The organism is Cupriavidus malaysiensis (genome assembly GCF_001854325.1).
Classification (GTDB): domain Bacteria; phylum Pseudomonadota; class Gammaproteobacteria; order Burkholderiales; family Burkholderiaceae; genus Cupriavidus; species Cupriavidus malaysiensis.
This window is the reverse complement of sequence record NZ_CP017754.1, coordinates 2,552,838-2,779,128: the sequence shown is the minus strand read 5'-3', so window position 1 is coordinate 2,779,128 and position 226,291 is coordinate 2,552,838. Positions and strand designations below refer to the sequence as shown.

The following is a 226,291-nucleotide window of genomic DNA, read 5'->3' as shown; positions in this document are numbered from 1 at the left end:
TGTCCTGAACCTTTCGGCGAATGCCGCCTGCGCTCAAATCAATCAGTGCGCTATCCTGCCGACACCGTATATTGTCCAGCAGGACCGTGTCCGCTCGCATGCCACGCGCATCCAGCACGGTGCCTGGCTCGCTGTATAGCTCGACATTGCCGTTCAACATGATGTTCAACATCGTGAAGCTTCCCGCATCGATCCCATTGGCGGCGATCCCGTTGGCGGTGACGTTCTCGAATCGAACGGCACCGGTCGCTTGAAGCTGGGCCATGTCGAGCAGCGCAAAGGCACTGTTGCGGACGGTGAGCGAGGATACGCGCCGGCCTAGCCGCAGCCTCCCATCGCTTTTGACATTGTTGAGCAGCATCCTGCCCGGGTACGTGGTGCCGGTCTTGTGGTCATAGTCTCCGCCGCTCAAATCAATGCTACCGAATCGACAGTCCTTGTATGAGACCGCATCTCTACCAAATACGCTCGTGAACTTGCCGGTGCAGTTTTCGAATGAAATATCACCCGCCCACGTGCCCACCGCACCCCAGTGATTGGGATCCTCATTGGTTCCGCCGAAATCGCATTCGACGAAGCGGACTGTCTTGCTCTCGTCTCCCCCCATAAGGTTGACCTCGCCGAGCGTATCGCACCGCACGAACAGCACGTTATCCCAGCCGTAGCCCTGGAAGTTCGATCCCGGGAACTGGCATCGCTCGAAGACACAATTCTTGAGCAGGCTCAGCCGGGTCATCCCGTAGAAGATGCAGTCGTAGAAGTGCACATTTTCCCAGGTGGCTTCATAGAACGCTTCGAGTGTGGCGAAGTCAGCCCCGCTGATCTTGAGCGCTTGGTCGCCCAGCGTCTTTCTACGAAGCTCGGGGTCGGTCAGCATCGCAAATTCATGCGGCATCCGGTCGATGTTCTTGGCGGTCATGCGTTTGCATCCAGTGAGAGTCAGTCCAGCGGCGGCGAGCGATCGAAGAAAATGGCGGCGCGAGATCATTCTCGATTCACCTTTGTTGTTTTCCCCTTCGCCGGGTAGCGACTTGGATTGAGAGTCAGACTCAGCCAATCCCAATCCGGCACCTCTCCCTGTTCCCCCAGCCGCCGGGCAATCAGCCCATGCTGATAGTCAACGGGAAACACCCAGGAACTCGCCACATCGAACATGCCCTTGAGCTTCTCCGCGCCCTTGGGCCAGGTCGGCTCCTTCAGTAAGACCTCGCAGAACATGCGGCACGTCGAGGGGTTGAAGCGCACCAGCAGCGGTTGAAGAGGGGCGGCCATGACATAGCTACCCGGACGGGGCTGTGCTCGCCAGTCCGTTGCTGGCTTGAGCAGGGCATCAACTTTGCTCCAGTCGCCTCCTTCACCGGTTGGGCTGGCTGTGAAGACCCAGAATCTCACCTTGTCGATACATTGCAGCGCATCGGTCAGCGGGCCAACCTGCATGGTCCAGGAGGTGGGCGGCAGCGGGCCGTTGGCGGGTGGCACCCACACCAGCGGCGTCTCCACCTTGTCGACGTGCAGATAATCGAGCGCCACCGCCAGGCGCGGCTTGCCGTTGCCCGCCTCGGTCCTGACCTGGCGGATGGGCGTGGCGTCGGCTTCGTTGAGCAGCGTGCCGGACGGTGCCGTCAGCAACCATTGCTTCAGTTCGCCGTTCAGGTTCTGCGTGCCAAGCGGGCCACCCGACGAACTCACGATCAGCTTGGTGGGGCCGCCGTGCTTGTTGGTACTCTGCGTGGCGGACAGTCCGGGGTCGAAGGCGCTGCGCACCTGAACCAGCTTTCCACCATGTTGCAGTCCCACCGTGTACACCCCGGCGCGATGGGAGTGCCCGCTCAGGTGATAGTCCACCTTGTCATGGTTGGGCTGGTCATGACCCGCCACGCAGGTGTGGAAATACCAGTCGACATTGCGCTCGCAGGTTCCCATATTATTCAGGTTCCAGCCCCCGGCGTTGTCCTCGAAGCGCATCGTCTTCAGAGCATTGGGGCTCTGCTGGGGTTCGATCTGGCGGCCTTGCTTTGAGAGTTCAATCGCGCCGTCATAGTTGACGATGGTGAAGTGCGAGAACACGGTCAGGCTGGCGCCGATGTCGCGCTTGCGGCGGCGCCCGCCTTGCAGCAGGAATTTCTGTTCTTCTGAGAGGGATTGCGTTGCCCGGGGGAGGATACCGAGCCCCTGTTTGTCGGCTCGACTGGGCAGATGTTCAGCTACCCAGCGGATCTTGTCGTCAACCTCGGGGAGCTTGTCGATGCCTCCCAGGGGATTGAGATAGTTTTCGCCACTGCCCCAGTCCAGGCCGAGCAGCGTCTGTCTTGGCCCGTAATCCAGGCGCCAGTCCGAGAGGGGCGTGATGAGGGTGAAGAACCAATCGAAGTTCGCGGGCGTAAAGTTCTTTGCCGTGAGGACCTGCGCATAGGTGGGGCCATACGCCAGGCAGATTTCGTAGAGGGTGAGGTTGTGGTCCGCCGCGATCCCGGCGTTCGCCTTGGCCTCGGCCCAATCGCTGGCGCGATCGAAGTCCTGGTAGATTTCGGCGGCTTTGTCCGCCGCCTTGCTGCTGCCGTGCTTGCCCAACTCACGGCCGGCGAGACCACCGAGAGGTCCGCCGAGGATCCCGCCGAGGATCCCGGCCCCGGCGCTGGCCACTTTGCCGAGATCCTCGATCTTGGCGGGGTCGATCGCTCGCGGCCCGTGCGTGCCCTTGAGCGCCCCGACTTGCTCCAGCGCGCCGGCCGTCGCGACCCACGGGTTGGTGCGTGGCGATACTCCGTACGGCACCGCGTAGGCCTCATGGTTGCCGGTCGTCAGGAACACCGGCAGCTTCAGGTCCCGATAGGCATGGCGCAGCAGCGAATAGAGCAGCATGTCATCCGCGCCGCGCTGGTAGAGTTTCCCATTGCGGATCTGGTTGAGGACGTTGAAGGCGTTCCACTGCTCGGCAATGGTACTGCCAGTTTCCGCCGGCACAATGTTGCGGTTGAAGTCGATCAGATCGCCGGTGATCACCAGGGCGTCGGCGCGGCCTGCCTTGCCGAACTGTTCGATCAGATCACGCAGCGCCAGGAAACTATTGCACAGATGGGAAGCGCGTGGAGTCGGAGGCGTCCCCGGCACTGGCGTGCCATCGGTAGTTTCGATCAGGCACGCCGGAGACTTCTGCAGGGCCAGGTGGCGAACGTTGACGTGGACATCCGACAGGTGTCCGAGCTTCAAGGTAGCGATCGGCTTCTGGATGACCGGATGCCACGCCGTCAGGCGGTGTACGGTATCGGCCTTCAGCGGCGGCAAAGCGAATGCCGTGGCCTTGTCCACATCGTATTCGTAGAAGCGCGGCACGTGGTTCTGACCATTCTGTTGCTCGGATTTCGCCTGCGCGTCGAGGAAATCCAGAATCACCTGATCCTGGTACTCCCAGGCCTGTACGCCCTTGACCTCCGGACGTTGCGCATACCTGGACGGCACCGGGACCATCCACGCGAAGGTATGCATGAGGGTGAGGTCGGGCTTGTCGGGCAACGTCGCGAGATCGATGTCAATCTCGTAGACATGCGTCATGTCCTTGTACAGCCTGACTGTCTCCGGGCGGATGATGGCCACCGGCTCGCCACGGTGATCGACCATCAGCCCGCCATGAAACCGTCCGACCTGCCAGACGTTGACCACCTCCATGGCGCGAGAGGCGGCCTTGCCGTCCCGAAACAGCATGGTGTCCTTGGGCTCGGCCGCAGTCCCTTTGCCCTGGATCGGGTACAGGCGCAGATGGCGGTCCACGAAGACGGGGCCGTACTTGGCCTTGATGATCTTGCGGCCGTAGTACTCAACGGGCTGCACGGGCTTGCCCACGCCGAAGTACTGCTCTGCCATGGCCTCAGCCGCGATAAAGAGGCTGCACCGGGTCTGCTTGGGCGGCAGGACCAAGGGCGTACCCAGACTGGGACTGAGGATGATGGCACGGATAGGCGCTTTTTCCTCGCAGTCCACACACCCTTCGAGCTTCCGCTCATGCGTGACACTGGTGCGGGCGATGCGCACCCTCTCGGCGGCGGTGAATTCCGGAGGACTCATATTGGGCAATGGTCGTTAGCCGGGTATCGGCGATGCACGGGCGCATCGTCATGACGTACCAGCCAGCGATGCGGAGTAGCCCGAAAAGGCTACTCCGCAAGCAACCCGATTCCTATCGGACGATTCCTGAATTTGTCTGCCTTTGGCAGAAATTCCTCCTCTCCACCGCGATCCAAGGCGTTGGGTCCAGCTTGCGCGAAGTCCGCCCCCCATAAACCTCTAGGATCCTGCCTGTGAATAACTTGTGAATGGAGCGGCTCCTTGAATCCCCGGACACAGTCATCCACTTGAACTGACGGGGAGGCATACGACCGGGTGCCGGCTTTACCCTGTACCGTTACCGATGGTCTTGGAGTTCAGGCGATGAAACGAATCCTGAAGGCAGTGAGCTATGTGCTCGTACCCATCCTGCTTCTTTTGGTGTTGGGGCGGGATGTATTACAGATCCACGGTCCGCGAATGCGAACGTGAAGTCGAGGGGCTACATTGGCGAACACTGCTATATGGCCTTTAGGGATGTGCTGCGAAATCGGCCAGGCGACACCGTACTGGATGTGCTGGATCGGCCCCTTTGGCTCAGAATCCCGGCAAGCGCCGCATCTCGTGCTACGATCCGCGCAAATGAAAAAGCCCATCTACTACACCTGCCAGAACCAATCGTGCGGAACCCGCTGGGAGTCCACCGAAGTGGTCGTCGTCAACGAGGGCCAGGGCCCGCTGTTCCGCTGCCCGATCTGCGGCGCGCGCAATGCGCTGGCCGCGCGCGAAGAAGACGGCGTGACCGTCTATCGTCAGCGTCGGACGACCGGTTCCTGAGGCAGCTCTCGGACCGCGCTTAGATCGCCGTCCGCAATGCTCTGGGCGACAGTCCGTAATGCTTGCGAAAGCGCGCGGCAAAGCGCGATGCCGAGGCATAGCCGCTGGCTGCGGCGATCTCCCCGATGGGGCGCGCGGTGGTCTGCAGCCATTGCAAGGCCATTCCCAGCCTGACGTTTTCCAGGAGCTTGCTGAAGCTGCTGGCCTCGTTTGCCAGTTGCCTGCGCAAGGTCGAGGCCCCGAGGTTCAGTCGTTCGGCGACGCAAGCCACTGCGCAGTCCCGCGCCGGATTGCCCATGAGGATGTGCTGTACGCGTTCGCACAATGGATCGCGCCGGTCCAGCAGCAGCGGTGCAGCCCAGCCGCCGAGGGCCAGTGCCAATAGCACGGCTTCGCCATAGTGGCTGCGCAGGGCATCCGGCGCATCGCTGGCAATGCACTCCAGCAGGTTGTCCCAGGCCAAGGCGGTGTGCCGGTCCAGCGGAACGCACAGGTCCGAGGTGTGTCCGGGCCAGTTGCCGATCTGCTCGCGGTAGCGCAGGCTGAACGCCTGCAATGCCTGGGCAGGAAAGCTCACGACATCGGCGACGTAATGACCCTGCGCGCCCGGATAGTTGCGAATGCCCAACTGACGTCCCGCCGGCAGCAGGGAAACGCTCGACTGGCTGCAGGGGAGGGTTGTCATGCCTCCAGCTGTTCCCGGTGCCCGCGAAAGACGGCTTTTCTACTTCACCGGGGTCAGGATCGGTGCGCCCTTGTTCTTGATCAGGAACACGACGAATCTTGCCGGCTGCGTGGAACTGGCATTGCGCCCGACCGTATGGATGTCGTCAGGGCCCTCGTGGAACGTATCGCCAGCCTTGAGCGCTACCTCCTTGCCGCCCTTGACGCCCATGACGATGCTTCCATCGAGCACATAGACGAAGGCGTGCGCGTCATGGCGATGCACCGCGTCGACCGCGCCAGGCGGATAGTCGACCACGATCATCTGGACTTCCTTGCCCGGATACTCAGGCAACGGCTCCGAACGCAGCGATGTCACGCTCGCCTGCGGCGCGGCCATGGCCGGCCGCACGGCCATCGGGCACAAACACATCAGGGTGGCAACGAAGGAAACGATCCGCTTCATGGCATCACTCCAGGCCGGCCTTGTCGAGCCCGAACGCCTTGTCGGACGAGCCGGGCACCATGCGGAAGGCCACGTTCAGCCGGTTCCAGCTGTTGATCGCGCCCACCAGGAAGGTGAGATCCGACAGCTCCTTCTCGGAGTACTCGGCACGCACGCTGTCGTAGACGTCGTCCGGCACGCCGTGGGCGGGAATACGGGTCAGCACCTCGGTCCATGCCAGCGCGGCGCGTTCACGGGGCGTGAACAGCGTCGACTCGCGCCAGATCGCCACGTGATGCAGGCGCAGTTCGCGCTCGCCGTGGATCCTCGCCATCTTGACGTGCATGTCGACGCAGAACGCGCAACCATTCAGCTGCGACGCGCGAAGCTCGACGAGTTCGCGGATGTGGGTCTCGATCGTCGTCTTCTGGAGCAGCGTGCCAAGCTCCACGAGCTTCTTCGACAGCTCGGGCGATTGCTGAAAATAGTTAAGGCGTGGCGTCATGATGTTCTCCTGGCAGAGGGCAGGGGTTGGGTCTGGCGGCATATCGTGGCGATGTCCCGCTGAACGAAAGGAGGGGTGAAACGAGCGGTGAAACGATGGGCTTCGCAGGGCAGCAAGCCGCAATCGAGCCGCAATCGAGCCGCAATCAAGCCGCTTTAGCTTGAGCGAGCCACTGATCGAGACTGATGCGGCCGATGCGCGCGTCGCCGAGCGGCACAAGTGACAGTTCCTCGACCAGCCCGCCGTAGTACCGCGCATTGCGGTCCGTGACGACGGGGCGTGCGTCGCCGACCGATTTCAGATAACGCGCGATGATCTCGGCGAAGGGCGCCCGATCCGGGCCAGCGATGTCAAGGCTGCCGTTCAGCGGCACGGAGAGCACGAGCTGCGCGAGGATCGCCACGATGTCGTCCGCGGCGATGGGCTGAAACTGTCCGTCGCCGACGCGCACGGTGCCGCTGTCGGTACTGAAGTCCGCAATGCCGCCGATGAACTCCATGAACTGCGTGGCGCGTACGATCGTGTACGGCACGCCGGCGGCTTCGATTGCCTCTTCCTGCGCGACCTTGGCGGCGAAGTACGCGTTCTCAGGCATGCGATCGGTGCCGACGATCGACAGCGCGACGTGATGGCGCACGCCCGCGGCCACCTCGGCCTTGCCCAGGTTGCGCGCCGAGGTGCGGAAGAAGTCGAGGACCGCTTGAGGTTCCCACGATGGCGCGTTCGTCACATCCACGACGGCGTCCGCGCCGATGAGCGCATTGCTCAGACCTTCGCCCGTCACGCTGTTGACGCCGGTACGGGGAGAGGCGGCGAGCGCCTGGTGGCCTGCTTCGCTGAGCAGGGTGACCAGACGTGAGCCGATCAGGCCCGAACCACCGATTACGACGACCTTCATGGCAGGTTCTCCAGAGGGATAAAGAAACACGAGGAACGCGAGGAACGCGAGGAATGCGTGGAATGCGCGATGGCTGGGGCGCTGCGCAAAGGCATCGTTCTCGCCGCCGCATCGCCCAGGGGCAGTATGTAACAATCATGACCTATCAATAAGGGTCAAGAATGATCGATATGACTAGGCCAAGTTGCTCTGGCTCCTCCTCCTTGTCCGCGAGGCTGGCATGAGCACCCGTACTCCCGCGTTGGCCATCGAGATCGACCGCGGGAAGCCGTTGCCGATCTATCTGCAGATCTGCGAGCGTTTCAAGACCGCGATCGCGGCAGGCCTCCTGCGTCCGGGTGACCGCGTGCCCGCGCTGCGCGGCCTCGCCACGCAATTGAGCACGGCGCGAGGCACGGTCGAACTGGCCTATACGATCCTTGTCGACGAGGGCTACCTGGAGATGCGCGGCGCTGCCGGCACGTTCGTTTCGCCTTCGCTATCGGCGTCAGTGATGCCTTCCGCGGATGGAAAGGGTCGCCAGGGCTCGCGCGGCCGGCCGGCTGCCCAAGGAGCGGGCACGGCGAAGACACCGGACGCGTCACATGGCCGGCCGACGCCGCGCCAGGTGGCGATCACCGTTGCCATGAGCGGCGAGCCGCGGCCGTTGCAGCCAGGACTGCCGGCACTGGACGCATTCCCGCGCAAGATATGGAGCCGCCTGGTTTCGCGTCGTGTGCGCAGCGGCGAACGCACGATGCTCGCCTACCCGGATCCGATGGGCTACCGGCCGCTGCGTGAACGCATTGCCACCTATCTCGGTCTGTCGCGCGGTGTCACGTGCCTGCCCGATCAGGTCTTCATTACCGGTGGCTACCGCGCGACGCTTGAACTCGTGCTGCGCAGTCTCGCTCAGCCGAACGACCGCATGTGGTTCGAGGATCCCGGCTATCTGCTCGCGCGCAATTTTCTGGCCGAGACCGGCGTGCAGTTCGTGCCCGTGCCGGTGGACGATGAGGGGATCGACGTCGAGCGCGGCATGCAACTGGATCCGGGGGCGCGCTTCGCACTGGTCACGCCATCGCATCAAAGCCCGCTCGGACACATGCTGTCGCTCACCAGGCGCCTGGCGCTGCTGGATTGGGCGGAGAAGGCTTCGCGCTGGATCATCGAGGATGACTACGACAGTGAGTTCCGCTATGTGGGCAGGCCCTTGCCGGCGTTGAAAAGCCTTGATCGGCAAGATCGCGTGATCTATTGCGGCACGTTCAGCAAGGCGATGTTCCCCGGCCTGAGGCTCGCGTATGCCGTGGTGCCGGAGCGTGCGGTCGAGCGCGTCGGGCGGGTGGCGTGCAGCATGAATGCCGGCTCGCCGGCGGTATGGCAGGCTGCCGTGGCCGATTTCATGGAGCAGGGGCATTTTGCCCGGCATGTGAAGCGGATGCGTGCGCTGTACGGTCAGCGGCGCATGCTGATTGCGCACGCGTTGGAACAGGCCTTCGGCGAGCGGCTGAGCGTCGAACTGCCACCCGGCGGAATCCAGTTCGCGGTGCGGTTCACCGAAGGCCCCGACGGCCCGGTCGACGATGTCGCCGTTGCCGCGCGGGCCCGCGAGGCGGGGCTGGCCGTGTTGCCGCTGTCGATCTGGTACGCGAATGGCCGTATGCGGCGCACGCCGCGTGGCCTCGTGATCGGCTTCGCGAACATCGCCGATGCCAAGGAAGCGGCCCGTCTCGCTCGAACGTTGCGCTCATGCCTGGATGGCTGAGGCGCGGGGCAGACCCCGAATCCCGATTTCACGGAGCACTGCATGCCTCCGCTGCATCGGCGTGACGCTCTCCTGATTTTATCCGGGTAATATTGACAATTATTTTACCCGGATATAAATTGGCGGCTTCACAGCAGGGATGCCCGCCATGATTCCTCTTCCCACAACTCTTCCCATACCTTCAGTCCACATCGCACGCGTGTGCACGTATCCCTTCGTGCCCGCAATGGCCGGTGGCCTACGACGCGGCTTCGAGGAGGCGGCGCGCGCGTTGCTCGCAGACGATCGTGCGAATTGCGGCGAACCGATTGCCAGCCGGGCCGTCCGACGTCCGCGCCCCTGCCTTCGCGCCCGGCTTCGGCGCCGCGCCGTGAGCCGCGCTGTCACCCACGGGGAACGCCGATGACGACCTTTGACCTGAACGCCGGCGCCGTTGCGCCGGTTGCGCATGAAATGGAGCTCACCGCGCTGCGTGTGACGGGAACGGTGCCGGACGATCTCGATGGCGTGCTGGTGCGCAACGGCCCCAACCCGCTGTCGGGGCGATTCGAGGGCGACGGTGTGCTGTCGTGGTGGCCGGAGGCCGCGATGCTGCACGGGATCGCATTCGAGCGTGGCCGAGTGGGCGGCTACCGTAACCGCTGGCTGCGCACGCAACGATGGGCGCGCGCGCATGCGCCGGAAAGTATGTCGACGTGGCCGGATACCAATCCGAACGTCAACGTGATCCGGCACGCCGGCGAAACCCTCGCGCTGGCCGAAGGCGGCGCGCCGCTGGCGATCACCTCGACGCTCGACACGCTCGGGCCGGCGCGTCGGCATCCGGGCATCGCGACGGGCATGACCGCGCACCCGAAGATCGATCCGCGCACTGGTGAACTGGTGACGTTCCGCGCCGACTGGAAGGCGCCGTTCCTGCGCTATGGCGTGTCCGACGCGAGGGGGGAACCGACCGTGGACGTCGAGATCGCGCTGCCGGCCCCGTCGATGATGCACGACATCGCGATCACCGAGACGTACAGCATCCTGCTCGATCTGAACGTCGGCTATGACTTCGCCATGCTCGCGCGCGGACACCGGATGCCGTTGCGCTGGCATCACGAACGCGGCTCACGGCTGGGTGTGATCCCGCGTCACGGCGGCGAGGTGCGATGGTTCGAGATCGCGCCGTGTTTCATCCAGCATGTCGTCAATGCCTATGACGCGGACGAAACGACGATCGTGCTCGATGCCGTCCGCTATCCGTGGTTCCTGCGGCTCACGGCAGACGGCGGTGCGTTCGAGGACAACCCGGTCGGGGTGCTGTGGCGGTATCGGATCGACCTGAAGTCGGGGACGGTCGAGGAAACGCAGGTCGGCGAAGACGGGATCGAGCTGCCGCGGATCAACGAGCAGTGGACCGGCCGGCCGTATCGGTATGGCTATGCCGCCGAGCAGCCGACCCCGGTCGAACTGCGCGGGATCGTGCGGTACGACTGGCACCGCGGCACGCTCGAACGGTATGCGGTGCCGCGGGGGGATCAGAACAGTGAGCCGGTGTTCGTGCCGCGACGGACAGCGACGGCGGAAGATGACGGATGGTTGCTGTGTTGCGTGTACCGACGCGCGACCGATACCAGCGACGTGATTGTGCTGAATGCGTGCGATCTTGCTGCCGGACCGGTTGCGACCGTGCATCTGCCGACACGGATTCCGGCCGGGTTCCATGGTGCGTGGTTGGCGAATCAAGGTCGAAGCGTTGCTTGAATGTCGGGCGCGCGTGACGCTCGGGTGCTGGCTCGGCGGCTCGCGCATGCGAGGAAGACTCCGCCGTTCGGGGCCGCCACCCGCCAGGGCACGGCGCTGCCCCCACCGCATGCCAAAGCGCCCCCCACCAATGGGTGGCCGGTAGCTCGTGCAATACCAGCAGCGAACGCATCCGATTGCTGTACGCTGTGCGTTCCTGAGGAGAGGAGGAGAAGAGGAGCAATGGTGAGCCATGTCTTTTCTGTCGATTGGTCGACGCTGCCCGCACCCACTGACGACGGCGCGGCCCGACACCTGCCGGGAAAACCGCTGCCGCACGTGGCACTGACCTCCACCGACGGGGATGTGGTCGATCTCTCCCGCTTGAGCGGCCGTACGGTCCTCTACGCATTTCCGCGCATGCACCGTCCCGACCAGCCCATCACCGATGGATGGTTCACGATTCCTGGCGCGCCTGGTTGCACGCCTCAGTCTTGCGCGTTTCGTGATCACGCGAAGGAACTGGCAGCTGCGGGGGCGGCTCACATCTTTGGCTTGTCAACGCAAGACACCGCGGACCAGCGTGAAGGGGCGAAGCGCCTGCATTTGCCCTTTCCCTTGCTGTCCGATCACGAGCGGGCCTTCACGAACGCGCTGTCCCTTCCCACCTTCGAAGCGGGCGGCAGGGTGCTGCTCAAGCGTCTTACCTTGATCATCCGGCAGGGCGTGATCGAACATGTGTTCTACCCCGTCTTTCCGCCGGACCAGAACGCCGAAGAGGTCCTCAACTGGCTGCAGCAACAACGCAACTGACGCGTTGGAATCCATTGGCCGATGCCGCTTCCGTGCATTGCAGAGAGTGGATCCGCGCGGCGGAGCAGGGCGTATCTCAGCGATCGGGACCGGCCACCAGTTGATCTGCCGGCAACCGCCGCGACAGCGCGCGATATCCCGATCGCCGCGAAAGCTGGCCGAGAAGGCCATTAGTATGTTTGACCACCCTACCTGCCATCGAGGTGACCAATGGAAATTACTCCCCCCGCTACGTTGGAAGAATGGAATGCATCCGGTGCGGAATACCTGCCCGGTCTTCTTGGCATGACCTTTACCAAAGTGGAGCCAGATGAGGTAGTGGCAACGCTTGAGGTGCGCCGTGCCTTGGGCGCCTGGAATGGCTACCTGCATGCGGGAACGGTCGTGTCGCTCGCGGACACATGCTGCGGCTACGGAACCGTGCGCAGCCTGCCGGCGGGCGCCAGCGGATTCACCACCGTGGAACTCAAGAGCAATATGCTGGGAACGGCCCGCGAAGGCCTCGTGATCTGCACTGCGCGCCCCATCCACAAAGGACGCACCACCCAGGTCTGGGATGCCGAGGTCCGTCGCGGTAGCGACAATGCCCTGATCGCCAGCTTCCGCAACACGCAACTGATCCTCTGGCCCAAAGAGAAATAAGCGGGGCAACCCGGCAGCCATCGCCATCGCCATCGCCTTGTCGGCCGGCGTGGTGCGCTTGGCGCTGGCCATGACCGCTGCCGATCGTCACGTCTCGCTTGCCTTCGACGGCGCGATCGATGCGATACCAGCCGTGCCTGGTCCGTCCGGTCGACCGCGAACCCACCCTGGCAAGCTCCACACCGATCAGGGCGGATGTCTCCGGGGATGACGCCGCATGGCGCCGTCGGTATCGGCGCACGCGCGGCATCCGTCCACGCAGCGCCGGTCAACGCGCCAAATTGACGCGCCGGAAGATCCGGTGCAAGCTTTCATCATCTTCCGCCCCGCACCGGAGCCCGCCATGACCTCCCCAGCCTTCCGAGCGTTCAAGGCAAACCTGGCGATGTTGCTGCGCGACATGCCGATCGAGACCACCGCCGATTTCTCCGACGTGGCCGTTGCCTACTGGAATGGCACACAGGTGGCCGGCGCCTATTTGCGCGACGGCGGGCGGCTGGATGAGGACTTCGAGTTCGACGAGAACGCGTGGGAGAGCTGGCAAGACGAACTGGCCGGCTGGCAGGCCAACCCGACCTTCACCGAACGCCAGGAACTGAAGGCCCGCCTGCAGCACGCCGCCGAGCGCGCCGGGAAGCGCGCTGCATAACGCGTTGCATCAGGCGCTGCACAACGCGCCGCGGAGCCCCCCATGCGGTTGGAATCCTTCTCCTTCGGCACCATCCGTATCGACGGCGTCACATACGACCACGACGTCATCATCGACCACGGCAAGGTCCGCAAACGCAGGAAGGGCCCCTCCAAGCCATTCCGCGAAGCGTTCGGCCACACGCCGCTATCGATCCAGGAAGACATCCCCTGGAACTGCAGCAAGCTCGTGGTCGGCACCGGAGCCGGCGCCTTGCCGGTAATGGACGAGGTGAAGCGCGAGGCCAAAAGGCGCCATGTCGAGCTGGTCATCCAGCCGACCGCCGACGCCATCGAGACGCTCCAGGCCAACCCCAAAGGCGCCAACGCGATCCTGCATCTCACCTGCTAGCGCCGCCAGCCGTGCGCGCCGGGAGACAGGCGTCGGGCGGCGCGCATTCCGGGTATCCCGGCAGGTCACACCCCGTCTCGCCACGTGCGAAGTCGCGTTCGATCGCATCCGCATGGTGCGCCGGAACGTATAGTGAAGCAGGAGGAGGGGAGGCCCCACTCTCAGGAGATGCCGCCATGAAATTCATGATGACCTTCCATTGGGCTCCGGATGCGGAGCAGCGCGCCGAAGCCATCGAGCGCTTCCTGCGAACCGGCGGGGTGCCGCCGGAGGGCGTCCGGCTGCTGGGCAGATGGACCAGCGCCGATCTCGGGTCGGGCTTCGGTCTGCTCGAAACCGACGATGCGGCCAAGCTCACCGCGTTCGCCTATCAGTGGAGCGACCTGATGGAACTGGAGATCATGCCGGTCCTGGAAGACGCCGAGCTGGCCGCCGTCCTCGGGCGGGTCGCCAGGATGTAGGGCGGGCAACCGAGCAGGCGCTTGCTGCGTAGCAACACGGCGCAGAAGCGGGCGACATGACGGACGCGGACTGGGTTGGAGCATGGCAGCAAGCGTGATGTCGGGAGTCGAGGCGGATCGATACGCTTCACGCAAATTCGCACTACATCCAGGCAAGAAACGTCCGTAAAAAGGATTCGATACCTAGAAGCTCCACCAGCGAAATCTGGAGCCAACAAACAAGAACCGGCGACGCCTGACCATGCTCACTTCCATCTCTTCCCTTGGCAACGGGGAACTGCCCTATTCCAACGCACCGAAATCCTCCGGGCAGACACAGCCCGCTTCCACTGAGACTGCGCCTTCTCTCGATGCACTGCTGAAGCGCAACGAAGAAACCCGTGCCGCGTTGAGCCGGCTGAGCCAGGATGCCTCCGCCAGCGAAAAGGCTTATGCCAGGAAGCGCCTGGAGCAACTGGAAGAGATGATGCGCCGCCTGTACATGCTCGGGTTTCCGCCGAAAGTCCTTGCCGAGATGGCGAAGGAATTGAAAGGCATTGTGAGTCAATACACGGGGGCAGGAGACCAGCAGGCTCCGGCGGTATCCCAAAGCGAGGCTTCAGGATTCACGCTGTCCGGTGGAGCGAGCGCGGGCGGCACAGATCCCAGCACCAGCGGTGGCGGGCTATCCGACACCAACCTGACCACAAGCCAAATGTCCGTGGATACCTCGACGCTGGGCGCTAACAGCCACGCCAATGCCTACCTGGAGATCGCAAGAACAACCTCCGCCAGTAGTGATGCCGTTAGCGATGCTGATTTCATGGCCCGCGCCAAAGCCCTGGCAGAGCGACTCAAGGCCATGCTGAAGCAGCACGGCACGGAATCTTCATCGCAGACGATTGACTTGCCGGCGCAGACGTGACCGCCCAGCCAATGCGCGCGGCAACGATGCCGGCGGGGGAAACGGCCGACTAAGCTGCCAAAGGCACCACCTGGCCCTTCCACTGGCCCGATTCACGCGTGGCAATCACCAGGCGTTCCCCCAGGCCAGGCGCGGCGGCTATCAACTCACCGCCCGCGGCCCAGATTGCGCTGCGTCCCGCGCACGCCCAGCCGCCAGTCATGGCACCGTGGTTGGCAAGCAGGACGGCCATCTCGTGGTCTACAGCGTAGCTCCGCAGTCTTTTGCTCTCCGCCGGATACGACTTTGTCGAGATGACAGAACCCACGGCATACACGTCAGCGTTCGACTCCGCAGCACGGGCGGCATGAGCCGGCTGGAGGGAATCCGCACAAACAGCGAGCGCGACCGAGGCGTCCCCGACCGTCAGGGGGAGACCACCGTCACCAGCGGTGAAGGCAACCGCTTCGCCAGCATGGAGATACTGCTTGGTGTAGACGCCAACCGAACCGTCGGGATGAAGCACCAGGGCAGCAATGAAAACGCTGTCATCGTCGGCAGACCGCAGCGGCGCACCGACCACAGCCGTCATGCCGCTGCGGCGTGCCTGTTCGCGGAGCGGGATCAACGAGTGATCATCCGGCCGAATCGCCAGCTCCCGCGCCATCGCCATTTCATATCCCGTCAGCGATAGCTCCGGAAACACAAGAAGCTGGGCGCCATGGTTCTCCGCCACCTGCATGGCGCTCAGATGGCGCGAGACGTTGGCGGGGATATTGCCAGCGAGGGAAATCGACTGAGCTGCGGCGATGGTCAAGGACATGGCCGGGAGTGTGTTGGGCTTTGTGGGCATGCAAAGCGCAGGGGGTGTAGAGGGATGAGTCTCTCACATGTTGCTTTGGTCGGTTGGGGCCTCTAGTGTGATGGGCTCTTGCCTTCGGCTTCTTGCTACGCTCAGCACGGGAAAACGCCGACTACCCTATCCAGCGAGGCTGCCATCCGACAATACATTTGAATACGATTGAATTGTATGGAACAATTCGTTGGCCATGCCGCCGCGACAGCTGCGGACAAGGCAGCATGGCCCTGGGTGCAGCGTATTGGCGCCGACGACGCATATGCCGATGTCCCGAGTCCGCGCATTCTTGTGCCAATACTGCCGCGAGGGCCGATCGATGATCTTGCCGGTGTTCGACGACGCTAACGCTGCCGACGTCCGTCAATTGTTCGGGGCGCCTGCGCTCCAGTCGAGCGAGCGGCTATCTTTCGAGCCGCGCAGCGGCGAGACTGCCTTTTCGCCGGTTGAGCACGTCGTCGAGAACCCCTGCTTTATGGTCAAGCTCGATCCCGGCACGCGCGCAGAGCGCCGCCTGGACGGCATCTGGCACAGCCCGGACGGCCTGCTCAGGTAGGGGAGAGCAACGATGCTGGTTTCAGACTACATTCTCGATGAGGTTGCCATGCAATTCGGAAACGCTGTGATTGCCCCAGGGCATACGTTTCACCGCGATCTGTTGGTGACGCGCGAAGACATTGCCAAGTTCGCCGGGCTCTGCGAAGACTTCAATCCTCTGCACCACGATGAGGACTATGCCAGGACGACCCGGTTCGGCTCGATCATTGCAGCCGGCCCGCACATCATGAGCCTGTTCACCTCGATGGTGGCGACGCACTTTTCTGAGATCACGCCAATGGTCGGCGTCGATTTCTCCTTCTCCTTCCTGTCCGCCATCCGCGCTGGTGACACGCTGCGCATGCACTGGACCGTATCGGCTCTGACGCCGAGCGAGAAGATGAAAGGCACCCTAGCGCAACTGGAAGGCGAAGTCCGCAATGCCAAAGGCATTGCCATCAAGGGGAAGGGGCTGGTCCTGTTGATGGACAAACTCTGAGCGCCGCCGGCGCAGGAGTCCGCTGCGGCCGGGGCGAAGCGCTCGGTGGTGGACGCCCACCGCCAAGCTACCGCTCGCCACGCCGGTCCGCAACGGCGAAGCGTCGCAAGCTGGCGCTACCTGGTGGTGGCAGTGGATACCAGCACCTTGCCGTGCGCCGCCTGAAGTCAAGGCCTTGCACCGTCGGGCAGGGCATCCACTGCTTGCAGGGCAAACTCCTCGATGACCCCCATTCCTCCTGCCCCTCTTCGACAATCTCCAGGCCATCGCCGGGAAACCTGGAATAAGTCAGTGCAAGAGACTCGCGTCTATCGCAGATGCATGTGCCGGTATTGATGATGATCGGGCCTTCTGGCTCAACTCGTAGACCAGCCTGAACGGCCCGGCCTGGTAGCTCTCAAAGATCGGTACGAAATGAAGGAAATCCCTCCACAGGAACCAACACTACTGACAGGAAATGACAGTAGTGTCTATTACGATTTAAGGCTCTGTGGGAAAGAATATTCCTCAGGTATCTATCAACAACATGAAGAAGGACACTTCAATGACTCGTGCCATTACTATTCTCACCGAAGATTTCTCCGATTGGGAAACCGCCCTGATCAATTCCACTGGTCGTGCCTATTACGGCTTCGATACACGCTTTGCCACCCCCGATGGCGCCGCAGTTACTTCCTCCGGAGGCATGATCGTCACCCCGCACTTGGCGCTCGAAGGCATCCTGCTCGATGAGCTTGACCTGCTAGTCGTATGTGGAGGTACTATCTGGAAAACAGATATGGCCCCAGATATCGCAGCGCTTGTTGCCGCTGCCCATGAAAGAAACATCGTCGTCGCTGGCATTTGCGACGGTACCCGTGTGCTGGCGCAAGCGGGCGTGCTCGACAACCTCCGCCATACTTCCAATTCGGCAGAAAACCTGTCGGAACTGAACTATCGCGGAGCCTCTCACTATCAGGATGTTCCTTATGCAGTTGCCGATCAGCGCGTCGTCACAGCTCCCGGCACTGCCCCGGTCAGCTTCATGGCCGAAATCTTGCGCACCTTGGGTATAAGTGACGGGAACCTCAAAGCCTACCTCGCGATGCACGCGGCCGAGCACCGCAAGCCTGCCTGATGACCGTCATTAGGATTGGTTCAGTGAAATCAATGAGTTGAAATCAGATTTGTGGGGCGATCATGCCACGCGAAACCCTGTTCGATCGGTATCGAAGACTCGGAATGCCGGAAGCCTGGGCCCAAATCGTGATGGGCCACTTACTGCCACATAGCAGCCATACCTAACGCTCGACGGTCTTTGAGATGTCAAGCAAGCTTGGAAAAGCCGGGCGATTCAGCAGGCGTGTATTGTGTCGCGCCACCGACGGCGCGACTTGGATGACTGGTCGCGATGACCGCGTGGACGTCACGCCGTGGTGAGCCGCTCCTTGGCCAGCCTCGTGCCTTCTGCCAGCGCTTCCAGCTTGCGCCACGCCACGTCCCGCGCCATCGGCGCCAGGCCGCAGTTCGTGCACGGGAACAGCCGCTCCTTCGGCACGAACTCCAGCGCCCGGCCGATGGTGTCAGCCACTTCCTCGGGGGTCTCCACCACGTCGCTGGCCACATCGATCACGCCGACCAGCACGTCCTTGCCGGCCAGCAACTTCATCAGGTCGGGCGGCACATGGGAGTGGATGCATTCCAGGCTCACCTGGTCGATGCGGCTGCGGGCAAGCGCGGGGAATACCGCCTCGTACTGGCGCCATTCGTCGCCCAGGGTGCTCTTCCAGTCGGTATTGGCCTTGATGCCGTAGCCGTAGCAGATGTGCACCGCGGTCGTACAGGTCAAGCCCTGCGCCGCGCGTTCGAGCGCCTGCACGCCCCAGTCAGCGGCGTCCTTCATGTAGACATTGAACGCGGGTTCGTCGAACTGGATAATGTCCACGCCATCGGCCTGCAGCGCGAGCGCTTCCTGGTTGAGCAATTCCGCAAACGCGAAGGCCATCTTGACCTTGTCGCCGTAGAAGCGGTCTGCCACGGTGTCGACAATGGTCATGGGGCCGGGCAGCGTGAACTTCAGCTTCTTCTTCGTGTGCGCGCGCGCCAGCTGTGCTTCGAACGCATGCACGCGGCCCTTCAGGCGCAGGGCCGAAACCACCTGCGGCACCATGGCGTCGTAGCGGTTGTCGCGGATGCCCATCTTCACCTTGTGCTCGAAGTCGATGCCCTCGACCTGCTCGAGGAAGCCGTGCACGAAGTGCTGGCGCGATTGCTCGCCGTCGCACACGATGTCCAGGCCTGCGTCTTCCTGGGCCTTGATCCACAGCAGGGTCGCGTCGGCCTTGGCCTGGAGCAGCGCATCGCCTTCAGCCTTCCACTGAGGCCAGAGTTTGTTGGTTTCAGCCAGCCAGGCTGGCTTCGGCAGGCTGCCGGCGATGGAGGTTTCAAACATCTGAGGGTTCCTTTCAAGAAAGATGGGTGCGGCAAACGTGCTTCGGGACCGTTTTGCCAGAGCAGCCACGGGATGGTGTGTGATGTGAGGCAGGACGGCAGGCAGCGCCGATGCGAGTGCCGCCAGGCAGCGATATTCGCTCCGGCGCGCTGGGCCGACGAGATGCCGGAAGAATGGCCTATGTATGCTGGCCGGTCAGAGCGCGAAATCGGCAGCCCATCGTTCAAGGACGCTCTTGTATGGTTTGATGAAGTGCTCCTCGGCAAATTTCCCCTGCTTGACAGCCAGCTGGCTGCGTTCTTCCCGGTCGTAGACAATCTGCGTCAACGAGTAATCCTGGTTCTTCAGGCTCGGTTGATAGAGATTCCCTGCTGCAGAATTGGCGTTGTAGATTTCGGGGCGATAGATCTTCTGAAAGGTCTCCATGGTGCTGATGGTGCCGATCAACTCGAGATTCGTGTAGTCGCCCAGCAGGTCGCCGTGAAAGTAGAACGCCAATGGTGCAACGCCATTCGGGGGCATGAAAAACCGAACCTGCATCCCCATTTTTGCGAAGTACTGGTCGGTTGAGGACAGTTCATTCTGTTGGTACTCAACACCCAGTACGGGGTGCTTGTTCCCGGTTCGCCGATAGGTCTTGCTGGTCGAGGCGCTGATGCAGATGACAGGCGGCTTGCTGAAGCGCTCCTTGTACGCGCTCGAGTTGGCAAATTGCTGGAACAGCTTTCCATGCAAGTCGCCAAAGTTGTCTGGCGTGCTGAATTCCGCGCGCTGGGCGTTGTACTCCGGAAGCAAGACGCTGAAGTCGTAATCGCGCACGTAGGAGGAAAAGTTGTTCCCCGCGATACCGTCGATGCGCTTGTTCGCAGTCTTGTCGAGAATGCTGGTATTCAGGATCTCGATCAGCGGGAATGCATTGCTGCGGCTATCGGTATCAATATTCATCTCGACAGAGATGATCTCGAGTTCGACAGCGTAGCGGTCTCCCGTCGGATTGTCCCAATGCGCCAACTCATTGAAGCGATTGTCAATCATCCTCAGCGTGTTGCGCAGGTTCTGTTGCCGACTCCTTCCTCGAGCCAGGTTGGCAAAGTTGGTGGTGATGCGCGTGCTGTCCGATGGGCGATAGTTCTCATCGAAGCAAATGCTCTTGAGGTGAAAGGTAAGTTCTTGGTTCATTGTGATCTCATGACCTAATCTCTGAGAGAAAAGCCGATTCCTGTTTCAGGCCACAACCACTTCATCGGCCAGAGAGGGCCTGGCGTGGTGCGTCAATTTGACTAACGGCAATGCCCGTTGGACCGCCAGTCTTGCCCGCTCGATCAGGGCCTCGTCCCGCAGGCGGTAATCCACGAAATCCTTGTCGGTCGCGTAAACGCCCAACGGCAATGTGCGTGCTTGGAAGAAGCTGAACAGCGGCCGCAACTGGTGGTCGATCACCAGGGCATGGCGCTCGCTGCCGCCGGTGGCTGCCAACAGAACGGGTTTGTCGATCAAGGCGTCCTGGTGAATGAAGTCGAAGAAATGCTTGAACAGTCCCGTGTAAGAGCCGCGGTAAACCGGTGTTGCCACCACCAGGACGTCCGCTTGCTCGACCGCTGCAAGTTCCCGCTCCACCGTATCGGGCAGTTGGGAACGCCAGACCGCGCCGGCAAGCTGCGGTGCGAGGTGGCCCAGTTCGACCAGGCGTTGCTGGCACGGGATTTCGTCGGCGATCAGATCCAGCAGGTGCTCTGACAGGGCTGCAGCCTTGGAGGGGCGTTGCAGTCCGCCGGAAACCGCTACGACTCGAAGTGGACGTGTCATTTTTGCCTTCAGATGGCTGCAGTCGAACAATGGGAACGCATGGTATGGATGTGTGTCGATGAAGTAAAATGGTTTTATTTCACCAATCCATGAATGGGAATCATGTGAATGCTTGAGCGCATCCATCTCAGCATCGTTCAGCAGGTCGAGAAGCAAGGGTCGTTGACGGCCGCCGCCGGCGTACTGAACCTGACCCAGTCGGCCCTGAGCCACAGCATGAAGAAACTAGAACAGCAACTGGGCGCCGACATCTGGCTGCGCGAAGGCCGAAGCCTGCGCCTGACGCAGGCCGGCCAATACCTGCTGGCGGTGGCGAACCGGGTGCTGCCGCAACTGGACCTGGCAGAAGAGCGCCTGGGCCAATTCGCGCAGGGCGAGCGCGGTGCGCTGCGCATCGGCATGGAATGCCATCCCTGCTACCAATGGCTGCTCAAAGTGGTTTCCCCCTATCTGGCCGCATGGCCCGACGTGGATGTGGACGTCAAGCAGAAATTCCAGTTCGGCGGGATCGGTGCGCTGTTCGGCTACGAGATCGACCTGCTGGTCACGCCCGACCCGCTGTTCAAGCCGGGGCTGAAGTTCGAACCCGTATTCGACTACGAGCAGGTGCTGGTCGTGGCCAAGGACCATGCCCTGGCTTCGGCGGCCTATGTGAAACCCCAGCAGCTGACCCGGGAAGTGCTCATCAGCTACCCCGTGGACATCGAGCGCCTGGACATATACAGCCAGTTCCTGTTGCCGGCCGGTGTCACGCCCAGGCGCCACAAAGCCATCGAAACCACCGACATCATGCTGCAGATGGTGGCCAGCGGCCGCGGCGTGGCTGCCCTGCCGCGCTGGCTGGTCGACGAATACGCGGCCAAGATGGACGTGGTGCCTGTGCGGCTGGGCGCGCGCGGTATCGCCAAGCAGATATTCCTGGGCGCACGCGAAGCGGACACCGCCATTGACTACGTGCGGGCCTTCATTGAACTGGCCCGCCAGCCCGCAATTGCCACCAGCACTGCCATGGCCCAGGGAGCCAAGGGATGAACACCGCCGTCGAGCGCAAAACGCCTCCGCTGCCCGGCGGCCACGGCAAGGTGCTGCTGCATTCGGGCTGCGCACCCTGCGCAGTCAGGTGGTCACCAGTTCCTTGGGCATCTCGCGCTGGAAGAACATGCAGCAGCAGATCAACGACTGCGGCGTGCGTGCGGCGGCCAAGTCCCCCCGGCCTGATGTACTGGGAATACAACCGGTGCAAGGGAGGCGGCTCCGCGCGGATGCTGGAGATCAGCAAGCGCGAGAACTCCTAGCAGCAGAGCTGCCGTAAGCGCCATCACCCCCGATGGTGTCGATCGGTGTATCCGCCGGGATCTGGACGTCAGCCCTCCCGGCCCAGGATTTATGCCACAACGCTGCCTTGAGGCCACAGGTATGTGATGTCTACTTGTGCGACATCAGAGCACCCGATCTGCGCCAGTGTACGATCGATTTCGTCTCGAAAAATCTCAAGTACGGCGTCGACGCCTTCAGGGCCTTTTGCCGCGAGGCCATATAGTGTGGCACGCCCCAGCAGAACGGCTGAAGCCCCCATTGCGACAGCTTTGACCACATCTGAACCTCGGCGGATGCCGCTATCAATCAAGACTGGGATGTCCACCGCGGAGCGCGTGGAGGGTAGTGCTTGGAACGGAGCGATGGCACTATCGAGTTGTCTGCCGCCATGATTTGACAGAATCACTCCGTCAATCCCCATCGACTGACATCGCTTTGCATCATCCGGCCGGCTAAGGCCTTTGACCAGCAACTTGCGGGGCCACAGTTCTCGCAGTCGTGCCAGATCATCCCAGGAGAAGCTCGCATCCATCTGCCGTGTCATGAGGGCGGCTTGAATTTCCGGATCATTCATTGCGGATGATGCGAGATTGCCGAATTGTGGAACGCCGTTGCGAAGAAAGTTGAAGGACCAGTGCGGGTGCATGAGTCCGTCAATGAGTGTGCGGGCTGTGTAGCGCACGGGTACACCAAAGTTGTTCTTCAGGTCCCTTTCCCGCTTCCCGTTGACGCCAACGTCGACCGTGAGCACAAGTGTGCTGTACCCGGCGGCGAGGGCACGTTTGATAAGCATCTCGGCGAGTTTTCTGTGCACGATGTAGAGCTGAAACCAGAGATCGCCGCCAGCTGCGTCAGCCACCTCTTCAATAGAGGAATTTGATGCGGTGGAGAGGATGAAAGGTATGCCGAATCGCTCGGCCGCTTTCGCCAGAACGATGTCGCCCTTTGGCCACAGAATGCCGTTGATACCGGTGGGGGCGATCAGAAGCGGTGCACGCAACCGCTTGCCAAGCAGCGACGCTTCCATCGAACGCTTGCTGGTGTCCGTCAGGCGCTTAGGTTGGAAGCGGACTTTTTCGAAGACATCCCGATTATGCCGAAGACCACTTTCCCCTTCGGCGCCGCCCTCCATGTAATCGAACACCATTTTCGGCAGACGAGCTTGAGCAAGTCTCCGAAAATCTTCTACGTTGACGAGTGAGCCCATCGTGGCTTCCTGGCTTGGTTGTTAATTGGGGATGCTCAGAAATTGTCTCTGCCTGGCGGGAAGACGGAGCAACGTTGATCGTGTACGAAGATGAATCGAGGGAAATCGCTTCGCGGCATGGCGCGCATCGCTCGTTGTTCCTGTTGATATTGACGTCTCGGGTATCTCACTGCCGAGGGCGGGGAGATCTTCCGGGGCCTTTGTCGTTGTCGAAACGCATCCGCCGCATCCGCCGCGTCTGCCACATCTGCCGCATCGACGCACGGCGCAAGCCAGGCAGCACCTGGCATCTCGACACGATGTTCATGACGCTGCGTGGCGAGCCCCGCCTGCGATGGCGTGCGGTCGACGAGCATGGCGCCCGAACTCGGCATCCTGTTGCAGAAGCGCCGCGATAAGGCTGCGGCCAAACGCTTCTTCCTGCGCGTGCTGCCTTCCTGTCCGGCGCCGGGCAAGATCGCCACCGGCCGGCCGCGCAGCCACCTGGCAGCAAAGGCAGACATCGCCAGCCCACTCGTGAACGTGGGCGGCGCATGCGTGGATTCCGCGTGCCCGAAGCGCACGCGTGCCTTGCTGTCGGGCTTCGGTCATTCAAACGCTCGAGGGGAGGGCATCTTGATCTGTTCCTGAGGCAGGCGACGGATGACAGGCAACTGCCCGCGCTTCGACGAGGCGCACGAGCGACAGCAGCGCTTCGGTTGCGGGCAGTGTCATGTTCAAGCTCCCGGCCGTGGCGACCGCTGCGCCATTGATCGCTTCGATCTCGGTGCGGCGTCCGGCCTGAACGTCCTGCAACATCGATGGCTTGTGCCCCTTGTGCTGGGCAATGGCGCCGGCGACGTTGACCTTGCACTTGGCTGGATTCACGTCGATACCGAGCCGCTGCGCGACCGACAGCACTTCAACGACGACTTGCTCTGCGAGCCGGCTGCCTTCAGGCGTAGAGCCGAGCTGATCGACGGTGCACCCGGTGACGGCGCAAATGGTGTTGAGCGCGGCATTGAACGCGACCTTCTCCCAGATCGCAGCCCATACGGTGGCGTCCGCACTGCACTGGAGACCGGCGGCCGAGAGCGTCTCGGAGACCATGCTGACGATCGGTCGGGCGTTGCCGTCAGCGGCCATGAGTCTGACGACACCTTTGCCATGCGAGTGCACGTGGCCAGGCGCGACCATGTCGGCCGGCCAGGTGGTCACGCCGATCAGAATGCGCTCGGCGGAGGCGAACTCGCTGATCTTCTCGACATTGCCCAGCCCGTTCTGCAGGGACAGCACATGGACATCCGGGCCAATCAGGTGCTTGACGCCCTGGAGCGCGGCGCCGGTGTGCAGCGTCTTGGTAAAGATCACCAGCAACTCGGGTGGCTCGCGAGCGTCTTCCGGTCGGCAGATCTTCAGCGTCTTCACACGCCGATCGCCGTTGTCCGTGACCAATCGCAAGCCATCCGAGCGGATGGCGCCGATGTGTGCATCGTTGATGTCGATCAGCGTGACAGCATTGCCGCACTCAGCCAGCAAACCGCCGAACATCGAGCCCATGGCGCCAGCGCCGACGATAGTGATCCGCATGATTTCCCCAGGAGTTTCAGCTGGTGATTGCCGCCGCGGAACCCGGCTTCAGCAGCCCATCGCGCTTCGGGATGTGACGCGAGACGACAAGAAGCGCAAGCATCGCCAACACCATGGCAGTGCCAAGCAGTGCGAGATAAGCCGTCGCACCGCCGGCCGTAATGACCACGGCTCCTGCGAATGCACTGAGGATCGCGCCCAGCCGTCCGAAGGCCAGCGCGGACGCGGTGCCGGTCGCTCTGACGCTGGTGGGGTACATGAACGCACACAGCGCATACATGGTCGACTGCACTGCATTGACGAACATGCCATGTACACCGAAGCCGAAGATCAACAGGTGCGTGTCGCGCCCGACATTCAGGGTCTGCATCGCGAATGCACTGGCGGCTGCGCCGGCGCAGCACAGGACCAGTGGCCAACGTGACCCGAATCGCGTTATCGCGACGGCACAGACCAGCGCGCCAATGACGCGTCCGAGGTTGTAGGCGGTCAACCCCGAGCCAGCGACGGCCATCGACAGTCCTTCCGATGCCAGCATCGTCGGCAGCCAGCTAAAAGCGCTGTAGACGGCGGTAAGGCACAGGAAGAACGCAGCCCAGGTTGCCAGCGTGTCGCGCGCCAGGCCGTCTGAGAACAGCGCGCCAAATCCGGCCCGCTTTTCTACGAGCTGTTCCGCGGCATCGGTGTACGTTGCATCGGCAGCCATCGGATGGCCCATACGCCCAAGCAGCTTGCCCAGCTCAACCCAGCGTGCCGGATGTCGTGCCAGGAATCGAGGCGTTTCTGGCAACGTGAACAGAAGGATGGTGCCCAGCGCAATGGGAAAGGTTCCACCGATGAAGAATAGTCCGCGCCAGCCGAATGCCGGCAGGATTTCACCGGCAAAGAGGCCCGCCAGCATGCCGCCGAGCGGCACGCAGACGATCGTGGCCGTGACGGCGAGCGTCCTGCGGCGCGCCGGCGTGAACTCGGCCGTGACCGTGGTAGAACTCGGCAGTGCGCCACCAATGCCCAGGCCGGCGACAAACCTGAGTACCGCCACGGTCAGGACATTGGGCGCAAGGCCAATGGCGCAGGTCGCCGCCCCGAAGACAAAGACGCTGGAGATGACCGCCATCCGGCGGCCGAATCGGTCCGCGAACAGGCCTGCGCAGGCGCTGCCGATCCCCATGCCAATGAGACCGGCGGCGACCGCCGGGGCGAAGGCGTTTCGCGTGATGTTCCACTCCTTGATCATCAACGGAATCGCGAAGCCGATGAGCTGGCCGTCAAAGCCATCCATCACAATGGACATGGCTGCCAGGAAGACCACGACCTTTTGCATGGTCGTATAGGCGCCGTCGTCGAGCAGCCGGCCGATGTCGGCATGGCTCTTGAAGGGAACCGCTTGGGAGTTCATGCGCGTGCTCCCGGGTTGCAGGTCGTGGGCAGCATGCGCTGGCATTGGTTGCGCGATGGAGAAGCTTGCGCGCCAATGGCTGACGGGGTTCGTTCGATCATGTCTTGTCTCCTGTTTGAGCGCTCTGGCGTGCGCGCGCCCTGGTCGTATCAGTAGCGGTGTCCGGCATGGCCGCCTGCCGGGAAATTGTGGGAAAACGGCATCCATCACCCCATCGTTTTCGAACAGCCTCCGCCTCTTCCCGGGCGGTCTCTGATGGAAAGCGTCTCAGTCGTCCAGCGTGTCGAATGGCAAGCCGACAGAGTTCTCGGCCAGCGCTGTCGAAGCAGCGCGCGAGCCGGTTACGTAGTCGAGTTCGGCGAGCTGCACCTTGTGCTGGAACTCGTCCGCGTCGGGGAAGCGATGCAGCATCGAGGTCATCCACCAAGAGAAACGTTGCGCGCCGTACTGCATCGGCTCGGTCACGAAACTACGCATGCCGACCACAGTCTTGCTTCATCAGCCCGGCCGGGCCGGCGCTGATGATGGCAACTTGTGTTTTCATTGCGGTGCCCGTCTCAGAAAGGGTAGTGACGCGGGCTCGTTTGAACGGTCACCCATCGCAGATCGGTGAAGGCATCGACCCCGGCTTTCCCGCCGAAGTGCCCGATGCCACTGCCCTTGACGCCGCCAAACGGCATCTGCGCTTCGTCGTGCACCGTGGGCCCGTTCACGTGGCAGATGCCGGACTCGATGCGTCCCGCTACCTGGATGGCGCGCGCCACGTCACGGCCGAAGACCGCGGCGGCGAGGCCGTATTCGTTATCGTTGGCGCAAGCGACTGCCTCTTCCACGCCACGCACACGCACGATGCCTTTCACGGGGCCGAAAGCCTCCTCGCGGAAGATGCGCATGTCCGGCGTGACGTGGTCGAGCAGGGTGGCGGGCATCAGCGTGTCGTCCGCCTTGCCGCCCGCCACGAGCTTCGCGCCTTTCGCCAGCGCATCATCGATCAGTTCGTTGCAGCGTCTTGCCGTGCTCATGTCCACAACCGAGCCGAGGACCACCGGGCCCAGGCGCGGATCACCGAGCGGAAGACTCGATGCACGGGCGCTCAACCTGGCCACGAATTCGTCGGCGATGGCCGAATCGACGACGATCCGCTCGGTCGACATGCAGATCTGTCCCGAATTGGCGAACGCACCGAACACGGCCGCATTGACGGCGGCGTCGACATCGGCGTCGTCGAGGACGACCAGCGGTGCCTTGCCGCCGAGTTCGAGCACCACGGGCTTCAGGTACTTCGCGCAGGTTGCGGCAATGAGCTTGCCCACCTGGGTCGATCCCGTGAAGTTCACCCGTCGCACAGCCGGGTGCGAAATCATGGCTTCGACCACAGCAGCCGCGTCGGCCGGCGCATTGGTGACGAAGTTCACCACGCCCTGGGGTAGTCCGGCCTCGTGCAGCGCCTCGATGATGAGGCCGTGCGTCGCCGGACAGATTTCGCTGCCCTTGAGCACCACCGTATTGCCACAAGCCAGTGGCGTCGCGATGGCCCGTACCGCCAGGATCACGGGCGCGTTCCAGGGAGCGATGCCCAAGACGACGCCCGCGGGCTGCCGCACAGCCATGGCGAGGCTGCCCGGCACGTCGGATGGAATGATTTCGCCGCCGATCTGCGTGGTCAGCGATGCGGCCTCGAGAAGCATGCCGGCCGCAAGGTGAACGTTGAAGCCGGCCCAGATCGCCGACGCGCCGGTCTCGGCCGCCATGGCTGCCGCGAATGCCTCGGCTTTCGCTTCGAGCGCTTGGGCGGCCTTCATCAGCAGCGTTCTGCGCTCGGTCGGGCCAGTGCGCGACCAGGTCTTGAAGGCCGCAGCGGCAGCGTCGACGGCCGCGACCGCGTCTTCCCCGGTGGCCGCGGGCGCGACCGTCGCAACGCTGCCGTCAAGCGGATTGCGCCGCTCGAAGGTTGCGCCATGGCGGGCCTGGACCGGCTCGCCGTTGATCAACATCGAAATCTTCATGGCCTTGTCTCCGGAAGGGTCTTGAATGAAAGCGTGAGCCGGCGGTGTCTTCAGGCGACCCGAACCTCCACGACGTTTGGCGCCTTGGCGGCGAGGGCGAGTTCGAGCACCGCCCGCAGATCGCCGGCATCGCTGACGAGCGTGGCGGCGCATCCCATGCCCTTGGCCAGCGACAAGAAATCGATGTCGGGCAGTTCCGTTCCCTGGACGACATCGGTCGCAGAGAACCCGAACACGGGCGCGAAATCCTGTAGCGCAGCGTACCGACGGTTGTTCAGGATCACGAACGTGATCGGCAGTTCGAGTTGCGCGGCGGTCCACAGCGCCTGTATCGAGTACATGCTGGAACCGTCGCCCATCAGGCAGATGACGCGGCTGCCCGGTTTGCCGAGCGCTACGCCCACTGCTGCCGGCATGCCGTAGCCGAGACCGCCGCTGTCCATGGTGAAGAAGGTTTCGCTGCGGGTGATGGGCAGATAGGCTTGCATCACCGGGCGCGCGCTCGGTGCTTCCTCGACCACGATGTCCTCGGGTGCCTTCACTTGCGCCAACGTCTGCAGGACGTAGGCAACCGACATCAACGGCGAAGGCTCCGCCTTTGGCGCTTTGATCCTGGCCGGCGGCACGGCTCGAACCTGGGGCACCGGGCGGGCGAGCAGATCGAGAACTCCCAGGCGGATGCTGCCGACCGCCGACATGCCGACCGGCGTCCAAGCCGCGGTATCCGGGTCCTCGGTCAGCTGGCACAACGTAGCGCCGCTCGGGATGTGTGGTCCCGCGCCTTCGACGTGATACGCGAACGCGGGCGCACCAATGGCAAGGATCAGGTCATGGTCGCCGAGCAGTTCGACGATCCGCTCGCGCATTGCGGGCAGGAAGCCAGCGAACAGCCGATGATCTTCGGGGAAGCTGCACCGGCCGGACATCGGCGCTGCCCACACGCGGGCGTTGTGCGCCTCGGCCAGAGCCACGACCTCGTTCCACGCATTGTCCCGATCGATCGCGGCACCTACGACGAGCGCCGGCCGATGACTTGCATCCAGCGCGTCGCCGATTTGTGCCAGGACGGCAGGCTGCGGGCGAAGCTCCGTACTCACGACCCTTGCCGGCACGAACTCTGCTGGCTGGTCCCAGTCATCTACCGGCACCGACACCAGCACGGGGCCACGCGGCGGCATCATCGCGATGTAGTACGCCCGCGCGATGGCCTGTGGCACGTCTTGAGCGCGCGCCGGCTCGATGCTCCATTTCACATAGGGCTTGGGGAGTTCGGTGGCTTGCGCCGAAGACAGGAATGGGTCGAAAGGGAGGATCGAGCGCGCCTGCTGGCCTGCCGTGATGACCATCGGCGTGCGATTCTTGTGAGCGGTAAAGATGTTGCCCATCGCATTGCCCACGCCTGCCGCCGAATGCAAGTTCACGAAGGAAGCGTTTCGCGTGGCCTGGGCGTAGCCATCCGCCATGCCCACCACGGTAGCCTCCTGCAAGCCCAGTACGTAGCGGAAGTCGGCTGGGAAATCGCGGAACATCGGGAGCTCGGTCGAACCGGGGTTCGCGAACACGGAAGTCATGCCGAAACGACGCATGAGGTCGACGACGGCGTCGCGAACGGTGACGGTGACGGTGCCGGGTTGCTTGGCTGCGTCGACGACGGCGAGTGGTAGGGGTCCGGTCATTGCGCGCTTTCCTTCTGTTGTGCACTGCACGAGTCGCAGCACTAGTCTCGATGGCACAAGTGTGAAAGTTCGTCACCCTCATGAAAATTGCTTTCTTGAGAGAAAGTCATTACCGTTAAGCATGACTTTCGACCTCCAATACCTTGTCGCCTTCAACGCCATCGTTTCGTCTGGAAGCCTTGGGCGGGCGGCTAACGCCCTGAACGTGACGCAACCGGCGCTGAGTCGCACCATCCGCCGGCTCGAGGAGCAGGTTGGCGCACCTCTGTTCGAGCGCCACTCGAAGGGTATGCAGCTGACGGATGTGGGAAAGGCCTTGCAGCCCCACGCGCTCCTATTGCAGCGCGAGTCCGAGCATGCGAATGAGCACATCAAGGCGATGCTAGGCTTGGCAAAAGGTACGATTCGCGTCGGCGCAGTCGGCAGCATTGCCTGCCTGGTGCTTCCCTTGGCCATCGGCAGCACAATCAAGAAGTGGCCAAATCTTCAAGTCCAGATCATCGAAGGCGTCTGGGATCGCCTTGCTGATGCGCTGGTCTCCCATGAAATCGATCTGGCGCTGGGGGTCGACGTCGAGGACACTGACGAGATCGTCGCTGTCAAGGATTGCCGTTGGGAGGACACCAGCCACGTGGTTGCGGGTCGGCGCCATCCTTTGCGAAAAAAGCCAGATCTCAAGCTCGCTGATACGCTGCAAGAGCGCTGGGCCATGCTTCCGAAGGGAACCGGGCCTTTCGAGCACATGAAGAAGGTGTTTTCGCGACAGAACCTGGCCTTGCCCAACATCGTCGTCGAGACCCGCTCCGTCATGGCGCTCAAGAGCTTGATCGGGCGTTCAGGCTTTCTTGGCTGGATGCCCGAGCCCATGTACGACGCCGAGCGCAAGGCGGGGCTCATCGACGCCCTGGAGATGCCAGGCGCCAGCGACAAGAGAGTCCTGACTGCGTTCCGTCGAAGGGCCGGCATGCTGCCCGGTCCGTCGATCAAGCTGCTCGAGGAACTGCGCGCGCTGACGGCGCAACGATCATGAGTGTGACGCCGTGGTCAGCGGATCTTCAGAGACCGTGGCGGCCCGCCCGGCATGCCTGTGGAAGACCGCCTGCTTGGCCTCACGCCGACTGTGCCGCGGCAGTGTCGACCTGGCACGCGCCTGGGCGAAGCGCTTTTTCGAGATATCCCGGTTGGCATCGGCCAGCGCCAGCGCTCCTTCGTTCGTCCCCACCGGCAGCAGGGATCCGTATCATCGATGAGGCCACTTGATGGGCCGAGTCGGTCGATGAAGGAGTAATCATTCTTCTGAAGTTGAAAGGCTGCTTTCCTGGCCGATCTCCGCCCGTTGGCTGGGCTTGGTAGTTGGCTGACCCGGGCCCGAGCTTTTCGGCGACACATTGGGTTCGCAACCTCCAGACGCTTGCCCGGTAAGGGCTGGCGCAGCATCGACTGAGATCGCCTCTTGGTGACCAGCCAGAACTCGGCGCATACGGCGCGCAGCAGGGCGCGTGTGATGGTCTAATTTCCTCAGACAGGTCGATAGGTTGGAAAGGGGCATGAGTGCGCTTCTGGCTCACGCCGATGCCTCACGCGCAGTCCGCGAATGCTGCGCCACGCGCGCCAGCCAGCTTCGCTCCGGGCTGATAGGTTGGCGTCTTGGCGCATTCACTCCTGTTAATCGGCCAAGCACACTCGATTCGCGTTTGTGCAGAGCATCCCCAGGGAAGGCTACCTGATTTCGTCTACCTTCCGAATAAGCTGACCCTTAGGGGTGGATCGAATGCTTGAGCTTCGTCCGTCCACCCTTCCAGGCCGTTGCTACACTTGATGCGAAATGCTGCAAGTCCTTTGATTTTCACTTGCAACAGATAGCATCGTGTGCCTGGTTCTACTGTTCCGATAACGGGTCCGGTCCCCTCCATTGCGTCATTGGCCATTGCGCGCAAACCGACGCGTGCTTCAGCTGTGCGTCCAAACATGTCTATGACATAGTCATTCCACCAGATGGCGAGCAGGGCAGTTGCGGTCAGCGCTAGTAGGCCAATCAACATCCATCTACCAATTCCCGGACGCGCCGCCCTCATAGCTTTGCCCCTTGCGATATAGTCTCCGCTCAACAAGCCGGTTCGATTTCGACAAAACCGCCAACAAGTCAGCAGGCGAGACTGGCGTTGGAAAATACCGAGGATCATGCGCCAGTACTCCGACCATTTCAAGTACGTCCGCCACGTTCGAACTGCACGAATTATCGAAAACGCTATATTTCGCGTCGATGGCGACGCGCCGCTCTAGCTCATCAATAATGATCTTCCTTTCGCGAGGAGATACCCATAAATGGAGGCCGATCGCATCGCGCTGTACTTTTTGCGTATTGCTATTCAGGTAATCTCTGAATGGCCCTTTGAAATACTTCTCATGCGCACGGCTATACACAGTTCTGTCGATGGCTATTGCTACGTGCCCAAATGCAGATGCCGGTCGTGGCAAGCTGTCGAAGACGACCACTTCGATATACTCACGATCAATATGAATCGGTTTTGGCTCGTTTTCGGGTAGCGGCGTTGTTGTGCGGCTGCCAATGGGAATCAGAGTCTTGCCTGTGGAGGGGGATACGAGTTTGTCTGCCATGGTGTCAACCCTCTACATAGATTTGCACATTCCGTGCACGCGCCTCCGAGGCTAGCAGATGCGTTCGCCCTTTGTTGTCTGTCGTGCCGAACTCCGGTTCGCCAGTTTCTCGCACAAGTGCATATTCAGTGTTCGCCAACGGAGCCTGGGTTTTGCTATCAAGCAGCACATACAGGTCATCAAATCTGTTGGCATCATGAGGCGACGCCGGAACGCGAAGCAATCCGTCTTTGTTATGGGTGCTGGCAAAGACTGCGCTGCTCCTCGGATGCTCAACGTTAGCGAAGCCCGCCGTTGACGAGATCAACTGAGCGCCACAGGCGGTTCGCATTCCGTGCAAAGCAATAGCCTTGCCGTGTGCGGTAAATCCTGTATCGCCCTCGATAATTGGAAAAACCCCATTGCAAAGAGGGCATGAAACCATGTGTCCAACGGCGGCTGCAGGGAGGCCGTGAATCCTGAAGTTAGGGATACCCTCTAGTACTGTGCCGCCGTGCGTTGTTTTATCCCCCTGCCGGACAATTCCTTTCATCATGGTATTTTGATCCTTTCGATTGTGGCAATGTGAGCTCAGGAAGTGAAAGAGCCAATGCGGAGAATAAATGCTATTTTCATACTGATTGATAGAGTATTGGGAGATCTCTATTCTTGGCGCGGATTTGGCTTCTTGTGTCGAATGAAATGTCGTTCTTCGATGGGTTCTGTCCGATCGTTGCAGCCAGCGGTATCGCGATCGGCCTGCGAGCCATCGTGTCGCTAAACGTCGTCCCCGTCCCAATCGACCGCCGTGACTTTCGGAAAACTCGCTGGTGGATCTGTGTCCAACGTGATGTCGGACAAGGTGGAGATGTAGGTCAGCGTCCGATCGTTCGACCCGGGGGGCCGCCGGCTTCTGACTTGAAGAGATGATGCGCCGCCTGTATCTGCTCGAATTTCAGCCGAAAGTCATCGCAGATACGGCGAAGGCATTGAAAGACCCCGTGAGCCAATTTACAGGGGCTGGAGACCCGCAGATTCAGGCTGTATTCCATAGCGAGGCATTAGGATTCACGCAGTCCGACGGGGCAAGCGCGGGCGGCGCAGATCCAAGCACCAGCGGTGGCTTGCTATCCGGCGCCGACCGGACAGCAAGCAAAATGTCGGTGGATACCTCGACGCTGGCCGGTACCAGCCACGCCGATGCCTACCTGACGATCGCAAGAACAACCGCCTCGAGTCGTGATGCCGTCAGCGATGCTGACTTCATGGCCCGCGCCAAAGCCATGGCAGAACGACTCAAGGCCATGCTGAAGCAGCACGGCACGGAGTCTCCATCGCCGGCGATTGACTTGCCGACGCAAACGTAACCGTCTTGCCAATGCGCGGGGAATCTATGTAAGGCCTTGGCAAGGGGCAATTCCCGCACCGCGCCCTGCAAGAAATCCTTATTGGATTCGGACAGCGGCGCCTCTTGATCGATCTCGGCGCCGAAGTTCGTATCCGTCTCGATACGCTCCATGGCGGCCTTCGGGCGACCTTCAGGCGGAATCCGTGAGGCTCACGCCCGCCCTTTGTCTCACCATGTCAGGCAATGACCTCCTACGCTGCGGCAGCCTCCTCGCGCATGCGGCGGGCTTCGTCGCGCAGGAACTGCTGGTAATCGTCCAGATCCCCGTCGAAAGGCTCGACGCCGCCTTTGGTGACCAGCCAGAACTCGTCGCATACGGCGCGCAGCAGGGCGCGGTCGTGGCTGACCAGCATCACGGTGCCTTCGAATTCGTTGAGCGCGATGCCTAGCGCTTCGCGCGTGGCCAGGTCGAGGTGGTTGGTCGGCTCGTCGAGCAGCAGCAGGTTGGGGCGCTGCCACACGATCATGCACAGCACGAGCCGCGCCTTTTCGCCGCCGCTCATCGTGCCAACCGGCTGATGGACCATGTCGCCGCTGAAGTTGAAGGTGCCGAGGAAGGTGCGAAGGGATTGTTCAGTGCCACTCTGGCCGGGAGCGCGCATGTGCGGCGGCGTGTCCTTGGCCAGGCGATTCATGTGTTCCATCGGCGTGTCGAGCGGGCGCAGCACGTCGAGTTCCTGCTGGGCGAAGTAGCCGATGTTCAGGCCTTTGCCTTCGCTGATTTCGCCGGAAATCGGCGCCAGCGCGTGCGCCACCGTCTTCACCAGCGTGGACTTGCCTTGGCCGTTGGCGCCGAGAATGCCGATGCGCTGCCCGGCCAGCACGGAACGGTTGATGCCCCGCACGATGACCGTGGGCGGGGTGCCCGGCAGAGCGTCGGCCGGCGCCGGGTAGCCGAAGCTCGCGTCCAGCATCGACAACAGCGGGTTCGGGACGTTGAGTGGCTCCTTGAACTCGAAGCTGAACTCTGCGTCGGCAAGCACCGGAGCGATCTTCTCCATGCGTTCGAGCGCCTTGACCCGGCTCTGCGCCTGCTTCGCCTTCGAAGCCTTGGCCTTGAAACGGTCGATGAATTTCTGCAGGTGGGCGATTTTCTCCGCCTGCTTGGCCATCGCGGCCTGCTGCAAGACGAGTTGCTCCGCGCGCATTTCCTCGAACTTGCTGTAGTTGCCGCCATAACGCACCAGCTTGGCGTTGTCGACGTGCACCGTCACCTGCGTCACCGCGTCGAGGAATTCGCGGTCGTGGCTGATCACGACCAGGGTGCCTTGATAGCGCTTGAGCCAGGCTTCCAGCCAGACCAGCGCGTCGAGGTCCAGGTGATTGGTCGGCTCGTCGAGCAGAAGCAGGTCGGACGGGCACATGAGCGCGCGCGCCAGTTGCAGCCGCATGCGCCAGCCGCCGGAGAAACTGTTGACCGGCTGATCCAGCTGCGCAGCACTGAAGCCAAGGCCCAGGATCAGCGCCTGGGCACGTGCGGGGGCATCGTGCGCGCCGGCGTCGAGCAGGGCCATGTAGGCGTGCGCCATGCGCATGCCGTCGTCGCTGGCCTCGGCGGCGGCGACTTCCGCCTGCGCGGCCAACAGCGCGGTGTCCCCCTCGACGACGAAGTCGGTCGCGCTCTGCTCGGTCTCCGGCATCTCCTGCGCAACCTGGCCCATCTTCCATGCCGCGGGAATCGAGAACTCACCGCTGTCTTCGTGCAGCGTGCCGTTGAGAAGGCCGAAGAAAGACGACTTGCCGGCGCCATTGCGGCCGACAAGACCAATCTTCTCGCCGGGGTTGAAACTGACGGACGCGCGGTCGAGCACGACATTGACGCCACGGCGCAGCGTGACATTGCGGATGGAAATCATAGGGAGCTACTTCGGAGAGGAATGGCATGATAGCCGATCGGACGTGCAGGGCCGTCGCTTTCCTGGCCGCATGCGTGAAGAGCCGCTTGCGCTTTGCGGCGTGCACCGGTCACAAAGCAAGGCGGCCTCTGGCACATGGGGTGTACCGGCTGCGGGGCCAGCGAACATCGCGGTGAATGACGGCTCCTGGCTGCAGATTCGACCGGTCGATGCATCAGCTTGATGGAATCGTTCAGCCGGCGTATCGGTCGCACGCTTGGCGACGGTGACTGGTTCGCTGTCGGTCGAAACGGGCAATCACTTTGCCATTTGCCAACGGCTGAATCCATCATGTGGTGTAGAAGAGTCTTCATGCAAATCGACACGCTCGTGCAGGCGCTTAGCATAATGGCCTGCTCGTCAGGATGTTGAGATCCGGATGCCAGGGTTGTCAGGAAGTGATGCGCGCACCGGGATCTGTGATGTTTTTCCGATGATTCCCAAGCTCAGTCGACTGCGACCGCTCTTAGATTTTGCGCAGATCAGTTGGGAAAATACCCCGGTGCAAATGCGCCGTACCCGTGCGGTGAGACTCTGTGCCGTCGGCAAAAATGGCTTGCCACCAACAACGATGGAGCCACCATGCCGCTGGATTCAGAGGAGCCGCTGGAGTACTACGAGAAATCGATGTTCAACTCCGAATGGAAGGCAGCGAAAGGCAAGCGCTGCACGCCAGTGGACGATGTCGTTCTGTCTACCGACAAGGCTCCCCCCGCTCTGCGCGACCAGCCACCGCCCCCGCCGAAACCAAAGGAGCCACCCAAGCCCAAGGAAGCGCCCAAGCCTCTCATCCAGGGTCTGCTGGAAGTCGGTGCAAAGATCCATGAATGGGCGCACAGCCAGACCGCGGTCGTCCCGGAAGGGCCAGGAGGGACCCTTGGTCCCCCGAGAATAATCCCCGCCAAGCTCCTTCCCCCGTTCGACTTGCAGGACGTCCCCAAAGCGATGGATGGCCTGAACTGGCCCGTTTCCGCGAAGCTCCAGCGCAAGTGGTTCGCAGGGGAGTTGAATTACCCGACCACTGACAAGGGTGCTGTCTTGGGCGTCAATCAGGATGGTCAGCCATTCCCGCCCAGTATGATCGACACGACGACGATCAAGATGGACTGGCTTCTGCGCTTCCCACGTGCCAAGGCCAAGCTGGACGAGCTTCTGAATGAAAGACTATTCAACGCGTCGGCCATCAATGAATTGAAGCTCAAGGCGCGCAACTGGGAGTCGTCCCCTTATGTGATTGACACATGGGCGCGATGCGAGGGCGACTGGCAGAAGTATCACCGAACATATCAATATCAATTGGTCAACGTCGACAGCGACCTGACCAGCAAAGCCATCATGGGGGTCGCTGGATCGGTGACGCCAATTCTGATGGACGACCTCTATGGGGCGTTGGCGGGCTTCTCGTTCTATGCGGCCCTGAGCAAGTTCACCTACTTCAATGGGCGGCTGGAAATCGACGAGATCAACTACTATGCCCGCGACGTGTTCACGTTCCATGACCGGACGGACGGCAGTCCCACCTCCAAGGGAACGCAATATCTCGGAAACTGGAACAAGCATGGGCTGATTGTAGTACCGGCGTATGCCGTACTTGGGGAAGTCTCAACGGCCAAGATGCCCCCCGTAGCTCGGTACGGCAGGATGACAGGGGGGCACGTGTTCTATACCGTTCGCAATCGCGACTACCGGGAGTGGCAGTTAAAGCATCGGCAAGGCGGCGACCTGGTGCTGTACTCCAACCGCTACCGCATGAGGCTTCGTGAACCGATGGTCTTTGAGTTCCGGCGATGAAACGAATATTGAAGATGTTGGCCTATGTGCTCGTGCCCATCTTGCTTCTTTGGTATGGGGGCGGGATGTATTACAGATCCACCGCCCACGAATGCGAACGTGAGGCCGAGGGGGACTATATTGGCGAGCATTGCTATATGGCCTTTAGAGACAGTTCACTGTTTCGCCTCTATGACGCCAAAACGGGCGAAAAAATCGCTGAGCGCATGTTCATGGAGATAGCAGAGCCTCGTATTGCCTGGGGCGATGACATCGTCTACTACAGCCCCGGTGAAGACAAAGACTACGTTCCCCTTCCACCGACCTGGATAGACCGTCTGCGCGCCAAGCTACCGTGACGGCCATCTATGGAGGGGCATCGGGGAAAGACGGGTTGCCTGGCCGCATTCATGTGGCGCACCAGCTGATGGACTCTCCAAGAGTGGCTCCAGCGTCAACTATTTGAGCTAGCATCTTTCGATGCATTGTTTCCTATGCAGGGGGGGCACTATGCGCATCCAACTGGAAAAAGTGAAGCCATGGGCCGATCTCTTGCTGACGGTCGTCTCGCTGATCGCGATTCCGGTGACGGGATGGTGGGCGTACCACAATTTCTCCGTCGAAGACACGCACGAAGCCAATCCGAATATCAGCGTAACAGCGGAAGTGATGCCCTATGACGATGAGCGACGACTGCTCGTTGTACACATTCGGCCAAGGAATCTGGGGAAGGTGCCGATCGAGTTGCTCGGTGGAACGCGTGGGGACATCAGCGTGGACATCAAGGCGCTACCGAGCAAATCCCCAAACGGCTACCTCGATCTCGAAGGCGTACCTGTAACGTTTGCTGCGCACAACATCGTATCGGGATTCAACGGCGGGTACGTGATGGAGCCGGGCATTGACTACGACGAGATCAAGACCTTTGTCGTACCGAGAGGTGTGACATACGTCATACGTGCCGAAATGGATCATTACGACGATAGTCCAGATGATGAAGTCGATGCCTCATACATCATTGCGGCTATCTAGTTATGGGGGGGGGCGAACCCAAACACCGGATGCCCTAGAGAGCCACGGCGGCAGACCCGTAGACGGATCGAAGAACTAGAAATGATCTGGAGGGAAGCGAAAGCTGTGTACCTGCTTGTGTCATATCGCTTGAGCTGATCTTGTCGTCTGTACTTGACAAAAATGGATCGCAAGATGAACTCAGCGACGCTTGGCGCAGCCATCCAACGCAAACGCACCGCGCTTGACCTCACCCAGCAGCAGCTCGCGGACATGGCAAATGTGTCGCGCCAGTCTCTCAACGGCATCGAGCATGGCCATGTGAATGCCACGCTCGATACCTTGGGACGGCTGCTGGACGTGCTTGGCCTGACGCTGGAGGTGGACGACCCGGAAGCAGCACGGCAAGCCGAGGGAAGGCCGACGCGGGCACTGTGGATGGCCGCAAAAGGGGCCAGCGTCAGCTATGCAGGGGAGTTGACGCCGGAGGAACTGGAGCAGGCACTGGCTACTGGTCAAGTGCCAGCCGCCTTTCGGGCGCATCTGGCCCAGGTGCTGGATGAGGCGCCACTGCAGCTCGTTACCAAGATGGTGGCGGAGGTGGCCGCCAGGCGGCAGCGCAGGCCGTCGGAGATCTGGAAGAACCTGCGGAGGCTGGCGCAGGCATTGATGGCGACGCGCGGAGGACTGTGGGCATGAAGGTGGAACGGAAAGGGGATATCTGGGAAAGCCTGTTCCCGCATGCATTCACCTTGATGGACGAGGTGCGCAAACACGGTGGGATTGAGCCGCTCTGGACGTTCGGCGGCGGCACCGTTCTCATGCTCCGGTACCACCATCGCTTTTCCCGCGACATCGATCTGTTCGTGCCCGACCCGCAGTACCTTGGCTACGTGACGCCCCGACTGAGCGACGCGGCTGAGGCCATCTCGCCCGACTATCTGGAGCAAGCCAACTTCGTCAAGCTGGTCCTGGAAGCCGGCGAGATCGATATCGTCGCCTCCGCCAACCTGACGGAACATCCGTTCGAGGTCTGGGAAATCATGGCCACATACTCCTAACCGGAATATGGACGACTTGAAGATGAGCTGATGGTGGACGTTCGTCCGACGTGGCCTGAGGTACTCTTGACACCCTACGAACGTCGGGTTTAGGAGGGTTCCGTTCGGTCGAAATCTTAGGGATAGTGATATATTTAACTAATCTTTTACTAATTGCGGTGATTGTCGAGTGGTGACGACTATCCCTATTGCGAGATACCGCGTATGGTAGCAGGACGCTATCGTGCCGATGCATCTACGTCGGCGCGGGGAACAATATATCAGCTTTGCGTGGCCGTCGAGCAATGCTACGAGTTGCGACGAGGTGAGCGGCTGTTGATCGAAAAATGCGGAGATTTGACCATCCCTAGCAAGAAGCAGACGGAGGTAAAGCACGTCAAGGAGCCGCTCTCTGATGGTCATTCGAGTTTCTGGAATACCTTGCGCAACTGGATGGACGATGCCTTCAAGCATGATGACTATGCAGCGCTTGTTCTGTATTCCACTCAACCTATCGGCGCCCGCGCGAAGCTCGCGAATTGGAATGCACAGCCAGCTAACCGTCTAACGCTTCTTGAAAAGATTCATGCCAAGCAAATGGCAGATTTTCAGAAGAGGCAAACGGCGGCGTCGAAAAGGCAGGCGTCAGGGTCAAAGAAATCTGCTCCGGCCGAATTGAGTGAAGTGCTTGAACTCCAACAATGGATCCTCGCAGACGAGCGACGGCCTCGTCTTCTGAAGGTGATAGCGAAGGTATGGATCGAAGCGCAGACTGACCGCATGAGTGACCTTTATGAAAAAATCTTGGAGACGAAGATTCGCGGTCTTACGGATTCTCGCAAGACAAATTTTATTGATGCGCTGATCGGTTTCGTATGCCGCGCCGATTCGCTAGATGGCAACTGGGAGATCACGTGCGAGCAATTTGACGCAAAACTCCGCGATCTACAAGCGACGTTCGGATACGCGTCCAGAGTTTTCCCGAGTTTGAAGCGAATTTTGGATGCAGGGGACCTTCCTGCCGTACAGGCCGATGAGCCGTTCATCCGGAAGATTCAAGAGATTCAGCACACTGAGCGGATTGATGTAGCTATTCAACAGTATCAGGCCACGGTTCAGACCATCAGGGAAGAGTTCGAGCACTACAGGGTTGAGGAAGATGTTCTCCGAGACTTCGAGTATGGTGTCATCCAGCGCTTTGAGATGGGCTACGCGATTGCATGCAGCGACTGCGAAGACGAAATCAAACATTCGAGGCGCTTCTATGACAGGACCATGATGGAGCCTCCACCAAGCCTTTCGTTGTTCGATGACACTCCGGATTGGTTTCGCAATGGTCTTTTGCACACCAAGATGAACGATTCAAAATTGCTTTACAAATGGAAGCTCGACAAGAATACGGAGACGTGAGCCGCAATGAGTACGGCGATGTCATTCAGAACCTGTACATCCTCCACAACAACCCGTTTCTCTTCGCAGAACCTATGGTCAGGTTCTACGAGGCATTGGGTGCCCTAGAGAATAATGTTGTCCTCGCGTATCTTGTGCTGCCCATGATTCTCCATGAGCCATCGCGCAAGCTACTGCAGAGAGATCATTCGAAAACGTCGTTACGGACGTTTTTGGAGGCACCAGAGCGGCTGCACGGCCTGCAACGTAGAATCCGCGCCAAACGCGTGTTGACCAATACCACATTGCAGTATCTGGTTAGCGTCGGACGGTTGCAGGTAGAGCAAGCACAGGTCGTACATGTTGACCCTTCGAAATTCGAACGGCAGCTCTCAGCCGCAGCGGTCTGTCGGGCAGCAAAGGCGCTCGGCAGGATTTTTCAGCCTTACGATGTTCCGACGGTGTACCGCATGCTTGGAGTCATGTCGCTATGAAAGCAAGGATTCGACACATTGGTGTCTTGGACCACGAGGGGCGCGCACATGCGGTGGCATTCGCGGAAGGCGTGAATGTCGTAACCGGTCGCTCGTCCACTGGGAAGAGTGCTCTGATCGAGATCTTCGACTATTGTTTTGGCAGCTCAGAGTTCACAGTTCCTGTTGGTGTGATCACCGAACACGCCTGGCTATTTTTTACGATCATGCAGGTTGGGGATGCAGTGCTGGTACTTGGGCGGCATCCAAACACTGATCATGTCTTCTTCAGAGAGGATCTGCAGTTCCAGCACCTTCAGAATTTGGAGGGGCTCGACCGGGAGTACTTCGAAAGACAGTACTTTCTGCCGCTGCGCAACTTCAACAAACAGTTGACGCGCTATTTTGGTGTCGTCACCACCGATGTCGACGAGGATCTCGTTATTCAGGGCAGGCGGGGCAGCAAGGCGTCTACGCCGTCGGCCCGAAGCTTTACGTCGTTCATGCTGCAACACCAGAATCTGGTCGCAAACAAGCATGCCGTTTTCTATCGGTTCGATGAACGGGAGAAGCGTGAGCAGGCCATCGACCATCTCAAGATTTTCCTCGGGTTTGCGGATCAAGAGTACTTTCTGAAGCAGCAAGTACTCAACGACTTGGAGCATCAGGCACGCGCGTTGGCACGCGCCATACCTCGAAAACAGGAGATGCTTGAGACCTCGCAGCGTGCACTATCGGCGGCGGTGGCGGATTACCAAGCGATGAGCGGAACGTTGCTCGAGTTCGACATGAGCGATGCGCTCGCCAATCCGGCACGGGCTCTCGAGCGCGTCGCTGCAAAGGCAGTTGCGATAGTTGCCGATTCATCTCACTACATAGAGCGTCGTCAGCAGATTGAGATGGAGCGTAGCAAGGAGGTCGCAGAATTGCGCATGCTCCAGCAGGAGTTGGCGGCAGTGGACTCGTCAATCGAGTTCTCCCAACGCTATGCGGCGCAGACTCGGGAAACGATCCTGCCAACGCATGCGGACTTGCATTCGTCAACTTGCCCATTCTGCAACGCTCCCAGCGGAGCCGTCGAGGAGAGCGCCAATGCGCTCACCGGCGCCATCCATTGGCTGAACTCGGAACTGTCTCGCTCGTCGTACCGGCTGGCGTCGTTTGAGGAAGCGAGGGCCAAGCTACAGCGGGATATCAAGCCGCTCCGAACCAGGATCTCTAGTTTGACGTCTGAACTTAGTCGCTTGGACCATGACTTGGCAAAGTTGGGCAAGCAGAAGAGCCTGTATGAGCAGGCCGTTGCAGCAAAACTTAGGATTGAACAGGAGCTCACGCGGTTGCAGGAGGTCGTGTCAGGGAGGGGCGAGGACGATCTAAAGGCGCTACGCAGGCAGATTGATGAGCTTCGGGCTGAAATCCGGATCCGGTTCGATATTGACCGCAAGCTTGTCGATGCGCAGACTCGCATCGAGCAAATTCTCGCAAGCTTTGGCGATCGGTTCGAGTTTGAAGCCTCGTACCAACCCATCCGATTGCGTTTCTCCTTGGAATCCTTTGATCTGTGGCACGAGACCAAAGACGGCAAGGTGTTTCTCCGCTCGATGGGTAGCGGAGCGAATTGGCTGTCATGTCATCTGGCGCTGTTTCTGGCACTGCATCGCTTCTTCTGCGAATTGGGAGGAGACTGCGCAATTCCACCGATCCTCTTCTTGGATCAACCCAGTCAAGTCTACTTCCCGGCGCTGCTGGACGGTGATGAGGATTTTCGACCGGAGGAACTGGCGCGCCGCGATGCTGCGCGCCCTCGTGATCGGGCAGTCGATGAGGATCTGCGTGCCGTGACAAATTTGATCGACCAGCTCGTTTGGTATTGTGAGGAGACGTTCCAAGCTACCGGTATTCGACCTCAGGTCATCGTCACAGATCATGCAGACCACCTGAAGCTGAAGAGTGGTGTGTCGTTTGAGTCGTTGGTGAGGAAGCGCTGGCGCAAGGAGGGAGAAGGCTTCGTTGCCATTCGCACGGCGCGGAGGCCGGCGCAGGGGAAGAGCACTTAGCGTGCCGTGGAGCCTCTGCAGTGAGACGGGCCGGTGCCGCCCGTAACGGGCTGCCCGGACAAGTGTTGAGGCAACGCCATAGGGAGTTCGGGCCGTTCCCAAGTGGCGCCGGACGCTTGCGGGAATCGTCTGCCAACGCACTTGTTGTTCCTAGTCCTTGAATAGCTTTTACGTAGTCGGCCCTGAACAATCCCGCAGAGGCATGCCAGTCAAGGCTTTGCGGGAAGTACCCGGTATCAGGAATTGCAAGAATGAGGCATATTTGCACCCAGAATCCTGCAAATTCTGATCGAGGCGTTACCTGAGCCATCAAGGCGATGATCAAGCGACGCAGTGCCATCGAGCCTGCTATCGGGCACATGAAGGCGGATGGCAAGCTTGGCTGAAGCGCCCGCTCGGCGATGCCCTGCATGCAGTCCTGTGCGGCGCCAGTCACAACATCCGCCTGATCCTGCGGAAGCTGAGTCGGTTTCTTTGTGCTTGGATTCTGCGTCTGCTACTTCTCGGTCAGTTGGCCATATCACTGGTAAGCGTTGCCCCAGTACCGTCTGTTCATGAACATCCATAGACGGCAATCTGGCTCCCACCACATTCTGATGGGAACCAGAAAATATGGAAATCAAGGCGCGGGGTCGCCAGCGAGGCTCCAAGAATTACTCGAAGGAGTTCCGCGCGCAGGTCGCCGCTGAAGCACGGGACCCGTCGCGCTCGCTAGCGGAAGTTGCGCGCACGCACGGCTTGAACGCGAATCTCGTGTCGAAATGGCGGCGGGATCAGGAGCGAGCCTCGGCATCCGCATGCGAGCCGGCCGAGTTTTTCCTGCCCGTACAGATGGCACCGCAACCTAAACCAGTGCTGACTGGGTCTTCCAGCTTCGTCATCGAATGTCGTGGCGTGCGTGTGCGTTTCGACGGTAAGCCCGAGGCTGATGTACTGCAGCTTGTGCTGGTGAGCTTGCTGGGAGTGGGTACGTGATGCTGGGCCTTCCCGCCAGAACTCGGGTGTGGTTGGCTGCGGGCGTGACGGACATGCGCTGCGGCTTCAACAGCCTGGCGGCAAAGGTGCAGACTGTGCTGGAGCGGGACCCGTTCAGTGGTCACGTGTTCGTGTTCCGCTGTCGCCTAGGTGATCTGGTCAAGGTGCTTTGGTGGAGCGGTGATGGCATGTGTCTGCTGATGAAACGGCTTGAACGAGGCCGATTCGTCTGGCCGCGTGCGGATGGGGGTATTGTCAGCCTGAGCCAGGCGCAGCTCTCAATGCTGCTGGAGGGCATCGACTGGCGACAGCCGGTGCGTACGGCGGAGCCGACCTCGGCGTTGTAAACCTGCCTGTCGGCGCGTAGACTGCTGGCATGACGACGGCGAACGCGTACCCGGACGACATCGAAACGCTCAAGGCCTTGCTGCTCGAGCGCGATGCCTGCATCGGGCATCTGGAAGACGTGGTCGAATCGCAGAGAGCGGCGACGGCCACCGACAAAGCCGAAATCGAGCATCTCAAGTTGCTGATCGCAAAGCTGCGTCGCATACAGTTCGGTCGTAGCTCGGAGAAGTTGGATCGCCAGCTCGAACAACTCGAACTGCGCCTGGAGGAACTCGAAAGCGACGAAGGCGCAGTTCCCATCGAGATCCCGAAGACGTCGCGCACGGCACCGGAACAGATACAACGCAAGCCGTTGCCGGAGCACCTGCCGCGCGAGATCCAGACCCATTGGCCCGAATCACGTGAAGCCTGCTCGGCATGCGGTGCGCCGATGAAGCGGCTTGGCGAGGACGTTTCCGAACAACTCGAATATGTGCCGGCGAGCTTCCGGGTCATCCGCCATGTACGGCCGAAGCTGGCGTGTTCGTGTTGCGACCATATCGCTCAAGCTGCTGCGCCGAGCCGCCCCATCGAGCGAGGCATGGCTGGTCCAGGACTGCTGGCTCATGTACTGGTCTCGAAGTTCGCGGATCATCTGCCGCTCTACCGGCAGTCTGTGATCTATGCGCGTGAAGGCGTCGAGTTGGAGCGCTCGCTGCTAGCGAAGTGGGTGGGCCACTGTGCGGCGCTGCTGCAGCCGCTCGTCGGGGCGCTGCGCCGTCATGTCATGGCGGCAACGAAGCTCCACGCCGACGATACGCCAGTGCCGGTGCTCGCGCCAGGTAACGGGAAGACCAAGACTGGGCGCCTGTGGGTGTACGTGCGCGATGACAGTGCGTCGGGCGATGCGACGTCGCCGGCCGTCTGGTTTTCCTACACACCGGACCGCAAAGGCATCCACCCGCAGCACCATCTCGACTCGTTCAACGGGACGTTGCAGGCTGATGCCTACGGTGGCTATCAAGCGATCTACGAAACGGGACGCGTTGCCGAAGCAGCGTGCTGGGCCCATGCCAGACGGCAATTCTACGAACTGCATGCAGCCCGCCCGAATGCCTTGAATACCGAAGCGCTGGAACGCATTGGAGCGCTCTACAAGGTCGAAGAGCAGATCCGGGGCAAACCGCCCGACGAGCGTCGCGCATATCGCCAGGCGCAGGCGAGCCCTCTACTCGATCAACTCCACGCGTGGCTGAGCGACACGCTGGAGACGCTCTCACGCAAATCCGACACGAGTCGAGCGATTCTGTACGCATTGAATCGGTGGGCGGCTCTCACGCGCTATTGCGACGACGGGCAGTTGGAGATCGACAATTTGCCGGTCGAGCGTGCCCTGCGCGGCGTGGCCATCGGGCGGCGCAATTACCTATTCGTGGGTGCAGACTCGGGCGGAGAGCGCGCTGCGGCAATCTATAGCGTGATCGGCACAGCCAAACTCAATGGCGTCGATCCCGAGGCCTATCTGCGCCTCGTGCTCGCGCTCATCCCAGATCACGCGGTCAACCGTGTCGACGAGCTTCTGCCCTGGTTCGTTGCCGAGCAACTGGTTAAGCCAGCGTAACTGCATCGGACGTCAAGGCGGTGCTGGCTACACGCTTACAGAAAATCGGCGAACTCCGCAGTTCATCGGTGCGTGGAAGGACGGCAGAATCTGGCCAGTTGAGATCCGTTCCACAATTCGCATGACACCATGCGTCATCATCGCAATCTGATTTTCGACGAACGCATAGAGGTAACGTCAGGGGCATCCACTCGCTCGCCTAGAGGTCGAAACGCTCGAAGGCTGAGACTTCGCCGCGTGCTCCCCGGCGGAAAGTAGTGCTGGTTGATTGGCGCTGTAAATCGCTAGACTTCGATATCCATGCCGTTAGAGGTCGGCAGCACATCCTCGGTGTTGGCGGCAGCTACGCCTCTGCAAACGGATCTGTTCGTTCAATACTAAGCAGAAAATGTTCAAACTGATGCTTGTCATTGTCGCGAATCTTTTTGAGAACGAACTTTGCAAGTGACGCAATTTCTGTGCAATCGATCGGCTGAGTACCACGATCAATGAATTCACCTAGATGCGAGAATTCATTAATCAGGCGTTGGACGAACGCCTCCGAGCTGGTACCGTCTGCAAAGAAGAGTTTGATACGGTTGTCGTGATCGCTCCGGTCACTTTTGACAAACGGATACTTGAAGAAGAGAAACGCCTCTAGGAATTTTCGCAGGTTGTTGCCGAAATTATAAAAGCTGTGGTAGTGCTTTATGGCATTAGTGTCGTCCGCACAGCAGAAAATCTCACCGAAAAGATAGTTTAGCTCGGTCACGTAGTTTCGCAGGTAGTGTGGCATCAATCCGATCGTGCTGGTCGTCTCCTTTCGGGTGATGAGGAAGCTCTCGGTATCTTTCCCTGGTTTAGTGAGCCGCTTCAGGTACTTCAGAAATTCTAGATTGTGTGTCGAGATGAATAGTTGCTTATACCGATATGTCGGTTTGCCATTCGCATCCTTAATGATGGCGCCGTTTTCGTCCTCGATGGGCTTGGCCAGGTAGTTCTCGATTAGGCTGAAAACAAAGAAGACGTGATTGCTGTCGAGGCTCGAGATGGGGTCGTCGATGTAGATGATCAGCTGCTTGCCTTGTGTATCGATATCCTCGAGCTTGGCGAGGAAGTAGCAGAAAGCAACAAGGCTGCACTCACCCTCGCTCAGGTTATATGCAATTTGGTCGCCTCTCATGATCTGGAAGCGGTCGGGGCTCGTATCGGGTTCTTCCTGTGCAGACAGTCGTAGTCCACCATGCCCCAGAAAATGTCCGAGATACTGGTTGACTTTTTCGGCTCCCCGTCTCTCATCCCGGAGCTGGGTTTTCAGTTCCTTGATTCGCTCACTTCTCTTCTTTCCTTCGCCTTCCACGGCATCGCGTTCCTCTTTCGCTTTGGTAACCTGGGCGTCCAGTTCACTTATCCTGATTTCCTTCTCATCGAGACCAATGTCGATGACAAACTGCGCGATCTCACTCAGGCGTAAATCACTTCGTGCAGTTGCCTGCCTGTCAGACAGAGAGGCTGTCGCTTTGTTATTCTGATCGATGAGTGCGTTGATGGCCGTGAGCTTTTCTAATACCGATTTAGAGTGATCCAAAATGTTGCAGGTGGGGCGGTCGGTGAAGATATCGTTGAGGCGCGCACTTAGTTCATCCGAGAGAAGTAGAAGGCTCCTTTTATACGCGTCGAACGCTCCTTCGAGTTCGCTGAGATGACCGTCAAACGCGGCCTGATGCGAAGTGTAGAAATCCTTCCGTTCGACGGTGACTACATTGGCGATGCGTACGCGTTCGCTGTTGACTTCATCCAGTGTCGCCTTGAGTCGCTTCTCGAGATCAACGGACTCTTGATTGAAGTGGTCGCCCAATGTCTTCCATAGATCAGCTGGCAGCGCGTTACCACAAAACGCGCAAGTCGAGCGTCCATGTTGATGCAATTCGATGCCAGCCTTGACCCAGTTCTGGAGCAAAGCGCTGTTCAGTAATTCCTGGATTGGCGCGCTTGGCTGGATCTTCTTTGTGGTGAGTAGATTGACCGAGCTTGTCAGTGTTCCAAGCGCAGGACTAAACGCCAGGCGTTGCCGGATGTCGGGAAGGGCGGTTTCGCCAAGCAGATCGACCTTGGCGTTTCGCTCGGCCTCTGCAAGCGGGGAGAACCTGTCATCACGGACAGTCTTGATGTCGGCCTTCAGCTTACGGACATCGTAGTTAGCATCGCGGTAGAGAGGATTGTGCTTGACACCGGTCGGGCGCTTGTTGGCCTTGTCGACGAGCAGCCTATCTAACTCATCCGCGGCTTCCTTTGCTAACTTCATTTTATTGACATGATCTATCTTCTTTTCCTGGTAGTGATGGCGTAGGCCGGTCTGGCTTTCGACGCTGCCGAGTTCCCTTCCCAGGGCGTCGATCTCCGCCTCGATCTCTTTGTTCTGCAATCCGAGCACGGCGAAGGGGGAGATGTGTCCGTTTTCATCGCGGAGAAATCCTAGATGGTCGTCGACGAAGTCCTTGTTGTAGACGCGGACGTCGTTGGCTACTGCGGGAATGTCGTGGTGAGATAGAACGCCGCTGGAAAGCGTGACTGTGAACGCTGGTTCCGTGTAGCGAGAAGAAATCGATCCTGTTTCCAAGGCGCGGATGATTCGCGATAGGGTCGTTTTTCCAGAGTAGTTGCGACCATAGATCACGTTCAGCTTCTTGAACTTGGCCACCTGGTCGTCCCGGTCACGGACTTCGGTGTTCCAGGCGAAGCTGGAATAGCACCCGAAGTTCTGGATATCGATTTTTTCGATCATGCGGTAGCCCCCACTCTCATAGCCTCTTGCCTAGTATGTTCTGATGCGCGCTGACTAGTCGCGACAGTTTTTGTACGGCTGGCGCGCGTGGAACCGTTAGCACGACTGGACGCTCCCAGCCAATTGGCAGCGTCCGCGACGGGTCTCAGTGGCTGGCGATAGCGCACCAACCTGCTTGATGAACTTCGCTAGAATGCGAAATCCCCGTACATCCGGAGTCGATCATGACGCGCGCGTTTATCTCTTACAGTCACGCAGATGAATCCTACCGCGCCGAACTGGAAAAGCATCTGTCCCTCCTACGAAAGCAGGGATTGATTGAGCTCTGGCATGATCACCGTATCCCTGCAGGGGGAGAAATTGAAAGCCACATCAGCGCAGAATTGGAGAGGGCCGAAGTTATCCTCTTGCTCGTCAGCGCCGACTTCATGGCGTCAGACTACTGCTACGGCGTAGAGATGACACGTGCTATGGCTCGGCATGCCGCCGGGACGGGAGTGGTCGTGCCAATCATCGTCCGCCCCTGTGACTGGCACTCGGGGCCGTTTGGCCGGCTCAAGGCGTTGCCGCGGGACGGCAAACCGGTCAGCAAATGGCCCACACTTGATGATGCGTTTCTCTGCATCGTGCAATCGCTGCGTGATCTGGTGGCCCAACGGCGGCCCAACCAGGCTGGCACGGCGGCGCCGGTCGCTTGGCCTGCGCCGGCCAGCGTCCCAGGCGCCGCCGTGTATCCGCGTTCCAGCGCGCTCGCCTTGCGCAAGGAGTTTAGTGACATGGACCGGGACCGCTTTCTCGAGGAGGGCTTCGCCTATATCCGCGCCTTCTTCGAAAATTCGGTGAAGGAACTGGGTCCGCGCAACCCGAGTTATGAGGCCCACTTTCGGCCGCTTTCCAAGGAGGCGTTCACGGGGACGCTGTACCGGGAGGGGAGGAAGGTGGCAGGTTGCTACATCCGCATTAGCCGGATGTACGGCGGGCGTGCTCAGATTGCCTATTCGGGCAATGACAACGGACAGGACAACAGCTTCAACGAAATCTTGAGCGTTGAGGCAGACGACCAGTTGATGTACTTCCGCCAGCAGATGCTGCACTGGCCGGGCAATGTGGCCAGGCTGACCCATGAGGGGGCGGCCGAAGCGCTCTGGCAACTGTTCATCGAGCGCGCGCGCTGACGGCCCCGGGCGTGACTGCGCGCCTCGGTCGGGCTATGGCGAGCTGACCCGGAAGGTGTGGCCGTACGCGCCGAACAGCTCGGTATTCATCCGTGCCGCGGCGATTTGCCAGGTGTCCGGGGTGGACGTCAAGCGCAGCGGCCATTGCAGCGTTTCCAAGCGCGGGGATGGCGGGGCGTGAAACCATCCACTGTAGCCAGCGGCAGCGAACTGCAGGCTGCTGGCTCGCAGTAGGGTGGCTGTGAACCGATACGGTTTGGGCAGGTCGGCCGTCAGACGCAGCGCTTTTTCAGCGAAATCTTCGAAGAAGCCCGCATAGAAGTCCGTCAATTGTTGTTTGCTGGACCCGTGCCCACATTCGGGGAAGGCCCATACGCCTGCAATGAGCGATCCGTCGCGGTGCATCTCGAAGGCCCACTGGGGTTCGTCGCGCGAATCCAGGCAAGCGAGGCCGCGGAAGACGGGGTGCAGTCCTCCCGCTGCATGAAATGCATCCCACCATGCGACCTGTCGGCCGCTGCCCGTCCTGAGGGCTGCCTGCCGGGCTTCGTCTGCCAGATCAACCTCCAGCCCGCGACTGTCCGTACTGGCCTGGGCGATGAGGGTCGGTCGATCGTGCAGTGCGTAGCTGACCACAAACTCGGCCAGGCGCAATAGCATGTCAGGCCGCTCGGCGTAGGCGATCTGTAAGGCGGTGTCCTGCGTCAGCACAGGCAGTGTCTCGGGAAAAGAGGATGGTTAGGCACTATACCGCGGACGGGCAGGGAGGACGTACGGCCGCGCCTCGCATATTCAGTCGGCCCCGTTCGCGTCGGCGTTTCGCACAAATTTGACTGCAAGATACCGAGTTGGACCCGCATTTCGAATGTCGGCGTGAAGCTGCGGGGCAGCGCTCGTAGATGGCCCGGCAGCAGTCGTATCCGCAACCCCCTATTGGGGGTGCGGTGGGAGTGTTGAGTTCGGCTCCTTCACGACCGGACACATCGAGGCCGGCATCAAGCCGGCCTCGTTCCAATGGTTACGGAGCGGCCGAGTCAGCTTCACCCTGCGCCGCCAACTCACTCAACACCAGCGTCTCATGCGCCAATCCAGCGGCTAACGTGAGCACTCGATTCTGAATCTCCGCGTTCAGATCGCCGAAGGTGCCAGACTCCGCGCAGTCGCGAGCCAGAAAGAGCAGAGCATAGAGCTGCGCCGACTTCTCAGCGGCCAGGGTCAGCGGCGTTTCGCAAAGCGCACGCGAGTGAAGATGGATATCCGCGTTACGGTACTCGGCGGTGAGGCCGTAGCGGGTGTGTTGGCGGGTGTTATCCATTGGCGGCCTCCTTATGTCTTTCGAGCGCGTGGGGGCGGAGGTCGTCGGTTGAGAGGGGGCGTGCTCGGCACGCCGATTGGAAGCCTGGACGGGCAAGGGCGAAGAGGCGCATGTCGCGGTCTCCTGTCAGATTGAGCGCCAATCGGTGGCGCGATCCGCCTGGTTTCGGGCTTCCAATCCCGGTTGCTGTGGAGGCAGCAACCGGACAAGTATCGGTCGAAATCGGACGGCCGGTTTTTTCCGATTGATACGAATCGCCGGTTGCCCTAGCAATCGGTCGCCATACCCTCGGCAAAGGTGACGATGCCGGCCATCGTTCTCGGCTCGTCGGGCAAGACGCATAGGCTCTGCTGAGCAGGCCTCTCTTGCCTCGTTCCGGAATGGCTTACCCGCAGCGAGGAAGAGTGGCACAGCGCAATCCGAGCTGAGGGGATCTACCCCTCAAGCCTCCACCTCATGCGCATACACAATAAACCCCTTATGCTCCGCCACCTTGTCATACAACGCCCGCCCAGCCGCATTCCCCACCTGCGTCTGCCAATAGACCCGCCGAGCCCCCGCCAGCCTAGCCTGCGCATAGACCCCTTCAATCAACGCCCGCCCACAACCCCGCCCACGCGCGTTGGCATCCGTGAACAGATCCTGCAGATAGCACACGGGTTCAATCCGGGTCGTGCCGCGATGGAAGAGGTAGTGCACCAGCCCGATCAGCTTGCCGTCCTGCTCGGCGACCAGCGCAAAGACCGGCTCGATGGGGTTGAAGAACCGTTGCCATGTCACCTGCGTGATGTCATCAGCCAGGGCGGTGGGGCCGGAGCGTCCGTAGAAGGCGTTGTAGCCGTCCCAGAGCGGTTTCCACATGGCGTAGTCTTCGGGGCGGATCGGGCGAATCTGCATGGTTTGTGTCATGAGAGGAGAGTCGGCCGCTGGCTGGCTTGATGGCCGGGAGCGGCGTCGTTTTGGATGGGTTGGGATGCTGGTGCGGCGCTGGGCTTGATGAACGGCGGGCGGGGTGGCTGACGGCAACTCAGCCGCCCGTTGGCTTCGCTCAGCGTTGCGCCATCACCATATAGTCCACGGTCAGATTGGACAAGGCGCGTACGCCGTTCACCAACGCCGGTTCATCCACGTAGAACTCCGGCGAGTGATTGGACGCTGCCTTGGCTAGGTCCGTGCCCTTGGGCGTTACGCCCAGGTTGAAGAACAGGCCCGGTACCTTTTCCTGATAGAAGGAGAAGTCTTCCGAGGCCGTGGCCTTGGGCACGATCATCCAGTTTCCGTCTCCTGCCACGCGCACCAGCGTGGGCGCCATCTTTTCGGTCAGCGCGGGTTGGTTGACGGTGGCGTTGTACAGCTCCACCACCTTGAACGTGGCTTCGGCGCCGGAGCTGGAGGCGATGGCTTCGGTGGTGCGTTTCATGCGGGCATGGATGTCTTTCTTCATGCCTTCGTCATAGGTGCGGATGGTGCCCATCATCTCCACCTTCTCGGGCACGATGTTCATGCGGTTGCCGCCGTGGATGGTGCCGACGGTGATGACCGAGGGTTCGAGCATGGCGTTGACCTGGCGGCTTTGGATGGTCTGCAGGCCGAGCACGATCTGGGAGGCGACGACGACGGGGTCGATGCCGGCCCAGGGGCGGGCGCCGTGGGTCTGGCGGCCTTTGACGTCGATCCAGAACTGGTCGGCGGCGGCCATGGAGGGGCCGCTGCGCCAGCCGAGCTTGCCGGATTCGAGGCCGCTGCTGACGTGCAGGCCGAAGATGGCGTCTACCTTGGGGTTGTCGAGCACGCCTTCGGCGACCATCTGCTTGGCGCCCCACATATTGCTGCCGTTGGGTTCGAAGTCGGCGGGGCTTTCTTCGGCGGGCTGGAAGATGAACTTGACGCTGCCGGGGAGCTGGTCCTTCATGCCGGCCAGGACTTCGGCGGTGGCCATCAGGATGGCGACGTGGGTGTCGTGGCCGCAGGCGTGCATCACGTCGACTTCCTTGCCCAGGTATTGGCCCTTGGCCTTGGAGGCGAAGGGCACGTCCACGCGTTCCTTGACGGGCAGGGCGTCCATGTCGGCGCGCAGGGCGACCACGGGGCCGGGCTTTCCGCCCTTCAGCAGGCCGACCACGCCGGTCTTGGCCACGCCGGTTTTCACTTCCATGCCGAGCTTGCGCAGGTGGTCGGCTACCAGCTTGGAGGTGCGGACTTCGTAGTTGCCCAGTTCGGGGTGCTGGTGGATGTCGCGTCGCCAGGCGATCAGCTGGGCTTCGATGGCCTTGGCGCGGGTTTCGATCTGGGCGTGCAGGTCGGCGGCGGCCGGGGTGGCGGTGGCGGCTTGTGGGGCGGCGGCCGTCTGGGCCTGCGCGGCCGGCGCCATCAGCAGGCCGGCGGCCAGGGCGAGGGTGCCTAGCGTGCCGGCCATGCTGAGGACGTGGCGGGTATTGCCGCGCGTGTTGCGCCGGGGGCGTGCGGGATGACGAGCTGCCATGGGATGGTTCTCCTCTGTTTGGGTCCTGTTGTGCCGTTTCTTGTTGGTTGGATGGGGGCGCGCCCGGCACGGCGCGAGGTTCGGGCTTGGGTAGGCGCTAGCGGATCCCCAGCCGGTCGCGTGTCCGCGTGAGCGCAAACAAACTCACCGCCGCACACGCAATCAGATAAAAGCTCGGCGCCAGCTTGCTGCCGGTGGCGCCAATCAGCCACGTCAAGATAAACGGCGCGAACCCACCAAAGATGGTCACCGCGATGTTGTAGCTCAGCGAGAGCCCGGTGGTGCGCGTCTGCACCGGGAAGATCTCGGAGGCCAGCGCGGGCAGGGCGCCGAAGTAGAGCGTCATCATCAGGCCCAGCATGATCTGCACGACCAGCATCATGCCGAAGCTGGGGTAGGTGCTGAGCAGCCAGAACACGGGCCAGATGGTGGCCAGCAGCAGCGCGGCGGCGAGTTGCATCAGGGGGATGCGGCCGATGCGGTCGGACCAGTGGCCGACCAGCGGGGAGAACAGCATCTGCACCACGCCGGTGGCCAGCGTGGCGGCGAAGGCGGCCGAGGGCGGCAGGCCGAGCTGCTTGACGGCGTAGGTGGGCATGTACAGCACCAGGTAGGTGGACACGGTGGCGACGATGACTACGCCCATGGCCAGCAGCAGCCGTTCCTTCTGGTGGCCGAGGGTGTCGCGCAGCGGCGTGGCGGTGCCTTCGCTGTGCAGGAATTCGGGGGTTTCGTCGACGTGGCGGCGGATGTAGTAGGCCACCGGGCCGATGGCCAGGCCGAACAGGAAGGGCACGCGCCAGCCCCAGCTTTGCATCTGCTCGGGCGTGAGGGTGGCGGTGAGCAGGGCGCCGAAGCCGGCTGCCAGCAGCGTGGTGAGGCCTTGGCTGGCGACCTGGAAGCTGGCGTAGAAGCCGCGCCGCTGCGGTGCGTGCTCGGCCAGGAAGGCGGTGGCGCTGCCGAATTCGCCGCCGGCGGAGAAGCCTTGGATCATGCGCGCGGCGACGATGCCCAGCGGCGCCAGCAGGCCGATGGATTCGTAGGTGGGCAGCAGGGCGATGATGAACGTGCCGACCATCATCAGCAGGATGGACAGCGTGAGCGCGGCGCGGCGGCCGCGGCGGTCGGCGTAGACGCCGATGACGATGGCGCCCAGCGGCCGCATGAAGAAGGACACGCCAAAGGTGCCCAGCGTCAGCAGCAGCGAGGTGGTTTCGTCATGGGTGGGGAAGAAGAGCTTGGAGATGGTGACGGCGAAGAAGCCGTAGACCACTAGGTCGAACCATTCGAGCGCGTTGCCGATGGAGGCGGAGATGACCGCGCGCCAGGGGTGGCGCGAGGCCGGGGCGACGGCGCTTGCGTGGGCGGGGTTTGCCTTGGTGTTGCCTGCCGGTACTGCTGTCATGCTGTCTCCTCGTTTTGTTATGGGACATGACGCAAAGGCCGGGCCGCGGCGGGTAGCGCGGCCCGGGTACTACGGTAGACGGGGCTTACTGCATCGGGTTGGCGGGCCTGGCCGGGCGTGGCCAGGTCCGGCTCAGGGCAAGCGCAGGCTCAGGGCAGGCGCAGGCTGTCGATCACCTTGCCGAGGAAGCGCTCGCACTCGGCGAGCTGCTCCAGCGTGACGAACTCGTCGGGCTTGTGGGCCTGCTGGATATCGCCGGGGCCGCACACCACGGCGGGGATGCCGGCGCGCTGGAACAGGCCGGCCTCGGTGCCGTAGGCGACCTTGTTGACCTCGCGGTCGCCGGTGAGGGCGCGCACCAGCTGGGTGATGGCGTCTTGCTCGGCGGCGTCCAGCGAGGGCGCGGCGGCGATCTTACTGATGGCCAGGTCGGCGTCGGGGTGCTCGGCGCGCATGCGCGGCAGCAGCACGTCATTGGCGTGCGACTGGATGCGCTGGAACAGGGCCTCGGGGTCCACGCCGGGCAGGTTGCGGAATTCGAAGATGAATTCGCACAGCGCCGGAATGGTGTTGAGCGCGATGCCGCCCTGGATGGTGCCGGTCTGCGCCGTGGTGTAGGGCACGTCGAAGGCCTGGTCGTAGGGGCCGTTGGCCTTGAACTCGTCGGCGATGTCGCGGATGAAGCAGATCAGGCGCGCCGCGTATTCGATGGCGTTGACGCCGCGCGGCGTGAGCGAGGAGTGGGCGGCGAAGCCCTTGACGCAGCAGCGGTAGGCGTTGATGCCCTTGTGCGCCACGATCACGCGCATGCTGGTGGGCTCGCCGACGATGCAGCCCGAGGGGCGCACGCCGCGCTCGCGCAGTTCGGCCAGCAGGTAGGGCGCGCCCATGCAGCCGATCTCTTCGTCGAAGGAGAGGGCGTAGTGCACCGGCTCGCGCAGCCTGGCCTGCAGGATGGTGGGCAGCAGCGCCAGGCTGGTGCCGATGAAGCCCTTCATGTCGCAGGTGCCGCGGCCGAACAGCTTGCCGTCGCGCACCACGGGCTGGAAGGGGTCGGTGGTCCAGTTCTGGCCGTCCACCGGCACCACGTCGGTGTGGCCGGAGAGGACGATGCCGCCGTCGGTGCTGCCGTCGGCGGCGGGCACGGTGACGAACAGGTTGGCCTTGTCCTGCTGCGGGTTGTAGCTGAGGTGGGGGCGCAGGCCCTTGGCCAGGAAGTGGTCGCGCACGGCCTCGATCAGGCCGAGATTGGAGTGGCGGCTGGTGGTGTCGTAGGTCACCAGGCGCTGGGTCCAGTCGAGCGCGCTGCCTTTGTGCGGTGCGGTATCCGCGGGGGCGGTGGCGGGCTGCTTCAGGGTATCGGCTTGCATCGTCGGGTTGGCTAACGGCTAACAGGCTAACAGGTTAAGGAACCGATGCTACACCTTTGTGGACCAGGTGGTCCATGCATGGGGGCGATCGGTCCCGGGGGATCGGGTGTCCTGTCTCCTCTGCCGTCTCTGCGGGCGGTTCGGGTTTGCCGGGGTGGGGGCGCTTGCTGGCGATAGTGTAGCGCTGGCGGGGTGGTTCGGTCGGGCAGGCGCCGGCTGGCCGTGGATGCTTGGATCACACCGTCGGCTTCGTTTCTTTGCTTGCGGGCGGGATTACGCCCTTGGCTTCGTTTGGGCGTGGCGCCTTGCTGAACCCCCCCTCTCCCCAACCCTCTCCCCTCGCGGGGAGAAGGAACCAAGACCGCGCGCTTGGCGCTTGGTGTTGGCGCATCTCGTCTGGCCCCACCAAGCGCGACGCGATTTGCTCCGCGCCGGTTTGCTCCCCTCTCCCGCTTGCGGGAGAGGGGTTGGGGGAGAGGGCCGGCATTCGCCAGTACGGCGGCATTCACTCCGCGCCGGCGCCAGCCGTGATGGCCGGCATCCACCACCAGCCCGGCACAAGGCCCGCCAACCACCACCCTCAACCCTGCGCCGCGCCATCCGCCTCGCTGCTGCTGCCGGCCGCCGTGGCCCCGGGTGCGGCTGCGCTGCCGGGCGCCATCGCCGCGCGGCCGGCGCGGCGCGCGGCGCTGACCACGTTGTGCACGAAGCGCAGCTTGGCCACCACTGCCGGCGCCAGCGCGAAGGGATAGGCGTCCGGCACGCCCAGGCTGCGGTTGAGGCTGTTGAGCGCGTAGGTGAGCGGGAACCAGCGCTGCATCAGGTTGTGGAAGCTGGCTTCGTCGACGGCGGTCTGGTCGCTCAGTTGCGGCAGGCGCTCGTCTTCGGGCGCCAGCACCAGGCCGCAGGCGGTGGCGGTGTCGAGGGTGTCGACGATGTGCAGGTAGTGCGCCCAGGTTTCCGCCCAGTCTTCGAAGGGATGCATGGCGGCGTAGCTGCTGATGTACTGGTCTTGCCATCCCTGCGGCGCGCCGTGCTCGTAGTGCTGCGCGAGCGCGGCCTGGTAGTCGGCGCGCTCGTCGCCGAAGCGGGCGCGGAACGGTTCGATCCAGTGGGTGCCGCGCACCAGGCGGTCGAAGTAGTAGTGGCCGATCTCGTGGCGGAAATGGCCCAGCAGCGTGCGATAGGGCTCGTGCATCTGGGCGCGCACGCGCTCGCGTTCGGCATCGTCGGCTTCGGCGATATTGAGGGTGACGAGGCCGTCGGCGTGGCCGGTCAGTACCGGCTCGTCTTCGCTCGTTTCCTTGAAGGCGAAGCGCATGGGCCGGTCTGCCGGCAGCTCGCCGGTGCCGATCGGCAGGCCCAGCATGTCCAGCGTGTAGAGCAACCGGCGCTTGGCTACCTCGACCTTGTACCAGAGCAGCCGGTTGCCCGGCGTGTCCAGGTTGGGGATGGTGGCGGTGAGCTGGCAGGCGGCACACAGCGTGTCGTCGGCGTGGGCCGCGTCGGCGGGAATCATCCAGTTGCAGACGTTTTCCACCGCGTAGTTGTGGCAGGGGCGGTAGGGCTTGCCCGCGGCCGCCGGGTGCAGGCTGTGCCAGGTGCCGTCGTCAGCGGGCGCGAAGGCGCTGACTTCGCCGAGGTCGGGCAGGTAGCCGAGCGGCGCTTCGCAGCGCTCGCAGCGGACGTTCTCAAAGAACACCAGCTGGCCGCACTGGCCGCAGTGGAAGGATTTCATCGGGGCCTCCATACAGGCGCACCGTGGCGGCCGTCGCTGCATGCGCTTCAGGTGGCGCGACCGCTGCCATGGCCGGACGGGCTGCCGGAGCAGGGCCGGCGTGCCCGGGTCCGCGGCCCAGTATAGCGAAACGGCGCGCAGGAGCGCGGGGAGGCGCGGGGCGGCGGTGTGGTGTCGCCGGCGCCGCCGCCCATGCCGAGGCTAGCGCGCCAGGTAGGCCCGGAGCCAGCCCAGCCCGGCCGAGGTGCCGGCGCGCGGACGGTACTCGCAACCGATCCAGCCGGCGTAGCCGAGCCGGTCGATCACGTCGAACAGATAGGGGTAGTTCAGCTCGCCGAGGTCGGGTTCGTGGCGGTCGGGCACGCCCGCGATCTGGATATGGCCGATGCCGCCGATGTCGCGTTCGAGCTTCTTTGCCAGGTCGCCTTCGACGATCTGGCAGTGGTAGCAGTCGAACTGGACCTGGAGATTGGCCGCGCCGATCTCGCGGCGGATGGCCTGGGCTTCGTCCTGGCGGTTCAGCAGGTAGCCCGGCATGTCGCGCGTGTTGATCGGCTCGATCAGCACCGTGATGCCGTGCGCGGCCGCGGCGGCCGCGGCGTGGGCGAGGTTTTCCCGGTACACGGCGAGGCAGCGCGCGCGTTCGGCACCGGCCGGCACCAGGCCGGCCATCACGTGGAGGCGATCATTGCCGATCACCGAGGCATAGTCGAGCGCGCGGGCGAAGCCGGCGCGGAACTCGGCCTCGCGGCCGGGCAGCGCGGCGGTGCCGCGCTCGCCCGCGGTCCAGTCGCCGGGCGGCGCATTGAACAGGGCCTGCACCAGGCCGTTATCGTCGAGCCGCCGGCGGATCTCGGCGGCCGGATGCTCGTACGGGAAGAGGAATTCGACGCCCTGGAAGCCGTCCCGCGCGGCGGCGGCGAAGCGGTCCAGGAAGTCGTGCTCGGTGTACATCAGCGACAGGTTCGCGGCGAAGCGCGGCATCTCGGGTCTCCTTGGCGATCAGGTGCGGGGTCGGCGGCCGCCCCGATCGGCGGGGGCCTGCCAACCTGGGGCGGCAATGAAGCTCAATGGAACTGCGGGCTCAGCTCAACTCAACTCAACTCAGCTCAGCTCAGCTGCCGCAGCGTCTGCTTGATCTGCTGCGCGCGCGCGGCCACGTCCGGCATCTTGGCTTCCACGCGCAGCTTGTCCTGTCCGGCCAGCTTGATGTGGCGGTTCTTCTGCACGAGGTCGATGATGCGCATGGCGTCGATCGGCGGGTTGGGCACGAACTGCAGCGCCAGCGAGGCTTCGCCGGCGTCGATCTTGCGCACGCCCAGCGGCACCGCGGCGATGCGCAGGCGGTGGGTCTCGATCAGCGCCAGCGCCTGCGGCGGCAGGCGGCCGAAGCGGTCGACCAGCTCTTCCTGGATATCGTCGACGGCCTCGGCGGTTTCGCAGTTGGCCAACCGCTTGTACAGCGAGAGCCGCTCGTGCACGTCGGCGCAGTAGTCGTTGGGCAGCAGCGCCGGGGTGCCGAGGTTGATCTCGGTGGTGGCCGACAGCGGCGCCAGCAGGTCGGGTTCCTTGCCGGCCTTGAGCGCCTTGACGGCGGTGTTGAGCATGTCGGTGTAGAGCTGGAAGCCGATCTCGTGGATCTCGCCCGACTGCTTGTCGCCCAGCACCTCGCCGGCGCCGCGGATTTCCAGGTCGTGCATGGCGAGGTAGAAGCCGGAGCCCAGTTCCTCCATCTGCTGGATGGCCTCCAGCCGGCGCGTGGCCTGCTTGCTGAGGCCTTCCGGATCGTGCACCAGCAGGTAGGCATAGGCCTGGTGGTGCGAGCGCCCGACGCGCCCGCGCAGCTGGTGCAGCTGCGCCAGGCCGAACTTGTCGGCGCGGTGGATCAGGATGGTGTTGGCGGTCGGCACGTCGATGCCGGTCTCGATGATGGTGGTGCACAGCAGGATGTTGTCGCGGCGGGCGACGAAGTCCCGCATCACGCGCTCCAGCTCGCGTTCGTGCATCTGGCCGTGCGCCACCGCGATGCGCGCCTCGGGTACCAGTTCGGCCAGCTTGGCGCGCTTGTTCTCGATGGTCTCGACTTCGTTGTGCAGGAAGTAGACCTGGCCGCCGCGCTTGAGCTCGCGCAGGATGGCCTCGCGGATCACGCTGTCTTCCTCGCGCCGCACGAAGGTCTTGATGGCCAGGCGCTTCTGCGGCGCGGTGGCGATCACGGAGAAGTCGCGCAGGCCTTCCAGCGCCATGCCCAGCGTGCGCGGGATCGGGGTGGCGGTCAGCGTCAGCACGTCCACCTCGGCGCGCAATGTCTTGAGCGCTTCCTTCTGGCGCACGCCGAAACGGTGTTCCTCGTCGATGATGACCAGGCCCAGGCGCTGGAACTTGACGTCGTCGGACAGCATCTTGTGGGTGCCGATGACGATGTCGGCGGCGCCTTCGTTGATCTGCTTGACGGCGGCGTCGATCTCTTTCTTGGTCTTGAAGCGCGACAGCTCGACGATGCGCACCGGCCAGTCGGTGAAGCGGTCCGACAGGTTCTGGAAGTGCTGCTCGGCCAGCAGCGTGGTGGGTGCCAGCATGGCCACCTGCTTGCCGCCCAGCACGGCGACGAAGGCCGCGCGCAGCGCCACCTCGGTCTTGCCGAAGCCGACGTCGCCGCACACCAGGCGGTCCATCGGCTTGCCCGAGGTCATGTCGGCGATGACGGCGGCAATGGCCGCGGCCTGGTCCGGCGTTTCCTCGAAACCGAAGCTCTCGGCGAAGGTCTCGTAGTCCTTGGGCGAGAGCGGGAAGGCGAAGCCTTCGCGCGCGGCACGGCGGGCGTACAGGTTCAGCAGCTCGGCGGCGGTGTCACGGATCTGCTGGGCGGCCTTACGCTTGGCGCGGTCCCACTGGCCGGAGCCCAGCTGGTGCAACGGCGCGGTGTCGGGATCGGCGCCGGAGTAGCGCGAGATCACGTGGAGCTGGTGCACCGGCACGTACAGGCGTGCGCCCTTCTCGTAGTCGAGGTGCAGGAACTCTTCATCGCCGTTGCCCAGGTCCATCGAGACCAGGCCCTGGTAGCGGCCGATACCGTGCTCGCTGTGCACCACCGGGTCGCCGATCTTGAGCTCGGCGAGGTCGCGCACCATCGAATCGACGGTGCTGGCCTGTTCCTGCTTGCGGCGGCCGGCGCGGCGCGCGGTGCCGGCGTACAGCTCGGCTTCGGTGACCAGGGCCGGGGCGCCGGCGGCGCCGGGCAGGCCGAAGCCGCTCTGCAGCGGCGCCACCACGATGGAGAAGTGGCTGTCGCCGGCCAGGAAGGCGGCGAAGTCGTCCACCGGCAGCGGGCGCAGGCCGCTCTCGGCGAAGAACTGCAGCAGCGTCTCGCGGCGCCCGGCCGAGTCGGCGCACATCAGCACGCGGCGCTGCTTGTCGAGCAGCAGCGCTTCCAGGTTGACCAGCGGGTCTTCGGCGCGGCGGTTGACGGAGACGTCGGGCAGCGCGGCGCTGAGGGCTTCGCCGCGCCCGTCGCCGGCCTGCAGCACCAGGCGCGCGTAGGGCTTGGCGGCGATGAAGAAGGCTTCGTCGGAGAGGAACAGGTCGGCGGGCGGCAGCAGCGGGCGCTCGCGGTCGTGCCGCATGAAGTTGTAGCGCTGCGTGGTGTCGGCCCAGAAGCGTCGCACCGCCTCGTCGATCTCGCCGACGAAGGCGAGCTGGGTGTCGGCGGGCAGGTAGTCGAAGACGGTGGCGGTCTGTTCGAAGAACAGCGGCAGGTAGTACTCGATGCCGGCCGAGGGCACGCCGTTGCCGATGTCCTTATAGATCGGCGATTTGCTCGGGTCGCCCTCGAACACTTCGCGCCAGCGGCCGCGGAAGGCGGTGCGGGCGGCTTCGTCGAGCGGGAACTCGCGTCCCGGCAGCAGCCGCACCTCCTTGACCGGATACAGGCTGCGCTGGGTGTCGGGGTCGAAGGCGCGGATGGTCTCGATCTCGTCGCCGAACAGGTCGATGCGGTAGGGCAGCGCCGAGCCCATCGGGAACAGGTCGATCAGGCCACCGCGCACGCTGTATTCGCCGGGGCGCATCACCGCGCTGACATGCTCGTAGCCGGCCAGCGTGAACTGCGACTTGAGCGCGTTTTCGTCCAGCCGCTCGCCTTGCTTGAAGAAGAAGGTGTAGGCGGCCAGGAAGGACGGCGGCGCGAGCCGGTACAGCGCGGTCGAGGCGGGCACCAGCATCACGTCGCACTGGCTGCCCTGGATGTCGTGCAGCGTGGCCAGCCGCTCGGAGACCAGGTCCTGGTGCGGCGAGAAGCTGTCATAGGGCAGCGTTTCCCAATCAGGCAGCAGGCGCACGCGCAGCTCGGGCGCGAACCAGGGAATCTCCTCGGCCAGGCGTTGCGCGTCGACGGCGCTGGCGCAGACCACGGCCAGCATCGGCGCCTGTCCTTTCATCTGGCGGGCATAGGCCGCCAGCGCCAGCGCGTCGGCGGAGCCGTGCAGGCCGGCCACGGTATGGCGCTGGCCGGATTTGAGCAGCGGCAGGGAGACGGGAAGCGGAAGGGACGGAGCGTCGGGCATGGTCGATGGGGCGCGCCGGTTCGCGGCAGGCGGCGGCATCGGCTGCGCGGCACGCGCTGCGCGGTGGCAGGGCGTCGGTGCGCGATGCGGGCTGGCGGGCGCGGCGGCGGGTCAGGGGTTGTCTGTGTTCGGTACGGGTGTCGGGACGGCGAAAGACGGCTGGGCGTGCGGCATGAACTTCGGATGGCTGCGCACGCCGGATTCAACGCAAACACCCCGCCAACGATCCGGGGCGGGGTGCGGTCTGCCGGCGCGACGTGGCGTGCGCGCGGCGCGAAAGCGCCAGGTGGCGGATCCGCGGCGCCGTGGCGCACGCTGCCGTAGCGGCAGGCAAGGGCCGTATTATAGAATGCGCGTCGATCCTGCGCCGCACCGGCGCGGCGTGCCGCGGGCCGGAGGCCCGCTCCGCGCCAGCCGCCTTTCCCTCATCCATTGCCACGCCCAGCGTCCTGCCCGTGTCCGACCGCCGCTTTGCCCTGATCCCCTGTGCCGGTACCGGCAGCCGCGCCGGCGGTCCCTTGCCCAAGCAATACCAGACCGTCGCCGGCCGCCCCATGCTGTGGTACGCGCTGGCTGCCTTCAGCGCCTGCGAGGCCATCAGCGGCACGGCACTGGTGCTGGCCCCGGACGACATGCCGCTGGCGGCACGCTTCGGCGCCGATGCCTTTGCCGGGCTGCGTTTCGATACCGCCTTCGTGGGCGGCGATTCGCGCCACGCTTCGGTGCTGGCGGGCCTGCATCACCTGGCGCAGATGGGCGCCAGCGACCGCGACTGGGTGCTGGTGCACGACGCGGCCCGTCCCGGGCTGACGCCGACCATGATCCATACGCTGATCCGCGCGGTGGAGGGCGATGGCCCCGACGCCGCCATCGGCGGCATCCTGGCGGTGCCGGTGCCCGATACGCTGAAGCGGGCCGGCGAGGACGCGCGCATCGGCGCCACGGTGGCGCGCGATGGCCTGTGGCAGGCGCAGACGCCGCAGATGTTCCGCATCGGCGTGCTGCGCCAGGCGCTGCAGGATGCGCTGGCCGAGGGCGCGGTGGTGACCGACGAGGCCAGCGCGATCGAGCGGCTGGGCCTGCGTCCGCGCCTGGTCAACGGCTCGCTGCGCAATTTCAAGGTCACCTATCCCGAAGATTTCGCGCTGGCCGAGGTGTTGCTTGGCGACCCGGCGGCCGGCGATTCTCGCAAAGGAGCGAACCAGGCATGACACCCTTCGACATTCGCGTGGGCCAGGGCTACGACGTACACGCCCTGGTGCCGGGGCGCAAGCTGATCCTGGGCGGCGTGGAGATTCCGCACGATCGTGGCCTGCTCGGCCACTCCGATGCCGACGCGCTGCTGCACGCCATCACCGACGCGCTGTTCGGCGCGGCCGGGCTGGGCGACATCGGCCGCCATTTTCCTGACACCGATCCGCAGTTCGCCGGCGCCGACAGCCGCGTGCTGCTGCGCGAGGCGGCCCGCCGCGTGCGCGCGGCCGGCTACGAGATCGGCAACGTCGATGCCACGGTGATCGCCCAGCAGCCCAAGCTGGCGCCGCATATCGGCGCCATGGTGGATAACCTCGCGGCCGACCTCGACCTGGCGCCGGGACGTTGCAACGTCAAGGCCAAGACCAACGAGAAGCTGGGTTTCGAGGGCCGCCAGGAAGGCATCGTGGCGCAGGCCGTGGTGCTGCTGTGGCGCGGCGCACTGGCCACCAGCGCGCAGGACTGAGCGGGCCGGCGGCAGGCGCCGCCGTTCAGCTTGCCGAGGTTGCCGGCGCCTGGTTCTCGGCCGGCGACAGCGGATAGCTGAAGTCGATCACGCGCGCCAGAGGGCCGCTGCGTGAGCCGGCTTCGGTGCGCCGTACGAAGCCCATGCGCTCGCAAAGCTGCACGGCCGAGCGCATCTCGGGCATGGCGCGCACCAGCAGCGTGGCCGCGCCGATGTCGCGCGCACGCTGGATGCAGACCTGCATCAGCGTATGGCCCAGCCCCAGGCCGCGCGCTTCCGGACTGACCGACAGCAGCCGCGCCTCGGGCAGCGCCAGCGTGACGGTGCTGCCGTCGAGTGCCGGCAGGGTGGCGCCGGGATGGCAGAACAGCACGGCGCCGCTGATGCCGTGATCGGTCTCCGCCACCCACCATTCCATGTCGGCGCCGGACGCGGCCAGCACCGACTGCATGCCGCGCTGGAACGAGGCGCGGCAGTCTTCCATGATTTCCAGCTCGTATTGCGAGTAAGCCTGCTGCGTGACGGCGGCGATGTCGCCCCAGTCCTGCACGGTGGCGAGACGGTAGCGGAAGCGCGGGGAAGTGTGTGAGGGCAGGGAACTCATGTCGGCGGTGTGGTGGGCGCGGCGGGCGCTGTCTCCTTTTTCCTGGATTGTAGGCCGTCCGGCGCCCGCGCGCAGCCCGTCGCATGGCGTGGCACAGGGTGTCGCACACCAAGCGGCAGGTCAGCGGGTCGGCCGGGCGGCGCCGGCAAGAAAAAAACGCGCTCCCGCCAGGGGAGCGCGCTGGAGGACCGCCCGCTGCGGGGCGCCTGGCGCAAAAGCGCCGGCCCTGGGAGCCGGCGCGCGGCAGTCTTACTCGGCCGCGATCACATTGGCCGCCGCCGAGATCACGGCGGCGATGCGGCCGACGTCGCGCAGCTGCTGGGTGGTCATGCCCTGTTCGTCCTTCAGCAGCTTGTAGTGCGACTGCACGCAGAAATGGCACTTGCCGACGATGGAGGCGGCCAGCGCGTACATCTCGAAGCGGCGCTTGTCCACGCCGCCATGGGTGGCGTAGGCGTTCATGCGCAGGCCGGCCGGCTGGCTCGACAGGTCGGCGTCGCCGGCCATCTCGACGTACGGATACCAGACGTTGTTCATGCCCATCAAGGAGGCGGCGGTCAGCGCGCCGTTGGTTTCCTCGGGGGACAGCACACCGGCGTTGCGGATGGCGTCCACGATGATCTTGCTCTTGGCGGCGAAGGCGGCTGCCAGGGCCACGCCGACCGCGTCATTGCCTTCCAGCGAGGAGCGGGCGATGGTGCCGTCCACGTTCAGGCGGATGTCCTTGGCGTAGTCGGGGATGAGATTCTTGATCGTCGCGAGGAATTCCATAAAATTCTCCTATCGTTCGGGGCTCAAAAAACCCGCATCAGCGGGTTTGGCTGCACGGGGCGGGGCCCCGCGCAGCCGCATCGCGTACGGCTGCCGGCAGGGCATGCCGGCAGCGCGCGGCTGCATCGCCTGGCTGTGATTACAGCGTGGCGCCGCCGACAGCGCGGTTGCAGGGGCACAGCTCGTCGGTTTGCAGGCCGTCCAGGATACGCAGGACTTCGTCCGGGTTGCGGCCGACGTTCAGGTTGTTCACCGACACGTGCTGGATCACGTTGTGCGGGTCGACCACGAAGGTGGCGCGCAGGGCAACGCCGGCTTCCTTGTCACGCACGCCCAGCTGGTCGACCAGCGAACCGGTCACGTCGGCGAATTGCCACTGGTTCAGCTTGTTCAGGTCCTTGTGTTCGCGGCGCCATGCCAGCTTGACGAACTCGTTGTCGGTCGAGCCGCCCAGCACGATGGCGTCACGGTCGGCGAAGTCGTTGTTCAGCTTGGCGAAGGCCACGATTTCGGTCGGGCACACGAAGGTGAAGTCCTTCGGGTAGAAGTAGATGATCTTCCACTTGCCTTCGAACGACTTTTCGTTGATGTCTTCGAAGGCCGACTGACCGTTCTCTTCGTGGTTGTTGAAACCCGGCTTGACGCCGACGACGTTGAAGGCTTCGAGCTTGTCACCAACGGTCTTCATAGACACTTCTCCTGATTGGGTTAAGAGAGACGCACGCGATGCGCGGTCCGGCCTGGCCGGCCTGGGCTGCGCAATGCAATGAGTGCTGATTATGCGTCATCCCGGCCGGCGGGGCTAATTGATATTCTCAAACAGGGCGATAGGCAGGCGTGTGACAGGATGCGGAATCGCGGCGAAGCGTGCGGTTTCCAGCACCGGCGGGACGGCGGCGGGCGCATGCCCGGGTCTGGCGCGGAGGGTCGCGCTGCACTGCGGGAGGCCGGGAGCCGGGGGAGGGGCGGCGCCGATGGCGCCAGCCCCTGTCCGTTCGGAAGGGATCCGGCAGGGAAGCGGAAGGGAGAGGGCGCGAGCGGCGCACCGGCGTGCGCCGCCCGTTCGTCCGGTCCGCCTGACTTCAGGCCGTCTGCAGCGCCGATTGCTGGCGGCCGCGGCGCAAGATGGTGAGGGTGGCGATCAGGCCGCACACCGCGGCGAAGGTCAGCCACAGGCCGGGGGCGGCCTTGTTGCCGGTGGCGTGGATCAGGTAGGTCGAGATGGCCGGGGTGAAGCCGCCGAACAGCGCGGTGGCCAGGCTGTAGGCCAGCGAGAAGCCGGCGGTGCGCACGGCCGGGGGCATCACTTCGGTCAGCGTCACCACCATGGCGCCGTTATAGCTGCCGTACAGGAAGGACAGCCACAACTCCACCATCAGCAGGCGGCCGAAGGAGGGCTCGGCGACCAGCCACGATACGGCCGGGTAGGCGGTCAGGATGGTGGCGGCGGTGAAGAACACCAGCAGCGGCTTGCGGCCCAGCCGGTCCGACACGGCGCCCATCAGCGGCAGCCAGATGAAGTTGGACAGGCCCACGCACATCGTCACGATCAGGTTGTCGACGTCGTCCAGCTTGAGCACGGTCTTGCCGAAGGTCGGGGTGTAGGCGGTGATCATGTAGAACGACACCGTGGTCATCACCACCAGCATGCAGCCGGCCAGGATGATGCCCCAGTTCTCGGCCATCGAGCGGTAGATCTCGCCCACGCTCGGACGGTGCTTGCGCTGCTTGAATTCCTCGGTTTCTTCCAGCGAGCGGCGGATGATGAAGAGGAAGGGCACGATCATGCAGCCGATCAAGAAAGGCACGCGCCAGCCCCAGGAGGTCATCTGCTCGGGGGCCAGGGTGGAGTGCAGCACGACGCCCAGCAGGCCGGCGAAGATCACCGCCACTTGCTGGCTGGCCGACTGCCACGCCACGTAGAAGCCTTTCTGGCCGGGCTTGGCGATCTCGGACAGGTAGACCGAGACACCGCCCAGTTCCACGCCCGCCGAGAAGCCCTGCAGCAGCCGGCCGAACAGCACCAGCAGCGGCGCGGCGACGCCGATGGTCGCGTAGCCGGGCACCAGCGCGATCAGCAGCGTGCCCATGGCCATCAGCATCAGCGTGACGATCAGGCCCTTGCGGCGGCCGTGGTGGTCGATGTAGGCGCCGAGGAAGATGGCGCCGAGGGGGCGCATCAGGAAGCCGGCCCCGAAGGTGGCCAGCGACAGCATCAGCGAGGCGAACTCGCTGTGCGCCGGGAAGAACGCCTTGGCGATGGCGGCGGCATAGAAGCCGTACACCATGAAGTCGTACATTTCCAGGAAGTTGCCGCTGACCACGCGGAATACCGTGCGGAACCCGGATTGACTATGGGTGGGGGTAGCTGACATGACTGTCTCTCCAACGCTCCCGGTGGGTTCCGGGGGCCTGTTTTCTGAGGTGCGCGTGGTCCGCGCGGATCTTGCTGCGGGCGTTGGCCGGAGGCCGGTGGAGACGTGGTGTCTGGCGCCCGCTGCGGTGTGCGGCAAGTGTGCGCCCAGTCGCTGTCAATTCGCTGTCAAAGCCCTTTCAACTCCCTATCATAGGCTGTCAAAAGCCTGTCAGCGGGGGAGGAAAGTGGGGGTTGACCGTCCTCGCGCGGCAGGGAGTGCCGCGCGAGGCGCATTTGGAAGCTGCGGGGGAGATCGGGATGACAAGGCCGCGCGGGAAAGCGGCCGCGCGGCACCGGTGGGCTCAGGCGCGCTCAGGCGCGCCGGAAACAGGCGCTGACTACCAGCCCGGTGGCGGGCGGCGGGCGGTTGGCGAGCAGCAGGCGGCCGCCGCTGCGCTGCAGGATGCGGTTGACGATGGACATCCCCAGCCCCGTGCCCTTGGCTTCGCTGCGCGCGCTGTCGAGGCGGTAGAAGGGCCGCGTGAGCAGGGTGAGCTGCGACTCGGGCACGCCGCCGCCGTGGTCGGCCACTGTCAGCACGGCTTCCTTGTCCTGCACGTGGGTGCTGATCTCCACCTCGGCCATGCCGCTGTCCTCGTCCTTGCCGTAGCGGCGCGCATTCTCCACCAGGTTGTCGAGGATGCGCTGGATCTCCATGCGGCTGGCCACGGCCATCACCGGCTCGCTGGCCCGCACGCGCACGCGCACGTCGTCGTGCGCGGCATAGACGCCCACCGCTTCCTGCACCAGCGCCGACAGGTCGACCGGCTCGGCGCTTTCCTGGGGCGGGCGCGCATAGTTGAGGAACTGGCCGATGATGGCGTCCATCTGCTCGATGTCGGCGATCATCGCGTCGCGCGTGGCTTCGTCGGCCGGCGACAGCTCGGTCTCGAGCCGCAGCCGCGTCAGCGGGGTGCGCAGGTCGTGCGAGATGCCGGCCAGCATCACCGCGCGGTCGTCGTCGAGCTGGCGCAGGTCACGCACCATCTGGTTGAAGCTGTGGTTGGCCTGCGCCACTTCGCTGGCGCCGTGCTCGGGCAGCGGCGGCGGGTCGCCGCCGGCGCCGATGGCGCGCGCGGCGTTGGCCAGGCGCTTGAGCGGGTAGTTGACGCGCGCGGTGATGAAGGCCGCGCCGAAGATCGACAGCAGCAGCGCGGCCACGCTCCACCACAGCCACTGCACGCCCGACACGCGCTCGAAGCGTTCCGGGCTGATCGCCACCCAGTAATCATCCCCCTCGATCTCGAAGCTGACCCAGATGCCCGGGATGTCGTTGACCGTGGTGGCGATGACGGTGTCCTCGCCCAGCCGGTTGCGGATCTCCTGCTGCACCAGCTGGGTCAGGAAGGGATTGGCGTTCGGGACCTTGAAGTCGTCTTCTTTCTCGCGCGGGTAGACCTTGATGCCTTCGTTCTGCACCAGGTCGAGCAGCAGGAAGCGCCGGCGCGCGGGGTCGGAGTAGAGCAGGGCCGCGCGCGTCAGCTTGACCACGCTGACCACCTGCATCGCCACCTGCTGGGCGCGCGGGGCGCGCTCGAACAGGCGGTAGCTCTGGAACCAGATGACCAGCGACAGTGCCAGCAGCAGGGCGATCAGCATGAAGGTCCGCCAGAACAGCGAACCGAAGAAGCGCGTGGCCGTGCGGCTGAGGGCAGTCGCCACGATGGAAGGGGCCGGAAGGGAAGCGGTTGTTGGTCAGCGCGAAGCGGGCCGGTCGCCGGCGTACCTGGGTACGCCGGGCCGGATCACTTGACGCCGTCGGGGATGAAGACGTAGCCGAGGCCCCAGACCGTCTGGATGAAGCGCGGGTTGCCCGGGTCCGGTTCGATCAGCTTGCGCAGGCGCGAGATCTGCACGTCCAGGCTGCGATCGAACACCTCGTACTCGCGGCCGCGCGCCATTTCCATCAGCTTCTCGCGTGACAGCGGCTGGCGCGGATGGCGGGCGAACACCTTCAGTACCGAGAACTCGCCGGTGGTGAGGGTGATTTCCTCGTCGTTCTTGGTCAGCGTACGGGTGGCCAGGTTGAGGACAAAGTCGCCGAAGGCGAAGGTTTCCGGCGTCTCGGACGGCGCGCCCGGGACTTCGGCCGGGCCCTTGCGGCGCAGCACGGCGTGGATGCGCGCGATCAGCTCGCGCGGGTTGAACGGCTTGGGCAGGTAGTCGTCGGCGCCCATTTCGAGGCCGACGATGCGGTCGACATCCTCGCCCTTGGCGGTCAGCATGATGATGGGCGTCTGGTCGTTGGCACCGCGCAGCCGGCGGCAGATCGACAGGCCGTCTTCGCCGGGCATCATCAGGTCGAGCACCAGCAGGTCGAAGCGTTCGCGCAGCCAGAGCTTGTTCATGGCGGTGGCGTTCTCCGCCACCAGCACCGTGAAGCCCTGCTCGCCCAGATAGCGGCGCAGCAGGTCGCGCAGACGCGGATCATCGTCCACGACAAGAATCTTGTGGCTGGTATTTTCCATGGCGGTATCTTAGCGACTCTCGCTTTCGCTCAAAATGGCTTAACAAAACGTTACATACTTTACCCCGACGTATGGCAGCGCGCAGGGGTGCCACCCTTACACTGCTGCGCATACCGCTCCCGCGCCCATGGCGCGTTGGCGCGCCGGTACGCGGATTCCAGCCCGCACGGTGCGCCAGGGGAGGCCGGATTCCCGGCTTGCGGCGGCATGGATGCCGCCATTATGCCAAGCCAAAACCGCCATTATCGATGAAAGTGAACCGCAATCGGCCCTGGCTTGCCTTGCGTCGCGCGGCCGGCGCACGCTTGTGCTTCGCGCTGGCCATGACGGCACTGTTCGCCTGCCCCGGCGCCCAGGCCCAGTCCGCCGGCATCAGCCGCTTGCTGCATGGCGGCGACGCTCGTGCCGAACGGCTGCGCAAGCACGAGGGCCGGCGCCCGCCCGAGCGGGAGCGGCGGCGCTTCGAGCGCGACAACGGCGAACGCAGTGAACGCGGCGCCCGCGGCGACCGTGGTGAGCGGCTCTCTCCTGACGAACGCCGCCGCTTGCGGCAGAACCTCTACGACCTCGGCCGGGAAATGTACGGCGGCGCCTGAGCGCCGCGCCGCCGCATCGGGTCGCGCCGCATCGGGCGCGGCCTCGCCGGGCTCGCGCCCGCGCGCCTCAGGCGTCCTGGCGCGGCTGGAAGTGGCGCAGGAAGTCCACCAGTACTTCGGCCGCGAGCTGGGCGTCCTCGGCCGTGATGGTCTCCAGCGGATTGTGGCTGATGCCGCCGTTGCCGCAGCGCACGAACAACATGGCGATGTCGGTGATGCGCTGCATCATCATGGCGTCGTGCCCGGCGCCCGACGGCAGCTCGAAGGCCTGCAGGCCGCGCTTGGCCAGCACGGTGGCGAACTGGTCCATCAGCCAGCGGGCGCAGGGGGCGTTGTTGACGGGGGTGACGCGCTCCACCTGGGCGCTGACGCCGCGCCGCGCGGCGATGCGCTCGATGCCGGCCAGGATGTCGGCGATGGCCGCCTCGCGGATGCCGTCCTCGCCGGCGCGGATGTCCATCGAGAAATGGCAGGCGCCGGGAATCACATTGCTCGAACCGTTCGGCACCTCCAGCTGCCCCACCGTGCCGACCAGGGACGCTACCTCGCCGCAGCGCGCTTCCACCAGCAGCACCATCTCGGCGGCGGCCGCCGCCGCATCGGCGCGCAGGTTCATCGGCGTGGTGCCGGCGTGGCTGGCGGTGCCGCCGACGCGCACCTGGAAGCGGCTGCTGCCGGCGATCTGGGTCACCACGCCGAGTGGCAGGCCGTGGTGCAGCAGCACCGGCCCTTGCTCGATGTGCACCTCGATGAAGCCCAGCAGGCTGGCCGGATCGACGGCCGCGGCCGCCAGCGCGGCGGCAGCGCCGCCGCCGGGCAGGCCCGAGCCCGCCAGCGCTTCGCCCAGCGAGATGCCGGCAGTGTCGCGGCGCTCCAGCAGGGCCGGGTCGAAGCGGCCGGCCAGCACGCTGCTGGCCAGGAAACTCGTCTTGAAACGCAGGCCTTCCTCTTCGGCGAAGGCCACCACCTCGAAATGGTAGGGCAGGCGGATGCCGGCGCGATGCAGCGCGTCGACCACCGCGATCGGCAGCAGGATGCCCAGGCGGCCGTCGTAGCGGCCGCCGTTGCGGACCGTGTCGAAGTGCGAGCCGGTCATCAGCACGCGCGCGCCGGGGCCGGCCTCGGCCGCCGCCGCATAGCGGCCGATCACGTTGCCGATGGCGTCGACGCGCACGTCCATGCCGGCGGCCGCCATCCACTCGGCCAGCAGGGCCTGGGCGGCGCGGTGGGCGGGCGTCAGGTAGGCGCAGGTGAGGCCGCCCTCCATGTCGGAATGGCGGGCGAGCTGGTCGGCGCGGTCGAGGATGGCCTGGCCCAGGGAGGGCAGGGATGCGGTCGGGGAGGCTGGCATGGCGGTGTCGGGAACTTCGGGGGTGGACTTCGCGGGGCAGGACCGGGGCGGCACGGTGACGGCCAGGGCAGGCTGCCCGGGCCGCCAGCGCCGCCGGGGCCATCGTGGTGCCGCGGCGCTGTGGCGCAAACGGCCATTTTGCCAGTGCTTGGTGCCAGCGTGGGGAGATTCCGGCGCGTGCGCCGGCCGGCGGTGGCCCGGTGTCGGGGCCCGGCGCCGGCTCAGCGGTTGGCCAGCCAGGTCTTCCAGGCGATCCAGAGCTTGCGCAGCGGCGTCAGGCCGATGCGCTGGTGCAGCACCTGGAAGCCGCTGGCCTCGATTTCATCGAGCAGCGTGTGGTAGATCGCCCCCATCACCAGGCCGGCGCGCTGGGCGCGGCGGTCGGCGCGCGGCAGCAGCTCGAGCGCTTCGCGGTACAGCGCGCGGGCACGGCCGGCGTGGTACTGCATCAGCGCGGTGAAGCGCTCCGAGTAGACGCCCTTGAGGACCTCGGAGGCCGGCACCTCGAAGCGCTGCAGCGTGTTGACCGGCAGGTAGATGCGGCCGCGCCGGGCATCCTCGCCCACGTCGCGCAGGATATTGACCAGCTGCAGCGACTGGCCGAGTTTTTCGGCGAACTCGAGCGTGCGGGCATCGGTGTAGCCGAAGATGCGCGCGCTCATCACGCCGACCACGCCGGCCACGCAGTGGCAATAGCGCGTGAGGCCGATCTCGTCGAGATAGCGTGACTGCGTGAGGTCCATCTCCATGCCGTCCAGCACCTCGCCCAGCTCGCCCGCCTGCAGGCCGCAGGCCGTCAGGTGGGGCTGCAAAGCCTGCGTGACGGGATGGCTGGGCTTGCCGTCGAACAGGCGCGCCAGTTCGGCGCGCCACCAGTCCAGCCGCTGGTGCGCCACGCCGGCGTCCTGGGGGTCGTCGACCACGTCATCGACCTCGCGGCACCAGGCGTAGAGCGCGGTGATGGCGCGCCGGCGCTCGGCCGGCAGGAACAGGAAGCTGTAATAGAAACTGGAGCCGCTCTGGGCGGCCTTGTCTTGGCAATACTGGTCGGGCGTCACGCCAGGCTCGTGTGGGTGGTGTGGGGGCGGGCGCGCGGCGGCGGGGGCGTCAGCGCGTGCGTCGAGAGACGGCGCCGGCACATGGCGGCCGTCGCGTCCGCCGCCCGGGATAGGGAAACGGGCCGGATTGTAGCACCGCCGCCACCTTGCCCGGAGCGCGCAGGCGGCCCCCGGCCGGCCCGCGCTCGGGGCGGGTGTGGCTGCCGGCACCCGTTGCCGGCGCTGCCTGTCGTTTGACGCACCCGGCACGGCTCGCTATATTACTGACCGCAAAGTTAGTTATGCGGACCGGCCTCCCCGGCGGTCCTGCCCACCGCGGCCGGCGCCGCGGCCAACCGGGCCCGCTCGTGGCCCGTCTCGGATCTGAAGCTCACCCATGCCAGTGTCTTGTCCCGGGCCGGACGCCGCGGCCGAAGTCGAGGTTTGCCCCGTTTCCTTTTCTGTTGCGTCGCAGGAAAGTCCGCCTGCCGGCGGCGCCAGGCCGCGCCGGCGCGTGTCCGGCCGGCTGCTCGCCTTGGCCGTGTCCGGCCTGGCCTTGCTGGCTTCCGGCTGCGGCAAGCAACCGGCGCCGGCCGAGGTGGTACGCCCGGTGCGGCTGCTGCAGGTGCGCGCGGATGCGGGCAGCACCGCGCTGTCGTTTTCCGGCGAGGTGCGGCCGCGCGTGGAGTCGCGCCTGGGCTTCCGCGTGGCCGGCAAGATCGCGGCGCGCCTGGTCGACGCCGGCGCCACCGTGCATCGCGGCCAGCCGCTGGCACGGCTGGACGTGACCGACCTCGGCCTGGCGGAGGCCGGCGCGCGCGCGCAGTTCGATGCGGCCAAGACCGACCGCGACCTGGCCGCGTCCGACATGAAGCGCTACGACGAGCTGTTCGCCAAGGGCTTTATCAGCGCGGCCGAGCAGCACCGCCGCCGCGCCACCCTGGACGCCGCCGAGTCCAAGCTGCGCCAGGCCCAGGCCAGCCTGCGCAACCAGGCCAACCAGACCGGCTACGGCGTGCTGCATGCCGATGCCGACGGCGTGGTCACCGCCATCGACGCCGAAGTCGGGCAGGTGGTCAGCCCCGGACAGTCGGTGATCCGCGTGGCGCAGACCGCCGAGAAGGAGGTGGCGATCGGCCTGCCGGAAGACCAGGTGGACGCGCTGCGCGGCATCACCGAGGTCAGCGTCCAAACCTGGGCCGAACCGGGCCGCGTCATGGCCGGCCGGGTGCGGGAGATCGCCGGCGCGGCCGATCCGGTCACCCGCACCTATGCCACACGCGTCAGCATTCCGGCGGCCCCGGCGGACCTGAAACTGGGCATGACCGCCGTCGTCACCTTCGAGCGCGACGGGCCGGCACCGGTGATCCGCGTGCCGCTCACGGCGCTGTACCAGAGCGGCGGGCGCGACCAGGTGTGGATCTACGAGCCCGGCCGCGACGGCTCCGGTACCGGCACGGTGCGGCCGGTGCCGGTGGTGCTGGGGGCGCCGGAGGGTAACGACGTGGTGGTGAGCCGCGGGCTGGCGGCCGGCCAGCGCGTGGTGACGGCCGGCGTGCACCTGCTCAAGCCGGGGCAGATGGTCAAGCCGCTGCAGGGCATGGCGCCTGCCGTATCTCCCGCCGTATCTCCCGCTGCAGCGCCGGCATCGGCCGCCGCCGGCGCGCGCGGCTGAGGGCCCGGCGATGGAACATTCACGCTTCAACCTGTCGCGCTGGGCGCTGGAGCACCAGCCGCTGACGCGCTACCTGCTGGTGGTGCTGATGATCGCCGGCATGCTGGCCTTCTTCCGCCTGGGCCAGGACGAGGATCCGCCCTTCACCTTCCGCGTGATGGTGGTGCAGGCCTACTGGCCGGGCGCCACGGCCGAGCAGATCGCCGTGCAGGTGACCGACAAGATCGAGCGCCAGCTGCAGGAGGTGCCCTACGCGGACAAGATCCGCAGCTTCTCCAAGCCCGGAGAAACCACCATCATCTTCCAGCTCAAGGACACCTCGCCGGCGGCCGATACCGCGCGCATCTGGTACACCGTGCGCAAGAAGGTGGGGGATATCGCCCCGACGCTGCCGGCCGGGGTGCGCGGCCCCTTCTTCAACGACGAGTTCGGCGACGTCTACGGCTCTATCTACGCGCTGTCCTCGGATGGCTTCAACTACAAGGAACTGCGCGAGTATGCCGACCTGGTGCGCCAGCAACTGCTGCGTGTGCCGTCCGTGGCCAAGGTATCGCTGCTGGGGCTGCAGGACGAGAAGGTCTATATCGAATTCAACCAGACGCGGCTGGCCCAGCTCGGCCTGGACATCAATGCCATCGCCGACCAGATCGGCCAGCAGAACAACCTGAACGGCAGCGGCGTGCTGGTCACGCCCACCGACAACGTGCAGGTGCGCGTGTCCGGCCAGTTCGGCAACGTGGCCGACCTGGAGAAGCTGGTGCTGCGCGGTCCCGACGGCGTGGCCAATATCCGCCTGGGCGACATCGCGCACGTCTACCGCGGCTACGTTGATCCGCCGCAGGGCAAGATGCGCTTCAACGGCAAGGAGGTGATCGGCCTGGGCATCTCGATGGCCAAGGGCGGCGACATCATCGCCCTGGGCAAGGACCTGCGCCAGACCATGGACACGCTGCGCGCGCAGCTGCCGGTGGGCGTGGAGATCAACCAGGTGCAGGACCAGCCCGAGGCGGTGCAGCACTCGGTGGGCGAGTTCGTGCACGTGCTGATCGAGGCCGTGGTGGTGGTGCTGGGCGTCAGCTTCCTCTCGCTGGGCCTGCACCGGCGCCCGCTGCGGCTGGACCCGCGCCCGGGCCTGGTGGTGGCGCTGACCATCCCGCTGGTGCTGGCGGTGACCTTCCTCTTCATGGCGATGTTCGGCATCGGCCTGCACAAGATCTCGCTGGGCGCGCTGATCGTGGCCCTGGGCCTGCTGGTGGACGATGCCATCATCGCGGTCGAGATGATGGTGCGCAAGCTGGAGCAGGGCCTGTCCAAGATGGACGCGGCCACCTATGCCTACAGTTCCACGGCGATGCCGATGCTGACCGGCACGCTGATCACCGCGGCCGGCTTCCTGCCGGTGGGGCTGGCCCGCTCGACGGTGGGCGAGTACACCTTCGCCATCTTCGCGGTGACGGCGCTGGCGCTGGTGCTGTCCTGGCTGGCGGCGGTGTACTTCACGCCCTACCTGGGCTACCTGCTGCTGAAGACGCGCCCGGCCGCGGCGGCCGGCGGCGGCGCGCCGGGCGGCGAGCATGAAGTCTTCGACACCCCGCTGTACGAGCGTTTCCGGCGCGTGGTCGACTGGTGCGTGACCTGGCGCAAATCGGTCATCGCGGTCACGCTGGCGCTGTTCGCGCTGGGCCTGTACGCCTTCCAGTTCGTCGAGCGCCAGTTCTTCCCCGACTCCAGCCGTCCCGAGCTGATGGTGGAGCTGTGGCTGCCAGAGGGCGCCAGCTTCGCCCAGACCGAGGCCGAGGCCAAGCGCTTCGAGCGCGCGCTGCGCGGCGATGCGCAGATCGAGAGCGTGACGACCTTCGTCGGCAGCGGCACGCCGCGTTTCTACCTGCCGCTGGACCAGATCTTCCCGCAGAGCAATGTGGCGCAGCTGATCGTGATGCCGACCAGCCTGGCCGAGCGTGCGGCGCTGCGGGCGCGCCTGCAGCGCCTGCTGGCCACCGACTTCGCCCAGCTGCGCGGGCGCGTCAAGCTGCTGCCGAACGGCCCGCCGGTGGCCTATCCGGTGCAGTTCCGCGTGATCGGGCCGGAGGCGGCCGGGGTGCGGCGCCTGGCGGATCAGGTGCGCGCGCAGATGGAAGCCAACCCCAACACCGTCGGCGTCAACGACAACTGGAACGAGAGCGTCAAGATGCTGCGCCTGGAAGTGGACCAGGACAAGGCGCGTGCGCTCGGCGTGACCACCGGTGCCATCGCGCGGGCCACGCAGACGGTGCTGAGCGGCGTGACGGTGGGCCAGTACCGCGATGGCGACAAGCTGATCGACATCGTCATGCGTGCCGCGCGCGACGAGCGCGATGCCATGTCGGACCTGAACAATGCGCTGGTGCCGACCACCAGCGGCCGCGTGGTGCCGCTCACGCAGCTGGCCCGCATCACGCTGCGCTCGGAGCCGGGCGTGGTGTGGCGCGAGAACCGCGACTTCGGCGTGACCGTGCAGGCCGACGTGGCCGACGGCATCCAGGGCCCGACCGTGGCCGCCCAGCTCAAGCCCGGGCTGGACAAGCTGCGCGCCGGGCTGCCGGCCGGCTACCGCATCGAAGTGGCCGGCGCCGAGGAGGAAAGCGGCAAGGCGGTGGGCTCGATCGCGGCGCAGATGCCGCTGTGCCTGTTCCTGATCTTCACCCTGCTGATGTTGCAGATGCACAGCTTCTCGCGCGCGCTGATGGTCTTCCTGACCGGCCCGCTCGGCCTGATCGGCGCCGCCGGCACGCTGCTGCTGCTGCGCGCGCCGATGGGCTTCGTGGCGCAGCTCGGCATCACTGCGCTGCTGGGCATGATCATCCGCAACTCGGTGATCCTGGTCGACCAGATCGAGCAGGACCGGCGCGCCGGCGTGCCGGCCTGGAACGCCATCGTCGAATCGGCGGTGCGCCGCTGCCGGCCCATCGTGCTGACCGCGGCGGCGGCCGTGCTGGCCATGATCCCGCTGTCGCGCTCGGTGTTCTGGGGGCCGATGGCGGTGGCCATCATGGGCGGCCTGATCGTGGCCACGGTGCTGACGCTGCTGTTCCTGCCGGCGCTGTACGCGGCCTGGTTCCGCGTGCGGCGCCCGGAAGACGAGGGCACGCACGCGTCCGCCACCGCCCGCGGGCAGCGCCCGGCGGGGGGCGCCGCCGCACCGGAGCCGGCGCAGGGCTGAAGCGGTAGTGCAGACGGAGGCGGGCATCGGCCTGCCGCTGCCGCGCCGGCCGTTCGGCCGTTCGGCCGTTCAGAAGGGTTTCAGATGGGTTTGTCGCCGATGATGGTGGCGCGCATCATGCGCCGCACGGCCGGGAAGTAGTCCTGGATGGCGTAGTGCTGGGTGGCACGGTTGTCCCAGAAGGCAATGGTGTTGGGGCGCCAGCGCAGCCGCATCTGGTACTCGGGGATGGCGGCCTGGCGGAACAGGTATTGCAGCAGTTCCAGCTCGGCCACGCGGAAATCGAAGCCGACGCGCACCTCGGCCTTCTCGCCGAAGTTGACCAGGTGGGTGGTGAAGGCCTCGTTGACGTAGAGGATCTTCTCGCCGCTCTCCGGGTGGGTGCGCACCACCGGATGGACGGCGACGGGAAAGCGCTGGCGGTTCTCCTCGCGCTGCTGCGGCGTCATGCGCGTGCCGAAGGCCGGCATGATGTCGTGCGCCGCGTACAGGCCGTCGATGCGGCTCTTCATCTCCTGCGGCAATTGCGCATAGGCATGCGCCATGTTGACCCACAGCGTGTCGCCGCCGGCCACGGGGCATTCCACGCAGCGCAGCATCGACGCCATCGACGGTACCTCCCGCCAGGAAACATCGCTGTGATAGATGTTCTCGCGCGCCTTGTTCTGCTCGCTGCCGCCCAGCAGCACCAGTTCCGGATGTTCCGGATGCCGGGGGAAGACCGGGTGGATCTCCAGTTCGCCGAAGCGACGCGCCACCGCCACGTGTGCCGCGGGGCTGATGTCCTGGTCGCGGAAGACCAGCACCTTGTGGCGTACCAGCGCCTCGCGCAGCGCTGCGCTGGTGGCCTCGTCCGGTGTCACGCTCAGGTCGATGTTGCCGATCTCGGCGCCGATCACCGGTGTGATCGGCGTGACGGTGAACGATGCCTTGAGGGTGCCGGCGCGCACGACGGCGGGGGCCGCGGCCGGGGTCGGCGTCGAGGTCGGTTGCTCCAGGGTGGCAGCGTTGCTCATGGTCCCAGGGTCTCCATAGGTAGGGTTTTGCCGCCAGGCCGTGCCGCCGTGCGGGACGGCAGGACTCGCGGGATGAATTGGTAATCGGTGTTATCTTTTGAATTGATAGTATGAAATACCATTTGTTCGGTCAAGACCGGATCGGGAAGGGAAAACCATGACGAAAGCGATGACGAAAGCGCCGGCTGCGGCGGACGGCTTCGCCCCGCTGGATGGCCAGGCCGGCTTCACCCCGCCGCGTTATTCGCGCGGCAAGCGCACCGCCGATGCCCTGCTCGAATCGGGCCGGCAATTGCTGCGCACGCGCACTCTGGACGGCATGACGGTGGAGGAGTTGTGCGCCGGGGCGCACGTCACCACGGGCGCCTTCTATCGCCGCTTCGACAGCAAGGACGCCTTCTTCAAGGCGCTGCAGGCGCTGACCATCGAGGCCTCGGCAGCGGAGCGCGGCCCGGTGGCGGGGGAGCTCGATGCCGGTGAGTGGGACCTGGAGGAGGGCATCGCGCTGATCGTCCGCTCGATGCGCAGCTGGTACTGCCGCCATGAGGGCGTGGTGCGAGCCTCGCAGATGCAGCGCGGGCGCGATCCGCAGAGCTGGGATGCGATCCGCCAGCTCGGCCGCGACTACGTCGACGCCTTGGTCCCCCGCGTGATGCGCCTGCGCGGCCTGCCGGCGCCGGTGCGGGACGAGCCGGGCGGGCTGCGCATCCGCTTCGCCTTCCAGCTCCTGTTCGGCGCGCTGAACAATGCGGTGATCAACAACCCCGGTCCGCTCGGGCTGGAGGATGCGGCGATGGAGACGGAGCTGGCGCGGGCGGTCTGTGCCTACCTGCGCGCCGCCTAGCTCCACCTGGCGCTGCCTTTGGCCGGCCCCCGGCTAAGCCAGCGCCCCCGTGGCGGCCGCGGCCTCGGCGCCCGCCGCTTCCAGCCAGGCCAGGAAGCTGCCGATGGCTTCGTCGCCGGCACGGCGGGCGGACACGTAGGCGTAGTAGCGCCAGGGCGGCAGCACGGGGCCGCGGAAGGGAAAGACCAGGCGGCCTTCCTTGACGTCCAGCGCCACCAGCGCGGTCGGGCCCATGGCCACGCCGAGCCCGTCGAGGGCGGCCTGCAGCGTCAGGTAGAAGTGCTCCAGCTGCAGCGACTGGCGCGGCACCAGGCCGCCGTTGCCGCTGGCCTCGAGCCATTCCGACCACATGCCGGGATAGGTCGCCGAGTGCAGCAGGGTGTGTCCGGCGAGATCGGCAGGGCGGCGCAGCGGCAGGGTTTCCAGCAAGCGCGGCGAGCAGACCGGCAGGCGCCCTTCGGCGAGGAACTCGCGCGCGACATAGCCGTCGGCCTGCTGGTCGCCGCCGCGGATGGCGATGTCGACTTCATCGCGGATCTTGCCGACGGGGGCGTTCGAGGTGGTCAGCCGCACTTCGACGGCGGGATGGGCGAGCTGGAACTCCGACAGCCGCGGCAACAGCCAGCGCAGCGCGAAGGTGGTCGGCGCGTTGACGCGGATGACCTGCCGGCGCGCCGCCTGGACCTGCTCGCTGGTGGCCAGCGCGATGCGGTCGAAGGCGGCCGTGATTTCGGCCAGGTAGGCGCGTCCCGGTGCCGTCAGCGCAACCCGGCGGCCGTGCCGCAGGAACAGTGCATGGCCGATCCAGTCCTCGAGCTGGGCCACGTGCCGGCTCACCGCGCCGTGCGTGACGCACAGCTCCGCGGCGGCGGCGCTGAAGCTCTCGTGCCGTGCGGCGGCTTCGAACACTTTCAGGGAATTGAGGGGCGGCAGGCGGCGGGCCATGGCGTCGATGCGCTTCCTTGCTTGTGATTTTTCCTGACAAAGAGCCCCAGTTTATATCGTTTTGACGAACAAGCCAGCACCGATATAGTTCGTCCGAAGGCAAGGCCGGCCTTCTCAACTATGTCTGAAAACCTGACCAAGCAAGTGGAGGTGCCGCCATGTCGAACGTGGTAGTCGTGGGTGCTCAATGGGGCGATGAGGGAAAAGGCCGGATCGTCGACTGGCTGGCGGAGCGGGCCGATATCGTGGCGCGCTACAACGGCGGGCATAACGCCGGCCACACCCTGGTGGTGGACGGCAAGACCTACAAGCTCGCCCTGCTGCCCAGCGGCGTGGTGCGCGGCAAGCTGGGGCTGATCGGCAACGGCGTGGCAGTGGATCCCGAGGCGCTGCTGGCCGAGATCGGACGCATGCAGGCGCTGGGCGTGGAGGTCACGCCGCAGACGCTGCGCGTGGCCGAGACCGCCACGCTGGTGCTGCCGATCCATCGCGCCATCGATGCCGCCCAGGAGGGGCTGCGCGCCAAGCCGATCGGCACCACGCTGCGCGGCATCGGTCCGGCCTACGAGGACAAGGTCGGGCGGCGCGGGCTGCGCGTCTGCGACCTGGGCGAGCCCGAACTGCTGGCGGACAAGCTGGAGCAGTTGCTGCGCCATCACAATGCGTGGTTCCGCGGCCTGGGCCTGGAGCCCTTCGCGCTGGAGCCGATGCTGCAAGGGCTGCTGGCCCTGGCGCCGCGTATCCTGCCCTTCGCCGGCCCGGTCTGGCACCTGCTGGACCGCGCCCATGCCGACGGCCGGCGCACCGTGTTCGAAGGGTCGCAGGCCGTGATGCTCGATGTGGATTGGGGCAGCTATCCCTTCGTCACCTCGTCGACCACCATTGCCGCGGGCGCCGCCACCGGCACCGGGGTGTCGCCGGCGCGGATCGGACGGGTGCTGGGGGTCAGCAAGGTCTACGCCACGCGGGTCGGCGAGGGACCGTTCCCCACCGAGCAGGCCGGCGGACTGGGCGAACTGCTGCGCGAGCGCGGGCGCGAGTTCGGCGTCAACACCGGGCGCCCGCGCCGCTGCGGCTGGCTGGACGCGGCGCTGCTGCGGCAGGGGGTCAAGGTGGCGGGCATCGATGCCCTGGCGCTGACCAAGATCGACGTGCTGGATGGCTTCGAAGCGATCGATGTGTGCGTGGGCTACGAACTCGACGGGCAGCGGCTGGATCATGCGCCGGCCAGCCTGGCCGCGCAGCGGCGCGCCGTGCCCGTCTACCGCCGCTTCGCCGGCTGGGAGCAGCCGACCCAGGGCGTGCGCTCGCTCGACCGCCTGCCGGCACAGGCGCTGGCGCTGGTGCGGGGGATCGAGGAGATCGTCGGCGTGCCCGTGGACATCGTCACCACCGGACCGGAACGCGACGACACGATCGTGATCCGCGATCCGTTCGGCCATCCGTTCGCGGGCTGAGGTCCGCGCTCCGGCGCGCCTAGGCGAGCCGGAGCCCGGGTGCCGCGGCGAAGGTGCGCAAGGCGGCGGGCAGCGCGTCCATGTCGGACGGGCCAAGCGTGGCCGCCGCGCCCGCGCAGATGGATGCCACCGTCTCGCGCGCCATGCTCACCACGGCCCGCGCCGCCGGCCGCAGCGCGACGCTGCGGCTGGTGCCCAGGCCGCACCTTGCGACGAGGCCGATCTTCTCCAGCGTCAACACGCGCTTCAGCACCGCCGAGCGCTGCAAGCCTAGCGGCGTCATCAGTTCCGCCAGGGCGGACTGGCCGCCGGAGCTGTCCAGGTGGTCCAGCAAGGCGAAGTCGGTCAAGCCGATGCCGTGTCGCCGTCCCAGTTCATCGTCGAGCTTGAGGCGCAGGCCGGCATGGGCGCGCTGGATGGCGAGGCCCAGCGCCAGTGCGGCGGCATGCATGGCCGTGTCCATGGCTGCGTTCATGGCTGCGCTCCCGGCGCGCCGTAGCCCGGCGCCTGCGTGCACGACAGTCCCTGGCGCCACAGTTCGACCAGGGCCGCCAGTTCCTGCGCCGCATCGAAGGCAGGGTCGTCGCGCGGCTTGACCCGGTCCACCACCTCGAAGACGAAGCCGGGTTCGCCGTGCTCCGCCCAGTCCTGGCGCAGCAGCGCATCTGCATGGGCGCCGAGCTTGAGTTCGAAGCGATGCCGGTTGAGCGCGGCCTGCGCGTCGTTGCTGCCGGCGACCAGCAGGCGGCCGTTCACCAGGTTGCGGATGGCGTAGACGCCGGCGCGGGTCGGGGTCTCCAGGTACTGCCGCTTGAGTTCGCGCCGGTGCTGGTTCATGGCCTCTCCTGGCTGGTGCCGGGGGCCGGCTGCGCGGCAGGGCCGGGGCTGGCGGGTGGGGGTGGACGCAGGCGCGTCAGGGCGGGTGTCATAGCAGGTGCTCCAGGTTGGGAGCGCCAATTATTACCCGGGTAATAATAAATGGTCAATAACACCCGGGTAAATTTGGGGTTGCGTGTGGCCACCGGCATCCTGGCGGTGAGGCGCCGTTCGCCCGCGCAATGCCCTCGCAAGGTCTGGCAGGGCCGGCGCGGGCGCGTTCAGGCCTCTCAGGCCGCCGCCAGGGCGTGCGAAAAGTGGTCGATGAAGGAGCGGACCTTCGGCGCCAGGTACTTGCGGCTGGTGTACACGGCATACAGGGTGATCGGCGCCAGTTCGTGGTCGGGCAGCACGCGCACCAGGCTTCCCGCGGCCAGGTCCGCCTCCACCAGCCAGGCCGGCAGGAAGGCGATCCCCATGCCGGCCTGCACCGCGCGGTGGGCCAGGCTGGTGTCGTCGGTCTTCAGGCTGGGCCGCAGGCGCACCGCCACCTGGCCCTGGGGGCCGCGCAGGGTCGCGTTCTCGCGGCTGGTGTAGGTCGGCAGCACGGCATCGTAGCGCGCGATGTCGGCGGCCTTGGCCGGCCAGCCATGCCGGTCGAGGAAGGCGCGGCTGGCGACGAGGTGGAAGTCGATGGGACAGATCGGCCGGGCGATCAGCGCGGGCGAGGGGGCGTCGGTGGCGCGCAGCGCCACGTCATAGCCCTCGTGGACCAGGTCGACCTTCTGGTTCTCCAGGCGCAGGTCCACCAGCACGCTGGGGTAGCGCCGCCGGTAGTCGGCCAGCGCGTCGACGAAGCGGGCGCTGGCGCACCACACCGGAGCTGTCACCTTCAAGGTGCCGCGCGGCGCGGCGGCGCTCTGGCTGACGGCGGCATCGGCCGCGTCCATGATCTCCAGCGCTTCGCAGCACTGGGCGTAGTAGAGCTCGCCGGCTTCGGTCAGGCTCTGGTGGCGGCTGGTGCGGTTCAGCAGGCGGGCGCCGAGGCGGCGCTCCAGGGCGGCGACGTGCTTGCTGGCCATGGCGGTGGACATGGCGAGCTTGTCGGCAGCGGCGGCAAAGCTGCCGCGCTCGACGATCTCGCGGAAGACCCGCAGGCTGAGCAGGGTGTCCATATCGTTTCCTGTGAGGAAACATTCAGTCTACCAGCGGGCTCTCGATCTACTGCGGGTGGATGGGTATCATGACCATCCTTCGGATCTCGCTGATCTGTCTCGCTTCTCCACCTTCCCCGTCCTTTCTGCCGTCCCAGCCGTCCCATGCCCACGAGATCGAGCGCACCTGCCGCGCAGCAGCCGGCCCTTTCCAACCAGTCGCCGCGCATCGACACCTTCCGTGTGCTGTTCGGCGTCGGCGTCGCGGCCATCCTGGCGCTGCTGGCGCTCGACACGCCCTGGCTGCGGACCGCGAGCCCTGTCTTCGTCGGGGCACTGCTTGCGCTGGCCGGATTGGCGGCGGCCGCCTCGGCCCGCTCGGCGCTGGTCCTGCTGACGGCCGGCTGCCCGCTGATCGCCGCGCTCGCCATGGTCGCGAGCTGCGTGCGCGGATTCAGCGGCTGATCGGCCAATTGACCTGGCGGCCCGCTCCCGGCCTGCCGGCGCGCGCCGGCACGGGGGAGGCTTCGATGCCGGTGGCGCACCGGCCCGCTCACTGAATGGCTTGAACCATGTACAGGAAAGGTACCGTCCTAGAACTGCAGTTTTCGCCGGGCCGTCTCAACGACGGCGCCGGCGATCCCTTCTGGATCGATCTGTCGGCCGAGGAGGCCGCACGCCTGCTCGACTTGCTGCAGGCGAGGCTGCAGCCGGGCAGGCCCGACACCGAGCCGCCCGCCGTGTTCGCCCTGGATGGCACGATGCCGGCCGCTGCGGAGGCGTCGGATGGCACGGACGCGCCGGTTTCCGCCGGCGCAGCGGACGGCTTCCAGCAGTGGATCTGCCTGATCTGCGGCTGGGTGTACGACGAAGCCGCAGGCCTGCCCGAGGAAGGCATCGCTCCGGGGACACGCTGGGCGGATGTCCCGGAGGACTGGCGCTGCCCGCTGTGCGACGTCGGCAAGGAAGACTTCGCCATGGTGCCGTTCTGAGCGCGCACCCGCCGGCAGTCAGTGCCGGCGGGTGCGCCGCGCCGGTCAGCCGGCCAGCGCAGTCATCAGGCGCGCGGCGGCGGCGATCAGGCTGCGGTCGCTGCCTGCCGGTCCCATCAGCGACAGGCCCATCGGCGCGCCGTCGCGGCCCGACAACGGCAGGCTGAGCTGGGGAAAGCCCGTCAGCGGCGCCAGGCACAGCAGGTGGGCGGCCTGCGTGCGGTAGTCCTCCAGCGCTTCGATCGGCGTATCGGCCAGCGGGGCGATGTCGGGCATGGCCGGCATCAGCAGGATGCCGTCGTTGCCCAGCAGGCGGCCGAGGTGGGTGGTGAAGGCCCGGCGCGCGGCGCTGGACGCCTCGAACTGCGCCGCCGTCACCGCTTTCGAGAAGCGGAAGCGCCCCGCCACGTCGGGCCCCAGCTTCAGCCCGTACTGTTCGATCAGCGCGCCGTCGGCTTGCCAGGCCTCCCAGCCCTGCACGTAGCGGAAGGCCCAGTACAGCTCGGACAGCGGCCGGTCGGCCACGCTGACGGCGGTGACCGGTGCCACCTCGCTGTCGAGGCGGGCCAGCAGCGGGCGCAGGACGGCCTGGGCGGCCGGTTCGGCCAGCTCCAGCAGATCCTGCGCCAGCAGCAGGCGCGGCGCGCCGGCCAGCGGCGCCGTATCGTCGCCCAGCAGCACCTCGGCCACGCGCGCGAACGTGGCCATGTCGCGCGCGAAGAAACCGCAGGTATCCAGGCTTTCGCTCAGCGGCAGGCAGCGCGCCAGCGAGATGCGGCCATGGGTGGGGCGGATGCCGAGGAGGCCGCAGTGGCTGGCGGGCGCGCGCACCGAGCCGCCGGTATCGGTGCCGAGCGCGAAATCGCACAGTCCGTGCGATACCGCCGAGGCCGAACCGGAGGACGAGCCGCCCGTGATGCGATCCGGGGCGGCCCCGTTGACCGGCGCACCGTAGTGGGCGTTCTGCCCGTTCATCGAGAAGGCGAGCTCGTCGGTATGGGTCTTGCCGACGAAGGCCGCGCCCGCGTCGAGCAGGGCCTGCACGGTGGGCGCGGTGGCCTGCTTGATGCCGGACAGGGCCAGCACATGGGGATTGCCGCCGCCGGTGGGGAAGCCGGCGACGTCGAACAGATCCTTGACGGCGAAGCGCAGGCCGCGCAGCGGGCCGCTGGAGGCGTGCGGCACGGCGGCGGGCGGGTAGGGCAGGAAGGCGCGCGAGGGGTGGGTGGCCAGGGTCATCGGAGTCAGTCGGTCAGATCGGGCGAGGGGTTGCGGGACGGCGGGCAGGCCCGCCGGGGTCGGATGGCGCGGCACGGCCGCCGGATCACGCGGCAGCGGCGGCGGCCGGCGCTTGCGCAGCCGCGGCGCCGCCCACCAGCACGCAGCTCACGCGATGGCCGCCGCCCAGGTCCACGGTGGGTGGAACCTGCCGCAGGCAGTCCGGGCGCGCCTGCGCGCAGCGCGGCGCGAAGCTGCAGCCGGGCGGCAGCGCCGACAGGTCGGGCGGCGAGCCGGGAATGGCTTCGAGCGGCTTGCCGCGTTCCAGGCCGTGCTGGCGGCTGCGCAGCAGCGCGGCCGTGTAGGGGTGGCGCGGCGTGTGCAGCAGCGTGCGGATCGGGCCTTCCTCGACGATGCGTCCGCCGTACATCACCGCCACGCGGTCGGCGATCTCCACCGCGGCGCCGATGTCGTGCGTGACGAAGACGATGGACAGGCCCAGCTCGCGCTGCAGTTCGCGCAGCAGGATCAGCACCTGGATCTGCACGGTGGCATCCAGCGCGGTGGTCGGCTCGTCGGCCAGCAGGATGCGCGGTTGCGCGCTCAGCGCCAGCGCGATCATCGCGCGCTGGCGCATGCCGCCGGACAGTTCATGCGGATAGGCGGCCAGGCGCCGCTCGGGGCTGGGTATGCGCACCGCCTCCAGGGCGGCCAGCGCGCGCCGGCGTGCCTCGGCCGCGCTGACCTTGCCGTGGGCGCGGATGCACTCCTCGATCTGCTGGCCGATGGTATAGACCGGATCGAGCGCCAGCAGCGGTTCCTGGAACACCATCGCCACCGTGCCGCCGCGCAGCCGTGCCAGCGCGCGCTTGTCCATGGCCAGCACGTCGTCGCCGCCGACGCGGATCTCGCCTTGCAGGCGGGTGCGGCGCGGCGGGTGCAGGCGCATCAGCGCGCGCAGGGTCACGCTCTTGCCCGAGCCGGATTCGCCGATCAGCGCCAGCGCCTCGCCCGGCGCGACCTCCAGCGAGACACCGTTGACGGCCTCGATGGTCTTGCCGCCGGCGGCAAAGGCCACGCGCAGGTCGCGCACGCGGATGGCCGGGGCGCCCGCGGCAGGGAGGGGGGATCGTTCGCTCATGGAGACTCCTCAATGCGTGGCAGCGGCCAGCGTGGCGGGGGCTTGCGGTGGCTGCAGCGGTTGCAGCGGTTGCAGCGGTTGCAGCGGACGCGAGTGGCCGCCGTCGGGCATGGCCATCAGGCAGGCGACCGGGTGGCCGGCCAGCGCCTCGCTCAGCACCGGCGTGCGTTGCGCGCAGGCAGGCTCGGCCATCGCGCAGCGGGGATGGAAGCTGCAACCGGAAGGCGGGTCGATGGGGTTGGGCGGGTCGCCCGCCAGCGGCGGCTGCAGCGTGCGCCGGTCCGGGTCCAGCGACGGCATCGAGGCCAGCAGCGCGCGCGTGTAGGGGTGGGCCGGCCGGGTGAAGAGGGCTTCGGTGGGGCCCACTTCCGCCACCTTGCCCAGGTACATCACCATGACGCGGTCGCACAGGTAGCGCACCACGTTCAGGTCGTGGCTGATGAAGACGTAGGTCAGGTCGAACTCGGCCTTCAGTTCGAGCAGCAGGTTCAGCACCTGGGCCTCGACCGACTTGTCCAGCGCCGAGACTGCCTCGTCGAGGATCACCAGGCGCGGGCGCGGCGCCAGCGCGCGCGCGATATTGACGCGCTGGCGCTGTCCTCCGGACAACTCATGCGGGTAGCGCCCGGCGAAGCGGGCCGGCTCCAGTCCCACGCGCTGCAGCAGGTAGCGCGCGCGCTCGCGCGCCTCGGCCGCCGCCACGCCATGCACGCGCGGGGTGAAGGCGATCGATTCCTCCAGCGTCAGGCGCGGGTTGAGCGAGGCGTAGCTGTCCTGGAACACCATCTGCACCTGGCTGCGGTATTGCTTGAGCGGCAGCCGGGCCGAGCCCACGCCCTGGGCGTCGAAGATCAGCTCGCCGCTGTCCTGGGTGGCGAGCTGCATCAGCAGGCGCGCGGTGGTCGACTTGCCGCAGCCGGACTCGCCGACCACGCCGAGGGTCTCGCCCTTGAGCACGTCGAAGCTGACGCCGTCGACGGCGCGTACAACGCCGGCGCGGCGTCCGGGCAGCGAGGACTTGAGCGGGAAGTGCTTGACCAGGGCGTGCGCGATCACCAGCGGCTGGGCCGGGCCGCCCAGGTCGCGCGCGGCGGCGGGCTCGAGAGGATGGAACGGGGTCAGCATGGCTCAGTCCTTGATTTCCATCGCCGAGCGGATGCCGTCGGCGAGCAGGTTGAAGGAGATCGAGGTCAGGAAGATCATCGCGCCGGGCAGCGCCGCCACCCAGGGCTGGGTGTAGATGGCGGTGCGCAGCGTGTTCAGCATCAGGCCCCACTCCGGCTCCGGCGGCTTCACGCCCAGGCCGAGGAAGGACAGGCCGGAGGCGAGGATCATCGAGACCGAGATCAGCCCGGTGGCATAGACGAAGATCGGCCCCAGCACATTGTTGAGCACGTGGGCGCGCACGATGGTCAGGGCAGGCGCACCGGAGGCGCGCGCGGCGTCGACGAACTCGCGGTTGCGCACCTGGGTGGTGACGCTCTCCGCCACGCGCACGATCTGTGGCACGAAGACGATGGTCAGCGACAGCAGCGCATTGCCGATGCCGGCGCCCAGCGTGCCCGACAGCGCGATGGCCAGCAGCACCGAGGGGAAGGCGTAGAGGATGTCGACCACGCGCATGATGGCGGTATTGGCCCAGCCGCCCGCATAGCCGGCCAGGATGCCCAGCGTGCTGCCGATGACGAAGGCCAGCAGCACCGGCGTGATGCCCATGAAGAGCGACAGGCGGGCGCCCAGCATCAGGCGCGACAGCATGTCGCGGCCGAGCTCGTCGGTGCCGAGCGGGAAATGCTCGGTGCCGATCGGCTTGAGCCGCTTGAGGATGGAAGAAGCATAGGGATCGGCCGGCATCAGGGCCGGGGCGAAGAGGGCCAGCAGCACCAGGGCCAGCAGCACCAGCGCGGCCGCCATGGCCAGCTTGTTGCGCAGCAGGCGGCGGCTCACGCCGGCCCAGTAGCCCGGCGAGTGTTCGATGGCGGCCGGCGGCGCGGCCTTGTTCAGCGTGATTTCCATGGCATGTCCTTGGCTCGGGCGCGTTGCGTCGGCGCGCGCCGGGCCGGTTCGGTTTCCTCGGTCGCTTTTGTCCTTGGTCCTGTCGGCCCTGTCGGTCCTGTCGGCCCTCCTGGCCCTTTCGGTTTTCTCAATTGCGCTGGATGCGCGGGTCGAACAGCGTCTGCAGGGCGTCGACCACCAGGTTCAGCAGCACGAAGAACACCGCCAGCACCAGGATGGTCCCCTGCAGCAGGGGAAAGTCGCGCTGGAAGATGGCGGAGTTGAGCAGGAAGCCGGTGCCGGGCCAGGAGAACACGGTCTCGATCAGGATGGAGCCGCCGAGCAGGTAGCCGAGCTGCAGGCCCATCACGGACAGCGCGGTCGGCGCCACGTTCTTCAGCACGTGGCGGAACACCGCCAGGTCGGACAGGCCGCGCGCGCGCAGGCCGACGATGAATTCGTTGGCGAGGATTTCGGCCACCAGCGCGCGGATGGTGCGCGCCACGATGCCCATCGGGATCACCGACATGGTCAGCGCCGGCAGCAGCATGTACTGCAGATGGTCCCAGTCCCAGCGCCAGTCGCCCGAGCCGTCGGGCCCGGCGCCGGTGGCGGGCAGCCAGCCGAGCAGCACGGAGAACACGATCACCAGCACCATGCCCAGCCAGTAGTGCGGCATGCTGACGCCGACCACCGACAGCAGCGAGGCGGTGCGGTCGGCCACGGTGTCGCGCAGGTAGCCGGCGACGAAGCCGAACAGGCAGCCGAGGCTGAAGCCGATCAGCGTCGCCACGGCGGCCAGCCGGATCGAATTGACCACCGCCTTCGACACTTCGTCCAGCACCGGGCGGCTGGTGGCGATGGAGGTGCCCAGGTCGCCGTGCAGCGCGCGCAGCAGCCAGTGCAGGAATTGGTCGAGGAAGGGTTTGTCGAAGCCGTACAGCGCGGTGATCTGGCGGCGCAGTTCTTCGGAGGCGTCGGGCGGCAGCACCGACACCAGCGGATCGCCGGGCGCGAAGTGGACCAGCGAGAAGCACAGCAAGGCCACCCCGAGCAGGATGGGCAGCGTGTAGAGCAGGCGGCGGAACAGGTAGATCATGATGAATGCCGGCGGGCGCCGGCGCACGGTGGCGCCGGCGCGGGTTGCACGGGTTGCGCGGGGCCGCGGCCAGCGGCGCCGCGGGGAGCCTCGTCAATCCATCGACATGGTGGCCAGGTCGATGAACCAGCTTTGCGGCTGCACCACGCCCTTGACCTTCTTCGAGATGGCGCGCGGGCCGACGTCATGCGCGATCAGCACGAAGGGCGCTTCCTCGACGATGCGCGCGTGCAGCCTGGCCAGCGCGGTATCGCGTCCCTTGGCGTCGAAGGAAGTGCGGGCGGTCTCGATCAGCTTGTCGAATTCGGCGTTGCCGAAGAAGCCCCAGTTGTTCGAGACGGGCGGCTGCGTCTTGGTGCTGACGAAGCGGACCATGGCGAAGAAGGGGTCCATCGCGGCGAAGCTGACGTTGATGGCGTTGGCGCCGTGCGCGCTGGCGTCCTTGGCGCCGATGCGCCAGTTGGTGAAGAGCGTGTTCCACTCCACCACGTCGAAGTCGACGTCGAAGAAGCACTCCTTCAGGTTCTGCTGGATGTACTCGTTCATCGGCAACGGTTGCATCTGGCCGGAACCCGACGCCGACACCTGGACCTTGACCTTGACCGGCTTGGCGGCCGTGTAGCCGGCCTCCTGCATCAGCTTGCGCGCGGCGGCCGGGTCGTACTTGATGTGGAAGGACGGATTGCCCCACCACGGATTGCCCGGCTCGACGATGCCGGTGGCGTCGGCCATGTAGCCGCCCAGCAGCGTCTTCAGGCCGGAACGGTTCACGCACAGGTTGGCGGCCTGGCGCACGCGCTTGTCGAGCCAGGGCGAGCCTGGCGCGAAGGACAACTGCCACGGCCACACATGCGGCTGCTGGTTGGCGTAGACCTCGAAGCCGCGGCTCTTGATCTGGGCGATGGCGTCAGGGGCCGGCGCCTCGATCCAGTCGACCTGGCCGGACAGCAGGGCGGCCGTGCGCGCGTTGGCTTCCGGCATCGGCAGCATCACGACCTTGTCGATCTTCGGCAAGCGCTTGCCATCCCAGTAGTGGGCATTGCGCGCCAGTTCGAGCCGCTCGCGCGGCACGAAGCGCGTCATGCGGAAGGGGCCGGTGCCCGACGCGTCGGCGGCGAAGGCGACCCAGGCCTGCTTGGCGCGCTCGACCGGCTCGGTGACCGAGGCCGGCACCGCCGCGAACTTCTTCTCCCATTGCGCCGGCGAGGCCATGAACAGGTTGGTCAGGTTGTAGGGCAGGAAGGAGTCGGGCTCGGAGGTGGTCAGCTCGACGGTCAGGTCGTCGATCTTCCTGGCCGCGCGCAGCGTCGGCATGCGCGAAACGGTGACGCCGACCTGGCTCGGATCGAACTGCCGGGCGCTCTTGTCGAGCACCTTGTTGACGTTCCAGACCACCGCGTCGGCGTTGAAGGGCGAGCCGTCGTGGAAGGTCACGCCGGGGCGCAGCTTGAAGATCCACTTGGTCTTGTCCTTGGCGTCGACCTTCCACTCCGTGGCCAGGCCGGGAATCAGCAGGCTCGGGCCGTTGTTCTTCGACAGGTCCCATTCGGTCAGGCTGTCGTAGAGCGGGATGCCCGTGAAGCGGTTGCCTTCGAAGCCCTGGTCGGGCTGGCCCAGGGTGCGCGGGACGTCGGCGGCGGTCATGCCGATGCGCAGTACCTTCTCGGCATGCGCGGCGCCCGGCAGCGTGAAGACAGTGAGGGCGGCGAGGGCGGTGGCCGAGGCGGCGGCCTTCAGGCCAGTCGCGAGAGGGGACGTGATGGGGTTCACTGGCGAAGCTCCTGTGTGGGAAGGGAGGTCGCCTTCGTCCAAGCAAGCGGCGTGCCAGTCGGCGGAAGCACATGGCGAAGGTGGGCAGCCCCCGGCGATGCCCCCGCCTTGGTCTGCTTCTTGCAGGTTGCCGAGCGTGTTTCAACCAACCGACATGTGACCATGGACCAGCAATACCTTCCCCGCATCAACGCCGGACGCCTGTGGCAATCGCTGATGGACCTCGGCCGGATCGGCGCCACGCCCAAGGGCGGCGTCTGCCGCATCGCGCTGACCGAGGAAGACAAGCGCGGGCGCGACCAGGTCGTGCAGTGGTGCCGCGACGCCGGCCTGGCGGTGCGCGTGGATGCGGTCGGCAACGTCTTCGCGCGCCGTGCCGGCACCGACCCCGGCGCGCCCGCGGTGGCGACCGGCAGCCATATCGACACCCAGCCTTCCGGCGGCAAGTTCGACGGCAACTTCGGCGTGCTGGCAGGGCTGGAGGTGATGCGCACGCTCGACGACCTGGGTATCGAGACGCGCGCTCCGCTGGAACTGGTGTTCTGGACCAACGAGGAGGGCACGCGCTTCACGCCGGTGATGATGGGCTCGGGCGCCTTTGCCGGCCTGTTCGCGCCGGACTTCGTGCATGCCCAGACCGACCGCGACGGCGTCAGCGTGGGCGCGGCGCTGGAGGCGATCGGCTACCGCGGCACCCACCCGGTGGGAGAGGTGCCGGGCGGCATGTTCGCGGCCTACTTCGAGGCCCATATCGAGCAGGGCCCGGTGCTGGAAGCGGCCGGCCTGCCGATCGGCGTGGTGTCCGGTGCGCTGGGCCAGCAATGGTATGACGTGACCGTGACCGGCATGGATGCGCACGCGGGCCCCACGCCGCTGGCCTTGCGCCACGACGCCCTGCTGGCGGCGGCGCGCATGGTCGATGCGGTCAACCGCATCGCCGTGTCCGAGGCGCCGCATGGGCGCGGCACGGTCGGCTATCTGCAGGTCTCGCCCAATTCGCGCAATGTGATTCCCGGCCGCGTCGAGTTCTCGGTGGACCTGCGCAACCTGAGCCACGACGGCCTGGACCGCATGGACGCGGCGATGCGCGCGGCCTTCGCCGGCATCGCCGAGCACGCGCGGGTGGAGGTGGAGATCCGCCAGGTGGTGAAGTTCGAACCCTGTGCCTTTGCGCCGGCCTGCGTCGACAGTGTGCGCCGCGCGGCCGCCTCGCTCGGCTTGCCGCATATGGACGTGGTCAGCGGCGCCGGGCACGACGCGGTCTATGTGGCGCAGCGCGCGCCGACCGGCATGATCTTCGTGCCCTGCAAAGACGGCATCAGCCACAACGAGCTGGAAGACGCCATGCCCGAGCACATCGCCGCCGGCGCCGACGTGCTGTTGCAGGCGATGCTGGAACACGCGCGATGAAGTTGGCCGGCGCGTTGGCGCCGGCCATGCGCAACACTGGTGGGGCGGCCTGGTTTGCAGGCCGCTTTGCTTTGTCTTGCGGGCACCCGGCCCGCCTCAGTGCGCCAGGGACAGCGAGATCGCCCGCGCGCATTCGATGACCAGCGGCGCCAGCTTGCGCTGCGCCTCGGCCATGGTCCAGCGGCTGGCCGGCGGTGACACGTGCACGGCGCCCACCGCCATTCCCTGGCGATCGACGATGGGCGCGGCCAGCCCCATGTCGCCGAGGAACAGCTCCTCTTCGTTGACGGCAAAGCCGAACTGGCGGCACGACTGCACGCGCGCCAGGATGGCCTGTACCTCGGTCAGCGTGGCGGGCGTGCGCGCCACGCGCTGGGAGCGCTCCAGCAGCGTAATGGCCTCGGCGTCTGGCAGCGTGCTCAAGTAGGCCCGTCCGGAACTCGTGCAGTACATCGGGATGCGCATGCCCACCGGGGTCAGCACCGGGATGTACTTCGATGTCATCAGCTGCGCCACATAGACCATCTCCAGGCCCACCGGTTCGGTCAGGTTGGCCGTTTCGCCGCTGTCGCGCGCGAGCTGCGACAGGTAGGGGCTGGCCGCGGCGATCAGCGGATCCGCGGCGAGATAGTTGAAGCCGATCTCCATCACCTTGGGGGTCAGCCGGAAGCGCCGCGTCTGCGGATGCTTGGCCATGTAGCCGAGGCATTCCAGCGTATGCACGGTGCGCTGTGCCGAACTCTTGGTCATGCCGGTCAGCGCGGCCAGTTCCGGCAGCGTCAGCGTGCGGTGCGCGGCGCCGAAAGCGCGCAGCACTTCCAGGCCTTTTTCCAGCGATTGGTTGAAGAGCGGATCGGGACGCTCGGCGTCCGACGCTGCGTCGGCGCGCGCGGTTCGAGGGGAGGCGGGCGGCAGGGAGGTCATCTCGTCACGGGTCGGTTCGGGCCGTTGCGCGGCCGCTGGTGCGGGGCCGGGGCCGGGGCATCGCACCATCCGCGGGAGCTGCTGCACCATGGGCAGGCCGTATTGCACCAAGATATGTACATATCGTTTATCGATACCTTTGGCTCGGCGTTAATCATACCTGCCCGAAATGTCGCTGGGAACATGCATCGCCATCATTTTCGCCGCGCGGTGCCGAAGGCCATCCGCGAACACATCGACGAATTCCGGAAGAACATCATCCGGACGATGTGACCGACCTTCCTCCCCCGTAACAGGTAGCAGCTATGCCGACACTGCAGTTCCAGGCAGCCGGCGAGGGCGCGCTCGCCCTCGACGTCCGGCAATTCATCGTCGCCGGCTGGACCGGCCGCGATGCCGCCGCCCGTCCAGCACCACATCGACGAACTCGCCGCCGTCGGCGTCAAGCCGCCCGCCACCGTGCTGGTACTGGCCTGCATCCGCCGGCAGAACCGAGCGCTGGCACCGGCGCCCCGGGGACTGGATTCAGGCGCGCGCTTGCGCTACAATCCGCTGCCTCGTTGCGCTACCGGCGCACGGCAAGTCGGCCGCCCGGACCACACTCCGGGCCAGGCAGCAGGAGAGGGCGGGCAGTACCAGCCGCCTTTTTTGTTTGCCGGGGCTGCACAGCCAGTGACGAGCAAGCGCAGGCCCGCCCGGGCCGCGCCCATGGACCGCGAGGGTGGCGAAATTGGTAGACGCACCAGGTTTAGGTCCTGACGCCAGCAATGGTGTAGGGGTTCGAGTCCCCTCCCTCGCACCAACTGCCTTATAAGGCTCTTCTCGTCTCCTCCCAATAAATTTCCGCAATCTCCTGCGCAGCGAGACCACCGGGGCGGGCATACCCTTCCAGCACCCAGCAATTGGGTACTTTTACGCGCAATAATCGAAGCGCTTGTCCCGGGGATTTTCCTGAGAACGCCCACCGCAGCCGATGCTGTGATGGCCGCGCACCTGTCGACACCAAGGCACTACGTCATTGAAGTCTTGTTTGCTGATGTCTGGCAATGATGATTGCCGCAGTCTTCGTGAATAACGACGCGAGTTCGAGGTCGATCGGCGTCGGCTCGCGGGGCTCCGCAAAGTACATGGCGAGCGAGCCGAGTGGGGTCCCACCGGTTTCCATAACGGGGAAAGACCAGCAGCCTCGATACCCGAATCTCTTTGCCAGCCAGATCCATGGTTTCCAGCGTGGCTCGATCATGATGTCTCGTGTAATCACCGACTTCCCCGTCGCAACTGCCAGCCCGCATGCGAGCGATTCCTCGGCAATCAGGAATCCATTCACGCACTTCGCGTATTCGTCGGGCATGCCAACCACATGTCTCAAGCCATCTCCCTGTGCGATGTAAAAGGCGCATCGCCGATCATCTTCGGTTCCATCTGCCAGCGCGCTGATTAGCAGTCCAAGGGAATGCTCGATTGGCGCATTGGTCATCGCGAGCTCGAAAGCTGACATCTGTGCATTGAGCCATATCTCGCGTTGTCGCAACTTGAGTTCGATGATCGTTCGATCTGTGACGTCGGAGAATGTCACGGCGACACCAGTAATTCTTCCTGGGACGGATTGGTAGGGGTGAATTCGTCTGGAGAAATATTTTTTCGGGTCGCGGCTTGCAACAACGATTTCTCGCGACTCCGTGGCATGGAGCACGTCTTGGATGTCGGGGTAGAAGGCCGGATCGTCAAATATTGACACGAGATCGGAGATTTTTCGACCGATATCTGAGTGTGCCAATTTAAAAACGGATTGCATGGCGGGTGTGAACCAGCGTATCCTCAGGTCACGGTCCAGGAAAAGAGTCATGACTTCCCCGGAAAAAAGCACGCGGTTCTGCATGTTTAACTGGTCGATTTTTTCGCGCAACTGGTAGTTCGACTCGTTGAGCTCCTCGTTGCTGGCGTTGAGTTGTGAATTGGATGCTCTCAACTCTTCGTTTAATGCTTGCAATTCCTCCCGGGATGCCTCCAATTCCTCGCGGGTTATCCGTGCGTCATCATCGCGCCACCGCTCGGAAGCCTCAGGGTAGTATTGCCCATCGGCCTCGCCGGAGGGCGCGTCAGGTGCTTGCGGCTTGTCGAGAATTCCTTCCTCGGGAAGGAATGTAATGAACATCCTATTCCACGCTCCAGCTGGATTTTGCAGTGGCGTCAAGCGCACACCAACTGAGGCTGGATCTTGTGGTCGGCGGTCAAGGTCGATCAGGTTCATGGGCTCATGATCAGAGAAAGCCTGCTGCACCGCGATTTTTAATCTCAGGCTTGAGTTCCTGGAGACAAGTTGGAAGATATTGTGCGTGGGCTCACCGGCAGGAAGGCTCAGGATGCCAGCTGTATTCCCGTAAAGCCTCAGAATGGATCCTGCTTCATCGATTAGTGCTGACGGGAGGCCAGCTTGCTCTAGTGCAATCCGTTGTTCTCCTGCGGCAAGGTTTGCAGTGGTCGTGGTCGGTCTGGTAGGAAGTCTTGCTATACTCGTTCCGAAATGCAATGAGGTTTTGCGGAAGATATTCCATTTGGGGGAGATGACCTCGAATCCTAGATTATTCAGGTGATATGATTCACCTTTTCCAAGAAAGAGATAGCCGCCGATCCTGAGGGAAGAAAACAGGGCGGCAAGCACATGGTCAACCTTTTCCCGCTCCAAATAGATCAATAGGTTCCGGCATGTCACGAAATCGATGCCACCAAAAGGCGGATCCAGGATGAGGTTGTGCGGAGCAAAAACCATTCGCTCACGTAATGGTCGCTTGATGCGGAACTGTTGGTCCACCGCGTAGAAATAGGCGGCGCGACGCGCAAGGGACACGCCGGCAAGGGAACTCTCGTGAAACAGCCCGCGACCGGCGCGTGCCAGAATCTCCGGTGCGACGTCCGTGGCAAACACCGTATAGTCTGCCTGGCCATTGCTCTCCTGCGACACCTCATCGAGAAGCATCGCAATGGAGTAGGCCTCTTCACCTGTGGAGCACGCAGCGCTCCATGCGCGTATCGGCTGGAATTTCTTAGCGGCATGGAAGAGATCCGGAAGGACATCTCTTTTTAGTACTATCCATGCATCATGATCGCGGAAAAATTCGGTCACATGAATCGGAAGCGATCGGCTGAGCGTTTCAAGCTCGATCGGATCATCTTCGATGAGAGACGAATAATCTGCGAAAGTCCATACCCGCCGGGCATCCATGCGCTGTTGGATGCGCCAGAACAAAGGTGAAGGTTTGTAGCCGCTGAGGTCGAAACCAGATTGTCTCCGGATTGAGCAGATGATTCGGTCCAGGGTTTTACTGACGTCGTTCGGCCAGTCGATCGATGTGGACGGTCGCTTGTATTCCGGCTCGATGCACATCAATATCTGCTGTGCGATGGCGCTGACCGGGAGAATGTGGTCGTGGATACCCCGCTGTATGACGGCGTTTGGCATGCTATCGTGCAGGGCTGTAAGCGGGTCTTGGACAATCACGACCCCATCAGCTTGCCGAATGCGCACGGCTCCCGCCGTTCCGTCCATGCCGGTGCCAGAAAGAATCACGGCGATCGGGAATGGCCCGGGGCATCGCGCCACGCTTTCGAGAAAGGCGTCGATGGAATCGATGCCTGGTCGGCGGCCGCCCCCATCGGCGGCTCTTGTTCGAAAGACTCCGTGCTCCAACGTCAGAATGTGTTCTGGCGACGGAATGTAGATGCAATTGGTGTCTGGCCGGGATCCATCGGTAGCGATACGGACCGGTATTGCTGTCCAGCGGGAGATCAGCGTGGGCAGCATGCTGGAATTCGCCGGGGGTAGATGCTGCAGCACGACGATTGCAAAGGGGATATCGAGCGGTAGCGTTTCGCACAATTTCTGCAGAGCCGTGATACCTCCGGCAGATGCCCCTATTGCTACAATTCTCGGCGCGATAGCGGCCGTCGGACGGCTCGTCGGCAAGTCAGTCATGATGGCCCCCAACATGGGTGCGGATCGGGCGCCGGCAGAATATGTGCGGAAGTCTGCACGACTCGGGCGGCTATATCCTTCTCGATCGTCTAGGCAGAGGATTGCCAAGACGGCCTGCATGAGTTTGGCGAGCCGCTTCGCTGTTTAGTTCCATATCTGCCGCCCTCAGGTTCTGGGGCGAAAATGGAATGGCGATTGGGGGGCGGAAGGTCGCTTCCCGTCGTGCAGCGAAATCTCCGGGAAGCGTAGGCTCCACAAAAAATCAGCGTACCAAATTCGATACGCTTCTCTTCAAGGGGAGGGGGGAATTGGCTATGGGGATGCCACGGAGATGGATTGTGCCGAGGCGGTGAGATCAGGCGAGATCGTCGTGGCCTGCCCGATCTCGTCCGGGATCGTCTATATGAGTGAGGTGCGTGGATTTCCGCTCAGCGCGGCGGCTCTCCCGCGGCTTCGAGCAGCCCTGCCAGCGATAGCGTCAGGTATTGCTCGTATTCCGGATTCGGCTGCTCGGCGCGCGTGTCGAGCAGGTCCGTGGCGTTCTGCCTGGCCCTGGCAGCGAGTTGATCGCGGTGCTCATGAGTTTCGAACAGGTCGTGAATCGATAGCTCGGCCAGATCGGACCGTGCCAGAAGCAGATTGAACGCCGTGCGCCAGGCTTTGTTCTGCTGCTCCAGTTCGTTGACCCTGTCGAGCAGGTGCTCGAGGGTTTCCCGCAGGACTTGAAGCTGTGAGTTGTCCATGAATTCCCCGGTGATCGGCTCTTGTGAAGTTGAGAGTTCTCGATTGTTTCACAGGAGAGGGGAGGTACCACATAGGTGCTGCGCGGGGTGCTGCCGATTGCGAGGCTGCCGGTCGAGGCGGAAGAGTGCGCTGGGAAGCCCAAGCATCGAGGGGATCACCGCGCTTATGGCTGTGCCCGGCTGGCACGTCAACCCCTGTCCGGTGTGACAACTGATGGACGTCGAGTTGGCCGCGCTGCAGGTATTCTGGAGGATCCCCCCTGCGTGGTGACACCGTCTCGGGTATGGGAAAAAAGAGGGCTGGCCGGCTGTCTGGCGACCAGCCCCGCGCAAGAGCGCAAGCGTTGACGAGTGCAGTCTAGCGGCGCCTGCGCGGAAAGTTGTGGCGAAAGTGTGTCGTGGTGCCCCCCCCTGTCGATCGAGCCGGTCCTGGGGCAGCCGTGGCGAGTGACGGCAGACAGAATGAAGGCAAAAGGACGCCGGCCATGGAGGGAGGCTGGCTGGCGGGGAATTCCGTATTCGAAGCACGCGGCGGAACGCTGCCCTTGCAGGATAGGGCCGGCCGTGTCCTCATTCCTCGCCGGATTGTGCTCAAGCTGTTTCGGCGTTGTGTAACGTCGTGTTGTGGAAAGGGGGCGATCGCATGATTGGCGGATGGCCCTGCGCAAGGTGCGCGATCGGCAAGTCGGGGCGAAGGCACGACCGTACGTGGTGGGATGGCTGTTCTTTGTTCCCCCCTGCATGCGAGAGCGAACGCCACCTAGTGCTTCTTGTTGCGCTGGGGATGACGATTGCCGGATTGGTTCGCATGATGCGATCCCGATCGGTCTTCCGCGCGTGCTTTGCCTTTGTCACGATCCAGGGATTCCTGACCGTTCGTATTGCGCTGGCCCGTGTTGCTCATGTGGCTACTGGATTGTCCACCTGGCTCCCCGCCCATTCTTTCGCCACTGCCCATGCCGCCGCCCATGCCTCCGCCGCGTGCATGCGCGGTCAGGGCGAGACAGGTCATCAAGGCTGCGGCCACTATGCCGATTGTCAATCTATGGTTCATGCGAGTCTCCTTTCCTGGATTCCTGCACCTGGGACCGATTCGGTTCGCGAGAAAACTGTCTCCTTTCTTGCGGGCTTGTCCGGTTGGAAACCCATACCGGGACCTCGAGCGGAGGTGATCTCGGCATAGCGTGGCGAGATTTCTTCGCTAAGCCTATAAACGGGGCGTCCCTCCAACTCGCTGACCGTTGGCGTGGGTTATTGCTGCGCCAACTTCGTTATCTGCAGCATTCGCGCTGCTGCTGGACGGGCGGGCATTTCACCGTCCCGAATGAGCAGAAGACGCAGCAGTCCCCTCGCTCTGGCTGTAGCACGACGCCACAGCCCTGGCACTGGTAGAAGAACTGGCAGGCGTCCGTCGGCATGGTCTCGCGCCGGGAAAAGCCGCAGTGCGGGCAGGTCAGTAGCGACTCGAGAATGACGTTGCTCATGGCTGTCTCACTTCACTCGCGCCTGACTTCGCGGGCCGCCAGGGCGAATCCGGCTGCCACGCCGACCATCACCAGGATCGGGCTCAGGTGGGGCCACTGCCGGGAGAGCAGTCCGGCCAGCAGGATGCAGACGAGCAGGATGGCAATTGCCTTGACGTAACGCATGATTTTCCCTGAGTTGTTTCGCGGTATCGTACTGTATGCCGGCGCTTGAACGATGCCGCGCTTGAACGATGCTGAACAGGGCGGGTGCCTCTCGGTATGCAAGAGCACTGTCTGTGCGATGCGTCAGGATCGATGCTTCAGATCGATGCGGAGCACCGCTGGCGTCGCGTTCACCATTCATTACAGATTCTCGGAACCGGTCCGGATATGCTTGGCCGCACAAAATCCCCACAACAGGAGAGATCGATGCGCAAGGGACTGGCTTTGCTGATCACCTGCAGCGCGCTGCTTGGCGGCTGCGTTGTTGCACCCTACGACGACGGCTACCGCGGTGGCGGCCCTGGCCCGGGGTGCCCGCCCGGCCAGGCGAAGAAGGGCAATTGCCGGGTCGACCCGTACGGCAATGAGTCGTTCTGCCCGCCGGGCCAGGCCAAGAAGGGGAACTGCTGACCGGCCGGCATCGGTCGCGCTCGTCCGCCGCCATTGACGCGCGGTGGGGCGTTGACGGACAACCCGCTTGGTCGGAAGCGGTCGGAAACGATTGCTTACAGCTAGCCGGCAACTCCGTGCATAGGCTAGAAAAAGATCATGGCGAAGAGGGAGGGATCCATGCGGTTCATTCTTGTGTTGCTGGCTGCCTCCACGGTGCTGATGAGCGGCTGCGTCGTTGCGCCATATGGTGACGAGCATCGTGGCGATCCCGCCTACCGCGAGCGTGATCGCGATCGAGGTGATCGAGGTGATCGAGGTGATCGAGGTGAGCATCGCGGGTACGGCGACGATCACGATCGTGATCGCGACGACCAGCATCAGCGCGATCGCTACTGAGCTGACCTTGCGCATCATCCACTTGGCGCGTGCCACCTCGATGGGCGCGTCGGGCAAGGCAGGCGCGCTCTTGAAAGGTCGGTCCGAGGTGTGTCTTCATGCTTCCGTGGCTACCGAGCGGCGAAAAGCCGCCCGGCGGTCACGGCAGTACAGTGCTTGCTCTCATCCGATACCCCATCGCAGCGGGCGGACGGAAGCCCGTCTTGCAGGTGTGCTTCCCTTGTGCTTCAGTTCTTCGGCCGCCGAAGCTGAGCGAGGCCGCAGGCCGGAGGAGGACTGGAACTGCCCTGAGCTTCGGGGGCGTATGCGCTGGCGTGGCGACGGGGCGTGGATCGCAAGGCACCTGATTCCATGCCGACGTGGGGCAGGGTGGAATCCGGCTTCGTGCTAGCATGCATCGCTCACCCAACCGGAGACGCCTATGTCGGCCGTATTCGACATCCACACCGCCAGCTTGTCCGAAGACGGCGAGCAGGTCATTTTTGCTATCCGCGCAGGCGCTGCTGCCGGACGAGGCTTCGTCTCGCGTTCGGCCCTGGACGCCCTGACGCAGGGACAGATCGGCCGGCCGATCGACGTTTTCCACGCCCATCGCGACCGCATCCTGGAGGCCGCCAGGCAGAAGTGGGCGGCGGATGCGTCCGGCGATGTGGCGCTCAATAGCTGGGACTTCTGAGTTTTCCTTCTGGCGGTTCCGCACAAGCTTCCCCATAAGCTCGCCTGAGCTTCCTCATGAGCTTCCCCCCGATGGACCTGCGCACGCCGCTGACCAGGCAGCAGTACCTGGACGAGCTGAACGCCCGCCTGCGGGAGTGTCCCGACCTGGCCTCGGTGGTGGTCTTTGCCTTCGACCCGCCCGGTGCCGGGGCCGCGACCGCGACCGGTGTCCGCGCTGACGGTGCGGTCGATGAAGACCTGCTGTGCGTGATGACGGGGATCGTCGAGACGGCTGCGGATGCCTATCACGTCGTGACGGACCCGCCGGCGGCAGCGACTGAGGATTGAGGTGGGCGACGCAGGGTCGCCAGGCCAAGCCAAAGCTGCTGGCTGCGCGCCACAGGATGGCGGGCCGTCCGGCAATGGCCCGCCACCGTATCAGGTGCGCTTTGTCGCCTAGGAGGCGCTCGGCACCAGTGCCACGCCGCGCAGGACCTGGCCGTACGGCGCGGTTTGCATCACGCTGAAGCCGCTTCCGCTCGCCGTCACGGTCGAACCGTTGACGGATACCGTGATCTTGACGAGTTGGTTCGAGTCGGCGCCCGCGTCGAACTTTGAGCCCAGGCTGTTGCCGATCGTGGAGGTCGTCGCGTACAGGGTGAAGGAGCCGTCGCTGTTGACCTGGCCGGTCAGGTTGCGCAGCCCGTCCGGCGTGGTGGTGTAGCTGGCGCCGGCGGTGCCATACGTGCCCTTGGCATCGGTGACGGTGTAGGCGGTGCCGAGATTCAGGCCGGCCGTCAGGTGGGCGATCGGCGTCCAGATGCCGCTCTGCTTCTGGTAGACCCAGAGGCCGCCGCTGCCGATCTGCTGGTCGCCGACGACGGCATCACCCTCATCCGCAACGAACATCAGTGACGTGTTGCTCGACGGCATCCACATGCCGAACGGATACATCGTGCCGGTGACCTGGCTCGCCGAGGTGATGCTGGCCGGCAGGTTCGTCGCCAGGGTGGTGGGGAAGCCTGGCAGGATGCTGATGGCCGCGTTCTGCGGCAGCTTGCCGCCGTTGGCGAGCACGCCTGCCGCGCCGACCTGGTAGACCGTGTTCACGCCATTACCGCCGCTGCCCTTGGACACGTACATGGTGCCGTCCGGGCCGACATAGAGGCCGCGCAGATTGACATCCTTGCCGGTCTTGTCGGCTGCGGTGGCCGGCGTGGTCGGCAGGCTGGCGATGGTGAAGCCGAACTGGTCGCCGGTCGGACTGCCGCCGGCGATGGTGCCGAGGCTTGCCAGCGAGCAAGCGGTACCGGCCGGCGCGGCCGTGTAGGTGCCGGTGCCCGATCCGGACTGGAAGGTGCCGATCACTTGCGTGAAGGCGCACGTGCTGCCGGCCGCAATGCTCTGTACACCGGTACTCATGCTCAGCATGTCGAGCTGTGCGGTGGTCGGCTTGGGATTCTTGCCCGAGTTGCCGGCGTTGCCCACCATGTAGTACATGCCACCGGCGAGGACCGCCGCACGCCCGTTGTTGCCGCTATAGGCGTTGGTATGGGTGAAGGCGAGCTTGCCGGTGGAGAAGTCGAGCTGGGCCACGGTGCGGTAGGTGGCGGTGGCGACGTCCGTATTGGTGGTGTCCTGTTTAATATGCTAAAAATGTCAAAATGCATGATTATTCAGATAATATGAATATACGTCTTATGGATGAGACATTAATGCCGTAATTCGCTGTCGGCACGTCGGGCGGGCGGGTGTGCTTGCGATTGCGCCATTGAGCCATTGAGCCATTGAGCCATTGCACGACTACGTGCGTGTCGATTGGCGAGGCGTTATCGCGGCTGCCGAGGCGTTGCGCCCTGGGCGGGGTCTGGACGCATGCGGACGCTACCGGCCGTGGGATGCATGGTCCGGCATTGTGCTGAAATGGTGGCTTTTCGCCGGGGAGAGGTTTTGGCGGGATGGCGCGGCGCGGAGAGGCGGCGCCAGGCGCGGGCAGGCCTGTGCTGCGTCAGGCTGAGCGTGCGCGGGCGGTGCGGAAAAGCGGGGAGGCCCCGACAGGCGAAGGATCGCCCGGTCGGGGCAGGCCGGCCATCAAGGATCGATGGTCCTGTCCGGGCTTTGGAAAATGAGGCGTCCGGCGAGTCCGAGGCCAAGGGTGATGCCGGCCAGGCCCATGCCGTCGGCATATTGGGGGAACCGCTGCGCCATCAGCATGGCGAGCGTCAGGCAGCCAGACAGGGTGGCAAGAGCCTTGAGGTGCGGCATGCAGTTTCCTCGAGGAGCACGATCATGATACGGATCCTACGCCCGAGGTGCGGTCGCCGAGCCGGGGAAATGAAGGGGAAATCGGCCTCTGTTTCTCTGACTGGAGGGCGGTGATACCGATGCGGCCGGTGGGCGGCGCCAGCGCGAGGGAGGAAGACGCCGGACAACGGAATGGCTCGGTTGCCCGGCGTACAAGGAGTGCGCATAGCGGCCTGCGCATGCCAAGTAGAGCACAGTCATGTCGGATCGTGGAGGCGCGGCGAGCTGTGTATCGATTCTCCAACGCCTTTTCCGTATTACCTCGAATGTGGGGTTGGGAGGAAAAGGGGGCTGGCTGGCATGGTTGCCGGCCAGCCTTGCGCAATAGGCGCGCTTGGGAGTGCAGCAACGCTGCTTTAGATGATTTGAACACAGATATAAGTAAAACTTAATGAAATATTTTTGACACGTGACTTTCGCAATTCTTTCGTGGTTGACGCATCGTCTTCGCCATGGGCTCGGGAGGTGAATTCGCGCTGGCGCCCAAGGCGGCAGGCAGTACGCAGGGGAATGTGGCGTCGTGGCGCGCCGGGGTGGCAGGCAGGCCGGCTGCCCGGCTTAGCGTTTGCGAGTGAGGGCAATGAACGTCGAGCTGATTCTCGGCGAGCCGCGAAACGTGCGGAAAGGACGGGCAGGGAGGTCGCGGAAACGGGTCGCGAGGCGCGCCGGGCAGGTGGGCCGGCTCAGCGCAGGAGCCGGCGCTCAGCGCCCGGATAGGCCGGGAGCCCGGCCAGGGAAGGGGAAATCAGCTGGCTTTGCGGGTGCCGCGGAAGACCGCGCGGCCCGCGAGCGCGAGACCGGACGCAAGGCCCGCCAGGGCGAGGGCATCGTCATACTGGGGATAGCGGTCGGCCAGGACCAGGCTGACCACTACGCAGGCGAGCAGGCAGGCTGCCGCTTTGATGTAGGGCATGGACTTTCCCGAATTCGTTTTAGTGAATCGTACATGCCGTGCGGCGTCGGCATATTGGAAAAGTATGGCTGTTTTCGGCGTCTGCTTCTGCAAACAAAGGTGGCGGATCTGGTCCGCACGCGGTCGGCCGGGGGTATGGCACCGCTGGCGCACCGCCCGCTGTTGCCATGGCTCGGGCCCGATGCCGGTCAGCGCTCCTGCATGCGGCAGAAGCAGTAGGTGAACTGCTGGGGGGCGCCCCAGGGGGTGGTATGGATCTCGGTGGTGCTGTCCATCAACTGGAATGGCGCACCGAAGGTTCCATGCAACTGCTCCGGCGCATACCTCGCAACGTCCAGGCCGCTGCACTGGAGCGGACCGTCCGGCCCGAACGTGGCGACGATCGCATGGCCGCCGACGCGCAGGGCCTTGAGCACCTGCTGGACGTAGCGCCGGCGCTGCAAGTCGGTGGTCAGGAAGTGGAAGACGGCGCGGTCATGCCAGACATCGAGCGAATCCGGGGCGAAGTCGGATTCGAGCACATCCGCAGCGAGCCATTGCACCGCTGCGGCCGCCGTGCCGAGGCGTAGCCGGGTTGCCGCGAGTGCCGTTTCCGACAGGTCGAGCACGGCGAGATTCTCATATCCCGCGGCGAGCAGGTCGTCGACCAGCGTGGCCTCGCCGCCGCCGATATCGATGATGCGGCTGTGGCGGTCGGGCGCGGCGCGCTGGATGTAGCGCAGGGAGGTCTGCAGATGCGGCGCATACCAACTGACCGCGTCGGCGCTCTTGCTGCCATAGACCGCTTCCCAGTGCTTCTTGCTGTTCATGTCGTCCATGCCGCCCATGCCGGTTGCTTGTGAGTTCATCGCGGCCATCCGTGGACTGGCAGCGTGGCCTGGCCTGCGTACGGTGCCGGCGGCAGCCGGCGGATTTTCGCCTCAGCCCACCGCCGCCGGGGCGATGCCGGCCAGCGCGCACAGCAGGACCACCACCAGGGGCGGTGCCTTCCAGCGGGTGAGCAGCACAAAGGCTATCGCGGCGGCGGCAAAATCCGGTTGAGTATGCACCGCACTGGTCCACACCGGGGAATAGAGTGCGCTGGCCAGCAGACCGACCACGGCGGCATTGACGCCACGCATCATGGCCGCGGCCACCGGTCGGGCACGCAGCGTGTGCCAGAAGGGCAAGGCCGCCAGCACGAGCAGCAGGCCGGGCAGGAAGATGCCGGCCGTTGCGAGCGCGGCACCGGCCAGGTGGTGCGGCGGTTCGGCCATCATCCAGCCCAGGTAGGCGGCAAAGGTGAACAGGGGACCGGGCACCGCCTGCGCCGCGCCGTAGCCGGCCAGGAAATCGCTTGACGACACCCAGCCCGTGGCCACGGTTTCGTTCTGCAGCAGCGGCAGTACGACGTGGCCACCGCCGAATACCAATGCGCCCGAGCGGTAGAACGCGTCGAAGACTTCGGCCGCGCGGCCGAATTGCTGGCCGAGCAGCGGCGCGGTGCCCAGCATCAGTAGTGCGCAGAACAGTGCCAGCGCCAGGATTCCGGTCCGGCGCGAGAGCGGGCCGCCTGGCGCGGGTGATGCAGGCGCACCCATGCCGGCGCCATCGGTACGCCGGCACAGCAGCAGTCCCAGCACGGCCCCGGCACCGATGGCGATGACCTGCGCGTAGACCGTTGTCAGCACGCTGAGGAGCAGGATGGCGCTGAGCGCGATGGCCGCCCGACGGTGATCGGGGCACAGTTTGCGCGCCATGTCCCAGACGGCTTGCGCAACGACGGCCACCGCGGCCAGCTTGAGGCCGTGGATCAGGCCTTGGCCGAGCGCTCCGCCGAGTCCCGGCGCGATGGCGGCGAACGCAAGCAGGAGCAGGATGGAAGGCACCGTGAAGCCGCACCAGGCGGCCAGCCCTCCGAGCCAGCCGGCGCGCAGCATGCCGATCGAGAAGCCGACCTGGCTGCTGGCTGGCCCGGGCAGGAATTGGCACAGTCCGACCAGGTCGGTGAACGCCTCGTCGCTCAGCCACTGGCGTCGCTCGACGAATTCGCGGCGGAAGTAGCCGAGGTGGGCGACCGGCCCGCCGAAGGAAGTCAGGCCCAGTTTGAGAAACACGGCCAGGATTTCGCCGGCGGTGCCATGCGGTCGGGTGGTGGGCGCTGCGCTGGCTGGCGGCAACATATCAGGGTGCGAGTCCGGCTGGTGGGGGCGGGCTGTTCGGCGAACGGCCCGGCGCCGATTCTATCCGGTTTCCATGCCGTGGCGCATGGAGCGCATGATCCCCGCGCGAGGCGCAAGCCCCGGGCGGGTCTGCCGCCGCTCGGATCGGGTGGCCTGCTCGGGCAGGGTGGCGGGCAGTTATCGGCGGCGTATGATCCCGACATGGTCGTCCGCGCGGCTGCCGCAGATGACGGTTTCCTGCCGCGGCCGGGCAATCCGCGCTCCGATATGCCTACAGGCGGCCTGCAGGCCGATCGGTTGCCGTGTCTGTCCGCCGGGTATGAGGGTGAGAGAGGTTGCGATGCTGCTGTTGACACTTGAGGAAACACTGTCGACCCGGACAGAACCCAATGCGAACAGCTTCGTCAGTTCGCGCGCACGGCTGGCGGCATATGCCACCTTGCTGCCCCTCAACGACGCCCTGCATCAGTTGAAGTCCTATGCGGATGTGTACCGGCAGAAGTACACGATGACAGTCTTGTCCTTCCGGCTGGTCAGCGTGGCGTCGATCGGTGATGATTCCGATGCGTCGATGCTGCTCGATCTCGGCGTGGAAATGATCACGCGGCAGTTCGCCTCGCGGCTGGCGGATGCCTGAGCAGCCCTGAAGGGGCGGCCCGCGCTGCAGGGCGCGCTATGGGCCCGTGATGGAGGCCCCTTCTCCTGCGGCGCCTGTGCCGCGCTGTCCCCAAGGCAGCGTATCCGATGAGGTATCGTGCTACGCGAAATCGCCCAGGTGGTCCGGTTCGTCCGGCATGGTCCAGCGTTCCGGCTGCGACCGGTGGGCCGGCGGTTGCGCGACGGTGGTTCCCGTCGGGCTTGGATTCAGTTGCGTGGCCAGTTCCGCAGGCGGCACATCGACGGCCGCGACTTCGCCGTCCTCTGACCAGAATTTCAAGGTGACGCTCATAGAGGCCTCCGTAGCGTGACACATTCGCGCCGGCGATTCTCCGGCGCGAATTCTACGTTAGGGCGGGCGCATTGCCTCTTGCCATCGTCTATGGCGAAGGGCGTCGGGCGTGCCGGGCGTAAGAGACCCGTGCCTTGAGCCCATGTCAATGCATGGTGAGGCGGGGCATCAGGGTCTGGTACCGACGATCGCTGCGGCGCGGGTGCGTTCGTTGTTCACCGTAACCACATAGAGGCGCTTGCTGGAAGCATCGAAATAGGCGGCTCCCTTCGTGGTCTGCGTGGGGTAGGCGCAATTGACGTCGAACACGATGGTTGCATCGTAGGCGTTGCCCCGATCGCGTGGTGCCAACGTACCGGAGATGCCGCAGCTATTGCTGGTGCTGGTGCTGATACTGGCGCTCGAGCCGACCAGGGAGCCGTCGCTGCCCACGGCGAGCGTCGCCGTGCCGACGGTGCCGAGCACGCCGATCTGGACCGAATACTGGCCGGCGAGAGCGGAGAGTGCCGGCTTCGCCTCGTACATGGAACTGTAGACCGTTGTCAGCGTCTCCGTGGGGCCGCCCGCCGCGACGTAGGTGACCATGCCAGCGAGCGTCTTCTGCTCCTGGTAACTGCTCGACAGGCTGAGTGCGGTCAAGGTGTTCGCCGCCAGGTTGAAGTCGCGGCCATCTCCGGAAGCATAGCTGCCGCCCTTGGCCGTGCCGCTGCCCTGGATGACGCCGCCGATCTGCCCCGGCTGCCCGGCTGGCGAATAGAAGAGATAGTAGCTGCCATCGTTGAGTACCACGCCGTTGACGGTACGGTTGGTATTGGTCGTGCCGATCCAGATCCCCTCGGCCGCACTCTGTGGTACCTGGCTCGGTGTCGGTGTGGGCGTCGGCGTGGGAGCCGGGGTCGGGGTCGTCGGTTGCGAGACCAGGGATGACAGGGAGCCGGAATCGCCCCCGCCCCCGCAGGCCGTCACAGTCGCGGCGGCGATGGTAATCATCAGGTACTTCACATGCATTGTGCTTCCCTCGCTGTTTCAGCTTCCGTTGCTTGTTCTGATTTCGATGCCATCCGCTGCGCATTACCCATTGGGGCCGGCGCCGTCTTTCCGGCGGGAGTATATTTTGCCGAACAGCGTGAGCGCCCGATCGTGTGCATGTCTCCGCGACGTGCGGCCTGGATAATCCATTTCCCCGCGGCGTACCAATCCTGTGCGCGAAATGACCTGACTGGCGGGAACGCCGGCGTCGACAAGCCAACGCATCGGACCGAGGGCAATGGCAACTGGAAAACGGCGATTTTAGTCCTTGTTGGTCCGGCTGTGCTGCCTTGTCACGGGCGGGGCTGTGGGAATCCCGTGAGCGGCGTAGTAATGCCCTTCGTTGGTGGGGTTTTTATCCTGAAAGGATGGCTGGGAAATAAATGGCTTCTCTTTCGATATTCGATCGGCATGTGTGCGGGATGGGCAGACAATATGGCGGCACATACGGTGCCGGGGTTTGCGCAGAGGGATTTTTGCCAGGGCTGCCATAACCCGGGGAAGGGTCAGGAACCTGGTTCTCGGGGGAGATCCGGGTCGGGAGCAGGGGCCCCTTGGTTGCCCCCTCAGCTGCCCCTTAGCTGCCCCTCAGCTGCCCCTCAGCTGCCCCTTAGCGAGGCCCGGATACCCGAATCGTGTCGTGAGTCATGCGCCCGGTATCCTCGGGAGGGGGGGCGTCGTCGTGCTCTGGGCATGGATGCCGGCAGACGCCTGCGCATGCCGCCGCAAGGTGCGCGTTGCCTGCTCAGGAAATCGGGCGCCCGGCGCGTACCACGTCGACAAGCCAGCGGCTATGGATACCGTGGAACCAGACGTGGTCGGCGACCGCGGCGGCGGCCAGCCATGCAGCTGCAATAACGATCAGGTCGCAGCGGCCGCTGTTCCAGAGCTTGAGCGAGTGCCTGCCGTAGATCCAGGGTACGCCACGGGGATTCGGCCAGTCGGCCAGCAGGTGCATCAGTCCACCGCAGGCGAAGCCGAAGCCCAGTGCGGCGACGGGATGTGCGGCCAGCGAATGGTAGGCCCAGGCGCACGCAGCGGCCCAGCCGATGCCCCAGTGAGTCAGGGTCCGATGCGTGATCCACAGCCGGCGCGAACGCGACCACCAGGCCACCTCGAGCCAATCCGGAGCCGTGCCGCCGGCGATCGCGCCGAACAGCGCCAGGCCGGCCCGGAGTCCCTGGGGGCCGGCCGTGCCAGCATGAGCGACCAGCGCTGCGGCGATCAGGCCTGCAGCCCATCCGGTCGCGTGGTGGGCTTTGTTCGAGGCCATGTTGTTGCGGTGCAGGTCAATGGAAAGAGGGGGCGCGATGGTCGCCGGCCCGCGCGGAAATGGGAAGTAGCAGGGGGCGCGCAGCAGGGGAAGCAGCGGGGGAAGCAGCGCCCCCGTCCGCCAGGCTGGTTGCGCCGCGGATGCCGGCTCGCCGCGCGGGTGGCCGTGGCAGACGGCGTTGGCTGGCTGCAAGCGTTCGAGGGTGACCAGGCATGCGATGTGTTCGGCCACCCCTTGGCCGACTCAGAAGGAGGGGGCCTGGCGAGGACCGGGGGTTGGTTTCGGACTCAAAGAATGGGAAAGCGCGCGGCCCTGGGGCCGGTGATCGCGGGCCGCGCAACCGGAAAGCGATGACGTTCGCCGCCGGCCTCGAAGGACAGGTAGTCGGGGGGCCATGGCAGTTGCGCAAGGAGGCTGGTGTGCAGCCCGTTCACCAGCAGCACGCCCCCTGTCACGCAGACCGCCGCGCAGGGCAGGCGGAGCGACTCGGCGTGGCCGCCGATCGGATCGGATTCCAGCGAGATGGCATCGACCGCGAATTGCACCATGTTCAGTTCCGTGAGGTGTCGGCCGGGCTGATGCGCATGCCGTCCCGGCTGTTGAAGTCGATCCGCGGCCGATAGCCGTACTGGCGCAAGCGGCGCAGGTCGGCCTGGAGTGCGCCGCCGAGGCTGGCCGCCTGGCGCAGCGCCGCATTACCCATTTCGAAGCTGCCGCAAGCCGGGCAGGTGTAGACAAAGCCGGCCGGCCCGCGTTTGCGCATGCGTTCGGCGGCGGACTTGCAGAGCGAGCAGTTGGCAGGTTCTGGGCGCATGGCGTTCCTCGGCGGGGCTGGCGGCGGGCCAGGGCAGGTCAGGCGACGGATCGTCGAAGGCGATGAATACTGTATGAATATACAGTATAGCTGGCGCGCATGCGGCAGGGAAGTCCTGCTGCCGGAAAGGATGTCGGTGTCCCGCCGAGGAGGGGATGGGCCGGCCAGCGGCATCCCTGCGGTGGTGTTGTCGCTACAATCGGCGTCCGTCCGCGCCTTCCTCCGGAGTTCGACCCATGCCGCTGTCCCCGCGCGCGCCGCGTCTCTGGCGCTGCCTCTTCTGGCCCTGCGTGCTGGCCGTGCTGGTCCTTTCGCTGATCCCGCCCGAGCCGTATGTGCCCACTACCGGCTGGGACAAATCCAACCATATGCTGGGCTTCGCGGTGTTGATGCTGACAGGATGGCGCGCGTACCCGGCATGGCCGGGCCGGGTCTGGCTTGGCCTGCTCGCGTTCGGGGGGCTGATCGAGATCCTGCAATCCTTCACCGGCTACCGCTCGGCTGAGTGGCTAGACTTGCTGGCCGATGCCGTGGGACTGGCGCTGGGATTCGGCGCCGGACTGGCCGTGGCGCGCATGTGGCCGGCCGAAAGGCGGGCCTGAGGGCCGGGCGCGTGCCGGCGCTGCTCCGTCGGCGCCTGGCGGCGCGCGGAGGGAGCTGAGCGAGGGCCGCGCCTGCGCTGTGCCCCCGCCGGCCGGGCTCAGGCTTCGTGCGATTCGATCAGGAAGCCGGCGCCGTCGTCCTGCGCGAGCAGGCCGGACAGCATCGGCATCGCCTCGCGCAGCGTGGCTTCGAGGCGCCATGGCGGATTGACGATGAACATACCGCTGCCGTGCAGCCCGAGGCCGCCCTCGACCGGGTGCTTGACCGTCAGCGTGACGTGCAGCCAGCTCTTGAGCGGCAACTGCTTGAGCTGGACGGGCAGTTGCAGCGATTCGCGGCGCTGCACCTGCGGGTACCAGATGGCATAGACCCCGGTGGCGAAGCGCTCGATGCCGTCCTTGAGGGTCTGGACGGTGCGGGCGTAATCCTGCTTGTCCTCGTAGGAGGGGTCGATCAGCACCAGCGCGCGGCGCGGCGGCGGCGGCAGGATGGCCTTGATGCCGCCGAAGCCGTCACCGTCGTAGAGCATGACCCGGCGCCCGGCGCCGCGGAAATTGTCGCGCAGGACCTGGATCTCGGTGCTGTGCAGTTCGAACAGGCGCAGGCGGTCCTGCTCGCGCAGCATCTGCCAGGCCAGCCACGGCGAACCGGGGTAGTGGCGCAGCGTGCCGTCCGGGTTCAGCGCGCGCACCTGTTCGAGGTAGTCGTCCAGCAGGGCGGGCAAGGCGGTACCGCCGGCGGCGGCTTCCCAGATGGGGGCGATGCCGGTGGCGTACTCGGCCCGCTTCTGGGCGTAGGCGTGGTCGAGTGCGTAGAGCCCGGCGCCGGCATGGGTGTCGATGTACCAGAACGCCTTGTCCTTTTGCGTCAGGTGGTCGAGCAACTGCACCACGGTGGCGTGCTTGAGGACGTCGGCATGATTGCCGGCGTGGAAGGCGTGTCGATAGCTGAGCATGGGGTGGGGCGCCTGCACGGCCGGCGCGGTGAAATGCCTGGGAAGGGCGCTATGCTACCATCCGGCCCGCCCCAGGTATGCCCGAAGTCCGCCTCGGGCCCACCTCGGGTCCACCTTGCGCTGTCCCGCTTCGTAGTCCTTACGCTCCTTCCGTGCACCACCGGCCCCAGGCCGGACCCTGTCCCCGCGCTCCATGCCACGAGCACTCGAACCTGCCGAACCCATCCTTTCGCCTGACGGCACGCCATATTCCCCACGCTACGCGGACGTCTATCACAGCAGCCAGGGCGGCCTGGCGCAGGCGCGCCATGTCTTTCTCGGCGGCAACCGGCTGCCGCAGGCCTGGGGGGCGCGCGAGCAGTTCGTGATCGTCGAGACCGGCTTCGGGCAGGGCCTCAACTTCCTTGCTACCTGGCAGGCCTGGCGCGACGATCCGGCGCGCTGTGCACGCCTGCATTTCGTCTCCATCGAGAAGCATCCGTTCACGCAGGCTGGCCTGCGCGAGTTGCATGCCGGCCTGGAGGCGGCGCTGCAGCCGCTGGCGGTGCAGTTGCAGGCTGCCTGGCCGCTGGCGCTGCCGGGCCTGCACCGGCTCGCGTTCGAGGACGGCGCGGTGGTGCTGACACTGGCGCTGGGCGACGTGGAAACCTTGTTGCCGAAGCTCGCATTGGGCGCCGACGCCTTCTATCTCGATGGTTTCTCGCCGGCGCGCAACGCCGACATGTGGGCCCCGGAAGTGATGAAGGGACTGGGCCGCCTGGCGCGGCCCGGCGCCACGCTGGCCACCTACACCGCGGCGGGTTTCGTCCGGCGCGGCCTGCAGGCGGCGGGGTTCGACGTGGCCAAGGCGCCGGGTTTCGCCGGCAAGCGCGACATGACGGTTGCCAGCATGCGCACCGAATGGCGCAACCGCCGACGGCCGCCGGTCATGCCGGCGCAATGGCCGGAGCGCCATGCCATCGTGATCGGCGCCGGGCTGGCCGGTTGCGCAGTGAGCGAGCGCCTGGCGTCGCGCGGCTGGCGCATCTCCTTGTTCGATGCCCATCCCGGGCCGGCACAGGAGACCTCGGCGCATCACGCCGCGGCTATGCATGCGCACCTGTCCGCCGATGACAGCCTGCTTTCGCGTCTGTCGCGGGCGGGCAACCTGTATGCCCTGCGGGCCTGGCAGGCGCTGGCCGAGGCCGGTTACCCGGTCGGCTGGCACGCCTGCGGTGTGCTGCAGACCGGGGCGGACGAAGCCGAGGCGGCCATGCTGCACGGCGCGCTGCAGGCGCTGGGTTTCCCGCCCGAATACGTGCGCTGGATGGCGCCGGAGGAGGCGGCCGCCAGCCACGGCGCGGCCGTTGCGCGCGGCGGCCTGTGGTTCGGCCAGGGCGGCTGGGCGCCGCCGCCGGACATCTGCCGCGCCCAGCTGGCACGGGCCGGCGCGGCGGTGCAGGCCCGCTTCGGCTGCACCGTGGCCGCGCTGGCCCGCACAGCGCACGGCTGGCAGGCGACCGGCACCGCCGGCGAAGTGCTGGCCGAGGCGCCGGTGCTGGTCATGGCCAATGCGCACCAGGCGGAGCGCTTGCTGCCGCTGCAATTCCTGCCCTTGCGCCGGGTGCGTGGCCAGTTGACCACCTTGCCACCCGAGGCGGTGGCCGCGCTGGGGCGCTGGCCGGACTGCGTGGTCACCGGCGCCGGCTACCTGCTGCCGCAGGGGGCGGACGCTTGCGCGCGCGTCGGTTCGAGCTATGAAGACGATGCCGGGCCGCGCTTCGAACGGCCGGAAATCCACGCGGCCAACCTGGCGCGGCTGGCGGCGCTGTTGCCGGCCACGGCCGATGCCGCGCGCGCGCTGGATCCGGCCAGCTTGCGCGGCTACGTCGGCGTGCGCACGGTGTCGCACAATCGCCTGCCTTTTGTCGGCGCAGTGGCCGACGAGGCTGAGGCGGCGCGGCACGCGCAGGCCCTGCGCGGCGCACACCTGCGCGATCTGCCCCGCCTGCCGGGGCTGTACGCGGCGCTGGCCTACGCTTCGCGCGGGCTGACCTGGGCCGCCCTGGGGGCCGAATTGCTGGCCAGCCAGATCGAGGGCGAGCCCTTGCCGCTGGAAAGCGACCTGGCGGACGCGCTGGATCCGGCGCGGCTGCTGCTCCGGGCACTGCGTCACGGACACCTGGAAGCCGGTGGGCGGCAATCAGGGTAAAAACTGCCGGAAGCGAATCAAAACCGTGCGATAATGGTCGTTTTCCGTTTGCGCGGAGAGTTTGCAGTTCGCGAGTGCCTGCCGGTACCAGAGTGATCTGGCGTGCCGGTGCGCCGTGGCTGACGCTTCCTGCCGGTGCGCCGCACGGACTGGCGCGCAATCGGATTGGCTGACGAACAAACACATCACTGGATTGGATTGACGACCATGTCGAATGTCATTGAAAACCTCGGCAAACTGGACCGCAAGGTGACCCTGGCCATTCCCAAGGCCGAAGTCGAGAAGGAAAAGCAGGAGCGTCTGGTTCGCCTGTCGAAGACGGTGAAGATGTCCGGCTTCCGCCCGGGCAAGGTGCCGATGAAGATGGTCGAGAAGCAGTACGGCCAGCAAGTCGAATTCGAAGTGCGCTTCGACAAGGCTGCGCGCAAGTTCTTCGACATCACCAAGGAACAGGACGTCAAGGTCGCGGGCCAACCGAAGTTCGAGGTCAAGACCGAGGGCGTGGCTGATGACCAGGTGGCGTTCGACGCGACCTTCGAGGTGTACCCCGAAGTCACGCTGGGCGACCTGTCGAGCGCCGAAGTCACCCGCACCACCACCGAAGTGAGCGAAGCCGAGATCGACAAGACCGTCGACATCCTGCGCAAGCAGCGCGTGCACTACCACGTGCGCGGCGAGGCCGGCGAGCACGGTGACGGCGGCAGCGTGGAAGCCAAGAGCGGCGACCGCGTGACGGTCGACTTCGTCGGCAAGATCGAAGGCGAAGAGTTCGCCGGCGGCAAGGCCGAAGACTTCGTGTTCGTGCTGGGCGAAGGCCGCATGCTGCCCGAGTTCGAGCAGGCCGCCCTGGGCCTGAAGGTCGGCGAGAGCAAGGTCTTCCCGCTGGCCTTCCCGGCCGACTACCACGGCAAGGAAGTGGCGGGCAAGACCGCCGAGTTCACCATCTCGATGAAGAAGATCGAGTGGGCGCACCTGCCGGAAGTCGACGAAGCCTTCGCCAAGTCGCTGGGTATCGCCGACGGCAGCCTGGACAAGATGCGTTCGGACATCCGCGAGAACCTCGAGCGTGAAGTCAAGCGTCGTACCCACTCGATGCTGAAGGACCAGGTCATGGAAGCACTGATCAAGGTCAGCGAGCTGGACGTGCCCAAGGCCCTGATCGAGCAGGACCAGGAGCGCCTGGTCGAGATGGCCCGCCGCGACCTGGAGCAGCGTGGCATGCCCAACGCCAAGGCCATGCCGATCCCGGCCGAGATGTTCGCGCAGCAGGCCGAGCGCCGCGTGAAGCTGGGCCTGATCCTGGCCGAGATCGTCAAGGCCAATGGCCTGGAAGCCAAGCCCGAGCAGGTCAAGGCAGAAATCGAAGACTTCGCCAAGAGCTACGAGGATCCGAAGGAAGTGATGCGCTGGTACTACGGTGACCAGCAGCGCCTGGCCGAGATGGAAGCCTACGTGCTCGAAAACAACGTGGTAAATTTTGTGTGCGACAAGGCCAAGGTCACCGACAAGCAGGTGAGCTTCGAAGAGCTGACCGCCCAGGGCGGCCCGCAACAGGCCTGAGTCCGGCGCAAGCCGGCCGGCGGCGCCGAGTGTGCCGCGCGGCCGGTGCCGCCAGGCAGCCTGCGCTGCCTGGCCATCACCGAATACCAGGAGAACTTGCATGACCCGCAATGATTTGCTTGACCGGCTCGCCACCACGCAGGCTTCTGCCCTGGAAACCCAGGGGCTGGGGCTGGTGCCGATGGTGGTGGAGCAGTCCGGCCGCGGCGAGCGCGCCTACGACATCTACTCGCGCCTGCTGAAGGAGCGGCTCGTGTTCATGGTCGGCGAAGTCAATGACCAGACCGCCAACCTGGTCGTGGCGCAATTGCTGTTCCTGGAGAGCGAGAATCCGGACAAGGACATCTCGCTGTACATCAACTCGCCTGGCGGATCGGTGTCGGCCGGGCTGGCGATCTACGACACCATGCAGTTCGTCAAGCCAGATGTGGCGACGCTGTGCATGGGCATGGCCGCGAGCATGGGCGCCTTCCTGCTGGCGGCAGGCGCCAAGGGCAAGCGTTCCGCGCTGCCGAACTCGCGCATCATGATTCACCAGCCGCTGGGTGGCGCGCGTGGCCAGGCTTCGGACATCGAGATCCAGGCGCGCGAGATCCTGTATCTGCGCGAGCGCCTGAACAGCATCCTGTCGGAAGTGACCGGCCAGCCGATCGAGAAGATTGCGCGCGATACCGATCGCGACAACTTCATGAGCGGCGAACAGGCCATGGACTACGGGCTGATCGACAAGGTCATCACCCGCCGCGGCTGACGGGGCAGGCTCGGCGCGCTCACATCGATGGGCGCCGCCGGGTAGACTTGGCTCCGAAATGACGAAGGCTGCACCGGAACGAGGCCTCGTGCCTCGTTTTTTGTGTTCGCCCCACACGGTGGGGGATCCTCCGGTAGTGCCTGACTTTTTGGCGTATGATGCGTTTGAAGCGTTTTCTCCGCGGCGGCCCGCTGCCGTGGCGCGCACACTGCTAATGTGACTGATTCCTATGGCGGATAAAAAAGGTTCATCCAGCGAGAAGCTTCTGTATTGCTCGTTCTGCGGCAAGAGCCAGCACGAGGTCAAGAAGCTGATCGCGGGCCCGTCGGTGTTCATCTGCGACGAATGCATCGACCTGTGCAACGAGATCATCCGTGACGAGGCGACGGCATCCGAGAAGGACGCCGCCGCGGCCACGCGCTCCGATCTGCCCACGCCGCACGAGATCCGCGAAAGCCTGGACCAGTACGTGATCGGCCAGGAGCCGGCGAAGAAGATTCTGGCAGTGGCGGTGTACAACCACTACAAGCGTCTCAAGCACCTCGGCAAGAAGGACGACGTCGAACTTTCCAAGAGCAACATCCTGCTGATCGGGCCGACCGGCTCGGGCAAGACGCTGCTGGCGCAGACGCTGGCGCGGCTGCTCAACGTGCCCTTCGTGATCGCCGATGCCACTACGCTGACGGAAGCCGGCTACGTGGGCGAGGATGTCGAGAACATCATCCAGAAGCTGCTGCAGAACTGCAACTACGAGGTCGAGAAGGCGCAGCGCGGCATCGTCTACATCGATGAGATCGACAAGATCTCGCGCAAGTCCGACAACCCCTCCATCACCCGTGACGTATCGGGCGAAGGCGTGCAGCAGGCGCTGCTGAAGCTGGTCGAGGGCACCATGGCTTCGGTGCCGCCGCAGGGCGGGCGCAAGCATCCGAACCAGGACTTCCTGCAGGTCGACACGACCAACATCCTGTTCATCTGCGGCGGTGCCTTCGACGGCCTCGAGAAGGTCATCATGCAGCGCTCCGACAAGACCGGCATCGGCTTCGGTGCCCAGGTGCAGAGCAAGGAAGAGCGCGAGGCCTCCGAGGTGCTGCCCCAGGTCGAGCCGGAAGACCTGATCAAGTTCGGCCTGATCCCCGAACTGATCGGCCGTCTGCCGGTGGTGGCGACGCTGGCCAAGCTGGATGAAGCGGCGCTGGTGCAGATCCTGATCGAGCCGAAGAACGCGCTGGTCAAGCAATACCAGAAGCTGCTGGCGATGGAAGGCGTCGAGTTGGAAATCCGCCCGGCGGCGCTGACGGCGATCGCGCGCAAGGCCATCCGCCGCAAGACCGGCGCGCGCGGTCTGCGCTCCATCCTCGAGCAATCGCTGATGGATGTGATGTACGACCTGCCCAACTACAAGGGTGTGCAGAAGGTGGTGATCGACGAGAACACGATCACCGGCGATGCACCGCCGCTGCTGATGTACGAGGAGCAGCCCAAGGTGGCCGGTTCCAACTGATGTTGCGACGGCCGGCAGCGGATTTGCCGGCTAGCGCCCCGAAAGGCCGTTCGCGAGAAGCGAGCGGCTTTTTTTCTTCATTTCCGTCCACGTCTGGGAGAAAACGCGGGTATGCTGTTTCAAAGGGGGGCTTGCAAGTGCGTGGAGAAGCATTTGCGTGCAGTATCGGAATGGATGCGGAATCGATGGCCTGCCATCTTGTAATCGATTCATGCGGCCCAATTTACGCCTTAAATGACTGACTGGGGATAATGATGTCCGGAACACAACTCCTCCCGGCTGAGCCGATTCGCCTGCCACTGTTGCCGCTGCGCGACGTGGTGGTGTTTCCGCACATGGTGATCCCGCTGTTCGTGGGACGCCCGAAGTCCATCAAGGCGCTTGAGACTGCGATGGAGTCGGGCAAGAGCATCATGCTCGTAGCCCAGAAGACGGCGGCGAAGGACGAGCCGACCGCGGACGACCTGTACGAGGTCGGCTGCATCGCCAACATCCTGCAGATGCTGAAGCTGCCCGACGGCACGGTGAAAGTGCTGGTCGAAGGCACGCAGCGCGCAAATATCCGCGAGGTGAGCGAGGACGAATCGCACTTCATGTGCGAGGCCGTGCCCGTGCCGCCCGCGCCCGTCGAGAGCGCCGAGACCGAGGCCCTGCGCCGCGCGATCGTGTCGCAGTTCGACCAGTATGTGAAGCTGAACAAGAAGATCCCGCCCGAGATCCTGACCTCGCTGTCCGGCATCGACGAGCCGGGCCGCCTGGCCGACACCATCGCGGCCCACCTGCCGATCAAGCTCGAGCAGAAGCAGAAGATCCTGGAGATGGTCAATGTGACCGAGCGCCTGGAAAGCCTGCTGTCGCAGCTCGAGGGCGAGATCGACATCCTTCAGGTCGAGAAGCGCATCCGTGGCCGCGTCAAGCGCCAGATGGAGAAGAGCCAGCGCGAGTACTACCTGAACGAGCAGGTCAAGGCTATCCAGAAGGAACTGGGCGAGGGCGAGGAAGGCGCCGACCTGGAAGAGCTCGACAAGCGCATCAAGGCGGCGCGCATGCCGAAGGAAGCCAAGAAGAAGGCCGACGCGGAGTTCAAGAAGCTCAAGCTGATGTCGCCGATGTCGGCCGAGGCCACCGTCGTGCGCAACTACATCGACACGCTGGTCAACCTGCCGTGGCGCAAGAAGAGCAAGGTCAACAACGACCTCGCCAATGCCGAGCGCGTGCTCGACGAAGACCACTATGGCCTGGAGAAGGTCAAGGAACGCATTCTCGAGTACCTCGCGGTGCAACAGCGCGTGGACAAGGTGAAGGCGCCCATCCTGTGCCTGGTCGGCCCCCCCGGTGTCGGCAAGACCTCGCTCGGGCAGTCGGTGGCGCGTGCCACGAACCGCAAGTTCGTGCGCATGGCGCTGGGTGGCGTGCGTGACGAGGCCGAGATCCGCGGTCACCGCCGTACCTATATCGGTTCCATGCCGGGCAAGATCCTGCAGAGCCTTTCCAAGGTCGGCGTGCGCAATCCGCTCTTCCTGCTCGACGAGATCGACAAGATGGGCATGGATTTCCGCGGCGATCCGTCGTCGGCGCTGCTCGAGGTGCTGGATCCCGAACAGAACCACACCTTCCAGGACCACTACGTGGAGGTCGATTTCGATCTGTCCGACGTGATGTTCGTGGCGACGTCCAACTCGCTGAACATCCCGCCGCCGCTGCTGGACCGCATGGAGGTGATCCGCCTGTCGGGCTACACCGAGGACGAGAAGGTCAATATCGCCCAGCGCTACCTGCTGCCCAAGCAGATCAAGAACAACGGCCTGAAGGTGGGCGAGATCGCTGTCGCCGAAGATGCGATCCGCGACATCATCCGCTATTACACGCGCGAGGCCGGTGTGCGCTCGCTGGAGCGCGAGATCTCCAAGATCGCGCGCAAGGTGGTCAAGCTGCTGCTGCTGAAGAAGGAGTCGGGCACGGTGACCGTGGAAGCGGCCAACCTCGACAAGTTCCTCGGCGTGCGCAAGTACGACTTCGGCCTGGCCGGCAAGGAAAACCAGGTAGGCCAGGTGACCGGCCTGGCGTGGACCGAGGTGGGTGGCGATCTGCTGACCATCGAAGCCGCCATCATGCCGGGCAAGGGCAACATCACCCGCACCGGTTCGCTGGGCGACGTGATGAAGGAGTCGGTCGAGGCAGCCCGTTCGGTGGTGCGTTCGCGCGCACGCCGCCTGGGCATCGCGGATGAGATGTTCGAGAAGCGCGACATCCACATCCACGTGCCCGAAGGCGCCACGCCCAAGGACGGTCCGTCGGCGGGCGGTGCCATGACCACGGCCCTGGTGTCGGTGCTGACCGGCATCCCGGTGCGCGCGGATGTGGCCATGACCGGCGAGATCACGCTGCGCGGCGAGGTGCTGCCGATCGGCGGCCTGAAGGAGAAGCTGCTCGCGGCGCATCGCGGCGGCATCAAGCTGGTGCTGATCCCGGAAGAGAACGTCAAGGATCTGGCGGACATTCCGGACAACGTCAAGAACAGCATCGAGATCGTTCCGGTGCGCTGGATCGACAAGGTGCTGGAACTGGCGCTGGAGCGCAAGCCGGAGCCGCTGCCGGAAGAAGAGGCCAAGCCTGCCGAGGTGGCCGACAAGGCCGCCGCCAAGGTGGAGATGATCCATCATTGAGGCGTGACGCCTGCGCCGCTGCGCAGGCGCACAGGCAGCCGGCAAGACGCCGCGGGACATCCCGCGGCGTTTTTTCTTCGGGGGCTTGGCAAAGCCGAAAAACCTGTATTACAATCGCGCCCTCGCAACGCAAACAGCGGTAAGTGCTCCGAAACGTGCGCGGCGAATCCAGCAGGTCCAGATGCCTGCAACGAGGCGAACGGGTGCTTAGCTCAGCTGGTAGAGCGGCGCCCTTACAAGGCGTAGGTCGGGGGTTCGAGCCCCTCAGCACCCACCACCGTTTCCTCGTTGTGCAAGGCAACTTGACCTAAATGGCCACATGGGGGTATAGCTCAGCTGGGAGAGCGCTTGCATGGCATGCAAGAGGTCAGCGGTTCGATCCCGCTTATCTCCACCAGGTTTTCTGTCCGAGGGGTGACCCTGGCGTGAATCGAGAAGCCCGACGGTTTCGCGATGGCAGGCCGGAAAGGGAAACGCCCGAGGGCATCAAGTCTTGCAGTGCTTGATCCGCGAGGATGAAAGCTGCACCGACGCGGAGCGGTAGTTCAGTCGGTTAGAATACCGGCCTGTCACGCCGGGGGTCGCGGGTTCGAGTCCCGTCCGCTCCGCCAGATTCCGGAATCCCCCGAGGGCGCAAGTCCTCGGGGGATTTTCTTTTGTACGGGCCGGATGCGGCCCGCGCCAGTCTAGAAATGATGCCATCGCGGTCCTTGCCGCTCGGCAGCGCCTGTGCGATCTGGACGGGCATCGGCACGGTCGGCACGGTGGCGTTCGGCATCCTCGGTTCGGCGAGTCCGCCAGCCTTGCCAGGCTGGCCTGCGTCGTGCTGATCGTGACAGGCATCGTCGGCCTGAAGGTGGCGGCCGCGGCGGCCTGAGTGGCGGCGCCGGGGCTGCGCGCCCGCCACAGTCCCGGCGGCAGCACCGCCTGCGTGTTCGTGTGTGCGCGCGTGTGTGTGATGTACCCGTGACGTCCGAATGGCTTGAGGGATTGCCACTCCTGCTAGAATCCCGAGGTTTGTCTCTCTTGACTCTCGAGCCAACCCCATTTCCGAGTGAGCATGCTTGATTTCGTACGCAATAACCGGCGCTTGATGCTGCTGCTGCTGCTGGTGATCATCTTCCCGTCGTTCGTCTTCTTCGGCGTGGAGAGCTATTCGCGCTTCATGGACAGCTCGCACGACGCGGCCAAGGTGGACGGCCGCACCATCAGCGTGCAGGAGCTCGACAACGCCGTGCGCGATCAGAGCGAGCGCATGCGGGAAGCGCTGGGCGCCAGCTACGACGCGCGTATGTTCGAAGGTCCCGAGGCGCGCAAGCAGGTGCTGGACCAGCTGGTGCTGCAGCGTGTGGTCTCCGACGAGGTGGCACGCGAGAACCTGACGGTTTCCAATGCCCGGCTGGTCGAGACGATCAGCAGCATTCCCGCCATCGCCCAGTTGCCGAAGAAGGCCGATGGCTCGATCGACGACAAGGCCTACCTGCAGCTGCTCGCTGCCCAGGGCATGACGCCCGACCAGTTCGACGCGCGCATGCGCTTCGAGCTTGCCACGCAGCAACTCAGCGGCGCGGTCAGTGGTACGGCCTTCATGCCGAAGTCCCTGCTGGAACGCCTGCTGGCCATCCGCGACCAGCAGCGTGACGTGCAGGCGCTGTTGCTGAAGCCGTCCGACTACACCGCCAAGGTCAAGGTCGACGATGCGGCGCTGAAGACATACTACGAAGCCCACCAGGGCGACTACTCGGTTCCCGAGCATGCCAAGGTGCAGTACCTGGCGCTGTCCGCCGATGCCTTGGCCGCTGCGCAGCAGGTGTCGCCGGACGAGCTCAACTCGTACTACCAGAGCAATCTCGCGCGCTTCCGCACCGATGAGCAGCGCCGTGCCAGCCACATCCTGATCGCCGCGGCGAAAGATGCCCCGGCGGCCCAGCGCCAGGCAGCGAAGGAAAAGGCGGAGAAGCTGCTGGCCGAACTGCGTAAGCATCCGGATACCTTCGCCGACGTGGCGCGCAAGGAATCGCAGGATCCGGGTTCGGCGGCCAAGGGCGGCGACCTGGGCTTCGTCGGCCGCGGCACCATGGTCAAGCCGTTCGAGGACGCCATGTACGCGCTGGCCAAGGACGGCGACATCAGCGACGTGGTCGAGACCGACTATGGCTACCACATCGTCAAGCTGACCGGCATCAAGCCGGCCGAGACCAAGCCGCTGGATGTCGTCAAGCCGGAGCTGGAAGCGGAACTGCGCAAGCAGCTGGCCGCGAAGAAGTACGCCGAGATGGCCGATGCGTTCGGCAACATGGTCTATGAGCAGTCCGACAGCCTCAAGCCGGCCGCCGACAAGTTCCACCTGACCGTGCAGAGCGCCGACAACGTGACGCGCCAGCCGAACCCGGCGCTGGGTGCGAGCAACCCGCTGAACAACGACAAGCTGCTCAAGGCGCTGTTCAACGACGACGCGATCAAGAACAAGCGCAATACCGAGGCGGTGCAGGTCGGCCCGAACACGCTGGTGTCGGCACGCATCGTCGACTACCAGGCGGCCTCGGTGCGCAAGTTCGACGACGTGCAGGCCAAGGTGCGCGAGGACTACATCGCGCAGCAGGCCGCCGAGCTGGCCCGCAAGGACGGCGAGGCCCGCCTGGCCGAACTGCGTAAGAGCGGCAGCGCTGAAGGCTTCGGTGCGCTCGCCACGGTTTCGCGTACCAAGGCAGAAGGCCTGTCGCCCAAGGCGCTCGAAGCCGTGATGCGCGTCGATACGTCCAAGTTGCCCGCCTTCGCCGGCGTGGACCTGGGTCCGCAAGGCTATGCCGTCTACCGTGTCGCCAAGGTCAGCCAGCCTGCCAAGCCCGATCCCGCGCAATTGCAGGCGGCAGCGCAGCAGATCGCGCAAGTGGCCGGCCAGGCCGAGCTGGGCGCCTACTATGAAGCGCTGAAGGCACGTTCGAAGGTCAAGGTGCTGCATTCAGCCGGCACGCAGGAGCAGGGCGCCGGCAACTGATCCGGTGCATCTGGCGGCAGGCTGCCGCGTCTCGCGTCCGCGCTAGCGGATCGCCAAAGGACAATCCCCCGCCGGCCTGGTGCCCGCGGGGGATTGTCTTTTTCGGGGAGGCGGCGGTGGCGGTGGCGCGGCCTTCCCATGCGCGGTCCGTCGGCTAGCGACCGGCGGCGGCCCCGACGGCTTACCCTTTACCGGCGCGCCGAGGTCTTCTGCGGGCGGGCGCCAGGCTGCAGCAGCGGTGCCAGCTGCGGCCAGACGGTGTCCAGCAGGGCGGCCTGCGCGGCAGCGGTCGGGTGCAGGCGGTCCCGCTGGAACCAGTCCGGGCGATCCACGATTTTCTCCAGGAAGAACGGCACCAGCGGCACGCGGGTTTCCTCGGCCAGCCGCGTATAGACCGCGTGGAAGCGCTCGGCGTAGTCCTGGCCGTAGTTGGGCGGGACGCGCATGCCGACCAGCAGCACGCTGGCGCCGGCCTGGCGGGCGCTGTCCACGATGCTGCGCAGGTTGGCCTCGGTGTTCTGCAGGGGCAGTCCCCGCAGCGCATCGTTGGCGCCGAGTTCGACCACCACCACGGCCGGCCGCTCGCGGGCCAGCAGGGCGGGCAGGCGCGTCTTGCCGCCTACCGTGGTCTCGCCGCTGACGCTCGCATTGACGACGCTATAATCGAGCCGTTGCGCCCGCAGCCGGTCTTCCAGCAGCTTGACCCAGCCGGTGCCGCGCGCGATACCGTATTCGGCCGACAGGCTGTCCCCCAGCACCAGCAAGGATGGCGCGGCCACCGCCGTGCTGACGGAGGCGGCCAGCGATACCAGCCCCAGGCCGGCCACCAGCGCGATCCTGCGCAGTTGTCTCCAGATCGAGTTGCCCATGTCCTCACCTATCCTTGCCGTGGCTTCGCTTGGAAAGACCGTGGCCGATGCCACGGGTTCTCTGACGATTCTGCATGACGTGTCGTTTTCCGTCACGCGCGGCGAGACGCTGGCCATCGTCGGAGCCTCGGGTTCGGGCAAGTCCACGCTGCTGGGCCTGCTGGCCGGCCTCGACCTGCCCAGTACCGGTTCGGTACGCCTGCACGGGCAGGACCTGTTCGCGCTGGACGAAGACCAGCGTGCGGCGCTGCGCGCGCGCCATGTGGGCTTCGTCTTCCAGTCTTTCCAGCTCGTCGGCCACCTGACCGCGCTGGAGAACGTGATGTTGCCGCTGGAACTGCGCGGTGAGCGCGAGAGCGTACGGGAGCGCGCGCGCGACATGCTGGCAAGGGTGGGCCTGTCGGCGCGCCTGCACCACTATCCGCGCACCCTGTCGGGTGGCGAGCAGCAGCGCGTGGCATTGGCGCGTGCCTTCGTCACGCGGCCGGAGATCCTGTTCGCCGACGAGCCGACCGGCAGCCTCGATACGGCGACCGGCGAGGCCGTGATCGCGCTGATGTTCGAACTGAACCGGGATGCGGGCTCGACGCTGGTGCTGGTGACGCACGATCGCTCGGTGGCGGCACGCTGCGGCCGTATCCTGACCATCGACGCTGGGCGCGTGGCCAGCGACGAGTGGATGGCCGCCGAGGTCTGATGCCTCGCTTGCCTGGCGCGCCGCGCGCCGCGGTGTAGCCACGCCGCCCATCCTGCCGCGCGTGCGCCAAGGCGGCGCGGAAGCAGGCTCAGGCGCTGCCCAGCGCCGCGCGGGCGCGTGCGATGAGCGTGGTGGTGGAAGCGTCGTGGGGAGCGGTGGCGGCGCCGTTCAGTTCGGCCTCGATCGGGCGTGCCAGCAGCTTGCCGAGTTCGACGCCCCACTGGTCGAAGGAATTGATATTCCAGATCACGCCCTGCACGAAGGTCCGGTGTTCGTATAGCGCGATCAGCGCTCCCAGCGTGTGCGGGGTCACGTCCTGCATCAGCAGGGTGTTGCTGGGGCGGTTGCCATCGAACACCATGTGCGAGACGCAGGCATCGTCTGCCGTGCCGCCGGCGCGGACTTCTTCGGCGGTGCGGCCGCGCATCAGCGCCTCGGCCTGGGCGAAGCAGTTGGCCAGCAGCTTGGCGTGGTGCCCGGGCAGCGCGCGCGGCGGCCGCAACGGCGCGATGAAGTCCACCGGCACGATCTGCGAGCCCTGGTGGATCATCTGGAAGTAGGCGTGCTGGCCGTTGGTGCCGGCGCTGCCCCATACCACCGGCGACGTGTGGGCGTGGACGCGCCGCCCGTCCAGCTGGACCGACTTGCCGTTGCTCTCCATCTCCAGCTGTTGCAGGAAGGCCGGAAACAGTTCGAGCGAAGTCGAGTAGGGCGCGAGGCAACTGGTCGACATGCCGCAGAAATTGCGGTACCAGATGCCCAGCATCGCCATCACGACCGGCATGTTGGCCGGCAGCGGGGCCGTGCGGAAGTGTTCGTCCATGGCGCGCCCGCCGGCCAGCAGTTCGGCGAAGGCATCGTAGCCGAGCGCCAGCACGATCGACAGGCCCACCGAGGACCAGAGCGAGAAGCGTCCGCCGACCCAGTCCCAGAATTCGAACATATTGGCCGGGTCGATGCCGAAGGCGCGCACGGCCTCCACATTGGTCGAGACCGCGACGAAATGCCGGGACAACTGGTTTTCCGCGACGCCGTTGTCGAGGAACCAGCGCCGCGCGCTGCCGGCGTTGGCCATGGTCTCCAGCGTGGTGAAGGTCTTGGAGCAGACGATCACCAGGGTGTGTTCGGGGTCGACGCGCGACAGGGTCTCGGCCAGCTCGGTGCCGTCGACATTGGAAACGAAGTGCAGGCGCAGGCGATTGCCCGGCAGGTGCGCGAGGGCCCGGCAGACCATGCGTGGTCCCAGGTCCGAGCCGCCGATGCCGAGATTGATCACATCGGTGATGCGCTTGCCGCTGGCGCCGGTCCACTGGCCGCCGCGCACGCGTTCGGAGAAATCGCGCATGCGCTCGCGCACTGCCTGGATCGCCGGCATGACCGGGGCGCCGTCGACCTGGTAGCCGGCCTCCGGCAGGGCGCGCAGCGCCATGTGCAGCGCGGCGCGGTGCTCCGTCGCGTTGATCTGGTCGCCAGCGAACATGGCGTCACGGCGCTCGTTGAGCCCGGCCTCGTCGGCCAGCTGCATCAGCAGGGCGAGCGTCTGCGGCGTGACGCGGTTCTTGGCGTAGTCGAGGTACAGCCCTGCGGCTTCCAGTGAGAACTGTGCGACGCGCTGGCCGGCATCGGGCGCGTCGAACCAGTCGCGCATCTGCTGCTCGCGAATGGCCTCATGGTGCTGCTGGAGGGCGTCCCAAGCGTGAAGATTTGTGGGCATGCGTGGCAATCAGTGGCTTCGGGCCCGCTGCGCGGGCGCTGTGGTTGCATCGCCAAGTATAACGTGCGTGCGCGTGGCGCAGAGGTGACTCGCCCGCCTACTCGCACCCGACCATCGGAGGGGCCGTCCTCAGCGCCGGGACTGCCAGCGCGTCGCGGCCGCCCGCAGCAGCGGTTCGCCGCCGGCCACGCACAGGCCGCCGAGGCAGATCACGCCGATGCCCAGGGCCGTCGTCCAGTCCGGCAATTGTTCGAAGGCGAGGTAGCCGATGGTCGTGGCCGACAGGATCTGCAGGTAAAGGAAGGGGCTCAGGAACGATGCGTCGGCATACTGGAAGGCGCGGATGACAAAATAGTGGCCGAGCGAGCCGGTCAGGCCGGCCGACAGCAGCAGTGCGCACTGGGCGGGCGTCGGCATGGTCTCGAACCAGAAGGCGGGCACCAGCAGGGAGGTCAGGCAGGCGCCTGTCACGCCGCTCCAGATCAAGGTGGTGAGCGGCGCATCATGCGCCGCGATGCGCCGGGTCAGCATCTGCATCAGCGCGAACACCAGGGCCGAGAAGAGCCCCAGCGCGATGCCGACCGGGCTGAGCTCGCCGCCGGGGCGCACCACCACCAGCATGCCGGCGAAACCCACCGCCACGCCGGCCCAGCGGCTCCAGCGCGCATGGCGCCCCGGGCGTTCTCCCAGCAGCCACGGCGACAGCGCCACCACGAACAGCGGGGCGCAGAAATTCAGGGCAGTGGCCTGCGCCAGCGGCATCAAGCGCAGCACGCTGAAGAAGACGACGGTGGAAACCAGCATCAGCCCGCCGCGCAGCCACTGCAGGCCGGGGCGCGCGGGCCGCCACTGCCGGCGCCAGCCGGCCGGTCCGAGCAGCAGGAAGACCGCCGCGACATGGCCGACGTAGCGTACCCAGGCAACCGCCATCACCGGCAGGCCCTGCTGCGTCAGCGTCTTGCTGGTAGCGTCGAGCAGACTCAGCACCCATTGCCCGATCACCAGCAGCGCGATGCCTGTCAGCAACTGGCGCCGCGCGGGGCTGCTCAGGGAAATGTCGCCGGCGCCGCTCATGCCCGCACGGGCTCCCGCAGCAGTGCATTGAGGATGGCGCGCGCGGGCAGGTAGAGTTCACTGGCGGTCAGGCCGGCAGGGCCTTCGCCGGCGGCTGTCAGACGGTCGGCGGCGCGGCCGTGGATCCAGGTGCCGGCGCAGGCGGCCTGCGTGGCGGACATGCCCTGCGCCAGCAGCGCGCCGATCATGCCGGCCAGCACGTCGCCGGTGCCGGCGCTGGCCAGGCCGGCATTGCCGCTCGGATTGAGCGCCGGTACGGCGCCGTCGGTCCCCGCGATCACGCTGCCAGAACCCTTGAGCACCACCGTGGCCTGCCACTGCGCAGCCAATGCCCTGGCAGCCGCCAGCCGGTCGCGCTGCACCGCCTCGACGCTGCTGCCGAGCAGGCGCGCGGCTTCCAGCGGATGCGGCGTCAGCACGCGGGGCGATGCCAGTGCCCGCAGCGCCTGCGCTGCGCCGGCATCGGCGGCCAGCATGTTCAGGGCGTCCGCATCGAGCACGAGCGCCGCCTGCAGTCCGGCGAGGGCATGCAGCAATTGCGTGAAGTGTTGCCGCGAGGTGGCGCCGGCACCCATGCCCGGCCCGATCACCAGGGTCGACATGGCGGCGAGGTCCAGGTCGGCCAGCGCGTGCAGCATCAGTTCGGGATGCATGGGGTCGAAGGCCGGCGCCGAGGGCGCGAGGAAGCCGATATGGACGCGGCCGGCTCCCAGGAACTGTGCCGCGCGCGCGCCCAGCAGCGGCGCACCCACCATGCCGGCGTTGCCGCCGATGATCGCCAGCGAGCCGAAGGTGCCCTTGTTGCTGTCGTGGCGCCGTGCCGGCAGAGCGGCGGCGAACACGGCGGGTCCGTTGATCCAGGCCGCCGGCAGGCCAGGCGGGGGATAGGCCAGGCCGAGCGGCGCGATATCGACCGCGCCGGCGCGGTCGCGCCCGTCCAGGGTCAGCAGCCCCGGCTTGGCGGCGAGGAAGGTGAGGGTGCGCGCCGCCTGCACGGCCGGCTTGCCGGCACCGGTGTCGGCGAACAGGCCGCTGGGCACGTCGAGCGCGAAGACCGGCAGGCCGGAGGCGTTGACGTGGGCGATCCAGTCGGCGATGCGTCCGCCGGCCGGGCGGTTCAGGCCGATGCCGAGCAGGCCGTCCAGGATGGCCGCCGTGCCGGCCGGCCAGTCGGGCAGTGCGCCCGGCTGCGCAGCCGCATCGGTGCCCACCTGTGTGCCGAACTCGCGCAGCGGCACCCCGGCCGCGCGCGCCTCCTGCCAGGCACGGCCGGCGTCGGCCGGCAGCTTGAGCGGATCGGCGGCCAGCCAGGCCTCGACCTGCCGGCCGGCGCGGTGCAGGACGGTGGCCGCCACCAGGGCATCGCCGCCGTTGTTGCCGGGGCCTGCCAGGCACAGCAGCGGGCCTTGCGGCATATGCCGCGCCAGCCAGCCGGCGGCGGCGGTGCCGGCACGCGCCATGAGCGTGAAGGGCGGCAGCGCGGCCTGTGCGGCGTGCTCGATGGCACGCACGCCGGCCGTGTCGTACAGCGGGATGCGGGTGGCGCTGGCAGCGTCGAGCGCGAACCAGTCGTCGGTGGCGGTCGGCGCGTGGGACATGGCGGGCCCGTGCTCAGGCCGCCGGGCGCACGATCGCTTCCAGCGCCAGGGCGATGCCCAGCAGCCCGGCGTCGTGCAGCGGACCGTGCGACAGCATCAGGCCGACCGGCAGTTCGCCGGCCGCGTGGCAGGGCAGGGAGATCGAGCAGCCGTCCAGGAAGTTGAAGGCGGAGGTGTTGCGCAGCAGCAGGCCGTTGGTGCGGAAGAACAGCGCATCGTCGGCGAGCAGCGGATCCAGCGGTGGCGCCACCATCGGCACGGTCGGACAGACGATGGCGTCGAAGCCGGCCAGCCGCGCCTGCACGCGGGCGATCCAGTCCAGGCGGGCGCGCATCAGGTCGACGTAGTCGGCAGCGCTCATGGCGGCGCCGCGCTCGATGCGCATGGCCACGCGCGGATCGTACTGGGCGCGCCGGGTGGCCAGCAGGTGGCGATGGATCGACCAGGCTTCGGCAGCGGTGAAGCCGCCCGCGGCATTGAGCCCCGGCAACTCCTCGAGCTCCGGCAGCTCGATGTGCTCGATGCGCACGCCGGCCGCCGACAGGCGCCCGAGCGCGCGGTCGAAGGCCTGCGCCACCACCGGTTCCAGGTCATCCTGCAGGTATTGCCGCGCGACCGCCAGGCGGATGGCCGCCGGAGCCTTGCCGATCGGCATGGCCGGGGTGTCGGCCAGCACGCTGTCCACCAGCACGCAGCCGCTCACGCTGCGCGTCATGGCGCAGGCGGTGTCCAGCGTGTACGAGAGCGGAAAGGCGCCGGTGAGCGGGACGCGGCGGGTGGTCGGCTTGAAGCCGGTGAGACCGCACAGTGCCGCCGGGATGCGGATCGAGCCCCCGGTATCGCTGCCGAGCCCGGCGACTGCCAGCCCCAGCGCCACCGAGACGGCGGCACCCGAGGAGGACCCGCCGGGAACGCGCGCGACGGCGGGGTCGAGCGGATTGCGCGGGGTACCGAAATGGGGGTTGATGCCGACGCCGGAAAAGGCGAACTCGCTCATATTGGTGCGCCCCACCAGCGCGGCGCCGGCATGGCGCAGGCGTGCCACGACCGCCGCGTCCGCATCGGCCGGCGCGGCGTCGTCGCGCGCGATGGCGGCGGCCCGCGTGACCTCGCCGGCGATATCGAACAGGTCCTTGATGGACACCGGCAGGCCGGCCAGCGGATGCAGCGGCTGGCCCGCCAGCGCTGCGGCGTCGGCGGCGCGGGCCACGCGCAGGGCCTCGTCGAAACTGGTCTGCAGGAACACGGAGCGCGCGGCCGGTCCGGCGGCGGCGGCCTGGGCGGCTTCGACGATGGCGGTGCGGCTGGTGGTGCCGGCGCGCAGGCTGGCTTGCAGGGTATCGAGGTCGGGCAGCATCATGGCGGGAGAGCGGCAGGCGCGCAGGCCTGGATTGACGGGGCTCGCGGAACCGGAGCGGATCGGTCGAGTCTAGCGAGGTGCGCCAGCGTGCGCAACCATGCCCCGGGGACCGCCTGCCCGAGAGGGCTGGCAGCGGTGGCCCGCGGTGGTCATGTGGGCGAATTGCCAATAAACTGTCAAGAAAACTGCCGCCAATCAACGCTCGATCCACCCCCCAAGCCACCGTCAGCCTGCCACCGGTGCGGACGCCAGCGCCGCCACCAGTGCGCCGCCAGCGAGCCGCCGGCAGGCGGGTCCGGCCGGTGGTGCCGGCGGCAGTCCTTGTTTCCGCCTCGCGTGCCGGCATGGGCAGGCACGCCGCGCAGATCGCATTCAGGAGTATTTCGATGGCACGCAAGCCAGTCCAGGCCGACCCGGCCGCCGTCCCGGCCGTCACCCCGGAAGCGGCGCCCATCCCGCTGCAGCGCGCGGTGGGTCCCAACATCGTTTCCTCGGCCCACCTGGTCTCGGCGCGCAGCCCGGAACTGTCGGAGTTCGAGTTCGGCTTGAACACGGCCTACAACGCCTACAGTCGCTGGGTGGTGCGTTGCATGGGGGCGGCCGGTGTGCACGATCTGACCTTCCTCGACGTGCTGGTACTGCATCACGTCAACCACCGCGGCCGCGCCAAGCGGCTGGCCGACATCTGCTTCGTGCTGAACGTGGAGGACACCCATCTCGTCACCTACGCCCTGAAGAAACTGCAGGGCCTTGGCCTGGTGGCGGGGGAGCGGGTCGGCAAGGAGGCCACCTATTCGACCACGCTTGCCGGTGCCGAGGCCTGCGCCCGCTACCGCGAGATCCGCGAGCAATGCCTGACCAGCAATATGACGCCTGGCAGTGCCGAGAACGCGGAGATCGGCGAACTGGCGCGCCTGCTGCGCGTGCTGACCGGCCTGTACGAGCAGGCAGCGCGCTCCGCGACCTCCTTGTAGCAGAGCGGGCCGGGCGGTAACGCCGCGCCGGCCGCGACCGGCGCGACGGACGCGCGCGGAGCAGGGTGCAGGCGGAGGCGCGCCACACGGGCCCGGGCAGCAGTCAGCACGGGCGCGGGACGTTCCCTGCACATCCCTTCTCTGCGGACGGCCCGGCAGGCGGATCCGGGCAGGTCTGGATGCGTCGCCGCACTGCGGGAAACGCCCCTCGCTAAGGTATAATTCCATGCTTTCGCTGCCGGACGCCCCACTCAGCGGCGCCCGCCAGCTGCAGTCCACTCCTCCTACGCCTCCCGACCGCTCAGATCATGGCGCATTTCTCGTGCTTCCCCGGCGCTTTGGCGCTTTCCGCCTTCCGCCAGCAACGCCTGCTCACGGCCCTCAAGCAGATCGACGCCGACATCGAATCGGTGCACGGCCAATTCGTGCATTTCGTCGACAGCAACGCGCCGCTCTCGGTCGAAGACCAAAGCCGCATCGCAGCGCTGCTCACCTACGGCGCGCCGTTCGCCGCGCAGCCCGAGGGTGACCGCTTCGTCGTGATTCCGCGTTTCGGCACCATCTCGCCCTGGGCCAGCAAAGCTACCGATATCGCGCACAACTGCGGCCTGACGCACGTGCACCGCATCGAGCGCGGCATCGAGATCACGGTGGTCTGCAAGAAGGGGCTGCTGCGCGGCCGCAAGGCGCTGGACGCCGGCACGCGCGCGGCTGTCGCCGCCCACCTGTTCGACCGCATGACCGAGACCGTGGTGGCCACGCGGGAGGAGGCCGCCGGCCTGTTCGAGGAACTGCCGGCCAAGCCGCTGCGCTTCATCGACATCGCGGGCGGCCGCCCGGCACTGGCGCAGGCCAACGTGGAAATGGGCCTGGCGCTGTCGGAAGATGAGATCGACTACCTGATCGACGCCTACGCCAAGCTCGGCCGCAACCCGACCGACGTCGAACTGATGATGTTCGCGCAGGCCAATAGCGAGCACTGCCGGCACAAGATCTTCAACGCCACCTGGACCATCGACGGCGTGCAGCAGGACAAGTCGCTGTTCGCCATGATCCGCAACACGCACCAGCTCAATCCGCAGGGCTCGATCGTGGCCTACTCGGACAACTCGGCGGTGATGGAAGGTGACGTGGCCGAGCGCTGGTTCCCGCGCGGCGAGGGCCAGCAGTATGGCCGCCACCAGGCGCTCACGCACACCTTGATGAAGGTGGAGACGCACAACCACCCGACCGCCATCTCCCCGTTCCCGGGCGCCTCCACCGGCGCCGGCGGCGAGATCCGCGACGAGGGCGCGACCGGCCGCGGCGCCAAGCCCAAGGCCGGCCTGACCGGCTTCACCGTGTCCAACCTGATGCTGCCGGATGCGCTCGAGGCGTGGGAGAACGACCGCGATGCAGCCCAGCCGCTGGCGCACCGTAATCCGGACGACAAGCCGGGCGTGACCGGCAAGCCCGAGCGCATCGCCTCGCCGCTGCAGATCATGATCGACGGCCCGCTCGGCGGCGCCGCCTTCAACAATGAATTCGGCCGTGCCAACCTGGGCGGCTACTTCCGCGTCTACGAGCAGAACGTGGGCGGCACGGTGCGCGGCTACCACAAGCCCATCATGATCGCCGGCGGCATCGGCAACATCGACGCCAGCCACACGCACAAGGATGGCGTGCCGGCCGGCTCGCTGCTGATCCAGCTCGGCGGCCCCGGCATGCGTATCGGCATGGGCGGCGGCGCGGCCAGCTCGATGGCCACCGGCACCAATACCGCCGACCTGGACTTCGACTCCGTGCAGCGCGGCAACCCCGAGATGGAGCGCCGCGCGCAGGAAGTCATCAATGCCTGCTGGCAGCTCGGCGACGCCAACCCCATCCTGTCGATCCACGACGTGGGTGCCGGCGGTATCTCCAACGCCTTCCCCGAGATCGTCGACGGTGCCGGCCGCGGCGCACGCTTCGACCTGCGCCAGGTGCACCTGGAAGAGTCGGGCATGAGCCCGGCCGAGATCTGGTGCAACGAGTCGCAGGAGCGCTACGTGCTGGCCATCGCGCCGGATTCGCTGCCGCTGTTCCAGGCCATGTGCGAACGCGAGCGCTCGCCCTTCGCCGTGGTCGGCGTGGCCACCGAGGAAAAGCAGCTGCAGCTGGTAGATTCCAGCGTGGACGCCGCCCTCAAGGATCACTACGCCGTCGACATGCCGATGGACGTGCTGCTGGGCAAGCCGCCGCGCATGCACCGCGACGTCACCCACGTCGAGCAGGCGCTGCCGCCGGTCGACGTCACCGGCGTGGCGCTGGAGCAGGCTGTGCGCGACGTGCTGCGCCATCCCACCGTGGCCAGCAAGTCCTTCCTGATCACCATCGGCGACCGCACCGTGGGCGGCATGAACGCGCGCGACCAGTTCGTCGGCCCGTGGCAGGTGCCGGTGGCCGACGTGGCCGTGACCACGCTCGACTACAAGGGCCGCGCCGGCGAGGCCATGACCATGGGCGAGCGCACCCCGCTGGCCGTGATCGACGCGCCCGCCTCGGGCCGCATGGCCATCGGCGAGGCGCTGACCAACCTGGCCGCCGCCTCCGTCAAGGACCTGGGCAAGGTCAAGCTGTCGGCCAACTGGATGGCAGCCTGCGGCGTGGCCGGCGAGGACGCCAAGCTGTACGACACCGTCAAGGCGGTGGGCATGGACCTGTGCCCGGCACTGGGCATCAGCATCCCGGTGGGCAAGGATTCCCTGTCGATGCGCACCAAGTGGCAGGACGAGGGCGTGGACAAGGAAGTGGTGGCGCCGGTGTCGCTGATCATCTCGGCCTTCGCCGCCGTCGATGACACCGACCGCACGCTGACCCCGCAACTGCGCACCGATCAGGGCGAGACGGTGCTGATCGCCATCGACCTGGGCCGCGGCAAGAACCGCATGGGCGGCAGCATCCTGGCGCAGGTGACGCAGCAGGTCGGCGACAGCGCGCCGGACGTGGACAGCGCCGAAGACCTGAAGCAGTTCTTCAACGTGATCCAGCGCCTGAACCGCGAAGGCAAGCTGCTGGCCTACCACGACCGTTCCGATGGCGGCTTCCTGGCCACGCTGGCCGAGATGGCCTTCGCCGGCCACACCGGCGTGTCGCTCAATGTCGACATGCTGACGCTGGAGCCGGGCCAGGAACAGGACTACGGCGATGCCAAGAACTGGGCCCAGCAGATCGCCGAGCGCCGCAACGACCAGACCCTGCGCGCGCTGTTCTCGGAAGAACTGGGCGCGGTGATCCAGGTGCGCCGCGACGAGCGCGACGCGGTCTTCGCCGTGCTGCGCGAGGCGGGCCTGTCGGCCTGCAGCCATGTGGTCGGCAAGCCCAACACGAGCGACCAGTTCGAGATCTTCCGCGACGCCAAGAAGGTCTACAGCGCGCCGCGCAGCGAACTGCAGCGCAACTGGAGCGAAGTGAGCTGGCGCATCGCGCGCCTGCGCGACAACCCGGCCTGCGCCGACAGCGAATACGAACGCGTGCTCGACGCCGCAGACCCCGGCATCTCGCCCGTGCTGACGTTCGATCCGGCCGAAGACATCGCTGCGCCCTTCATCGCCAGCGGCGCGCGTCCGCGCGTGGCCATCCTGCGCGAGCAGGGCGTGAACTCGCAGATCGAGATGGCGTACAGCATGGACCGCGCCGGCTTCGACACCTACGACGTGCACATGAGCGACCTGATCGCCGGCCGCGCCAAGCTGTCCGATTTCACCGGCTTCGTGGCCTGCGGCGGCTTCAGCTACGGCGACGTGTTGGGCGCGGGCGAGGGCTGGGCCAAGACCATCCTGTTCAACGCGCAGATGGCGGAGCAGTTCGCCGCCTTCTTCAACCGCCAGGACACCTTCGCGCTGGGTGTGTGCAACGGCTGCCAGATGATGAGCAACCTGGCCCCGATCATTCCGGGCGCCGGTGCCTGGCCCAAGTTCACGCGCAACCAGTCCGAGCAGTACGAAGCGCGCTTCGTCACCGTGGAAGTGCAGTCCTCGCCGTCGATCTTCTTCGCCGGCATGGAAGGCAGCCGCATCCCCATCGTGGTGGCGCACGGCGAGGGTTTCGCCGACTTCTCGCAACAGGGCGACCAGGGCAAGGTCGACGTGGCGCTGCGCTTCGTCGACAACCGCGGCGCGGTCACCCAGACCTATCCGCTCAACCCGAACGGCTCGCCGGACGGCATCACCTCGGTGACCACCACCGACGGCCGCTTCACCGTGCTGATGCCGCACCCCGAGCGCGTCTTCCGCGCCGCCACCATGAGCTGGGCGCCGGACGCCTGGAAGCAGGTGGCCGACGGCGGCAGCCCGTGGATGCGCATGTTCCGCAACGCGCGCAAGTGGGTGGGGTAAGACAGTAGCGGCAGCTGGCAGCTGGCAGCTGTTGCGATTGCTGTTGGTATGACGCGGCGCCTTGATGGCGCCGCGTTGCCTTGAGGCTCAGGCCGCGTGCTTCAGCGGATGGACGTGCAACTCACCACGCCTTTGCTCGACGAGCCAGAGGTCATAGGCGGCTTGGTGCGCGAGCCAGGATTCGGCGCTCTTGCCGAACGCGATTTCCAGGCGCACGGCCATTTCCGGGCTGACTGCGGATTTGCCGTTGACGATTTCCGACAGCGTCTTGCGGGCCACTCCCAGTGCCTCCGCTGCGCGCGTGATGGTCAGGTCGAGCGGTTCGAGCCACAGATCGTGAAGGATTTCGCCGGGATGCGGCGGGTTGTGCATACGCATGGCGTGCCTCTCAGTGCTAGTCGACGTAATCGACGACACGGACGTGGTCGTCTTCGAAGCCGAAGATAACGCGCCAGTTCGCTTGCACCGTGACCGCGTTCAACGGCGAAAGCCGCTATACTTCCCACGCCCACTGCAACCACAGTGGCCGGGATTGGCGTCCCGAATACCAAGGCGGATGACCGCCCTCCGGCGGTTTTTTCGTCCGTCATGCCTTTGCTTGCCTTCTCTGGGCGGGCCCTGGCAGGGGAGCCTTCGGGCTCACCGGTCCCTTGGTACCGGCACGCCAACCCCGCCTTGCGCCCGCCCACCCCGATTGGCGTCGGGGAGCGGTGTCCGTCCCGCATACCAAGGAGGCAACACCATGCCCCAGTCTTCGCTCGCCCCTGTCGGGCAACGCATTTCCCACATCCTCCCGTTTCCCTATGTCGCACATCCCGGGAACACCCAAGCGCCCTGGCATTGCCTATCGTGCGAGGCCGACGCGACGCGGCCCGTCTGCCGTGTCCTGCGGGAGACGAGACATGGCTAAGACCCGGCTCGAACTGTTGTCCATGATGGAAGAGGCCGCGGGGCGCTGCACCGAGGCGGCCGAGGCCTGCGGGCACCTGCATGCGCTGCTGCAGGCCATCGCGGAATTGAGCGATGGCGATGCGGTGATTTCCGGCCTGGCCGACCTCGGTGCCGGCCTGGCCCTGGAACTGTCCGGGCGCATGCATGGCACGGGTGGCGCTCTGCAGGCGCGGGTGCGTATCGGCTGAGGCAGCCAAGGGCAGCAAGTTCCGCGGCGGCCCGGCAGGCCGCCGCCTTGTTTTCCATCAGGGCCGCCACCCATGGCCGCCGCCCATGCCAGCGCCGGCATCCCTGCCATGGTTGAAAGAAGCCCGGGAGCGCCGCGGAGACTGGATTCGATGTATTAATGGATATTCATTTAGAATCCGTTTTTTCCGATGCGGATTCTGATGCCTCGATCTCTCGGATGGCGGCCGGATTATCATGTCTCCCCCGTTGGACAAGGTCTTCCTTTCCCAATTAGGGTACGTGGTGGCGGCGAGGAGTGCGGTGAAAGTGCTGGGTGAAGCGATGGAAAATACCCTTCCGATAAATCCGTGCCGCGAGGTGTGGCTGCCGACGGCGTGGCGGGCTCAGCCGGCGCGGAACTGCAGGCTCCATGGCTGATAGAGGCAGCGCAGCGCACGCTTGGCGCCGATCACGCCGGCCGCCGCGGGCGCACGCCCGACGACCTGCAAGGTGGCCCAGCCCAGCCGTGCCACCTTGGCCTCGCCATAGCGATCGCGCGCCGGCAGCTGCCCGCGCCACGCCTTGCGGCCGGCCTGCAGTTGCGGCGGAATGGCTGTCGCCAGGGCGCAGTAGCCCCATCCGGCCGATTGCAGGCGCCAGATCTGCCAGGGCTTGCGCCGTGGCAGTGCCTGCGTGCCATCGCCGTGTGCGTCGACGGCGGTGCTTGGGCGTTCGGACCGCCGTGGGGCGGCTGGGCGTGGGGTGGCTGCGAAGAGAGAGCGCAAAGGCTTCCGCATATTCAGAACATTCATAGGTTGGTGGAGTCGTTTCCCGCTGGGGAGTGGCCAGGATTAATCCATACTATACCCCAGGTTGGCGTCATGCTTTCTCTCAAATGGTGTCGGGGGGCGGAAAGGGTGGGGTCTGACCATAATCGGATTTTTCTGATCCAATCTTAGGATTCGGCTGCTTTATCGGAATGTGCTTCGGTCGAGATAATGGGGTCCTCTTTCGGGAGAACCTCACTACCAACCTTCACAGGAGCACAATATGTCCAAGCAGATCCGCATGGCCCTCATCGCCGCCGCCGCCACCGCCGCCACCTTCGGCGCCAGCTCGGCCATGGCCGCCGACGGCACCATCAACTTCACCGGCAGCATCATCGCCGCCTCTTGCAGCCTCGTCGGCGGCAGCGGCACCAACGTGGGTGGCAGCCAGGGCAATCAGATCATCGACGTCAAGCTCGGCAAGGTCACCACTGACTCGCTGGGTGGCACCGCGGGCGGCAACATCATCGCCGGCACCGCGATCAACCTCGACCTGAACTGCGACAACTCCGCCCAAGGCCTGAACACGGTCAAGGTCCGCTTCGACCCGGTCTCCGGCTCGGGTATCGACAAGCACAACAACAAGCTGCTCGCCATCACCGGCCCGGCCACCGGCGTGGGCATCGGCTTGTACAACGGCAAGAACGAGCTGCTGGACCTGAGCGGCAACAGCGTGATCGAGGGTGAGCTGGCCAAGGACGGCGACAAGTACACGGCAAAGCTGGCCCTGCGCGCGGGCTACGTGAAGAACGGCGACGCCATCGGCCCCGGCGAGGCCAACGGCACGCTGCCCTTCACGCTGACCTACGAGTAATCCCCCCCAACCCTCCGGGCTGAGCGGGGGGCTCCGGCCTCCCGCCCGTCCGGGCATCACGGAATCCAATATGAAACGCTCTCACATTGCTGGGCTGGCCCTGGCCGGCTCTCTGGGGCTGGCTTCGGGCGCGTCGCTCGCCGGCATCACGCTCGACGGTACCCGCGTCGTGCTGGCCGCGCCGAGCAAGGAGGCGTCGGTGCTGGTCCGTAACCGTGCGGCGGCGGACGTCATGATCCAGGCCTGGATCGACGGCGCCGACGACAAGGCGGACGTGCCGTTCGCCATCACGCCGACGCTTGGCCGCCTGGGTGCGGAGAAACAGCAGACGCTTCGCATTCTTTACTACGGCCAAGGGCTTCCCACCGACCGCGAATCGGTCTTCTGGGTCAACGTGCAGGAGATCCCGCAGAAGCCCAAGGACGAGAACACACTGCAGATCGCGCTGCGCCAGCGCATCAAGCTCTTCTACCGGCCTGCCGGCCTGCCCGGCGATGTGGCCAAGGCCCCCGCGCAACTGCGCTGGCGCCTGGTTCCGCACGATGGCAAGGCGCAGCTGGAGGTGAGCAATCCCACCGCATTCCACGTCTCGCTGGCCGGGGTCAAGCTGCACAGCGGCGGCCGTGACTACGAGGCCGCACCTGAAATGGTGCCGCCGGCCGGAACGCGCCGGTTCGAAGTGAAGGGCCTGCCGGCGGGCGCCGCCAACGCGGACGCCAAGGTTCGCTTCGACACCATCAACGACTACGGCGCCATCCAGTCGCACGAAGGCGCCACCGGCAACTGAGGCTGTCGCCTCACAGCCGCCGCCTAACACGCCGCTTCCCCTTGATCTCCGCCACCCCCGTTCATGGATGGGGGGAGAGGGCGCTTTGCGCCCGCCCGCGGAACGGGCTGGGAAGCGAATCACAAGAGAAAACGGTTATGGTCATCGTCAGGAAGGAAGTCATCAGGCAGTCCAGTGAACTCGGCAACGTCGCGCAGATCAGCGTGCCTTGGCTGGTTATGCTCGGGCTGGTGCTGCCCTCCGCGGGCCATGCCGTGGAATTCAACGAGTCCTTCCTGCGCAAGGGTGATGGACCGGTCGCGCTGCACTATTTCGAGAAGGGCAACGCGGTGCTGCCCGGCAGCTACGACGTCGACGTCTACCTGAACCAGTCGCTGACCCGGCGCCACACCGTGCAGTTCAATCCGGATGCCGAAGGCCTGGTCCGGCCCGCCATCCCGCTCGGGCTGCTGCGCGCGATCGGTGTCGACGTGGCCAAGCTGGCGAAGGAGGGTCGCATCCCCGCTGGCACCGATGACAACGCTGCCGTTGACCTGTCCGCGCTGGCGGACGGCGCGGCGGTGGATTTCGAGGCGAACACGCTCTCGCTTTTCCTGAGCATTCCGCAGGCCTATGTGCTGCGCACCGCGCGCGGCTACGTGGATCCGTCGCTGTGGGATGACGGCGTGCCGGCCCTCTACACGGATTACCAGGCCACCTACAGCCGCAATGACGGCAACGGCCAGCACAGCGACTACTATTACCTCGGCCTGCGCAGCGGCTTCAATATCGGCGGCTGGCGCTTCCGCAACGAATCCTCGTTGTCGGGCTCCTCCGAGACGGGCAGCCGCTTCTCCAGCAACCGCACCTACGTGGAGCGGAATTTCGCCAGCCTGCGCGGCAAGGCGTCGGCGGGCGAACTGTACACGCCGGGCGACATCTTCGAGAGCGTGCGCTTCCTGGGCGGGCAGATCGGCACCGACCTGGCCATGCTGCCAGACGGCGAGATGGGCTTCGCACCGACCGTGCGCGGCATCGCCGAGAGCAATGCCGTGGTCGAGGTGCGCCAGAACGGCTACGTCATCTATTCGACGGCGGTGCCGCCCGGCGCGTTCGAGATCAATGACATCTATCCGAGCGGCTCCAACGGCGACCTCGAGATCCGTATCACCGAGGCCGACGGACGCGTGCGCCGCTTTACGCAGCCGTACTCTTACCTGCCGGTGATGGTGCGCCACGGCAGCCTGCGCTATGCGCTGGCCGGCGGCCAGTACCGCGGCGAAGGTTCGTCGCGCCCGAAGTTCCTGCAGGGCACCATGGTCTACGGCGTGTCCGAAGACTGGACGGCCTATGGCGGCATCCAGGCGTCGCAAGACTACGCGGCGGCCAACCTCGGCGTGGGCGTGAACACCCGTATCGGCGGTGTGTCGCTGGACGTGACGCACAGCCGCTCGCGCACGCCCAACGGCACCCGGCAGGGGCAGAGCGTCCGCTTCCTGTATTCGAAGACGGTCAATCCCACCAACACCACCTTCACCATGGTGGGCTACCGCTATTCCACGGACGGCTACCGTACCTTCAGCCAGCACGTGGACGAGACCGACCGCCCCGACGGGCAGGGCTTCCGCCGGCAGAAGAGCCGGGTGGACGTCAATATCAGCCAGCCGCTGTCGAGCGGCTCGCTGTACCTCGGCGTGGGCGACACCAGCTACTGGAGCGGCGACGGCCGCAGCCGGCGCGTGCAGCTCGGCTACAGCAGCAGCTACAAGGACATCAGCTACAGCCTGTCGGTGTCGCATACGCGGGACTCGGGCCTGGCCGCCCGGCCCGAAACGCAGTTCAGTGTGTCGCTCAGCATTCCGCTGGGCAAGGTGGGGCGAACGCATCGGGCCTACGCCAACGCGGTGTCGTCGGTGCGCGGCGACTACAACCTGCAGTCCGGCGTGACGGGCTATCTGAACGATGCCAATACCGTCAACTATGGCGTGCAGGCCGGCTACAGCCGCGACGGCGGCGGTTCGGGCGGCGTCAGCCTGGGCTGGGATACGCCCACGGCCAAGCTGAGCGGCAACGCCAGCCAGAACCGCTTCGGCAGCCACGTCGATGCGAGCGCCTCGGGCTCCGTGGTGTTGCACGGCGGCGGCGTGACACTGGGCCAGCCGCTGGGCGAGACCTTTGCCGTGGTCGAGGTGCCGAAGGTGGCCGGCGTGTCGATGAGCAATTCGCCGTCGGTCCGCACCGACCGCAGCGGCTATGCCGTGGTGCCCTATCTGCAGCCCTATCGCGTGAACTGGCTCAACGTCGATCCGTCCAGCACCGGCGTCGAGACCGAGATCACCGAGAACTCCAAGATGGTGGTGCCCACCCGCGGCGCCGTGGTCAAGACGCGCTTCGAGGCCGAGACGGGCCGCCGCGTGCAGTTCGAGCTGAGCCTGGACCAGGCCGGCAAGGTGCCGTTCGGCGCCCACGCCTATGACGCCAAGGGCAGGCCGCTCGGCATGGTGGACAACCAGTCGCGCCTGCTGGTGTTCGGTATCCAGGACAAGGGCAGCATCGACGTGCGCTGGGGCGACGAGCAATGCACGATCGGCTACGCGCTGAAGCCGCAGAACAAGGCGCTGATGTATGAGCGGCAGGTGGCGAGCTGTGTGCGCGGCGCGATGGTCACCACCGTCAAGTGATCGCCTTCCGGGGCCGCGCATCGGGGGCCTGGGCTGCATCGATGTGCGGCGCTTGCGCACGAAACCAGCGGCGAAATCGACGAGGCTGAACGCAGAACAAGACGCGGCCATGGCACGCGGGAAGATCGGAAAACAAGGAGTCAAGCATGAACAAGGGGAAAATCAAATTCATCGGCGTCGCGATCCTGGTTCTTTTATCCAGCTATGCGAATGCGAAATGCACGGTCAAGACGACCGATAACAAAGAAGTGGATTATCTCGTCGTCACGCTGCCGAAATTCTCTCCGCCTCCATTTGATCCCAATGTCAAGGAGGGCACGGTGATCTTCACGTCGTCGGGGAGCTCGACCGGATCGGGCGGGAGGGCGTATTGCGATTCAACCGTTGGTCTCGTCGGGTATTTCGGTTCGACAAGCGCCGCTCCCGGAAAGTACAACACCTATCCCACGCCGGTTGCCGGAGTGGGGGTTCGCATCAGAGGGGGTATCAATAAGGATGATTGGTGGCCGCAATCGACTGACGGGACCGGTACTGACTATGGGCTGGCCGCAGGGACGGAATTTACCATTGAGCTTGTGAAGACCGGCGATATCACGGCAGCAGGCGTTTTGAGCGGGGAGGTCGGTATGACCTATATCATCCCGCATGAAAAGCAGATCCGCTCCATTGTGACGAATGGCTCGATCAATATCGTTCCGAAAGTTCCGACCTGCAATGTGTTGACCCCGAAAGTGGACGTTGATCTGGGGAAGGCAACAACCAGCGAGCTGAAAAGCGTCGGCGCAACGTCTTCACCAAAATCCTTCGAGGTGCGCCTCCAGTGCTCTGGTGGTAACCCAGGTACGACGACGCAGATGTACATGACGCTGACGGACTCGGCGAACCCCGCTAATCAAACCGATACGCTCTCGCTGGCGTCCGGTTCGAAAGCCAAAGGCTTCGGCATTCAGATCCTGCGTGGTGCTGATGACACGCTGGTCAGTTACGGTCCGGACTCTGCGGCGGCAGACAATCCCAATCAATGGAAGGTCGGCAGCTTCGGCAACGTCAACGTGACCATTCCTTTCAAGGCTCGCTACGTGCGGACTTCCTCCACCGTCGTGCCCGGCACGGCGAATGGCACCGCCACGTTCACCATGAGCTATCAATGAGCGGGCGGGCTTCCTTGCTGAAAGCAGGATCGAATCGGGGACCGGAACGGCATTGCAGCGTGCTGGGGTGACAGGGTCATGTCCGATCGGATGCGGGGAATGGGAGGCTGGCATACGCGCGACAAGCGATGAGCCGTGTACGCGGCGGGACGGTCGGCAGCATCAAAGCGAGCGTTATGCGTGCGTGTTATTGCTTCGTTTCTGGGGGCAAGGGATGACAACAAGAATATTATTGTTTTTTATATTTTCTGCGTTTTCACTTTCCTCTCATGCGGCGGAGATCTGCTGGTCGGTGAGCGGTAGCCCGACCATATCATTTCCTGCGCAAACGGTTTCCAGTGCGGAGGATGCCATGGCCCCGGGGATGGCGGTGTCTTCCGGCGCCACTAACAATTCATTCAGCTACTCGATATTTCAGATCAATGAAAGCCTGACCTGCAATGATAGGTCGGGAGTCAATGGGTCGATCGTCATTCCTGAGACGGTTAAAAAATCCACTGTCACTTATACGCAGAATGGCGTGGAGCATGCCGTCTGGGAGACTAGCGTGCCGGGTATCGGGGTCGCCATGGCGGCCAGGTTGAGCAATACGGCTGATTGGGTCCCGATCAAATCCGCGGAGCAGGATATCGGCTCGCTGAGTTATCCAACGAGCGGGATTTTCTATATAGGTTTGCAGCTCAGGGCAACCTTGGTTTTCACGGGGCGGGTGAAGTCCGGGAGCTATAGCTTCACCATGAGTCCGGTGAATTATATCAAGCAGAAATCGACGTCAAAAGACCTTCTGACGACGACTTTGGGAGTGAAAGGGAACGCTACCGTCAAGGCCGGATCATGCAAGTTGACGAGCGGTGCGAAGCAGACCGTTTCGCTGCCAAAGGTGTCGGCTCACAGCCTGAATCAGCAGAGGGGCGAGTCGGCAGAGTCCTCTGCCCCGTTCTCGCTGGGATTGCAGTGCGATCAGGGCGTGAAGGTCTACGCAACGATGACGGACGCATCGAATCCCGTGAATACAAGCGACACGCTCAGTCTTGGCAAAGGTTCGGGAGCCGGCGGTGTCGGCATCAAGATCTATCGCGAGAAGGCAACGACGCCGGTCAGCTACGGGCCGGACTCCTCGGCGAAAGGGAATACCAACCAATGGTACGTCGATACGGCCGGGGCGAATGGGGCGATCGGGCTTTCCTTTGTGGCCAAGTATGTCAAGACCGGGAAAACCGTCACGCCGGGATCGGTTGAGGCACAAAGTACGATTACTTTCTCTTATCAGTAGTGGCTCCGATCCTGGTGCACACCGCTTCTTCGGCGTCGCCAGTTACGTGCCGAGCTAAATCAAACTGAAGTTCGGGTGTCCCCACGGCCATTCTTGCTAGTCGCCGGCAAGTGCCGTTCACGGCTACAATCCCGCTGACACGGTGGCAAGAACCCGGAGACAGAGGCCGCCAGGCCTGCTGCGTGCCGCCAATGTGAAGCGAACGCTTGCGGTCGGCACCCATGGAAAACGGTCGAGGTTCGAAAGTCCAGAAACTGGCGCAAAGCGCGCTGCGCCTGAACGTTGGCCTGCTGGTCATCCTCCTGCTTGCTTTTTTCTTCCTGAGTACCGCATATTGGGCCATCGCCCGCGTGCTCTGGTTCGAGCAGGCAAAGGCCGCCTTCCATTTCACACGGCTGGTCGGAACGATGCAGGAATACGAGCGATTCCTGCTGCAGTTCACCCGCGCGACCGAACCGGAGTCCAAGCCCTCGTCGCCCGGCGCGCCCGCCGGGCAGCCTGCGGAACTGGCCACGCTGAAGACGATGCCGCGCGGGGAGGTCGATATCTACGAGGGACAGCAGTTCGCTTTCTCCCCCCCGTTTGCCCTGTCCTTGCCCGGCGGCCAGTGGGCGCTGGCGTCGCAGGCGCCGCAAGCGCGCGAGCGCCAGCTCAGGCTGGGGGTGATAGCGGACAGCGTCTACAGCAGCTTCTGGAGCCATTCTCGCTTTCGGGCACCGCAGGTGCTGCTGTTCGACCTGGACAGCGTGGCAGGCATGGCCGTGCCGTCGATCGACGCCAGGCCGGACCTGCCGGTCAGGGCGCGCAAGGGCTTGCTGCGCGTTCTCGACAGCGCCCGCGAGCAGGTGCGCCAGGACCTTCCGTCGCCCGGTGTCCTGAAGGTGCATTGGCAAGTCGACTCCGGCTATTTCGGTGGCAAGGAGCCGGAATTGATGGCCTACCTGGAAGACAGCGTGCCGGACACGCTATGGTGGCAACCGGATGCGCCACGGCGGGTGATCGTTGCCACGGTGCTGGAACTGGATGCCCTGACCGAGGAATTGGGGTGGCGCTACACACCATCCTTCGACCTGCTGAGCCCGGATGGCCAGGCGCTGCTGGGTTCCCGGGAGCGGGTCGAGAAGTATGGCGATGGCGTCCACCTGGCGGCGGGCGGGCTGTTGATCAAGTGCGGCAGTAGTGCGCGCCCGGGCTGGCAGGCCGTCTACTTCATCACCTACAGCGAGCTTTTCCGCCAGCAGCGCTGGGCCATCGTGGCGCTGGTCACGGCATTCCTGACGATCCTCGGCTCCGGTTGGGCGCTGCTGCGCTGGTATCGCCGGCGCGTGGTGGCACCGGCCAGTCAAGCGCACTACACGCTGGAGGAGAGCCACGCCTTCAACCGCGCCATCATCGAGACCGCGCCTGTCGCGCTGTGCGTGCTGGACCAGGGCGGACGCGAGGTCGTCATCCAGAACGCGCTGGCCCAGGCATGGCTTGGCGGCCCGGACGCTATGGTGTCGCTGGTGCGCGACTGGCATCTGATCGAGGCCGGCCGGCTGGTGCCCGGCGAAGCCTGCGTGGTGGCCGGGGGCCTGTCGCTGCACGCGCGCTGGGCGCCGGCGCAGTATGGCGGCGCCAGCGTGCTGCTCTGCGCGTTCCACGACATCAGCGCTCACCGTGAGGCCCTGTCGGCGCTGCGCGGGGCACGCGCCGCGGCGGACGAGGCCAATGCGGCCAAGAGCCGTTTCCTGGCCACCATGAGCCATGAGATCCGCACGCCGCTGTACGGCGTGGTCAGCACGCTGGAACTGCTCGGCCTGACCCCGCTCGATGCACGCCAGCAGGGTTACTTGCACACCATCCGCAGTTCCTCCGATGTGTTGCTGCAACTAATCAGCGACATCCTCGACGTTTCCAAGATCGAAGCGGGCCAGATGCCGCTGGAAGCCGAGGCCTTCGACCCGCAGGCGCTGACCGAGGAGATCCTGCGCGGCTACGCGGCGCGGGCGCAGGAGAAGGGCCTGCAGTTCTACGCTTGCCTGGACGCCGACGTGCCGCAGTCGGTGGTCGGCGACGGCATGCGCATCCGGCAGGTCCTTGCCAATCTTGTCAGCAATGCCATCAAGTTCACCGGCGCGGGCCGCGTCGCCGTGACCCTGCGGCGCGAGCGGGAGGCAGACGACGGCGTGGTGCGCCTGCGCTGGGAAGTGGTCGATACCGGCAGCGGCTTGTCGAAGGCCCAGCAGGAGCGGTTGTTCGAGCCCTTCTATCAGGCTGACAACCAGGCCGATGCCCGCCGCGATGGCCGCGGCAAGGATCGGCCCGCCACCCCTGCCCCGATCGGCGGAACCGGGCTGGGCTTGTCGATCTGCCGCCGCCTGAGCGACCTGATGGGGGGCACGCTGGAGGTGGTCAGCGTGCCCGGCGTGGGGAGCCAGTTTGCCTTCACGGTGCCGCTGGCCGCCGTGCCGCGTTTGCCGGCGCAGCCGGACGCCGCCGTGGCCGTGGCAGCGCGGCCTGTCTGCGTGCGCTCGCCTGCGCCGGATCTGACCGCCAGCCTTTGCCGCTGGCTGGTCTCGCTCGGCTGGGACGCGCATGCGCTGGCGGCAGATGGCGTGCCGGAGCAAGCACCGGGCGAGGGCGGCGCGGACACCGGGAACGCGCTCTTGCTCGACGTGCTGCCGGCGTGGCTGGCGCCGCTGCCCTGGGCCGGAGCGCGCGTGACGGCGCGGCACGACGCGGCCTTGCGGCCCGAGTCCGTCGCGGGCGGCTGGCAAGTCAACCTGCATAGCCGCGCGGGCATCCTGCAGGCCCTGGCGGCAGCGGCCGGGCTGGACCCGGGCCTCCTTCCCGCGGCTGGCGGTGACGATGCCGCGACGCAGCGGCCGCCGCTGGGGCTGCGAGTGCTGGCGGCCGAGGACAACCCGATCAACCGGACCCTGCTGAAGGAGCAGCTCGAGGCACTCGGCTGCACGGTGACGGTGGCGGCCGACGGCGAGGCGGCACTGCGCTGCGCGCAGACGGGGCAATTCGACGTGGTGCTGACCGATGTCAATATGCCGGTGATGGATGGTTATGCGCTGACGCGCGCCCTGCGCGCGCGCGGTGCCTCGCTGCCCATCCTCGGCGTGACCGCCAACGCCATGCGCGACGAAGGCGAGCGCTGCCTGGCCGCCGGCATGGACGCGTGGATGACCAAGCCGATCAGCCTGCTGACGCTCTATGAGCGGCTGCACGCAGCGGCGAAGGCCGCTGGTGCGGCGGTGGCGGCAGCAGGGACAGTGGGGGGGGCAGCGGCAGTCGGGGCAATGGAGTCCGTTGCGGTGGCCGATGGGGCCGATGTGGCCGATGGGGCCGATGTGGCCGATGCGGCAGGAGCGGTAGCGGATGACGCCCTGGACGTGCCCGCCCCCTTGCGCCAGCTGTTCCTGTCCACCATGGCGGAGGACCTGGCCGCCACGCGGGCCGCGCTCGCCAAGGGCGATGCCGTGCTGTTGCGCCAGCTGCTGCATCGCATGCGCGGCGCACTGTCGGTAGCGCGTGGGGCTGACCTCGTGACTGCCTGCCGCGAGCAAGAAACGGCCTTGGCCGAGGGGCGCACGCTGGCCGGCGATGCGCCGCTGCAGGCCTTGCTCGACAGGATAGAGTCCGCCGTCGGTCGGGTGCAGGGCGGCGCACGCCTGTGCTAAGCTTTTTCTCTATACATAGTTAGAAAGATCGGCATATACCCGCAGGAAATTCCTATTCTGCGGAGCCCTGCCGCCCGCCGCCCAGGAATCCTAGACATGAGCCGAATCATCGTCGTCGATGATCACCCGCTGATCCATCTTGCCGTGCGCCTGATGCTGGAGAAGGAAGGCCACGAGATCGTCGCCGAATGCGACAGCGGCACGGCTTGCATCCAGGCGGTGCGCGAGCACCAGCCCGATCTGCTCATCCTGGACTTGTCCATCCCCAAGATGGACGGCTTCGCCGTGATCGCTCACCTGAAGTCCGCGGGCCTGCGCGTCAAGGTTCTGATCCTGACCTCGAGCGATTCGCGCAATTTCGCCATGCGCTGCCTGCAGGCCGGCGCCGCCGGCTTCGTCTGCAAGGACGACAACCTGGACGAACTGGTGGGCGCCGTGCGGGCCGTGCTGTCCGGCTATACCTATTTCCCCGAGGACGCGCTGATCGCCTTGCAGGAGAACGCCAAGGCGGCCAGCGAGGAACAGGTGCAGGTGGCCGCGCTGACCGACCGCGAGCTGTCGGTGCTGCGGCTGCTGGCGCGCGGCTTGGGCAACCAGGAGATTGCCAGGGACCTGCTGATCAGCCACAAGACGGTGAGCACCTACCGGGTGCGGCTGATGCAGAAGCTCAACGTATCGAACCTGGTCGCGCTGGTGGAGCTGGCCAAGCGCAACGGCGTGGCCTGAGCTCCGGCGGGCTGCCTCAGTCCGGCTTGCTGACGCGCAGCAGTTGCGCGTCGAGCGCCTGTGTGGCCGCTTCGACGGCCGCAATGGCGGCGCGCAGTGCCTGCCGCGAAGGCGGCACCGCGCGGCACGCGGCCTGCAGGCCTGAGCAGGCATCGACGAGCTGCGCTGCCCTGAGCAGTTCGGCGGCGCCGCGGATGCGATGGGCGATGCGGCCCAGGGCCTCGGTGTCCGGCTGCCGGCGCAGCCTGGCGAGGGTGCGGCGATCCTGCACATTGGCGTGCAGCATGGCGTCGACCAGCCGCTGCACCAGTGCCGCGTCGCCGCCGGCCAGTTCTCTCAGTTCCCGCGCCATGCGTGGGTCATCGGCGTGTGCCTGCGGCGTGGGCTCGAGCGCAGCCGTCACCGCCTCCCGCGAGTCGGGAACGTCCGGCAGGGCCGGCAGTGCAAGGCCGTCGGCGCCGGCTGCATCAGCCTGCGTATCCGCATTCGTATCCGCATTCGTATCGGCTGCCGGCTGCGCGGGAGCGGGCAGGGCGGCGGCCCCGCCGGGCGTGCGCACTGCCGCGGTGGCCAGCACTTGCTCCAGGCGGTCCAGTCCCAGCGGCTTGACCAGGCAGTCGTCCATGCCCGCCTCGACGCAGGCGGCGATTTCCTCCTTGCGCGCGTCGGCGGTCAGGCCCAGCACCAGGCAAGGTGCGAGCCCGCGCGACCGCTCATCGTCGCGGATCGCCTTGGCCAGCGCCAGCCCGTTCATTTCCGGCATATGGCGATCGGTGATGACCGCATCGAAGCGGTCCTCGTGCCAGGCCTGCAAGGCCTGCCGGCCGTTCTCGACGCAGGTGGTGCGATGGCCCAGGAAGGCAAGCTGCTGGCACAGCAGCAAGCGGTTGACCGCGTGGTCGTCGGCCACCAGTACATGCAGCCTGCGGGCCGGTGCCGGCATCGGCGTGGCCTGCGCGGCGGCGCTCGCGGTGTCCGGCGTCGCGGGCTGGCAAGCCGGCAAGGTCTGCAGGGTCAGTACGACCTCGATGCGCGTGCCGGCACCGGCGGCGCTGTGCATGAGCAGCGAACCATCCATCATTTCGCACAGCGAGCGGCAGATCGACAGCCCCAGGCCGGCGCCGCCATGTGCGGCGCCGTGTTCATCCACGTCGCCGGATGGCGCGACCTGGGAGAATGGCTGGAACAGGCGCGCCTGATCGACCGGCGCGATGCCGATGCCGCTGTCTTCGACCGACAGCTTCACCCGCATCCGTTCGGCACCGGCCGGCTCCCCGCCCAGGTGGATGCGCACATAGCCGTGCGCGGTGAACTTGATCGCATTGCTGACGAGGTTGGACAGGATCTGCTTGAAGCGCATCGGATCCACCAGCACGTCCGCGCCGACACTGGAATCCATTTCCAGCGTCAACGCCAGTCCCTTCTGCCGGGCCGGGCCGTCGAACACGCGCACGACGGATTCGGCGAGGTCGCGCAGGCGGGCCCGCACCGGTGTCAGGCTGAGATGGCCGGATTCGATGCGCACGATGTCCAGGATGTCGCCGATCAGGGCCAGCAGGCCGTTGGCCGACGCATAGGCGGTTTCGATGGCCGCGCGGTCGATCTCGCCCGCGCGGGCGCGGCGCAGCGCCAGTTCGAGCGTGCCGATGACCGCGCTCATGGGCGTGCGGATCTCGTGGCTCATGGTGGCCAGGAAGGTGGTCTTGGCGCGGCTGGCCTGCTGCAGCGCGTCGATCAGGCGGCGCTGGTCGGTGATGTCCTGCCAGCCGCACACCACGCCCTTGAGCGTGCCCGAGGCGTCGCGATAGGGCTGCACCCAATGGTCGATCCAGCGTGCCTCGCCGTGGATGCGCACGGCGAGCTGGCGCCGCTGCGGCTGGCCGTCGGCGATCGCACGCAGGTAGCCGGCGTGGAAGTCGGGGGCGGACTTGAACAGGCTGGCAGGCAGCGCCGCGGCGGTCTTGCCGAGGGCATCGTGCGCGCTGATGCCGAGCACCTCTTCGTAGCGGCGATTGAAGGACAGCAGCCGGCCTGTGCAATCGCGCACATAGACCGGGTCGGGCAGCCCGTCGGTGAAGGTCTGCTGGAACTGCAACTGGTCGCTCAACGCACGTTCGGCGCGCAGCCGCTTGCGTACCTGGCGGCGCAGGTGGAACACCCAGGCGGCGGACAGTGCCAGCAGGGCGACGGCGCCGGCGACGATCCAGGCGATGGTCTGGCGGTAGTCGCGCCAGGTCTGGCCGGTCATGGCGGCGTTAGGGCGCCAGCGGTTGACGATGGATTGCAGCTCATGCGGGCCCGAGGCCAGCAGGGCCTTGTCGAGAATGGACTGCAGCTCGGTGTCGCCGCGCCGCATGGCCAGGCTCAGCGGGGTGCTGTCCGGGCTGATCAGGCCGCTGACGGCCAGCTTGTCGCCGTACAGGCGCGTGATGTAGTAGCGCGCCGCGCCCAGCGACAGCACGGTGGCGTCTGCCTGGCGCTCGGACACCATGTGCAGCGCGTCGAGGATGGTCGACGGCGTGTCGATGGGCACCGAGGGGTAGGCGGCCCGTGCCTGTTGCGTGGCGATGTGCCCGCGCGCGATGGCCAGCCGCTTGGTCGAAGGCGGCTGCAGGGCATCCGGTTCGACCGGCGCGTCCTTGCGCGCGACCAGCACGAAGTAGTCCGAGGTGAACGGCCGCGAGAAGCGCAGACATTCCTCGCGCTCGCTGGTCGGGCTCAGCACGGTGAGGTCGGCCTTGCCGTCGGTGAGGGCGCGTTGCAGGCTGTCGAAGCTGCCGGTGCGCGTGAATTCGAAGCGCAGGCCGGTGCGCAGCGAGACCAGTTGCAGCAGGTCCGCCAGGATGCCGTTGAAGTTGCCGTTGGCATCGAAGAAGGCGACGGGGGCGAGGTCGTCGTTGACGGCCAGCCGCACCACCGGATGGCGGCTGATCCAGCGCCGCTCCGCTTCGTCCAGCTCGACGCGCTGGCCGGGCAGCAGCACGCTGTCGCCGCTCCAGCGCTTGGCGATGCGGTCCAGCTTGCCCTGGCCGAGCGAGGCCAGCGCGCTGTCGACGATGCGCGCCAGCGGCGTGCCGTCGCGGCGCATGCCGAAGCCGAAGCCACTCGGCTCGACGGGCAGGAAGCGCGCCAGCCGCACGTAGTTGAAGAAGCTCTGGCTCACCAGCAGCGAAGCCGACAGCAGGTCGCCGAGATAGAGGTCGGCCTGGCCGAACGCCACCGCGGCCATGGCCTGGGCATGGCTGCGGTAACGCACGAAGCGGGCGTCCGGATAGGTCGCCTGCAGCGCCGGGCCGGACAGGTAGTCCTGCGCCAGGGCCACCGTCAGGCCCGACAGGTCGTCGGGCGGCGCGGCGGCTTCGCCCTGACGCTGGAACAGGGCAGGCAGGTCGGGCGCGTACGGCCGGCTGACCACCAGGCTGCCGTTCGCGCGCGCGGCACGGCCGGCGCTCGCAAGCAGGTCGATGGTGCCGGCTTCCAGGGCCCGCGTGGCCTGGGCGCGGTCGGCGAAGCGGCGGATCTCGATGTCGACATTGAGTTGCTGCCGCAGCAAGGCGGTCACATCTGCCGTGATGCCTTCGTAATCGCTGCCGTGGACGATGTCCAGCGGTGGCTGACCCGGAGCGGGTACGCCGAGCACGAGGCGGCGCTTGTCGCGCAGCCAGCGCCAGTCGTCCGCGTCGAGCGGCACTGTGCGGCGTTCGAGCAGAAGGTGGCTCTGCAGGGACAGGGACGAGGTGTTGTCGTCCCAATCCTGGGCCAGGGCAGGGGCTGGCGCCAGGGCAAGGGCGGCCAGCATGGCGGCGGCGAGTGCCAGCAGCAGCGCAAGGGTGGAGGGCCGGCAGGCGTGCAGCGTGCGCGGCGGCAGGACGCGTCGTTCAGGCATGGCGGGAATCCGGGTCGGCAACGAAGGGCGCCGTGCGCGTTGCGCAGGGCGTGCGGGTGGCGGGAGCGCGGTGCCCGCCGCAGCGGCGATCAGAGCGCGGGCGAAGACGTCCCGCCCTTGGCGCGGGCCGGTGCCGCCAGCGCGGCGGCGCGAGGGGCAAACCGTCGCAGCAGTGCCTCGCGCGCCATCGGCGGCGCCAGGCCGAACCCCTGGCCGATACGGCAACCCATGGCTAGCAGACGCTGCCGCTGTGCCGATGTCTCGACGCCTTCGGCGATCAGTTCAGCGGCCAGTTCGCGCGCCAGCAGCAAGGACGCGCGCGCCACCGCGCGGCTGGCGCGGCTGTGTTCCAGCGCGCGCACGAAGGCGGCATCGAGTTTGATCTGGTCGAAGGGGAACTCGCACAGGCGTGCCAGCGACGAGTGGCCCTGGCCGAAGTCGTCCATGGCCAGCGCACAGCCCATGCGGCGCAGCGCGCGCAGGGTTTCCAGCGCGGCCGGGCCCAGGACGGGAACGCCGTCCGCGTCGGCTTCGACCACCTCGAAGGCGAGGCCCGAGAGCGGCAGGCCCGCCGCCGCGGCGGCGCGGCCGACGTCGTCGGCGAAGCCCGGCCCGGCGAGCTGCTCGGGGCGCAGGTTGAACGCCAGCGCCAGCGCTTGCGCGCGCCCTGACAGCTCACGCTGCAGTGCCAGCCCCTGGCCGAACATGCGTGCGAACAGCTCGGTGAACAGGGCCCGCGAGCTGGCGGGGGCGGCTTCCATGGCCGGCAGGAAGGCGCCGGGCGTCAACAGCCCCAGGCGCGGGTGCTGCCAGCGTGCCAGCACCTCGGCGCCGTGCCAGCTGCCGTCGCGCAGGTCCACCTTGGGCTGGAAATAGGCGACGAACTCGCCGGCGTCAAGGCCGCGCCGGATGTCGTCAAGCGTAGGTGCCGTCGCCGAGGCCAGTGCGGCGGACGGATGCGCCGCCACACTGGCCGGCGGGCACGCGGCATGGCGCGGTGTGGCGTTGCGTGGCGGAAGGGGGCGGTTATAGGAAAGTAGTGAGCGTTGGATAGGCACGGATCAATGCGTTTAGGGAATATGACGACATATTCCTTGGAACAGCTCGTGCCTTCTATGAGACGAATCCGATGGGATTAGGAATGAATCCCGATCGAACGTGGAAAAATCTGAGCCATTGTCGGCTGCCGGCGGGCAGCGCACAGTCGCGCCGGAGATGTGGCGGCGGAAATGATCAAGCAACCGGCTGGGAAGTCGGCAGGGGAATCTGCCGCAGGAAAGAAAAAAGGGGCGGGGAGCCCCTTGTCCAGCCTGGCAGCGCGAGACGGTGCCGCCAGGCTGTGTGCATTACCGCGCGTGTGGCGGCATGCGGGATGGGGAGGCTTACTGGATCTTGGCCTTGTCGCGCAGCGACTTCATCATGGCCTGGAACTGCTCGCGCTGCCAGTTCTGGTCGCCCATCAGCATCTGCTGCAGCTGCGGCTTGACTTCCTCGAAGGTCGGGACCTTGGCGTCGCGCGTTTCCAGCAGCTGGATGACGTGCCAGCCGAACTGGGTCTTGACCGGGGTGTCGGTCAGCTGGCCGTTCTTCAGGCTGGTCATCGCGGCCGAGAACTCGGGCACGTAGCTGCTGCTGTTGGCCCAGTCGAGGTCGCCGCCGTTGGCCGCCGAACCCGGATCCTTGGAGGAGGCCTTGGCCAGGTCCTCGAACTTGGCACCGCCCTTGATCTTGGCGATGATCGCCTTGGCCTCGGCCTCGCTCGGCACCAGGATGTGGCGCACGTGGTATTCCTTGCCGTTGCCGAACTGCGACTTGATCTTGTCGTACTGCTTGCGCAGCTCGGTGTCGCTGGCGCCGTGGGTCTTCACGTAGTCCTCGAACACCGCGCCGGCCAGCACGTTCAGCTTGGCCTGCTCCAGTTGTTCCTGCACGTCGTCGCGCTGGGTCACGCCGCGCTTGTTGGCTTCCTGCAGCAGCAGTTCCCGGTCGATCAGCATGCTGCGGGCACGGTCGCGCAGTTCCGGATTGTCGGGCTGGCCGGTGCTGGCGATCAGCTTGTCCACCTTGGCCGAGGGGATGGCCTTGCCATTCACGACGGCGGCGTTCTGGGCAAAGGCGGGCAGGCTGCCAGCGGCAAGCACAGCCGCCAGGCTGAACGAGAGGACGGAGGTCTTCATGGAATCAGGTCGGAGAGTTGCGTGAATTGCGTGAAGAATCAATCGCGGGAAGAGTCGCGGGATCGGTATTCTTGTTCGGTGTAGGCGGTCACGGCCAGCGCGTGGATCTGCGCCGGGAACAGACTGCGCAGCGCATCATACACCATGCGGTGCCGCGCCACGCGGTTCTGTCCGGCAAAGCGCTCGCTGACGATGGTCACGTGATAATGGCCCCCGCCCGAGGCCGCGCCGGCATGGCCGGCATGCAGCGCGCTGTCGTCGCGCACGGCGAGGTTGGTGGGGGCGAGGGCGGCGCGCAGCAGCGCGTCGAGGGTGGCGGGATCGGCTGCCATGGCTGGAAAGTCTCGGGTGGTTCGCTGCGGCCGCTCAGTCGGGCGTCTTGTCCTGGGTGTCTTCCTGGATATGGCGGGACAGCCAGATGCTCTGCAGCACGATGAACACCAGCATCAGCCCCATGCTGCCGAACAGCTTGAAGTTGACCCAGGCGTCGGTGGAAAAGGTGTAGGCGACGTACAGGTTGAGCACGCCCATGGCGGCGAAGAAACCGGCCCAGGCGGCGTTCAGGCGGGCCCACATGGCCTCGGGCAGCGTGACCTGCTTTTCCATCATGGCGCGGATCAGGTTCTTGCGCCAGCCGATCACCGACCCCAGCAGGGCCACGGAGAACAGCCAGTAGAGCACGGTCGGCTTCCACTTGATGAAGGTCTCGTTGTGCAGCAGCAGCGTGGCGCCGCCGAAGACGGCGATGATCAGCAGGCTGATCCACTGCATCGGCTCGACCTTGCGGTGGCGCGCGAAAGTCCAGGCGATCTGCACCACGGTGGCGACGATGGCCACGCCGGTGGCGGCGTAGATGCCCTGGAACTTGAAGGCGATGAAGAACAGGATGACCGGGAACAGGTCGAACAGGAATTTCATGCAGGCTGGTCAGGATTGAGGATCGGCGCCGGCCGGGGATGGTCCCCCGCCGGCGGTTTCCGCGCTTCCGGCGGTTTCCGTGGCGTCGCCGGGCGCAGGCCCGGCGCTGCAGCAGATCAGCGGGAGGCGTCCGGCGGCGTGGCGCCGGACGGATGGTTCCCGTCGGCTTCCCGCTGCGCCGGATCGCGGTCGTCGAATTTTAGCGCAGCCGAGTTGATGCAGTAGCGCAGCCCGGTCGGCGCCGGCCCGTCTTCGAAGACGTGGCCGAGATGGCTGTCGCATTCCTTGCAGCGCACTTCCACCCGCACCATGCCGTGCGAGCGGTCCGTGTGCTCGGCAATGACCTCGCCGTTGATCGGGCGGAAATAGCTGGGCCAGCCGCAGCCGGCGTCGAACTTGGTGGCCGATTCGAACAGCGGCGTGCCGCAGGCGACACAGTGGTAGATGCCGGAATCCCAGTGGTCCCAGTAGCGCCCCGTGAACGGGCGCTCGGTGGCAGCCTCGCGGGTCACGCGGTATTCGATGTCGGAGAGTTGCTGGCGCCATTCGGCGTCGGTTTTCTTGACGGTCATATGTCGTTCTCCAGGTGCGGCCCGGGCCAGCCGGAGCGCGCCACGATTGGCGGTGTTGCCGGGCGCGCGGGCCCGGCGTCAGCATGAGTCGGACGGCAGGGGCCCGACCTTACAGTCCCGGGGACGGGTTCAGGAGGAGCAGCTTACCTCCAGTCCGGCCGCCCAGTCGGGCGGCAGCGCGGCGTAGGCCTCGGCCTCGGGCTGCTCGTCGAAGGGACGCGACAGCACGGCGAGCAGGCGCTCCACCTCGCTGAAATCCTTGTCGCGCGCGTGCCGGATGGCGGTCTCGGCCAGGTGGTTGCGCAGCACGTACTTGGGGTTGACCGCCAGCATGGCCGCGGCGCGCGCGGCATCGTCGGACTGTTCGGCACGCAGGCGCGCCCGGTACTGATCGGCCCAGGCATCCCAGGCGGCACGGTCCAGGAAGAGATCCCGCACCGGCGCGTCCCGGCTGCCGTCGGCCGACGAGATGCGGCTCAGGTGGCGCCAGAACAGCGTGTAGTCGACGCGTTGCCCGTGCAGCAGCTGGAACAGGCTGGTCAGCAGCGGTTCGTCGTCTTCGTCGCGCTCGCCCAGCCGGCGCAGGCCCAGCTTGGCGCGGTAGAGGCGGAAGAAGGCGCTGGCGTAGCGTTCGCGGAACGGGTCCAGGGCCGCGCGGGCGGCCGCGATGGCGGCTTCCTTGCCGGCTTCCCCGGCTTGCGGGTCGCGCCACAGCGGCAGCAGGGCCTGGGCCAGGCAGTGCAGGTTCCAGAAGGCGATCTGCGGCTGCTGGCTGTAGGCGTAGCGGCCCTGGTTGTCCGAGTGGTTGCAGATGTGGTTGGCGTCGAAGGCGTCGAGGAAACCGAAGGGGCCGTAGTCGATGGTCAGCCCCAGGATCGACATATTGTCGGTGTTCATCACGCCGTGGCAGAAGCCCACGGCCTGCCACTGGGCGACCAGGTCGGCAGTGCGCAGGGTCACCTCGCGCAACAGGGCCTGGTAGGGCTGGGCGTCGTCGCGGCAGGCCGGCAGGAAGCGGTCGATGACGAAGTCGGCGAGCGCGCGCAGCGAGGCCACGTCGTCGTGGGCGGCGAAATGCTCGAAGTGGCCGAAGCGGATGAAGGTCGGCGCCAGCCGGGTCACGACCGCCGCCGTTTCGATGGTCTCGCGCCGCACCGGGGCGTCGGAGCCGACGATGGCCAGCGCGCGCGTGGTCGGGATGCCCAGTGCAGCCATGGCTTCCGAGCACAGGTACTCGCGGATCGACGAGCGCAGCACGGCGCGGCCGTCGGCCATGCGCGAGTACGGTGTCATGCCGGCGCCCTTGAGCTGGATCTCGAGCGGGCCCGCCGCAGTGGCCGCCTCGGCCAGCCGGATGGCGCGCCCGTCGCCGAGCTGGCCGGCCCAGACGCCGAACTGGTGGCCCGAGTAGACCGAGGCCAGCGGGTCGGCCCAGTCCGGCACGCGGTTGCCGACGAAGGTCTCGACGAAGCCGGGCTGGCGTGCGATGTCGGCATCCCAGCCGAGCAGGGCGGCGGCGGCCGGCGCTACCCCTACCAGATAAGGCGAGGGCAGCGGCGTGGGCGCGAGGCGGGTGAAGAACTGCGGCCCGAGCGCGGCGAAGCCGTCCTCGGTGTGCAGCGGCGCAAAGTCGCTGCCTGCGGGTTCGGTGGGAGGGGCGCTCAGGTCCGTGGCCATGGTCTCTCTTGGGGGCGGCGCAGCGGCGCGGGGCCGTGCATTGTCTGCAAGTGCGCTTGCAGGCTAGGGAAAACGACATGTTGAGGCGCAACATGCCACGCAGTATTGTACTTGGACGCCGAAAACCGGCTCTTGTCTGACAGCCTTCACGGAAAGCTCACCGCCCGGTCCCCGTCGATGCCTGATGTGATCGGTGGGAGGGGCTGGCGCGGAGCCAGCGTGGAGGTGAGAGCGGCGGCGGCAGTCGCATCACCATTCCAGGGATCCCGTTGACGTTGATGCAACGGATGGGAAGAATCGCAAAAAAATAGCACGATTGTTCGCTTTTTTGACGGGTGCCCGGCAACCAATGAGAAGACAGGAGACGAGTTCATGGCATTGATGGGTCAAATGATGAGCGCACCGCTGCTCATTTCCTCCATCATCAAGCACGCTGCACGCTATTACGGTGACACCGAAATCGTCTCGCGGCGCACCGAAGGCGACATCCACCGCTACAACTACCGCGAGTGCGAACTGCGCTCGCGCAAGCTGGCCCAGGCCCTGGCCGCGCTCGGCGTGCAGCAGGGCGATCGCATCGGCACACTGGCCTGGAACGGCTACCGCCACCTGGAGATCTACTACGGGGTGTCGGGCATGGGGGCGGTCTGCCACACCATCAACCCGCGGCTGTTCCCCGAGCAGATCGCCTACATCATCAATCACGCCGAGGACGGCTATGTCTTCTTCGACCTGACCTTCCTGCCGCTGGTCGAAGGCGTGGCCGCGCATTGCCCGAAGGTCAAGGGCTGGGTGCTGATGAGCGACCGTGCCCACATGCCGGCCGAGTCCAAGGTGCCGCTGCTGTGCTACGAGGACCTGATTGACGGGCAGGACGGCGGCTACACGTGGCCGACCTTCGACGAGAACACCGCCTCCAGCCTGTGCTACACCTCGGGTACCACCGGCAATCCCAAGGGCGCGCTCTACTCGCACCGCTCCACCGTGCTGCATTCCTACGGTTCGGCGCTGCCGGACGTGCTGAACTGCTCGGCGCGCGACGTGATCCTGCCGGTGGTGCCGATGTTCCACGTCAATGCCTGGGGCCTGCCGTACTCGGTGCCGCTGGTGGGCGCCAAGCTGGTGTTCCCCGGGGCCAAGCTGGACGGCGCTTCGCTCTATGAGTTGTTCGAGCAGGAACAGGTCACCTTCTCGGCCGGCGTACCGACCGTCTGGCTCGGCCTGTTGCAGCACGTGCAGGGCAATGGCCTGAAATTCTCCAGCTTCCACCGCACCGTGATCGGCGGTTCGGCCGCGCCGCCGGCCATGATCCGCGCGCTGGAGGCACTCGGCGTCGACGTGGTGCACGCCTGGGGCATGACCGAGATGTCGCCGCTCGGCACGGCCGGGACGCTGATGGCCAAGCACGATGCGCTGCCGGACGACGAGAAGCACCTGATCCTGGAGAAGCAGGGGCGCGTGGTGTTCGGCGTGGACATGAAGATCGTCGACGGCGATGGCGAGGAACTGCCGTGGGACGGCAAGGCCTTCGGCGACCTGCATGTGCGCGGGCCCTGGGTCATCGATCACTACTTCCGTGTCGATGCCTCGCCACTGGTGGATGGCTGGTTCCCCACAGGGGACGTGGCCACCATCGACGCGGATGGCTATATGCAGATCACGGACCGCAGCAAGGACGTGATCAAGTCGGGCGGGGAATGGATCTCGTCGATCGATATCGAGAACGTCGCGGCCGCCCACCCGGCGGTGCACATGGCGGCCTGCATCTCCGCCTTCCATCCGAAGTGGGATGAGCGCCCGCTGCTGGTGGTGGTCAAGAAGCCGGGCGCCGAGGTGACGCGCGAGGAACTGCTGGCCTTCTTCGAAGGCAAGGTGGCCAAGTGGTGGATTCCGGACGACGTGGTGTTCACCACCGAGATCCCGCTGACGGCCACCGGCAAGATGCAGAAGCTGAAGCTGCGCGAGCAGTTCAAGGACTACCGGTTGCCGTCGGCCTGAGGCCGCGGTGGCAGGGTATTCCCGCCGGCCCGCGGCGCGGGCCGGCACCGGTGCGGGCGGGTGGCTGCCGCCGGCCGTCAGGACCAGGTAAGCCAACGAAAAAAGACAAAGGAGACAGATATGATCAAGATGCGTCCGCTGGTGGCCGCCACCGCCTTGTTCGCCGCCCTGGGGTCCGGCGCGGCAGGCGCGGATACGGTGAAGATCGCCTTCATCGATCCGCTTTCCGGGCTGATGGCGCCGGTCGGCCAGAACCAGCTCAAGAGCTGGCAGTTCGTTGCCGACGTGGCCAACCAGAAGGGCTGGGGCGGGCCGCACAAGTTCGAGGTGGTCGGCTTCGACAACAAGCTGTCTCCGCAGGAAAGCCTGACCATCCTGAACCAGGCCATCGACCAGGGCATCCGCTACATCGTGCAGGGCAACGGCTCCTCCGTCGGCCTGGCGCTGGAGGACGCGGTGGCCAAGCACAATGCGCGCAATCCGGGCAAGGAGATCGTCTACCTGAACTACGCGGCGGTGGACCCGGACATGACCAACAGCAAGTGCAACTACTGGCATTTCCGTCTCGACGCCAACTCCGACATGAAGATGGAGGCGCTGACGACCTACCTGGCCAAGGACCCGAACGTCAAGAAGGTCTACCTGATCAACCAGAACTACTCCTTCGGCCACCAGGTGGCGCGCGCCGCCAAGGATTACCTGAAGCGCAAGCGTCCTGACATCCAGATCGTCGGCGACGACCTGCACCCGCTGGCCCAGGTCAAGGATTTCGCGCCCTACGTGGCCAAGATCAAGGCCTCGGGCGCCGACACCGTGATCACCGGCAACTGGGGCAGCGACCTGGCCCTGCTGATCAAGGCGGGCAAGGACGCCGGCCTCAACGTCAACTACTACACCTACTACGCCTCGACCACCGGCGTGCCGACCGCGATGGGCGCCGCCGGCGCCGAGCACGTCAAGTACGTCGGCTACTACAACACCAACAACCAGGGCTTCAAGGGCGCGGACGTCATCGAGGGCTTCAAGAAGAAGTACAACGATGACTTCTACGTGATGGCGGCCTACACCGGCATCGCCATGCTGGGCAAGGCCTTCAAGGACACCGGCAGCACCGATCCGGTGAAGGTGGCCAAGGCCATGGAGGGCATGAAGGTCGACAGCCTGAACGGCTCGGTGGAAATGCGCGCCTCCGATCACCAGGCCCAGCAGCAACTGGTGGTCGCCACCTGGACCAAGACCAACGGCAAGGACATCCGCTTCGACCAGGAGAACACCGGCTACGGCTGGAAGACCGATGCCCTGCTGGACCAGTACGTGGCGGCGCAGCCGACTTCCTGCCAGATGAAGCGTCCTTGAAGACGGCGCAGGAGGTGGCATAGGAGGCGGTGCCGCGCGGCGCCGCTTCCTTCCTGCATACTGCGGATCTGGAAACGCGGGCCTGCCGACCCCTGCCGGCGGCCCGCGCGGCGGCGCTCGCCCGCCGGCATTGCCCGTATCCCCATCGCCGTGCGGCTCCCCGCGTGCCGGCGGCGCAAGACGGAAGGACTGGTTGTGGAATTCTTCATCATTTCCCTGTTGAACGGCATCAGCTACGGGCTGCTGCTGTTCATGCTGTCGTCGGGGCTGACCCTGATCTTCAGCATGATGGGCGTGCTCAATTTCGCGCACGCCAGCTTCTACATGCTGGGCGCCTATTTCGCCTACACCATCGCGAGCAAGGTGGGCTTCTGGCCGGCGCTGATCCTGGCGCCGCTGCTGGTGGCGGGCGCCGGCGCGCTGGTCGAGCGCTTCGGCCTGCGCACGGTGCACAAGTACGGCCACGTCGCCGAGCTGCTGTTCACCTTCGGCCTGGCCTACCTGATCGAGGAAGGCGTCAAGCTGGTGTGGGGGCTGGCGGCCGTGCCCTACCGCATCCCGGCCGAGCTGGACGGGCCGCTGTTCATGGTGTTCACCTCCGCCTTCCCCAAGTACCGCGCCTTCATGATGCTGGTGTCGCTGGCGATGCTGGTGGCGATCTACCTGGTGCTGACGCGCACGCGCATCGGCCTGGTGATCCAGGCGGCGCTGACCCACCCCGACATGGTCGAGGCGCTGGGCCACAACGTGCCGCGCGTGTTCATGATGGTGTTCGGCGGGGGCGCCGCGCTGGCCGGGCTGGCCGGCGTGATCGGCGGCAATGCCTTCGTCACCGAGCCGTCGATGGCGGCGGCGGTGGGGTCCATCGTCTTCGTGGTGGCGGTGGTGGGCGGCATGGGATCGCTGGTGGGGGCCTTCATCGCCTCCATCCTGATCGGCCTGCTGCAGACCTTCGCGGTCACCCTCGACGGCTCGCTGGCCGGCCTGTTCGCCTCGTTCGGGGTGGAGGTGACCAGCAGCACGCCGTTCTATTCGCTGTGGAAGCTGACGGTGTCGCAGGTGGCGCCGGTGCTGCCCTATGTATTGCTGGTGCTGATGCTCATCGTGCGCCCGCGCGGCCTGATGGGTACCCGGGAGAGCTGAGCCATGGAGTCGACGATGCAACAACCCCGCGAGCCGGCCAGGACCGGCCGTACCATGCGCTATCGCCCCCTGAACCTGGCGCGCTGGATCCTCTGGGGCGTGACCGCGCTGCTGATGGCGGTGCTGCCGCTGCTGTTCCCCGGCGGCTTCGCCATCACGCTGCTGTCGCAGATGGGGATCATGATCATCTTCGCGCTGTCGTACAACATGCTGCTCGGCCAGACCGGCATGCTGTCCTTCGGCCACGCCGTGTATTCGGGCCTGGGCGCCTTCATCGCCGTGCACGTGCTCAATATGGCGGGCGCCGGCAAGCTGTGGGTGCCGGTCTCGCTGCTGCCCCTGGTGGGCGGCGTGGCGGGCGCCTTCTTCGGCGTGCTGTTCGGCTACGTCACCACCAAGAAGTCGGGCACCACCTTCGCCATGATCACCATGGGCATCGGCGAGATGGTGTTCGCCAGCTCGCTGATGTTCCCTGATTTCTTCGGCGGCGAGGGTGGCATCTCCACCAACCGCATGGTCGGCGACGCGGTGCTGGGCATCACCTACGGCCCGGCGCGGCAGGTCTACTACCTGATCGCGGTGTGGTGCCTGCTGTCGATGGCCGCCATGTACGCGTGGACGCAGACCCCGCTGGGGCGCATCGCCAACGCGGTGCGCGACAACCCGGAGCGGGTCGAGTTCATCGGCTACAACACGCAGCGCGTGCGCTACCTGGTGGTGATCCTGTCGGCCTTCTTCGCCGGCATCGCCGGCGGCCTGTCGGTGATCAACTTCGAGATCGTCTCGGCCGAGAACGTCAGCGCGGTGCGCTCCGGCGGCGTGCTGCTGGCGGCCTTCATCGGCGGCGCGGGCGTCTTCTTCGGGCCGGTCATCGGCGCCGTGGTGTTCGTGCTGTTCGCGGTGGCGCTGTCGGACCTGACCAAGGCCTGGCTGCTCTACCTGGGCCTGTTCTTCGTGCTGATGGTGATGTTCGTGCCGGGCGGCATCGCCAGCCTGCTGACGATGCAGGTGCCGCTGCTGGCCAAGGGCAAGCTGCGCCGCATGCTGCCGTCGTACGCGGCGGCCGGCGCCGCCGGCCTGGTGCTGCTGTGCGCGCTGATCCTGACGGTGGAGCTGGTCTACAAGCTGCAGGTCGACAGTGCCAACGGGACCGACATGACGCTGGCGGGCATCGGCTTCGATGCCGCCACCTTCACGCCCTGGGCGGTGGCGGCCGCGATCTGGCTGGTGGGTGCGGTCGCGTGGCGGGTGGCGACGGGCAAGGTGCGCGCGGCGTGGGACAAGGTGCAGATGGAAATCGCGGGAGGCAAGGCATGACGGCGGCACTCGAGCTGCGCGATGTGCGCAAGAAATTCGGCCAGACGGAGATCATCCGCGGCGTCAACCTGAGCATCCCGAAGGGCGAGCGGCACGCGCTGATCGGCCCCAACGGGGCCGGCAAGTCGACCACCTTCAACCTGATCTCGGGCCGCTTCGCCCCGAGCTCGGGCTCGGTCCAGCTCAACGGCCAGGAGATCGGCGGCCTGCAGCCCTTCGTCATCAACCGCATGGGGCTGTAGCGCAGCTTCCAGATCACCAATATCTTCCACCGCCTGTCGGTGTTCGAGAACCTGCGCTGCGCCGTGCTGTGGTCGCTCGGCTACAAGTACTCGTTCTGGCACCGGCTGTCGGAACTGCGCGACGCGCGCGTGCGGGCCGAGGAGGTGCTGGAGCTGATCGGCCTGCATCACCGCCGCGACACCCAGGCCGGCCTGCTGACCTATGCCGAGCAGCGCGCGCTGGAGATCGGCATCACCATCGCCGGCGGCGCCGAAGTGATCCTGCTCGACGAGCCGACCGCCGGCATGAGCCGCTCCGAGTCCGACCACGCGGTCGAGCTGATCCGCAAGGTCACGGTGGGCAAGACACTGGTGATGGTGGAGCACGACATGAGCGTGGTGTTCGGCCTGGCCGACCGCATCTCGGTGCTGGTCTACGGCGAGGTGATCGCCACCGATACGCCGGAAGCCATCCGCAACAACCGCAAGGTCAAGGAAGCCTACCTGGGCACGACGCTGGACGAACCCGCCACCGAAGGAGCGCACTGATGGCCAAGCGCATGCTGAACGTGCAGGGCCTGCACGCCTACTACGGCAAGAGCCACATCCTGCATGGCGTCGACCTGCACGTGGAGGAAGGCGAGATCGTGGCGCTGCTGGGCCGCAACGGCGTGGGCCGCTCGACCCTGGCCAAGGCCATCCTGGGCATGGTGCGGGCCGAAGGCTCGGTGCGTTTCCGCGACGAGGAGATCCTCGGCCGGAGGACCTTCGAGATCGCCCACCTGGGCGTGGGCTACGTGCCGGAGAACCGCGACATCTTCCCGACGCTGACGGTGCGGCAGAACCTGCTGCTGGGCGAGAAGCGCAACCCGCGCCAGGCCAAGCCGCGCTGGACCGTCGAGGACATGTACCGGCTGTTCCCGCGCCTGAAGGAGCGCGAGCACACCGCCGCCGGCGTGCTGTCCGGCGGCGAGCAGCAGATGCTGACGCTGTGCCGCACGCTGATGGGCGACCCCGACCTGGTGCTGATCGATGAGCCGACCGAGGGGCTGGCGCCGATGATCGTGGCGCTGGTGGGCGAGTACCTGAAGGCGCTCAAGGAGCGCGGCATCTCGGTGCTGTTGATCGAGCAGAAGCTGGCCATCGCGCTGGACATCTCGCAGCGCGTCTACGTGATGGGCCACGGCCACATCGTGTTCGAGGGCTCGCCCGCCGAGCTGAAGGCCAATGCGCAGGTGCGCAAGGAGTGGCTGGAGGTGTAAGGGAAGGGGGCTGCGGCGCGATCGGCTTCGCGCCGCGCGGGATTGCTCCCGCCGGTTTGCTCCCCTGGTTTGCTCCGCCGGTTTGCTCCCCTCTCCCGCTTGCGGGAGAGGGGCCGGGGGAGAGGGCAGGCGCTGGCGAACGGCGACGTGCTGGACGACACCATCGGCTTCGTTTTGGCCTTGTCGTGCTGGACAACACAGACGGCTTCGTTCGTGCGTGGCGCCTTGCTAGACCACCCCTCTCCCCAACCCTCTCCGTGCGGGGAGAGGGAGCCAAGACCGTGTGCTTGGCGATCGGGGTTGGCGCAGCCGGCTTCCTTACTTCGCCTTCAGGAATTCCCCGGCTTCCAGCAGCACCAGCTCGTTGTCGTCCGCCTTGTTCGGCTCGCGGCTGCTGGAGAACGGCAGGTTGTTGTCGTTGCCGACCACGATGTGGCTGGCGTCGACCACATCGACATTCTCGATGGTGAAGAAGGGGAACTTGAGCACGCCCTCGTTGAGGGGCTTGCGCGCCAGCTTGCCGGGGTCGGCGATGTTCAGCAGGTCGATGTAGCCGATCTTGCGCACGGCGCCGCCGGCGTTGCTGTCGTCCAGCGCGATCTTGTAGACGCGCTTGAAGCGGGCGATGTCGGCGAAGCAGTCGTTGCGTTTCTGGCCTTGCGGGCAGGCCTTGTCGGCGGTGCCTTCACCATTGTCGCGCTCGATGATCATGCCGGTGCCGGCATCGATCATATTGAAGTCGCCGATGGCGTTGCCGTTGGCTTCCAGCGGATACAGCCAGGAACGGCCGGTCCACTTGCGCGCCTGGGTGTCGAATTCCAGGATGCGCAGCGCTTCCTTGCCGTCGAGGCGCTCATAGTCCTTGGCGTCGGCCTTCCACAGCGGCCCTTCCAGCAGCGCGTACAGGCGGCTGCCGTCGGGCGACGAGGCCATGCCTTCGAAGCCCTTGGAACGCTTGACCTGGAAATCGACCGCGCCGCCGGGTACGCCCGGCGTGGTGACGGCGGGGTGGTCGGGCGAGCGCACCGCCTTGCCGTCGACCAGGGTGTCGTAGACCGCCAGCACCTTGCCCTTGAGGTCGGCCTGGATCAGGAAGGGCCCGAATTCGTCGCCGATCCACAGTGAGCCGCCGGCGAACTGGAAGCTCTCGGTGTCGAAGTCCGAGCCGGTCAGGTAGCGCTGCCTGGTGCCTTCATGGACGATGCGGAAGGGCACCTTCTTGTCGGGATCATGCAGGAAGACGGTGGCCAGGCGCTGGAACTTGCCGCTCTGGAAGTCGACCTTGTAGTGGTTCAGGTAGAGCATGAAGTCCGGCGAGTTGGCCTTGCTGCCCGCGCCGTTGTCGGTCAGCACCCAGAAGGTGCCGTCGGCCATGTGCTTGATGCCCGAATGGCCTTGCAGCGGCTGGCCCTGGAACGGCAGGGAAATGCCGGTGGGTCGGCCGTTGGACTGGCCTTCCACGCTGCCGACCTTTTCCACGCGGCTGCCGGTGGTGAACTTGCCGCTGACCTGCAGGTCGGCCGGCGCATCCTTGGGGGCGGGGATGTAGCTCTGCGCCGGCAGCACGGCGTGGCCGGCGAGGGTGGCGGGATAGGCGGGTGCCGGGGTCTGGGCGGCCGCGGACCAGGCCGAGGCGGTCAGCGCGATGGCGGCGGCGAGCGGAAGCAGGCGCATGGGCGGGATCGTGGCAATGGAGAGGCGCACACGATGCCCGAGCCGTGTGACGCGTGCATGACATCCGCCGGCTCCGCATCTGCGCCCGGCGCCCGGTCCGCCTGTGCGCGCTCGCCCTCGGGCCTACTCGGCTGCCGCCAGGGCTTCGCTGCCGCCCGCCTTCGCGCCTGCCGCGGTGGCCGGCGGCGGCAGGTGGAAGCGCATGTCGCCATAGGCCACCAGCCGGGTCTTGCGCACGGCGCGGTAGCCCAGCCACAGCGCCAGGAACACCGGTACGCCGATATAGGTGGCCAGGATCTCGCCCCAGTGCGCGCGCACGTCGGAGAAGGCCTGGTAGTTCTGTCCCAGTACGATCACCAGGCACAGCGCGCCGGCGAACAGCGGGCCGAACGGGAACAGCGGCGAACGGTAGGCCAGCCGGCCCAGGTCGTAGCCCTGCCGCACCAGTCCGCGGCGGAAGCGGTAGTGGCTCACGGCGATGCCCAGCCAGGCGAAGAAGCCGGTCATGCCCGAGGTGTTCAGCAACCACATATAGACGACCTTGTCGCCGAACAGCGAGCTGAGGAAGCACAGCGCGCCCACCGCCGTGGTGGCGAGCAGGGCATTGCGCGGCACGCCGTGCGGCGTCAGGCGGGCGAAGGCGCGCGGGGCGCGGCCGCTGACCGCCATGCCGTACAGGATGCGGGTGGAGGCGTACATGCTGGAGGTGCCGGCCGACAGCAGCGCGGTCAGCACCACGGCATTCATCACCCCGGCGGCAAAGGCCAGCCCGGCGCGGCCGAACACCAGCGCGAAGGGGCTGACGCCGACGTCGGTGACGTCGTTGCGCAGCAGGTTGGGGTCGGTGTAGGGAATCAGCACGCCGATGATCAGGATGGCCAGCACATAGAACAGCAGGATGCGCCAGAAGGTCTGCCGGATCGCGCGCGGGATGGTGCGGGCCGGATCGGCCGCCTCGCCGGCGGCGACCGCCACCGTCTCGGTGCCCTGGAAAGAGAAGCCGGCGATCATGGCCACGCCGAACATCGCCGGCAGGCCGCCGACGAAGGGCGCCTCGCCCACGGTGAAGTTGTGCCATCCCGACTGCGGGCCGCCGTGCAGGATGCCGAAGATCATCAGCGAGCCGATCGCGAGGAAGATCACCACGGTGGCCACCTTGATCAGGGCGAACCAGTATTCGGACTCGCCGAAGCCGCGCGCCGAGAAAGCGTTGATCGCAAGCATCAGGACCAGGAAGCCGGCGCTCCAGGCCACGCCCGGTACGTCGGGGAACCAGTACAGCATGACCATCTGGGCGGCGGCCAGCTCCACCGCGATGGTGACGGCGAGGTTGAACCAGTAGCTCCAGCCCAGCGCGAAGGCGAAGCCTTCCTCGACATAGAGCCCGCTGTAGGTGACGAAGGAGCCGGCCACCGGCATGTGGACCGCCATCTCGCCGAGACTGGTCATCAGGCAGTAGACCATCAGCCCGATCAGGGCGTACATCAGCAGGGCGCCGCCCGGCCCGGCCTGGGCGATCGAAGCGCCGGAGGCGACGAACAGGCCGGTGCCGATGGCGCCGCCCAGGGCGATCATGGTCAGGTGGCGGGCCTTGAGGGTGCGGTGCAGGTCTTCGGCCTGAGTGCCGGCCAGGCCGGTGGCCGGGGCAAGGGATGCGGGGGCCGAGGCGGTGGCGTCGGGTGCGGAGGGGAAAGAACGGCGGGACGACATCAAGTGGCGGCCCCGGCCGGTCGGGCCGGCTTCGTGGGCTGGCGCGCGGGTGGGGCGTCGATTCGGAAAGGCGCGAGTCTACCCTGTCCTGGAGTCCTTGGGCGAGAGCGGGCCCGCCAACCCGGCAAATATCGGGCCACGGAGACTAGAGGGCGGCCTCGAATGCGATCCGGGGGCGCAGGAAGTGCCCGATAGGACATCGTGGCCACAGTTCCAGGCGGCTTTCCCGCCGCCGCATGCACGGCGCCGCAGGCAGCCATGAACTCCGCGAATAGCGGCTTCCAGGCCGCAGAAAATGAAATTGAACGACCGTGCTATTTTGTGTATGCTTGTCTCGCTCGTCGCCCTGAGGGACGATGGGAGGCCGCCCGGCGGCGCCTCTGCGAGGCATGCGCGCAGCGCGCCGGGAACGGATGGCAGGACGCCACCGTTGGGGCGGCAGGCGGCAAAACAATAATTCGAGAATTCGAATCCCGAGACAACCTTCAAGACACCAAAGGAACCAGCATGACAGCGCAGTATCAGGTTCAGGACGGCGTAGCCGTCATCACGCTCGACAATCCCCCCGTCAATGGCCTGGGTTACAGCACCCGGCTCGGTATCGTCGAAGGCATGACCCGTGCGCTGGATGATGCGGCCGTCAAGGCCATCGTCATCACTGGCGCCGGCAAGGCTTTCTCGGGCGGTGCGGACATCCGCGAGTTCAACACGCCGAAGGCGACCCAGGAGCCGACCCTGCATTCGGTGATCCGCGTGATCGAGGGTTCGACCAAGCCGGTGGTCGCCGCTGTCCACTCCGTCGCCATGGGCGGCGGCCTGGAACTGGCGCTGGGCTGTAACTACCGCGTGGCCTCGAAGGGCGCGCAGATTGCGCTGCCGGAAGTCAAGCTGGGCCTGCTGCCCGGCGCCGGCGGCACGCAGCGCCTGCCGCGCGTGATCGGCCTGGAGGCCGCCGCCAATATGATCGTCTCGGGCGCTGCCGTGCCCAGCGAGAAGTTCGCCGGCACCAAGCTGTTCGACGAGATCGTGGAGGGTGACGTCCTGCCCGCCGCCGTCCAGTTCGCCAGGAACGCCGCGGCCGCGCCCGGCCCCTACCCGAAGGTGCGCGACCTGAAGGTCAAGCACGAGAACCCGGAAGGCTACCTGGGCTTCGCCCGCAACACCGTCACCGCGATGGCCAAGAACTTCCCGGCGCCGGTCAAGTGCCTGGAAGCCGTGGCGGCCTCGCTCAAGCCCTTCGAGGCAGGCCTGAAGGCCGAGCGCGAAGGCTTCATGTTCCTGGTCGGCACGCCGGAGTCGCGCGCGCTGCGCCATGCCTTCTTCGGCGAGCGTGCCGCCAGCAAGATCCCCGATGTGCCGTCCGACACGCCGATCCGCAAGATCGAGAAGGTCGCGGTGATCGGCGCCGGTACCATGGGCGGCGGCATCACCATGAACTTCCTGAATGCCGGCATCCCCGTCACGATGCTGGAAATGAAGGCTGACGCGCTGGAGCGTGGTGTCGCCACCATCCGCCGCAACTACGAGAACAGCGCCAAGAAGGGCAAGCTGACGCAGGAGAAGGTCGAGCAGCGCATGGGCCTGCTGACCACCACCCTGACCTATGACGACATCAAGGACGCTGACCTCGTGATCGAGGCCGTGTTCGAAGAGATGGGCGTCAAGGAAACCGTGTTCAAGAAGCTGGACGAAGTCGTCAAGCAGGGCGCCATCCTGGCCTCGAACACCTCGACGCTGGACGTCGACAAGATCGCTTCCTTCACCAAGCGTCCGCAGGACGTGGTCGGCATGCACTTCTTCAGCCCGGCCAACGTGATGAAGCTGCTGGAAGTGGTGCGCGGTGCCAAGACCGCCAAGGACGTGCTGGCCACGGTCATGCAGGTCGCCAAGAAGATCAAGAAGACCGCGGTGGTGTCGGGCGTGTGCGACGGCTTCATCGGCAACCGCATGATCGAGCAATACAGCCGCCAGGCCGGCTACCTGCTGGACGAGGGTGCGCTGCCCGAGCAGGTCGACAAGGCCATCGAGAAGTTCGGCTTCGCCATGGGCCCGTTCCGCATGGGCGACCTGGCCGGCAACGACATCGGCTGGGCCATCCGCAAGCGCCGCGCCGTGGACAAGCCGGACATCCAGTACTCGAAGACCGCCGACCTGCTGTGCGAGATGGGCCGCTTCGGCCAGAAGACCGGCGCGGGCTGGTACGACTACAAGGCGGGCGACCGCAAGCCGTACCCGAACCAGCAGGTCAACGACATGATCGTGCAGCACTCCAAGGACCTGGGTATCACCCGCCGCAAGATCTCCGACGAGGAGATCGTCGAGCGCCTGGTGTTCGCGCTGGTCAACGAGGGCGCCAAGATCCTGGAAGAGGGTATCGCTTCCAAGGCCTCGGACATCGACATGGTCTACCTGACCGGCTACGGCTTCCCGCTGTTCCGCGGCGGCCCGATGCTGTACGCCGACCAGGTCGGCCTGTACAACGTCGCGCTGGCGATGGCCCGCTATGCCAAGGGCTATCACGGCGAAGCGTGGCAGGCAGCGCCGCTGCTGAAGAAGCTGGCGGCCGAAGGCAAGGGCTTTAACGACTGAGCGCGGCTGGCGCGTCCGGGCGCGTGCGGGGCATCCCGCGCGCGCCGGGCGGCCGGTGGCAAGGAAGGGCAGCGAGATGGATACCGCGAAGGGCTCCGAAAACGGCTTCGAAGATAGCTTCGAGTACGGCCCCGGTGATTGCCTGCTGGTGATCGACGTGCAGAACGACTTCATGCCGGGCGGCGCGCTTGCCGTGCCGCATGGCGACGAGGTCGTGCCCGTGGTCAACCGGCTGGCGCGCCGCTTCGCGCAGGTGGTGCTGACACAGGACTGGCATCCGGGCGACCATGTGTCGTTCGCCGCCAACCACGCCGGCGCCCAGCCGTTCCAGACGCTGCCGCTGCCATATGGCGAGCAGGTGCTGTGGCCGGTGCACTGCGTGCAGGACACGCCGGGCGCCGCGCTGCACGCAGGACTGGCGATACCGCACGCACGGCTGGTGGTCCGCAAGGGCTGCCAGCGGCAGGTGGACAGCTACTCCGCCTTCCTGGAGGCGGACCGTGCCACCCGCACCGGCCTGGCCGGCTACCTGCGCGAGCAGGGCGTGAGGCGCGTGTTCTGCGTGGGGCTGGCCACGGACTTCTGCGTGGCCTGGAGCGCGCTCGATGCGCGTGCCGCCGGTTTCGAGGCGGTCGTCGTCGAGGATGCCTGCCGTGCCATCGACCTGCAGGGCTCGCTGGCGAGCGCCTGGCAGCAGATGGCGGCGGCCGGCGTGGTGCGCGCCCAGTCCGATGCCTTGCCGCAGCCAGCCCGGCCCGGTCCGGCCCATTGATGCATAGACCGATGCGCAAACCGACGCGCCAACCGCATACCGCAAGACACCAAGAGATACCGAGGAGCAAGACATGAACGAGGCAGTGATCGTTTCGACCGCACGGACCGGCCTGGCCAAGAGCTGGAAGGGTGCTTTCAACATGACCCACGGCGCCACCCTGGGCGGCCACGCCGTCAAGCACGCCATCGAGCGCGCCAAGATCGAGGCGGGCGAGGTGGAAGACATCCTGATGGGCTGCGCCAACCCGGAAGGCGCCACCGGCGCCAACATCGCCCGCCAGATCGCGCTGCGCGCCGGCTGCCCGGTGACCGTGCCCGGTGCCACCGTCAACCGCTTCTGCTCGTCCGGCCTGCAGACCATCGCCATGGCCGCGCAGCGCGTGATCGCCGATGAGGGTGACATCTTCGTCGCCGGCGGCGTGGAGAGCATCTCCTGCGTGCAGCAGGAAATGAACCGCCACATGGTCCAGGAAAGCTGGCTGACGAAGAACAAGCCGGAAATCTACTGGAACATGCTGCAGACCGCCGAGAACGTGGCCAAGCGCTACAACATTTCGAAGGAGCGCCAGGACGAGTACGGCGTGCGCAGCCAGCAGCGCGCCTTCGCGGCGCTGGAAGCCGGCAAGTTCCTGGATGAGATCGTGCCGATGACCGTGCTCGCCGGCGTGGCCGACAAGGCCACCGGCCAACTCGTCACCAAGGAAGTCACCATCTCGGCCGACGAGGGCATCCGCGGCGACACCACGCTGGAAGGCGTGGCCAAGATCCGCACCGCCGTGCCCGGTGGCGTGGTCACCGCCGGCAACGCCTCGCAGTTCTCCGACGGCGCCTCGGCGGCGGTGGTGATGAATGCCCGCGTGGCGGCGGCCAAGGGCCTGCAGCCGCTGGGCGTGTTCCGCGGCTTCGCCGTGGCTGGCTGCGAGCCCGATGAAATGGGCATCGGCCCGGTCTTCGCGGTGCCCAAGCTGCTGAAGAAGGCTGGCCTGAAGGTCGACGACATCGGCCTGTGGGAGCTGAACGAAGCCTTCGCCGTGCAGGTGCTGTACTGCGCCGACACGCTGGGCATCCCGATGGACCGCCTGAACGTCAACGGCGGCGCCATCGCGGTGGGCCACCCCTACGGCGTGTCGGGCGCCCGCCTGGTCGGCCACGCGCTGATCGAAGGCAAGCGCCGTGGCGTCAAGTACGTGGTGGTGACCATGTGCATCGGCGGCGGCCAGGGCGCGGCCGGGCTGTTCGAAGTGCTCTGATGGGAGCGCCGGCCACCGCGGACGCGATGCTGGCCTGGGGCCGGGAGGTGCTGGCGGACCAGCCCTTCTCGGTGCTGCTGGGGGCCGAGCTGGCGGCGATGTCGCCGGGGCGGGCCGAGCTGCGCCTGCCGCTGCGGCAGGCGCTGCGCCAGCAGCACGGCTTCGCCCACGGTGGCGTGGTCAGCTACCTGGCCGACAACGCGCTGACCTATGCGGGCGGCGCGGCCATGGCGGCGCCCGTGGTGACCTCGGAGTTCAAGATCAATTACGTACGTCCCGCGATCGGCGATTTGCTGGTCGCGCGCGCCGAATGCGTCAGCCACGGCCGCCAGCAGGCGGTGGTGCGCTGCGACGTGTTCGTCGTCAAGGATGGCGAGGAGAAGCTCTGCGCGGTGGCGCAGGGCACCATCGCCAGGCTGGGCGAGGCGGCTTGATCGACACGGACGAAGGGCGCGCAAGCGCCTTTTTTCCACTGCAGACCCGCTGAACCGGGCAAAGCCCGGTCCGGCAACGATCCAATACAGAGAACCGGCCAGCCATCCCGGCGCGCCGGTCCGGAGACTGGCGCGGTGCCCCGTGCGCCGCGCGCATTCGTATTTCCCACCCATCCGTCTGGGAGCCGTATCCTGCCATGTCGCTGATCCTATCCCGCCGAGACCTGAATTTCCTGCTGTATGAATGGCTGCGGGTCGAGGAACTGTCCCGCATTCCCCGCTATGCCGAGCACAGCCGCGAGACTTTCGACGCCGCGCTCGACACCTGCGAGAAGATCGCCACCGACCTGTTCGCGCCGCACAACAAGAAGAACGACCAGCACGAGCCCGAGTTCGACGGCGACAAGGTCACCATCATTCCCGAGGTCTCGACCGCGCTGAAGGCCTTCTGCGAGGCCGGCCTGATGGCCGCCGGACAGGACTTCGAACTGGGCGGCATGCAGCTGCCGGTGGTGGTGGAGAAGGCCGGTTTCGCCTACTTCAAGGGCGCCAACGTCGGCACCAGCTCCTATCCTTTCCTGACCATCGGCAACGCCAACCTGCTGATGGCGCACGGCACGCCCGCGCAGATCGACACCTTCGTCAAGCCGGAACTGGACGGGCGCTTCTTCGGCACCATGTGCCTGTCCGAACCGCAGGCCGGTTCCTCGCTGTCCGACATCACCACGCGTGCCGACTACGAGGGCGAGTCGCCGCTGGGCGCGCAGTACCGCCTGCGCGGCAACAAGATGTGGATCTCGGCCGGCGAGCACGAACTGTCCGACAACATCGTGCACCTGGTGCTGGCCAAGATCCCGGGCCCGGACGGTAAGCTGATCCCCGGCGTCAAGGGCATCTCGCTGTTCATCGTGCCGAAGTACCTGGTCAACCCCGACGGTTCGCTTGGCGAGCACAACGACGTGGCGCTGGCCGGCCTGAACCACAAGATGGGCTACCGCGGCACCACCAACTGCCTGCTCAACTTCGGCGAAGGCACCCGCTACCGCCCGGCCGGCAAGGCCGGCGCCATCGGCTACCTGGTCGGCGAGCCCCACCAGGGCCTGGCCTGCATGTTCCACATGATGAACGAGGCCCGCATCGGCGTCGGCCTGGGCGCGGTGATGCTGGGCTACACCGGCTACCTGCATGCGCTGGACTATGCCCGCAACCGCCCGCAAGGCCGCCCCGTCGGCCCCGGCGGCAAGGATCCGGCCAGCCCGCAGGTGCGCCTGGTCGAGCATGCCGACATCCGCCGCATGCTGCTGGCGCAGAAGAGCTACGTGGAAGGCGGCCTGGCGCTGAACCTGTACTGCGCGCAGCTGGTCGACCGCGAGCGTGCCGCCGCCGCGGCCGGCGACGCCGCCGCGCACGGACGCCTGGCGCTGCTGCTGGACATCCTCACGCCGATCGCCAAGAGCTGGCCCTCGCAATGGTGCCTGGAAGCCAACAGCCTGGCCATCCAGGTGCACGGCGGCTACGGCTACACGCGCGAATACAACGTCGAGCAGTTCTACCGCGACAACCGCCTCAATCCGATCCACGAGGGCACGCACGGCATCCAGGGCCTGGACCTGCTGGGCCGCAAGGTGGTGATGAAGGACGGCGCCGCCTTCAAGACGCTGGCCCAGGAACTGGCGGCCACCATCGGCCGCGCGCAGGCCAGCGGCGACGCCGCGCTGGCGGCGCAGGGGAAGGCGCTGGGCAAGGCTGCCGCGCGCCTGGCGGAGGTCACGCAGGCCCTGTGGGCGGCGGGCGATCCCAACGTGACGCTGGCCAATGCCTCGGTCTACCTGGAGGCCTTCGGCCACGTAGTGGTGGCCTGGATCTGGCTGGAGCAAGCGCTGATCGCCCAGGCGGCCCTGGCCGCAGGCGCCAGCGCGCAGGAGCAGGACTTCTACCGCGGCAAGCTGGCCGCGGCCGCCTACTTCTTCCAATGGGAACTGCCCAAGGTAGGGCCGCAGCTCGACCTGCTGGCCTCGCTGGACCGCACCACGCTGGACATGCAGGACGCCTGGTTCTGAGCGGACCGGGCCGGGGCGGCATACGAGCCCCCCACACGAACTCAAGACGAACCACACGGCGCGCCGGAGCGCGCCTGAGCAAGCAGCGGAGACAAGACCATGAGTACCGTGAAGGAACTGTTCGACCTCAGCGGGCGTACCGCCCTGATCACCGGCGGCTCGCGCGGCCTGGGCCTGCAGATCGCCGAGGCACTGGGCGAGCAGGGCGCCCGCGTGGTGCTGTCGGCACGCAAGACCGATGAACTGCAGGCGGCACAGGCCCACCTGAAGGCACGCGGCATCGAGGCCGACTGGATCGCCGCCGACGGCGCGCAGGAAGCCGAGATCGCGCGCCTGGCCGACGAAGCGCTGGCCCGCCTGGGCCACGTCGACATCCTGGTCAACAATGCCGGCGCGACCTGGGGCGCACCGGCCGAGGACCATCCCGTCGAGGCCTGGGACAAGGTGATGAACCTGAATATCCGCGGCCTGTTCCTGCTGACCCAGCGCATCGGCAAGCTGTCGATGATCCCGCGCCGCCATGGCCGCATCATCAACGTGGCCTCGATCGCCGGCCTGGCCGGCAACCCGCCGGGCTCGATGGAGACCATCGCCTACAACACCTCCAAGGGCGCGGTGGTCAACTTCACGCGCACCCTGGCCGGCGAGTGGGGCGAGCACAACATCACCGTCAACGCGCTGGCGCCGGGCTTCTTCCCCTCCAAGATGACCAAGGGCTCGCTGGAGCGGCTGGGCGTCGACGCCATGTGCGCCGGCGTGCCGCTGCACCGGCTCGGCGACGACGAGGACCTGAAGGGCGCGGCCGTGCTGTTCGCCAGCCAGGCGGGCAAGCACATCACCGGGCAGATCCTGGCGGTGGATGGCGGCGTCAGCGCGGTCTGAGCGCGGTCTGAGCGCGGTCTGATCGCGCTTTGCGCCACCGGAATGGGTTCTAATAGCGGTGCGCCAAGGCGCCCCCCTGTTTTTCGCCACACGTAGGACCATGACCCAGAAGAACGGCTTTCCCATCCAGATTCCCTTCCTCGCCTCCCTCGGCGTACTGTGCAACCAGTTCGGCGAGGGACGCAGCGAGATCGAACTTGACCTGCGCCCCCACCACGAGAACAGCCTCGAGATGGCCCACGGCGGCGTGCTGATGACGTTGCTGGACGTCGCCATGGCGATGGCCGGCCGCTCGGCCGACAGCGAGGACCGCGGCGTCGTCACCATCGAGATGAAGACCAGCTTCATGGCGCCGGGGCGCGGCAAGCTGACCGCGCGCGGCCTGTGCGTGCACCGCACCGCGACCATGGCCTTCTGCGAGGCGGAGATCGTCGACGGCGAAGGCAAGACGGTGTCGCGCGGCTCGGGCACCTTCAAGTATGTCAAGCGCAAGCCGCCGCAGCGCCCGCGTGCCGAGGAGCCGGGCGGCGACGGCTGACGCCGGGCGGGGAGGACGGGCGGCACCTGCGGGACAAGCAGGGCCGCCACCGGCAGTCCGGCACGCACCGGCAGCACCGGCAGCACCGGCAGCACCAGCAGCAGCACAATAAAAACAAGCGGTACAACAAACACAACGATCCGATTGCACACGCACGGAGGAGACAAGATGACGAGCAGCCAGCACGGCAAGCGCCGCGGCGGTCGTTTTTCGCATACCTTGAGCACGCTGGCACTGGCTGGCGCGGGAGTGATTGCCATGAACCATCCGGCGCAGGCGCAGACCGCTGCCCAACCCGCCTCCGCCGCCACCGCGCCGGCCGCACCGACCTTCGCCAGCGCGGCCGACAGCGATCCGCTCGCGCTGGGCTGGATGCAGGGCTTTCCGCCGGCGCCGGACAAGATCATCCGCTTCGACCTGGCCAGCAACCGCTTCCCGGTCACCCGCTGGACCTTCTCCCATGTGCGCCAGCTGATGCCGACCGCGGCGGTCTGGCGCGGGCGCGGCGCGCCCAGCGCGCTGCCGCACGCGCCGCGCGATATCGGCCAGGTGCCGTACACCGACGCCAACGGGCAGCGCCACACCTTCGCCGAGATGCTGGCGCTGACCTATACCGACGGCATCCTGGTGATGCACAAGGGCAAGGTCATCTACGAAAAGTACTTCGGCGCGCTGGACGACCACACGCAGCACATCGCCATGTCGGTCACCAAGTCCTTCGTCGGCACGCTGGCGGCGATGCTGGCCGCCGAAGGCAAGCTCGATCCGTCGGCGCCGGTCACGCGCTACCTGCCGGAGATGGCGGGTACCGCCTATGGCGATGCCACGGTGCGCGAGGTCATGGACATGACCGTTGGCGTCAAGTACTCGGAAAACTACGCCGATCCCAAGGCCGAGATCTGGGATTACTCGCGCGCGGGCGGCATGATCCCGCGCCCGGCCGACTACGCCGGCCCGAAGGATTTCTATGCCTTCCTGAAGACGCTGCAGAAGGACGGCGAGCATGACACCGCCTTCGCCTACAAGACGGTCAATGCCGAGCTGCTGGCGTGGATCGTCAAGCGGGTGAGCGGACAGAACCTCTCGACCGTGCTGTCGGAGCGCATCTGGCAACCGATGGGCGCCGAGCAGGATGCCTATTTCATCGTCGACAGCATCGGCAATGAATCCGGCGGCGGCGGCCTGAACACGGCGCTGCGCGACCTGGCCCGCTTCGGCGAGACCATGCGCAACGACGGCCGCTTCAACGGCCGCCAGATCATCCCGGCCGCGGTGGTGGCGGATATCCGCCGCGGCGGCGATCCGGCCAAGTTCGCCAAGGCAGGCTATGCCACGCTGCCGGGCTGGAGCTACCGCAATATGTGGTGGGTGGCCAACGACGACCACGGCGCGTTCGAGGCGCGCGGCATCCACGGCCAGGCCATCTACGTCGATCCCAAGGCGCAGATGACGATTGTGCGCTATGCCTCGCACCCGATCGCGGCCAATGGCGCCAACGACCCGGTCACGCTGCCGGCCTTCCGCGCGCTGGCACAAGAACTGATGAAGCAGCAGTGAAATGGCGGCAGGAGACGGACGCGGCGGCCCGTCGTTGTCCTATCCTGTCTATTCCCCTGAAAGGAAATGAATATGTCGCAGACCTACCAACGCATCGTGCTGGCTTCCCGACCGACCGGCGCGGTGACGCCGGACAACTTCCGCCTCGAGACCGTGCCGGTGCCCGAGCTGGCCGACGGCCAGGTGCTGGTGCGCAACCACTATCTGTCGCTGGATCCGTACATGCGCGGGCGCATGAACGAGAGCAAGTCCTATGCGGTGCCGCAGCCGCTCGGCGAAGTGATGATCGGCGGCACGGTGGGCGAAGTGGTGGCCAGCAAGAACCCGAAGTTCAGCGCCGGCGACAAGGTGGTGGGCATGTTCGGCTGGCAGGAAATGGGCGTCAGCGACGGCACCGGCATCCAGAAGGTCGACACCACCCACATCCCGCTGTCGGCCTACCTCGGCTCGGTGGGCATGCCCGGCGTCACCGGCTGGTACGGCCTCAACCAGATCATCAAGCCCAAGGCCGGCCAGACCGTGGTGGTCAGCGCCGCCTCGGGCGCGGTCGGCAGCGTGGTCGGCCAGCTGGCCAAGCTCAAGGGCTGCCGCGCGGTCGGCGTGGCGGGCGGCAAGGACAAGTGCGACTACGTGGTCAATGAACTCGGCTTCGATGCCTGCGTCGACTACAAGGCGGCGAAGGATGCCAAGGAGCTGTACATGATGCTGAAGGAGGCCACGCCCGACGGCATCGACGGCTACTTCGAGAACGTCGGCGGCGACGTGCTCGACGTGGTGCTGTCGCGCATGAACCCGTTCGGCCGCATCGCCGTGTGCGGCATGATCGCCGGCTACGATGGCCAGCCGCTGCCGCTGAAGAATCCGCAGCTGATCCTGGTCTCGCGCCTGACGGTGGAGGGCTTCATCGTCTCCGAGCACATGGAGTTCTGGCCGCAGGCGCTGCAGGAATTGGGCGCGGGCGTGGCCCAGGGCAAGATCAAGTTCCGCGAGACCGTGGCGCAGGGCCTGGCCAGCGCGCCGGAGGCCTTCATGGGCCTGCTCAAGGGCAAGAACTTCGGCAAGCAGCTGGTCAAGCTGGTGTAAGCCGGCGCGCCGGGGCGGCCGCGCCGCCCCGCATGCCAGGCACAGGAGGCCGCGCACGCGGCCCGGACAACAAGAGGAGACACCCTATGAATGCACCTGCCATGCCCGCCAGGGATGATGAGATGGCCGCCGGCCTGTCGGAAGAGATCAAGGCGCGCTACCGCATGCTGCCGCGCCCGCCGCAGTTCGCCACCGCTGCCGAGGAACGCCTGCACCGCAAGCAGCGCCTGGCGGCGGCCTTCCGGCTGTTCTCGCGCTTCGGCTTCGACGAGGGCGTGGCCGGCCACATCACCGCGCGCGATCCCGAGTTCACCGACACGTTCTGGGTCAATCCCTTCGGCGTGCACTTCAGCCAGGTCAAGCTCTCCAACCTGATCCGCTGCGATCACCACGGCAATGTGGTGGAGGGCGATTACCCGGTCAACGCGGCCGCCTTCGCCATCCATTCGCGTGTGCACCAGACCCGCTCCGATGCGGTGGCTGCCGCGCATTCGCACAGCACCTACGGGCGCGCCTGGTCCACCCTGGGGCGTCCGCTCGACGCACTCACGCAGGACGTGTGCGCCTTCTACAACGACCACGCCGTCTACGACGATTTCGGCGGCGTGGTGGTGGAACTGGACGAAGGCCAGCGCATCGCCAACGCGCTCGGCCAGAACAAGGCCGCGATCCTGCAGAACCACGGCCTGCTGACCGTCGGCAAGACGGTCGACGAGGCGGCCTGGTGGTTCATCACCATGGAGCGCTCCTGCCAGGTGCAGCTGCTGGCCGAGGCCGCCGCGGCGCGCACCAATGCACCGCTCAAGGTGATCTCGGCCGCGGCCGCGCGCCAGGCCTACTCCATCGTCGGCACGTCGCAGGCGGGCTGGTTCCAGTTCCAGCCGCTCTATGCGCGCATCGTCAAGGAACAACCGGACCTGCTGGACTGAGCCGTGGCGCCCTTCACCGGAAAGGTGGTGCTGATCACCGGCGCCTCCGACGGCATCGGCGCGGAACTGGCCCTGCTGCTGGCGCAGCAGGGCGCGCGGCTGGCGCTGGCGGCCCGGCGGCTGGAGCGCCTGGACGAGCTGGTGGCGCGCATCCGCCGCGAGCATCCCGCCGCCGACGCGGTGGCCTGGCGGACCGATGTGTCGAGCGAGGACGCCTGCCGGCAACTGGTGGCCGAGGTCGCCGCGCACTTCGGCGGCATCGACGTACTGGTCAACAATGCCGGCGTCTCGGCGCATGGCTACTTCGAGCAGGTCTCCGACTTCGCCTACTACGAGACCGTGATGCGTGTGAACTACTTCGGCGCCATGTGGTGCACGCGCGAGGCGCTGCCCCACCTGCGCCAGCGCCGCGGCCTGGTGGTGGCGGTATCGAGCCTGGCCGGCAAGGTCGGCGTACCGGGCCGCACCGCCTACTCGGCCAGCAAGTTCGCGCTGGCGGGTTTCTGCGAGGCGCTGCGCTGCGAATTGCGGGGCAGCGGAGTGGATGTCTGCGTGGTCTTTCCCGGCGTGGTGGCCACGGCCACGCGGGTGGCGGGCTTCGGGCCCGACGGCCGGCCGCTGGGCGAGAGCCGGCTGCGCGAGGACGATGCCATGAGCGCGCAGGAGTGCGCGCGCCAGATGCTGGCCGCCATGGCCGCGCGCCGGCGCGAGCTGGTGATGACGGCGAAAGGGCGGCTCGGGCTCTGGCTCAAGCTGCTGGCGCCGGGGCTGGTCGACCGCATGGCCCTGCGCGCGCTCAAGCAGGCAGGACGTTAGCAACAAGGAGGGCGGCACCCGCCGGCGGCGGGTGCCGCCGGTTGGCACGCGCGGCCCGGCGCGAGCAGATGAAGAAACAACGAGAAGAGGACATGGCTGAGCTGATCCTGCATCAATACGCGACATCCCCGTTTTCCGAGAAGGTCCGGCTGCTGCTGGGCGCCAAGGGCCTGGCCTGGCAGGCGGTCGAGATCCCGCCCATCCTGCCCAAGCCCGACGTGATCGCGCTGACCGGCGGCTACCGCCGCACGCCGGTGCTGCAGATCGGTGCCGACGTCTATTGCGACACGGCGCTGATCTGCGACGTGATCGACGCGCTGGCGCCGTCCCCGGCGCCGCTGTACCCGCCAGCCCAGGCGGGCGCCGCGCGCCTGCTCGCCAGCTGGTTCGATACGGTCCTGTTCGGCGCGGTGGCGTCCTACCTGTTCCAGACCGGCGGCGCGCAGGAGATCCTGGGCCGCATGACGCCCGAGCAGATCCAGGCCTTCCGCGCCGACCGCAAGGCCATGCGCGGCGACGGCAATGCGCTCGGCGTGCCGCTGGGCGAGGCCGCCGCGCTGCTGCGCGACACCCTGGCCCGGCTCGAAGTGCAGGTGGCCGGCGGCGTGTCGCACGTGGCCGGCGCGGCTCTGTCGCTGGCGGACTTCTCGCTCTATCACAACCTCTGGTTTCTCAAGCGCGCGCCGGTGCAGACGGCCTGGCTGGAGGGCTATCCGGCCATCCAGTCGTGGTATGCGCGCATGCAGGCCTTCGGCCACGGCGAGGTGCGTGTCATCGACAGCGCCACGGCCCTGGCCGCCGCGCAGGCCGCGGTGCCGCAGCCGCTGACGGCGCAGGCCTCGGCCGACAGCGGGTTTGCGGTCGGCGACGGCGTCTGCGTCACGCCGACCGACTATGCGCGCGATCCGGTGTCCGGCACGCTGGTGTCCCTGGACGACCGCATGGTGACGCTGCGGCGCCAGGACCCGCGCGCCGGCGCCCTCAACGTGCATTTCCCGCGCCTGGGCTTCCACGTGCAGCGCGCGGCCTGAAGGCGGGCGCCTGCATCCCACACTCACACGATCGACATTCACACGTCAGGAACGGACGGCAAACATGAAGCAATTCGAAGGCAAGGTCGCAGTGATCACCGGCGGTGGCTCCGGTTTCGGCAAGGAATTCGCCCGCCTTGGCACCACGCTCGGCATGAAGCTGGTGCTGGCGGACGTGCAGCAGGAAGCGCTGGACGCCGTGGTGGCGGAATGCAAGGCGCAGGGCGCGCAGGTCATCGGCGTGCGTACCGATGTGTCCAAGGCCGAGCAGGTACAGGCCCTGGCGGATGCCGCCATGGCGGCCTTCGGCGAGGTCAACCTGCTGTTCAACAACGCCGGTGTCGGCGCCGGCGGGCTGGTATGGGAGAACTCCGAGCGTGACTGGGAGTGGGTGCTGGGGGTCAACCTGTACGGCGTCATCCACGGCGTGCGCATCTTCACGCCGCTGATGCTGGCCGCCGCCGAGCGCGACCCTTCCTACCGCGGGCACATCGTCAACACGGCGTCGATGGCGGGCCTGCTCAATCCGCCGGCGATGGGCGTCTACAACGTTTCCAAGCACGCGGTGGTGTCGCTGAGCGAGACGCTGTACCAGGACCTGAGCCTGGTCACCGAGCAGGTCGGCTGCTCGGTGCTGTGCCCCTATTTCGTGCCGACCGGCATTTCGCAGTCGCAGCGCAACCGTCCCGCCGACCTGGCCAACGCCGCGCCGCCGACGCGCTCGCAGCTGGTGTCGCAGGCGCTGTCGGACAAGGCCGTGAGCTCGGGCAAGGTGACCGCCCAGCACGTCGCAGAAATGACCTTCGACGCCATCCGCGAGGACCGCTTCTACATCTATTCCCATCCGCAATCGCTGGCTCCGGTGCAGCAGCGCTTCGAGGCGCTGATCGCCCAGCGCAATCCGGGCGACCCCTTCGCCGACAAGCCGGGCATGCGCGAGGAACTGAGCAAGGCCTTGCGCGGCTGATGCCGCCGGGCCGCCTACCGATCCAATCCGAGGGAGATGCCATGACCGCTGCCGCCGTGATCCGCCACCTGCAGTTCGCCGACCTGCCCAACGGCACCCGCCTGCACTACGCCAGTGCCGGCGAGCCGGGCAAGCCGCTGATGCTCTTCGTGCATGGCTTCCCGGAGTTCTGGTACGAGTGGGAGGCGCAGCTCGCCGAGTTCGGGCAGACGCACTATGCGGTCGCGCCAGACCTGCGCGGCTTCAACCTGTCGAGCAAGCCGGCGGAGGTCGACGCCTACAAGCCGCGCCATATCGTCGAAGACCTGGTGCAGCTGATCGGCGTGCTCGGCTACCAGCGCGCGATCGTGGTGGCACACGACTGGGGCGGCGCCATCTGCTGGAACCTGGCGCTGCAGCATCCCGCCCTGGTCGAGCGGCTGGTCATCGTCAATTCGCCGCACCCCTACCTGTTCGCGCAGGCGCTGGCGCACGACCCCGCCCAGCAAGCGGCCTCGGCCTATATGAACTGGCTGCGCAAGCCGGGTTCCGAGCAGGCGCTGGCCGCCGACAACTTCGCCATGCTGGAGGCGATGCTGACCGGCAAGGGTGCACAGCCGGCGCCCTGGTTCGCCGGCGAGACGCGCGCCAAGTACCACGCCGCCTGGTCGCAGCCGGGCGCGGCGGGTTCGCATCCGCTCACCGGCGGCGTCAACTTCTACCGGGCCTCGCCGATGCATCCGCCGCAGCCGGGCGAAGCGGCGCCCGATGTGTCGCGCCTCAATCCCGACGACTTCGTCGTGCGCGTGCCGACCCTGGTGATCTGGGGCGAGCGCGATACCGCCCTGCCCAAGTCGCTGGTGGAGGGCCTGGATCGCTTCGTGCCCGGCATGCGGCTGGAGCGCATCCCGGAGGGCACGCACTGGGTCATCCATGAGCAGCCGGAGCGCATCAACCGGTTGATCCGCGGCTTCCTGTCCTGAGGCGCGCCGCACTGCCACGGTCCGCGCGCCGCGGCTGGCCCGGCCGCAAGCGGGCCGATTGTCCCTGGCGGGCGGTGGGCGCTTGCCGTTAGTGTCTTGAGTCTTCAACTGCGAAGTGCCCCTTGCGAACGTCCGATCGCGGTTGTTCGTTCGATAACTCAGCGACTCTTGCCGCTGCCGCCAGCGTGAGGTTCGGCGCGGCGTGTGAGTTCGGTGGCAATGTCGCGTCGTGACGCGGCGTGCGGCGTTCCTTGGCCTTCAGTCGCAGCGGCCGCCGCTTTGCGGACGGCGTCACCTCCTCGGGACAACATGTCCTTCATGGCAGCGCGCTCCAGCGCCGAGCCGGCATGCATCCGCTTGTGCCGCGCGTTCTCTGCCTCAAGTTCGCGCATGCGCGTCGCGCCGGAGCAGGTGTGCTGGAATAGGTGGCAGCGCTAATCCCAGGCTTGCGGCACACCGGTTTCCCCTCAAGTCGCACGTTTCTTCCTTCAAGATCACCAAGATCTGACTTTCACTGAGCTTTCCTATTTCCATTGCGTCCTCAATTCTCATGTCAGGTCGCATTATTCGGATTTGGATGCATATTGCCAGGGAGGTTGGGATTATTCCTTGTGGAGAATGAGGTATTCCCACATATTTCCCAATAGTCAAGCCTCGACAATTTCCGTGGGTCGCTATCAGATCGTGCTGCCCCAGCGCCAGCTCGGCTGGAAAAGCAACGCAAGAACACACGGAAGCCATGAATCACACTTATCGGATTATTTTCAATCGGAGTATCGGAATCTGGCAGGCTGTCAGCGAGGTCGCCAAGGGGCACTCTAAAAACGGGCGTTCACAGTGTCGGAGCCTGGCTCTCGCGATCGCCGTCGGCGGCCTGCTGGTGCATCCTGCCGAGCGTGCAATGGCACAGGTCTACGCCGGAAATGAGGTCGTTCATGGGCCGTTTGCCGGTGGCAAGCAGCTCTTCCTCGAAAACAGCCGCCTCGAAGCGGATGAAAAGAATGCCATTCGTGGCGGTGAACAGACCTTCCGCGACGAGTCTCGCCTGGACATCAACGCCGCGCATGCCCTGACAGGAGGGGTGCAGCGCTTCCATGGCAACAGCGTGCTCCAGTCGAGCGTGAGCAACGCGATCACCGGTGGTGAGCAGAGCTTCCACGACAACAGCGCCATGATTCTCGACGGCACTACGATCTCTCTCGAGGACGGCATATTCAATGCAGAGAGTGCCCGGTTTACCGATAACAGCAAGCTCGATGTTCGAAGATACCGTGGCATGTTCGTCGGAACGCTTGACTTCTCCGGGGCGAGTACGCTGACAGTATCGGAGACCAATGGCATCTTGGGGAAAGAGAGTTACACGCCTTCGGCGCGGCCTCCAAAACTGACGTTCCGGGATCAAAGCACTTTCAATATCAATGCACAGAACGCGGTCCTCGGCACGAGTACCGCTCGGCCGGGAACGGAAGGAGAGGAGTACCTGCCAGCAAGCATAGCGTTTCTTGACCAAAGCGTGGCAAATGGAAACGCCGAATATGGACTGTGGGACGCCACCTTTTATGGCAGCAGTGTTGCCATGGCAAATGCAACCGGCGCCTTCACGAACTCCAGTTTTTTCGACGACAGTACACTGAACCTCAATGCTGAGCGTGCAGCGGCTTATATTTACATGCGTGGCCGTAGCGTCATGAACGCCAATGTTGCGGAGGCGCTCGGCAGCGAAGGCGGTTACTCCCCTACCTTCGAATTTCACGACAACAGCACGTTGAATGCCAATGCCGCGCAGGCGGTGAGCGCAAGGCCAAGGTTCTATGACGGCAGCAAGTTCGTGCTCGCCAGCGAAAATGCCCTGGTGGAAAGTCCTTTTCGGGCTTCAACAGGTGGAGGCTACTTCGTCTCGAGCATTGACTTCCACGACAACAGCACGATGGAGATCAATGCGCCGCGAGCGATAGGGCCCGCCGGGTATAAGCCTGACGTGCCCATCTGGGATCGCCTCTGGTTTCAGGACAGCAGTACCCTCAACCTGAATGGCGAGGATGTGCTTAGAACCGCCAATTGGTGGGATATATACTTCAAGGATAGCACTACGCTCAATATAAACGCGGCCCAGAATTTCCATGATGATCGAGAGCTCCTCCACGGCGCCAACGTATCAATGGCGCGGGGCGGAACGATAAATGCCAATGTTGCGGATTCAATCTATGGGTATTTCACCATTGGTGGCGCCCTGAATGCCAAGGCTGCGGAGGCCGTCAGTGGCGGACGAATCAGGGTAGGCGGCAATCTGAATGCGTTGGTGCCGCGGGCGATCACCGGTGGGCAGCAGATAATCGGTGGCGTGCTGCACGCCACCGCAACCCATGCCGTGGATGGCGGACGGATCGTGGCCGAAGAAGATGGCCGCATCGAGGTCGAAGCCCATAATGCCCTCAGCACCAATGCGGTCATCGAGTTCGGAACCGAATACACAAACGGGGGCCTGCTGCATCTGAATGGTCACAGCACGACCATCGGGAAGATCACTTCCATCCCGGCAACGGCACCATGGGCAAAGCCGCACGACAGTTTCATCCAGAACACCGGTACCGACGATGCGGCGCTGGTGGTCGATGGCAGCATCCACGGTGATTCGTTCTACAGCGGCCGGATCCGGGATGGCGGCGCAGGCAGGCTCGGCATCGTCAAGACAGGCGCCAGCACCCTGACGCTGAACGGCGCCAATACATACAGCGGTCCCACCGAAGTCCGTCAGGGAACCCTCCTGGTGGGCGACTCCGAAGGAGTCGACGCCTCCGTGGCCAGCGCCGTGTCCGTGGCGAGCGACAGCACGCTCGCTGGGCACGGCAGCGTGGGCAGCACCACTGTCGCCGCAGCAGGGATCCTGGCGCCGGGCGGTGCCCAGGGCGGGACATTGACCGTGAACGGTGACCTGACCCTGGCTTCGGGCAGCATCGTCGCCTCCGTCCTTGGCGCGCCGGGTGCATCAGGATCCGCCGGCCAGAGCGGCAGCGTCCGCGTGCATGGGGACCTGACCCTCGAGGGCGCTACCGTCAATACCAGCAATGCAGGCGGCCTGGGGGTGGGGCTGTATCGCCTCTTCGACTATGACGGCATCCTGACGCAACGCCATGGCGGGCTGGTGCTGGGGGCCAGTCCGGCAGGCTCATCGCTGTCCTTGCAGTACCTGGACTCGGCCAAACAGATCAACCTGGTCAACAGCAGCGGGGCCACGCTCAACTTCTGGAACGCCAATGGTGCCGCCAGCGCCACGCAACTCGGCGGGGGTTCCGGCATCTGGTCGAATGCATCGCCGATGTGGGCGGATGCCATGGGGACACAGAGCGGGCCCATGCAGCCGAAGCCGGGATTCGCCATCTTTTCGGGTGAGCGGGGCGATGTCACCCTCAGCAGCGCCGAGGGCACCGTGCAGGCAAGGGGAATCCAGTTCGCGACCGACGGCTACACGCTCCGCGGAGATGCGCTGCACCTTGTCGCCGATGGCGAGCACCCGGCACCGGTGGAGATCCGCGTGGGAGACGGTTCTGCGGCGGGAGCGCAGCACACCGCCACGATCGACGCCGTCATCGCGGGCACGGACGGCCTGAACAAGACCGGGGCCGGGACCCTGGTCCTCACCGCCGCCAACACCTACAGCGGTGGCAACAAGCTCTCCGCCGGTACGCTTGCGGTGTCCGCCGACACCGCGCTGGGGGCCTCCGACAACGGGCTGCACTTCAACGGCGGCGCCTTGCGCACGACCGCCGATATGGCGACGGTCCGCTCCGTCCTGCTGGAGGGGCGCGGCACCTTCGACACGCAGATGTCCACGGTGCTCGACCTGAAAGGCGATATCAGCGGTAACGGGGTACTGGAAAAGACAGGCGCTGGAACGCTGAAGATCGCGCGCGCCAACGACTACCAGGGTGGCACCTCGGTGCAGGCAGGCACCCTGGCGGCAGGGGCCACCGGCGCGCTGGGCAGCGGTCCGGTCCGTGTCACGGGAAGCGGCTCGCTTCTGCGTTTCGAGGCAAACGCCGATGCCCAGGCGTTGTCGATCCACAACGACCATGGCGGCGCCACGTCGTTCTCCGAACAGACAAGCGCCGGCACGGCTTCCATCGTCAACCAGGGGCAAGGCGCGACGGTCTTTTCCGCGCAGGCGTCTGCCGGGGAAGCCAGGATGACCAACGAGTTCCAAGGCAGCATCTTCTTGCGCGATCAAGCCAGTGCGGACACTGCCCGGATCGCCAACAAAGCGGGCGGACGCGTCGATATCAGCGGCTTGACATCGGCTGGCACGGCGATCGGCGCGCTCAGCGGCGAGGGGGACGTCTTCCTCGGCAGCAAGACGCTGATCATCGGCGGACTCGGCCACGACAGCGTGCTGGGTGGCGTGATTGCGGATGGCGGCGAGGGCCAAGGCACGGGTGGCAGCCTGGTCAAGACTGGCGCCGGGAAGGTGATACTGGACGGCAGCAATACCTACACCGGTACCACAACAGTGAGTGCCGGTACGCTGGTAGTCGGCCAACACGATGGGTCCTGGGCACAGGCGCGCGTTTCCGGACCCGTGCATGTCGCGGAAGGCGCGAAGCTGGCAGGGTATGGAACGGTGGGTTCGACCGTCGTCGGCGCGGGTGGCATTCTCTCTCCCGGATACTACGTTCCCACTCCTGGGAATCAGGCCGCCAACCCCGGCAGCCTGAAGATTGCCGGAGACCTGACGATGCTGCCCGGGTCGACGCTCGAGCTGGCTTCGAACGGCTACCAGAACACCAGGGTCAGCGCCAGCGGCAAAGCCGATCTGCAAGGCGGCACGGCACTGCACACCGGCACGGATTTCAAGGCCAATCACGACTATACGATCCTGACCGCGGACGGCGGCGTCAACGGCAAGTTCGATCAGGTGAAGTCCGACTTCGCCATCCTGGAACCCAATCTGACCTATACCCCGACTGCCGTGCTGCTGAGATTCGGGCAAAGCGGACGCTTTGCCTCGCTCGCGCAATCCCCGAACCAGCGTGCCGTGGCACGCGCCCTCGATAGCCTGCCCACCAACAGCGAGCTCTATCAGCAACTGCTGACCATGCCGAATGGAGCGCCGCCTGGGGTGTTCAACAGCCTCTCCGGCGAGGCGCATGCCAGCCTCGGCGCGGTCTTGCACAGCGGCGTCGGCTCGATGCGCACCCTGTCGCTCAACCATCTGCGCAACAACCTCAGCGCTTCCCCTCAGGCTGGCGCCACTGCCTCGGGAGCCCGGCTATTCTCGATGCATAAGGCGTCGCTCAACTCCATGCGCAGCCATTTCCGCGCGTCTCCTGAAGCTGACACCACGATCGCCGACGCCGGCACGGTCGATGCGCCAGATCCGGGCGGCGCGCTGCCTGTGCCGGAAGCACAGCCATTCTGGGCGGAAGTGAGCGGCGGCCGGCAGATCATCGATGGCACCAGCGACACCGCGGGCATCAAGCAATCCCTGTACGGAATTTCCGTGGGTGCCGATGGTGCCGTGGGCGACGGCTGGCGTGTCGGCGGCACATTGGGCTTTACGGATAGCAGCATCCACACCGATGCCCGCGCGTCCAAGGCCAGTGTCAAGAGCTATGGCGCACTGCTGTATGGCGGCAAGGCCTTTGAAGCCGGCTCAGGCAAGCTCAACCTGATGATGGGCGGAGGCTACACCTGGCATGGCATCGATACCGAGCGCAAGGTGGCGGGCGCCGGCCTGGATCAGACGCTTACGGCCGATTACGGTGCGGGCACCGGCCAGCTCTTCGCTGAAACCGGCTACGCCCTTCCTGTGCGTGACGCGACGGTTGAGCCCTTCGCCGGCATCGCCTGGAGCGACACCCGTACACGCGGGTTTTCCGAATCGGGCGGGTCGGCCGCACTGGACGGCCAGCGCAAGCGTGACAACCAGACGAGCATCACGCTCGGTGTTCGTGGACGCACACCGTTTGAACTGGGGGCTGCCAAGGGCAGTGTCACGGCAAGCCTGGGCTGGCGCCATGCCCTGGGCAGCGTGACCCCGGAAAGCACACTGGCGTTCCGGGGTAGCGAAACCTTCACGGTGACTGGAACGCCGATCGCGCGCAATGCGGCGTTGATCGAAGTTGGCGGGGAAGTGGCGATTTCCCGCAATGCCACGCTGAGCCTGGGATATGCCGGGCAGCATGCCGGCAACAACCGAGAGCATCGCGGCAGGTTGAACCTGCGCTGGGGCTTCCATTGAGTGGAGTGTGCGTCAGGTGGTCCAGGAGACAGGCCGGTCGAAGCCGCCTCGTGGCCGATCGACGCGCTTTGCCCAGGCTCTTCTCCACCATGACTTGCTTCAGCCGCGTCCGTGCAGATTGACCGCGGACAGGAAGCGCGCCGCACTGCCACGGTCCGCGCGCCGCGGCTGGCCCGGCGGCAAGCGGGCCGATTGTCCCTGGCGGGCGGTGGGTGCTTGCCGTTAGAGTTCGCCCCGGGTCGCGCCGGCGTGGCGCGGCCCGGACGGCCGCGGGGGCCGCATGGCAAGGGAGCGCGAGCATGAAGACCATCGGCCTGATCGGCGGGATGAGCTGGGAATCCTCGGCGGAGTACTACCGCCTGGTCAACCAGGGCATGAAGGCACGGCTGGGCGGCCATGCCAATGCGCGCAGCGTGATGGTGACGGTCTGCTTCGAGGAGATCCATGCGCTGCAGCACGCGCAGCGCTGGGACGAACTGGCCGTGCGCATGCGGCAGGCGGCACGGCAGGTGCAGGCCGGCGGCGCCGACTTCCTGCTGTTGTGTACCAATACCATGCATCGCGTGGCGCCGGCCATCGAGGAAGCGGTGTCGATTCCGCTGCTGCATATCGTCGATCCGACCGCGCAGGCCTTGCGCGCGGCCGGCATCGGCCGCGTTGGCCTGCTGGGCACCCGCTTCACCATGGAACAGGATTTCTACCGGGCGCGCATGGCCGGGCGGCACGGTATCGAAGTGCTGGTTCCCGGCGAGGCCGGCCGCCGCCGCGTGCACGAGATCATCTACGAAGAACTGTGCCACGGCACCGTGCGCGCGGCGTCGCGCGATGCCTTCCGGCGCATCGTCGACGAACTGGCCGCGGAGGGCGCGCAAGGCGTGATCCTGGGCTGCACCGAGATCACGCTGTTGATCGGTGCGGGCGACGTGGCGCTGCCGGTGTTCGACACCACGCGCCTGCACGCCTTGGCCGCGGTGGAAGCCGCCGCGCCGCTGGGACCGCGCGGCGCAGGCCCTGCGGCAAGCCAGAGCTAGAGCTAGAGCAGCCGCGCGCGGTACAACTGGTAGTTCTCGTCGTCGAAGCAGACAAAAGTGACCTGCTCGATCGAGGGTGCCTGCGGCAGGCTGTCGCGCACCGCGGCAATGGCGATGTCCACCGCGCGCTCGCGCGGGAAGCCGTAGATGCCTGTGCTGATATTGGGGAAAGCGATGGTGCGCAAGCCCTTTTCCGCTGCCCTGCGGATGCTGTTGCGGTAGGCGCTGGCCAGCAGTTCCTCCTCGTTGTCGCCACCGCCGCGCCAGACCGGTCCGACCGCGTGGATGACGTAGGGCGCCGGCAGCAGACCGCCGGTGGTGATCACCGCGTCGCCGGTCGGGCATCCGCCCTGGCTGTCGCGTATCGCGCGGCAGGCTTCCATGATGGCCGGGCCACCCGCGCCATGGATGGCGCCGTCCACGCCGCCGCCGCCCAGCAGTCCGCTGTTGGCGGCGTTGACGATGGCGTCGACTTCCATGCGGGTGATGTCACCGTGAACCACTTGCATTCCCATGAGTCGGCTCCTGTATTGGGTTTCCGGTCTATGACGATGCGATGGTCTGTGCAACTTGACGCCTAGTGTCTAACTTGAGCGCTTGAGCGTCAAGGGCGTCACTGTTTCCCCCTCTCTCGTTTTGGTGTGCTGCGCCGCGATCGCGGCGGCCCTCGGCGCACGGCTTCTCGTACCTGCGCCTGACGCGCCCGGATCTTGCTGGCGATGTCGTGGGTCATCCGGCGCCGATGGGTCGCTCAAGCGTGAATCTCCAACGATCCTTTGAGCGGTATCGATCCAGTCCTTGCCCGGTGTGCAAATAAGTTCGATGTTCGGGACTGGAAGGGCGTACAGTGGGCTATCAATGCCAACCGGAGCCAATCGTGGACACGTTCCCGAGTTCGACGTACAAGGGTTTCGACCTGTACCCGCTGGTCTACCGATACGACCCTCCGCGCGAGTGGCATGAGCGTCGGCCGGATCGCTCCTACAACGCGTCTGTCGTGATATGCCGGGAAGGACTCGATCCGGTGACGGCCGTGGCGAGGATTTTCAAAGTCCGCGCCGAACAATGGGAAAGCCTGGGTGTGGCAAAGAGAGCTGCAATTCAGTCGGGTCGCGACATCGTCGATGGGCTGGTCGAGGGCGAAAACCTGATCGGCTTGTAGGGCAGGTCCAGCGAGCGAGCAACGGCCATGTGGACCTGCAAACAGTGTGGATTCGAAATGTCGTTTGAGCTTGCCAATCCGTCGATCGATGAGCAGGGTTGCCATTTCATGTGCCCTTCGTGCGGCAAGCGGAATGTTCTCGTGAACGTGGGCGGAAAGGGTGACGACGACCCGATTGTGCTGGCGCAGCTGGACTCCTAGGACTGGCATCTCACGCCCCCTCGCGGCGCCGTGGCCTCGGCGGTGCTCAACCTGACCCGGCCCTTCACGATGACCAGCCCCTGTCTGTCGCGGTGGGGGACAGGCGGACGTTCGTGGCCGCCTGGCTGCAGGACTGGAACGAGGAGAATCCGGAGTCGCCGATCAGGGTGACGAACCGGGTCCTGACCAAGCAGGTGAAGCAGGTGGCGACGCCGAGTGCGGATCGAATGCTCGAGGGGGCGCCGAAAGGGATGCGGAGCAGGCTAGCAGGTGAACCTGCGGCGCCGGAGCGGAGGATAACCAGCGTATTGCGCGTATTGCTGTCGCCAGCCCAGGCCTGAGAGCCAGTCGACATCTCATGATGCGGCCGTTGCAGTTGCCACTGGCGCGTCGGCCTGGAGACGGTTGCTCATGTTCTGGGGCGTGTCGCCGGGCGGCGGGGCGCCCTGGGGGGCGATTCGATGCATGGCGCACGGAGGGGAGGACTGCCTTCCACGTTGGCCGTACGCAGTTGGTCGCTGACAGCACGACGGGAGATTGCTTCTTCCTTCACTCTGGAACGTACACCATCAAGAAGGTCGCGACTCTTCTTGACCAACAAGGCAGTCTGCGCAGCGGTTTCAGCAATACTCTTTCCAGATAGTGGGACTTTTGCTTCGGGCATCGACTGCGGCTGTTGCATCCGCGGGGGCCGCACATAGGGCATCCTTCACCTCCTTCTGCACCAGGTGCTTGTTCCCTCCCGTATTGATTTGTCCAATACATGAACAGTATAGGTGCTGAGCGCAGCCGCCTGACGAGTGCATGCGTGGAGGGCTCCAGGGCGTACCGCTGCGCTGTTTCCCGACAACGTCGTCCGAAAGGCGGCGGTATCGGCCAAGCGATGTTACGTGCGCTGCCCTACAATCAAGTTGGGGGATCGTTCTGGGAAGCCTCGAATGCAATTGCCGCTCATATGGGCCAAGGCTAGACGGCTGGAGAGACTCGACAGCAACATCGCCGCGTCGCGCACCCGGGTCCGCGACCAGATTGGGCGCGTAAGAGAAGCAAAGCTTCATGATGGAGACGTGGAGTTAGCGCTGCTCGTACTTCGTTATATGCACCGGAGATACTTGGAGCTTTTGCTGCTCCGGCGAGATTTCTCTTGAATTGGCAATCTGCTGATCGCGCATCACGCGCATCAAAGCAAAGCGCGCGCCCGAAGCGCGGGGCGCGGCGAGCCGCATCAAGAGCGGGCTTGGTGTATGCAAGAGCCTGATTCCCAGGGTTCAGTCGGGAGAAGTCAGATGCTCGATGTCAACGCGGAGCTTCGGGATTTCGAAATGAGCACCCGGCATATCACCGAGGGACGGCAACGCATTCGCCGCCAGATCGGTCTTGTGCGCGAATTGCGCGCAGATGGTCACGACACGACCCTGGCGCTCCAGTTCCTCCATGTCTTATGTGGGGCCGTGGCCGCAGAGCGGGAGCATCGGGCTCTGGTGGCGAAGGTGCTGGTTGAACGTATGCCAGGATACCGCCCGCCGGATGGACCGTGAGGCCGCGCGAGTCGGGCATCACGCGGTCTCCCTGTCTCTGGATGGGTCGCTCGGTCGCCGGCGGTCGCACCGCGGCGGCGGCGCACTGCATCGATGTACTACATCGATGCCTCGAGCATATGCCGGTAGTCGTCGGCGCTGGCCGTTTTCGGATTGGTCTTGTGGCAGTGGTCAGCCAGCGCACCGGCGATCACCTGGTCGAACATCGCCGCCGTCACTCCCATCTGCGCCAGGCCGGTGGGCAGGCCCAGGCGGGCCGTCATATCATGCACGGCCTGCGCCACGTCGGCATCGGCGGGGAGGTGCATGGCACGGCGCAGGCGCGCGAAGCGCTGCTCGCGCACCACGCTCGGCGCGTCCGCGTTGAAGCGCAGTACCGCCGGCATCACCACCGCGTTGAGGGTGCCGTGATGCAGGCCGGTGCGGCCGTCGATCTTCAGGCCGCCGAGCGGATGCGACAGGGAGTGCACGCAGCCCAGGCCCTTCTGGAACGCCATTGCGCCCTGCATCGAGGCGCTCATCATATTGAGGCGCGCCTCGCGGTCGGCACCGTCGCGCGTGGCGCGCTCGATATGGGCCCAGCCGCGCTCCAGGCCGTCCAGCGCGATGCCGTCGGCGGGCGGGTTGAAGGCCGGCGCAAGGAAGGTTTCGATGCAGTGCGCGATGGCGTCCATGCCGGTGGCGGCGGTCAGGCCGGCCGGCAGGCCCAGCGTCAGGCCCGGGTCGCAGATGGCGGACCTGGGCAGCAGATGCCAGGAATGGAAGCCGAGCTTGCGGCCGTCGTCGAGGATGATGATGGCGCCGCGCGCCACCTCGCTGCCGGTCCCGGCCGTGGTCGGCACCGCGATCAGGGGCGCGGCGCGTTCGGTGATCTTGGCGCTGCCGCCCTCGATGGTCGCGTAGGTGGTCAGTTCACCGGGGTGGGTGGCCAGGATGGCGATGCCTTTGGCCAGGTCGATCGACGAACCACCGCCGACCGCCACCAGGCCATCGCAGCCGGCCGCCTTGTACTGCTCGGTGGCCTTGCGCACCATGGCCTCGGTCGGATTGGACGGGGTCTCGTCGAAGACCGCCACCGGCAGCCCGGCCAGCGCGTCGAGGGCCTGTGCGGCCACACCCGCCGCGACCACGCCCCGGTCGGTGACCAGCAGCGGCCGGGTGATGCCGATCCGTTCGCATTCGGACTTGAGCAGGCTGACCGTGCCGAAGTCCAGGTGGATATGGGTCAGGTAGTAGATGTATGCCATGTGCGCCGTCTCCTTGTCTGTGGGGTCGGCCCGCATACCGGGGCGGGCTCGTATCGCGGGCGTTGCTATGCCGTTCTTGTCGCTCCTGCCGCCGCCGCCCGCCCTGGGCCATGCCGCGCGAGGGGCGGCGCGGGCGGTGCGGCGGGCTGTCACGGAAGGTCTCCGGCAGCATAGCACCAGTCATCGCCCTGCCGTAGCGTGCGCATGAGGTTACTCGAATCCCTTCGTTGGTCGCCGGCGGGGCCGCTGCTAGAGTCGTCGCATGAACGCTCCCATTCCTCCTCTCGCACTGTCGGCCGGCCATGATGTGGCCAGCCGGCGCCATGCGGCCGTGGCCGCCTTCCTTGCCGAAGCCAAGCGCCTGCTCGAGGCCGCGCCGGCCGACCGCGCCAGCCTGCAGCCGGTGGCGCAGGCGCTGGAGCGCCTCGGCCTGCAGCGCGAGCTGTTTCCGGCCGAGCATTTCCCCGTGTCCGCCGACAATCCGGCCCAGGTCTACCGGCTGGCCGAGGACGTCGATGGACGCTATGCGCTCTACGTCTCGGCCGGACAGCCGGGCAAGGCGCAGCCGCCGCACGACCACACCACCTGGGCCATCATCGCCGGCATCGCCGGCAACGAACGCAATGTCTTCTACCGTCGCGAGCGCACCGAGGCCCCCGCGCGCGACAAGCTGGTCGAGACCGGCCGCAGCGAGGTCGTGCCGGGCACGTCGGTCACCCTGCTGGGCGACGATGTGCACACCATCGAGCTGATCGGTGGCGAGGCCGGCCTGCATCTGCATTTCTACGGCCTGGCGCTGGACCGGCTGGCGCGGCGCGTGGTGTTCGAGAGCGCGGAGGGCGGCAGCTACCGGCATTTCGGCCCGCCCAAGCGCATCGCCCATGCGGTGATCGCGCCCGCCGCGCTGAAGGCGGCGCTGGCCGACGGTGAGGAGATCGCGCTGCTGGACGTGCGCGAGACCGGTGTCTTTATCCGCGGCCACCTGCTGCTGGCGGCCTCCGCGCCGTTGTGGCGGCTGGAGCTGCTGATCGATCGCCTGGTGCCGCGGCGCGATGCCCGCATCGTGCTGACCGACGGCGGCGCGGAGCACGACCGGTTGGCGCATGAAGCGGCGGCCAAGCTGGTGCGCCTGGGCTGGGGCAACGTCTCCGTGCTGGCAGGCGGCAGCGCCGGCTGGGTCGAGGCCGGCTATGAGATCTTCAGCGGCAGCAACGTGCCCAGCAAGGCCTTCGGCGAAGTGATCGAGCACGAGCGCGGCACGCCCTGGATCGATACCGAGGAACTGCACCGGCTCGTCGAAGGCGGCGAGGACATCGTGGTGGTCGACAGCCGCACCACCGAGGAATTCGCCGATTTCAGCCTGCCGTTCGCGCACAGCCTGCCGGGCGCGGAGCTGGTCTACCGCATCGGCGAGCTGGCACCGCGGCCGGAGACCCTGGTGGTGGTCAATTGCGCCGGCCGCACCCGCAGCATCGTCGGCGCCCAGACGCTGATCGACGCCGGCGTGCCGAACCGGGTGGTCTCGCTCAAGGACGGCACCATGGCCTGGCTGCTGGCCGGCCGCAAGCTGGCGCACGGCCGCCATACGCCCTTGCCGGAGCCGGGCGAGACGGCGCTCGGCGCGGCGCGCGAGCGTGCCGAGCGGGTTGCCGCGCGCGCCGGCGTACGGCGCCTCGACGCCGCCGGGCTGGCGCGCCTCGAGGCCGAGGCCGCGGCGCGCACCCTGTACCGCTTCGACGTGCGCTCGCGCGCCGAATACGAAGCCGGCCACCTGCCGGGCTGGCGCTGGGCGCCGGGCGGCCAGCTGGTGCAGGCCACCGACGAGTATGCCGCCACCCGCCGCGCGCGCATCGTGCTGGCCGACTGGGACGGCGTGCGCGCGCTGACCACCGGCGCCTGGCTGGCCCAGCTCGGCGCGCATGAGGTCTATGTCTACTCGCCGCCGGACTACGCCGAGGTGGTCACCGGCCCCGAACCGCTGCGCGTGCTGCGGTCGCGCGCAGCGGCCGCGCTGGTCTCGCCGCGCCAGGCCGAGGGCCTGCTCAAGTCCGGCGCCGCGCGCCTCTACGACGTCGAACGCCGCGCGGCCTACGAGAAACGCCACGTGGCCGGCGCCTGGTTCGCCGTGCCGGACCGGCTGGAGGCCCTGACGGCCGACCTGCCGGCCGGGCAGGCGGTGTTGCTGACCTCATCGGATGGCGTGCTGGCGCGTGTCGTCGCCGCCGAGCTGGCCGCGCGCAGCGGCCGCGACGTGCGTGCGCTGGCGGGCGGCACCAATGCCTGGGTGGCCGCCGGCCTGCCCGTCGAAAACGGGGGCAAGGGCGTGCTGACCGGCGACGATGACCACTGGTACAGCCCTTACCTGCATGCCGACGTGGCCTTGCGCGATGCCGGCTTCCAGACCTACCTGGACTGGGAGGTGGGCCTGGTCGCCCAACTCGAGCGGGAGGGGGATATCGGCATCCGCCTGCTGGCTGACTGAGCGATGGCGGTGGAACACAAGGCGGCGATCGCCTCGCCGGTGCAGAGCGAGATCGACTTCGACCGCGCGAGCGGCAAGCAGGTGGGCTACCTGCGCCTGCCGCACTCGTCGCACCGTTCCGCCTATGGCTGGCTGCCGATCCCGGTCGCCACCATCGGCGACGGCGACGGGCCGGCTGTGCTGGTGATGGCCGGCAACCACGGCGACGAGTACGAAGGGCAGATCCTGGTCGCACGCCTGATCCGCGAACTGGCGCCGGCCGCCGTACGCGGCCGCCTGATCCTGCTGCCGATGGCCAACTATCCGGCCGCCCGGGCCGGCCTGCGCACCTCGCCGCTGGATGGCGGCAACCTGAACCGCAGCTTTCCGGGCGACCCGCGCGGCACGCCCACGCAGGTGATCGCCGACTACATCGAGCGGGCGCTGCTGCCGCGCGTGCAAGTGGTGATCGACCTGCACTCGGGCGGCAGCTCGCTGCAGTATCACGGCGCCACCCTGTTCGCGCAGCGCGATCCCGATCCGGCGCGCCAGCAGCGCGTGCTGGAGGCGATCCGGGCCTTCGGCCTGCCGCTCGGCTTTGTCAACGACAGTCCCAATCCGGTCGGCCTGCTGGCCGCCGCGCGCCGCCACGGGGTGCTCGGCTTGCTCACGGAACTGGGCGGGGCCGGCAGCGTGGACGCCGGAGTCCTGGCCACGGCCTGGCATGGCCTGCTGCACCTGCTGGGCCACCTCGGCGTGCTGCAGGGCGCGCTGGTGCCGGCGGCGCCGCCGGGCGAGACGCGGCTGCTGCGCGTGGACCGGGCACAGCATTACGTCTACGCCCGCGACGACGGCATCTTCGAGCCGCTGGTCCGCCTGGGCGAACGCGTCGAGGCCGGGCAGCCAGCCGCCCGCCTGCATGCGCCGGACCTTCCGGAGCGCGAGCCCGCGCTGGTGCGCTTCGCCGCCGGGGGCATCGTGGTGTGCCGCCGCGTGCCGGCGCTGACCGAGCGCGGAGATTGCCTGTACCAGCTTGCCGACGACCTGTAGCCAACGCCCTTGTAACCAACGCCCCTGTCACCAACGGCCAACGCGTTGCGCACGCCGCGCCGGCAGGACCTGGGGCCCTTGCCGGCGCGGTATCCCATCCCTTCCGACGGACTTTCCCATGAGCAGACTTCCCGGGCCACGCGGCCTCGCCGCGCGAGCCTTGCATGCCGTGCTTCCCCTGGCCTGGCTGGCCGCCGCACCTTCGGCGCAGGCCGATGCCACGCTGGAGCGGATCCACGCGCGCGGGCGCATCAGCATCGGCGTCATCGTCAACGGTAACAGCGCCTTCGGCTCGATCGATCCGGCCACCGGCCAGCCGGTCGGCTTCAATCCGGAGCTGGCGCGCAAGCTGGCCAGCGAACTCGGGGTGCAGGCCGACCTGGTGCCGGTGCTGCCGACCAACCGCGTGCAGTTCCTGCAGCAAGGCAAGGTCGACCTGCTGGTGGCGAGCATGCTGCTGACCCCGGAGCGGGCCGCGCTGCTGGACTACGTGCCGACCCCGTACTACCGTAACGGCGGCACCGCGATCTTCCTCAAGCGCAGCGGTATCCGCCGCTGGGAAGACCTGCGCGGCAAGGCGGTCTGCCTGTCGCAGGGCAGCAGCTATGCCAAGCCGGTGGCGTCGGTCTACGGGGGGGAGGTCAAGGGTTTCAAGGGCATGTCCGAATCGCTGCTGGCATTGCGCGGCGGCGCGTCCTGCGTGGCGGCGGTGCATGAAAGCCTGACCCTGAACCAGCTGGTGGCGCACGATCCGGAATGGCGCGACTACGCCGTGCTGCCCGACGAGGTCGATCCGGCGCCCCAGGTGGCCTGGGTGCGCAAGGGCGAGAAGGACACCGTGGCCAGCGTGGACCGTATCCTGCAGCGCCTGCACGGTTCCGGCTGGCTGCTCGGCCTGGAGGCGCGGCTCGAACTGGTGCCGCGCTCGCCGTTGCTGGCGCAGCTGCACCGGCAGTACGGCGGCAAGTAAGCGCCTCGCACCGCGTGGGCCGCGGTGCGAGGGAGCTTGCCTGGCCGTGCCTGTCGACCCCTACGCGCGCCAGACGGCGTTGGCGTACAGCTCGGGACCGAAGTCCGGCGCCACCTCGACCCGCGCCCGCGCTTCGTGCAGGTCCAGGTCGGCCAGGAACAGGTCCCGGCCGATGCGGTGCACGATGGCGGGGATGTCGCGCCGCATGCTGGGGATGTCGCCCAGGGGGGCGCCCACGCTGGCATAGCCGGCCGGGTTGAACACATGGATGGCGCTCAGCCACGGCGCCGAGCCGGGCGTCTTCTCGCAGTACTCCAGGCCGCTGCCCAGGTAGGGCGAGGCGCCCAGCGCGTCGTCATGCTCCGCGGCCGGCGGCGTATAGCGGTCGCGCCAGCGTGCGATCAGCGGCGCGATGGCCGCCAGTTCGGGCCGCTGGGCCGGATCGCTGCTGTAGCCGGTGCCGGCGATGACGAAGTCGAAACCGAAGGCACGGCCGTTGACGTCCGCCAGCACGCGCCTGTCCTCGATGCGGGCGGTCTCCCAGGGCGCGCCGAGATGCAGGTGGAAGCCGGCATGGGCCAGCACGCGCTTGACCGCGTCGGCGGGCGGGGTGGAGCCGGCGCGGCGGTAGCGCCAGGCATGGTGCCAGCGATGCGCGTCCGGCAACGCCGGGAAGTGGTCGTAGAAGCCGGCATAGCCGCGCGGCTTGGCCACGGCACGGGCGGCGAGGTGGTCGCGGCGGGCGAACAGGTGCACCGCTTGCGCGCCGGCTTCCAGCGCTACCGCGGCAGCGTCGAAGGCGGAGGCCGCCGCGCCGATCACGGCCACGGTCTTGCCGGCCAGCGCGGAGAAATCGATGGGGTCGGCGGTGTGGGCCGCCAGTCCCGCCGCCACCGCCGGCCGCAGCCAGGCCGGCACCAGCGGTGCGCCGTTGCCGGCCACGCCGTTGGCCAGGATCAGCTTGCGCGTGGTTTCGGTGCGCACCACGCCGCCGGCCTCGATCTGCAGCGCAAGCCCGGGCACCTCGCCGCCCTCGACCGGCGCGATGCCGAGCAGGCGAGTGCCATAGCGCACCTCGATGCCGAGGAAGCGGCGGAACCAGGCCAGGTAGCCGGCCCAGTCGGTGCGGGCAATGCGGTCCAGGCCGGCATAGGCCGCCTGGCCGTGGCGGGCTTCGTACCAGCTCTGGAAGCCGAGCGCGGTGTGGCCGAGCTCGGGGCCTACCAGGTTCTTTACGGTGCGCAGCTGATGCATGCGCGCGCGCGTCAGCCAGACGCCCGCCTGCGAGGCATCCGGCGCGGCGTCGATCACCGCGACGCCGCCGATGCCGGCACGACGCAAGGCGAACGCAAAGGCGCTGCCGCCCTGGCCGCCGCCGACGACGAGCACGTTGTGGTCGAAGCCGGCGCGCTGCGGCACCCAATTCTCCGGCGCGGGACCGAGCAGGCGCAGGGCTTCGCGCGCGGCCTGGTCGGGATCGTTGTTGGCAGGGTCGCTCATGCCGCCGTCCTCAGGCAAGGGTCAGGTGAAAGGCCTGGTCGAGGTCGGCCAGAAGGTCGCGCGGGTCTTCCAGGCCGATGTGCAGCCGTATCACCGGGGCGTCGCCTTGCCAGCTGCGATGCTCGCGCAGCCGCTCCGGCGCGGCGATCAGGGCCAGGCTTTCGTAGCCGCCCCAGGAGGCGCCCAGGGCAAACAGGCGCAGGGCATCGACGAAGGCCGCCGCGCGGCTGGCGTCGCCGCCGCGCAAGGCGAACGAGACCAGGCCGCTGGCGCCGCTGAAGTCGCGCCGCCACAGCGCATGGCCCGGATCCTCGGGCAGGGCCGGATAGAACACCCGGCCTACCTGGGGATGCGCCTGCAGCCACTGCGCGACCTCGGTGGCGTTGCGCTCATGCTGGGCCAGCCGTACCGGCAGCGTGCGCAGGCCGCGCAGCGCCAGGTAGGCGTCGTCCGCGCCGACCGTCAGGCCGAGCGCTTCGTGGGCGCTGGCGATGCGCTCGGCCAGCGCCGGGCTGTCGACCACCACCGCACCCTGCATCACGTCGGAATGTCCGGCGATGTACTTGGTCGAGGCCTGGATCGAGAGGTTGGCGCCGAGGCGCAGCGGCTGCAGGAACCAGCCGCCGCTCCAGGTATTGTCGACCGCGACCGGCACGCCGCGGGCGCGCGCGATGGCCGTCAGCCGCGGCAGGTCCAGCACCTCGAACAGCAGCGAGCTGGGCGACTCCAGGTAGACCAGGCGGGTTTCGGGACGGATGCGCGCGTCGAGGTCGTCATGCGCCGGGGAGAAGTATTCCAGCGTGATGCCCAGCCGCTGCAGCAGGGTCTTGTCCACGCGCCGCACCGGTGCGTAGACGCTGTCCGAGACCAGGGCGTGGTCGCCCGGTCCCAGCAGGCCCAGCAGCACCAGCGTGATGGCCGACAGCCCGGACGGCGCGAGGAAGGCGCGATGGCCGCCTTCCAGCGTGGTCAGCGCGTCTTCCAGCGCCTGGTGGGTGTCCAGCCCGTGGCGGCCGTAGGTGGCGATGCGCTCGCCGGCCGCGCGGCGGTGGTGGCGTGCGTCCAGCTCCTGCTGGCTGGCGAAGCGCACGGTGCTGGTGCGCACCACCGGCACGTTGACCGGGCCGGCGCCGTCGCGCAGCGCCGGCGCGCCGGCGTGCAGCAGCCGGGTGGCGGCGCGGTCGCTGTGATGGCCGGGCGCGCTCATGCCGCCACCTGGCTCGGTTGCATCTGGGTGGCGTTGTAGTTCACCACCTCACCGCTCTCCAGGCGCACGCCGTAGCGGCCGGTCAAGGCCTCCAGCGGCCGGCCGTAGCAATGGAAATGCAGCGTGGGGGTGTCGCCCGCCACGTGGATGCTGTGGATGTCGTCGGCCAGGAAGGCGATCGGCGCGCCCGCTTCCACGGTCTGTTCGCGCACCAGTTCGAGACTGGCGAAGGCAGGGTTGCTGCGGTCGTCGGTGCGGCGGTAGACGCGGTTGAACTCCTGGCCTTCGATGGCCACGATCACGGCCCAGGTGTCATGGTTGTGCGGGATGGTGGTCTTGCCCGGGCGGATCGAGTTCAGGTACAGGGCAATGCCGTCGCCGGTGTTGCCGTCGCCGTTCAGCCAGTAGCGCGTCGAGGCGCCGCTGGCGGTATCGGCCGGCGGCGGGAAATCCTCGCGCGGGAACAGCTCGCGCTGGCTGGCCAATGCCTGCAGGCGCGTGGCGATGGCATCCAGGGCGGCGCGGTCCGGCGTGCCGGCGGCGAGCGCGCGGATGTCGGCCAGGGCGGTGGCGACCGCGGCGCGGCGGGCGGCCAGGCGGTCGGAAGATGCGGTGAGGCTCATGTTCGATGACTCCGTCAGCGGGGAAGGGAGGCGGTGGAAGCGGTGGAAGCCGTGGATCCGGTAGAGGCGGCAGGTGCGGCGGGTGCAGCCGCCGGCACCGGGGCGAAGGCGGCGTCGAACTCCGGCGGCAGGCGCGGCACCGCACCGAGCGCGCGGCGCAGGAAGGCACGGGTGCGCTCCTGCGTCGGCTGGCCGAAGATCTGCGCCGCCGGCCCGTGTTCGACGATGCGGCCGGCCTCGGTGAAGTAGATATGGTCGCTGATCTCCGCGGCGAAGCGCATTTCGTGCGTGACCAGCACGCAGGTCATGCCATCCTCGACCAGTTCGCGGATCACCGTCAGCACCTCGCCCACGGTCTCCGGATCCAGCGCCGAGGTGACCTCGTCGAACAGGATCAGCTCGGGCCGCATCGCCAGGGCGCGGGCGATGGCCACGCGCTGCTGCTGGCCGCCCGACAGCTCGCCGGGATAGGCGCGCGCCTTGTCGGCCAGCCGCACCCGCGCCAGCAGGGCATGGGCTTCGCGTTCGGCATCGGCGCGCGGCCGGCCGATCACGCGGGTCGGCGCGATCACCAGGTTCTCCAGCACGGTCAGGTGCGGGAACAGGTTGTACTGCTGGAAGACGAAGCCCACGCGCTTGCGCAGCGCGATCAGCTCGTCCTCGCCGCGCAGGCTCTCGACCGCGGTCCCGCCCACGCCGATATGGCCTTGCTGCGGGCGCAGCAGGCCGGTGATGCAGCGCAGGATGGTGCTCTTGCCCGAGCCGGAGGGGCCGATGATGGTGACGGCCTCGCCGCGCTTGACCTCGAGGTCGATGCCCTTGAGCACTTCATTGGCGCCGAAGCGCAGGTGGACGTCCTGCAGCCGCACCAGCGGCGCGGCCTCGGTGGCGCCGGGCTCGCGGCGCAGGAAGGATTCAGTGGCGTTCATGGCGGCGTTCCAGGGCGCGCGTGGCGCGCGCGATGGGATAGCAATAGGCGAAGAAAAGGGCCAGCAGCGTGAAATAGACCAGCACCGTGAAGTCGGTGCGCGCCACCGTGTTGCTGGCGACCTGGGCGGTGTCGACCACGTCGTGGACGCCGACCAGCGAGGCCAGCGAGGTGCTCATGGTGATGCTGGCGTACAGGTTCATCCACGGCGGCAGCATGCGCCGCAGGCATTGCGGCAGCACGATCAGGCGGAAGATCTGGCTGCGCCGGAAGGCCAGCGAGTGGGCGGCCTCCCATTGCGCGCTCGGGATCGACAGGATGGCGCCGCGGAAGATCTCGGCGACGTTGGCGCTGGCCGGCAGGGCCAGGCCCAGCACGACCTTGATCCAGTCGGGGAAGGGCAGTGTCCACTGCACCAGGTGCAGCTCGAAGGGAAACACGTAGGTGGTGAAATAGACCAGCACCAGCACCGGCGCGTTGCGGAAGGCCTGCACCCAGGCGCGCGTGGCGCCGCGCAGCAGCGGGTTGGCCGACAGCGACAGCGCGCCGATCAGCAGGCCGGCCGCGGTGCCGAGCGCCATGGCCAGCACGCTGATCTCGATGTTGGCCCACAGGCCGCGCAGCAGCGCCGGCGTCCACGTCCACAGATGGCGCAGGGCCGCCGGCGCGCTGCCGCTCGCGTTCCAGTACAGCACGAGCGCCGCGGCCACGGCCAGGAACGGCATCCAGGGATCGCGCAGCAGGCGCAGCGCGCGCGGCCGGGCCTCTCGTGCGGGCGCCTGGGCAAGGGAATCACTGGCCATAGCCGGGCATCCTCAGGTGTTGTTCAAGCCAGCGGCCGGCGCGGCTGACCACCCAGGTCAGCAGGCCGAACCAGGCCAGGATCAGCAGCAGCAGCTCGAGCACGTTGTCGCGCTGCGTCCAGATCATGATCGATTCGTAGGTCACGTCGCCGACCGCGATGGCGGAGGCCACGGCGGTCATCTTGACCAGGTCGACCAGGTTGTTGACCAGCGCGGGCAGGGCGAAGCGCAGCGCCAGCGGCAGTTCCACCCGCAGCAGCAGCTGGCGGCGCGAGAAGCCGAGCGAGCGCCCCGCCTCCAGCATGACGCGCGGCACCGCCTCGATGCCGGCCCGCAGCGCTTCGGCGTGGAACACGGCCTTGTGCAGGGCCACCACCGCGACCACCCAGAAGAAGGGCGTGAGCGGATTGCTGCTGCCGTGCCCGTTGAGATGCTGGGTGATCAGCATGTTCAACACCAGGAAGGCGCAGTAGAGCTGCACCAGGGTCGGCGTGTTGCGCGTCAGCTCGACGAAGGCACGCGCCGGGCGGGACAGCGCGGCGCGGCCGGAGGTCAGCATCGCCGCGAGTGCGACGCCGGCCAGCAGGCTGCAGGGAATGGTCAGCAGGCAGAGCTGCAATGTCACCACCAGGCCATGCAGGAAGGCCGAGCGTTCGCCGGCGTCGAGCACGAAGGCGTAGTTGAGCCCCAGCGGCTTGAGCGCCGCGACGGCGGTGGCCAGCCACTGGTCGATCATGCGGCGGCCTCCTGCGGTAGCGGCGCGGTGAGCGCGTCCGCATCGACCGTGCCCGCCGCATCCGCTGCATTCGCCGGGGACGAGAGCGCCGCGACCGCGCGCGCGATGCGGCGCAGCGCTTGCTCCAGCACCGCGTCGGCGACGGCGAAGGACAGGCGGAAGTAGGGCGACAAACCATAGGCGCCGCCGTCGACCACGGCCACGCCCTCGCTGTCGAGCAGCCATTCGACGACATCGCCATCGCTGGCCAGCGGGCGCCCGTCCGGGCGCACCTTGCCGATCAGGCCGGCGCAGTTCACATAGGCGAAGAACGCCCCCTGCGGGGCCAGCAGCCGCAGGCCGGGGATGGCGTTGATGGCTTGCGCGGTCAGTGCGGCGCGGCGCGCGTAGGCCTCCCGCGCCTGGACCACGAAGGCCTGGTCGGTGGCCTCCAGCGCGGCCGCCGTGGCGGCCTGGCCCAGGGCGCTGGCGCCGGACGACACCTGCGACTGGATCGCGGTCATGGCCTGCACCAGTTCGGCGGGGGCGATGCCCCAGCCGATGCGCCAGCCGGTCATGGCATAGGTCTTGGACGCGCCGTTGACCAGCAGCGTGCGCTCGCGCAGGTCGGGCGCTACCTGCAGCCAGTGCGGGCCCGCCGCGACGAAGCGGATCTGCTCGTAGATCTCGTCGAGCAGCACCAGCACCTGCGGGTGGCGGCGCAGCACCGCCGCCAGCGCGGCCAGCTCCTCGCTGCCGTAGACGGCGCCGGTCGGGTTGGCGGGCGTGTTCAGCACGAGCCAGCGCGTGCGCGGCGTGATGGCGGACTCCAGACGGGCGGCGTCGAGCTTGAAGCCGCTGCGCTCGTCGCAGGGCACGATCACCGGCGAGCCGTCGTTGATGCGTACGATGTCGGGGAAGGACGGCCAGTAGGGGGCCGGCAGCAGGACCTCGTCGCCGGCATCCAGGGTGGCGGCGAAGGCGCTGTAGATGACCTGCTTGCCGCCATTGGAAACGAAGACCTCGGCGGGCGTGACGGCCAGGCCGGGCTCGCGCGCATAGCGGTTGGCGATGGCGCGGCGCAGCGCGGCGGTGCCGGCGGTGGGCGTGTACCTGGTCTCGCCCCGCGCCAGCGCTGCCACCGCGGCCTGCTTGATGGCTTCGGGAGTATCGAACTCGGGTTCGCCGGCGGTCAGGGCCAGGACGTCGCGGCCTGCGCCGGCGAGGGCGGCGGCGCGCTGGCCGGCCGCGGCGATCGGCGACAGGCGCACCCGGCGTGCGCGTTGGGAAAGCGGGAAGGTCATGGTGTCGAGGCGTCGGGTTGGGACTCCGGCAGCACCTTGCCGGGGTTGAGCAGGCCGAGCGGGTCGAAGGCCTGCTTCAGCCGTCGCATCAGGTCGAGTTCGACCGCGCTCTTGTAGCGCGGCAGTTCGTTGCGCTTGAGCTGGCCGAGGCCGTGCTCGGCGCTGATCGAGCCGCCGTGCGCATGCACGCTGTCATGCACCAGGCGATGGATGGCGGCCTCGTCGGCGAACAGTGCGGCCGGGGTGGAGGCGAGGGCGTGCGAGACGTTGTAGTGCAGGTTGCCGTCGCCCAGATGGCCGAAGGCGACCGGGCGCACGCCGGGGAAGGCGGCCTGCAGCGCGGTGGCGGTGGCTTGCAGGAAGGCGGGGATGCGCGAGACAGGCACCGAGATATCGTGCTTGAGGTTGCCGCCGTCGCGCTGCTGGGCCACACCCAGCGCCTGGTCGCGCAGGCGCCACAGCGACTGGCTCTGCGCCACGCTGGCGGCGATGGCGGCATCGGCCACCAGGCCATCCTCGATGGCCTGCCCGACCACCGCCTCGAAGCGCGCACGCGCGTGCGCCTCGCCTTCGCTGTCGGACAGCTCCAGCAAGGCGTACCACGGCTGCGTGGCATCGAGCGGGATGGCTTGCTCGGGCACGTGCCGGGCGACCAGGCCGAGCGCGGTGTCGGAGATCAGCTCGAAGGCGGTCAACGCGGCGCCGAAGCCGGCGCGCGCCCGCGACAGGAAGCCGATGGTGTCGCCGATGGCGGGGAAGGCCAGCAGCGCGGTGAGCTGGAGCGCGGGCTGTGGGTAGAGCTTGAGCGTGGCTGCCGTGATGATGCCTAGCGTGCCTTCGCTGCCGATGAACAGGTCGCGCAGGGCATAGCCGGTATTGTCCTTGCGCAGGCCACGCAAGCCGTCCCAGATCTCGCCGTCGGCGGTGACCACTTCCAGGCCCAGCGCCAGCTCGCGCGTATTGCCATAGCGCAGCACCTGGGTGCCGCCGGCATTGGTGCCGAGATTGCCCCCGACCGTGCAGCTGCCCTCGGAGCCGAGGCTGAGCGGGAACAGCCGCCCGGCCTCGCGTGCCGCTTCCTGCAGCCGGGCCAGCACGACGCCGGCCTCGGCGGTGATGGTGTCGTTGTCGGTATCGACCGCGCGGATGCGGTTCAGGCGGCCCAGTGACAACAGCACCGCGTGCCCGCTGGCATCCGGCGTGGCGCCGCCGACCAGGCCGGTATTGCCGCCCTGTGGCACGATCGGCGCGCGATGCGCGCGGCACAGGCGCACCACGGCGGCGACCTGGGCTGTGTCGGCGGGACGGACCACGGCCAGCGCGCGCCCGTGCAGGCGGCCGTGGCGGTCGGTCAGGTAGCCGGCGGTATCGTCCGGCGCGGTCAGCACATGCGCTGCGCCGAGCGCGTGGCGCAGGCTGGGAAGCAGGTCTTCCTTCGTCATGCTTCAGGTGTCCTGGCGCGTCATGGCTTCTTGCCCTCGGTGAAGACGGCGAAGTCAGCGGGCGCGGTGTCGTACCTGCCCTGCTGCGCCCGTGCATTGGCCGGCTTGATGTAGGCGCCGTCGGGCACGCCGGACTTGCGCGCGGTGGCGAGCAGGAAGCCCGAGCGGTGCCAGTCGCGGATCGCCTGGTCGACGAAAGCCACGGTGTCTTTCTCGCCGCGGCGGGTCCAGACCACGGTCGGCGAGGGGATCAGCTGTTCCTCGGTGGCCAGCGTGAAGTCCTTCCATTCCTCAGCGCTGGGGCCGTGCAGGGTGTGGTACAGGGCCGGCTGGATATGGACCGAGGCCGCGCAGGTGCCGCCCTTGAGCGCCAGCAGCGATTCCGGAATGCCGCGCAGGCCCTTGACGATGGCGCCGTAGCGCTCGGCCAGCGGACGGGCGAAATTGCTGCCCTGGGAGACGCAGGCGACCTTGCCGCGCAGGTCTTCCCAGCGCCGGATGCCGCTGCGCCTGGACACCACGGCGGCACCGCCGACCAGGTCGTAGGGGGTGGGCGCGAAGTCGAGGATCTCGCTGCGTTCCTGCGTCCACTGGATATTGGCCACCAGCAGGTCGACCTTGCCGGCCTGCAGGAACTGCACGCGCGTGGAGGCCGTGACGGGCACGGTTTCCAGCGTCACGCCGAGGCGGCGCGCGAGGTCGGCGGCGAGCTCGGTCTGGTAGCCGCCGGTCTTGCCGGTGGCGGTGTCGAGCTGGCCGAAAGGCGGGCTGGCGCCGTCGATGCCGACCGAGAGCTTGCCGCGCTGCTTGATCTTGTCGAGGGTGGCGTCGGCATGGGCCGCGCCGGCGCAGAGCGCCAGCGCGGCGCAGAGAAGGGGCGAAAGAAAACGGGAGGCGGTCATGGCTGCGGGGTGAGGCGGCCTGCCGGCGTGGACGGCGCGGCAGGCGTCAGCGGACATGCAGGCGGGCATGCAGGCGGACGCGAATCAGGAGGACTGCTTGAAGCGGGCCTGCAGTTCGGGCAGCAGGGGCTGCGGCGGCGCGATGCCCAGGCGTTTCTCGGTGGCGATCAGCCAGCCGCTGCGGTGCCATTCCCGCACGATCTTGTCGACCGCGGCGATGGTGTCGGCCTCGCCCTTGCGGGTCCACACCACCGAGGGCGCCGGCAGGATCTCGCTGGGGATCGGCGCTGCGTAGTCGGCCCACTCGGGATTGCCGCGCAGTTGCGGGTGGATCAGCGTGGCGTCGTGCACGGCTGCGACGCACTGGCCGCCGCGCAGGGCCAGCAGCGATTCGGCGGCGGTCTTGTACCCGCGCACGCTGGCACCGTACTGCTCCTGCAGCGGCTTGATATAGCTGCTGCCCTGGGATGCGCACACGGTCTTGCCGCGCAGGTCTTCCCACTGGTGGATGCCGCTGCGCTTGAGGACGGCCGCGGTGCCGCCGACGCGGTAGAAGGGCGTGGGCGCGTAGCCGAGCAGCTCGCCGCGCTCGGGGTTGTATTCCATCGAGGCGATCAGCAGGTCGACCTTGCCGGCCTGCAGGAACTGCACGCGGTTGGAGGGCTGGACCTGCACCAGTTCCGCCTCCACGCCCAGCCGCCTGGCCAGGTCACGCGCCAGTTCCGGGTTCCAGCCGACCAGTTGCTGGGTGGCGGGGTCGACCGAGCCGAACGGGCCGCCGCTGGCGCCGACGCCGATGACCACCTTGCCGCGCTGCTTGATGCGGTCGAGGGTGGCGTCGGCACGGGCGGTGCCCAGGGTCAGCAGGGAGAGCGCGAGCAGCGCGGCGGCACGGCGGGGCAGGGAGGGGGGGCGTGGCATGGTGGCGAGCAAGAAAAAGCAGATGCAGGAGGGGCGATGCTAGTGCCGCCGGGCCCTGCCACGAAGGAAGCATTGCGGATATCGATATGCGCCCGGGCGCGGCGCACCGCGCATATGCAAGCGCGATTTGCTTCGTTGCCGGCGCGTGCCGGCAGGCGCTATGTTGGCGCGCAGCAGCCGGCCCGGACGCCGGCGGGAGGACCGTGCCGGAACGGCCTCCGGCAGCGCGCGCGATGGCCGTCCAGGTCTTGCCCGGGCGGTGGCGCGCGTACCGAATCGGCGGCGCCTGCCCGGGCGGCCCGCCTGAGAACCCAAGGACCAAAGGAGCGCGGCCACCATGGCAAGACGCAATGAGCAGATGCGCCTCGGTGCATTCCTGTACCCCAGCGGGCACCATATCGCCGCGTGGCGGCATCCCGAGGCCAAGGCCGACGCGGGAATCGATTTCCGTCACTATGCCGCGCTCGCCCAGGCCGCCGAGGCGGCCAAGTTCGACCTGGTGTTCCTCGCCGATGGTGTTGGCACGCGCGGCGACGACGTGGAGTTCCTGAGCCGCACCGCGCACAGCTACCAGGCCCAGTTCGAACCCATCACCCTGCTGTCGGCGCTGGCTGCCGTCACCGAGCGCATCGGGCTGGTCGGCACCGCCTCGACCAGCTTCAACGAGCCCTATCACATCGCGCGCAAGTTCGCCTCGCTCGACCATCTCTCGGGAGGCCGCGCGGGCTGGAACCTGGTGACCTCGTCCAGCGAGCACGAGGCGCGCAACTTCAACCGGGTGCGGCACTTCAGCCACGAGGAGCGCTACCAGCGTGCCGAAGAATTCGCCGACGTGGTCAGCGGCCTGTGGGACAGCTGGGAGGACGATGCCTTCCTGCGCGACAAGGCGAGCGGGCGCTACTACGAGCCGGCGCGGCGCCACGTGCTGGGCCACCGCGGCCGGCATTTCAGCGTGCAGGGGCCGCTCAACGTCGCGCGTCCCCCGCAGGGGCAGCCGGTGGTGGTGCAGGCCGGCTCCTCCGAGCCCGGCAAGGAACTGGCCGCGCGCCGCGGCGAGGTGGTCTTCACCGCCCAGCAGACCCTGGAAGATGCTGTGGCTTTCTATGCCGATCTGAAGGGGCGGCTGGCCGGCCACGGCCGCCGGCCCGAGGACCTGAAGATCCTGCCGGGCGTGTTTCCGGTGGTGGGGCACAGCGAGGCCGAGGCGCGCGAGAAGTTCGAGCAGTTGCAGGCGCTGATCGATCCGGTGGTCGGGCTGGCGCTGGTGTCGGCCTTGACCGGGGCGGACCTGTCCGCGTATCCGCTCGACGGGCCCATCCCGGAGCTGCCGCCCACCAACGGCAGCAAGAGCCGCCAGGGCCTGATGCTCGACCTGGCGCGGCGCGAGAACCTGACCATCCGCCAGCTCTACCAGCGCGTGGCAGGCGCGCGCGGCCACTGGCAACTGGTCGGCACGCCGGCGCAGATCGCCGATGCGCTGGAGGAGCGCTTCCAGGCCTATGGCGCGGACGGTTTCAACGTGATGGCGCCGGTGCTGCCCGGCGGCCTCACTGACTTCATCGAACTGGTGCTGCCCGAGTTGCGGCGGCGCGGCCTGTTCCGCACTGACTACAGCGGCACCACGCTGCGCGAGCATCTCGGGCTGCGGCGGCCGCCGCATCCGGCCGCGCGGAGACGGGCCGACGCGGCGGATGCCGCCTGAGTCCGTGCGTGCCAGGCTGCCTGCCCGGTGCGAGGCAGCCTGGTCGCCGTTCAGTCTTCGGCGAAGGCAAAGCGCCCTTCGCTGACCAGTCGCGCCAGCGGCAGGCGCTCGTTGGGCTGCTCGCGCGCCTGTAGCGCCTCGGGCAGCAAGGACTTGTCGCCCTGCCGGCCGATGGCCACCACCGCTTCGATGGCGTAGTCCTCGGGAATGCCGAGCGCCTCGCGCAGGCGCGCCTTGTCGAAGCCGCCGATGCCGTGGGCGTGCCAGCCCGCCGCGGTGGCCTGCAGCGCCAGGTTGGCCCAGGCGGCACCCGCGTCGAAGGAATGCGTGGCGACCGGCTGCGGCTCGCTCTTGCCCGGCGCGGTCCAGGTCTTGCGCGACAGCACCGCCACCAGCACGGCCGCGCGCGCGGCCCAGCTCTGGTTGTACTCCGACAGCGAGGCGAAGAGCGGCTGCCAGTCCGGCGTGTCGCGCCGCGCATAGATGAAGCGCCAGGGCTGCGCGTTGTAGCCGGACGGTGCCCAGCGTGCGGCCTCGAAGAAGCGCAGCAAGGTCTGCGGCGCGATGGCTTCCGCCGTGAAGGCGCGGGGCGACCAGCGCTGCAGGAACAGCGGATCGATGTCGTGGTCGGCTTGGCGTGGCTGGGTCATGGAGGCTCCTTGGGGCGGATGAGGGATAGGGCGGTGGTCGCTGCTGCTGTGGCTTCTATCGCTGCCGCGGTTACCGTGCAGGTGGGAGCCTTGCGCAAGCCCGTGCAAAAGGGAAGCGGGAAATCCGCATGAGCTTGCGAGGAATCCTTCGAACGGTGCACGGCGGCTAGAAGGCACCTGCTGCACGGTGCCATGCCGTGCTGTGTGCTGCGCGACGGGCGCCTATGTAAATGCGAAATGATCAGTTCGCGCGTGCCGGGGGGGCTTCCTATACTTTGGCACTCGTTCGCAGGGAGTGCTGATGGCCGGCACCGCGCCGATCCCGGCCTCCCGCGCCCGCCCGATTTCCCTGGAGCCCAGAACAGATGAGCCTTCGCCCATTGCATGACCGCGTGATCGTCAAGCGGTCGGAAAACGAAACCCGTACCCAGTCCGGCATCGTCATCCCGGACAACGCCGCCGAGAAGCCCGACCAGGGCGAGGTGGTGGCGGTCGGTCCCGGCCGCCGCAACGAAGCCGGCGAGCGTATCGCGCCGGACCTGCGCGTGGGCGATCGCGTGCTGTTCGGCAAGTACGCCGGGCAGGCGGTGAAGATCGGCGGCGAGGAGCTGCTGGTGCTGCGCGAAGAGGACGTGGTCGCGGTGGTCGAGCGCTGAGCGCGTCGCGCGCAGCGGCAAGCCCCACGCAGAACGAAAGAAGCGATCGGGATCATCGGCACGATGGAGAACATCGGCACGATCGGAACCGGATCAGGAAGAAAGGACAAAGGAAAGCAGAGATGGCAGCGAAAGACGTAGTGTTCAGCGACGCAGCACGGGCCAAGGTGGTCGAAGGCGTCAACATCCTGGCCAACGCGGTCAAGGTCACGCTGGGCCCGAAGGGCCGCAACGTGGTGCTGGAGCGCAGCTTCGGCGGCCCGACCGTGACCAAGGACGGCGTGTCCGTGGCCAAGGAGATCGAGCTGCAGGACAAGTTGCAGAACATCGGCGCGCAACTCGTCAAGGAAGTCGCGGCCAAGACCAGCGACAACGCCGGCGATGGCACCACCACGGCGACCGTGCTGGCCCAGGCCATCGTGCGCGAGGGGGTGAAGTACGTGGCGGCCGGACTCAATCCGCAGGATCTCAAGCGCGGCATCGACAAGGCGGTGGCCGTGGCCATCGAGGAGCTGCGCCGCATCAGCAAGCCCACCACCACCAGCAAGGAGATCGCCCAGGTCGGCACCATCTCGGCCAACGGCGAGAGCGCCATCGGCGAGCGCATCGCCGAGGCCATCGACAAGGTGGGCAAGGAGGGCGTGATCACCGTGGAAGACGGCAAGTCGCTCGGCGATGAGCTGGAGGTGGTCGAGGGCATGCAGTTCGACCGCGGCTACCTGTCGCCCTATTTCATCAACCAGCCGGAGAAGCAGATCGTCGCGCTGGAGCAGCCCTACCTGCTGCTGGTGGACAAGAAGATCTCCAGCATCCGCGACCTGCTGCCGGTGCTGGAGCAGGTGGCCAAGGCCGGCCGGCCGCTGCTGATCGTGGCGGAAGACGTCGAGGGCGAGGCGCTGGCCACGCTGGTGGTCAACAATATCCGCGGCATCCTCAAGGTGGCCGCGGTGAAGGCGCCGGGCTTCGGCGACCGCCGCAAGGCCCTGCTGGAAGACATCGCCATCCTGACCGCCGGTACCGTTATTTCCGAGGAGATCGGCCTGACGCTGGAGAAGGCCGGGCTGCATGACCTGGGCCAGGCCTCGCGCGTGGAGATCGGCAAGGAGAACACCACCATCATCGGCGGGGGAGGCGAGGCGGCGCGCATCCAGGCGCGCGTGCAGCAGATCCGTGCCCAGATCGAGGAAGCCAGCTCGGACTATGACCGCGAGAAGCTGCAGGAACGCGTGGCCAAGCTGGCCGGTGGCGTGGCCGTGCTCAAGGTGGGTGGCGCGACCGAAGTCGAAGTGAAGGAAAAGAAGGCACGCGTGGAGGACGCGCTGCACGCTACCCGCGCGGCCGTGGAAGAAGGCATTGTCCCCGGCGGCGGCGTGGCGCTGATCCGTGCCCGCGCGGCCGTGCGCGGCGTCGCGGGAGCCAACGCCGACCAGGAAGCCGGCGTGAAGATCGTGCTGCGGGCGCTGGAAGAGCCGCTGCGGCAGATCGTCGCCAATGCCGGCGAGGAAGCCAGCGTGGTGGTGGCGCGTGTCGCCGAAGCCAGCGGCAATTTCGGCTACAACGCCGCCACCGGCGAGTACGGCGACCTGGTCGAGGGCGGCGTGGTGGACCCGACCAAGGTGACGCGCACCGCCCTGCAGAACGCGGCGTCGGTGGCGGGCCTGATCCTGACCACCGATGCGGCGGTGTTCGAGCTGCCCAAGGGCGAGGAGCCGAGCGTGGCACAAGGGCCGGGTGCCGGCGCCGGGCTCGACTTCTAGAGCACCCGTCTTTCCCTTTCTCCGCTGTTTCCCCGGGTGCCTGGCAGGCCCCGGGCCAACGCCCCCTCGGCTTCGCGGCCCAGGGGGCGTTGTTCTTGCAGGCCTGCGGCGCATCGGCCGGGCTGTCAAGGCTCCGTTCGCGTTTTGCGCGATCATCGCGCAAAATCTGCGTCAGCGGCCGGAATCGGGGTTATTTCGTAATGCCCGCCGCGCCGTTCACTGGCATGATGTAAAAAATCGAACGATCGTTCATAATTCGAACTTCCGGTATGGAGGCGAGATGCCGATCCCGGGGCGGCCGGTGTGCCGGTGCGCATCCCGCCGATGACGTTTGCGTGATCAGATTTCCGTTTGCAGCTTGTCCCGTATATCCGCTTGACCTCGCTTCCCATGTCCGCTGCCTCCTCCGCCACCCCCGGCTCCCCCCAGGCTTCTTCCGACCCGCGGCCCCAGGCCGGCAGGCCGGACGCCGCGCTGGATCCGCAGGTGGCGCAGCTGCTGGACCTGATCGCGCGCGCCAAGCGTCCGCCCATCAACGCGCTCGATCCGCTCGATGCGAAGATCGCCTACGAGAAGAGCGCCCCCATCCTCGATATCGCGCCGCTGCCCGTGCATCACGTGCAGGACCTGAGTGTGCCGGCACGCGACGGCCATGCCATCGGCGCGCGGTTGTATGCGCCGCGTGAGGCGAGCTGGGCCGACCCGTTGCCGCTGCTGTTGTACTTCCATGGCGGCGGATTCACGGTGGGCAGCCCGGCTTCGCACGATCCGCTGTGCCGGCTGCTGTCCATGCGTGCCGATTGCATGGTGCTGTCGGTGGATTACCGGCTCGGGCCGCAGTGGCGCTTTCCCACGGCGGTCCACGATGCCTTCGACGTGCTGGCCTGGGCCTACGCCGAGGCCGGCGCGCTGGGGGCGGATCCGGCGCGCATCGCACTGGGCGGCGACAGCGCCGGCGGCACCCTGGCCACCGCTTGCGCGGTCGAGGCGCGCCGCCTGGGCCATGCGCCGGTGCTGCAAATGCTGATCTATCCCGGCACCTGCGCGCGCCAGGATACGCCGTCGCACCGGGCGCTGGCGGAGGGCTACCTGCTGACCGCCGAGATGATCCAGTGGTTCTTCGCCCAGTACCTGGACCAGGACTCCAGCCGCGACGACTGGCGCTTTGCCCCGCTGGACGGCGGCGGCAGCGGTGCCGACGTGGCCGGTTGCTGCCCGGCCTGGATCGCCGTGGCCGGCTACGATCCGCTGCACGACGAGGGCGTGGCCTACGCGGCCAAGCTGCGCGCCGCGGGTGTGCCGGCCGAGCTGGCCGAGTATCCGGGCATGATCCATGACTTTTTCAAACTGGGCCGCTTCGTGCCGGCCGTGGGGCAGGCCCACGACGATGCCGTGGCCGCGCTGCGCGGCGCCTTCGGCGCCGCCTAGCGCTGCCGGCCCGACCCAGGCCCGCGCACAAGACGGGCTTCCCCGACCCCCTTTTTTCGCAGTTCGTAGCACAAGGAGACAGAACCGATGCAACGCCGCCATTTCATCGTCCGCGCCAGCGCGCTAGCCGCCACCGCCGCCTTCGGCCTCGCCGCCGCGCCGGCCCGCGCGGATTCCGCCGCGGACAAGTTCCCGCAACGTCCGATCCGGCTGGTGATCGGCTACACGGCCGGCGGCTCGACCGACATCCCGTTCCGCGTGCTGGCCGAGAACGCCAGCAAGATCCTCGGCCAGCCGGTGATCGTCGAGAACAAGCCCGGTGCGGGCGGGGTGCTGCCGGCGCAGATGATGCAGGCCACGGCCCCCGACGGCTACACGCTGGCGCAGGTGGCGATGCCGGTGTACCGCCTGCCGTATACCACCAAGATCAACTGGGACCCGGTCAAGGACCTGACCTATGTGATCAACCTGGCCGGCTATTCCTTCGGCGTGGTGGTGCCGGCCGACTCGCCGATCAAGTCGATGCAGGAGTACATCGCCTACGCGCGCGCCAATCCGGGCAAGCTGACCTATGGCTCGCCGGGCTCGATGACCACGCTGCACCTGACCATGGAAGAACTGGCGCTGAAGCAGAACGTGCAGTTCTCGCATGTGCCGTTCAAGGGAAACTCGGAGTCGCTGCAGGCGCTGCTGGGCGGACACGTGATGTCGGTGGCCGACACGCCGGGCTGGGCGCAGTACGTGGAGAGCGGCAAGCTGCGCCTGCTGTCGACCTGGGGCGACAAGCGCTCGGCGCGCTTCCCCAACGCGCCGACGCTGAAGGAACTGGGCTACGGCATCGTGCAGACCTCGCCCTTCGGCCTGGTGGCGCCCAAGGGCACCGACCCGAAGATCGTCAAGAAGCTGCATGACGCCTTCAAGAAGGCGATGGAAATGCCGAACTACCGCCAGGAGCTGGCCAAGTTCGACATGGAGCCGTACTACATGAGCAGCGAGCAGTATGCGCAGTTCGCCGCCGAGACGGTCAAGAAGGAAAAGGCCATCATCGAGAAGCTCGGCCTGGCCCGACCGCAGTAAGGTGGCCGGCCGCGCCGGGGCCGGCGCGGCCGCCTTGCATCGCCCACGAGAGAACCGGCAATGGCCAAGACCGATTTCCGCCACAGCGTGCCGCTGCGCGTGCGCTGGGCCGAGGTGGACCCGCAGTCCATCGTCTTCAACGCGCACTATCTGACTTACTGCGATATCTGCGTGACCGAATACTGGCGCGCGCTCGGCGTCCGCTACCCGGAGGACGTGCTGGGCGCGCACGGCGTGGACATTTTCGTCGCCAAGTCCACGCTGGAATACCACGCCTCGGCCCGCTTCGACGACGAGCTCGAGGTACGGGGGCGCATGGCGCGCCTGGGGCGTTCGAGCATGCTGTTCCGCGTGGAGATCTTCCGCGGCGAGGAGCACCTGATCACCGGCGAGATCGTCTACGTCTGCGCCGATCCCGCGACGCAGAAATCGGCGCCGATCCCGGGGCCGGTGCGGGAAATCATCGAGGCCTACGAGGTGGTCAAGCCCGCGTCATGACGGAGCCGGGCCGGCGCAGCTGAGGCTGCACATCGAGGCTGTGCGCCTCAGCTGCGCACGCATTGCTGGTCGACATAGCGCAGTGCATCGGGCAGCGCGTCGCGGAACAGCATCCATTCATGGTCGCCATCCATGATGCGCAGCTCCACCTGCTTGGGCTGGATCTGGTAGAGGCGCCAGAACATGATGGCCGAGACCACCGCGATGCCCAGGCGGTCGTGGTCGCCGGAGGCGATCCACATCGGCACGCGCAGCTTGCCGGCCTGGTAGGCATCGAGCTGGCCGGCATAGTTGAGCGCCTTCCAGGCATCGGGGTCGAACTTGCCGTTGCGCATGAACTGCGGCGCGCGGCGCGCGGCCGAGGTCTCGGGCGGCAGCGGGTCGTAGGCGGCGGGACTGATCGCGGCGGCGCCGCAGAACAGGTCCGGATGGCGCAGCGACAGGCTGACCGCACCGTAGCCGCCCATCGACAGGCCGGCCACCGAGCGCGCGCGCCTCTCCTTCTGCGTCCGGTAGTGCAATTCCACATAGGGCAGCAGGTCCTTGACCAGCGCGGTGTCGGCCTTGGCCACGGCGCCGTCGGTCCACCACGACGACGGCCCCTCGCTGGGCATCACCACGATGGAGGGACGGAGCTGGCCGCGCGCGATGAGGCCGTCCATGGTCTCGATGGCACCGCCCTTGACGCGCCAGCTGTTTTCATCCTCGTCGGCGCCGTGCAGCAGATAGATCACCGGATAGGCGGCCGCGCCCGCCTGGTAGCCGTCGGGCACATAGACGGTGAACTTCAGCTCGCGGCCGAGCGTGGGTGAAGGCGCGGCGTCGGAAAACACCTGGCCGGCGGCGCAGGCGCTGCCGGCGGCGAGAGCCAGCGCGAGCGCGGTGGCGGTGCGGCCGAGGCGGGTACAGAGGGAACGCAGGGCGGGCAGGGCGGATGACGGGCGCAGCAAGGGGTGAAGCAAGGGAAAACGGGTAAGGCGCATGAAGATTCAGGAACGGTAGGATGGCCGGCAGCGACTGCAAGTGCGCCCGCCCGGCCGTCGCGAGGCGCCGCCGGCAGCACAGGCGATGGCCGCGCCGCGCGATGGCCGGGCGGCAAGGGCGCTATTGTCCCGCAAATCCGCGGCACCGCCATCTGTCGCGACCAGCGATGCGATCGGTGGCGGGGTGGGGCGGCGAGGCGCGGGCCTTCGCATTTCCGCTCCCGAGGCCCTATCATCGTGGCTGGACACGGCGCTGCACGGCGCTGCACGGCGCGCAGCCGGATGCGCTGCTTTCCCTCGGCTGCCTGCCCTGCCTGTCGTCTCCGTCTTTCATCATCATCTTTCGTTACTGCCTTCCGTCATGACCGTTGCCATCCTCCTTTGCCAATGGGCCGAGGCGCGCGAGCGCGCCCGTGCCATCCGCTATGCCGTGTTCGTCGAGGAGCAGGGCGTGCCGGTCGAGCTGGAATGGGACGAGTGGGATGAGCCGAGCTGGCACGCGCTCGCGCTGGGCGAGGACGGCTCGGCCGTGGCCACCGGCCGCCTGTTGCCGGATGGCCATGTCGGGCGCATGGCCGTGCTCAAGTCCGCGCGCGGTACCGGCGTCGGCGCGCGCGTGCTCGACGCACTGATGGAAAAGGCCGCCGAGCTGGGCTATCCGGAACTGGTGCTGAACGCGCAGACCCACGCTGCGCCGTTCTACGCGCGCGCCGGCTTTACCCAGGTCGGCGACGCCTTCGAAGAGGCGGGCATCCCGCACGTGGAGATGCGCAAGCGGCTGCGGGCCTGAGCCCGGCCCCGCTCAGCGCGGCGCCGGTTCGGTGCCGGCGTCGTGCGGCAGCATCATGCGGCCCTGGTAGGCCACCTCGCCGATGCGGCCGTTGGCATCGAAGCTGCGCTCGCACAGGTCGAAGCGCCCGTCGTGGCGCACGCGCAGCACGGTGCTGGCGCGCGTGCCATAGGCGGGCGAGCGGATGAAGGCCGATGACAGCAGCTTCTCCCACTCTTGCGACACACCGGTCTGCGGCAGCTCGAAGTCGGCGGCCTGGCGTGCATCGGCGAGCAGTTGCAGGTAGGGCTCGGCGCTCGCGCCGGGCTGGCCCGGGTCGGCGGCCAGTGCCTCGGCCAGGGCGCCCACGCGGCTGCGCAGCTTGGGCCAGGGGGTGTCGAGCAAGGCGTTCGAGACGCCGTAGATGCCGGGTGCGAGCCGCTGCGGGCGGCGCGTGGCGCTGCGGTTGCTGTACCACCAGAGTTCGCGCAGGTCGCTCGCCAGCAGGTTGAAGCCGTTGTAGGCGCCTTGTTCGCGCGAGACGGTGTCCAGGTAGGCGTGCGGGCCGCTCTCGCCGCGCAGGAAGCCGGCCACCAGCTCGCCGCGCGAGCGGGTGTCGGTCCGTTTCTCGGAGGGGGCGCGGTAGTTGGTCAGGGCCGCGAAGCGGGCCCCGGAGGTCATGCCCATCCAGGTGCCGGCCTCGCCGATCACCTCGGCCAGGTCACGGCCCGCGAGCACCTGCGGCGCATCCTGCCACCAGTGCGCGGGAGCGGCGGGGCGCGCATAGAACTCGTCACGGTTGCCGGCCACCACCAGGGCATAGTCCGGATGGGATTGCCAGGCTACCACTATCAGGCACATATCGCTTCCTTCTGCTCCGTCCTCCGCGCTCCGCGCGCCGGCTGCCGCCGCGTCAGAGCCGGTCCAGGTCGATGAAATGCTCGACCTGGCGTTCGCCGCTGACCCATTGCTGGAGGCCGCTCTGCAGCCACAAGCCGGCCAGCGTGTCGGCGAAGGCGGGCGGCACGTCCGCGTAGCACTCCATCCAGGTCTGCAGGCCGGCACGGGTCTCCGGCCTGCGCATCAGCGTACCACCAATCCCGGTCGCCTCGGCAACGGTTTCCATCCAGCGGTGCCATTGCGGCAGGGCGGCGGCCGCCTGCACGTCGTCGACGCGGAAATACACGTAGAGATGATCGCTCATGGCTGGCGCTCCGTTGCGTTGGCTGGCTGACCCGGGTGGGATCAGCCCGCTGCCTGCTCGGCGCCGGGCAGCGGCACCTCGTAGGGCAGGGGCAGCACCGCCAGGGCGGGGCCGTCGACGCTGCCGGCATGCAGCGCGCCGGCGGCGGCGTCGATCTTCAACTCGGCCAGCGCGTCCCAGCCGCCCTCGGGCGACGGCGCGGCGTTGACGATCATGCCGCACGGCTGCTCGGGCTCCTGCGGGCGGAACACCTCGGCGCCGGCTGCCGCCGGCTCGCCGTCGCCGTGCACCAGCCACATGCGGCGCTTCAGCGTGCCGCGGTACTGGCTGCGCGCGACGATTTCCTGGCCGGGGTAGCAGCCCTTGCGGAAGCTGACACCGCCGATCAGTTCGAGGTTGATCATCTGGGGCACGAACTGCTCCTGCGTGGCCACGCCGATGCGCGGCAGGCCGGCGCGGATCTCCAGCCAGTCCCACAGCGCGCTGCCGGCGGGCGCCAGCGTGGCGGCCAGGGCGGCATGCACGGCCTCGGCCTGGTCGGTCGCCAGCACCACTTGCCAGCGCGGCTGGCCGGCGCCGTCCGGCAGGCGGATCACGGTGGCGCCTGCGGCACCGCCGGCGCTGTCCCACACGCCCTCAGGCGCTGGCAGGCCGGCCTGCGCGAGCGCGCGGGCCGCCTCGGGACCGGCCACGCCGAGCACGCGCAGGGCGGCGCCGGCATCGGCCAGCTTGGCCTTGGCGCGCAGCACGAACATGGACAGCCGCTTCTGGACGGATGGGGCGATGTCGGCCGCGAGCTGCAGCACGATGCCGTCGGCATCGCGCCACATCAGCAGGCTGGCCAGCAGGCGCCCCTTGGGCGAGCAGTAGCCGGCCAGGCGGGCCTGGCCGGCGCCGAGGTCTTCCACCGCATTGGTGAGCTGGCTGTGCAGGAAGGTCGCGGCATCGTCGCCGGCGACGCGGACCAGGCCCAGGCCGGCCGGGGCGCAGACGATGCCGCGCTGGCGCAGGGCTTCGTACTGTTCGGCGAGCGGGGCGGAATGGGCGAGGTCCGGGGTAGGGGTAGGCATGGCGGATCGGTGTGGCAACAGGCTTGCCGCGGCGGGCTGGCTGGCCCGCCGGGCGTGGCATCGGGGCTGGTCCGCACGAGCGGACCGCACGCCTGCAGCCTTGGCGGCAGGTGGGCGCGCGGCGCCGCGCAAGGGGCGCCGACGGCGCCCGGTGGGCGGCCGGGCTCGTGGCGGAGCAGGGCTCCCGGTATTATATGAGGCTGTCGCCATTTTGGCCGGCGGCCGCCGAGCGGGCGGGAGCCGGCCGCGCGGCCCCCGGGCCGCCAGCATTCCTCACATGAAACGAGT

The 226,291-nt window shown here is 66.5% G+C and carries 194 protein-coding genes, 4 tRNA genes and 6 pseudogenes (2 of these 204 only partly in view); 104 read left to right on the top strand and 100 right to left on the bottom strand.

All coding sequences use genetic code 11. The annotated features are described in order from the left end of the window. Window positions 1-919: the 5' portion of a hypothetical protein gene (locus BKK80_RS12220; RefSeq protein WP_071069608.1), read on the bottom strand. 272 nt of this gene lie to the left of the window's left edge; the window shows 919 of its 1,191 coding nt (coding positions 1-919); its start codon is at window positions 917-919; the stop codon falls past the left edge of the window. A gap of 65 nt (window positions 920-984) precedes the next feature. Further along, window positions 985-4,062 carry a metallophosphoesterase gene (locus tag BKK80_RS12215; protein WP_084545568.1) on the bottom strand — a complete coding sequence of 1,026 codons (3,078 nt, stop codon included), beginning with the start codon at window positions 4,060-4,062 and terminating at the stop codon, window positions 985-987. Window positions 4,063-4,683: 621 nt separating this feature from the next. On the opposite strand from BKK80_RS12215, the gene BKK80_RS12210 reads away from it, so the two are divergent. After that, window positions 4,684-4,878, top strand: coding sequence for a hypothetical protein (locus tag BKK80_RS12210; protein WP_071013074.1), 195 nt, complete (start codon window positions 4,684-4,686; stop codon window positions 4,876-4,878). Between the two features lie 19 nt (window positions 4,879-4,897). Here BKK80_RS12210 and BKK80_RS12205 read toward each other — a convergent pair whose 3' ends face one another. From BKK80_RS12205 to BKK80_RS12190, 4 genes are all read right to left on the bottom strand, one after another. Next, entirely contained in the window at window positions 4,898-5,563 is a 666-nt protein-coding gene (locus BKK80_RS12205; protein WP_071069606.1) for a helix-turn-helix transcriptional regulator, read from the bottom strand. A gap of 39 nt (window positions 5,564-5,602) precedes the next feature. Further along, on the bottom strand, window positions 5,603-6,007 hold the full coding sequence (locus BKK80_RS12200) for a cupin domain-containing protein (protein WP_071069604.1): 405 nt from the start codon (window positions 6,005-6,007) through the stop codon (window positions 5,603-5,605). A gap of 4 nt (window positions 6,008-6,011) precedes the next feature. Continuing rightward, on the bottom strand, window positions 6,012-6,491 hold the full coding sequence (locus tag BKK80_RS12195) for a carboxymuconolactone decarboxylase family protein (protein ID WP_071013064.1): 480 nt from the start codon (window positions 6,489-6,491) through the stop codon (window positions 6,012-6,014). Window positions 6,492-6,636: 145 nt separating this feature from the next. Then, window positions 6,637-7,389: an SDR family oxidoreductase gene (locus BKK80_RS12190; protein WP_071069602.1), complete on the bottom strand. Its 753-nt coding sequence runs from the start codon at window positions 7,387-7,389 to the stop codon at window positions 6,637-6,639. Window positions 7,390-7,609: 220 nt separating this feature from the next. On the opposite strand from BKK80_RS12190, the gene pdxR reads away from it, so the two are divergent. The 8 genes from pdxR (at window position 7,610) to BKK80_RS12150 (ending at window position 14,720) form a co-directional block, all read left to right on the top strand. Further along, complete coding sequence (gene pdxR / locus BKK80_RS12185; RefSeq protein ID WP_071069600.1) at window positions 7,610-9,136, top strand: MocR-like pyridoxine biosynthesis transcription factor PdxR; 1,527 nt, start codon at window positions 7,610-7,612, stop codon at window positions 9,134-9,136. Window positions 9,137-9,538: 402 nt separating this feature from the next. Next, entirely contained in the window at window positions 9,539-10,882 is a 1,344-nt protein-coding gene (locus tag BKK80_RS12180; RefSeq protein ID WP_071069598.1) for a carotenoid oxygenase family protein, read from the top strand. 222 nt (window positions 10,883-11,104) lie between these two features. Then, the gene (locus tag BKK80_RS12175; protein WP_071069596.1) at window positions 11,105-11,674 is read left to right on the top strand and encodes a peroxiredoxin; all 570 of its coding nucleotides are present in this window, start codon (window positions 11,105-11,107) and stop codon (window positions 11,672-11,674) included. Window positions 11,675-11,884: 210 nt separating this feature from the next. Continuing rightward, window positions 11,885-12,316, top strand: coding sequence for a PaaI family thioesterase (locus tag BKK80_RS12170; protein ID WP_071013049.1), 432 nt, complete (start codon window positions 11,885-11,887; stop codon window positions 12,314-12,316). Between the two features lie 217 nt (window positions 12,317-12,533). Beyond that, window positions 12,534-12,965 (top strand): hypothetical protein, encoded by a 432-nt coding sequence (locus tag BKK80_RS12165; protein WP_236903668.1) that lies wholly within the window; start codon window positions 12,534-12,536, stop codon window positions 12,963-12,965. 42 nt (window positions 12,966-13,007) lie between these two features. Continuing rightward, window positions 13,008-13,355 carry an MTH938/NDUFAF3 family protein gene (locus tag BKK80_RS12160; protein ID WP_071013047.1) on the top strand — a complete coding sequence of 116 codons (348 nt, stop codon included), beginning with the start codon at window positions 13,008-13,010 and terminating at the stop codon, window positions 13,353-13,355. Window positions 13,356-13,531: 176 nt separating this feature from the next. Continuing rightward, complete coding sequence (locus tag BKK80_RS12155; RefSeq protein ID WP_071069594.1) at window positions 13,532-13,816, top strand: DUF3303 domain-containing protein; 285 nt, start codon at window positions 13,532-13,534, stop codon at window positions 13,814-13,816. Between the two features lie 241 nt (window positions 13,817-14,057). Continuing rightward, complete coding sequence (locus BKK80_RS12150; protein WP_071069592.1) at window positions 14,058-14,720, top strand: hypothetical protein; 663 nt, start codon at window positions 14,058-14,060, stop codon at window positions 14,718-14,720. A 49-nt stretch (window positions 14,721-14,769) separates the two neighbouring features. Here BKK80_RS12150 and BKK80_RS12145 read toward each other — a convergent pair whose 3' ends face one another. Next, complete coding sequence (locus BKK80_RS12145; protein ID WP_071069590.1) at window positions 14,770-15,522, bottom strand: carbon-nitrogen hydrolase family protein; 753 nt, start codon at window positions 15,520-15,522, stop codon at window positions 14,770-14,772. A gap of 364 nt (window positions 15,523-15,886) precedes the next feature. Here BKK80_RS12145 and BKK80_RS12140 point away from each other — a divergent pair, with 364 nt between their 5' ends. The 3 genes from BKK80_RS12140 (at window position 15,887) to BKK80_RS12130 (ending at window position 17,708) form a co-directional block, all read left to right on the top strand. Continuing rightward, the gene (locus BKK80_RS12140) at window positions 15,887-16,111 is read left to right on the top strand and encodes a hypothetical protein (protein WP_157903210.1); all 225 of its coding nucleotides are present in this window, start codon (window positions 15,887-15,889) and stop codon (window positions 16,109-16,111) included. A 12-nt stretch (window positions 16,112-16,123) separates the two neighbouring features. Beyond that, window positions 16,124-16,591: a MaoC family dehydratase gene (locus BKK80_RS12135; RefSeq protein ID WP_083384083.1), complete on the top strand. Its 468-nt coding sequence runs from the start codon at window positions 16,124-16,126 to the stop codon at window positions 16,589-16,591. A gap of 526 nt (window positions 16,592-17,117) precedes the next feature. Further along, on the top strand, window positions 17,118-17,708 hold the full coding sequence (locus BKK80_RS12130; RefSeq protein WP_236903667.1) for a DJ-1/PfpI family protein: 591 nt from the start codon (window positions 17,118-17,120) through the stop codon (window positions 17,706-17,708). 288 nt (window positions 17,709-17,996) lie between these two features. Here the strand turns inward: BKK80_RS12130 and BKK80_RS12125 are convergent, their stop codons facing one another. The 3 genes from BKK80_RS12125 to msuE form a co-directional block, all read right to left on the bottom strand. Next, window positions 17,997-19,022: a methionine synthase gene (locus BKK80_RS12125; RefSeq protein WP_071069586.1), complete on the bottom strand. Its 1,026-nt coding sequence runs from the start codon at window positions 19,020-19,022 to the stop codon at window positions 17,997-17,999. Window positions 19,023-19,217: 195 nt separating this feature from the next. Continuing rightward, a complete protein-coding gene (locus BKK80_RS12120) occupies window positions 19,218-20,201 on the bottom strand; it encodes a DUF1852 domain-containing protein (protein WP_071069584.1) in 984 nt (327 codons plus the stop codon). Between the two features lie 45 nt (window positions 20,202-20,246). Continuing rightward, the gene (gene msuE, locus BKK80_RS12115) at window positions 20,247-20,828 is read right to left on the bottom strand and encodes an FMN reductase (protein WP_071013032.1); all 582 of its coding nucleotides are present in this window, start codon (window positions 20,826-20,828) and stop codon (window positions 20,247-20,249) included. 108 nt (window positions 20,829-20,936) lie between these two features. Here msuE and BKK80_RS12110 point away from each other — a divergent pair, with 108 nt between their 5' ends. Together BKK80_RS12110 and BKK80_RS38120 are read left to right on the top strand one after the other, a co-directional pair. Next, the gene (locus BKK80_RS12110) at window positions 20,937-21,860 is read left to right on the top strand and encodes a LysR family transcriptional regulator (RefSeq protein WP_071013030.1); all 924 of its coding nucleotides are present in this window, start codon (window positions 20,937-20,939) and stop codon (window positions 21,858-21,860) included. Between the two features lie 91 nt (window positions 21,861-21,951). Further along, a pseudogene (locus BKK80_RS38120) lies at window positions 21,952-22,117 on the top strand (epoxyqueuosine reductase QueH); the annotation flags it as partial. A gap of 95 nt (window positions 22,118-22,212) precedes the next feature. Here the strand turns inward: BKK80_RS38120 and BKK80_RS35560 are convergent. Next, window positions 22,213-23,352, bottom strand: coding sequence for an alpha-hydroxy-acid oxidizing protein (locus BKK80_RS35560; RefSeq protein ID WP_084545567.1), 1,140 nt, complete (start codon window positions 23,350-23,352; stop codon window positions 22,213-22,215). 260 nt (window positions 23,353-23,612) lie between these two features. Between BKK80_RS35560 and BKK80_RS35555 the strand changes: the two are divergent. Then, window positions 23,613-23,940: pseudogene (locus tag BKK80_RS35555) on the top strand (DDE-type integrase/transposase/recombinase); the annotation flags it as partial. 3 nt (window positions 23,941-23,943) lie between these two features. Here the strand turns inward: BKK80_RS35555 and BKK80_RS12100 are convergent. The 5 genes and pseudogenes from BKK80_RS12100 to mdlC all read right to left on the bottom strand — a co-directional run bounded on the left by BKK80_RS12100 (window position 23,944) and on the right by mdlC (window position 30,002). Further along, a complete protein-coding gene (locus BKK80_RS12100) occupies window positions 23,944-24,921 on the bottom strand; it encodes a ketopantoate reductase family protein (protein ID WP_071069582.1) in 978 nt (325 codons plus the stop codon). 16 nt (window positions 24,922-24,937) lie between these two features. Further along, on the bottom strand, window positions 24,938-26,320 hold the full coding sequence (locus BKK80_RS12095; RefSeq protein WP_071069580.1) for an MFS transporter: 1,383 nt from the start codon (window positions 26,318-26,320) through the stop codon (window positions 24,938-24,940). A gap of 267 nt (window positions 26,321-26,587) precedes the next feature. Then, a pseudogene (locus BKK80_RS12090) lies at window positions 26,588-26,761 on the bottom strand (4-hydroxybenzoate 3-monooxygenase); the annotation flags it as partial. 116 nt (window positions 26,762-26,877) lie between these two features. Continuing rightward, window positions 26,878-28,326 carry an aldehyde dehydrogenase gene (locus BKK80_RS12085; RefSeq protein WP_071069576.1) on the bottom strand — a complete coding sequence of 483 codons (1,449 nt, stop codon included), beginning with the start codon at window positions 28,324-28,326 and terminating at the stop codon, window positions 26,878-26,880. A 50-nt stretch (window positions 28,327-28,376) separates the two neighbouring features. After that, the gene (gene mdlC / locus BKK80_RS12080) at window positions 28,377-30,002 is read right to left on the bottom strand and encodes a benzoylformate decarboxylase (RefSeq protein ID WP_071069574.1); all 1,626 of its coding nucleotides are present in this window, start codon (window positions 30,000-30,002) and stop codon (window positions 28,377-28,379) included. Window positions 30,003-30,123: 121 nt separating this feature from the next. Here mdlC and BKK80_RS12075 point away from each other — a divergent pair, with 121 nt between their 5' ends. After that, window positions 30,124-31,032 carry a LysR family transcriptional regulator gene (locus BKK80_RS12075; RefSeq protein ID WP_071013020.1) on the top strand — a complete coding sequence of 303 codons (909 nt, stop codon included), beginning with the start codon at window positions 30,124-30,126 and terminating at the stop codon, window positions 31,030-31,032. Between the two features lie 1,016 nt (window positions 31,033-32,048). On the opposite strand, the gene BKK80_RS35550 is transcribed toward BKK80_RS12075, so the two are convergent. Continuing rightward, window positions 32,049-32,621, bottom strand: coding sequence for a lipoprotein N-acyltransferase Lnb domain-containing protein (locus BKK80_RS35550; protein WP_084545566.1), 573 nt, complete (start codon window positions 32,619-32,621; stop codon window positions 32,049-32,051). 4 nt (window positions 32,622-32,625) lie between these two features. Beyond that, complete coding sequence (locus BKK80_RS35545; protein WP_197523915.1) at window positions 32,626-33,156, bottom strand: PAAR domain-containing protein; 531 nt, start codon at window positions 33,154-33,156, stop codon at window positions 32,626-32,628. A gap of 370 nt (window positions 33,157-33,526) precedes the next feature. Here BKK80_RS35545 and BKK80_RS36415 point away from each other — a divergent pair, with 370 nt between their 5' ends. Beyond that, window positions 33,527-33,967 (top strand): hypothetical protein, encoded by a 441-nt coding sequence (locus tag BKK80_RS36415; protein ID WP_157903209.1) that lies wholly within the window; start codon window positions 33,527-33,529, stop codon window positions 33,965-33,967. Window positions 33,968-34,199: 232 nt separating this feature from the next. Here the strand turns inward: BKK80_RS36415 and BKK80_RS12060 are convergent, their stop codons facing one another. Then, window positions 34,200-35,864, bottom strand: a complete 1,665-nt coding sequence (locus BKK80_RS12060) for an ABC-F family ATP-binding cassette domain-containing protein (protein ID WP_071069568.1) — start codon at window positions 35,862-35,864, stop codon at window positions 34,200-34,202. A 621-nt stretch (window positions 35,865-36,485) separates the two neighbouring features. Here BKK80_RS12060 and BKK80_RS12055 point away from each other — a divergent pair. The 12 genes and pseudogenes from BKK80_RS12055 (at window position 36,486) to tnpC (ending at window position 46,566) form a co-directional block, all read left to right on the top strand. Next, complete coding sequence (locus tag BKK80_RS12055) at window positions 36,486-37,694, top strand: DUF6402 family protein (RefSeq protein WP_071069566.1); 1,209 nt, start codon at window positions 36,486-36,488, stop codon at window positions 37,692-37,694. Continuing rightward, window positions 37,691-38,032 carry a hypothetical protein gene (locus tag BKK80_RS12050; RefSeq protein ID WP_084084354.1) on the top strand — a complete coding sequence of 114 codons (342 nt, stop codon included), beginning with the start codon at window positions 37,691-37,693 and terminating at the stop codon, window positions 38,030-38,032. Before BKK80_RS12055 ends, BKK80_RS12050 begins: the two co-directional genes overlap by 4 nt. A gap of 151 nt (window positions 38,033-38,183) precedes the next feature. Next, window positions 38,184-38,705, top strand: a complete 522-nt coding sequence (locus tag BKK80_RS12045) for a hypothetical protein (RefSeq protein WP_071069564.1) — start codon at window positions 38,184-38,186, stop codon at window positions 38,703-38,705. A 174-nt stretch (window positions 38,706-38,879) separates the two neighbouring features. After that, window positions 38,880-39,383 (top strand): helix-turn-helix transcriptional regulator, encoded by a 504-nt coding sequence (locus BKK80_RS12040; RefSeq protein ID WP_071070810.1) that lies wholly within the window; start codon window positions 38,880-38,882, stop codon window positions 39,381-39,383. Then, window positions 39,380-39,745 (top strand): nucleotidyl transferase AbiEii/AbiGii toxin family protein, encoded by a 366-nt coding sequence (locus tag BKK80_RS12035; RefSeq protein ID WP_084545565.1) that lies wholly within the window; start codon window positions 39,380-39,382, stop codon window positions 39,743-39,745. Before BKK80_RS12040 ends, BKK80_RS12035 begins: the two co-directional genes overlap by 4 nt. A gap of 270 nt (window positions 39,746-40,015) precedes the next feature. Further along, window positions 40,016-41,134 carry a hypothetical protein gene (locus tag BKK80_RS36410; RefSeq protein WP_157903208.1) on the top strand — a complete coding sequence of 373 codons (1,119 nt, stop codon included), beginning with the start codon at window positions 40,016-40,018 and terminating at the stop codon, window positions 41,132-41,134. After that, complete coding sequence (locus tag BKK80_RS12025; protein WP_071069560.1) at window positions 41,131-41,607, top strand: three component ABC system middle component; 477 nt, start codon at window positions 41,131-41,133, stop codon at window positions 41,605-41,607. Before BKK80_RS36410 ends, BKK80_RS12025 begins: the two co-directional genes overlap by 4 nt. Beyond that, a complete protein-coding gene (locus BKK80_RS12020) occupies window positions 41,604-43,643 on the top strand; it encodes a DUF3732 domain-containing protein (RefSeq protein WP_071069559.1) in 2,040 nt (679 codons plus the stop codon). Before BKK80_RS12025 ends, BKK80_RS12020 begins: the two co-directional genes overlap by 4 nt. A gap of 308 nt (window positions 43,644-43,951) precedes the next feature. Continuing rightward, window positions 43,952-44,211, top strand: a pseudogene (locus tag BKK80_RS35540) (hypothetical protein); the annotation flags it as partial. A gap of 44 nt (window positions 44,212-44,255) precedes the next feature. Continuing rightward, window positions 44,256-44,618, top strand: a complete 363-nt coding sequence (gene tnpA / locus BKK80_RS35535; protein ID WP_084545564.1) for an IS66-like element accessory protein TnpA — start codon at window positions 44,256-44,258, stop codon at window positions 44,616-44,618. Further along, the gene (gene tnpB, locus BKK80_RS12015; RefSeq protein WP_071069557.1) at window positions 44,618-44,965 is read left to right on the top strand and encodes an IS66 family insertion sequence element accessory protein TnpB; all 348 of its coding nucleotides are present in this window, start codon (window positions 44,618-44,620) and stop codon (window positions 44,963-44,965) included. Before tnpA ends, tnpB begins: the two co-directional genes overlap by 1 nt. A 29-nt stretch (window positions 44,966-44,994) precedes the next feature. Continuing rightward, window positions 44,995-46,566, top strand: a complete 1,572-nt coding sequence (gene tnpC, locus BKK80_RS12010) for an IS66 family transposase (protein ID WP_071069555.1) — start codon at window positions 44,995-44,997, stop codon at window positions 46,564-46,566. 343 nt (window positions 46,567-46,909) lie between these two features. On the opposite strand, the gene BKK80_RS12005 is transcribed toward tnpC, so the two are convergent. Continuing rightward, window positions 46,910-49,330: an AAA family ATPase gene (locus BKK80_RS12005; protein WP_071069553.1), complete on the bottom strand. Its 2,421-nt coding sequence runs from the start codon at window positions 49,328-49,330 to the stop codon at window positions 46,910-46,912. Between the two features lie 224 nt (window positions 49,331-49,554). Between BKK80_RS12005 and BKK80_RS12000 the strand changes: the two genes are divergently transcribed. After that, the gene (locus BKK80_RS12000) at window positions 49,555-50,505 is read left to right on the top strand and encodes a toll/interleukin-1 receptor domain-containing protein (protein WP_071069551.1); all 951 of its coding nucleotides are present in this window, start codon (window positions 49,555-49,557) and stop codon (window positions 50,503-50,505) included. 33 nt (window positions 50,506-50,538) lie between these two features. Here the strand turns inward: BKK80_RS12000 and BKK80_RS11995 are convergent, their stop codons facing one another. From BKK80_RS11995 to mfd, 9 genes are all read right to left on the bottom strand, one after another. Beyond that, window positions 50,539-51,216, bottom strand: a complete 678-nt coding sequence (locus BKK80_RS11995; protein ID WP_071069549.1) for a hypothetical protein — start codon at window positions 51,214-51,216, stop codon at window positions 50,539-50,541. Window positions 51,217-51,523: 307 nt separating this feature from the next. Next, window positions 51,524-51,820: a hypothetical protein gene (locus BKK80_RS11990; RefSeq protein ID WP_071069547.1), complete on the bottom strand. Its 297-nt coding sequence runs from the start codon at window positions 51,818-51,820 to the stop codon at window positions 51,524-51,526. Window positions 51,821-52,261: 441 nt separating this feature from the next. Next, window positions 52,262-52,717, bottom strand: coding sequence for a GNAT family N-acetyltransferase (locus BKK80_RS11985; RefSeq protein ID WP_418235858.1), 456 nt, complete (start codon window positions 52,715-52,717; stop codon window positions 52,262-52,264). Window positions 52,718-52,868: 151 nt separating this feature from the next. Then, window positions 52,869-54,191, bottom strand: a complete 1,323-nt coding sequence (locus BKK80_RS11980; RefSeq protein WP_418235897.1) for an amidohydrolase — start codon at window positions 54,189-54,191, stop codon at window positions 52,869-52,871. Window positions 54,192-54,399: 208 nt separating this feature from the next. Next, window positions 54,400-55,707 (bottom strand): MFS transporter, encoded by a 1,308-nt coding sequence (locus BKK80_RS11975; protein WP_084545563.1) that lies wholly within the window; start codon window positions 55,705-55,707, stop codon window positions 54,400-54,402. A 149-nt stretch (window positions 55,708-55,856) separates the two neighbouring features. Further along, window positions 55,857-57,077, bottom strand: a complete 1,221-nt coding sequence (gene argE, locus BKK80_RS11970) for an acetylornithine deacetylase (RefSeq protein WP_071012998.1) — start codon at window positions 57,075-57,077, stop codon at window positions 55,857-55,859. A 580-nt stretch (window positions 57,078-57,657) separates the two neighbouring features. Continuing rightward, the gene (locus BKK80_RS11965) at window positions 57,658-58,815 is read right to left on the bottom strand and encodes a zinc-binding metallopeptidase family protein (protein ID WP_071069542.1); all 1,158 of its coding nucleotides are present in this window, start codon (window positions 58,813-58,815) and stop codon (window positions 57,658-57,660) included. A 201-nt stretch (window positions 58,816-59,016) separates the two neighbouring features. Further along, window positions 59,017-59,799 carry a 2-oxo-tetronate isomerase gene (gene otnI / locus BKK80_RS11960; protein ID WP_071012995.1) on the bottom strand — a complete coding sequence of 261 codons (783 nt, stop codon included), beginning with the start codon at window positions 59,797-59,799 and terminating at the stop codon, window positions 59,017-59,019. Window positions 59,800-59,924: 125 nt separating this feature from the next. After that, entirely contained in the window at window positions 59,925-63,416 is a 3,492-nt protein-coding gene (gene mfd / locus BKK80_RS11955) for a transcription-repair coupling factor (RefSeq protein WP_418235857.1), read from the bottom strand. Between the two features lie 416 nt (window positions 63,417-63,832). On the opposite strand from mfd, the gene ispD reads away from it, so the two are divergent. Then, on the top strand, window positions 63,833-64,588 hold the full coding sequence (ispD, locus tag BKK80_RS11950; protein ID WP_156811246.1) for a 2-C-methyl-D-erythritol 4-phosphate cytidylyltransferase: 756 nt from the start codon (window positions 63,833-63,835) through the stop codon (window positions 64,586-64,588). Further along, the gene (gene ispF, locus BKK80_RS11945; protein ID WP_071012991.1) at window positions 64,585-65,097 is read left to right on the top strand and encodes a 2-C-methyl-D-erythritol 2,4-cyclodiphosphate synthase; all 513 of its coding nucleotides are present in this window, start codon (window positions 64,585-64,587) and stop codon (window positions 65,095-65,097) included. The genes ispD and ispF overlap by 4 nt, the downstream gene beginning before the upstream one ends. 25 nt (window positions 65,098-65,122) lie before the next feature. On the opposite strand, the gene BKK80_RS11940 is transcribed toward ispF, so the two are convergent. The 6 genes from BKK80_RS11940 to ompR all read right to left on the bottom strand — a co-directional run bounded on the left by BKK80_RS11940 (window position 65,123) and on the right by ompR (window position 71,356). After that, on the bottom strand, window positions 65,123-65,701 hold the full coding sequence (locus BKK80_RS11940; RefSeq protein ID WP_071036760.1) for a GNAT family N-acetyltransferase: 579 nt from the start codon (window positions 65,699-65,701) through the stop codon (window positions 65,123-65,125). A gap of 249 nt (window positions 65,702-65,950) precedes the next feature. Next, window positions 65,951-66,472: a carboxymuconolactone decarboxylase family protein gene (locus BKK80_RS11935; RefSeq protein WP_071012988.1), complete on the bottom strand. Its 522-nt coding sequence runs from the start codon at window positions 66,470-66,472 to the stop codon at window positions 65,951-65,953. A gap of 139 nt (window positions 66,473-66,611) precedes the next feature. Next, the gene (locus BKK80_RS11930) at window positions 66,612-67,160 is read right to left on the bottom strand and encodes a peroxiredoxin (RefSeq protein ID WP_071012986.1); all 549 of its coding nucleotides are present in this window, start codon (window positions 67,158-67,160) and stop codon (window positions 66,612-66,614) included. A gap of 394 nt (window positions 67,161-67,554) precedes the next feature. After that, window positions 67,555-68,847, bottom strand: a complete 1,293-nt coding sequence (gene tcuC, locus BKK80_RS11925; protein WP_071012984.1) for an MFS transporter — start codon at window positions 68,845-68,847, stop codon at window positions 67,555-67,557. Window positions 68,848-69,200: 353 nt separating this feature from the next. After that, complete coding sequence (locus BKK80_RS11920) at window positions 69,201-70,550, bottom strand: ATP-binding protein (protein WP_071012983.1); 1,350 nt, start codon at window positions 70,548-70,550, stop codon at window positions 69,201-69,203. A gap of 83 nt (window positions 70,551-70,633) precedes the next feature. Continuing rightward, the gene (gene ompR, locus BKK80_RS11915) at window positions 70,634-71,356 is read right to left on the bottom strand and encodes an osmolarity response regulator transcription factor OmpR (protein ID WP_006576352.1); all 723 of its coding nucleotides are present in this window, start codon (window positions 71,354-71,356) and stop codon (window positions 70,634-70,636) included. A gap of 323 nt (window positions 71,357-71,679) precedes the next feature. Between ompR and BKK80_RS11910 the strand changes: the two genes are divergently transcribed. Next, window positions 71,680-71,952 (top strand): hypothetical protein, encoded by a 273-nt coding sequence (locus tag BKK80_RS11910; protein WP_231907911.1) that lies wholly within the window; start codon window positions 71,680-71,682, stop codon window positions 71,950-71,952. Window positions 71,953-72,019: 67 nt separating this feature from the next. Here BKK80_RS11910 and BKK80_RS11905 read toward each other — a convergent pair whose 3' ends face one another. Beyond that, on the bottom strand, window positions 72,020-73,303 hold the full coding sequence (locus BKK80_RS11905; RefSeq protein ID WP_071036762.1) for a Zn-dependent hydrolase: 1,284 nt from the start codon (window positions 73,301-73,303) through the stop codon (window positions 72,020-72,022). A 221-nt stretch (window positions 73,304-73,524) separates the two neighbouring features. Next, window positions 73,525-74,361: a presqualene diphosphate synthase HpnD gene (gene hpnD / locus BKK80_RS11900; RefSeq protein WP_071012977.1), complete on the bottom strand. Its 837-nt coding sequence runs from the start codon at window positions 74,359-74,361 to the stop codon at window positions 73,525-73,527. A 376-nt stretch (window positions 74,362-74,737) separates the two neighbouring features. Here hpnD and BKK80_RS11895 point away from each other — a divergent pair, with 376 nt between their 5' ends. Both BKK80_RS11895 and BKK80_RS11890 read left to right on the top strand, forming a co-directional pair. Beyond that, window positions 74,738-76,015, top strand: coding sequence for an efflux RND transporter periplasmic adaptor subunit (locus tag BKK80_RS11895; protein WP_071069535.1), 1,278 nt, complete (start codon window positions 74,738-74,740; stop codon window positions 76,013-76,015). A 10-nt stretch (window positions 76,016-76,025) separates the two neighbouring features. Next, window positions 76,026-79,214: an efflux RND transporter permease subunit gene (locus BKK80_RS11890; protein ID WP_071069533.1), complete on the top strand. Its 3,189-nt coding sequence runs from the start codon at window positions 76,026-76,028 to the stop codon at window positions 79,212-79,214. Window positions 79,215-79,294: 80 nt separating this feature from the next. Here the strand turns inward: BKK80_RS11890 and BKK80_RS11885 are convergent, their stop codons facing one another. Next, the gene (locus BKK80_RS11885) at window positions 79,295-80,230 is read right to left on the bottom strand and encodes a TauD/TfdA dioxygenase family protein (protein ID WP_083384076.1); all 936 of its coding nucleotides are present in this window, start codon (window positions 80,228-80,230) and stop codon (window positions 79,295-79,297) included. 157 nt (window positions 80,231-80,387) lie between these two features. Here BKK80_RS11885 and BKK80_RS11880 point away from each other — a divergent pair, with 157 nt between their 5' ends. Further along, a complete protein-coding gene (locus tag BKK80_RS11880) occupies window positions 80,388-81,074 on the top strand; it encodes a TetR/AcrR family transcriptional regulator (protein WP_084084360.1) in 687 nt (228 codons plus the stop codon). 33 nt (window positions 81,075-81,107) lie between these two features. Here BKK80_RS11880 and gcvA read toward each other — a convergent pair whose 3' ends face one another. After that, window positions 81,108-82,019 (bottom strand): transcriptional regulator GcvA, encoded by a 912-nt coding sequence (gcvA, locus tag BKK80_RS11875; protein WP_071012971.1) that lies wholly within the window; start codon window positions 82,017-82,019, stop codon window positions 81,108-81,110. Between the two features lie 158 nt (window positions 82,020-82,177). Here gcvA and BKK80_RS11870 point away from each other — a divergent pair, with 158 nt between their 5' ends. After that, the gene (locus tag BKK80_RS11870; RefSeq protein WP_071069531.1) at window positions 82,178-83,476 is read left to right on the top strand and encodes an adenylosuccinate synthase; all 1,299 of its coding nucleotides are present in this window, start codon (window positions 82,178-82,180) and stop codon (window positions 83,474-83,476) included. Between the two features lie 19 nt (window positions 83,477-83,495). Here BKK80_RS11870 and BKK80_RS11865 read toward each other — a convergent pair whose 3' ends face one another. From BKK80_RS11865 to BKK80_RS11855, 3 genes are all read right to left on the bottom strand, one after another. Then, window positions 83,496-83,951 carry a MarR family transcriptional regulator gene (locus tag BKK80_RS11865; RefSeq protein ID WP_156811244.1) on the bottom strand — a complete coding sequence of 152 codons (456 nt, stop codon included), beginning with the start codon at window positions 83,949-83,951 and terminating at the stop codon, window positions 83,496-83,498. Next, a complete protein-coding gene (locus BKK80_RS11860; RefSeq protein ID WP_071069529.1) occupies window positions 83,948-84,313 on the bottom strand; it encodes a GIY-YIG nuclease family protein in 366 nt (121 codons plus the stop codon). The genes BKK80_RS11865 and BKK80_RS11860 overlap by 4 nt, the downstream gene beginning before the upstream one ends. Window positions 84,314-84,582: 269 nt before the next feature. Continuing rightward, the gene (locus BKK80_RS11855) at window positions 84,583-85,467 is read right to left on the bottom strand and encodes a LysR family transcriptional regulator (protein ID WP_071069527.1); all 885 of its coding nucleotides are present in this window, start codon (window positions 85,465-85,467) and stop codon (window positions 84,583-84,585) included. Window positions 85,468-85,611: 144 nt separating this feature from the next. On the opposite strand from BKK80_RS11855, the gene BKK80_RS11850 reads away from it, so the two are divergent. Next, window positions 85,612-85,911 carry a hypothetical protein gene (locus BKK80_RS11850; protein WP_071012964.1) on the top strand — a complete coding sequence of 100 codons (300 nt, stop codon included), beginning with the start codon at window positions 85,612-85,614 and terminating at the stop codon, window positions 85,909-85,911. A 107-nt stretch (window positions 85,912-86,018) separates the two neighbouring features. Continuing rightward, the gene (locus tag BKK80_RS37835) at window positions 86,019-86,438 is read left to right on the top strand and encodes a rubredoxin (RefSeq protein ID WP_083384073.1); all 420 of its coding nucleotides are present in this window, start codon (window positions 86,019-86,021) and stop codon (window positions 86,436-86,438) included. Between the two features lie 45 nt (window positions 86,439-86,483). Here the strand turns inward: BKK80_RS37835 and BKK80_RS11840 are convergent, their stop codons facing one another. The 6 genes from BKK80_RS11840 to BKK80_RS11815 all read right to left on the bottom strand — a co-directional run bounded on the left by BKK80_RS11840 (window position 86,484) and on the right by BKK80_RS11815 (window position 93,661). Then, window positions 86,484-87,677 carry an amidase gene (locus BKK80_RS11840; protein WP_071038372.1) on the bottom strand — a complete coding sequence of 398 codons (1,194 nt, stop codon included), beginning with the start codon at window positions 87,675-87,677 and terminating at the stop codon, window positions 86,484-86,486. An 85-nt stretch (window positions 87,678-87,762) separates the two neighbouring features. After that, entirely contained in the window at window positions 87,763-88,797 is a 1,035-nt protein-coding gene (locus BKK80_RS11835) for an ABC transporter ATP-binding protein (protein WP_071012963.1), read from the bottom strand. Window positions 88,798-88,806: 9 nt separating this feature from the next. Next, window positions 88,807-89,922, bottom strand: a complete 1,116-nt coding sequence (locus BKK80_RS11830; RefSeq protein ID WP_071069525.1) for an ABC transporter ATP-binding protein — start codon at window positions 89,920-89,922, stop codon at window positions 88,807-88,809. Window positions 89,923-89,925: 3 nt separating this feature from the next. After that, window positions 89,926-90,813, bottom strand: a complete 888-nt coding sequence (locus tag BKK80_RS11825) for an ABC transporter permease (RefSeq protein WP_071012959.1) — start codon at window positions 90,811-90,813, stop codon at window positions 89,926-89,928. A 127-nt stretch (window positions 90,814-90,940) separates the two neighbouring features. Then, the gene (locus BKK80_RS11820; protein WP_071069523.1) at window positions 90,941-91,891 is read right to left on the bottom strand and encodes an ABC transporter permease; all 951 of its coding nucleotides are present in this window, start codon (window positions 91,889-91,891) and stop codon (window positions 90,941-90,943) included. A 93-nt stretch (window positions 91,892-91,984) separates the two neighbouring features. Beyond that, window positions 91,985-93,661 (bottom strand): ABC transporter substrate-binding protein, encoded by a 1,677-nt coding sequence (locus tag BKK80_RS11815; protein WP_071069521.1) that lies wholly within the window; start codon window positions 93,659-93,661, stop codon window positions 91,985-91,987. Window positions 93,662-93,823: 162 nt separating this feature from the next. Here BKK80_RS11815 and BKK80_RS11810 point away from each other — a divergent pair, with 162 nt between their 5' ends. Further along, complete coding sequence (locus BKK80_RS11810; protein ID WP_071012953.1) at window positions 93,824-95,071, top strand: Zn-dependent hydrolase; 1,248 nt, start codon at window positions 93,824-93,826, stop codon at window positions 95,069-95,071. Window positions 95,072-95,167: 96 nt separating this feature from the next. Here the strand turns inward: BKK80_RS11810 and BKK80_RS11805 are convergent, their stop codons facing one another. Both BKK80_RS11805 and BKK80_RS36405 read right to left on the bottom strand, forming a co-directional pair. Next, entirely contained in the window at window positions 95,168-95,995 is an 828-nt protein-coding gene (locus tag BKK80_RS11805) for an IclR family transcriptional regulator (RefSeq protein ID WP_071012951.1), read from the bottom strand. Window positions 95,996-96,189: 194 nt separating this feature from the next. After that, window positions 96,190-96,474 carry a hypothetical protein gene (locus tag BKK80_RS36405; RefSeq protein WP_071069518.1) on the bottom strand — a complete coding sequence of 95 codons (285 nt, stop codon included), beginning with the start codon at window positions 96,472-96,474 and terminating at the stop codon, window positions 96,190-96,192. Between the two features lie 236 nt (window positions 96,475-96,710). Between BKK80_RS36405 and BKK80_RS11795 the strand changes: the two genes are divergently transcribed. Then, window positions 96,711-96,797 (top strand) — tRNA-Leu (locus BKK80_RS11795). Window positions 96,798-97,010: 213 nt separating this feature from the next. Here the strand turns inward: BKK80_RS11795 and BKK80_RS11790 are convergent. From BKK80_RS11790 to BKK80_RS37070, 5 genes are all read right to left on the bottom strand, one after another. After that, a complete protein-coding gene (locus tag BKK80_RS11790) occupies window positions 97,011-99,968 on the bottom strand; it encodes a CheR family methyltransferase (protein ID WP_071070803.1) in 2,958 nt (985 codons plus the stop codon). A 428-nt stretch (window positions 99,969-100,396) separates the two neighbouring features. Next, window positions 100,397-100,711, bottom strand: coding sequence for a hypothetical protein (locus BKK80_RS11785; RefSeq protein WP_071012947.1), 315 nt, complete (start codon window positions 100,709-100,711; stop codon window positions 100,397-100,399). 760 nt (window positions 100,712-101,471) lie between these two features. Beyond that, window positions 101,472-101,765, bottom strand: a complete 294-nt coding sequence (locus tag BKK80_RS36400) for a hypothetical protein (protein ID WP_156811242.1) — start codon at window positions 101,763-101,765, stop codon at window positions 101,472-101,474. A 217-nt stretch (window positions 101,766-101,982) separates the two neighbouring features. After that, window positions 101,983-102,195 carry a GDCCVxC domain-containing (seleno)protein gene (locus tag BKK80_RS37395; RefSeq protein WP_071012946.1) on the bottom strand — a complete coding sequence of 71 codons (213 nt, stop codon included), beginning with the start codon at window positions 102,193-102,195 and terminating at the stop codon, window positions 101,983-101,985. A gap of 12 nt (window positions 102,196-102,207) precedes the next feature. Continuing rightward, the gene (locus BKK80_RS37070; RefSeq protein WP_167366674.1) at window positions 102,208-102,360 is read right to left on the bottom strand and encodes a hypothetical protein; all 153 of its coding nucleotides are present in this window, start codon (window positions 102,358-102,360) and stop codon (window positions 102,208-102,210) included. A 246-nt stretch (window positions 102,361-102,606) separates the two neighbouring features. On the opposite strand from BKK80_RS37070, the gene BKK80_RS37980 reads away from it, so the two are divergent. The 4 genes from BKK80_RS37980 to BKK80_RS11760 all read left to right on the top strand — a co-directional run bounded on the left by BKK80_RS37980 (window position 102,607) and on the right by BKK80_RS11760 (window position 104,193). Beyond that, window positions 102,607-102,810 carry a hypothetical protein gene (locus BKK80_RS37980; protein ID WP_071012944.1) on the top strand — a complete coding sequence of 68 codons (204 nt, stop codon included), beginning with the start codon at window positions 102,607-102,609 and terminating at the stop codon, window positions 102,808-102,810. A gap of 159 nt (window positions 102,811-102,969) precedes the next feature. Beyond that, on the top strand, window positions 102,970-103,188 hold the full coding sequence (locus tag BKK80_RS37975; protein WP_156811240.1) for a hypothetical protein: 219 nt from the start codon (window positions 102,970-102,972) through the stop codon (window positions 103,186-103,188). Window positions 103,189-103,609: 421 nt separating this feature from the next. Continuing rightward, entirely contained in the window at window positions 103,610-103,864 is a 255-nt protein-coding gene (locus tag BKK80_RS11765; RefSeq protein ID WP_071012940.1) for a DUF1488 family protein, read from the top strand. A gap of 56 nt (window positions 103,865-103,920) precedes the next feature. Further along, window positions 103,921-104,193 carry a hypothetical protein gene (locus BKK80_RS11760; RefSeq protein ID WP_071012938.1) on the top strand — a complete coding sequence of 91 codons (273 nt, stop codon included), beginning with the start codon at window positions 103,921-103,923 and terminating at the stop codon, window positions 104,191-104,193. 108 nt (window positions 104,194-104,301) lie between these two features. Here the strand turns inward: BKK80_RS11760 and BKK80_RS11755 are convergent, their stop codons facing one another. The 5 genes from BKK80_RS11755 to chrA all read right to left on the bottom strand — a co-directional run bounded on the left by BKK80_RS11755 (window position 104,302) and on the right by chrA (window position 109,224). After that, window positions 104,302-105,441: a hypothetical protein gene (locus tag BKK80_RS11755; protein WP_071069514.1), complete on the bottom strand. Its 1,140-nt coding sequence runs from the start codon at window positions 105,439-105,441 to the stop codon at window positions 104,302-104,304. Window positions 105,442-105,936: 495 nt separating this feature from the next. Continuing rightward, on the bottom strand, window positions 105,937-106,110 hold the full coding sequence (locus BKK80_RS36390; RefSeq protein WP_156811237.1) for a hypothetical protein: 174 nt from the start codon (window positions 106,108-106,110) through the stop codon (window positions 105,937-105,939). A gap of 784 nt (window positions 106,111-106,894) precedes the next feature. Next, entirely contained in the window at window positions 106,895-107,062 is a 168-nt protein-coding gene (locus tag BKK80_RS36385; protein WP_157128339.1) for a hypothetical protein, read from the bottom strand. Between the two features lie 188 nt (window positions 107,063-107,250). After that, window positions 107,251-107,871, bottom strand: coding sequence for a class I SAM-dependent methyltransferase (locus tag BKK80_RS11750; protein WP_071016384.1), 621 nt, complete (start codon window positions 107,869-107,871; stop codon window positions 107,251-107,253). Between the two features lie 111 nt (window positions 107,872-107,982). Beyond that, the gene (gene chrA, locus BKK80_RS11745; protein ID WP_071012934.1) at window positions 107,983-109,224 is read right to left on the bottom strand and encodes a chromate efflux transporter; all 1,242 of its coding nucleotides are present in this window, start codon (window positions 109,222-109,224) and stop codon (window positions 107,983-107,985) included. A 340-nt stretch (window positions 109,225-109,564) separates the two neighbouring features. Between chrA and BKK80_RS11740 the strand changes: the two genes are divergently transcribed. Continuing rightward, window positions 109,565-109,861, top strand: coding sequence for a hypothetical protein (locus BKK80_RS11740; protein ID WP_071012933.1), 297 nt, complete (start codon window positions 109,565-109,567; stop codon window positions 109,859-109,861). Between the two features lie 120 nt (window positions 109,862-109,981). On the opposite strand, the gene BKK80_RS11735 is transcribed toward BKK80_RS11740, so the two are convergent. From BKK80_RS11735 to BKK80_RS11715, 5 genes are all read right to left on the bottom strand, one after another. Next, window positions 109,982-110,173, bottom strand: a complete 192-nt coding sequence (locus BKK80_RS11735) for a hypothetical protein (protein WP_071012931.1) — start codon at window positions 110,171-110,173, stop codon at window positions 109,982-109,984. 168 nt (window positions 110,174-110,341) lie between these two features. After that, on the bottom strand, window positions 110,342-111,175 hold the full coding sequence (locus BKK80_RS11730; RefSeq protein WP_157903207.1) for a hypothetical protein: 834 nt from the start codon (window positions 111,173-111,175) through the stop codon (window positions 110,342-110,344). A gap of 772 nt (window positions 111,176-111,947) precedes the next feature. After that, complete coding sequence (locus tag BKK80_RS11725) at window positions 111,948-112,475, bottom strand: metal-dependent hydrolase (RefSeq protein ID WP_071016382.1); 528 nt, start codon at window positions 112,473-112,475, stop codon at window positions 111,948-111,950. A 287-nt stretch (window positions 112,476-112,762) separates the two neighbouring features. Beyond that, window positions 112,763-113,023, bottom strand: coding sequence for a hypothetical protein (locus BKK80_RS11720; protein ID WP_071069510.1), 261 nt, complete (start codon window positions 113,021-113,023; stop codon window positions 112,763-112,765). A 2-nt stretch (window positions 113,024-113,025) separates the two neighbouring features. Further along, on the bottom strand, window positions 113,026-113,289 hold the full coding sequence (locus tag BKK80_RS11715) for a hypothetical protein (RefSeq protein ID WP_071069508.1): 264 nt from the start codon (window positions 113,287-113,289) through the stop codon (window positions 113,026-113,028). Between the two features lie 236 nt (window positions 113,290-113,525). Between BKK80_RS11715 and BKK80_RS11710 the strand changes: the two genes are divergently transcribed. Continuing rightward, the gene (locus BKK80_RS11710) at window positions 113,526-113,891 is read left to right on the top strand and encodes a VanZ family protein (RefSeq protein WP_071012924.1); all 366 of its coding nucleotides are present in this window, start codon (window positions 113,526-113,528) and stop codon (window positions 113,889-113,891) included. 98 nt (window positions 113,892-113,989) lie between these two features. Here the strand turns inward: BKK80_RS11710 and BKK80_RS11705 are convergent, their stop codons facing one another. After that, window positions 113,990-114,847: a 23S rRNA (adenine(2030)-N(6))-methyltransferase RlmJ gene (locus BKK80_RS11705; RefSeq protein WP_071012923.1), complete on the bottom strand. Its 858-nt coding sequence runs from the start codon at window positions 114,845-114,847 to the stop codon at window positions 113,990-113,992. 193 nt (window positions 114,848-115,040) lie between these two features. Here BKK80_RS11705 and mnmC point away from each other — a divergent pair, with 193 nt between their 5' ends. From mnmC to BKK80_RS11660, 10 genes and pseudogenes are all read left to right on the top strand, one after another. After that, window positions 115,041-117,038 carry a bifunctional tRNA (5-methylaminomethyl-2-thiouridine)(34)-methyltransferase MnmC2/FAD-dependent 5-carboxymethylaminomethyl-2-thiouridine(34) oxidoreductase MnmC1 gene (gene mnmC, locus BKK80_RS11700; protein WP_071069506.1) on the top strand — a complete coding sequence of 666 codons (1,998 nt, stop codon included), beginning with the start codon at window positions 115,041-115,043 and terminating at the stop codon, window positions 117,036-117,038. A gap of 207 nt (window positions 117,039-117,245) precedes the next feature. Next, the gene (tig, locus tag BKK80_RS11695) at window positions 117,246-118,598 is read left to right on the top strand and encodes a trigger factor (protein WP_071012920.1); all 1,353 of its coding nucleotides are present in this window, start codon (window positions 117,246-117,248) and stop codon (window positions 118,596-118,598) included. 100 nt (window positions 118,599-118,698) lie between these two features. Continuing rightward, a complete protein-coding gene (gene clpP, locus BKK80_RS11690) occupies window positions 118,699-119,349 on the top strand; it encodes an ATP-dependent Clp endopeptidase proteolytic subunit ClpP (RefSeq protein ID WP_071012918.1) in 651 nt (216 codons plus the stop codon). Window positions 119,350-119,578: 229 nt separating this feature from the next. After that, a complete protein-coding gene (clpX, locus tag BKK80_RS11685) occupies window positions 119,579-120,853 on the top strand; it encodes an ATP-dependent Clp protease ATP-binding subunit ClpX (RefSeq protein ID WP_071012917.1) in 1,275 nt (424 codons plus the stop codon). Between the two features lie 254 nt (window positions 120,854-121,107). Then, a complete protein-coding gene (gene lon / locus BKK80_RS11680) occupies window positions 121,108-123,519 on the top strand; it encodes an endopeptidase La (protein ID WP_071016380.1) in 2,412 nt (803 codons plus the stop codon). Window positions 123,520-123,720: 201 nt separating this feature from the next. Continuing rightward, a tRNA-Val gene (locus BKK80_RS11675) sits at window positions 123,721-123,796 on the top strand. Window positions 123,797-123,840: 44 nt separating this feature from the next. Next, a tRNA-Ala gene (locus BKK80_RS11670) sits at window positions 123,841-123,916 on the top strand. 137 nt (window positions 123,917-124,053) lie between these two features. Beyond that, window positions 124,054-124,130 (top strand) — tRNA-Asp (locus BKK80_RS11665). A gap of 9 nt (window positions 124,131-124,139) precedes the next feature. Further along, window positions 124,140-124,396 (top strand): annotated as a pseudogene (locus BKK80_RS35525) (DMT family transporter). A gap of 183 nt (window positions 124,397-124,579) precedes the next feature. Further along, window positions 124,580-126,517, top strand: a complete 1,938-nt coding sequence (locus tag BKK80_RS11660; RefSeq protein WP_071012915.1) for a SurA N-terminal domain-containing protein — start codon at window positions 124,580-124,582, stop codon at window positions 126,515-126,517. A gap of 188 nt (window positions 126,518-126,705) precedes the next feature. Here the strand turns inward: BKK80_RS11660 and BKK80_RS11655 are convergent, their stop codons facing one another. Beyond that, window positions 126,706-127,386 carry an arylesterase gene (locus BKK80_RS11655; RefSeq protein WP_071012913.1) on the bottom strand — a complete coding sequence of 227 codons (681 nt, stop codon included), beginning with the start codon at window positions 127,384-127,386 and terminating at the stop codon, window positions 126,706-126,708. Here BKK80_RS11655 and BKK80_RS11650 point away from each other — a divergent pair. Next, entirely contained in the window at window positions 127,385-128,083 is a 699-nt protein-coding gene (locus BKK80_RS11650; protein ID WP_071012911.1) for an ABC transporter ATP-binding protein, read from the top strand. The two genes, BKK80_RS11655 and BKK80_RS11650, sit on opposite strands and share 2 nt — an antisense overlap. An 88-nt stretch (window positions 128,084-128,171) precedes the next feature. Here BKK80_RS11650 and pgi read toward each other — a convergent pair whose 3' ends face one another. From pgi to BKK80_RS11630, 4 genes are all read right to left on the bottom strand, one after another. Then, entirely contained in the window at window positions 128,172-129,797 is a 1,626-nt protein-coding gene (pgi, locus tag BKK80_RS11645) for a glucose-6-phosphate isomerase (protein WP_071069504.1), read from the bottom strand. A gap of 129 nt (window positions 129,798-129,926) precedes the next feature. Beyond that, window positions 129,927-130,871: a DMT family transporter gene (locus tag BKK80_RS11640; protein ID WP_071069503.1), complete on the bottom strand. Its 945-nt coding sequence runs from the start codon at window positions 130,869-130,871 to the stop codon at window positions 129,927-129,929. Further along, a complete protein-coding gene (locus BKK80_RS11635; RefSeq protein ID WP_071069501.1) occupies window positions 130,868-132,469 on the bottom strand; it encodes a bifunctional ADP-dependent NAD(P)H-hydrate dehydratase/NAD(P)H-hydrate epimerase in 1,602 nt (533 codons plus the stop codon). The genes BKK80_RS11640 and BKK80_RS11635 overlap by 4 nt, the downstream gene beginning before the upstream one ends. 13 nt (window positions 132,470-132,482) lie before the next feature. Further along, window positions 132,483-133,826 (bottom strand): amidase, encoded by a 1,344-nt coding sequence (locus BKK80_RS11630; RefSeq protein ID WP_071016378.1) that lies wholly within the window; start codon window positions 133,824-133,826, stop codon window positions 132,483-132,485. 389 nt (window positions 133,827-134,215) lie between these two features. On the opposite strand from BKK80_RS11630, the gene BKK80_RS11625 reads away from it, so the two are divergent. Then, the gene (locus tag BKK80_RS11625) at window positions 134,216-134,803 is read left to right on the top strand and encodes a winged helix DNA-binding protein (RefSeq protein ID WP_071069500.1); all 588 of its coding nucleotides are present in this window, start codon (window positions 134,216-134,218) and stop codon (window positions 134,801-134,803) included. Window positions 134,804-135,111: 308 nt separating this feature from the next. Next, window positions 135,112-139,158 carry a phosphoribosylformylglycinamidine synthase gene (gene purL, locus BKK80_RS11620; protein WP_071069498.1) on the top strand — a complete coding sequence of 1,349 codons (4,047 nt, stop codon included), beginning with the start codon at window positions 135,112-135,114 and terminating at the stop codon, window positions 139,156-139,158. Window positions 139,159-139,245: 87 nt separating this feature from the next. Here the strand turns inward: purL and BKK80_RS11615 are convergent, their stop codons facing one another. Then, a complete protein-coding gene (locus BKK80_RS11615; RefSeq protein ID WP_071069496.1) occupies window positions 139,246-139,536 on the bottom strand; it encodes a HigA family addiction module antitoxin in 291 nt (96 codons plus the stop codon). Between the two features lie 524 nt (window positions 139,537-140,060). Here BKK80_RS11615 and BKK80_RS11610 point away from each other — a divergent pair. Then, window positions 140,061-140,297: a hypothetical protein gene (locus tag BKK80_RS11610; protein WP_157903206.1), complete on the top strand. Its 237-nt coding sequence runs from the start codon at window positions 140,061-140,063 to the stop codon at window positions 140,295-140,297. A 384-nt stretch (window positions 140,298-140,681) separates the two neighbouring features. Here the strand turns inward: BKK80_RS11610 and BKK80_RS11605 are convergent, their stop codons facing one another. Beyond that, window positions 140,682-141,074, bottom strand: coding sequence for a hypothetical protein (locus BKK80_RS11605; protein ID WP_236903666.1), 393 nt, complete (start codon window positions 141,072-141,074; stop codon window positions 140,682-140,684). 253 nt (window positions 141,075-141,327) lie between these two features. On the opposite strand from BKK80_RS11605, the gene BKK80_RS11600 reads away from it, so the two are divergent. The 7 genes from BKK80_RS11600 to BKK80_RS11570 all read left to right on the top strand — a co-directional run bounded on the left by BKK80_RS11600 (window position 141,328) and on the right by BKK80_RS11570 (window position 152,186). Next, window positions 141,328-141,918 carry a fimbrial protein gene (locus tag BKK80_RS11600; RefSeq protein WP_071069492.1) on the top strand — a complete coding sequence of 197 codons (591 nt, stop codon included), beginning with the start codon at window positions 141,328-141,330 and terminating at the stop codon, window positions 141,916-141,918. Between the two features lie 70 nt (window positions 141,919-141,988). Further along, on the top strand, window positions 141,989-142,705 hold the full coding sequence (locus tag BKK80_RS11595; RefSeq protein ID WP_071012899.1) for a fimbrial biogenesis chaperone: 717 nt from the start codon (window positions 141,989-141,991) through the stop codon (window positions 142,703-142,705). Window positions 142,706-142,842: 137 nt separating this feature from the next. Beyond that, complete coding sequence (locus tag BKK80_RS11590; protein WP_071069490.1) at window positions 142,843-145,365, top strand: fimbria/pilus outer membrane usher protein; 2,523 nt, start codon at window positions 142,843-142,845, stop codon at window positions 145,363-145,365. A 146-nt stretch (window positions 145,366-145,511) separates the two neighbouring features. After that, a complete protein-coding gene (locus tag BKK80_RS11585; RefSeq protein ID WP_167366673.1) occupies window positions 145,512-146,516 on the top strand; it encodes a fimbrial protein in 1,005 nt (334 codons plus the stop codon). A gap of 214 nt (window positions 146,517-146,730) precedes the next feature. After that, window positions 146,731-147,789 carry a fimbrial protein gene (locus BKK80_RS11580; RefSeq protein WP_084545562.1) on the top strand — a complete coding sequence of 353 codons (1,059 nt, stop codon included), beginning with the start codon at window positions 146,731-146,733 and terminating at the stop codon, window positions 147,787-147,789. Window positions 147,790-148,010: 221 nt separating this feature from the next. Further along, window positions 148,011-151,460 (top strand): hybrid sensor histidine kinase/response regulator, encoded by a 3,450-nt coding sequence (locus tag BKK80_RS11575; RefSeq protein ID WP_071069486.1) that lies wholly within the window; start codon window positions 148,011-148,013, stop codon window positions 151,458-151,460. A gap of 96 nt (window positions 151,461-151,556) precedes the next feature. Further along, window positions 151,557-152,186, top strand: a complete 630-nt coding sequence (locus BKK80_RS11570; protein ID WP_071012892.1) for a response regulator transcription factor — start codon at window positions 151,557-151,559, stop codon at window positions 152,184-152,186. 16 nt (window positions 152,187-152,202) lie between these two features. Here the strand turns inward: BKK80_RS11570 and BKK80_RS11565 are convergent, their stop codons facing one another. The 7 genes from BKK80_RS11565 to BKK80_RS11535 form a co-directional block, all read right to left on the bottom strand. Then, the gene (locus BKK80_RS11565) at window positions 152,203-156,072 is read right to left on the bottom strand and encodes a transporter substrate-binding domain-containing protein (RefSeq protein WP_071069483.1); all 3,870 of its coding nucleotides are present in this window, start codon (window positions 156,070-156,072) and stop codon (window positions 152,203-152,205) included. A gap of 89 nt (window positions 156,073-156,161) precedes the next feature. Then, window positions 156,162-157,040: an EAL domain-containing protein gene (locus BKK80_RS11560; RefSeq protein ID WP_071069481.1), complete on the bottom strand. Its 879-nt coding sequence runs from the start codon at window positions 157,038-157,040 to the stop codon at window positions 156,162-156,164. 414 nt (window positions 157,041-157,454) lie between these two features. Then, window positions 157,455-158,249 carry a peptidylprolyl isomerase gene (locus tag BKK80_RS11555; protein WP_071012888.1) on the bottom strand — a complete coding sequence of 265 codons (795 nt, stop codon included), beginning with the start codon at window positions 158,247-158,249 and terminating at the stop codon, window positions 157,455-157,457. A 38-nt stretch (window positions 158,250-158,287) separates the two neighbouring features. Continuing rightward, window positions 158,288-158,581: a BolA family protein gene (locus tag BKK80_RS11550; protein WP_071069480.1), complete on the bottom strand. Its 294-nt coding sequence runs from the start codon at window positions 158,579-158,581 to the stop codon at window positions 158,288-158,290. Window positions 158,582-158,615: 34 nt separating this feature from the next. Then, entirely contained in the window at window positions 158,616-159,167 is a 552-nt protein-coding gene (locus BKK80_RS11545) for a septation protein A (protein WP_071012885.1), read from the bottom strand. 116 nt (window positions 159,168-159,283) lie between these two features. After that, window positions 159,284-159,739 (bottom strand): peptide-methionine (R)-S-oxide reductase MsrB, encoded by a 456-nt coding sequence (gene msrB, locus BKK80_RS11540; protein ID WP_071012883.1) that lies wholly within the window; start codon window positions 159,737-159,739, stop codon window positions 159,284-159,286. A gap of 129 nt (window positions 159,740-159,868) precedes the next feature. After that, window positions 159,869-161,416, bottom strand: a complete 1,548-nt coding sequence (locus BKK80_RS11535) for a protein adenylyltransferase SelO (RefSeq protein WP_084545560.1) — start codon at window positions 161,414-161,416, stop codon at window positions 159,869-159,871. Between the two features lie 372 nt (window positions 161,417-161,788). On the opposite strand from BKK80_RS11535, the gene BKK80_RS11530 reads away from it, so the two are divergent. From BKK80_RS11530 to BKK80_RS11505, 6 genes and pseudogenes are all read left to right on the top strand, one after another. Beyond that, window positions 161,789-163,414 (top strand): 3-(methylthio)propionyl-CoA ligase, encoded by a 1,626-nt coding sequence (locus BKK80_RS11530; protein ID WP_071012881.1) that lies wholly within the window; start codon window positions 161,789-161,791, stop codon window positions 163,412-163,414. Window positions 163,415-163,534: 120 nt separating this feature from the next. Continuing rightward, window positions 163,535-164,770 (top strand): branched-chain amino acid ABC transporter substrate-binding protein, encoded by a 1,236-nt coding sequence (locus BKK80_RS11525; RefSeq protein WP_071012880.1) that lies wholly within the window; start codon window positions 163,535-163,537, stop codon window positions 164,768-164,770. 195 nt (window positions 164,771-164,965) lie between these two features. After that, entirely contained in the window at window positions 164,966-165,913 is a 948-nt protein-coding gene (locus BKK80_RS11520; protein WP_071012878.1) for a branched-chain amino acid ABC transporter permease, read from the top strand. Window positions 165,914-165,916: 3 nt separating this feature from the next. Beyond that, window positions 165,917-167,230, top strand: a complete 1,314-nt coding sequence (locus tag BKK80_RS11515; RefSeq protein ID WP_071069478.1) for a branched-chain amino acid ABC transporter permease — start codon at window positions 165,917-165,919, stop codon at window positions 167,228-167,230. Next, window positions 167,227-168,000, top strand: a pseudogene (locus BKK80_RS11510) (ABC transporter ATP-binding protein). Before BKK80_RS11515 ends, BKK80_RS11510 begins: the two are co-directional and overlap by 4 nt. Further along, window positions 168,000-168,713: an ABC transporter ATP-binding protein gene (locus BKK80_RS11505; RefSeq protein ID WP_071012872.1), complete on the top strand. Its 714-nt coding sequence runs from the start codon at window positions 168,000-168,002 to the stop codon at window positions 168,711-168,713. Before BKK80_RS11510 ends, BKK80_RS11505 begins: the two are co-directional and overlap by 1 nt. A gap of 318 nt (window positions 168,714-169,031) precedes the next feature. On the opposite strand, the gene BKK80_RS11500 is transcribed toward BKK80_RS11505, so the two are convergent. Both BKK80_RS11500 and BKK80_RS11495 read right to left on the bottom strand, forming a co-directional pair. Continuing rightward, complete coding sequence (locus BKK80_RS11500) at window positions 169,032-170,387, bottom strand: esterase-like activity of phytase family protein (protein WP_071069476.1); 1,356 nt, start codon at window positions 170,385-170,387, stop codon at window positions 169,032-169,034. A 123-nt stretch (window positions 170,388-170,510) separates the two neighbouring features. Further along, window positions 170,511-172,097 (bottom strand): amino acid permease, encoded by a 1,587-nt coding sequence (locus BKK80_RS11495; protein ID WP_083384068.1) that lies wholly within the window; start codon window positions 172,095-172,097, stop codon window positions 170,511-170,513. A gap of 507 nt (window positions 172,098-172,604) precedes the next feature. Here BKK80_RS11495 and BKK80_RS11490 point away from each other — a divergent pair. The 14 genes from BKK80_RS11490 to BKK80_RS11425 all read left to right on the top strand — a co-directional run bounded on the left by BKK80_RS11490 (window position 172,605) and on the right by BKK80_RS11425 (window position 187,969). Further along, window positions 172,605-174,686, top strand: coding sequence for a 3-hydroxyacyl-CoA dehydrogenase NAD-binding domain-containing protein (locus tag BKK80_RS11490; RefSeq protein ID WP_071012870.1), 2,082 nt, complete (start codon window positions 172,605-172,607; stop codon window positions 174,684-174,686). A 76-nt stretch (window positions 174,687-174,762) separates the two neighbouring features. Further along, a complete protein-coding gene (gene pncA, locus BKK80_RS11485; RefSeq protein WP_071069474.1) occupies window positions 174,763-175,458 on the top strand; it encodes a bifunctional nicotinamidase/pyrazinamidase in 696 nt (231 codons plus the stop codon). 73 nt (window positions 175,459-175,531) lie between these two features. Continuing rightward, complete coding sequence (locus BKK80_RS11480; protein ID WP_071012866.1) at window positions 175,532-176,710, top strand: acetyl-CoA C-acyltransferase; 1,179 nt, start codon at window positions 175,532-175,534, stop codon at window positions 176,708-176,710. Beyond that, window positions 176,710-177,144, top strand: a complete 435-nt coding sequence (locus BKK80_RS11475) for a PaaI family thioesterase (RefSeq protein ID WP_231907909.1) — start codon at window positions 176,710-176,712, stop codon at window positions 177,142-177,144. Before BKK80_RS11480 ends, BKK80_RS11475 begins: the two co-directional genes overlap by 1 nt. A 197-nt stretch (window positions 177,145-177,341) precedes the next feature. Continuing rightward, on the top strand, window positions 177,342-179,204 hold the full coding sequence (locus BKK80_RS11470; protein ID WP_071069472.1) for an acyl-CoA dehydrogenase: 1,863 nt from the start codon (window positions 177,342-177,344) through the stop codon (window positions 179,202-179,204). Between the two features lie 99 nt (window positions 179,205-179,303). Next, window positions 179,304-180,086, top strand: a complete 783-nt coding sequence (locus tag BKK80_RS11465) for an SDR family oxidoreductase (protein ID WP_071036902.1) — start codon at window positions 179,304-179,306, stop codon at window positions 180,084-180,086. A 100-nt stretch (window positions 180,087-180,186) separates the two neighbouring features. After that, window positions 180,187-180,624 (top strand): PaaI family thioesterase, encoded by a 438-nt coding sequence (locus BKK80_RS11460; protein ID WP_071012861.1) that lies wholly within the window; start codon window positions 180,187-180,189, stop codon window positions 180,622-180,624. A gap of 258 nt (window positions 180,625-180,882) precedes the next feature. Continuing rightward, on the top strand, window positions 180,883-182,181 hold the full coding sequence (locus tag BKK80_RS11455) for a serine hydrolase domain-containing protein (RefSeq protein ID WP_231908047.1): 1,299 nt from the start codon (window positions 180,883-180,885) through the stop codon (window positions 182,179-182,181). 72 nt (window positions 182,182-182,253) lie between these two features. Further along, window positions 182,254-183,264 (top strand): NADP-dependent oxidoreductase, encoded by a 1,011-nt coding sequence (locus BKK80_RS11450; RefSeq protein ID WP_071012860.1) that lies wholly within the window; start codon window positions 182,254-182,256, stop codon window positions 183,262-183,264. An 86-nt stretch (window positions 183,265-183,350) separates the two neighbouring features. Further along, the gene (locus BKK80_RS11445; protein WP_071069471.1) at window positions 183,351-184,193 is read left to right on the top strand and encodes a class II aldolase/adducin family protein; all 843 of its coding nucleotides are present in this window, start codon (window positions 183,351-183,353) and stop codon (window positions 184,191-184,193) included. Between the two features lie 3 nt (window positions 184,194-184,196). After that, complete coding sequence (locus BKK80_RS11440) at window positions 184,197-185,009, top strand: SDR family oxidoreductase (protein ID WP_071069468.1); 813 nt, start codon at window positions 184,197-184,199, stop codon at window positions 185,007-185,009. Between the two features lie 68 nt (window positions 185,010-185,077). After that, a complete protein-coding gene (locus BKK80_RS11435) occupies window positions 185,078-186,040 on the top strand; it encodes a glutathione S-transferase family protein (protein WP_236903665.1) in 963 nt (320 codons plus the stop codon). 64 nt (window positions 186,041-186,104) lie between these two features. Continuing rightward, complete coding sequence (locus BKK80_RS11430) at window positions 186,105-187,007, top strand: SDR family oxidoreductase (protein WP_071012853.1); 903 nt, start codon at window positions 186,105-186,107, stop codon at window positions 187,005-187,007. A 41-nt stretch (window positions 187,008-187,048) separates the two neighbouring features. Beyond that, the gene (locus BKK80_RS11425) at window positions 187,049-187,969 is read left to right on the top strand and encodes an alpha/beta fold hydrolase (RefSeq protein ID WP_071069463.1); all 921 of its coding nucleotides are present in this window, start codon (window positions 187,049-187,051) and stop codon (window positions 187,967-187,969) included. Between the two features lie 158 nt (window positions 187,970-188,127). Here BKK80_RS11425 and BKK80_RS36380 read toward each other — a convergent pair whose 3' ends face one another. Then, complete coding sequence (locus BKK80_RS36380) at window positions 188,128-188,361, bottom strand: hypothetical protein (RefSeq protein ID WP_157128342.1); 234 nt, start codon at window positions 188,359-188,361, stop codon at window positions 188,128-188,130. Window positions 188,362-188,708: 347 nt separating this feature from the next. Here BKK80_RS36380 and BKK80_RS37830 point away from each other — a divergent pair, with 347 nt between their 5' ends. After that, complete coding sequence (locus BKK80_RS37830; protein WP_084545558.1) at window positions 188,709-194,204, top strand: autotransporter domain-containing protein; 5,496 nt, start codon at window positions 188,709-188,711, stop codon at window positions 194,202-194,204. A gap of 299 nt (window positions 194,205-194,503) precedes the next feature. Then, complete coding sequence (locus tag BKK80_RS11410) at window positions 194,504-195,235, top strand: aspartate/glutamate racemase family protein (protein WP_071069457.1); 732 nt, start codon at window positions 194,504-194,506, stop codon at window positions 195,233-195,235. 2 nt (window positions 195,236-195,237) lie between these two features. Here BKK80_RS11410 and BKK80_RS11405 read toward each other — a convergent pair whose 3' ends face one another. Continuing rightward, on the bottom strand, window positions 195,238-195,750 hold the full coding sequence (locus BKK80_RS11405; protein ID WP_071012847.1) for an O-acetyl-ADP-ribose deacetylase: 513 nt from the start codon (window positions 195,748-195,750) through the stop codon (window positions 195,238-195,240). A 362-nt stretch (window positions 195,751-196,112) separates the two neighbouring features. Here BKK80_RS11405 and BKK80_RS11400 point away from each other — a divergent pair, with 362 nt between their 5' ends. From BKK80_RS11400 to BKK80_RS11390, 3 genes are all read left to right on the top strand, one after another. Further along, window positions 196,113-196,397, top strand: a complete 285-nt coding sequence (locus BKK80_RS11400) for a hypothetical protein (protein WP_071012846.1) — start codon at window positions 196,113-196,115, stop codon at window positions 196,395-196,397. A 314-nt stretch (window positions 196,398-196,711) separates the two neighbouring features. Further along, a complete protein-coding gene (locus tag BKK80_RS11395) occupies window positions 196,712-196,939 on the top strand; it encodes a hypothetical protein (protein WP_071036907.1) in 228 nt (75 codons plus the stop codon). A gap of 945 nt (window positions 196,940-197,884) precedes the next feature. Continuing rightward, window positions 197,885-198,136 carry a hypothetical protein gene (locus BKK80_RS11390; protein WP_071069454.1) on the top strand — a complete coding sequence of 84 codons (252 nt, stop codon included), beginning with the start codon at window positions 197,885-197,887 and terminating at the stop codon, window positions 198,134-198,136. 98 nt (window positions 198,137-198,234) lie between these two features. On the opposite strand, the gene BKK80_RS11385 is transcribed toward BKK80_RS11390, so the two are convergent. Beyond that, complete coding sequence (locus BKK80_RS11385) at window positions 198,235-199,383, bottom strand: iron-containing alcohol dehydrogenase (protein ID WP_071069452.1); 1,149 nt, start codon at window positions 199,381-199,383, stop codon at window positions 198,235-198,237. 262 nt (window positions 199,384-199,645) lie between these two features. Between BKK80_RS11385 and BKK80_RS11380 the strand changes: the two genes are divergently transcribed. From BKK80_RS11380 to BKK80_RS11370, 3 genes are all read left to right on the top strand, one after another. Then, window positions 199,646-201,865, top strand: a complete 2,220-nt coding sequence (locus tag BKK80_RS11380; RefSeq protein WP_071069450.1) for a rhodanese-like domain-containing protein — start codon at window positions 199,646-199,648, stop codon at window positions 201,863-201,865. Between the two features lie 3 nt (window positions 201,866-201,868). Beyond that, entirely contained in the window at window positions 201,869-202,894 is a 1,026-nt protein-coding gene (locus BKK80_RS11375; RefSeq protein ID WP_071012838.1) for a succinylglutamate desuccinylase/aspartoacylase family protein, read from the top strand. A 118-nt stretch (window positions 202,895-203,012) separates the two neighbouring features. Beyond that, window positions 203,013-203,864, top strand: coding sequence for a transporter substrate-binding domain-containing protein (locus BKK80_RS11370; protein WP_071012836.1), 852 nt, complete (start codon window positions 203,013-203,015; stop codon window positions 203,862-203,864). A gap of 60 nt (window positions 203,865-203,924) precedes the next feature. On the opposite strand, the gene BKK80_RS11365 is transcribed toward BKK80_RS11370, so the two are convergent. From BKK80_RS11365 to BKK80_RS11320, 10 genes are all read right to left on the bottom strand, one after another. Next, a complete protein-coding gene (locus tag BKK80_RS11365; protein WP_071012834.1) occupies window positions 203,925-205,364 on the bottom strand; it encodes an FAD-dependent oxidoreductase in 1,440 nt (479 codons plus the stop codon). 10 nt (window positions 205,365-205,374) lie between these two features. After that, on the bottom strand, window positions 205,375-206,571 hold the full coding sequence (gene metC / locus BKK80_RS11360; protein ID WP_071012832.1) for a cystathionine beta-lyase: 1,197 nt from the start codon (window positions 206,569-206,571) through the stop codon (window positions 205,375-205,377). Further along, on the bottom strand, window positions 206,568-207,194 hold the full coding sequence (locus BKK80_RS11355; RefSeq protein ID WP_071012830.1) for a cysteine dioxygenase family protein: 627 nt from the start codon (window positions 207,192-207,194) through the stop codon (window positions 206,568-206,570). Before BKK80_RS11355 ends, metC begins: the two co-directional genes overlap by 4 nt. 14 nt (window positions 207,195-207,208) lie before the next feature. Next, window positions 207,209-208,123 carry an amino acid ABC transporter ATP-binding protein gene (locus tag BKK80_RS11350; RefSeq protein ID WP_083384065.1) on the bottom strand — a complete coding sequence of 305 codons (915 nt, stop codon included), beginning with the start codon at window positions 208,121-208,123 and terminating at the stop codon, window positions 207,209-207,211. After that, on the bottom strand, window positions 208,110-208,925 hold the full coding sequence (locus BKK80_RS11345; RefSeq protein WP_071036913.1) for an amino acid ABC transporter permease: 816 nt from the start codon (window positions 208,923-208,925) through the stop codon (window positions 208,110-208,112). Before BKK80_RS11345 ends, BKK80_RS11350 begins: the two co-directional genes overlap by 14 nt. Further along, window positions 208,915-209,661 carry an amino acid ABC transporter permease gene (locus BKK80_RS11340; protein WP_071012827.1) on the bottom strand — a complete coding sequence of 249 codons (747 nt, stop codon included), beginning with the start codon at window positions 209,659-209,661 and terminating at the stop codon, window positions 208,915-208,917. The genes BKK80_RS11345 and BKK80_RS11340 overlap by 11 nt, the downstream gene beginning before the upstream one ends. Beyond that, the gene (locus tag BKK80_RS11335) at window positions 209,658-210,944 is read right to left on the bottom strand and encodes an aminotransferase class I/II-fold pyridoxal phosphate-dependent enzyme (RefSeq protein WP_071012825.1); all 1,287 of its coding nucleotides are present in this window, start codon (window positions 210,942-210,944) and stop codon (window positions 209,658-209,660) included. The genes BKK80_RS11340 and BKK80_RS11335 overlap by 4 nt, the downstream gene beginning before the upstream one ends. Continuing rightward, window positions 210,941-212,386, bottom strand: coding sequence for an FAD-binding oxidoreductase (locus BKK80_RS11330; protein WP_071069448.1), 1,446 nt, complete (start codon window positions 212,384-212,386; stop codon window positions 210,941-210,943). Before BKK80_RS11330 ends, BKK80_RS11335 begins: the two co-directional genes overlap by 4 nt. Before the next feature lie 20 nt (window positions 212,387-212,406). After that, window positions 212,407-213,288, bottom strand: a complete 882-nt coding sequence (locus tag BKK80_RS11325; RefSeq protein ID WP_071012821.1) for a transporter substrate-binding domain-containing protein — start codon at window positions 213,286-213,288, stop codon at window positions 212,407-212,409. A gap of 84 nt (window positions 213,289-213,372) precedes the next feature. Further along, window positions 213,373-214,209, bottom strand: coding sequence for a transporter substrate-binding domain-containing protein (locus BKK80_RS11320; RefSeq protein WP_071070795.1), 837 nt, complete (start codon window positions 214,207-214,209; stop codon window positions 213,373-213,375). Between the two features lie 337 nt (window positions 214,210-214,546). Here BKK80_RS11320 and BKK80_RS11315 point away from each other — a divergent pair, with 337 nt between their 5' ends. Continuing rightward, a complete protein-coding gene (locus BKK80_RS11315; protein WP_071036916.1) occupies window positions 214,547-215,911 on the top strand; it encodes an LLM class flavin-dependent oxidoreductase in 1,365 nt (454 codons plus the stop codon). Between the two features lie 50 nt (window positions 215,912-215,961). On the opposite strand, the gene BKK80_RS11310 is transcribed toward BKK80_RS11315, so the two are convergent. Beyond that, window positions 215,962-216,561: a nitroreductase family protein gene (locus tag BKK80_RS11310; RefSeq protein WP_071069445.1), complete on the bottom strand. Its 600-nt coding sequence runs from the start codon at window positions 216,559-216,561 to the stop codon at window positions 215,962-215,964. Window positions 216,562-216,926: 365 nt separating this feature from the next. Here BKK80_RS11310 and groES point away from each other — a divergent pair, with 365 nt between their 5' ends. From groES to BKK80_RS11285, 5 genes are all read left to right on the top strand, one after another. Next, window positions 216,927-217,217 carry a co-chaperone GroES gene (groES, locus tag BKK80_RS11305; protein ID WP_071012816.1) on the top strand — a complete coding sequence of 97 codons (291 nt, stop codon included), beginning with the start codon at window positions 216,927-216,929 and terminating at the stop codon, window positions 217,215-217,217. 122 nt (window positions 217,218-217,339) lie between these two features. Next, window positions 217,340-218,974 (top strand): chaperonin GroEL, encoded by a 1,635-nt coding sequence (gene groL / locus BKK80_RS11300; RefSeq protein ID WP_071036917.1) that lies wholly within the window; start codon window positions 217,340-217,342, stop codon window positions 218,972-218,974. 390 nt (window positions 218,975-219,364) lie between these two features. After that, window positions 219,365-220,402 carry an alpha/beta hydrolase gene (locus BKK80_RS11295; RefSeq protein WP_071069443.1) on the top strand — a complete coding sequence of 346 codons (1,038 nt, stop codon included), beginning with the start codon at window positions 219,365-219,367 and terminating at the stop codon, window positions 220,400-220,402. 87 nt (window positions 220,403-220,489) lie between these two features. After that, window positions 220,490-221,479: a tripartite tricarboxylate transporter substrate binding protein gene (locus BKK80_RS11290; protein ID WP_071036919.1), complete on the top strand. Its 990-nt coding sequence runs from the start codon at window positions 220,490-220,492 to the stop codon at window positions 221,477-221,479. A 60-nt stretch (window positions 221,480-221,539) separates the two neighbouring features. Further along, window positions 221,540-221,977, top strand: a complete 438-nt coding sequence (locus tag BKK80_RS11285) for a YbgC/FadM family acyl-CoA thioesterase (protein WP_071036920.1) — start codon at window positions 221,540-221,542, stop codon at window positions 221,975-221,977. 47 nt (window positions 221,978-222,024) lie between these two features. On the opposite strand, the gene BKK80_RS11280 is transcribed toward BKK80_RS11285, so the two are convergent. Next, entirely contained in the window at window positions 222,025-222,960 is a 936-nt protein-coding gene (locus BKK80_RS11280) for an alpha/beta hydrolase (RefSeq protein WP_084545557.1), read from the bottom strand. A 361-nt stretch (window positions 222,961-223,321) separates the two neighbouring features. On the opposite strand from BKK80_RS11280, the gene BKK80_RS11275 reads away from it, so the two are divergent. Beyond that, window positions 223,322-223,750 carry a GNAT family N-acetyltransferase gene (locus BKK80_RS11275; RefSeq protein WP_071012808.1) on the top strand — a complete coding sequence of 143 codons (429 nt, stop codon included), beginning with the start codon at window positions 223,322-223,324 and terminating at the stop codon, window positions 223,748-223,750. Window positions 223,751-223,762: 12 nt separating this feature from the next. Here BKK80_RS11275 and BKK80_RS11270 read toward each other — a convergent pair whose 3' ends face one another. The 3 genes from BKK80_RS11270 to ygfZ are packed head-to-tail and all read right to left on the bottom strand — an operon-like array spanning window position 223,763 to window position 226,003. Next, the gene (locus BKK80_RS11270; RefSeq protein ID WP_071012806.1) at window positions 223,763-224,590 is read right to left on the bottom strand and encodes an NRDE family protein; all 828 of its coding nucleotides are present in this window, start codon (window positions 224,588-224,590) and stop codon (window positions 223,763-223,765) included. Between the two features lie 52 nt (window positions 224,591-224,642). Next, window positions 224,643-224,933: a DUF4936 family protein gene (locus BKK80_RS11265; protein WP_071012805.1), complete on the bottom strand. Its 291-nt coding sequence runs from the start codon at window positions 224,931-224,933 to the stop codon at window positions 224,643-224,645. A gap of 41 nt (window positions 224,934-224,974) precedes the next feature. Continuing rightward, window positions 224,975-226,003: a CAF17-like 4Fe-4S cluster assembly/insertion protein YgfZ gene (gene ygfZ / locus BKK80_RS11260; RefSeq protein WP_071012803.1), complete on the bottom strand. Its 1,029-nt coding sequence runs from the start codon at window positions 226,001-226,003 to the stop codon at window positions 224,975-224,977. Window positions 226,004-226,280: 277 nt separating this feature from the next. On the opposite strand from ygfZ, the gene mltG reads away from it, so the two are divergent. Further along, on the top strand, window positions 226,281-226,291 hold the 5' portion of the coding sequence (gene mltG, locus BKK80_RS11255; RefSeq protein ID WP_071012801.1) for an endolytic transglycosylase MltG. 991 nt of this gene lie beyond the right edge of the window; 11 of the gene's 1,002 nt are visible here — the first part of the coding sequence; the start codon lies at window positions 226,281-226,283; its stop codon lies beyond the right edge, outside the window.

Bases quoted from the DNA above. Each gene is read 5' to 3' on its own strand.
- BKK80_RS12215 (WP_084545568.1), bottom strand. From the start codon at position 4,062: ATGAGTCCTCCGGAATTCACCGCCGCCGAGAGGGTGCGCATCGCCCGC.
- BKK80_RS12210 (WP_071013074.1), top strand. From the start codon at position 4,684: ATGAAAAAGCCCATCTACTACACCTGCCAGAACCAATCGTGCGGAACC.
- BKK80_RS12205 (WP_071069606.1), bottom strand. From the start codon at position 5,563: ATGACAACCCTCCCCTGCAGCCAGTCGAGCGTTTCCCTGCTGCCGGCG.
- BKK80_RS12200 (WP_071069604.1), bottom strand. From the start codon at position 6,007: ATGAAGCGGATCGTTTCCTTCGTTGCCACCCTGATGTGTTTGTGCCCG.
- BKK80_RS12195 (WP_071013064.1), bottom strand. From the start codon at position 6,491: ATGACGCCACGCCTTAACTATTTTCAGCAATCGCCCGAGCTGTCGAAG.
- BKK80_RS12190 (WP_071069602.1), bottom strand. From the start codon at position 7,389: ATGAAGGTCGTCGTAATCGGTGGTTCGGGCCTGATCGGCTCACGTCTG.
- pdxR (WP_071069600.1), top strand. From the start codon at position 7,610: ATGAGCACCCGTACTCCCGCGTTGGCCATCGAGATCGACCGCGGGAAG.
- BKK80_RS12180 (WP_071069598.1), top strand. From the start codon at position 9,539: ATGACGACCTTTGACCTGAACGCCGGCGCCGTTGCGCCGGTTGCGCAT.
- BKK80_RS12175 (WP_071069596.1), top strand. From the start codon at position 11,105: ATGGTGAGCCATGTCTTTTCTGTCGATTGGTCGACGCTGCCCGCACCC.
- BKK80_RS12170 (WP_071013049.1), top strand. From the start codon at position 11,885: ATGGAAATTACTCCCCCCGCTACGTTGGAAGAATGGAATGCATCCGGT.
- BKK80_RS12165 (WP_236903668.1), top strand. From the start codon at position 12,534: ATGGCGCCGTCGGTATCGGCGCACGCGCGGCATCCGTCCACGCAGCGC.
- BKK80_RS12160 (WP_071013047.1), top strand. From the start codon at position 13,008: ATGCGGTTGGAATCCTTCTCCTTCGGCACCATCCGTATCGACGGCGTC.
- BKK80_RS12155 (WP_071069594.1), top strand. From the start codon at position 13,532: ATGAAATTCATGATGACCTTCCATTGGGCTCCGGATGCGGAGCAGCGC.
- BKK80_RS12150 (WP_071069592.1), top strand. From the start codon at position 14,058: ATGCTCACTTCCATCTCTTCCCTTGGCAACGGGGAACTGCCCTATTCC.
- BKK80_RS12145 (WP_071069590.1), bottom strand. From the start codon at position 15,522: ATGTCCTTGACCATCGCCGCAGCTCAGTCGATTTCCCTCGCTGGCAAT.
- BKK80_RS12135 (WP_083384083.1), top strand. From the start codon at position 16,124: ATGCTGGTTTCAGACTACATTCTCGATGAGGTTGCCATGCAATTCGGA.
- BKK80_RS12130 (WP_236903667.1), top strand. From the start codon at position 17,118: ATGAAGAAGGACACTTCAATGACTCGTGCCATTACTATTCTCACCGAA.
- BKK80_RS12125 (WP_071069586.1), bottom strand. From the start codon at position 19,022: ATGTTTGAAACCTCCATCGCCGGCAGCCTGCCGAAGCCAGCCTGGCTG.
- BKK80_RS12120 (WP_071069584.1), bottom strand. From the start codon at position 20,201: ATGAACCAAGAACTTACCTTTCACCTCAAGAGCATTTGCTTCGATGAG.
- msuE (WP_071013032.1), bottom strand. From the start codon at position 20,828: ATGACACGTCCACTTCGAGTCGTAGCGGTTTCCGGCGGACTGCAACGC.
- BKK80_RS12110 (WP_071013030.1), top strand. From the start codon at position 20,937: ATGCTTGAGCGCATCCATCTCAGCATCGTTCAGCAGGTCGAGAAGCAA.
- BKK80_RS35560 (WP_084545567.1), bottom strand. From the start codon at position 23,352: ATGGGCTCACTCGTCAACGTAGAAGATTTTCGGAGACTTGCTCAAGCT.
- BKK80_RS12100 (WP_071069582.1), bottom strand. From the start codon at position 24,921: ATGCGGATCACTATCGTCGGCGCTGGCGCCATGGGCTCGATGTTCGGC.
- BKK80_RS12095 (WP_071069580.1), bottom strand. From the start codon at position 26,320: ATGAACTCCCAAGCGGTTCCCTTCAAGAGCCATGCCGACATCGGCCGG.
- BKK80_RS12085 (WP_071069576.1), bottom strand. From the start codon at position 28,326: ATGAAGATTTCGATGTTGATCAACGGCGAGCCGGTCCAGGCCCGCCAT.
- mdlC (WP_071069574.1), bottom strand. From the start codon at position 30,002: ATGACCGGACCCCTACCACTCGCCGTCGTCGACGCAGCCAAGCAACCC.
- BKK80_RS12075 (WP_071013020.1), top strand. From the start codon at position 30,124: ATGACTTTCGACCTCCAATACCTTGTCGCCTTCAACGCCATCGTTTCG.
- BKK80_RS35550 (WP_084545566.1), bottom strand. From the start codon at position 32,621: ATGGCAGACAAACTCGTATCCCCCTCCACAGGCAAGACTCTGATTCCC.
- BKK80_RS35545 (WP_197523915.1), bottom strand. From the start codon at position 33,156: ATGATGAAAGGAATTGTCCGGCAGGGGGATAAAACAACGCACGGCGGC.
- BKK80_RS36415 (WP_157903209.1), top strand. From the start codon at position 33,527: ATGATGCGCCGCCTGTATCTGCTCGAATTTCAGCCGAAAGTCATCGCA.
- BKK80_RS12060 (WP_071069568.1), bottom strand. From the start codon at position 35,864: ATGATTTCCATCCGCAATGTCACGCTGCGCCGTGGCGTCAATGTCGTG.
- BKK80_RS12055 (WP_071069566.1), top strand. From the start codon at position 36,486: ATGCCGCTGGATTCAGAGGAGCCGCTGGAGTACTACGAGAAATCGATG.
- BKK80_RS12050 (WP_084084354.1), top strand. From the start codon at position 37,691: ATGAAACGAATATTGAAGATGTTGGCCTATGTGCTCGTGCCCATCTTG.
- BKK80_RS12045 (WP_071069564.1), top strand. From the start codon at position 38,184: ATGCGCATCCAACTGGAAAAAGTGAAGCCATGGGCCGATCTCTTGCTG.
- BKK80_RS12040 (WP_071070810.1), top strand. From the start codon at position 38,880: ATGAACTCAGCGACGCTTGGCGCAGCCATCCAACGCAAACGCACCGCG.
- BKK80_RS12035 (WP_084545565.1), top strand. From the start codon at position 39,380: ATGAAGGTGGAACGGAAAGGGGATATCTGGGAAAGCCTGTTCCCGCAT.
- BKK80_RS12020 (WP_071069559.1), top strand. From the start codon at position 41,604: ATGAAAGCAAGGATTCGACACATTGGTGTCTTGGACCACGAGGGGCGC.
- tnpA (WP_084545564.1), top strand. From the start codon at position 44,256: ATGGAAATCAAGGCGCGGGGTCGCCAGCGAGGCTCCAAGAATTACTCG.
- tnpB (WP_071069557.1), top strand. From the start codon at position 44,618: ATGCTGGGCCTTCCCGCCAGAACTCGGGTGTGGTTGGCTGCGGGCGTG.
- tnpC (WP_071069555.1), top strand. From the start codon at position 44,995: ATGACGACGGCGAACGCGTACCCGGACGACATCGAAACGCTCAAGGCC.
- BKK80_RS12005 (WP_071069553.1), bottom strand. From the start codon at position 49,330: ATGATCGAAAAAATCGATATCCAGAACTTCGGGTGCTATTCCAGCTTC.
- BKK80_RS12000 (WP_071069551.1), top strand. From the start codon at position 49,555: ATGACGCGCGCGTTTATCTCTTACAGTCACGCAGATGAATCCTACCGC.
- BKK80_RS11990 (WP_071069547.1), bottom strand. From the start codon at position 51,820: ATGGATAACACCCGCCAACACACCCGCTACGGCCTCACCGCCGAGTAC.
- BKK80_RS11985 (WP_418235858.1), bottom strand. From the start codon at position 52,717: ATGCAGATTCGCCCGATCCGCCCCGAAGACTACGCCATGTGGAAACCG.
- BKK80_RS11980 (WP_418235897.1), bottom strand. From the start codon at position 54,191: ATGGCGCCGGCCGCGCAGGCCCAGACGGCCGCCGCCCCACAAGCCGCC.
- BKK80_RS11975 (WP_084545563.1), bottom strand. From the start codon at position 55,707: ATGACAGCAGTACCGGCAGGCAACACCAAGGCAAACCCCGCCCACGCA.
- argE (WP_071012998.1), bottom strand. From the start codon at position 57,077: ATGCAAGCCGATACCCTGAAGCAGCCCGCCACCGCCCCCGCGGATACC.
- BKK80_RS11965 (WP_071069542.1), bottom strand. From the start codon at position 58,815: ATGAAATCCTTCCACTGCGGCCAGTGCGGCCAGCTGGTGTTCTTTGAG.
- otnI (WP_071012995.1), bottom strand. From the start codon at position 59,799: ATGCCGCGCTTCGCCGCGAACCTGTCGCTGATGTACACCGAGCACGAC.
- mfd (WP_418235857.1), bottom strand. From the start codon at position 63,416: ATGCCGCCGCCTGCCGCGAACCGGCGCGCCCCATCGACCATGCCCGAC.
- ispF (WP_071012991.1), top strand. From the start codon at position 64,585: ATGACACCCTTCGACATTCGCGTGGGCCAGGGCTACGACGTACACGCC.
- BKK80_RS11940 (WP_071036760.1), bottom strand. From the start codon at position 65,701: ATGAGTTCCCTGCCCTCACACACTTCCCCGCGCTTCCGCTACCGTCTC.
- BKK80_RS11935 (WP_071012988.1), bottom strand. From the start codon at position 66,472: ATGGAATTCCTCGCGACGATCAAGAATCTCATCCCCGACTACGCCAAG.
- BKK80_RS11930 (WP_071012986.1), bottom strand. From the start codon at position 67,160: ATGAAGACCGTTGGTGACAAGCTCGAAGCCTTCAACGTCGTCGGCGTC.
- tcuC (WP_071012984.1), bottom strand. From the start codon at position 68,847: ATGTCAGCTACCCCCACCCATAGTCAATCCGGGTTCCGCACGGTATTC.
- ompR (WP_006576352.1), bottom strand. From the start codon at position 71,356: ATGGAAAATACCAGCCACAAGATTCTTGTCGTGGACGATGATCCGCGT.
- BKK80_RS11910 (WP_231907911.1), top strand. From the start codon at position 71,680: ATGACGGCACTGTTCGCCTGCCCCGGCGCCCAGGCCCAGTCCGCCGGC.
- BKK80_RS11905 (WP_071036762.1), bottom strand. From the start codon at position 73,303: ATGCCAGCCTCCCCGACCGCATCCCTGCCCTCCCTGGGCCAGGCCATC.
- BKK80_RS11895 (WP_071069535.1), top strand. From the start codon at position 74,738: ATGCCAGTGTCTTGTCCCGGGCCGGACGCCGCGGCCGAAGTCGAGGTT.
- BKK80_RS11890 (WP_071069533.1), top strand. From the start codon at position 76,026: ATGGAACATTCACGCTTCAACCTGTCGCGCTGGGCGCTGGAGCACCAG.
- BKK80_RS11885 (WP_083384076.1), bottom strand. From the start codon at position 80,230: ATGAGCAACGCTGCCACCCTGGAGCAACCGACCTCGACGCCGACCCCG.
- BKK80_RS11880 (WP_084084360.1), top strand. From the start codon at position 80,388: ATGACGAAAGCGATGACGAAAGCGCCGGCTGCGGCGGACGGCTTCGCC.
- gcvA (WP_071012971.1), bottom strand. From the start codon at position 82,019: ATGGCCCGCCGCCTGCCGCCCCTCAATTCCCTGAAAGTGTTCGAAGCC.
- BKK80_RS11870 (WP_071069531.1), top strand. From the start codon at position 82,178: ATGTCGAACGTGGTAGTCGTGGGTGCTCAATGGGGCGATGAGGGAAAA.
- BKK80_RS11865 (WP_156811244.1), bottom strand. From the start codon at position 83,951: ATGAACGCAGCCATGGACACGGCCATGCATGCCGCCGCACTGGCGCTG.
- BKK80_RS11860 (WP_071069529.1), bottom strand. From the start codon at position 84,313: ATGAACCAGCACCGGCGCGAACTCAAGCGGCAGTACCTGGAGACCCCG.
- BKK80_RS11855 (WP_071069527.1), bottom strand. From the start codon at position 85,467: ATGGACACCCTGCTCAGCCTGCGGGTCTTCCGCGAGATCGTCGAGCGC.
- BKK80_RS11850 (WP_071012964.1), top strand. From the start codon at position 85,612: ATGCCCACGAGATCGAGCGCACCTGCCGCGCAGCAGCCGGCCCTTTCC.
- BKK80_RS37835 (WP_083384073.1), top strand. From the start codon at position 86,019: ATGTACAGGAAAGGTACCGTCCTAGAACTGCAGTTTTCGCCGGGCCGT.
- BKK80_RS11840 (WP_071038372.1), bottom strand. From the start codon at position 87,677: ATGACCCTGGCCACCCACCCCTCGCGCGCCTTCCTGCCCTACCCGCCC.
- BKK80_RS11835 (WP_071012963.1), bottom strand. From the start codon at position 88,797: ATGAGCGAACGATCCCCCCTCCCTGCCGCGGGCGCCCCGGCCATCCGC.
- BKK80_RS11830 (WP_071069525.1), bottom strand. From the start codon at position 89,922: ATGCTGACCCCGTTCCATCCTCTCGAGCCCGCCGCCGCGCGCGACCTG.
- BKK80_RS11825 (WP_071012959.1), bottom strand. From the start codon at position 90,813: ATGGAAATCACGCTGAACAAGGCCGCGCCGCCGGCCGCCATCGAACAC.
- BKK80_RS11820 (WP_071069523.1), bottom strand. From the start codon at position 91,891: ATGATCTACCTGTTCCGCCGCCTGCTCTACACGCTGCCCATCCTGCTC.
- BKK80_RS11810 (WP_071012953.1), top strand. From the start codon at position 93,824: ATGGACCAGCAATACCTTCCCCGCATCAACGCCGGACGCCTGTGGCAA.
- BKK80_RS11805 (WP_071012951.1), bottom strand. From the start codon at position 95,995: ATGACCTCCCTGCCGCCCGCCTCCCCTCGAACCGCGCGCGCCGACGCA.
- BKK80_RS36405 (WP_071069518.1), bottom strand. From the start codon at position 96,474: ATGCAGGCCAGTACCAGCACGGTGGCGGGCGGCTTGACGCCGACGGCG.
- BKK80_RS11790 (WP_071070803.1), bottom strand. From the start codon at position 99,968: ATGACTGACTTGCCGACGAGCCGTCCGACGGCCGCTATCGCGCCGAGA.
- BKK80_RS11785 (WP_071012947.1), bottom strand. From the start codon at position 100,711: ATGGACAACTCACAGCTTCAAGTCCTGCGGGAAACCCTCGAGCACCTG.
- BKK80_RS36400 (WP_156811242.1), bottom strand. From the start codon at position 101,765: ATGAACCATAGATTGACAATCGGCATAGTGGCCGCAGCCTTGATGACC.
- BKK80_RS37395 (WP_071012946.1), bottom strand. From the start codon at position 102,195: ATGAGCAACGTCATTCTCGAGTCGCTACTGACCTGCCCGCACTGCGGC.
- BKK80_RS37070 (WP_167366674.1), bottom strand. From the start codon at position 102,360: ATGCGTTACGTCAAGGCAATTGCCATCCTGCTCGTCTGCATCCTGCTG.
- BKK80_RS37980 (WP_071012944.1), top strand. From the start codon at position 102,607: ATGCGCAAGGGACTGGCTTTGCTGATCACCTGCAGCGCGCTGCTTGGC.
- BKK80_RS37975 (WP_156811240.1), top strand. From the start codon at position 102,970: ATGCGGTTCATTCTTGTGTTGCTGGCTGCCTCCACGGTGCTGATGAGC.
- BKK80_RS11765 (WP_071012940.1), top strand. From the start codon at position 103,610: ATGTCGGCCGTATTCGACATCCACACCGCCAGCTTGTCCGAAGACGGC.
- BKK80_RS11760 (WP_071012938.1), top strand. From the start codon at position 103,921: ATGAGCTTCCCCCCGATGGACCTGCGCACGCCGCTGACCAGGCAGCAG.
- BKK80_RS36390 (WP_156811237.1), bottom strand. From the start codon at position 106,110: ATGCCGCACCTCAAGGCTCTTGCCACCCTGTCTGGCTGCCTGACGCTC.
- BKK80_RS36385 (WP_157128339.1), bottom strand. From the start codon at position 107,062: ATGCCCTACATCAAAGCGGCAGCCTGCCTGCTCGCCTGCGTAGTGGTC.
- BKK80_RS11750 (WP_071016384.1), bottom strand. From the start codon at position 107,871: ATGAACAGCAAGAAGCACTGGGAAGCGGTCTATGGCAGCAAGAGCGCC.
- chrA (WP_071012934.1), bottom strand. From the start codon at position 109,224: ATGTTGCCGCCAGCCAGCGCAGCGCCCACCACCCGACCGCATGGCACC.
- BKK80_RS11740 (WP_071012933.1), top strand. From the start codon at position 109,565: ATGCTGCTGTTGACACTTGAGGAAACACTGTCGACCCGGACAGAACCC.
- BKK80_RS11735 (WP_071012931.1), bottom strand. From the start codon at position 110,173: ATGAGCGTCACCTTGAAATTCTGGTCAGAGGACGGCGAAGTCGCGGCC.
- BKK80_RS11725 (WP_071016382.1), bottom strand. From the start codon at position 112,475: ATGGCCTCGAACAAAGCCCACCACGCGACCGGATGGGCTGCAGGCCTG.
- BKK80_RS11720 (WP_071069510.1), bottom strand. From the start codon at position 113,023: ATGGTGCAATTCGCGGTCGATGCCATCTCGCTGGAATCCGATCCGATC.
- BKK80_RS11715 (WP_071069508.1), bottom strand. From the start codon at position 113,289: ATGCGCCCAGAACCTGCCAACTGCTCGCTCTGCAAGTCCGCCGCCGAA.
- BKK80_RS11710 (WP_071012924.1), top strand. From the start codon at position 113,526: ATGCCGCTGTCCCCGCGCGCGCCGCGTCTCTGGCGCTGCCTCTTCTGG.
- BKK80_RS11705 (WP_071012923.1), bottom strand. From the start codon at position 114,847: ATGCTCAGCTATCGACACGCCTTCCACGCCGGCAATCATGCCGACGTC.
- mnmC (WP_071069506.1), top strand. From the start codon at position 115,041: ATGCCACGAGCACTCGAACCTGCCGAACCCATCCTTTCGCCTGACGGC.
- tig (WP_071012920.1), top strand. From the start codon at position 117,246: ATGTCGAATGTCATTGAAAACCTCGGCAAACTGGACCGCAAGGTGACC.
- clpP (WP_071012918.1), top strand. From the start codon at position 118,699: ATGACCCGCAATGATTTGCTTGACCGGCTCGCCACCACGCAGGCTTCT.
- clpX (WP_071012917.1), top strand. From the start codon at position 119,579: ATGGCGGATAAAAAAGGTTCATCCAGCGAGAAGCTTCTGTATTGCTCG.
- lon (WP_071016380.1), top strand. From the start codon at position 121,108: ATGTCCGGAACACAACTCCTCCCGGCTGAGCCGATTCGCCTGCCACTG.
- BKK80_RS11660 (WP_071012915.1), top strand. From the start codon at position 124,580: ATGCTTGATTTCGTACGCAATAACCGGCGCTTGATGCTGCTGCTGCTG.
- BKK80_RS11650 (WP_071012911.1), top strand. From the start codon at position 127,385: ATGTCCTCACCTATCCTTGCCGTGGCTTCGCTTGGAAAGACCGTGGCC.
- BKK80_RS11655 (WP_071012913.1), bottom strand. From the start codon at position 127,386: ATGGGCAACTCGATCTGGAGACAACTGCGCAGGATCGCGCTGGTGGCC.
- pgi (WP_071069504.1), bottom strand. From the start codon at position 129,797: ATGCCCACAAATCTTCACGCTTGGGACGCCCTCCAGCAGCACCATGAG.
- BKK80_RS11640 (WP_071069503.1), bottom strand. From the start codon at position 130,871: ATGAGCGGCGCCGGCGACATTTCCCTGAGCAGCCCCGCGCGGCGCCAG.
- BKK80_RS11635 (WP_071069501.1), bottom strand. From the start codon at position 132,469: ATGTCCCACGCGCCGACCGCCACCGACGACTGGTTCGCGCTCGACGCT.
- BKK80_RS11630 (WP_071016378.1), bottom strand. From the start codon at position 133,826: ATGCTGCCCGACCTCGATACCCTGCAAGCCAGCCTGCGCGCCGGCACC.
- BKK80_RS11625 (WP_071069500.1), top strand. From the start codon at position 134,216: ATGGCACGCAAGCCAGTCCAGGCCGACCCGGCCGCCGTCCCGGCCGTC.
- purL (WP_071069498.1), top strand. From the start codon at position 135,112: ATGGCGCATTTCTCGTGCTTCCCCGGCGCTTTGGCGCTTTCCGCCTTC.
- BKK80_RS11615 (WP_071069496.1), bottom strand. From the start codon at position 139,536: ATGCGTATGCACAACCCGCCGCATCCCGGCGAAATCCTTCACGATCTG.
- BKK80_RS11610 (WP_157903206.1), top strand. From the start codon at position 140,061: ATGGCTAAGACCCGGCTCGAACTGTTGTCCATGATGGAAGAGGCCGCG.
- BKK80_RS11605 (WP_236903666.1), bottom strand. From the start codon at position 141,074: ATGCGGAAGCCTTTGCGCTCTCTCTTCGCAGCCACCCCACGCCCAGCC.
- BKK80_RS11600 (WP_071069492.1), top strand. From the start codon at position 141,328: ATGTCCAAGCAGATCCGCATGGCCCTCATCGCCGCCGCCGCCACCGCC.
- BKK80_RS11595 (WP_071012899.1), top strand. From the start codon at position 141,989: ATGAAACGCTCTCACATTGCTGGGCTGGCCCTGGCCGGCTCTCTGGGG.
- BKK80_RS11590 (WP_071069490.1), top strand. From the start codon at position 142,843: ATGGTCATCGTCAGGAAGGAAGTCATCAGGCAGTCCAGTGAACTCGGC.
- BKK80_RS11585 (WP_167366673.1), top strand. From the start codon at position 145,512: ATGAACAAGGGGAAAATCAAATTCATCGGCGTCGCGATCCTGGTTCTT.
- BKK80_RS11580 (WP_084545562.1), top strand. From the start codon at position 146,731: ATGACAACAAGAATATTATTGTTTTTTATATTTTCTGCGTTTTCACTT.
- BKK80_RS11575 (WP_071069486.1), top strand. From the start codon at position 148,011: ATGGAAAACGGTCGAGGTTCGAAAGTCCAGAAACTGGCGCAAAGCGCG.
- BKK80_RS11570 (WP_071012892.1), top strand. From the start codon at position 151,557: ATGAGCCGAATCATCGTCGTCGATGATCACCCGCTGATCCATCTTGCC.
- BKK80_RS11565 (WP_071069483.1), bottom strand. From the start codon at position 156,072: ATGCCTGAACGACGCGTCCTGCCGCCGCGCACGCTGCACGCCTGCCGG.
- BKK80_RS11555 (WP_071012888.1), bottom strand. From the start codon at position 158,249: ATGAAGACCTCCGTCCTCTCGTTCAGCCTGGCGGCTGTGCTTGCCGCT.
- BKK80_RS11550 (WP_071069480.1), bottom strand. From the start codon at position 158,581: ATGGCAGCCGATCCCGCCACCCTCGACGCGCTGCTGCGCGCCGCCCTC.
- BKK80_RS11545 (WP_071012885.1), bottom strand. From the start codon at position 159,167: ATGAAATTCCTGTTCGACCTGTTCCCGGTCATCCTGTTCTTCATCGCC.
- msrB (WP_071012883.1), bottom strand. From the start codon at position 159,739: ATGACCGTCAAGAAAACCGACGCCGAATGGCGCCAGCAACTCTCCGAC.
- BKK80_RS11535 (WP_084545560.1), bottom strand. From the start codon at position 161,416: ATGGCCACGGACCTGAGCGCCCCTCCCACCGAACCCGCAGGCAGCGAC.
- BKK80_RS11530 (WP_071012881.1), top strand. From the start codon at position 161,789: ATGGCATTGATGGGTCAAATGATGAGCGCACCGCTGCTCATTTCCTCC.
- BKK80_RS11525 (WP_071012880.1), top strand. From the start codon at position 163,535: ATGATCAAGATGCGTCCGCTGGTGGCCGCCACCGCCTTGTTCGCCGCC.
- BKK80_RS11515 (WP_071069478.1), top strand. From the start codon at position 165,917: ATGGAGTCGACGATGCAACAACCCCGCGAGCCGGCCAGGACCGGCCGT.
- BKK80_RS11505 (WP_071012872.1), top strand. From the start codon at position 168,000: ATGGCCAAGCGCATGCTGAACGTGCAGGGCCTGCACGCCTACTACGGC.
- BKK80_RS11500 (WP_071069476.1), bottom strand. From the start codon at position 170,387: ATGCGCCTGCTTCCGCTCGCCGCCGCCATCGCGCTGACCGCCTCGGCC.
- BKK80_RS11495 (WP_083384068.1), bottom strand. From the start codon at position 172,097: ATGTCGTCCCGCCGTTCTTTCCCCTCCGCACCCGACGCCACCGCCTCG.
- BKK80_RS11490 (WP_071012870.1), top strand. From the start codon at position 172,605: ATGACAGCGCAGTATCAGGTTCAGGACGGCGTAGCCGTCATCACGCTC.
- pncA (WP_071069474.1), top strand. From the start codon at position 174,763: ATGGATACCGCGAAGGGCTCCGAAAACGGCTTCGAAGATAGCTTCGAG.
- BKK80_RS11480 (WP_071012866.1), top strand. From the start codon at position 175,532: ATGAACGAGGCAGTGATCGTTTCGACCGCACGGACCGGCCTGGCCAAG.
- BKK80_RS11475 (WP_231907909.1), top strand. From the start codon at position 176,710: ATGGGAGCGCCGGCCACCGCGGACGCGATGCTGGCCTGGGGCCGGGAG.
- BKK80_RS11470 (WP_071069472.1), top strand. From the start codon at position 177,342: ATGTCGCTGATCCTATCCCGCCGAGACCTGAATTTCCTGCTGTATGAA.
- BKK80_RS11465 (WP_071036902.1), top strand. From the start codon at position 179,304: ATGAGTACCGTGAAGGAACTGTTCGACCTCAGCGGGCGTACCGCCCTG.
- BKK80_RS11460 (WP_071012861.1), top strand. From the start codon at position 180,187: ATGACCCAGAAGAACGGCTTTCCCATCCAGATTCCCTTCCTCGCCTCC.
- BKK80_RS11455 (WP_231908047.1), top strand. From the start codon at position 180,883: ATGAACCATCCGGCGCAGGCGCAGACCGCTGCCCAACCCGCCTCCGCC.
- BKK80_RS11450 (WP_071012860.1), top strand. From the start codon at position 182,254: ATGTCGCAGACCTACCAACGCATCGTGCTGGCTTCCCGACCGACCGGC.
- BKK80_RS11445 (WP_071069471.1), top strand. From the start codon at position 183,351: ATGAATGCACCTGCCATGCCCGCCAGGGATGATGAGATGGCCGCCGGC.
- BKK80_RS11435 (WP_236903665.1), top strand. From the start codon at position 185,078: ATGAAGAAACAACGAGAAGAGGACATGGCTGAGCTGATCCTGCATCAA.
- BKK80_RS11430 (WP_071012853.1), top strand. From the start codon at position 186,105: ATGAAGCAATTCGAAGGCAAGGTCGCAGTGATCACCGGCGGTGGCTCC.
- BKK80_RS11425 (WP_071069463.1), top strand. From the start codon at position 187,049: ATGACCGCTGCCGCCGTGATCCGCCACCTGCAGTTCGCCGACCTGCCC.
- BKK80_RS36380 (WP_157128342.1), bottom strand. From the start codon at position 188,361: ATGCGCGAACTTGAGGCAGAGAACGCGCGGCACAAGCGGATGCATGCC.
- BKK80_RS37830 (WP_084545558.1), top strand. From the start codon at position 188,709: ATGAATCACACTTATCGGATTATTTTCAATCGGAGTATCGGAATCTGG.
- BKK80_RS11410 (WP_071069457.1), top strand. From the start codon at position 194,504: ATGAAGACCATCGGCCTGATCGGCGGGATGAGCTGGGAATCCTCGGCG.
- BKK80_RS11405 (WP_071012847.1), bottom strand. From the start codon at position 195,750: ATGGGAATGCAAGTGGTTCACGGTGACATCACCCGCATGGAAGTCGAC.
- BKK80_RS11390 (WP_071069454.1), top strand. From the start codon at position 197,885: ATGCTCGATGTCAACGCGGAGCTTCGGGATTTCGAAATGAGCACCCGG.
- BKK80_RS11385 (WP_071069452.1), bottom strand. From the start codon at position 199,383: ATGGCATACATCTACTACCTGACCCATATCCACCTGGACTTCGGCACG.
- BKK80_RS11380 (WP_071069450.1), top strand. From the start codon at position 199,646: ATGAACGCTCCCATTCCTCCTCTCGCACTGTCGGCCGGCCATGATGTG.
- BKK80_RS11375 (WP_071012838.1), top strand. From the start codon at position 201,869: ATGGCGGTGGAACACAAGGCGGCGATCGCCTCGCCGGTGCAGAGCGAG.
- BKK80_RS11370 (WP_071012836.1), top strand. From the start codon at position 203,013: ATGAGCAGACTTCCCGGGCCACGCGGCCTCGCCGCGCGAGCCTTGCAT.
- BKK80_RS11365 (WP_071012834.1), bottom strand. From the start codon at position 205,364: ATGAGCGACCCTGCCAACAACGATCCCGACCAGGCCGCGCGCGAAGCC.
- metC (WP_071012832.1), bottom strand. From the start codon at position 206,571: ATGAGCGCGCCCGGCCATCACAGCGACCGCGCCGCCACCCGGCTGCTG.
- BKK80_RS11355 (WP_071012830.1), bottom strand. From the start codon at position 207,194: ATGAGCCTCACCGCATCTTCCGACCGCCTGGCCGCCCGCCGCGCCGCG.
- BKK80_RS11350 (WP_083384065.1), bottom strand. From the start codon at position 208,123: ATGAACGCCACTGAATCCTTCCTGCGCCGCGAGCCCGGCGCCACCGAG.
- BKK80_RS11345 (WP_071036913.1), bottom strand. From the start codon at position 208,925: ATGGCCAGTGATTCCCTTGCCCAGGCGCCCGCACGAGAGGCCCGGCCG.
- BKK80_RS11340 (WP_071012827.1), bottom strand. From the start codon at position 209,661: ATGATCGACCAGTGGCTGGCCACCGCCGTCGCGGCGCTCAAGCCGCTG.
- BKK80_RS11335 (WP_071012825.1), bottom strand. From the start codon at position 210,944: ATGACCTTCCCGCTTTCCCAACGCGCACGCCGGGTGCGCCTGTCGCCG.
- BKK80_RS11330 (WP_071069448.1), bottom strand. From the start codon at position 212,386: ATGACGAAGGAAGACCTGCTTCCCAGCCTGCGCCACGCGCTCGGCGCA.
- BKK80_RS11325 (WP_071012821.1), bottom strand. From the start codon at position 213,288: ATGACCGCCTCCCGTTTTCTTTCGCCCCTTCTCTGCGCCGCGCTGGCG.
- BKK80_RS11320 (WP_071070795.1), bottom strand. From the start codon at position 214,209: ATGCCACGCCCCCCCTCCCTGCCCCGCCGTGCCGCCGCGCTGCTCGCG.
- BKK80_RS11315 (WP_071036916.1), top strand. From the start codon at position 214,547: ATGGCAAGACGCAATGAGCAGATGCGCCTCGGTGCATTCCTGTACCCC.
- BKK80_RS11310 (WP_071069445.1), bottom strand. From the start codon at position 216,561: ATGACCCAGCCACGCCAAGCCGACCACGACATCGATCCGCTGTTCCTG.
- groES (WP_071012816.1), top strand. From the start codon at position 216,927: ATGAGCCTTCGCCCATTGCATGACCGCGTGATCGTCAAGCGGTCGGAA.
- groL (WP_071036917.1), top strand. From the start codon at position 217,340: ATGGCAGCGAAAGACGTAGTGTTCAGCGACGCAGCACGGGCCAAGGTG.
- BKK80_RS11295 (WP_071069443.1), top strand. From the start codon at position 219,365: ATGTCCGCTGCCTCCTCCGCCACCCCCGGCTCCCCCCAGGCTTCTTCC.
- BKK80_RS11290 (WP_071036919.1), top strand. From the start codon at position 220,490: ATGCAACGCCGCCATTTCATCGTCCGCGCCAGCGCGCTAGCCGCCACC.
- BKK80_RS11285 (WP_071036920.1), top strand. From the start codon at position 221,540: ATGGCCAAGACCGATTTCCGCCACAGCGTGCCGCTGCGCGTGCGCTGG.
- BKK80_RS11280 (WP_084545557.1), bottom strand. From the start codon at position 222,960: ATGCGCCTTACCCGTTTTCCCTTGCTTCACCCCTTGCTGCGCCCGTCA.
- BKK80_RS11275 (WP_071012808.1), top strand. From the start codon at position 223,322: ATGACCGTTGCCATCCTCCTTTGCCAATGGGCCGAGGCGCGCGAGCGC.
- BKK80_RS11270 (WP_071012806.1), bottom strand. From the start codon at position 224,590: ATGTGCCTGATAGTGGTAGCCTGGCAATCCCATCCGGACTATGCCCTG.
- BKK80_RS11265 (WP_071012805.1), bottom strand. From the start codon at position 224,933: ATGAGCGATCATCTCTACGTGTATTTCCGCGTCGACGACGTGCAGGCG.
- ygfZ (WP_071012803.1), bottom strand. From the start codon at position 226,003: ATGCCTACCCCTACCCCGGACCTCGCCCATTCCGCCCCGCTCGCCGAA.